The organism is Sorangium sp. So ce1335 (assembly GCF_051521615.1).
Classification (GTDB): domain Bacteria; phylum Myxococcota_A; class Polyangia; order Polyangiales; family Polyangiaceae; genus Sorangium.
This window is the reverse complement of the sequence record NZ_CP150363.1, coordinates 5,855,687-6,086,372: the sequence shown is the minus strand read 5'-3', so window position 1 is coordinate 6,086,372 and position 230,686 is coordinate 5,855,687. Positions and strand designations below refer to the sequence as shown.

Here is a 230,686-nt window from a genome sequence, read left to right as displayed (position 1 = left end):
AGCTCGAGAAGCTGCGCTACGCCATCAAGTACGGCGCCGACACGGTGATGGATCTGTCGACCGGCGGCGACATCGACGGCATCCGCCGAGCCATCATCGCCGACTCGCCGGTGCCGATCGGGACGGTGCCGATCTACCAGGCGCTCGAGGCGTGCAAGGGCACGGCCAAGATGACCGCCGACGACCTCATCGACATGCTCGAGCACCAGGCGAAGCAGGGCGTCGATTACTTCACCATCCACGCGGGCGTGCTGCTCGAGCACCTGCCGCTCGTGAAGGGCCGGATCACGGGCATCGTCTCGCGCGGCGGCTCGATCATGGCGCAGTGGATGATCGAGCACCACAAGCAGAACCCGTTCTACACCCACTGGGACAAGGTGCTCGAGATCTGCGCCAGGTACGACGTCACGATCTCGGCGGGCGACGGCCTGCGCCCCGGCTGCCTCCACGACGCGAGCGACGCGGCGCAGTTCGCCGAGCTGAAGACGCTCGGCGAGCTGACGAAGCGCGCGTGGGAGAAGGACGTGCAGGTGATGATCGAGGGCCCGGGGCACGTGCCGTTCGATCAGATCGCGATGAACGTGCAGAAGGAGATGGAGCTCTGCCACGAGGCGCCGTTCTACGTGCTCGGCCCGCTGGTCACCGATTTCGCGCCCGGCTACGACCACATCACGAGCTGCATCGGCGCGACGATGGCCGGCTTCGCGGGGGCCGCGATGCTCTGCTACGTGACGCCGAAGGAGCACCTCGGCCTGCCGAACGCCGAGGACGTCAAGCAGGGCCTCATCGCCTACAAGATCGCCGCCCACGCGGCGGACGTGGCGCGCAAGCGCCCGGGCGCGCGCGACCGGGACGATGCGCTGAGCCGCGCCCGCTACGCGTTCGACTGGAAGCAGCAGTTCGCGCTCGCGCTCGATCCGGAGACGGCGCAGGCGATGCACGACGAGACGCTCCCGCAGGAGTACTTCAAGACCGCGGAGTTCTGCTCGATGTGCGGGCCGAAGTACTGCTCGATGCACATCAACCGCGTCGTCGACGAGTACAACGCGCGGCTGGAGCGGCAGGAGCCCGAGAACGCGCCCACGAAGCGGTCGCTCTCGCTCATTGATCAACCGTGAACACGGGGCAACCGTGAACACCGGGCAACCGTGAACACGGGGCAACCGTGAACACCGCTGCGCTCGCGGCCCTCGCGGTCGTCCTCGCCGCCCCGCTCGCGTGCCGCCGCGAGAGCGCCACCTCCGCGTCGTCGTCGCCCCCGTCGTCGGCCGCTGCGCCGCCCGCGGCCTCCGCGGCGCCGCGCCCCCCGAGCCCTCGCCTGACCGATCCGCGCTGGCGTCGCGCCGCCGGCGACGACCCGCTGGAGCTCGCCCGGCTCGCCGAGGCCGAGGGCGCGTCCGGCCTGCTGGCCGCCCTGGAGGACGGCGGCGACATCGCCCACGCCGCCCTGCGCGCCCTGCCGTACGCCGACGACGCCGACCTGGCGCTCGGGCCGCTCGCAGAGCGCGCCCGCGCCGCGCCCGTTCCGTCGCTCCCGCCGCTGCTCGACGCGCTCCTCGGGGTCGCCGGCCGCCCGCCGCGCCCGCGCGAGCCGCTCGACCCGGACGGGGCGCGCGCCGCGGCGGCGGTCCTCCTCGATCTGTCGGGCCGGCGCGACCTCCCGGCCGAGCAGCGCGCCGTCGCGATCTCCGCGGCGCGCGCGCTCGCGGAGAGGGGGCTCGTCGACCCGCGCCGGATCCCTGCGGATCTCGATCCGGAGCTCCCCGGCGCGGGCGCCGGCGGCGGTCAGGCGCCACGGCCGTGACGCCCGCCGCCGACCGTCGTGGGCGCGCGGCCGTCCTGCGCGGCGCCAGCGCCTCCTCGCGCCGCCGCGCTTTGGGCCCGTCGAGGTCCAATTTGGTACCTTCCCCCCCGTGACGACGCCGTACACCTCCGAGGCCTTCCTCCACCAGCTCCTCGGCAAGGCGCTTGCCGCCCACGCCAGCGACATCCACCTCAAGGTCGGTCAGCCGCCGGGCGCGCGGGTGCGCGGCGACATGGTCTACTTCCGCGTCGACCGGATCCGACCCGAGGACAGCGAGGCCGCCGCGCGGGTGCTGCTGGCCGGGCGCCCGTCGCGCGAGCTGCTCGCCACGCTCCAGGAGCTCGACACCTCGTACGTCGTCCCGGGCCTCGGCCGTTTCCGGGTCAACATCTACCGCCAGCGCGGCTCGCTCGCGATCATCCTGCGCAGCATCCCGCTCAAGATCCCCACCTTCGAGGAGCTCGGCGTCCCCGCGTCGGTGCGCGCCATGGTGGAGCACGACCACGGCCTCTTCGTCGTCGCGGGCACGGCCGGCAGCGGCAAGAGCACGACGCTCGCCGCCTTCGTCGGGCAGATCAACGCGACCCTGCCGCGCCACATCGTCACGCTCGAGGATCCGATCGAGCACGTGCACGAGGACAGCCGCTCCAGCGTGAGCCAGCGCGAGATCGGCGTCGACACCGCCGATTTCCCGACCGCGCTGCGCTCGGCGCTGCGGCAGGACCCGGACGTCGTGCTCCTCAGCGCGCTGCGCGACAGCGAGTCGCTCGATCTCGCGCTCCACGCGGCCGAGACGGGGCACCTCGTGCTCGCGGCCGTGCACACGCCCGACGTCGCGCGCACGCTCGGCCGGCTGCTCGCGCTCGGCAGGAGCCAGAGCGAGGTCCGCGACCGGCTGGCCGACTGCCTCCAGGGCGTCGTCGCGCAGCGCCTGCTCCCGCGCCGCGACGGCGCGGGGGAGGTCCTCGCCTGCGAGGTGCTCGTCGCGACCCCCGCGGTGCGCGAGGCGATCCGCCGCCCGGAGGGGAGCCCGTCGCTGCGCGAGCTGATGGAGAAGGGCGTGACGCCCTACGGGATGCAGACGTTCGAGGCCCACCTGCGGCAGCTCGTGGGCCAGGGGGCGATCGCCAAGGAGACCGCGAAGGCGGTGACCACGCCGTAGCGCCGCCTGGAGCGGGCCCGGCAGCGCCGGAGCCGCCCGGCAGCGCCGGAGCCGCCCGGCAGCGCCGGAACCGGCCCGCCGCGAGGGTCGCTTGCGGCGGCGCCCCAAGCGCGGGTATGAGCGAGCCCATGCTCGACGGGATCGAACGGGAATCGGCGGACAACAAGGATGGGCGTTGTGAGCCGGGCGGGCGCGCCGCGGCGGCGGGCGCGGTCCGCCACGACTGGACCGTCGAGCAGGCCAAGGCCCTGCACGATCTGCCCCTCTTCGAGCTGATCGACCGCGCGCGCTCGGTCCACCGCGCGTTCCACGGCGAGCACGAGGTGCAGCTCTGCACCCTGCTCAGCGTCAAGACGGGCGGCTGCCCCGAGGACTGCGCCTACTGCCCGCAGTCGAGCCACTACGAGACGGAGGTCGGGCCGGAGCGCATGCTCGACGTCCCCGCCGTCCTCGCGGCCGCCGAGCGAGCCCGCGCCGGCGGCTCGACCCGGTTCTGCATGGGCGCGGCCTGGCGCGAGGTGAAGGACGGCCCGGCCTTCGAGCGCGTCCTCGACATGGTGCGCGGCGTGAAGGCGCTCGGCCTCGAGGCGTGCTGCACCCTCGGCATGCTCACCGACGACCAGGCCCGCCGCCTGAAGGAGGCCGGCCTCGACGCGTACAACCACAACCTCGACACGTCGCGGAAGGCCTACAAGTCCATCATCTCCACGCGCACGTACGACGAGCGGCTCGTCACCCTGCGCAACGTCCGGCGGGCCGGCATCACGGTCTGCTCGGGCGGGATCATCGGCATGGGCGAGTCGATCGCCGACCGCTGCGAGATGCTCGTCGAGCTCGCGCGCCTCGACCCCCACCCGGAGAGCGTGCCGATCAACGCCCTCGTTCGCTCGCCCGGCACGCCGCTCGAGAGCCTGCCGCCCGTCGACCCGATCGAGTTCGTCCGGATGATCGCGGTCGCCCGGCTCATGATGCCGCGCGCGATGGTGCGCCTGTCGGCCGGCAGGACGGAGCTGTCGCGCGAGGCGCAGCTCCTCTGCATGTACGCGGGGGCGAACTCGATCTTCTACGGGGACAAGCTGCTCACCACGCCGAACCCGGGCCCGGACGAGGACCGCGCGCTCATCGAGAAGGCGGGGCTCCAGCCGATGGCGCCTGCCGCGGCCCCTCCCGCCCGCTAGCCGCCTTCCCGTCGCCCGCGCCGTCGAGCAGCGCGCGCTCCGCGCCGCGCGCCGCGACGTGCACCGTCCGCGTCGGGTACGCGAGCCTCGTCCCGGCCGCGCCGATGATCTCCAGGAACGTGATCAGCACCTCCTGCCGGATCGCCCGGAAGTGGCCGAAATCGGTCGTCTGGAACCAGGCCATGATCTCGACGTCGTACGACGCGGGGCCGATGCCGATGAAGCGCACGACGACGTCGTCGGGCCAGATGAGCGGGTGCTCCCGCAGCGCGCGCTCGATCCCCTCGAGCACGGCGCGCAGCTGCGCGGGCGTCGTCTCGTACACGAGGGCCAGCACGCACGAGAGGCGCATCCTGTCGCGGGCCGTGTACGACTCGATCTGGAGATCGGCCAGCTTGCCGTTCGGGATCGTGACCAGCGTCCGGTCGAGCGTGCGGATCCGCGTCGAGCGGAGCCCGATCGTCTCGACGGTGCCGAGGAGCGCGTCGACCTTCACGAAGTCGCCGACCTGGAGGGCGCGGTCGACGCCGATGGAGACCGAGCCGAACAGGTTCTCCACCGTCTTCTGCGCGGCGAGGGCGAGCGCGACGCCGCCGATGCCGAGGCCGGCGATGAGGCTCGCCACCGGGTAGCCGAGCTCCGACAGCACGGCGATCACGCCGATGATCAGGATCGCGACCTTCGCGATCTTGCCCATGAGCGGCACGAGCGAGCGCGCCGCGGGGTTGTCGCGCGTCGCCGGGGCGGCGAGCAGGCGCCCGCCGACGGCGTCGATCGCGCGGAGGACGAACCAGAAGACCGCGATGAACAGGCCGGCGCTCAGCACCGTGCCGAGGAACTCCTCGGCCGGCACGTAGAGCCCGAGCCACGGCAGCGCGGCCTCGATCGCGAACAGCGCCACCGCGAACGTGAGCGGGCCGCGCGCGCCCTCGAGGAGCACGTCGTCGAGCGTGGACTCCGTCCGGGCGACGAGCCGGCGGAGCCCGGCGCGGATGAAGTAGCTGAGCAACGCGCCGACGAGCCACCCGGCGAGCGCGAGGACGGGCAGCGCGAGCCACTGCCACCAGAGCAGCTCGCGCGGGCCCGGGCGCAGCAGCGCCGGCGGCAGGTGGTCGCGGAGCCAGCGGTCTTCAAGGCGGGCGTACCAGTCGTCGACGCGGTCCACCGTGGCGCGCGAGAAGATCCACCTCACCCCGTCGGGCGTCGTGCGCCGCACGAGCCGCACCGGCTGGGTCCCCGTCCGGGTCGGGATCTTGCCGAGCTGCTCCACCCCGGCGCCGAGGTTGTCCTGCGTGTCCCCCTGCGGGTGCGGCGAGAGGTTCTCCACGTCGAGCCAGATGTGCCGATCGAGCACCGCTTTGAGCTTCTGCGCGAGCGCCGCGCCGTCCGCCCTCGGCGGCAGGTCGAGGAACCGCGCGGCCGCGGCGTAGTCGCCCGCGCGCGAGAGCTCGAAGAACTCGCGCATCGACGCGCGCGGCGAGTCGGGCGCGACCGGCGCCGCGTCCGGATCCTCGCCGACCTCGGCGCTCGCCGGCGGCGGCGTCGGCGCGGGGGCGGGAGGGGCCAGCTCCCCGGCGCGCGCGCCCAGGAGGAGGCACCCGGAGACGAGCGCGAAGGCGAGCGCGGCGCGGAGCCACCACATCACCGGTGGCCAGGAGCCGCGCCGTTTCGGCGAGTCGGGAGGATCGGTCCAGCGCATGGGCCCCTCCTATTCCATCGCGCGGCGCCTCTGTCGACCGGGCGGCGCTGTGCGATCGGCGCCGCGCCGCCCGGTCGACAGAGGCGCGCGGCGTGCGCCAGGTGCGAACGCCCGCGCGCAGCTACGTCGCTGGGGCGGGCGGCTCGCTCGGCGCCGCCGCGGTCGCGAGCGCCGCGAGCGCGCCGCCGTAGCGCGCGAGCCGGCGCGCGCCGAGCCCAGGGATGCGCGCGATCGCGGCGGCGACCGCCGCGTCGCCGGCGTGGCCCGCCGCGAGCGCGATCTCCACGAGATCCTGCGCGCAGTGCCCGGGCAGCACCACCTGCTCGTCCACCTTCCGCGCCCTCGCCTCGGCCCTGCGCCACGCGGAGATCCGGGTCTCCATCGCGCGCCGGACGGCGAGCTCCCTGCGCGTCGGCCGGGCCTGCAGGAAGAGCGCGCGCTCCTCCTCCGGCACGTCGCCGTCGCTGCGCCCCTGCTCGATCGCGCGGAGCCACGCCGCGACGCACGCCGCCGCCCGGCCGGCGGCGGCCCCGCGCACCGCGCGCACGTCGTCGGCCCGGGCCGGCCGCCGCTGCGCGAGCTCGACGAGCACCTCGCTCCCGACGATCTTGAAGGAAGGCACGTCCGCCTCCTCGGCGGCCGCCTCGCGCGCCGCCACGAGGCGCCGCAGGATCGCCCGGCCCACCGGGTCGAGCGCCTGGGCTCCCTTGATGCGCGCGTAGGCGGGCCGCGGATCGCGCGGCGGCCCGAGCGCGGTCGCGAGCTTGTAGGCGCACTCCTCCGCGATCTCGTCCTCGATCCCGAGCGCCCGGGCGCGCTCGCCGAGCCGCGCGTCGAGCGCGAGCAGGTGGAGCACGTCGTCGGCCAGGTAGCGCAGCTCGGCGCCCTCGATGGGCCGGCGCCCCCAGTCGTGCTGCTGGAGCTGCTTGTCGATCGTCACGCCGAGCTCCGCCTGGAGGAGCGAGGCGAGCCCGGTCGCCGCGCAGCCCAGCAGGCGGGCGGCGACCGACGTGTCGCGCGCCCCGGCGAGCGGCGCCCCCGCCTCGGCGAGCATGCGCGCGTCGAAGGTGAGGTCGTGGAGCACCTTGGGCGGCCCCGCGGCCCCGAGGAGCGGCGCGAGCGGCGCGACCGGCGCGCGGAGCGCGTCGACGACCGCGACAGCGATGCCGTCCCCCTCGCGGAAGGCGAGCTGGACGGTGCAGAGCCGCGGCCGGTAGGCGAACAGCCCGTTGGCCTCGACGTCGACCGCGAGCGCGTCCGCGCGCGCGGCGCGCTCGACGACCCGGGCGAGGTCGTCCCCGCGCTCGACGAGGGTGAAGGAGCCCTGGCTCAGCGGCGCCTCTCCCGGCCCGCCCGCGCGGCCGCGCCGCGCCGCGCCCGCACGGCCGCGCCGACGAGCGCGAGCGCGGCGAGGCCGAGCCCGGCGCCGCGCCCGCCCCGCGACGGGGCCGCGGCGCAGCCGCCGTCCTCCTCCCGGTCGGGCTGATCGGCCGCGCACAGCGCCGAGAAGCCGTGCCGCGGCGTCGGATCGCAGTCCTCGACCGGCTCCCCGGGCGGGTACACAGCGCAGATCCCGTCGCGGTCGTCCTCGTCGAGGTCGCGGAGCATGGTGGTCTCCGGCCGGTAATCGGCGAACATCGTCGCGGAGACGTCGGTCGAGTGCGACAGCCCGAGGAAGTGGCCAACCTCGTGGGTCGCGATGCTCAGGAGGTCGAACGACACCTCGTCGTCGCCGAGCGAGAGCTTCACGTCCGACGAGTTGATCTCCATGTCGGCGTCGTAGATGTCGCCGGTCTTCAGGTTGTAGGTGACGGTCGTGAGCGCGAGGGTGTTCCCGCCCCCCGCGTACGGCCAGTCGCCGTCCCGGAACGTGATGATGTTCGCGTTCCCCTTGCCCTGGTTGTACTCGTGCGCGTCGCACGCGATCGGGCCCAGGTAGACGACCTCCATGCGCGGGGTCTGCCCGCCGCCGCAATCGGTCTGCGTCCACGTCGCGAACGCCTGCTCGAAGATCGCCTCGGTCTCGGCGAGCGACACCTGGTCCGAGGCGTCCTCCTGGATGGAGTAGCTGACGCACGGCGACGGCCAGGCGAGGGGGATGCCGCAGTCGTTCGGCTGGGCCGGCGCGCAGACGGCCGCGGTCGACTTCGTCTCGGGACAGACGCTCGTGCGGCAGTAGGCGAGGGCGGGGGAGGGCCGGGCGAGCGCCGCGGCCCCGATCGCGAAGGCGGCCGCGAGGACGGCGGCGGCGCGGGCGCTCCGCGCGGCGAGCGCGGGGCTATTTCTGGGCATGGCTCGCCTTCCAGGCGCGGCTCACGACGTCGCACGCCGCGTCGAGCGTCGCGCCGACGAGCTGCTCGCGCGCCGAGATCGCGGGGCCTGTCCGGGGCAGGACGGTCCCTGTGTCGGGGCTCGCGGTCAGCCGCCGCACGGCGACCCGCGGCGCCCTGGCCCGGCCGGTCACCGTCGCCGGCTCCTCGCCGTCGACGACGGGGTAGTGGCCCTGGGCCATCCCGGAGACGACCAGGGCGCCTCCCGCCCTCGAGACGAAGAGCATCGCCTGCGCGCCGATCCTGAGCTGCGCGTCGCCCGACACCTGCTGTCCGACGTCGCCGACGACGCCCCCGAGCGTCCTCACCCAGATCTCGCCGTCGGGCTGCCCCGCGACGGGGCGGTCGACCGACAGGCGGGTATACGTGACGATCCTTCGCGCGCCGCCGAGCTCTTCCCACTGGCTGCGCTGCTCGGTCGCTGTCGCGACGACGACGAACGCGGCGCGGGAGACGAGCTCTTCGAGCGAGAGCTGGACGGCGACGGCCGCCTGGGCCGATCGCGGGCCGGCGAGGAGCGCGCCGGCGCTCACGTCGGCTGCCGGGGCGGAGCCGACGTTGGGCGTGAGGGTGAGCGCGGGTGGCAGTGCGAGGACGAGGGCTATGCAAGCGGCTCTGGGACGCATCGGCCCGGAAGATACCATGCGGCCGCGCGCGGCGCGCGTGGCGAGCACGGCGCAGGACATGGTCGATGTCCTGGACCCTGTGTCCCGGTCCGACTAGCAGATCGTCTGGGTCGAGACCCCGAGGAGCCTGCGATGACGAGCGATGCGTTGACGATCGGCAAGCACACGTTCACTTCCCGCCTGTTCGTCGGGACGGGCAAGTACAAGGACCTGGATGAGACCCGCCGCGCGCTCGCGGCGTCCGGCGCGGAGGTGGTCACGGTGGCCCTCCGCCGGGTCAACCTGAAGGAGCGGGGCGAGGGGTCGATGATGTCGCTGCTCCAGCAGGGGCGCTTCACGATCCTGCCGAACACCGCGGGTTGCTACACGGTCGAGGACGCGGTCCGCACCTGCCGGCTGGCGCGCGAGCTCGGGCTGTCCGATCTCGTGAAGCTCGAGGTCATCGGCGACGAACGGACGCTGTTCCCGGACAACGAGGCGACGCTGGAGGCGGCGCGGATCCTGGTGAAGGAGGGCTTCACCGTGCTCCCTTATTGCATGGACGACCCGATCGTCTGCCGTAAGCTGGAGGACATCGGGTGCGCCGCCGTGATGCCGCTCGCGGCGCCGATCGGCAGCGGGCTCGGCATCCGGAACCCGTACAACCTGATGATCATCCGGGAGACCGCCAAGGTCCCGGTGATCGTCGACGCGGGCGTCGGGACGGCGAGCGACGCCGCGGTGGCCATGGAGCTCGGGTGTGATGGGGTGTTGATGAACACGGCCATCGCGGGCGCGCGCGACCCCATCCTGATGGCGCGGGCGATGAAGGATGCCGTGAGCGCCGGTCGCATGGCGTACCTCGCCGGGCGAATGCCGAAGAAGCTCTATGCGACGGCGTCGTCGCCGGAGCAGGGCAAGATCTCCGCGCTGTAGCGGGCACGCCGACGACCTCGCGCCGGACGTACGAAGTCAAACAATCGGCGCGCCGGCGTCATGGTACGCTCACGTCCCTGCGTTCAAATGACACGGAACGCTCATCGCACGGTCGGACCCTCCGTCGTGGCGGGCCGTGCGCGCTGGCAACGGCCGCGGCGACCTGACGGTCCGCTCAGGAGAATATGAGCAAGCCCAACGTCTGCATGGTCGTGAACAACCTCGAGGTCGGCGGGCTCGAGAAGGTGGTGCTGAGCCTCCTCGACCGGCTCGGCGACCACGGGTTCGACCTCTCGCTGATCTGCCTGGACGGGGAGGGGCGGCTCTTCCCGGAGGTGAAGCTCCCCCGATCGCGGTGCCTGGTGATCACCAAGGATCTCCGGCCGGTGCTCCCCGGGTTGAAGAGCGACCCCGAGGCGCTGCTCTGGATCCGGCGCTTCTTTCACCAGCGAGGGGTGGATATCGTCCACGTCCACAACCGCGCTCCGCTCATCTTCGCCGGCATGGCGTCGCGCCTGCTGCGGAATCGGCCGGTGGTCGTCTACTCGGAGCACAACCAGATCAACCGGGCGAAGGGCTTCGATCGGCGCAAGTTCGGCTATTATGCGTACCTCGCCGACGAGATGATCGCTGTCTCGCACGACCTGAGGCGCATCCTCGTCGACGACGTGAACGTCCGCGCGCCGGTCCGCGTCATCCACAACGGCATCGACGGCACGCGCTTCACCCGCGCCCTGCACAGCGGCGCCCGCGGGCGCATCCGCGCGGAGCTCGGCATCGGCGAGCAGGATTTCGTGTTCGGGTGCGCGGTCGTGCACATCGAGCAGAAGGGGCTCCGCTACCTCATCGAGGCGGCGCCCGAGGTGCTGCGGCGCGCGCCCGAGGCGCGCTTCGTCGTCGCGGGCGACGGCCCGCTCCGCGGGGAGCTGCAGCAGCGCGCGCAGGCCGCCGGGCTCGGCGACAGGATGATCTTTCCGGGCTATCGCTCGGACGTCCCCGAGCTCATCTCGGCGTTCGACGCCTACGTGCTCCCGTCGCTCTGGGAGGGGCTGCCGCTCGCGCTGCTCGAGGCGCTCGCGCTCGGCAAGCCGATCGTTGCGAGCCGCGTCGGCGGCGTCCCCGAGATCGTGGAGCACGGCGTGGACGGGTTCCTCGTCCCGCCGAAGGACCCGGGCGCGCTCGGCGAGCACCTCGCGCGCGCCGCGCGCGACGCGGAGCTCCGCGAGCGGGCGCGCACGCGGAGCCCGGTGAAGTTCGCCGAGCAGTTCAGCGTTGAGGCGATGGTCGACGCGCACGTGCGCCTGTTCGACGAGCTCATCGCCCGGCGGCGCGGGGTCGACGCCCAGCCGAGGCCGCGCGCGCAGCCGGCCGCTGCGGAGGCCGAGCCCGCGCGCCCTCCGGCGAGCGCTCCGGCCGCCGCGGAGTGAGCGTGACCACGAGCAACCGGCGGGTCGACCAGACAGGAGGAGCTTTGCGGCGGATGCGTGTATTGCTTATCACGAAGATCTTCCCTAACGCGGTGCACCCCGACGAGGCGCCGTACAATCGCCGGCAGTTCGCCGCGCTGTCGCGTTACTGCGACGTCCGGGTGCTCGCGACGATCCCGTGGTTCCCCGGCATGGGGCGGCTCTCGAAGTGGCCTGTCGGCTCCAGCGCCCCGCGCGAGGAGGTCATCGACGGCCTGCCGGTCCGGCACCCGCGCTATCTCTACGTGCCGCGGGTCGCGCCGGCCCTGAACGGCCCGCTCTATGCGGCGTCGATGCTCCCCGAGGTCATCGGGCGCGGCCCCTCGCCCGACGTGATCGTCGGCGCATTCGCCTACCCGGACGGCTTCGCGGCGGTCTGCCTGGGGCGGCTGCTCGGGGTGCCGGCGGTGATCAAGGTCCACGGCTCGGACATCGACGTGATCCCGCGGGACAGGCGGCTGCGCCGCCCGCTGAGCTGGGGGCTGACGCGCGCGGCCCGGGTCGTCGCGGTGAGCCGCAAGCTCGCGGACGGCGTCGCGGCGCTCGGCGTCCCGCGCGATCGCATCGACGTGGTCATGAACGGCGTCGACGTCTCGCTGTTCCGGCCGCGGAGCCGCGCCGAGGCGCGCGCGGCGCTCGGCCGTTCCCCGGGATCGAAGCTCTTGCTCTTCGTCGGCCTGCTGGGCCGCGACAAGGGCGTCCTCGATCTGGTCGAGGCGTTCGAGCGGCTCGCGCGCGTGCACCCCGATCTCGAGCTCACGCTCGTCGGCAGCGGCGCCGAGGAGCAGGCGTGCCGCGCGGCCGCGGCCCGGCTGGGCGGCCGGCTGACGGTGACCGGCTACCTCCCGCACGATCAGGTGTCGCTGTGGCTCGGGGCGTGCGACGCCCTCGTGCTGCCGAGCCTGCACGAGGGGACGCCCAACGTCGTGCTGGAGGCGCTCGCCTCGGGGCGCCGCGTCGTGGCGACGACCGTGGGCGGCATCCCCGACATCCTGCACAGCCCCGAGCTCGGCGAGCTCATCCCTCCCGGCGACACGGACGCCCTGGCGGACGCGCTGCTGCGCGCCGCGCGGCACGAGTACGACCCGGAGCGGGTCGCGGAGCTCGCGGGCGGGCGCGACTGGGACGACAGCGCGCGCGCCCTTCACGACACGCTGCTGCGGGTCGTCCGCGACGCGCGCCGGCAGGGCGCGGGCGGCCAGGAGCTCGGCGCCGCGACCTTCAGCACCCCGCCCCCGAAGAGCGGCCGCGAGAACGGCGCTGCCCGGACGGGCGTGACGCTGGGCTAGCCGCGCCCCCGGCGGGCGCGGCGTCCCCTTGACGCTCGCGCCCGTTCATCGGCGAATGTCCCCCGTGCTCACCGGCTTCCGCGCGGCCCTGGGCCCGCTCGTGCTCCTCGCCGCCGTCGCGCGGGCTCCTTACCAGTGCGCGAGCGAGGTCGACCCGGATCGCCGCACCTACGAGGACCCGAGCGAGGCCCTCTACGACCTGGCCGAGCGCTTCGAGGCGCGCGGCGATCGCGCCGCCCAGCGCGACACGCTGCGCTTCCTCATCGAGCGCTACCCCTCCAGCCGGTTCGCGCACATGGCCCGGGAGGACCTCGAGGCGCTCGGCGACGCCGGCGCCCCTGGCCGCTAGCGCGGAGCTCGCCCCATGCTGATCCCGACGCTCACCCTGATCACCCAGACGGCGGACGTCCCCGAGCCGGTCCTGCGCGCGCGCCTGTCGGCCTACGGCGCCCTGCCGCCGGAGGCCCGCGCGCGCGTTGCGGTGCAGCTCCGCGACCCCGAGCTCTCCGGCGCCGCGCTCCACGCGCTCGGCCGGCGGCTTCGCGACGCGACCGCCGCGCTCGGCGCCTCGCTCGTCGTCAACGACCGCCTCGACCTCGCGCTCCTCCTGCGCGCGGACGGCGTGCACCTCGGCCGCCGCTCGGTCGCGGTGGCCGACGCGCGCGCCCTGCTCGGCCCCGGTTTCTTCGTCTCGGTCGCGTGCCACAGCGTGGACGAGGTGCTGCGCGCGGCCGAGGCCGGCGCCGACGCCGCCGTGCTCTCGCCGATCTTCGCGACGCCCGGCAAGGGCCCGCCGCTCGGCCTCCCGGCGCTCGGCGAGGCGCGGGCCCGCCTCGCCGCGGCGCCGCGCGGCGTCGCCCTCATCGCGCTCGGCGGCGTGGACGCCGCCTCGGCGCCGCGCTGCCTCGCCGCGGGCGCGGACGGCGTGGCCGCCATCCGCGCCGACTTCGGCGGCGCGCTGCCCGCGATCGCGGGCTGACCGGCGCCGCGCCGCCCTAGCGCGCCCAGAGGTCGGCGAGCGGCAGCTCGATCGCCTCGAACGGCTCGGCCTGCACGGCCGCATCGCCCTCGTAGGTCTCGAGCAGCCACCACCGGCCGTCGTCGAGCCGGTACACCTCGAGCGTCTGCGCGAGCGGGTTGACAAGCCAGGCGTGGCGGATCCCTTCGCGCCGGTAGATCCGCATCTTCTTGCCGCGATCGATGCGCTCGGTGCGCGGGGAGATCACCTCGCACACCCAGTCGGGCGCGACGTCGTAGTGCGCGGGCGCGTCCTCGGGCCCGAGCGCGTCGGGCATGCGCTCGCGGCGCCAGCCCGCGAGATCGGGGACGACCTTGTCCGGCCCCGGGCCGAGGTGGAGCTCGGGCTCGACGAGGATGACCCAGCCCCCGGGCTCACCCGGATCGTCGTCGAACGGCCCGAGCCGACGGTTGAGCCGTGACGCCGCCCGCGTGTGCGGCCGCGCCGGCCGTGGGAGCGTGTGCAGCTCCCCGTCGAGGATCTCGGCGACCATCTCCTCCGGCACGGCCTGGAACGCCGCCTCCACGTCGGGCGCGTTGCGTGGGAACAGCGGGTGCTGCGCGCTCATGACCAGGAGGCTAGCACCCAGCGCCCCGCCCACGCGCCTCCTCCTGCCCGCGGGCCTCCTCGGGCCCCCAAGCGCCTCCCTCGACGCTGGCAACCCATCTTGCTACTAGGCCGGGCCATGTCGTCCGACGCCTCCTCGAAGAACCCGACCGACGGCCCGCTCGAGCCCCTGTTCGACAAGGTGCCGACCGAGCTGAACTTCCCCGCCGACGAGGCGAAGATCCTCGCCTTCTGGAAGCAGCGCCGCATCTTCGAGAAGACCCTCCGCGCCGAGACCCGCGCCACCGGCCCGTCGAAGGGCACGTTCGTCTTCTACGAGGGCCCGCCGACCGCCAACGGCATGCCGCACAACGGCCACGTGCTCACGCGCGCGGTCAAGGACGTCTTCCCCCGCTACAAGACGATGCGCGGCTACGACGTCCCGCGGAAGGCCGGCTGGGACACGCACGGCCTGCCGGTCGAGGTCGAGGTCGAGAAGGAGCTGCGCATCCACGGCAAGGCCGACATCGAGCGCTACGGCGTCGAGCCGTTCATCTCGCGCTGCGTCGACTCCGTCTTCCGGTACACCGAGGCGTGGGAGAGCCTGACCGACAAGATCGGCTTCTGGGTCGACCTCGACAGCGCCTACGTCACCTACCACAGGAGCTACGTCGAGAGCGTCTGGTGGGCGCTGTCGCAGCTCCACAAGAAGGGGCTCCTCTACCGCGGGCACCGCGTCTGCTGGTGGTGGCCGCAGGGCGGCACGGCGCTCAGCGCGGCCGAGGTCGGCTCGAACTACAAGACCGTCGACGACCCCAGCGTGTTCGTCGCGTTCCCGCTCGTGGACGAGCCGGACACGGCGCTCTGCGCGTGGACGACGACCCCGTGGACCCTGCCCTCGAACGGCTACGCCGCGGTCCGGCCCGAGTTCGACTACGTCGTCGTCGACGCGGGCGGGGCGGCGCCGGCGGCCGGCAAGCTCATCGTCGCCGCGGCGCTGCGCGAGGAGCTCGCGAAGAAGTTCAAGCGCGACCTGCCCGTGCTCCGCGAGCTCAAGGGCAGCGACCTCATCGGCAAGCGCTACCGCCCGCCGTTCGACAGCTTCTCGAGGTCGCTCGAAGGCGCCGTCGCGCGCCGCAAGGACGGCAAGGAAGAGCCGCTCTACTGGGTCGTCCTCGGCGCGGACTTCGTCACGCTCGACTCCGGCACGGGCATCGTCCACATCGCGCCCGCGTTCGGCGAGGACGACTTCAACGCGCACAAGCGGCGCGTCGCCGAGCTCGTCGAGACGAGCGCCGGCGGCGAGGTCCCGATGCTCTGCGCGGTGCGGCCGGACGGCACGTTCGAGCCCGGGCTCACGCCGTTCTCGGGGATGTGGGTGAAGGACGCCGACCCGCTGATCATCAAGGATCTCGGGGCCCGCGGGCTGCTCGTCCACGAGGAGAAGTACCGCCACGAGTACCCGTTCTGCTGGCGCGCGGACGACGACCCGCTGATCCAGCTCGCGCGGCCGGCCTGGTACATCCGGACGCGGGACAACATCGAGAAGGCGATCGCGAACAACCGCGCCATCCACTGGCTCCCGTCGCACATCCAGGAGGGCCGGTTCGGCGACTTCCTCGCGAACAACGTCGACTGGGCGCTCTCGCGCGAGCGGTACTGGGGGACGCCGCTCAACGTCTGGATCTGCAAGAACGACGACGAGCACCAGCTCGCCCCCGCGTCCGTCGCCGAGATCGAGGCGCTCAACCCGCGCGCCTTCGACCACTTCCACGAGGCGAAGAAGGCGGACCCCGGCCTGAACGACCACCTCATCGTCCACAAGCCCTGGATCGACCGGGTGACGTTCCCCTGTCCCACGTGCGGCGGCGAGATGCGGCGCGTGACCGAGGTCATCGACGCGTGGTTCGACAGCGGGAGCATGCCGTTCGCGCAGTGGGGTTACCCGCACGCGCCCGGCTCGAAGGAGCTGTTCGACCGCGCGTTCCCGGCCGACTTCATCAGCGAGGCGATCGACCAGACGCGCGGCTGGTTCTACTCGCTCCTGATGGTCTCGACGCTCGTCTTCGACGAGGCGACGCAGGAGAAGCTCGGGCTGTCGCGCGCCCGGAGCTACCCGCACCCGTACCAGACGTGCGTCGTGCTCGGGCACGTCTGCGACCGCGAGGGCAAGAAGGAGAGCAAGTCGAAGGGCAACTACACGCCGCCCGAGGTCATCCTGGAGCGCGTCCGGATGGAGTTCGCGGCAGTGAAGGCCGGGGATGTCGGAGGGGACCGCGAAGGCGGATCCCCGACCAAGTGGAAGGGCGCGCAGCCGAAGGACGGCGTGGCGCTCATCGCGCGCGAGGACTACGAGGGGCTCGACCTGACGGGCGACGCCGCGAAGGTGCGGATGTACCGCGCCGATCGCGCGGGGCAGCCGGTCGCGATGGAGCTCCGGCCGCAGAAGGGCATGCCGCGGCGGATCGTCGCGCTCTCGGACGCGGATCTCGACCGGCTGGGCCTCTCGCCCGGCGAGAAGGCCGCCTCGGTGATGCCGAACGACGTGCCCAGGCTGCCGCAGGAGCAGCGCGTGTACATCGAGGACCCGGCGACGCCGGCGCCCGGGGCCGACGCGTTCCGCTGGTTCTTCTACGCGTCCTCCCCGCCGTGGACGAACACGCGCCACTCGCTCACGAACGTGCGCGCGTACCAGAAGGAGTTCGCGGTCAAGCTCCGCAACGTCTACTCGTTCTTCACCATCTACGCGAACATCGACGGCTTCTCGCCCGCCGAGGGCAACCCGGACGCGAGGGGCACGTCGCCCGAGGCGCTCGCGGCGAGCGCCGGCTACCGGCCGGCGAAGGAGCGGTCGCTGCTCGACCGGTGGATCCTCTCGGAGCTCGCGCTGGCGACGCGGGAGGTGACGGCGCACCTCGACGAGTACCGGCTGTACGAGTCGGCGCAGCGGCTCGTCGACCTCGTGGATGCGCTGTCGAACTGGTACGTCCGCCGGAGCCGCGCGCGCTTCTGGGCCCCCTCGGCGTCGGATCCGCTGGAGATCTCCGCGGGCGCCGTGCGCGCGGCGCAGGACAAGCGCGACGCGTACTTCACGCTGTACGAGGTGCTCGTCGCGATCGCGAAGCTCTCTGCGCCGTTCACGCCGTTCCTCGCCGAGGCGATGTACCAGAACCTCGTGCGGCGGCCGTGGCCCGCGTCGCAGCCGGAGAGCGTGCACCTCGTGGCCTTCCCCGAGGCCGACGCGGCCGCGATCGACGAGCCGCTCGCGATCGAGATGCGCGCGGTGCGCGAGCTCGTGTCGCTGGGCCTGCAGGTGCGCACGGCGAACAAGCTCAAGGTGCGGCAGCCGCTCTCGCGCGCGGACATCGTGCTGTCGCAGCAGGGGCTTTCGGCGGCGCTCGCCGAGCACGTGCCGCTCATCGCCGAGGAGCTCAACGTCCACGAGGTGCGCTTCCTCAGGCCCGGCGAGGAGGGGGGCGCGGTCCGTTACGTGCTCAAGCCGAACTTCCGCGCCCTCGGGCCGAAGCTCGGCAAGAAGGTGCAGCTCGCGAAGCAGGTCCTCGCGAAGGCGGACGCCGCGGCGCTGCGGGCGGCGCTCGCGACCGAGGGCAAGATCGCGATCGCGCTCGACGGCGAGCAGGTCGAGCTCGGCCCCGAGGAGATCGACGTCGCGGTGGAGGCGGGCGAGGGGTTCGCGGCGGCCGGCGGCCGCGCTGGTGTCGTCGTGCTGCACACGGCGCTCACGGACGCGCTCCGCGACGAGGGGCTCGGCCGGGAGATCCTCTCGCGCGTGCAGGGGCTGCGCAAGGAGCTCGACCTCGGCTTCACCGAGCGGATCCGGCTCGCGCTCGACGGCAGCGAGCGGGCCCGCAAGGTCGCCGAGGCGTCGCGCGAGCTCCTGATGCAGGAGGCGCTCGCGGCCGAGCTCGTGCTCGGCGGGGCGCCCGCCGCGTGGGGCCAGGCCGAGCGGCGCGAGCTCAGCGTCGACGGCGAGGCGCTCGCCATCGCGCTCGCGCGCACGGCGTGACGGCGTCGGGGGGGAGCCATGATCACCAGGATCTGCGCCCGTAACTTTCGCAGCATCGGAGAGCGGATCGAGCTCGATCTCGGGGCGATGACGGTCCTCGTGGGGCCGAACGCCTCGGGCAAGAGCAACATCGCGGACGTGCTGCGGTTCCTCGCCGAGTGCGCGTCCGCGCCGCTGCCTCTCGCCATCCGCGCGCGGGGCGGGTTCCGGGCGTTGCAGCACGGGGGGCCGTGGGAGCCTCGCGAGGTGACGATCGAGGTCTGTGTCGAGCGCGAGGAGGGCAGGGGCACCTGGGGGCTCACGCTCCGGGGTGACGAGGGCGATGCCGCGCGCGTGGCGCGCGAGCACGGCGCCTGGTTCGCGGGACCGGCGCCTGACGCTGCATCACAGCGGCACCTGCTGGACCTCCTCGGTCGAGCCGACCGGATGCCGACCGAAGCGGAGATCAAGGCAGCGGCCGGCGAAGCCACCTACGCCTTTTCGAGCGACGGCGCGGTGGTGGTCTCGAACTCGCCGGCTGTCCCCATGGCGCTCTTGTGGGACCGCACCCCGATCCTCCCGATGATGCACGGAGGGCCATTCGCTCCCATCGCGGAAGAGCTGAGGCGCGTCGCGATTCACGCGCTGTTTCCGAGCTTTCTGCGCGAGCCGCAGCACCCCGACCCTTCCAGGCCGATGAGCACGTGGGGGGACAACTGGGCCTCCACGCTGGAGTCGCTGTCGGCCGACAGCGGGGGCAGCGAGCTCGTCGCAGCGCTCGGTCGCCTCGCGGCCGACATCGACGGGTACCGGGTGGTGCATGCCGGCGGCTTCCTGGTGCCGGAGTTCCGGCATGGCCTCGACGCGCGGGGGCGCGAGCGCTGGCTCGGGGCGGCCCAGGAGTCGGATGGAACGCTGCGGGCGGCGGCGATGCTCACCGCGCTGTTTCAAGAGCCCGCGCCGGCGCTGCTCGGCTTCGAGGAGCCGGAGCTCGGCGTGCATCCGGGCGCGATCCCGCTGCTCTTCGACTTCCTGAAGGAAGCGACGACCCGCAGTCAGATCCTGCTCACGACGCACAGCCCGGATCTGCTGGACCTGGTGCCCATCGATGACGTCCGCGTGGTGGAGCGGCGCAGCGGCGCCACCACCGTCGCGCGCGTCGAGGAGCGGCAGCGAGAGCTCGTGCGCAAGCGGCTGATGTCGACGAGCGACCTTCTCCACGCTGAAGGCCTCCGCCCCGAGGGATCTGCGAGCGATGAATAAGGCCTACCTGGTCGTCGAGGGCCACGGTGAGGTCGAGGCGGCGAGGAACCTGGTCACGCGGCTCTGGGCCGACCTCGGGCTGCCGCATGCGATCTGGGGCGCGCCGAAGCGCGGCAAGGGGCTCAACACCCGCGCTGGCGTGCTGCAAGCCTGCGAGCTCCTGCGCAGCGAGCGCGACTGCGCCATGGCGCTGCTGCTCCGCGACGAGGACGACGGATGCCCGGCCACGGCGGGGCCCGAGACCGCGGCGTGGGTCGCTGCCGCGCGCCTGCCCTTTCCCGCCGCCGTGGTGCTGGCGCACCGCGAGTTCGAGGCGTGGTTCCTGCCGTGCATCCACCTCATGGCGGGATGCGAGATCCGGCCCGGCGTGCGCATCGTCGAGGGCGCGACCTGCCCGGCGAACCCCGAGGGCATACGCGATGTGAAGGGGTGGCTCTCGAAGCACTTCCCACCGGGCAAGGCCTACAAGCCCACGCTCGACCAGCTCAGGCTCACCCAGCGGATCGACTTCAGCGTGCTGCGCGCGTCGCAGGCGAGGTCGTTCCGCACGCTCGAGGACGCGCTGCGGTTCCTCGCGGCGCCGGGATCGCTCCGGGTCTACCCGCCACCGCGCCCGTAGCGCGCGTCCGTCGGCGCGTCGCCGCGACTTCGTACCGGGCCTTACCATCGTGCGAGCGCGGCCGCCTTGCTGCGCGAGGGCGGCGCTCGTGCTGCAAGGATCTTGTTGCGGCCACCTCGGACGAGGCGTTCGATGATCGTCGTCGGGTGGGGTGCATCGGAGATCCTCAGAACGGTGCCGGAGGCCGCGTCGTGGCGCCCCGAGATGGGTGGCTGGCGGTCCTGAGGCCGGTCCCTCTCGGCGGCGAGAGCGCGGCGGTGTCCGCCGCTGCGCCTGCAGAGCCTCTCCCGCTTCGGCTGGATGTGCTCGTCGCACGGCGCGCTGTCCCTGGCGGCGTGTCCGCTGTCCCTGGCGGCGTGTCCGCTGTCCCTGACGGCGTGTCCGCTGTCCCTGACGGCGTGTCCGCTGTCCCTGACGGCGTGTCCGCTGTCCCTGACGGCGTGTCCGCTGTCCCTGACGGCGTGTCCGCTGTCCCTCGCGGCCTCCCCCCTGTCCCTGGCGCGCTGCGCAACCTGCCCCGAGAGCGAAGCGCCATGTCCCGGGGGGCCGTTCGGCTGTCCCTGGCGGCCTCCCCGCTGTCCCTGGCGGCCTCTCCGCTGTCCCTGGCGGCCTCTCCGCTGTCCCTGGCGGCCTCTCCGCTGTCCCCGGAGCACGATCCGGCCGCCCCGGACGGCGGCCCCGCGGCGCGGGAAAGGGGATGGATGTCCTCGAGGCGAGGCGCCGTGCCGCGATGATCACCCACGTCTATGTCAGCAACTACGGCAGCATCGGGGCCGGCATCGAGCTCACGCTCGGGGCGCTGACCGCGCTCGTCGGCCCGCCCGGCGCGGGGAAGGGCTGCCTCCTCGACGCCGTGCGGTTCCTCGCCGAGTGCGCGAACGGCGCGCTCGACCAGGCCGCGGCCAGCCGGCGCGGCGGCGCGCTGCAGCGGCCCCGCGGCGACGGCGCGCTCACGACCCTCGGCGTCGCGGTCTCCAGGACCGAGGGCCACGGGTTCTGGCTCGTCCAGCTCGAGCCGGGGGGCCGCGACGGCGAGATCCGCGTCAAGAGCGAGACCGCCGCGTGGTGGCAGCGCAGCGCGCTCACGCGGCTCGTGAAGCCCGGCCTGCGCGACGTGTTCGACGCGGGCAGCGACCCGCCCGAGGTGTCGTTCGACCGGCTGAAGGGCAGCCCCAAGGGGTTCTCGCGCAAGGACAAGGGGCGCAGCGGAACGCTCGCCTACCGCGGCGTCGCGCCGATCGCCGTGAGCGGCGCCAGGCTCGTCCTGCCGCTGCTCTCCGACGGGCCGCTCACCCCGATGCTCGACGAGCTGCGCCGGGCCGTCCTCTACTCCCTCGCGCCGCGCACCCTCCGCGCGCCCCAGAAGCTCAGCGCCTCGCGGCGCCTCCGCGCGAGCGGCGACAACTGGGGCTCCGTCCTCCGCGCGCACGAGAAAGAGCGATGGAAGGACGACTTCCTCGCCGCGCTGTCGCAGGTGCTCGGCGACGTCGACGGCGCCCGCGCGATCTCGTCCGGCGGGCTCCTCGTCCCGGAGCTGCGCCACGGCACGGACGCCGACGGGCGCGAGCGCTGGCGGTCCGCCGCCGACGAGCCGGACGCCACGCTGCGGCTCGCCGCCATGGTCACGGCGCTCTCGCAGGAGCCGCCGCTCGTGCTCGCCGGCATCGAGCACCCCGACGCGGGCGTCGAGCGCAGCGCGCTGCCGGTGCTCCTCGAGTACCTGCGCGGCGCCTCCGCCCAGCGCCACATCCTGCTCACGACGGAGAACCCCGCGCTGCTCGACTTCCTGCCGCTCGAGGCCGTCCACGCGGTGGAGCTCCGCGACGGCTCGACCACCGCGTCGCCCCTCGACGAGGCGCGGCGGCGCGCCCTGCGGGAGCAGCTCTCCGCCCCGGAGAGCCAGCGCGCCCGGGCCGCGCGCGCCGACCATGGCCCCGGTGCGCCCTGAGCCGCCGCGCGAGGCGTTACAACGCGCGCCGCTACGACGCGAGCCGCTCGGCGCCCGGCGCGAGCGGCGAGGCGTCGTACCGCGCGAGCAGGTCCTCCGGATCGCGGTAGATCGCCGCGCACCCGGCCTCGAGGAGCTCCATCTCGGGGAAGCCGCCGCAGAGCAGCCCCACCATCACGATGCCGAGCTTCGCCGCGGCCTCGGCGTCGGACGGCGCGTCGCCCACGATCGCGACCTCGCGCGGATCGATGCAGCCCAGCCGGTCGAGCGCCGCCTCGAAGAGATCCGGGTGCGGCTTCGACCGGTCCGCGTCGTCGGCCGACACGGTCCACGAGACAAGGTCGCCCACCCCGGCGAGCGCGACGCTCGCCCCGAGCTCGCCGCGCGGCGTCGACGACGCGAGGACGATCCGGCGCCCGTCGCGCGCGACGCGCTCGAGCAGCGCGCGCACCCCCGGGAAGGCGCGCGCGCCGGGGAGCAGCTCGCGCCCGTAGAGCTCGTCGTGCAGCGACGCGACGCCAGCGCCGATCCAGCCGAGCTCCTCGGGCGAAAGGAACACCGGCAAGAGCTCGTCCGCGCCCTTGCCGGTCTGGCGCCGCAGCCGCTCCCGCGGGATCTCCCGGCCGAACCGGCGGAAGGCGAGCTGCCAGGCCGTCGCGTGCAGATCGACCGTGTCGAGGAGCGTCCCGTCGACATCGAAAATGACGGCGCTGACGCTGGCCATGGCGCGACACGTGGTGCGGGGCGGAATGCACCGCCATCGGAGGGGCCCCGACGGCCAGCGTTCGCAGCCGCGCCCGCCGCGCGGGCGCGAGCGGCGCTCGGCCGGAGGCGCGATAGACTGGACCAGGGAGGGCGAGCGGTCAGGACGATGCGATCATGAACCGGCGGCTTTCGGCACTCTCGGTCCTCCTCGGCGCGCTCCTCGGCCCGGCCGGCGCGCTCCTCGGCCCGGCCAGCGCGCTCCTCGGCCCGGCCGGCGCGCTCCTCGGCCCGGCCGGCGCGCTCCTCGGCCCGGCCGGCGCCGCCGCGGCCGAGCCAGGGCCCGCGCTGCTCGTTGCCGATCTCGACGACGACGATGCCGACGGCGTGCCCGACGCCGAGCAGGCGCGCGTGCCGCCCTCCCCGGAGCTCCTCGCGCTGCGGGCGCCGCGCGGCGCGGCGCCCGCGTCCATCCCCGCCGGCGTGCGGCTCCTCGTCGACGGCAGCCCCGTCCAGCCCGGCAGCGCGATCCCCGCGGGCGCCCGCCGCGTCGAGCTCCAGGCGATCCGGGCCGGGCGGAGCGAGATCGCGCTCGGCGGCAGGACGGTGCCGATCAGCGCGTTCGAGATCCGCGCCATCGACGGCGCCGGACGCCGCATCGACATGGCGCGCTCCCACGCCTCGCTGCAGCGCACGCCCCCGGACCGGCTCGGCGACGATCCGTTCGGGAACCTCGACGATCCCGACGCGATCCGCCTGCTCGTGATCGGCGCGCCGGAGGACGTGCCGCTGACGCTCGACGTCCACTCCGCCGCGCCGTCGGGCAAGATGATCGATCGCCTGTCCGACGTGCCGCTCGGCCACGTGCCGTGCCCCGAGGACGTCCGGCCCGGCCTCGTGTGCGGCTCGACGCGCCCCCTCCGCGCGGTCGCGGACGACATCGATCGCAACCACCCGATGATCGTCGACCGCTCGGTGAAGGCCGAGGTCGGCGGGGCGCTCGTCGTCGCCCTGCCCGGGGGGCCGAAGCTCCAGATGATCCGCATCGCCGGCCCGCGCACCTCGCCGCTCGGGCCGCTCGGGCGCACGCGCGCGCGCCTGCGGATCCTCATGGTGCGCCCGCGCGCGGGCGGGCCGCCGCCCATGGGCGGGGACGACGCGGGCGCCATCGCCATCGCGCGCGCGGAGGTCGAGCGCGCGAACGCCCTCTGGGGCGCGTGCGGCGTGAGCTTCGGCCCGCTGGAGGAGCTCGACATCACCTTCGTCGACCCCCCGCGCCCGCACCTGCTCGCGATCGGCTGCGACCACGGCCTCCCGGCCAGCGGCGGCGCGATCCGGGTGCGCGTCGACGGCCGCGAGGTGACCGCGGCGATCGCGCCCCGCATGCGCCCCGACGCCGCGGCCAGGGCCGTCGCCGCGGCGATCTCCGCCGCGGGGTTCTCGGCGCGCCTGTCCGATAACCCCGTGATCGGCGCGGGCGCGTACGGGACGACCGACGTGCTCGTGCGCCGGCCGGGCGGCGCGCTCGCGACCATCGAGCCGCCCGCGTCGGGCGCGCTGAGCACCGACGCGACGCTCACCGCGTGCATCGGCGCCGTCGAGCTCGACGACGGGCTCCAGCACTTCAGCGACACGGACGCGATCGCCGGCACCGTCGAGGAGCGCGCGCTCCTCAAGGCCTTCGACGACGGCGACCCCGCCACCGTCGACGTCGTGATGGTCCCGAGCTTCGCCGGCGGCGGGCGGATCGGCGAGTCGTTCATCTTCGCGGACGGCGGGGCGATCCGGAACACGATCATCGAGGACCGCGCCGGCCTGCGCGCCGACCGCGCGTCGTTCGCGCTGTCGCACGAGCTCGGCCACGTGCTGCTCGACGAGCCGGGGCACCCCGACGATTTCGGGATCGACACGCCGACCCGGCTGATGGACGCCGACGCGGCCAACGCGTCGGCCTACGGGCCGCGCCGCCTCACCGTCGACGAGTGCGCGCGCGCGATCCGCCAGAGCGGCGCGGCGCCGCAGGGCGGCGCTGACGGGCCGCGCGCGGCGGGGCCTCGCGGCGCCGCGGGCGCGTCGCAGGGCGCGGCGCAGGGCGCGGCGGGCGCGTCGCAGGGCGCGGCGGGCGCGTCGCAGGGCGCCGCCAAGGCACCGCCGCGCGGCGACGCCGAGGCGGCGCGGCAGGGCCCGGGTGGCTCGTCCGCGTTCCGGCCGAGCGGCCCGGTGCCCCTGCTCGCGCCCTGGCCGCTCGCTCCGCTCGGTCGAGAGAGGTGAGGCGGCCGCGGCGCGCTGTGGTAGGAGCGGGCCCATGCGGGTCTCCCAGCGGAGCGGCCTCTTCAGCGGCGTCGCAGCCCTCGCGTGCGCCACGGTCCTGCTCGAGATCGCGCTCTCGCGGATCCACGGGGCGCTCTTCGGGCAGCCGCACGCGTTCGTCACGCTCGCGCTGTCGCTCGTCGGCGCCGGCCTCGGCGGCGCGCTGCTCTACGCCGCCCCGTCGCTCGTCCGCCCGCCCGCGCTCTTCGCCCGCCTGGCGGCGCTCTCGTCGCTCGCGTCGGGCGCGACGCTCGCCGCGATCATCCTGATCGCGCAGCGCGGTCCCGGGTCGGCGCCCGCGCCGGGGTCGCTCCCGTGGCTCGCGCTCGTCTACGCCGCGTCCACCGCCCCGTTCGCCCTCGCCGGCCTCGCGCTCGCGGCGGCGATCCGGCACGTCGCCGCCGAGATGCCGCGCCTCTACCTGCTCGACCTCGTCGGCGGGTCGCTCGGCGCCCTCGCGGCGGCCGCCGCGCTCCGCGCCGGCGCGCCGCGCGCCGCGCTCGCGGCGGCGATCTTCTTCGCCGTGGCGGGCGTCTTCTTCTTCCTCGGGTCGCGCCGCGAGGGCGAGCAGCGGGCCCCCGGCGGCCTCGTCGCCACCTTCGTGCTCGGCAGCGTCGTGCTCCTCGCCGGCGACGTCGGCGCCCCGTGGCTCCGGCTCGCCGGCCTCCGCCGGGCGGCCCCCGATCGCACCGAGATCGAGGCCTGGAGCGAGCGCTCGCTCATCACCGTCGACAGGCCGAGGGCCGGCACGGCGGCGATGCGGATCGACGGCGTCCCGGTGAGCCCGATCCTCGACGCGAAGATGACGCCGCCGCAGCAGCCCGAGGACATCGCCTACGCGCTCCACCGGGACCAGGGGCCCGTGCTCGTCGTCGGCGCCGGGGGCGGGCGCGACGTGCGCGCCGCGCTCAAGGCCGGGCAGAAGGACGTCGTCGCGGTCGAGGGCGACCGCGGCGTCGTCGAGCTGATGCGCGGGAAGTACGCCGAGTTCAGCGGGCGCCTGTACGACAGGCCCGAGGTCCGCCTCGTGCTCGGCGACGGGCGGAGCTTCGCCCGGCGCGCGCCGCAGCTCTTCAGGAACATCGTGGTCCCGTCGGCCGGGACCGCCGAGGCGGCCGCGACCGGCGCGCTCGCGCTGTCGGAGAGCCGGCTCGCCACGGTCGAGGGCATGGGCGATCTCCTCGCGCGCCTGCTGCCCGAGGGCACGCTCGTCGTGAGCCGGCCGGAGGGCGACCTCGAGCGCCTGCTCGCCCTGACGGCGGCGGCGCTGCGCCGCGCGGGCGCGGCCGAGCCGAACGACCACCTCTTCGCGTGCAGCGCCGCGCAGCGGACCGCGCTCCTCGTCCGGCGCGCGCCGCTCGCGCGCGCCGACATCGACGCGCTCCGACGCCACTGCCGCAAGCACAAGCTCGCCGAGGCGTTCGCCCCCGACCGCCCGCAGACCCCGACGCGCGCCCGGATCGTCGCGGCCGCCGACGCGCGCGCGGCGGCGCCCGGCGCGACGACCGACCTCACGCCGCCGACCGACGACAGGCCGTTCTTCTCGTACGCCGTCCCGGCGCGCCGCCTGCCCGCGGTGCTCGGCGACTGGAAGGCGCTCCGCGCCGAGCACGCGGGCCTCTTCGCGCTCTCGGCGCTCCTCGCCGTCGCGTCCGTGCTGTTCGCGATCGCCGGGCTGCTCCCGCGGCTCGCGGCGCGCGCCGGCCGCGCCCTCCGGACTGGCGGCGCGGCCGCCGGCGCGGCGCCCGCGCCGCTCGGCGCGGTGGACGGCGCGGCGTCCGCGCCTCTCGGCGCGGCGGCCGGCGCGGCGGCCGCCGCGGCGCCCGCGCCGCTCGGCGCGGCGCGCGCCCCGCGCCAGGGCCGCGCGCTCGCGTTCTTCGCCGCGATCGGCGCGGGCTTCGCGCTGCTCGACCTCGCCGTCTTCCGGCACGCGCTCCTGATGCTCGACCTGCCCTCGCACGAGCTCCCGGCGGCCCTCGTGATCCTCCTCGTCTCGGCCGGCCTCGGCGGCCTGCTCACCGCCCGGGTGGCCCCGGGCGCGGCGGCCGGCGCGTCGGCGAGGGCGGCCGAGGCGCTCGCCGCGGCCGCGGCGCTCGCGGCGGTGGGGCTCGTCCCGCTCGCGCGGTGGAGCCTCGGGCTCGGGTCCTTCCCGCGCGCGCTCCTCGCCGTCGCGCTGCTCGCGGCGTTCGGGCTGCTCGCGGGGTCGCTCGCGCCGCTCGGGGTCAAGCTCGTCGCCGCGCTCTCGCCGGCGCTGCTGCCGCTGTGCTGGGCGCTCGGCGCCCTCGCCGGCGCGGCGGCCATGGCCCTCGGCGCCCTGTGCGCGATGAACCTCGGCTACAGCGCCGTGCTGCTCGGCGCGGGCCTCGCGTACCTCATCGCCGCGGCGACGGTGCCGCCCGCCGCGGCCGGCGCGGCCACGGTCCACGACCCGCGCGACGGCGCGCGCGACGACGACGCCGCGGCCGGCGCTCCGCCGGTCGGGGAGGCCGCGGGGGCGCGGCCCGACATGCCCGAGGCGGCGCCGATCGCGTGAGCGCCGCGCCGGTCCGGCGCGGCCGGGCTCAGCGCCGCACGGCCAGGAGCAGGTGCGCGAGCAGGCCCGCGATGTTGTAGGCGTCGTCGCCGCCCCGGTGGTGCGTCCCGGCGAGCGGCAGGCCCGCGCGCTCCAGCGCCTCGGCCATCCCGATCTCGCGCGAGAGGGCGTGCGCCACCGCGAACAGGGTCTTCACGTTGAGGTGGCTCGGCCCGAACGGGAACGGCACGCCGCGCGCCTGGCACTGCCGCTCGAACATGCGCCGATCGTAGTCGCCGTAGCTCGCCCAGAGGCGATCCTGCGCCTTGAGCTCGCTCCGCAGGCTCGCGCACGCCTCCTTGAACGAGACGCCCGCGTCGACGTCCGCCTGCGTCAGCGTCGTGAGCGACGTGCAGAACGGGCTGACGCGCGAGCGCTCCGGGCGCACGAGGATCGACCGCCGATCGCGACGCCGGCCCGAGGCGACCTCCAGCGTGCAGACGCCGATCTCGATGATCTCGTTCTCCTCGCCCCGCGGCGGGTCGCCGTCCCAGCAGGTCGATTCGACGTCGATCACGAGGATGAGGTCAAGACGCTTTGCCATCGGGTGCGGTTCACCATGTGGTCACGAGTGCGCTGGCAGTGTAACGGGGATCGGGACGCAAATTCTTTCAGGATTTTCCCGACAGATCAGAAACGCCTCGGGCGGTTGGCTGTGTCCGTGTAAAAACCGAGTAGATACGGGACATAAGCGCGATGAGCCTCCGGCGCGGGAGGTCGTTTCGGTCTCCAATCCGCTTGCCTGAAGGGCGTGGACCATGGACACTCGTCAGGTAATTTCTGACGAGGTTCTTCGAGTGACTCCTGGCTGCCAGCTCCAGCGCTCACCCGGCTCAGCTTGCCGGACCGCGCTCGTTGAGGTGCTTCCCGAACGCGCCGACGACGACCGCGAGGGCGCGGCGGACCCGCGGCGGCCTCCCCGCTCCGGCATCGTCCGCCACCCGGGCCGGGACCGCGCGGCGGCGTTGGAAGCGCGCCCCGCGGCGCGGGGCGGCGCGGGGGCGGCGCGGCCGGCGTGTGGGACTGCCGCGGTCGATCCGCTCGTCGGCCGCACAGAGCAGGGACTGCACATCGAGCGGCTCATCGCCGAGGGGGGGATGGGCGCGGTCTACGCGGCCCGCCGTGTCGCGACGGGGGAGCCCGTGGCGCTCAAGGTGCTCCGGCGCGCGCACGCCGGGGACCCGGGCATCGAGAGCCGGTTTGCCCGCGAGGTGCGGCTCGCCCGCCGCATCGATCACCCGAACGTCTGTCCTGTGCTCGGGGAGGGGCGCCTCGACGACGGGCGGCCGTTCTTCCTGATGCCGCTCTACGAGGGGGTCACGCTCGGCGAGGAGGTGCGGCGCAACGGCCCGCTGCCGATCGGCCGCGCGCTCGCCCTGGCGGACCAGATCCTCGCCGGGCTCGCGGCGATGCACGCGGCGAAGGTCGTCCACCGCGACCTCCAGCCGGGCAACATCCTGCTCGTCCGCGAGCCGGGCGGCGGGGCAGGGGCGACGGGGGAGGCCGCGCCGACGGTCAAGCTCATCGATCTGGGGTTCGCGCACGAGCCCGGCGTCGACACGGGCGACGGCGTGACGCCGGACAGCCCCGGCTCGCTCGTGGGAACCCTGCTGTTCATGTCGCCGGAGCAGGCGATGCGCAGCCGCGCGATCACCGAGCGGAGCGACCTGTTCGCCGCCGCCCTGCTCATCTACTATGCCCTCTCGGGCAAGCTCCCTTTCCGGGGGCGGGGCGACCTCGACGTGCTCGTCGCGATCGTGCGATCCGCGCCCGTGCCGCTCCGGCGCGAGCGCCGTGACGTCCCGCGCGTGCTCGACGAGGTGCTCGTGCGCGCCCTGTCCAAGCACCCCGACGACCGCTTCGCCGGCGCCTCCGCGATGCGCGCCGCGCTCGCCGCCGCCCGGGGCTAGCCCCCGCACCACCGACCGCCGCCCGGGCGCCCGCACCACCGACCGCCGCCCGGGCGCGCGCCCCGCCGGGGCCCGGCCCCGCGCCTGCCCCGCCGGAGCCCGGCCCCGCGGGAGCCCTCGCCCCGCACCTGCCCCGCCGGGGCCCGGCCCCGCGCGCGGCGCGCTCGCCGCGCGCCGGCCCGCTCCTTGCCACGACGGTGCCGCCTGCACGGCGCCGCGCAGCACCGCATTCCGGGCTGTGCACGCGCTGCCCAAGGGGCGGCGACGCGGCGCGGTGAGCTTCACGCGAGGGGAACCCCATGGACGCACTCGATCTCTTGGAGCAGCAGCACCTCGAACTCAGCGCCTTGATGGCGCGCATCGCCGCCGAGCCCAGCCCGGGCATCCGGACGTCGATGGTCGCGCAGCTCTCCCGGATGATCGACGCGCACGTACGGATCGAGGAGACGTACCTCTATCCGGTGTGTGCCGAGCGGATGGGCAGCGACAGGAGGCCGCTCCACGAGGCGTACGAGAAGCACGGCCTCGCGCGCTTCGCCGCCGACAACCTGCTGCGCACGCGCGCGACCGACGTGCGGTTCGAGGCGCGCCTCAAGCTGCTGCGGGACGTGTTCGTCGACCACGCCGACGAGGAGGAGGGCGTCCTCTTCCCCAGGGCGAAGCGCGGGCTCACGGACGAGCAGCTCGACGCGATCGGCTGCGAGCTGGAGCGCGCGTACGAGGTGCTGCTGCGCGTGGGCGTGTCCGCGGGCGTCCCGCTCGTGCGGCCGCAGCGCGGGTGGCCGCGGCGCGGCGTCCACGCGGGGCGCGCCCTCCGCCCGATGCCGCGGCGCCGCGGCGAGGCGCTGCGCGTCCGCGGCGAGTGAGCCGGCGAGCCGACGCTGCCGCCCGCGCCGCGCCTACACGGGGACGGGGCCGCCGAAGGCGCCGAAGAAGCGCGCCACCCAGACGGTGACCATCAGGACCGCCAGCGCGACGCCGAGCCGCGTCACCCACGCGCCCTGGACCGCCTCGGTCGCCGCGATGCGGCCGTCCTTCACGTAGACCGCCGCGTTGTACGCGATCGCGGCGATCACGAGCGGCGCCATGATCGGCGCGAGCGGGTGGAAGTGCAGCGCCTCGGCCACGCGGCCCTGCGCCAGCGCGAGCGTCGCGCGCGTGAGGCCGCAGCCGGGGCAGGGGTGGCGGGTGACGATCGCGAACGGGCAGAGCGGCACGCCGCACGCGACGAGCAGCCCGACGAGCGCCGCGAGCGCGCCGACGCGCGCCGCGCGGCCGCCCGGCGTCGCCGCGCTCCACCGGGGCGGGGCGGGCGGAGCAGGCGAGGGGGCGCTGGGCAGGGAGGACAACGGAGGAGGGCGGCGGCGCAGGGTGACCGTGGTGGACCGCGGGTACCGCCTGGTCTTACCGCGCGATCACCGCGCCATCAACGCGCGGCCACCGCAGGGTACCGCGCCATCAACGCGCGGCCACCGCAGGGTACCGCGCGATCACGCGGCGTTCGGGTCCCAGACCTCGTTGAGGTCCTTCGCGAGGGCGTAGAGCGGGAGGAAGATGTAGAGGACGATGCCCTCGGCCTGCGGGTTGCGCGAGCCGGCCATCTGCTTGGCCCGGGTCACCTGCTCCGGCACCTTCACCCAGAGGAAGTAGTAGTTGAGCAGCGGGATGAAGACGTACCAGGGCTTGAACTCGGGATCCTTCGTCGCCTGCTGCAGCTCGTTCAGCATGACCCAGAGCTGCCAGATGGCGTAGACGAAGCACACCATGCCGATCACGCAGACCGTGACCGGATTGCGCGTCTCGCCCCGCCCGGCGGTCATCGCGCCGCCGCCGCCGTACGCGCCCAGGTTGCTGCCGACCTGGCCGGCCGTCGCGAGCGGACCGCCCGCAGGCGACGCGCCGCCGTAACCGGCCGGATCGCTCGTCCCCGGGCCGGCCGCGCCGTAGCCCTGCGGGCCGCCGTAGCCGCCGCCTTGCGGGCCGCCATAGCCGCCCTGCGGGCCGCCGTAGCCGCCGCCGGGAGGGCTGCCGCCGGGGGGGCCGCCGTAGCCGCCGCCGGGGGGGCCGCCGTAGCCGCCGCCGGGAGGGCCGCCGTAGCCGCCCTGCGGATCCTGGCCCGGAGGCGGACCGAAGCCGCTCGGGCTGTGCTGCGGAGGCTGGCCGTAGCCGCCGGGGGGCTGGCCGTAGCCGCCAGGGGGCTGGCCGTAGCCGCCAGGGGGCTGGCCGTAGCCGCCGGGGGGCTGGCCGTAGCCGCCGCCGGGCGGCTGGCCGTAGCCGGGGGGCGCGCCGCCCATCGGATCCTGGCCGGGGGGCGCGCCGAACGGGCTCGCGCCCGCGCCCTGCGCGGGCTGGCCGTAGCTGCCGGCGGGCGGCGGGAACGCGCCGGGGGGCGCGCCGCCGGGCTGCTGCTGGCCGCCAGGGCCGGTGTACCCGGGGAGCTGATCGATCGCCATCGTGCCGCCGAGCGGGTTCACGCCCTGGTTCGGCGGCTGGCCGAACGGCGCATAGCCGCCCGACGGGCTCGCGGCAGCGCCGCCAAAGGCGGGGCCGGACGGCTGCTGCGGCGCGGAGGGCGACGACCCGTAGCCCATCCCGGGCGGAGGCGGCGCAGGGGGAGGCCCGGCCGAGGCGCCGAGCCCCGCCGGGGGCACGCCGACCATCGTGCCGGCGAGGCCCTGCGGCGGGCTCGGGATCGCGGGCATGCCCGGCGGGGCGCCTGCGGGCGGCGCCGGAGGCGGAGGCGCTCCCGGGGCGAGCGGGTTCGCCGCGCCGCCAGCCGGCTGGCTCATCAGCATGGTGCCCTTGAACTTCGGCGCGGCCGCTCCCTTGAGGTTGAAGCCGCACTTCGTGCACGTGGACGCCGTTTCCGAGTTTTGCGTCCCACAATTCGGACAGAACACGCACCACCTCCGGAGGGGGGTTCGCTGCACCGCATGTCCGCGCCCTGCGCGCGTCGTAATGGGCGCGGAGGGTAGTTGAAGCGCCTTCCCGTTCTCAAGTGAAAGACGAAGAACGCTGCAGACGTCCGCCGAGGCTACGCGTTCTTCGCCAGAAAGCCCAGCGCCGCCGCCGGCCGTGGCGGTCCGGCGGCTCGCCGTGTGCCCCAGGCTCCACCTTTCTTGGGCAGCGGAAGCCTTTCTGTTATTCGCTGTAGGTTTCCCCCCGGCGCGCCTTGACAGTGACCACCGTGGCTCACTAGCGTGCCCGCGCCTCGGGAACGGCTCCGTGCGACGGATAACCGAATGCCCGACCGCCGGTGCGCGGGGCTGTCCGCCTCCGGCGGGCGCCTCGCCACAGGAGGCGCACGAGGCGGCGCCCGGCCCTCCGGGCGGACCCTCGCTTGGAAAGGACCCGCGTTGCGAGGTCCCCACTGCATGTGAAGCGGGCACGCCGCGACCGCGGCGCGCCCAGGGAGCCAGCGGACCGTGCCAACAGCCGACATGACCGAAGATTTTGCGCTGAGCGCCGAGCGGAAGCTCGAGTTCGAGAAGATCCTCGCGCGCTATCCGAACCGCCAGGCCGCGTGCATCCCGGTGCTCCACCTCTGCCAGAGCCAGGAAGGGTGGGTCTCCGAGCGGGTGCTCCGCTGGGTCGCCGAGCAGCTCGGCCTCCCGACGGCGCACGTGCAGGGCGTCGCGACCTTCTACACGCTCTTCAACAAGGAGCCCGTGGGCAAGCACCAGGTCTGGGTCTGCCGGACGCTGAGCTGCGCGCTCAACGGCGCCGACGCGGTGCTGCACCACTGCGAGAAGCGGCTGGGGATCCGCGTGGGCGAGACGACGCAGGACGGCAAGGTCACGCTGCGCACCGCAGAGTGCCTCGCGTCGTGCGGCACCGCCCCGATGATGCAGGTCGATCGCGACTACCACGAGGGCCTGACGCTCGAGAAGGTGGACGCGATCCTCGACCGGTTGACGAGGTGACGAGATGCTCCGGCTGACGAGCTACCTGACGAAGAACTACGACAAGCCCGACGGCCACAAGCTGTCCGTCTACGAGAAGGGCGGCGGCTACCAGCAGGCGAAGCGCGCCCTCGGGATGACGCGCGAGGCGCTCGTCGAGGAGATGAAGGCGGCCAACATCCGCGGCCGCGGCGGCGCCGGCTTCGCCATGGGCGTGAAGTGGAGCTTCATGCCGTGGCCCCCGAAGCCCGAGCGGCCGCACTACCTCGTCATCAACGCGGACGAGGGCGAGCCCGGGACCTTCAAGGACCGCACGCTGATGGAGAAGAACCCCCACGCCGTCGTCGAGGGGTGCATCATCGGCTGCTTCGGGATCGGCGCGCACGCGGCGTACATCTACGTGCGCGACGAGCTGCACTTCTCGAAGGCGCGGCTCTGGGAGGCGATCGAGGAGGCGCGCGCCAAGGGCTACCTCGGCAAGCGCCCGTTCGGGATCGACTACCCCGTCGAGGTGTACGTCCACACGGGCGCCGGCGCGTACATCTGCGGCGAGGAGACGTCGCTGCTCAACTCGCTCGAGGGCAAGCGCGGCGAGCCGCGGCTCAAGCCGCCGTTCCCGGCGCAGTTCGGCGCGTTCGGGATGCCGACCACCGTGAACAACCTCGAGACGATCGCCGCGGTGCCCACGGCGCTCGAGCTCGGCGGCGACAACTTCTCGAAGCTCTCCGCGCTGCACCACCTGAAGGACGGCGGCTGCCGCCTCTTCGGCGTGAGCGGCCACGTGAACAAGCCGGGGATCTTCGAGGCGTGCGTCGGCCTCACGCTGCGCGAGCTCATCTACGACCTCGGCGGCGGCGTGAAGAACGGCAACCTGCTCGCCGTCATCCCGGGCGGCTCGTCGTGCCCGATCCTGCGCGCCGACGAGGTCGTCAACGCGCCGAGCGACAAGTCGCCGCTGCACCCGTGGCACGGGCAGAGCGTGCTCGACGTGCCGCTCGGCGTGGACACGTTCCGCACCCTCGGGACGATGCTCGGGACCTGCTGCGCCATCGTGCTCAGCGACAAGGCGTGCCCCGTCCTCGCGATGCACAACCTGATGCGCTTCTACCGCCACGAGTCGTGCGGCCAGTGCACGCCGTGCCGCGAGGGCAGCGCGTGGATCCACCGGATCCTCGACCGCATCGTGCACGGGGAGGGGACGATCGAGGAGCTCGATCGGCTGCACGAGATCGCCGACAACATCATGGGCAACACCATCTGCGCCTTCGGCGAGGGCACGGCGATGCCCGCGCTCGGGTTCCTGCGGAAGTTCCGCAAGGAGTTCGAGGCGTACATTCAGACAAAGGGCCGCTCGTCGACAGGGGTGCTCTCGCCGTGAAGATCTTCGAATTCGCCTACTTCGGGCTGGCGTCGCTGCTGGTCCTCCTCGGCGGCGTCGCCACGGTCGCGGCCCGCAACCCGATCCGCGGCGCGATGGGGCTGCTCACGTCGATCGTCGGCATCGCGGGGCTCTACCTGATGCTGTCCGCGGAGTTCCTCGCCGCGATCCAGATCCTCGTGTACGCGGGCGCGGTCGTCATCCTCTTCCTCTTCGTGATCATGCTCCTCGGCCCGTCGGCGACGTCGCCGCGCGACGCGCGCACCGCGGTGCCGCGCTACATCGGCGCCGGCGTCTTCGCCGTCGGCGCCCTCGGCGCGATGGCCCTCGCCGCGAGCGCCGGCAAGCCCGGCCCGACGGCCCTGCCGCCCGCCCCCGAGGCGCTCGGGACGATCGACGCCCTCGGGCACGAGCTCTTCACGAAGGGGATCGTGCCCTTCGAGCTCTCGGGCGCGCTGCTCCTCGTCGCGGTGATCGGCGCCGTCGCCGTCGCCCGCGGCAGGCAGGTCGATCCCACGCTGCTGCCGGCCGCGCCCGCGTCGCCGGATCCGGGCGATCAGGTCCCCGTGCGGGACACCGCGACGCCGGATGCGCAGCCGGGCGCCCTCACGGGCCACTTCACCCTGTCGACGAAGGAGCCGAAGTCATGATCTCCGTCCCCATCGAGTACTACCTCGTTGTCGCGGCGGTGCTGTTCGCGATCGGATCGGTGGGGTTCCTGCTGCGCAGGAACCTCCTCGTCCTTCTGATGAGCATCGAGCTGATGCTCAACGCCGTGAACCTGACGCTCGTCGCGTACAACCGGGTGCACCCGCAGGATCACGCCGGGCAGATCTTCACTTTCTTCGTCATCGCCATCGCGGCGGCAGAAGCCGCCGTGGGTCTCGCGATCGTGCTCGCGTTCTACCGCATCCGGAAGACGATGCGCTCGGACGACGCCGATCTCCTGAGGAGTTAGCGTGGAAGCCCTGAGAGTCTTATTCCCCGCGTCCGAGTTCGCGCTGCTCGCGGTGGTGCTCGGCCTGCCGGCGCTCGGCGCGTTCGTGAACGGCCTGTTCGGCAAGCGGCTCGGCAAGGACGCGGTCCGGCTGATGGCGCTCGCCGCGCTCGGCGGCGCCTTCCTGGCGGCGGTCACGACGTTCCTGATGCTCCCGGAGGGGGGCGGCAAGCTGACCTGGACGGCCTGGCGCTGGTTCTCGATCACGGGCCGGATGGGCCAGTCGATCCCGATCGACGTCGCCTTCAGCGTCGACGGCCTGAGCGGGACGATGATCCTCGTCGTCACCGGCGTCGGCTTCCTCATCCACCTCTACTCGTCCGCGTACATGCGCGAGGACCCGGGCTACTACCGGTTCTTCGCGTACCTGAACCTGTTCTGCTTCTCGATGCTCGTGCTGATCATGGCCGACAACCTCGCCGTCCTCTTCGTGGGGTGGGAGGGCGTCGGCATGTGCAGCTACCTGCTCATCGGCTTCTGGTTCAAGGACGACAAGAACGCGAGCGCGGGCAAGAAGGCGTTCGTCGTCAACCGCATCGGCGACTTCGGCCTGCTCGTCGCGATGGCCATGCTCGTGTACTACTCGGGCACGCTGACCTTCGACGGCATCGCGGCGAACGCGGGCAACCTGCTCTCCGCGGTGAAGGTCTGGCCCATCGGCAACATGTCGGCCGACACGGTGCCGGGCTTCCTGAGCTTCATCGTCCCGTCGCAGCCGGTGCTCGTGTACGCCTCGACGCTGATCGGGCTCGCGCTGTTCCTCGGCTGCGCCGGCAAGAGCGCGCAGATCCCGCTCTACATCTGGCTGCCGGACGCGATGGCCGGCCCGACGCCGGTCTCCGCGCTGATCCACGCCGCGACGATGGTGACCGCGGGCGTCTACCTCGTGGCCCGGCTCGCGGCGGTGTTCGTGCTGTCGCCGTTCGCCATGGCGGTCGTCGCGGTGACGGGCGTCCTCACGGCGATCTTCGCGGCCTCGATCGGCCTCTTCCAGAACGACCTGAAGAAGGTGCTCGCCTACTCCACGGTGAGCCAGCTCGGGTTCATGTTCATCGGCGTGGGCGTCGGCGCGTTCGCGGCCGGCTTCTTCCACGTCCTCACGCACGCCTTCTTCAAGGCCTGCCTCTTCCTCGGCGCCGGCTCGGTCATCCACGCGATGCACGCGCGCATCCACGACACCGACCAGTCGCAGGACATGCGGAACATGGGCGGCCTCAGGGAGTACATGCCCCTGACGCGCTGGACCTTCCTCCTCGCGTGCCTCTCGATCGCGGGCTTCCCCGGGTTCGCCGGGTTCTGGTCGAAGGACGAGATCCTCTGGCGCGCCTTCTCCAGCCGGATCGAGTCGGTGGCGACGCGCGGGCAGCCGGTGTGGCAGTGGCCCGACTGGCTCGGCCCGACGATCTACACCGTCGGCATCCTCGCCGCGACGATGACCGCCTTCTACATGTTCCGCGCGTACTTCCTGACGTTCCACGGCGAGTTCCGCGGCTGGACGATCGTGCGCGGGTGGAAGGACCCGCACCCGCACGGCCACCACGACGATCACCACGCGCACGCGCCGGGCGAGAAGCTCGAGGGCCCCGTGCCGCACGAGTCGCCGCTGCCGATGACGATCCCGCTGATCGTGCTCGGGGCGCTGTCGGTCTTCGCCGGCTTCTTGATGGCGGAGCCGCTCGTGCACCTCACGCACTCGCACGCGTTCGCGCCGCTCGCGCACCTGCTCGAGCCGGTGTTCTCGATGACGTCGCGCGCGGTGGCGGAGCGCGAGGCGGCGAAGGGGCTGATGTGGGCGATGATGCTGCCCGGCGTCGCGGCCTGCTTCGCCGGCATCGGCCTGGCGATGCTCGTGTACTGGAACCGGCGCGGCGAGCCCGAGCGGCGCTTCGCCAAGCAGTTCCCGCGGCTCCACGGGCTCATCTACGACAAGTGGCGGATCGACGAGCTGTACAACGCCACGGTCGTGGGCATGGTCGACGCGCTGGCCGACATCTTCACGATGGCGGACAAGTGGATCATCGACGGCGTGATCGCGAAGCTGTCGGCCGCGGTGGTCGGGTTCTTCGGCACGGTGCTCCGCGCGCTCCAGACGGGGCGCGTGCAGGTCTACGCCGCGTCGATGGTCGTCGGCCTCGCGGGCGTCGGCTGGTTCATGGTCAAGCCGCACGCGGACGCGCAGGTCGACGACGCGGATCTTCGCCGATCGGGCGAGGTGAGGCTCTCGGCGGCGCCGGGGCTCGGCTACCAGTACCGGTGGGAGGGGCCGGGCCTGCCGCAGCGCGACTTCTCCGGGGCGACCGACGTCACGGTGAAGCTCGAGCCCGGTGAGAAGAAGGACGTCGTGCTCCGCGTGCGCAACGCCTTCGACCGCGAGGCGACCGAGACCTTCTCGTTCTCCAGGCCGCCGAGCCGCAAGACCCCCACGGACCCGACGACGATGCTGGTCCCGAACGGTGCCACGCCCGCCCCGGGCAAGTCCCCGGCGGAGCAGATGAAAGGCCTGCAATGAGCGCGCTCGACCTCGTAACCCAGTACTGGCCGGCGCTCGCCGCCGGCGTCGTCGGAGCGCTCCTCCCGCGGGGAGATGGGCGCGGCGCGGACGACGCCCACGCGGACGACGAGCACCACGGCGGTCACGACCACCACGGCGACGACGATCACAACGGCGATCACGGCCACCACGGCGACGACCACGCACACGGCGCGCACGAAGGCGGCGGGTACACCGCGTGGAAGCGCGTCGCCCTCGGGCTCGTCGCGGCGCTCACGGTGCTCGGCGTGCAGTGGCTCTGGCCGTCGGACGCGCCGGCGGCGGCGGTGGACGCGTCCGGGGAGTGGTCGTCGCTCCTCAACGTGCTCATCGGCCTGCCGTTCGTCGGGGCCGCGGCGGTGCTGTTCATGCCGCGGCAGATGCTGTCGCTGCTCCGGGGCTTCACGCTGGCGGTGCTCGGCGCGGGCTTCGTCGCGTCGCTGTGGCTGCTCACCGTCCCGATGACGGCGGGCTGGCACTTCCAGTCGATCAAGGAGTGGATCCCGTCGCTCGGCATCCGGTGGCACGTCGCGATCGACGGGATCAGCCTCTGGCTCGTCCTGCTCACGACGTTCATGGCGCCCATCGCGGCGTACGCGTCGTTCGGCTCGATCAAGACCAGGATCAAGGAGCTCTGCTTCTGCTTCCTGCTGCTGCAGGGGGCGATGATCGGCGCCTTCGTCGCGCTCGACCTGTTCCTGTTCTTCCTCTTCTGGGAGCTGATGCTGGTGCCGATGTTCGTGATGATCGGCATCTGGGGCGGCGTCGAGAAGATCAAGGCCGCGGTCAAGCTCTTCATCTACACGATGACGGGCTCGATGCTGATGCTCGCGGCCATCGTGTACCTCGTGTGGGAGAACCAGAAGCTGACGGGCGCCTACACGTTCGACTACCTCGCGCTCTCGCGCGTGGTGCTGCCGCGCGCGACCCAGATGATCTGCTTCTGGGCGTTCTCGATCGCGTTCTTCATCAAGGTTCCGATGTGGCCGGTGCACACGTGGCTGCCGGACGCGCACGTGCAGGCGCCGACCGGCGGCTCGGTGATCCTGGCCGCGGTCATGCTGAAGATCGGGACGTACGCGTACCTGCGCTTCTCGATGGGGCTCTTCCCCGGGCCGGCCTCCAGCCTGGCGGCGAACCTCGCGGGCATCGCGATCCTCGGCGGCATCATCTACGGCGCGCTCGTCGCCTGGAAGCAGGCCGACGTGAAGCGCCTCGTGGCGTACTCGTCGGTCGCCCACCTGGGCTACGTGATGCTGGGGCTCTTCGGCGTGACGCCGAGCGGGATCCAGGGCGCGGTGCTCCAGATGGTGAACCACGGCGTCTCGACCGGCGCGCTCTTCCTCCTCGTCGGCGTGATCTACGACCGGCGCCACACCCGCCAGGTCTCCGAGTTCGGCGGCCTCGCCAAGGTGATGCCGGTCTACGCGACGCTGTTCCTGATCGTGACGTTCGCCTCCGTGGGCGTGCCCGGCACGAACGGGTTCATCGGCGAGTTCATGATCATCATGGGCACGTACGTCTCCGAGCGGCTCGGGACGTTCAGCGGCATCCACACGGTGGGCGCTGCGGCCGGCGTCATCCTCGCCGCCGTCTACATGCTCAGCGTGGTGCAGAAGATGTTCTTCGGGCCGCTCACGAACCCGAAGAACAAGCACCTGCCCGACGTCACGCCCCGCGAGGCGCTCGCGCTGGCGCCGCTGATCCTGATGATCTTCGTGATCGGCCTGTTCCCTGCGATCTTCCTCGATCGGATGAAGGAGTCGGTCCTGTTTACCTACAACCAGTTCAAGGTCGTCTCCGGGCAGGCGATCCTCTTCGCGGACGAACGCGACGCGAAGCTCCTGCCCGAGGACACGTTCTCCCCGGCGTTCCTCAAGGGCGCGCCGGCGCTGCAGCCCGGTGAGGGCGCGGCCGGGAACGAGCAGGCCCGGAGCGGTGGGGCGCCGGGCGGCAAGGTCGCGGCGCGCGGGGGGGAGGCGGCGCGATGAGCTACGGAGCCTTCCTCGCCGTCTCGCCGCTGCTCGTCGTCACGCTCGGCGGTGTGCTGCTGATGCTCGCGGAGGCGTTCTCGCACCGCCGCGAGGAGTCGCACGACCGCCGCTCGGGCCCCTCGTCCGACATCGCGCTCGGGACCGCGATCACGCTGCTCACGGGCGCTGTGTTCTCGGGCGCGGTCGGGTTCGTCGGCCCCGAGACGCTGGACGGGGTCGAGCTGCTCGCCCCCTACCTGGTCATCGACCGGTTCACGCTCTTCTTCTCCTTCATCCTCTGCCTCGGCGGCGCGCTGGCGGCGCTGCTCGCTGGGGGGTACCTGCCGGAGCACCGGCTCGACCGCGGGGAGTTCTACCCGCTGCTGACCTTCTCGACGGTCGGCGCGATCATCCTCGCTGGCGCGGGGGATCTGCTGACGCTGTTCCTCGGCCTGGAGACGATGTCGCTCGGGGCCTACGCGCTGACCGGCTTCCGCCGGACGTCGCCGCGGAGCAGCGAGGCGGCGATCAAGTACTTCCTGCTCGGCTCGTTCGCGGCGGCGCTGCTGCTCTACGGCGGCGCGCTGATCTACGGGGCGACGGGGCACACCGACCTCGCCGGGATCCGCGACGCCATCGCGGGCGAGACCGGGCGCGGGGCGCCGAACCCGGCGCTCCTGCTCATCGGGGCGGCGCTGATGCTCGTCGGCCTCGCGTTCAAGGTGAGCGCGGTGCCGTTCCACATGTGGACGCCCGACGCGTACGAGGGCGCCCCGACGCCGGCCACGACGTTCATGGCGGTGGCGGTGAAGGGCGCCGCGTTCGCGACGCTGCTGCGCGTGCTGCTCGGCGCGTTCGGCGGCCCGGCGCTGTCGTCGTGGGCGGCGGGCTGGCCGCCGGCGGTGGCGGTGATGGCGCTGCTCACGATGACGGTGGCGAACCTCATCGCGGGGCGGCAGGAGTCGGTGAAGCGGATGCTCGCCTACTCGAGCATCGCGCACGCCGGCTACCTGCTCGTCGGCGTGGCGGCGGCGGTGCGGTCGAGCGAGGACGCGCAGGCGAGCGTGATGTTCTACCTGCTCGCCTACACGGTCTCGACGGTCGGCGCCTTCGGCACGCTCATCCTCTGCGGCAGCCGCGGCGCCGAGGCGGTGAGCTACGAGGACCTCGCCGGCATCGGCAAGCGGCACCCGGTGGCGGCGCTCTCGTTCTCGCTGTTCCTGCTGTCGCTGGCGGGCGTGCCGCCCACGGCGGGCTTCTTCGGCAAGCTCTACATCGTCAAGGCGGCGATGGGCGCCGAGCTGTACACGCTGTCCGTCGTGCTGCTGCTCAACAGCGTGCTGTCGGCCTACTACTACCTGCGGGTGCTCGTGTACATGTACATGCGCGAGCCGGCCCCGGGCGCGCCGATCGCCCGGCCGATGCGCTCGGGCTACGTCAACGCCGCCCTCGTCGTGTCCGCCGTCCTCGTGATGGTCCTCGGCATCTTCCCGACGACCTCCCTCGGCATCGCGGTCCGCGCCGTCCTGGCGTCTCACTGAGCGGGGGCCCACCCGCTTCGGATACGGGCCCACCTCGACGTTTTCGGTGCTCGGCGTACAGGAGTACGCCTGTGCGCCGAAAACGCCGATCTGGGCCCGTCTCCTGTGCGGGTGAACCCCCGCTCGGCCAGCCGTGAGCCCGATGCAGACGTGAGGGCGCGCTGCGATGCGGCGGGCTGCCAACTCATCTGGCGCCGGTGCCACCGCCGCTTGCGGCGGTGGCGCGCGCTTTTGTCGAGATCGCGCGCTGCTGCGCGGGGCGCGCGAGTTGCTAAAGTCGGCGCCGATGCGAAGCGGCGAGAAGATGCAGAGGACAGCAGACACCTGGCGGATGCGCGCGGCCAGCGTCGCGCTGCTCGGGGCGATCGGGTGCCAGGGCGGCAACACGAGCGGAGGCGCGCCCGCAGGCAGCGCCGCGCCGGTTGCGAGCGGGGCGCCGGCCGCAGCGGCGAGCGGGGCGCCGGCCGCAGCGGCGAGCGGGGCGCCGGCCGCAGCGGCGAGCGGGGAGCCGGCCGCAGCGGCGAGCGGGGAGCCGGCGCCGTCCGACATCTCGCTGACGTCGGAGAAGGTGCTGAAGGTGATGAACCCGAAGGGGCGAGAGCCGTACAGCGGGCCCACGGGGACGCTGCGAGGGCGGGTCACCATCAAGGGAGACCCGCCGCCGGACACCGGGCACAGGTTCCCGACCGGCAAGTGCGGCGAGGGCGCTGCGACCTACGGGAGGCTGTTCCGGGTGGGGCAGCAGAACGCGCTCGCCGACGCGCTCGTCACCGTCGTCAACTACAGCGGCTACGTGCCCGAGCGCGAGGAGGCCGAGAAGGTGACAATCCACGGGTGCGCGTTCTCGAGCCGGACCGTGGCCATGACCTACGGGCAGCGGATCGAGGTGGCGAACCGCGATACGCTGGAAGCGTACATGCCGAACCTCGAGGGCGCCCCGTTCATGGCCGTCCTCGTCGCGATGCCGCAGGGCGAGCCGGTGAAGTTCTACCCGCCGCAGCCGGGCTACTACGAGCTCGTGGACAAGATGCCGACGAAGCCGTTCCTCAAGGCAGAGGTCTTCGTGCTCAAGTTCTCGACGCACGACGTGACCGACCTCGATGGGAAGTTCGAGATCAAGAACATCCCCGTCGGCAAGGTGCTCACGGCCGCGCTCCTGCCCGCCATCGATCAGGACGTGAAGAAGGAGATCGAGATCAAGGAGGGCGACAACACGCTCGACTTCGAGCTCACCTTCGATCTCGCGAAATACCAGGAGAAGAAGGGCGCAAAGATGTCATCGCCCTGAGACAACGCTCACGTTGAGCGAGCGAGGAATGAACCGCCAAGGACGCCAAGAAGAAGACAATGCCTTGGCGTCTTGGCGGTTCCAAGCTCTGCTCGTTTCAGGCGGGTTCAACCCGTTGGTTGCTCCAGGGTCAGGGCGCGCCGGCGGCCAGCTCCCGCTGGACGCGCTGCGCGACCCGCTGGGAGAGCGGATCCCCGGCGTCGGGCGGGGGCAGGGGGCCGAGCCAGGCGATCGCGGCGTCCCGGCCGACACGGCGGAAGAGCAGCTCGGCGAGGAGGAGCCGCGCAAGCGGCGAGGGGGGGACCGCGGGACCACGGCCCGCCGCGGTCGCGTGGAGCGCGTCGACGGCCCGGGTCAGCGCGTCGACGTCGCCGCTCAGATCGGCCGCCACGGCGAGCGCAACGAGCGCCGAGGCGCTCGCCGGATCGGCCCCCGAGACGAGCTCGGCCTGCTCGCGGGCCTCGCCGGCGCGGCCCAGGGCGGCCGCGCGCACCGCCACCTCGGCGAGCGGCAGGTCCGCGTCGCGCGCGAGACGCCGGGCGCGGCGGAGCTGCCCGAGGACGAGCGCCTCGTCGAGCTCGGCGAGCGGCCCTCGCGGAGACGGCGGTCGTCCGGCGGCGCCCCCCGGCGGGACGAGCTCGCGCAGGCGCCGCGCGGCCTGCTCGGCCGAGACGCGATCGCCGGACTCCAGGGCGATCGCGTGGAGCGCGCGCCACGCGTCCACCGACCGGGGGCGGCGCACGAGCAGCGCCCGCAGCCCGCGGCGCGCGTCGTCGGTCCGGCCGAGCCGCCGCAAGATCTCCGCCCGGAGCAGGAGGCCGTCGTCGCGATCCGGATCGAGCAGGATCGCCCGCTCGACGCGCCCGAGCGCCGCCTCCAGCCGGCCCGCGGCGAGATCGCAGCGCGCGTGCTCGCGGTGGGCCGGCTCGTAGTCCAGATCGACGCCGCGCGCGCGGGCGAACGCGTCCTCCGCGGCCTGCCGCTGGCCGAGGCGGCAGCGGACGGACCCGATGCGGGTCCAGATGTCCGCGCTGTCGGGGTCGGTCTCCTCCGCCAGCTCGTACGCCTGGAGCGCCGTCGCGAGATCGCCGCGCGCCTCGGCCTCGGCGCCGATGGCGTACAGCGTGTACGAGCGCGCATCGATGTGGCGGCCGACGAGGACATGGCCGTCCACCGAGCGAGCGACCCGGGGCGCGGCGCAGCCGGCGCCGGCCGCGAGCAGCGCGAGCCCCGCGGCGGCGCGGGGCAGGGCGGCGCGCGCGGGGCGATCCGGGCGAGCAACGGGGGCGCGCGCGGGGCGATCCGGGCGAGGAGGGGCGACGCGCGCGGGGCGATCCGGGCGAGGAGGGGCTACGCGCACGCGGCGATCTCGGCGAGGAGGCGATCGTTATCCTCGCGGAGGCCGACCGTGATCCGGAGCCGGTGCGCGAGGCGCCCGCCCGCCGCGTGGAAGCTGCGCACGAGGACGCCGCGCGCCGCGAGCGCCTCGAAGACCTCGCCGGCAGGGCGGCGCGTGGCGACCCAGAGGAAGTTGGCGTGGCTCGGCGCGACCGAGAGGCCGAGCTCGGTCAGCCCGCGCGCGAGCCGCTCGCGCTCGCCCGTGACGGTCGCCGCGATGCGGCGGAGCTCGCCGTCGAGCTCCCGCAGGGCGAAGGTGGCCGCGCGCTGCGACGGCACCGGGACGTTGTAGGGCTGGCGGACCTTGTCGAGCTCGGCCACGAGCTCCGGGGCGCCGATGAGCCAGCCGACCCGCAGCGACGCGAGGCCGATCTTGGAGAGCGTCCGCAGCACGGCGACGTTCGGGTGCCTGCGCCGCAGGGCGAGCTGATCGCGCGGGGCGAAGTCGATGTACGCCTCGTCGACGATCACCAGGGCGTCCTTCGCGGCGGCGATCACCGCCTCGAGCCGGTCCTCCGACATGAGCGCGCCCGTCGGGTTGTTCGGCGAGGCGATGAAGACGACGTTGGGCCGCGCGAACTCGACGGCGCGCGCGAGGGCGCCGGCGTCGAGATCCCAGCCGGCGTCGAGCGGGACCTCGACCGCGCGCATGCCGCGGGCGCGCGCGCTGAGCTTGTACATGACAAAGGTGGGGCTCACCGTGACGACGCTCGCCGCGTCCGCGCCCTGGCGCGGGCGGCTGAGCGCGGTGAGCACCATCGAGATCACCTCGTCGGAGCCGACGCCGGCGAGGATCTCGTCCGGCCCGACGCCGCAGCGGGCCGCGATCGCCTCGCGGAGCTCGACGAGGCGCGCGTCGGGGTAGCGGCCCCAGTCCTCGGGCGCCGCGGCGCGCTGGAGCGCGGCCCGCGCCTCGGCCGAGAGCAGCGGCGGGCTCTCGTTCGCGTCGAGGCGCACAGGAAAATGACCCGCGACCGGGGTGTAGGCGTCGAGCTCGGCGAGCTCCGGACGGAGCAGCGCGGGGAGGAAGTCGGGCAGCGTCATCGATTCAGCTCACGGTGGTCGCGGGCGCGAGGAAGGGTCAGGGGGCGCCATTCTACCCAGGTGGGAGCCGGGGTGCCCTGGCGCGAGCATTCAGGGCGGAAGTTCGGGGCAGGGGGGCGGCCGCGAGCGGGAGCGAAGCACGGGAGACCTGTACGCGCACGGGCGAGCCGGAGGAGGAGCGGGTCCTGAATTTCACAGCCCACCGCCTGTCGGGCCAAGATGGCCCCCATGCCCACGTTGAGCCCTGCGACCGTGCTCGTGCCGTCGCTGTCGTCCCCGATCACGGAAGGCTTGAACCTGATCTTCTCGCCGGACTTCCCCTTCGAGGAGCGCGAGGGCAAGGTGGTCGCCGCGCCGCGCGCCGACGGCGCGCCCTTGTCGGTCGGGCGCGTCGTCCGGGGACAGGAATCGCTCCTGGAGATGCGGCAGGAGATCGCGCGCAGGTTCGGTCCGCTCCCGGACGGCGTCCTGCCGGAGAGCGCGCCCGGAGACGCCCCCGGCGCGTACGCGTTCTCGTTCGTGAGCCCGTCGTTCGCGTCGCCCTTCGCGAGCCAGCGCGATGGCGTCTTCTTCGGTGAGCATGTCCTGCCAGTCTTCGGACTCTGGAAGGATGTCGACCATGTGACGTGGACGAGGGCCGCGGCGCAGCTCCGGATACACCGCCATCGCGGTCTGGATGACTTCGTGATCGAGATCGAGGCCAGGGGCGAGGAGCGCGTCGTCGTTGCGCGGTGCCCGCGCCCCGAGACGCTCGGGGCCGCTGTCACCGAGGTCGTCGCGGCGTTGCGGAGGTCGCGGAGTTGGCTGCGGAAGTGGTTCGGCGAGAAGCCATTCGACCGTGACTGCGCGCTGAGGATCCCCCCGCTCGATCTATGTGCGGTCCACGTCCACGATGAGCTCATCGGCAAGACGCTCGCCGAAGGGGAAAGCCGCATGATCGGCGACGCCCGCCATGGGGTCCGCTTCCGCTTGGGCGGGGACGCGCTCCCGCCGAGCGAACCCGGGCCGATCACCCTCGGGCGCGGCGATGCGTACAGGCGCCCGTTCGTATGCAACGGCCCGTTCCTCGTGGTCGTGCTGGGCGAGCCACCGCAGGACGAGGTGCGGCTCGCGGCCTGGATCGAGGCGCTGGAGCCGCCGGAGGGCGCGGCCGCCGCGTCCTGAGCTGCAGGCCGTGCCTCAGAACCCGAAGGTGTACCAGCGCGGCTTGACGTCCGTGATCAGGTGGCCGCCGCCGCTGACGCTCAGGTTACCCGGGGCATTGCCGCTCCCCAGGCCCGTCGGCATCCCTCTGACAATCCCCGAGTCGCCCGCGTGTCCTCGCTCCGCGGCGGAAGGCCCTCCTGGGAGGCCCGCCGCCGTCGCGCCCGATGTTGTCGCGCCGGTCCGGTCCGCCACCGCTTGCGCGACGCTCCGGCCGAAGAGGCTCGGCTTTGTCCCGCCGTTGCATGTGACGATCTCCACGCGCGCGCCGGGCATCTTCCCGTTGAACCCGGCGGCGTTCAGCTTGTCCGCGAGCTGGGCCCCCGAGATCATCGGTCCCGCCCACTCCACCTGGCCTGGCACGCCATGGGTGTCGATGACGACGTCGGTCTCCCCGGCCAGGCTACCAGGCACAACTTGGTTCGGCTTGAGGATCGTCGCGCCCGGGTACATCGTCGCATACCTCGAATAATACGAGTTGTGGAGGTTGGGATCGTTCGAGGCCGTGATGATCGTGAGCAGCCCGAGCGGATCGATGAAGAGCGTCGGGTTCGGGACGAAGCCGATCTCCTGCAGCGATCCCGACACGCCGATGGGATCCGGCGTGATGAACACGCGGAGGTCGGGCGCGTAGTAGCGGTACCGGTTGTAGTGCAGCCCGGTGAGCTCGTCGGCGCGCTGGCCGGCGAAGCGGAGCGCACCCGGCTCGCCGCGCCGGTGCGCGACCTCGCCCCAGGTTGTCAGGTCGATCTCGGCGACCTGTCCCGCCGCGTCGAGGTAGAGCCACGGCGTGCCCGCGGCGTCGGTGGCCACGAGGCGGAAGCTCGCGCCGTCCTGCGACTCGAGGAGCGGCATGTGCCCCGGCGTGTCGAACACGCGGCGCGTGAGCTGCCCGCTCGAGGCGCGCTCCTCGACGATGCTGTCGCCGTCCCACCCGAACCAGGTGCTCCCGTGGCCGACCACCTCGGCCACGCGGCGGCCGAACGCGTCGTAGATGTACTGGACCTTCAGCCCGTCGCCGCGCACGGCCTCGGTGAGCCGGTCGTTCTCGTCGAACGCGTACCGCCAGCTGCGCTTCGGGTCGGGCGCGTCCCGGCCCGCGAGCCGGCCGAGGCGGTCCCAGTACAGGGTCTGATCGCCCAGCGCGAGCGGCCGACCGCCGACGCCGACCGACCCTTCGCCCCGCAGCACCGCCGTGCCGTGCGGCGAGAACGAGAACGCCTCGGCGGCGCCGAGCCCGCGCACCTCCACGGGCCGCCCGTGCGCGTCGAGCTCGTAACGTCGCTCGCCGCGCTCGGAGTCGGTCACGGCGGCGAGCGCCCCGACCGGGTGCCAGCGGTAGGAGCGAGCCCGGACGACGTCGCCCGGCGCGCCCTCCACCTGGATCTCGACGGGGAACCCCTCGGCGTTGCGCCGGGTCACGATGGCGCCGATCCCGCCGTCGCGCCGGCGGGCGCGCTCGCCGTCCTGCGCGTCGCGCTCGAAGAGGAAGCGCTCGGCGGCGTCCGGCTGGCCGACGTCCATCGCGGCGACGCGGCCGTACGCGTCGTGCTCCAGCGCCACGCGCCAGCCGGACGAGTACCTGCGCCCGACGAGCTTGCCGCCCTCGTCGTAGTCGTAGCTCGCGACGAACCTGAAGCCGCCGCAGGTCTGGGCGTCGCGCAGGATCGCGCCGCGATCGTCGTACGCGAGCTCGGTCGTGCAGGCGCCGTTCGTCGCGCGCACGACGCGCCCGAGGACGTCGTACTCGAAGCGCTCGACGAGGCCGGACGAGTACTCCCGCGCGACGACGTTGCCCGCGCCGTCGCGCGAGAGCCGCACGATCGACTCGTCCGGCCGGAGGATCGACACGAGCCGGTCCGCGCCGTCGTACTCGTAGCGGTACTGGAGGCCGGTGAACGTCGTCTCGCGGACGAGGTTGCCGGCCGCGTCGTAGACGAACGTGCGCCGCTCGCCCGCCGCGTTCTGGATCCAGCGCAGCCGCAGCAGCGCGTCGTAGCCCATGAGCCAGCGCGAGCCGTCCGGCAGCACCTGCTCGACGAGCGCGCTGGCAACGTAGCGGTAGCGCGCGCGGCCGCCGCCGGGGTACGAGGTCGCGGTGCACAGCCTGAGCCCGTTGAAGGCGCGCTCGGTGCGCTGCCCGTTCGGCCCGACGGCGCCGACGACGTTCCCGGACGAGTCGTACTCGAGCGTCGTCGCCGCCCCGCCGGGCGACTCGATGCGCACCGGCATCCCCAGGAGATCGTACACGTAGGTCCACACGCGCTCCCCCTGGGCGTACCGGACGAGGTTGCCGTGCGCGTCGTACTCGAGCGTGTCCGTGAGGCCGCTCGGGTACGTGATCTTCGTGTTCTTGCCGCGCGCGTTGTACGCGGCGGTCGTCTTGCCGCGCGCGTCCTCGAGCTCGACGACCCGCCCCAGCCTGCGCCGCGCGGTGGAGCGGGCGCCGTTCGGGGCGATGGTCGTGACGCCCTGCCGCTCGGCGTCGATCTGGTACCGGATCGTGCCGCTCCCGTCGCTCAGCGACGAGAGCCTGCCGGAGGCGTCGTAGTGGCGCCGTTGCGTCACGCCGGCGCCGTCGGTCACGGCGATGAGCCGCCCGACAGCGTCGTACCGGAAGAGCATCGCGTAGCCGCGCGGGTCGACGTAGCGCTCGACGAGGCCCAGCGCGTTGCCCTCGTAGCGGTGCACGTGGCCGAGCGCGTCGGTCACGGCGGCCTGGTAGGGCCCGGGTCCGTACGCGATGCGGGTGTGGAAGATGCCGCGCGGGCCGCCGGGCGCGCGGGCGTCGGGGTCGCCGAGCGCGGCGAGGATGTCGGCGCCCGGCAGCTCACCCCAGGTCTCGACGCAGCGCCGCTCGCCGCCGACGTCCTTGTACACGAAATGGAAGACGACGCCGTCGGGGCGCGCCTCCGAGAGCAGGTAATGATCCTCGTCGTAGCTGAACCGGGTCTCCGCGCCGCCCGCGTCGATCACCCGGACGAGGTCGCCCCGCCCGTCGAGCTCGTACGTCACGAGGCGCCGCCGGTGCTCCTTGCCGTCGGCGTCCGTGACGGCGACCGTCCAGATCCGCAGGTTCCCCTCGCGCGAGAGCGTCGCGCGGCGGCCGACCGAGTCCGTGATGGCCACGATCTCGTCCTGGTCCCAGTCGATGTGGGCGGCGTTGCCGAAGCGGTCGCGCAGCTCGACGAGCGCGTACGCCCTGGGATCCGCGGTGGGCTGGAGGACGCGCAGGAGATCGTCGTCGAGGTCGACGACGATCGCCTCGCCGTCGCGGAGCACCTTCCGGCCGTGGGGGAGGAGCAGCGCCTCGTCGGTCCCGGGCAACGGCATCTCGGTGCGGCGCTGCTGCTCGTCGATGAGGACGAGGCGATCGCCGCTGCGCTCGGCGCGCCAGGCGAGGCTGTGCGACCATCCCCAGCCGAGGCCCGCGCGGTGGCGCACGGCCGAGGTGCTGTAGGTGCGGACCCACTGCACCCAGAGGAACCCGGGGAGCGTGAAGTCGACCGAAGGGATCGTGAACAGGGTCCCTGTCACGACGTCGATCGGGTGGCCCGCGGCCGCCTGGCCCTCGGCGCCCGGCGGCGCCGGCGGGCTCGGCGGTCCGGCGCCCTGGCTGCTGCCGCCGCCGCCTCCGCCGGCGTTGCTCCCGCCCTGCGGGCCGCCGCCGCCCGGGCCCCCGGCGCCGCCGCCCGTGCTGCCGCCGCCGCCTCCGCCGCCCTTGGCGTTGCTCGCGTTCGCGCCGGCGCCGACGGTGATGCTCTTGTTCATCTGGCCCATGCTGCCGGTGATGCCGGCCATGCCGAGCTCGATGAGGACGTTGGGCGCGCCGAGCCACGGGAAGCAGGGCCCGGCGGTGTTGAGGCTGACCACCTCCTTGAGCGTGCCGGGCTCGTTGCCGTGGCACGCCTTCATGCAGCCGCCGACCGTGAGGATCTTCGCGCCCTCGATCTTTGTGCGCATGCACGGGTCGATGATCCCCTCGGCGACCGTTCCCATGGTGGGGTAGGGGATGGGCAATGGGCTCGGCGCGGCCGGGGTCAGGCACACGCTCACCGCCATTCCGGTCATCTGGTGTCCGGATTTGTTGGTGATGGTGTCCAGGTGGAGGGCAGTGACCTTACCCATGGTGACAAGATGCTCTCACGGCCCCTGAGACGCCTGCAACCGCGAGCACGACTCCGGTGACCCGGGAAAGCTGCATGGCCCGGAGCGGGTCAGGAGCAAGGGCGCACCGCCCAGGGAGTCCTCCTTCTTGTTGCGTCTCTGCGTCTCTGCGCCTTCGCGTCGAAACGCGGCTCCGGATCCCTGGCGCTGCTCCGGACGTCGAGGACCAGCGCCCACCCATCCTCAGCGCGCGACAAGGCGCATCGCCGGGCGGCTGTGCTGGCTGTGCTCCGCCTCGAGCTCCTCCAGCTCGAACGCCCGATCCATGTCCATGTCGAGCTCCTCGAGCTCGCGCTGCGTGCTCTCGCCGTTGTCGATATCGTCGAGCTCGCGCATGAACCGGTCGATCTCCGCGCACGTCGACGGCGAGTCGACGGGCGTCATCGATTGCTCGTGCATGAGCTGGATGAGCTCCAGGATGGCCGCGAGCTTCTGCGAGACGACCTCGAGCCCCTCGCGCGTCTGGCTCCAGCACTCGGCGCGCCGGTAGGCGATCGAGAGCCTCCGCTCCGACAGCCCGCGCGTGCGACCCGCGGACGTGCTCCGGACCGCCTCGAGCGAGCGGATCGTCTCCATGAGCTCGGTGTGGTTGGTCATCGCGAGCGACTCCTGACCGGCCTTGTGCGCGATCGCGAGGCGGATGTAGCTCATGAGCAGCCGGCTCAGGCCAAAGCCGTCGTCGAGCAGCATCGGGACGGCGCCGCCGCGCCGCCGGATGTTCTCGCGCGTCCGGTCGATCAGCCGGTCGAGCCGCGCGAGCTCCTGCTGGTGCCGGATGTCCATCTGCCGGATGAGCGACTCGCGCGCCCTCGACCACGCGGCGCGATCGGCCTCGTCGAGCTGCGCGTCGATGCTGCGGCGGAAATAGCCGCGCCAGGGGACCAGGCACAGGATGAGCAGCTCCGCCCCGAGGCCGATCAGCAGGAGCAGCGGGCTCCAGCCGATGAAGCTCAGGAGGAGCGCGCTCCCCACGACGAGGAGGTTGTACGGATGGACAAGCACCCGGCCCACGTACGTGCGCGCGGTCCGCCGCCGCAGCGGTGCGACCTGGACGCCGAACGCCGCCAGCATCGCCCTCGACTCGGCCATGCTGGCGCCAAGCACATCCTCCAATCGGCAAAGCTCTCGATCGCACGTCGTCATGGACTTCCCCCTCTCACCTGGTCCGCTGGTCCTCGTGCCACCTCGCCCCGTCGACCACCCCCCGCCGCCGAGCCAGCCGACCGGGCGATCGACGCAGGGGCGCGCGCGCCCCCGCACCGGCGCGCCGGCGCGCTGTGAACACAGGTCACGCTCGCGCGGCTCACGCCGGCGGCGGCCAGCCCGTAACACCCGCCCCCGAAGACCAAGAGCCCGCCGCGCTCATCGGCCGCCCAGGCGGTACCACCATGAAATTCAAAGCGTTTCTGGCGACGCTGCGGCATCGCGAGCTCCAAGGAGTTCATGCTTTTCCCGCTCTTCGCATCTCGAAAGGCCCGTGGAGCTCCGCGGCGCACCGTCGAGGCGCAACGCCGCGGTGGATCCCGGAGCGAGCAGAGCGGGGTCCGTGCCAAGCGCCGCGGCACCGCGCGGCGCACGATCCGGCGAGGGGGCGGCTAGGCGGCGGGCGCGTGGGGCGGACGGGCTGCGTCCAGCACGTGGACGCCGGGCGCGCCGAGCGACATCGGCACGCGCTCGAGGCCGGACGCGCGCGCCGCCTCGAGGAGTGCCGCCGAGGGCGGCGCGGCGCCGACGAAGATCGAGACGTCCCCGCCGCCGGCGCCGCTCGGCGCGAGCGCTGCGCCCTCGGCGGCCGCGGCGGGGCGGAGGCGCGCGAGCGCGGGGGTGACGATCGGCGCGCCGGCGCGGGCGCCGAGCTCGGCGAGCGCGTCGACCTGGCGATCCAGCGCGGCGACGAACGCGCGGGCGTCCGCTGCAAGGACGGCGGCGGCCGCGCCCTCGGCGGCCGCGTCGAGCAGCGCGCGGTGCGCCGCGGGATCGCGGGCGGCGAGCGCGCGCACGCGCTCGAGCATGTCGCTCGTGCGCGCCGCGGCGTCGCTCGCGAAGACCTCGATCGCGAGCTTGCCCGGCAGCGCGTGCGGCGTCACCGCGAGCTCGCCGCCCGGCCCGAGCCGGCAGCAGAGGACGCCGCCGTAGACGCTCGCGGCGACGTCGACGCCGCTGCCGCCGCCCTGCGCGCGGCGGTGCGCCGCGAGCGCGTCGAGGAAGAGCGCGCGGGCGTCCCAGGCGGGCATCGGCTGGCCCGCGGCGGCCGCGGCGGCCGCGGCGGTCGCCATCGTCGTCGCGGCGGCGCTGGATCTGTCGGTCGAGGCGCGCGCCGCGAGGGTCGCGACGAGGATCGCCGCGCTCGAACCGAGGCCGAGCTTGCGGCTCGCGGCGCTCGAAGCGCCAGACGGGCCCGCCCGGGGCGCGGGCGGCGCCGAGCGGAGCGCCGAGGCGTCGAACCATACGGCCCGGTCGAGCGCGCCCGCGTCGATGGCCGCCTGGACCTCCTCCGTGACGAGGTCCGCAGGGCGCTCCGGGTCGGCGAGGACGTAGCGATCGACCGCCGCCACGAGCGCGGGCGCGCCCTCGAGCACGGCGTACGCGCCCGAGAGGACCAGCTTGCCGGGTGCCCTGACGATCACGGGCCCTCGCGCCCTTCCGGGGACGCAGCGGACGCAAGGTGAGCGCCGCCGCCGGGGGCGGCCGAGATGGTGCGGAGGACGCCGGGGACGGCGAGCAGCGCCTGCTCCACGGCGCCCCGCGCCTCGGGGGTCGTGAAGACCTTCACGTGCGGGCCGGCGTCGATCGTGAAGAACGCCGGCGTGCCCTGGGCGCGGAGCCGCCGCACGGCGGCGATCACCTCGACGGTGGCGCCGGTCCAGTAGAGGAGGCCCGGCGAGGCGGCGATGCTCGAGGCGTGCATGCACAGGGCGCTCGACTCGGCCGCGGCGCCGAGCGCCGCGAAGTCGCGGGCGAGGACCGCCGCGCGCACCGCCTCGAACATCGACGGCGCGGCGTCGACCCAGGCCGGGAAGTACGGGCTCGTCGTCGCCGTGTGCCGCATGCCGTCGCTGGAGCCGACGTCCTTCGGCCCCTCGCGCGTCACAGCGATCACGACGGCGAGCGGCCAGTGGTCCGCCGGGGCGAGCGGCGTGGCGGCGAGCGACGCGTCGCCGGGGCGCCCGGCGCGCAGCTCGACGAAGCCGCCGAAGGCCGAGCGCGCGGCCGAGACCGAGGTCTTGCGCGCGAGATCGCTCACGAGGACGGGCGCAGTGGGGAGGCCCGCGGCGGCGCTCGCGGCGAGCGCGAGCGCGGCGAACGCCGACGCGCTCGAGGCGAGCCCCGCCGCGGTGGGGAAGTCGTTGCGGCTGACGACGCGGGCGCGCTCGCGCCGGCCCGAGGCGGCGCGGACCCGGTCGAGGAGCCCGGCGACCCGGCGCGTCGCCTCCGCGTCGGGCGGCAGCGCCGCGCCGCCGAGGTGGAGCTCGTCGCGGTCGAGCGAGGGGTCGAAGGCGACCTCCGTCGTCGTGGCCATGCCAGCGAGCGTCACCGAGAGGCTCGGGACGGCGGGCAGGTTGTGGCCATCGGCCCGCTTGCCCCAGTACTTCGCGAGGGCGATGTTCGGATGGGCGATCGCCGTCGCCCGGCTCACGGCGCTCATGCTTGTTCCCTGGACCTCGTCGTGATCTCGCGCGCGCTCACGTCCGCGCTCACGTCCGCGCTCACGTCCGCGCTCACGTCCGCTTTCGCGCCCGCCTTCACCGTGGTCACGAAGCCGCTGTACCCCGCGTCGCGCCAGGCGGCGAGCACGCGGTCGGCGGCCTCGGGCGCGGCGGCGCCGCCGGGCGGAGGGGGCGGCAGCAGCGCGATGACCGAGCCGCCGCCGCCGGCGCCGGTGAGCTTGGCGCCGAGCGCGCCGGCCTCGCGCGCGAGCCTGCACAGGGTCTCGATCGCCTCGGTCGAGACGAACATCCCGGCGAGCAGCATCTGGTTGAGGTCCATCAGCCGGCCGAGCCCGACGGCATCGCCGGCCTCGATCGCGAGGGCCGCGTTCTCGACGAGCGCGGCGATGCCGGCGACGGAGCTGTCGGCCAGCGTGGGCTTGCGCTCGAAGAGCTTCGCCACGAGGTCGACCATGCTGCGCGTGGACGACGGCACGCCCGTCGCGCCCACGCAGAGCCAGAGGTCGTCGCGCGGGGCGATCGGGGTCGCGCCGTGCGCGCGGGTGAAGCGGAAGCACCCGCCGCGGGCCGCCGCCGTCGTGTCGATGCCCGACGGGTTGCCGTGGAACACGCGCTCCCAGGCGGCCGCGGCGGCGAGCACGGCCGATGCGGGCGGTTCGGCCGATGCGGGCGGCTCGGCCGATGCGGGCGGCTCGGCCGATGCGGGCGGCTCGGCCGATGCGGGCGGCTCGGCCGATGCGGGCGGCTCGGCCGATGCGGGCGGCTCGGCCGACGCGAGCGCGGCGACCGCCCGGGCGATCGCGACGCCGAGCGCCGCCGAGCTGCCAAGGCCTCCGCCGGGGGGCAGATCGCTCTCCGCCGTGACGCGCACCGGGCCGGCGCCGGGGAGCGCCTCGAGGAGCGCCGCGAACGCCCGCGCGACGTCGCCCTCGGCCGGCGCCGCGCCCCGATCGCCGCCCAGCCAGAGCTCGCTCGCGCCGGACGAGCGCGTCGCCCGCGCCCGGGCGCCGCGCTCGATGCCGGCGGCGAGCGCGGGGGCGCCGTACACGACGGCGTGCTCGCCGAGCAGGATGACCTTGCCGGAGGCGTGGCCGAGCGCCTCGGTCATGCGCCCGTCCACCGGAGCGCGCTCGCCGCGCCGCACAGGAGCTGCCGGGCCGACGCGCTCACCGGCAGCGAGCGCCCGAGGACCTCGGCCTCGCCGCACAGGGCCGAGAGCCGCTCCTCGACGGCGCGCCGCGCGCCGCACGCCTCGAGCGCCAGGCTCGCCGCCGCCACCGCCTCGTCGCTCGCGTCCTTGCGGCCGAGCGCGCCCTCGACGGCGCGCCGCCCCGCGGCGTCGAGGCGCCCCTCGGCCGCCGCGAGCACCGCGGTGCGCTTGCCGGCGCGCAGGTCGTTGCCGACCGGCTTGCCGGTGGCGGCGGCGCTGCCGAAGGTGCCGAGCAGGTCGTCGCGGAGCTGGAAGGCGATGCCCACCGGCGCCGCGAACCGCTCGAGCGCGGCCACGGTCTCGGCCGGCGCGCCGGCGAGCGTGGCGCCGAGCGCGAGCGGGCCGCGCACCGTGTAGCTGCCGGTCTTCAGCGCGTGCATCTGCTCGACGTCCTCGGCCCGCCCGACGACGTCGAGGTGCTGCCCGATCACGACGTCCTCGTGCATCTTGCAGAACAGCCGGATGGCCGCGAGCGCCGTCGCCGGGGGCGCCTCGGCGCCAGCGAGCGCGCTCAGCGCGAAGCTCCAGGTGAGATCGCCCGCGAGGATCGCGGACGAGGCGCCGAGGTGCGGGTCGCCCAGCACGTCGGTCAGCGCGACGTGCGCCGTGCGGTCGCCCCGCCGGATGGCGTCGCCGTCGATCCAGTCGTCCTGGATGAGCAGGTAGGTCTGGAGCAGCTCGAGCGCGACGCCGGCGTCGATGGCGGGCCCGAGCGGCGCGTCCGGCGCGACGCCCTGGTAAGCAGCGACGAGCAGCCCCGCGCGGAACCGCTTGCCGCCGCGGAGGGTCAGGCTCTTCGCCTCGAGGGCCATGGCCGCGACCTCGCGGCCGTAGCGCTCCACGTCGCTCACCTTGTCGCGCCAGCGCCGCTCGAGCGCGTCCTCGATGCGGGGGCGGATCGACGCGAGGAAGTCGAGGAACAGCCGAGCGCCGGCGTCCGCCGTCCCTTCGAGCGTCCGATCTCCGGCCCGGGGCGCGCCCTCTCCGTCCTTCGTGTGCGCTGTCATGGAATGCGCGGCAGCCTAGGAGCCGGACGCGAGCCGGTCAATCTGCGCGGCGAATTGCGGCAGTTTGCGCTGTTTCATCCTGATCCGCGATCCGCTGCGGCGGAGGTGGCTCGGGATCTGCAATGCGTGGGCGCCGTCGCGGGCCGGTATCGCCGCGCGCAGGCGCCCTGCGAGATCGCTCCTCCAGCGTTGCGCGCGGGGCCGCGCGCTGCCGGAGGAAAGGGGGGACTTTCATGAAGAGACCGCCGGATGGGATGTCGAGCATCATTCTCCTCATGATCGTCGGCGTCGCCGCGTGCAGCGGGCACGACGCCCGCGAAGATCTCCCGGAGAGCGCCGACGACGGTGCGTCCGGCACGGCGCCCGACGCGCCGCCCTTCGCGAGGGCGGCGACCTTCCTGCCCGCCTACCGCGTGATCGGCCGCGGCGCCGACGTGGAGCGGGCGTCCGCGCTCGCCGGGGCGCTCGGGCTCGAGGGGGAGGGCTTCCGGGGCGGCGCCGTCCTCGCGGCCGACGGCGCGATTCGCTACCTCGATCGCGCGCGGTTCCAGCGCCTGCCCACGAGGAAGGTCGCCCCGCCGGCGCCCTGGTTCCGCGACGAGCGCGGCTTCGCCACCGCGAGGGGCGACGACGGCATGGACTTCGAGGCGCTCGCGGCGATCCGCGTCCTCCCCGAGCCCGACGCGGCGGCGCGGGCGCGGGCCGCGCTGGATCTCGCGCGGCTCTCGTTCGGGCGCGACGTCGCCGTGGGGCACTCGCGCTTCGAGGCGGTCGACGCGGAGGGGCGCGACGTGGCGCGGGCCGAGCTCGACACGCACGTGAGCTTCCGGGAGGCGCTCGAGGGGCTGCGGCTGATCGGCCCCGGCGCCAAGGTCCGGGTGACGTTCGACGCCGAGGGCGCGGTGACCCACCTGATCTACGCGCGGCGCGAGATCGAGCGGGGCGAGGACGTCGCGATCGTCCCCGCTTCCGAGGCGCCCGCGCTCTGCGCCGGCGCGCTGGGCGGCCGCGCCGCGCTCACGGCCGAGCCGGAGCTCGTCTATTACGCCCCGCCGCTCTCCCGCGAGGTGCAGCGGATCCTGCCCCATTACGTGTGCAGCGCGCGGCGCGCCGCCGGCGATCAGGTCGTGGACGTCCGCAAGGCGATCGTGCCGGCCGTCATGAACGCTCCGAGGGCCGCGATCTCGGTGCGCGTGGACGGCGCGACCGCCACCGCGGAGGCGACTGTCACCGGGGGGACTGCTCCCTACACGTACAGGTGGGTATCCTCGACGCGCTCGCTCGAGGCCGCGGGCGCCGGCGGCGCGAAGGTCCGGCTCGCGCCGGGCGACTCCGGTCTTCGCGGGCAGACGGAGACGCTCTCACTCTATGTCACGGACGCCGACGGCCTCGTCGCGACCGCGGCGCGGGAGGTCTCGTTCGGCCGCGAGCCCCCGTGGTCCGGGTCGCCGCCGACGTCTCCCGCGCTGCCCGCGCCCGCGTTGCCGGGCTTCGTGCCGGGGGCGGGGGCCGTGCCGGGGGCGGGGGCCGTGCCGGGGGCGGGGGCCGTGCCGGCGAACGAGGGCCGCGCCTCGGTCGGCGCGGAGTGGGTCGGGCAATGCGGCGGACTCGGCCACTCGGCGGCGAACGTCGATGGGCTGCTGAAGCGCTTCGAGGCGGGGGGCGTCGAGCAGCGGTTCAACTGGGGCGACCAGCGCGCGTGGGAGGTCGACTTCAAGGAGCCGATGCTGGGCGGCCAGGACGCGTCGTTCACGGACTCGGTCGATCTCACCTTCTATACAGGGCACGCGAACGGCGTCGGGCTCATGTTCTGCAGCTCGATGAGCGATCGATTCCTCCATTTCGGCGAGGCGCACTGGGGCAACTCCAACCTGGAGTGGATGGTGGTCGCCGCCTGCGGTCCGCTCCAGGACGACGGGGGCGCGTGGCGCCACCGGTGGTCCGGCGCGTTCGACGGCCTGCACCTCCTGCTCGGCTACGCGACCGAGTCGTTCGACGACACGACCGAGGGATCGATGTTCGCGGGCTACCTGCTCGACGACGCGAGCCCGACGCCGCTGCGGCAGGCGTGGGCGACGACGGCCATCGAGGTCCAGCCGGACGACGAGGTGATCTACGCCGTGATGGGGGCTTATGGCCAGGGCTGGACGCTCCCCAACTACGACGATCACTTCTGGGGCAAGGGCCCGGTCGGCCCGGACCTGTGGGGCGCCGAGCGGATCGGCTTCTGGCGGATCTCGGGGCCCACGTAGCGCGGACGCGATCGGCCGAGGCGCCTTGCGCGGCCCCCCCCGCGCCCGGACGCCGTCATCACGGCGCGGCGTCGACCGCGATGGGGCTCGACAGGAGGTAACCCAGCAAGGCCCGCAGCGCCGCCGACTGCCTGGCGGCCCGGGCATACAGGGCGGTCGCTTGCATGACCGGCAGCTCCAGGTCGGGGAGCAGGCGAACCAGCGATCCCCGTTCCAGGTCACGGCGCACGACGAACTCGGGCACGAGCGCGATGCCGAGCCCGGCCCTGGCGGCGTCGCGGGTGAGGATCATGCTGCCGGTGCTCATGCGCCAGGGGACGCGGACGGTCTCCCCGCCGATCTGCCACTGGATGAGGTGAGGCCGCGTGACGACGGCGGCGTGCCGGGCGAGGTCGCCGGGGCGCCGGGGCATGTCGTGGTGTTCCAGCCAGCCGGGAGAGGCGACGATGGCCATGTGGACGTCGGCCAGCTTGTGGCTGATCAGCTCGCTGTCCTCGATCGCGCCCATGCGGATGGCCAGGTCGTAGCCGTCGCTGACGAGGTTGACCCGCCCATCGTCGAGGTGCAGGTCGATGCGAACGGCCGGGTGACGCTTCATGAACGCGAGCAGGCGGGGCGCGATCGCCGCCTGGCCATAAGCGACGGACGCCGCGATGCGCAGCAGCCCGGCGGGCGCCGCGTGGCGGCTCTTGATCTCGGCGGTCGCTTGCTGCGCGTCTCGAACGATGGGCTGAACCCTGTCGAAGAGGCGCCTGCCCGCGTCCGTCAGGCTGAGCGCGCGCGTGGAGCGGATGAGCAGCGGTGCGCCGAGCCGCTTCTCCAGCAGCGCGAGGTTACGGCTGATCGTCGCCTTGGGCAGGCCGAGCGCCCTGCCGGCCGCGCTGAGCGAGCCTTCCTCGACGATGCGCACGAAGATCGACAGACCGGATAGATCATCGAGCTCTCTCAATATTCCGCTCCTCGAACAAGCTCGCTCCAGAGCGCCGTCTGGCACGCCCCGCGGGCATCTTCGCACACTCCGGGCGTGCCGCTGAGCGCGGCGGCGCCGGCGCGGCGCCCCGTCTCACGGCGGTCTCTGCCGATCTCGCGCGCCGCCGGCGCGGCTCAGTAGCCGAGCCACTTCGGATCGAGCTTGATCGAATAGTGATCGACGAACCGGAACGCGACGCCGCCGGCGTCCGCCCCGGCGTTGATCACGTAAACGGACTCGTTCGCCTGAGGTCGATGGTCGGTCGGGCTGAACGAGATGGGCCCGGCCGTCATCCCGTCGAGCACCACGTTCTGGAAGCTCTCGAGCGCCGCCTTCAGGTCCTCGCCCGTCGGGCTCTCGTGGCCGGCGTCGATGGCCCGCTCGACGGCCGCGCGCCACATGAGCGCCGCCGCGTGGCCCTGGACGTAGAACTGGTCCTGGTACCGGTCGAGCGAGTGGCCGTCCTTCTCCCGGTACGCCCGGTGGATCCGCAGCATCTCCGCCATCCCGCTCGAGTGCTGCGTGTCGCCGTAGACGGGCACGGGGAACAGGCCATAGAAGATGCCGGCGCAGTCGGCCCCGCAGATCTCCAGCGTCCTCTCGCCGATTCCCCAGTTGTTCGCCATCACGCGCAGCTGCCAGCGGCTCTTCCCCGGCTCCGGGAACGCGCGATCGATGAGCTTCTGCGCCGCGGCGGCGCCCTTGCCGACGAAGGACGAGGAGACGACGCTGTTGCCGACCCAGAACCAGCTCGTGGGGACGTAGGACGGATTGGCCCTCTTCTTGTCGATCTCCCGCTGCACGTAGCGGGTCACCGCGTCGACGATGAGCCCCTCGTCCTCGAGGGACGATGTCTGCGGCACGATGAGGTCTTCCCCGAGCAGCATGCCAGGGAGCTGCGCGACATACGATTTGCCCGCCGCGAGCGGATCGACGCAGTAAAGGCACCTGTCGAAGGTCTCGTGCACCATCGCGATGCGCCCGGGCGCGATCTTCCAGGCCGCCTTGATCCCGATGCGGATCGCTGTCGAGTAGTCCGTGGCCGGGAAGAAGATGTAGGGATAACCCGGGCTCGTCTTGTGCTCGGTCGCGACGACGCTCTGGCCGAGGGCGTTGAACTCGTCGTACTGCACGTTCGCCGAGATCGGCACCGGCGTGGCGAGCGAGCCGGCGTACGAGCCGGGGATGATGAGCTTCCTCTCGTTCGTGAGCTTCGGCGCGACGCGCGTCGTCGGCCCGGTGCCGAAGATGAACAGCGTGGAGACCCCGCCCCACGTGGGCTCGCGCCGCCACGCGTCGATGACCTCCTCCGTCCTGGCGGGGTCATACTGCGCGTCCTTCATGTCGACGTCGATCGGACAGCCGCGGAGGCCACCCTGGCTGTCGTTGAGGTGACGGAGGTAGTCGTAGATCCCGTGGCTGTAGGGCGGCGCGATGTCGGTGGCCGTCCCCGTGTCGCCGGTCGTGATCCGGACGCGGAGCACCCCTGTGCAGCGCGCGCCCGCGGCCGCGCCGGACCCGGCGAGCGCGGACGCCGCGGGGCCGGCCGCGGGCGACGGGCCGCCGGGGCGGCGCGCGGAGATCGCCACGGCGGCGATCAGGGCGGCCACGCCGATCCCGCCGATGAGGTAGCTGCGCTGTTGCGGCGCGGCGGCGGTGCGGAGCGTCGACCTCCGGTCGGTCGCGTCGGACACGGTGCGCGGGGTCGGCTGCCCGAGCTCCTCGCTGGTGCTCAGGGTCTGGAGGCGCCGCGCGTCCGCGGCCTCGATATGGCTGAGCCGGGAGAGGCGGGCCTCCACGAGCGCGTCCTGGGGCGCCTCGCTCCGGTCGAGGTGCGCCTTGACCTGCCGCTGCATGCTGGCCCGGCGCTCCGCGAACACGCGCCGCATCGTGGCGCCGACCTCGTCGGTCCGGACGTCCTCGCCCGCGCCGCGCAGGTAGTCCTCGATCGCCTCGCGCATCTCCTGCGCGGTCGCGAACCGCTTCGCCGGATCGCGATCGAGCGCCCTGGCGACGATCGCGTCGAGCGCCGGCGGGATGTCCGGGTGGACGAGCGAGGGCCGCCGGATCTCGTCCAGGGCCGCGAGCTTCCAGAGCGCGCTCACGGCGTCGCCCCCGAACAGCCGCTCGCGCGTGAGGAGCTCCCAGAGCACGATGCCGGCGACGAAGATGTCGGCGCGCCTGTCGATCGACGCGCTGTCGACGGCCTGCTCGGGCGCCATGTACGACGTCTTGCCCTTCAGCTTGCCGGTCTCGGTGAGGTTCGCGTTGATCGACGCCTTGGCGATGCCGAAATCGAGCAGCTTCACCGCGCCGTCGTACGTGACGAAGATGTTGTGCGGCGAGACGTCGCGGTGGACGATGCCGAGCGGCGTGCCGTCGTAATCGCAGAGCTCATGGGCGTGGTGGAGGCCCGAGAGCATGTCGGCGACGATCCTGAGCCAGAAGCCGCGCGTGAAGGCCTCTGCGCCCGCGTCTCCCTGGGACACCGCCCGCATGAGCGCGTTGAGCGGCTGGCCCTCCAGATACTCCATCACGGTGAAGTAGCCGGCATCGTCCACGCCGACCTCGTAGGTCTGGACGATGTTGGGGTGGTTGAGGCGCGCGGACAGCTTCGCCTCGTCGAGGAACATGGTGACGACCCGGTCGCCGTCCGCGGCCATGTCGCGGTGGCGCTTGACGACGACGAGCTTGTTGAAGGACCCGGGCCCCCGCGCGATCGCCAGGAACACGTCCCCCATCCCGCCCCGCCCGAGCTTGGCGATCAGGCGGTATTTGCCCATGATCGCCGTCCGGGTCGGCTCCGCGTCCGAGGTGTCTTGACCCGTGCCCACCATGGTTCCGGCCGTCCTCAGAGCCGCGCGCCGCTCGGAGTGGAACGGCCATAAGAACAAAGGCGCTTGGTACTGTCAACGCCCGCGACTCCTCCCCACCCGGGCGCGAGCGGGGCGCCCGCAGGTGGTCGCATGCGCTGCATCGGCTGCCGTTTTCGCACCTCTTGACATGCCCCCCGAGGCGCCTGCTGGCGCGTCGGCAGACGCGTCCGTTGCGTCCGTTGCGTCTGTTGCGTCTGTTGCGTCTGTTGCGTCTGTTGCGTCTGATTGCGCTCGGAGCGCTCAGGTCGCGGCATGAAAGGGGTCATGTGGTGATGGGAGCGCGCTGACATCATCAATTCGGAAGCGAAGCGGGGGATTGCTGCGGTGGTGGTATTTTGCAGTGGTGCGGTCCACGGCAGGGCCTTGATGGGCTGTTGGACGTGGATCATTCCGAGATCGTCCGTCGGCGCAAGCACCCGCAGGGAACCGCGCGCGTTGAACCGGCTGGACGGAATCCGCCCTCTCCAGCGGGGCGGGCTCCGGCGTCGCGGCTCCAGGGACATCCGAGCTACCGGGGGGCGGGCTCGCGCCGTGCCCTCTCGAGGTGCTCGTAGGGAGCGCGCGTCATCGGGCGCGTGTCCTCGACGGGGCCGCCGGGCTGCGTGCTCCAGTCGAGGTAGCCGAGCGCGCGGGCGTCGCGATCGAGGTGGTGCTTCGTGCGCCCGTGATACGAGAGCGCGCGTTCAACGGGGCCTGTCGACATGGGCGGCTCGGGGCGAGCAGCGTAGCAGCGCCCCGCGGCGTCGCTACCGGCCCGGGCGGGCGTTCTCGGTTCTCATCGCGCGCGCGGTGCTCCAACATCGCGGCGCGCGCCGCGCGGCGCGCGCCGCGTGCCGCGTGCCGCGCGGCGTCCCCCGAGCCCGCCGCGTGTTCTCCCCTGTGTTCCCCGCGTATCCCCGCGTGTTCCCCCGGGGCGCTGCGCCGGAGCATCCCCGGAGACCGATCCCATGATTCGCCTCCTCGCGGACAACCCGCTCCTGCTCCTCTTCCTCGTCTCCGCCGTCGGCTTCCTCGTCGGGCGCCTGCGGATCGGCGGCTTCCACCTCGGCGTGGCGGCGGTGCTGTTCGTTGGCCTCGGCGCCGGCGCCGCGGACCCGGCGCTGCAGCTCCCCGAGTTCGTGCCCGCCTTCGGCCTCGCCCTGTTCGTCTACACGGTGGGGCTCACGAGCGGCCCGGGCTTCTTCGCGTCGCTGCGCCGCCGCGGGCTCCGGGACGCCGGGCTCGCCGCGGGCGCGCTCCTCGTGGCCGCCGCGCTCGCGGCGCTCGCCGCGCGCGCCGCCGGGCTGCGCGGCGCCGTCGTGGCCGCTGCGCGCGCTCAGGCTCCCGGAGCGGTTCGGCGCGATCATCACGCGCGTGCGCCGCGGGGACGTGGACCTCTTGCCCGACGACCGGACAGAGCTCGAGCTCGGCGACCGCGTGCGCGTCGTCGCGCCGCGCGAGCGCATGGAGGCCGTCGCGCGCTACCTCGGCGACTCGTTCAAGGCGATCTCGGAGATCGACGTGATCACGTTCAGCCTCGGGATCGCGCTCGGCCTGCTGCTCGGCGCAGCGCCCATCCCGCTGCCGGGCGGCGCGCCGATCAAGCTCGGGTTCGCGGGCGGGCCGCTCCTCGCGGGCCTCGTGCTCGGAAGGGTGGGGCGAACGGGGCCGCTCGTGTGGACGCTGCCGTTCAGCGCCAACCTCACGCTGCGGCAGCTCGGCGTCGTGATGTTCCTGGCCGGCGTCGGCACCCGATCGGGCTACTCGTTCGCGCGCACGCTCCAGCAAGGCGGCGCGGCGGCGCTGATCGGGAGCGGCGCGGCGATCACCGCCGTCGTCGCGCTGGGGACGCTGATCGTCGGCCACCGGCTGCTCCGGATCCCGATGGGGACCCTCACCGGGATGCTCGCCGGCATCCAGACGCAGCCGGCGGTGCTCGCCTTCAGCCTGGAGCAGGCGCGCAGCGACGCGCCGAACACGGGGTACGCGTCCGTCTACCCGGTGGCGACGCTCGTCAAGATCGTGGCGGCGCAGCTCCTCGTTCGGCTGCTCTGACGAGGCGGCCCGCCAGCGCGGTGAAATCCGCGACGCGCGATCGGCCTCGGACCGGCGCCGCGCCGTACCGGTCGGACATCGAAGGACACGAGGCGGGTCCCGCGGTCGGTCAGCGCGCGGGCTGCTCGTCCATGCGCGCACGGTGGAATAATCCAGCGTCGATGTTCACGAAAACTTTTTGAAACATTGTGTGAGCCAGGGACTGGAAAGCCGTCACTCGGTCTCCTAGCGGTCGGGCGGAGGTGGCGGGACTCACATCCTGCCGAAGAACGACTACTGCCATGCCCATGCCAAACATCCCGGACCCACCAGAGCCAGCACCGACAGCGCCGGCTCCATCGACGTGGAAGTCCGATATCGTCTCAGGGTTCCTCGTCTTCTTGATCGCTCTCCCGCTCTCCCTCGGCATCGCCATGGCGAGCGGATTCCCCCCCATCGCAGGTGTGCTCACCGCCGTCGTCGGCGGCGTCATCGCCACCTGGCTCGGCAGCGCGCCCCTCACCATCAAGGGCCCAGCCGCGGGGCTCATCGTCATCGCGCTCGGCGCGGTGCAGGAGCTCGGCGGCGGGGACAACGCGACAGGCTACCGCCGCGCGCTCGCCTGCATCGTCGTCGCCGCCGCGGTGCAGATCGCCTTCGCGCTCGCGCGCGCCGGCGCCCTCGGCGACTTCTTCCCGTCCTCGGTGGTGCACGGCATGCTCGCGGCCATCGGGATCATCATCTGCTCGAAGCAGGTCCACACGCTCCTCGGCGTCACCCCGGCATCCAGGGAGCCGCTCCACCTGCTCCTGGAGATCCCGGCGAGCGTCCTGCGGCTGAACCCCGAGATCGCCCTCATAGGCGTCCTGTCGCTCGTCCTCCTGTTCGGCTATCCGGCGGTGGCCAGGAGGACGCGGTGGACGCAGAAGATCCCGGCGCCGCTCCTCGTGCTCGCGGCCTCGATACCGCTCGCGTTCGTCTTCGACCTCGAGCACGAGCACACGTACACGCTGTCGGTGACGGACTCGGTCTACACGATCGGGCCGAAGTTCCTCGTCACCCTGCCGGGGAACCTGGCGCAGGCCATCGCCTTTCCGGACTTCAGCCAGGTCGCCACGCCCGCGTCCCTGAAGTATGTCCTGATGTTCTCCCTCGTGGGAAGCATCGAGTCGCTGCTGTCCACGAAGGCCGTCAGCTCCCTCGATCCCGAGAAGCGCCGCCCCGACCTCGACAGGGATCTGCTCGCCACCGGCGCCGGCAACCTCGTCGCGGGCCTGCTCGGGGGGCTGCCCATGATCTCGGAGATCGTCCGCAGCTCCGCCAACATCGGCTACGGCGCGAGGAGCCGGCTCTCGAACTTCTTCCACGGCGCCTTCCTCCTGCTGTTCGTCGCGTTCGCGCCGGGGCTCATCCACCGCATCCCGCTCGCCGCGCTCGCCGCGATGCTCACCTTCACGGGGATCCGCCTCGCGTCTCCCACGGAGTTCGTGAAGACGTTCCGCATCGGCAAGGAGCAGCTCGTTGTCTTCGTCGCCACCGCCGCGATCACCATCGCGACCGATCTGCTCGTGGGCGTCGTGGCCGGGATCGCCGTGGAGATGTTCATCCACGTGCTCCACGGGGCGCCGCTCCGCAGCCTCTTCCGGCCCGAGATCGAGGAGCACGTCGAGGGCGGACGGCTCGTGCTGCGCGTCAAGCAGGCCGCCGTCTTCAGCAATTACCTCTCGATCAAGCGGAGGCTCGCGCGGCACCGGGACGTCCCTGCCATCGAGATCGACTTCGCCGCTACCCGCCTGGTCGATCACACGGTGATGGCCAACCTGCACCACCTCAAGGCGCTGCTCGAGCGCGAGGGGCGGGCGCTCTCGCTGTCGGGCCTCGACGACCATGGCCCGATGTCGTCGCACCCGCTCTCCGCGCGGAAGAAGGTGACCTTCGCGCGCGCGGTGATCCAGTGAGCCGCTGAGCCCGCACGGCGTGCGCGAGGTACGCAAAAGCTGCACGTGCGCGCCGTGCTTTTTTTAGCGATACTCTCAGGAGACGTACGATTGACATGAACGAACCAAGTTCGAAGTCCAGCGCAGGTGAAGCTCCAGAAGAGCGCCTGCGCGCCGTCCTCCAGCACGCCGGTCACCTCCTGCCATCGCAAGGTCCCATCGGCGTGTTCGTCCACCACAACACGCTGCACGCGTTCCAGCACCTGCCGTTCCACGACGCGCTCGCCGCGGCGAGCGCGCTGTTCGAGGCAGAGCCGTACCTCGCCGAGGCGGAGTACCGCGCGCACATCGCGTCGGGCCGGATCGGCGATCAGGACGTCGAGGCGGCGCTCGCCGAGCGCTTCGCCGAGCGGCCCGACGAGCGCCGCGGCCCGCTGTCACGCAACGAGATCGAGCGCCTCGCGCTGCACTTTCCCATCGAGACCGCCACCGAGGCGGGGCTCCGGTGGCGCATCGCCGAGGCGGGGGAGACGCGCGGGCTGAGGCCCGACCTCCCGTCCGAGCCGCGCCGCCGGATCCTCGTCGGCACGGCGCGATGGCTCGTCGAGCGCCCCGAGGCCGCCGCGCGCCTCGTCGCCGAGGGCGGCTACGACCTGGAGGTGCGCGCCGCGCTCGCGCTCTGGGACGCGTGCCGCCGCGCGCCGCTGCCGCCGGCGCCGTCCGCCGAGGTGCCGCTCGCCGACCGCGTGGGCGTCGATCGATCCCACCGCGATCTGCTGCTCGCGCTCACGGGGGAAGATCCGGCCGAGCTCATCAACCCGCTCTTCCTCCGGCTCCTCGGCGCCTACCTGGACGAGGGCGTCGCGCACTGGGTGATGCCGGACCGCGCGCAGGGGCTCTTCCGCGCGTTCCGCAGCCTCGTGCTGGAGGGCGCGAGGCCGGCCGGCGCGCACCTCGCCGGGCTCGACGCGGAGCTTCGCCGGATGGGGGCGGACGCGTCGCCCGCGGCCATCGTCACCGGCGCCCTGCGCGAGCTCGGCGTCGCGGAGGACGGCTGGGAAGGTTACGTGACGCGCGTCCTGCTCGAGCTGCCGGGCTGGGCCGGCATGGTCCACCGGCTCGAGCACACGCCGAGCGACCGGCCGCACGGCGCGCCGCCCGCGTCGCTGCTCGAGTACCTCGCGGTGCGCCTGACCCTCGCCCGGTACGCGCTGCGCGACGTGGCGCGCCGGCGGCTCGGGTTCGAGGGGCCCCTCGCGGGGCTCGTCGAGCACGCCCGGCTCGCCGCGAGGCGCGCAGGGCCGCCGCCGCGCTCGCCCGACAGCGATCGGCCGTTCCTCCTGTTCCAGCTCGCGCAGCTCGCGGGGCTGTCGGTCGCCGAGGTGGAGGCGCTCCCGCAGGCCGATCGCGTCTGGGCGCTGGAGGTGCTCGAGGCGTTCGATGAGACGACGCGGCGGCGCCTCCTGCACGAGGCGTACGAGCACCACCACCGGGTCGAGGTGCTGCACGGCATCGCGGCGAACCTGCGCCGCCCGGCGTACGAGCGCGCGGTCCTGGACCCTCGGTTCCAGATCGCGCTGTGCATCGACGACCGCTGCGAGGGCCTCCGGAGGCACTTCGAGGAGCTCTCCCCGCGGCACGAGACCTTCGGCATCGCCGGGTTCTTCGGCGTGCCGATCCGGTTCCGCGGGCTCGACGACGCCGGCCACGTGAGCCTCTGCCCCGTCGGCGTGGAGCCCGCGCACGAGATCGTCGAGCGGCCCCGCGAGGAGGGCCCTTTCCATCTCCGGAAGGCGCGCCGCAGGCGGTGGGCGCGCTTCGTCCACACGCTCGGGCACGGGACCCGGACCCTCTCGCGCGGCCTCCTGCTCACGCCGACCCTCGGGCTGCTCTCCACGATCCCGCTCGTCGGGCGCGTCCTGTTCCCGAGGGCGTTCGCGCGGCTGCGCCGCGCCCTCGAGCGCCGCCTCCTGCCGGCGGTGCCGACCCACCTCCACAGCCCGCACGAGGAGGGGGCCCCGGCGGGCAGCGGAGGGGCGCCCTTCACGGCCGCCGAGAAGGCCGCGAGGGTGGCCGCGACGCTCGAGATCATGGGGCTCACCCGCCGCTTCGCGCCGGTCGTCGCGATGCTCGGCCACGGCGCGTCCAGCGTGAACAACCCGCACCAGTCCGCGTACGACTGCGGCGCGTGCGGCGGGCGGCACGGCGGGCCGAACGCGCGGCTGTTCGCCGCCATGGCCAACGACCGGGAGGTGCGCGCGCTGCTCCGCGGCCGCGGCATCGACATCCCGGAGGGGACCTTCTTCCTCGGCGGGATGAACAACACGACGACGGAGGAGATCGTCTTCTACGACGAGCACCTCGCGCCCGCGTCGCACCGCGGCGAGATCGAGGCGCTGAAGCAGGCCCTCGGCGAGGCGCGCAAGCGGCACGCGCACGAGCGCTGCCGCCGCTTCGCGTCGGCGCCGGAGCGCCTGAGCCCCGAGCAGGCGCTCGCGCACGTCGAGGCGCGCGCCGTGGACCTCAGCGAGGCCCGGCCCGAGCTCGGGCACGCGACGAACGCCGTCTGCGTGATCGGCCGCCGCGAGCTCACCTACGGGATGTTCCTCGACCGCCGGGCGTTCCTCGTCTCGTACGACCCGACCCAGGACCCGACCGGGGCGATCCTCGAGCGCGTCCTGCTCTCCGCGGGTCCTGTCGGGGCGGGGATCAACCTCGAGTACTACTTCTCCCGCGTCGACAACCTCCGCTACGGCGCCGGGACCAAGCTGCCGCACAACCTCGCCTCGCTGCTCGGGGTCATGGACGGCTCGCTCAGCGATCTGCGCACCGGCCTGCCGAAGCAGATGATCGAGATCCACGAGCCGGTGCGCATGCTCACCGTCGTGGAGGCGAGCGCGGCGACGGCCTCGGCGATCTGCGCGCGGCAGCCGGCGCTCCGCGAGCTCGTCGCCAACGGCTGGATCCAGCTCGTCTGCGTCGACCCGGCGACGGGCCGGATCGAGCGCTTCACCCGCGGCGCCTTCGCGCCGTTCACGCCGCCGGAGCACCCGCTGCCCGCCGTCCCGCGGTCCGTCGACTGGTACGCGGGCAAGCGCAGCTTCATCCCGCCCGCCATCGTCCGCGCCGCGCTCCCACGGTCGCTCACGGAGGTCTCTTTCCATGCTGCCTGACGTCCTCCTCGGCAAGCTCGCCGCGGTCGCCGTGCTCTCGCCGGCGGTCGCGTTCGCGGCGCTCGGCGCCTACCTGCTCCTCCTGCGCACGCCGAGCGAGCGCGTCGTGTCCGGCGTCGTGCTGTCGGCGCTCTCGGTCTCGCTCGTCGCCTCGCTCGTCGCGTGGGGCTCGGCCGTCGTGGCGCCCTACACCTTCCTCTCGGTGGCGCTCGGGCACTGGTTCGAGATCCCGGGCTACGCGTTCGACATCGTCCTGCTCGTCGACCGGCTGTCGACGACGATGATGGTGCTCGTCTCGCTGATCGCGCTCATCACCGGCAGGTTCTCGGTCGCGTACCTGCACCGCGAGCCGGGGTTCGCGCGGTTCTTCCTGCTCCTCGCCCTGTTCTCGGCGGGCATGCTGGCGCTCGTGTCCGCGGGGAGCATGGACCTGCTCTTCGTCGGCTGGGAGCTCGTCGGCGCGACGAGCGTGCTGCTCGTGGCGTTCTTCCACGAGCGCGCGGCGCCGGCGCGGGCGGCGCTGCGCGTCTACGTCACCTACCGGCTCTGCGACGTGGGGCTGCTGGTCGGCGCGGTGCTCATGCACTCGCTCGCCGGCTCCGCCAACTTCGGCGAGGTGTTCGGCGGCGCGCCGTGGCCCGGGTCCGCCGCCGCGATCGGCGCCTCCGGGGCCACGGCGCTCGCGCTGTGCCTGTTCTTCGCCGCGATGGGCAAGAGCGCGCAGTTCCCCGTCGGGACCTGGCTGCCGCGGGCGATGGAGGGGCCGACGCCCTCGAGCGCGCTCTTCTACGGCGCGATCTCGATCCACGCGGGCGTGTACCTGATGCTGCGCGCGGCCCCCGTGCTCGAGCGCTCGCCCGCGGCGAGCGCGGTGGTGGCCTGCGTCGGGGCGCTCACGGCCGCCTACGGGACGCTGGTGGGCCGGGTGCAGGCCGACGTGAAGAGCGCGCTCGCGTACGCGACGATGTCGCAGGTCGGGATCATGTTCGTGGAGATCGGGCTCGGGTACTACCGGCTCGCGCTCGTGCACCTCTTCGCGCACGCGTGCCTCCGGTGCCTGCAGATGCTGCGCGCGCCCGCGGCGCTCCGCGACGCGCAGGAGATCCGGGCCGCGCACGAAAGCGAGCCGCTGCCGCGCCTCGCGATCGCCGCCCGCGTGCTGCCGGCGTCGCTCGTGCGGCGCGCGTACTGGGCCTCCCTCGATCGCTTCCAGGTTGAGGTGCTGCAGCAGCGGTTCATCGCGGCGCCGCTCATGCGCCTCGGGCAGGTGATCGACGGCTTCGAGCGCCGCTGGGTCGCGGCGCTGAGCGGCCTCGCCGAGCGCGACGAGGGCCGCGCCGCGGAGGCGGGCGCGACCGGCGAGCGCGCGGGCGCGGCGGCGCCCCAGACGAAGGGGGCGCGGTCATGAGCATGTTCCTGATCCTCTCGGCGACGATCCTCGCGCCCGCGCTCGCCGCGCTCTCGGTCTCCTTCGCGCGCAGCGACGCCGCCGCGCGACGCGTGGCCCTCGCCGGCGCGGCGCTCACCCTGGGGCTCTCGCTCGCCGCGCTCGCGCTGTTCCACGCGGCCGGCGGCGCCGCGGTCGACGCGATCGGCCCCGCCGTGCCGCTCCTCGGCGCGCGCCCCCGCCTCGTCCTCAACGGCTTCACCGTCTCCCTGCTCCCGCTGCTCGGCGCCATGCTGCTCGCCCTGATCGCCGCGGGTCCGCGCGCCGCGCTCGATCGGCGGAGCCTCGCGGCGGTGCTCGCCACCGGGAGCGCCATCCTCGGCGTCTACTGCGCCGCGGACCTCGTGGTGCTCGCCGTGGCGTGGGTCGCCGCGTTCCTGCCGGGCGCGGTCCTCATCGCGCGGAGGGGCGCGGACGATCGGCTGCTCCGGCGCACCTACCGCATCTTCCTCATCGGCGGCACGGCGCCGCTCGTCCTGGCGCTCGGCGTCATCGCCGCGCTCGCCGCGCGGCGCGGCGCGGCGCTGCCGTTCGACATCCAGGAGGTCGCCCGCGCGGGCGTCCCGGAGGCGTGGCAGTCGCCGCTGTTCGCGCTCATCGGCATCTCGGTGCTGATGCGCATGGCCGCCGTGCCGTTCCACGGCTGGCTGCCGGTGCTGCTCGAGCGCGGGCCGCTCGGGGTGACCGTGCTGCTCGCGGAGATGCAGGTCGGCGTCTGCGTGCTCGTGCGCGTGGTGGTGCCGCTCCTGCCGCAGAGCTGCGCCGAGGACATGCCGATCCTCGCCGCGCTGGGGCTCTTCAGCGCCCTGCACGGCGCCATCCTCGCGCTCACGCAGACCGATCTCCGCCGGATGATCGGGTACCTCGTGGCGAGCCAGAAGGGGCTCGTGCTCCTCGGGATCGCGTCGATGAACCCGCAGAGCCTCAGCGGCGCGCTGCTCCAGAGCTTCGCCCTGTCGATCGCGGTCACCGGGGTGACGATGGTCGTCTGGGCGATCGAGGCGCGGACGGGCACCGCGGACGTGAGGGAGCTCGGCGGCCTCGTGGCGAAGACGCCGCGGATGGCCGCGTTCTTCCTCCTGCTCGCGTACGCGACGATCGGGCTCCCGGGGGCGCTGACGTTCATCGGCGAGGATCTGCTCCTGCACGGGATCCTGCACGTCCACCCCGTGCTCTCGGTGCTGATGCTGGGCGCGACGGCGCTCAACGGGATCACGATGTTCCGCGCGTTCAAGCGCACCTTCCTCGGCCCGCTCCCGCGCGGCGCGAGGGGCGCCGCCGGGGTCGAGCCGCTCCTGTTCCGCGAGCGCGCGGCGCTGCTGTCGCTGCTCGCGCTGACCGTGACCCTCGGCGTCGCGCCGTCGCGGCTGCTCGCGCTGCACGCGCCGGTGGTCGAGCGGGTCCTCGCCAGCGTGAGCCACGGCGCGGGGGGCGCGGCCGGCTGCGATGGTCGCTGCGCTCAGGAGGGCGACGTCGCCCGGCTGGAGCGGATCTCGAGCGTGGCGACATCGCCCTGAGCGGCCCCGACGGACCCCTGCGCCGGGGGCGTGCGGCCGAGGACCTCGAAGACCTGCACGGGCCCCCTGGCGCCCACGAAGGGGCGCTGCCCGCGCGGCGCGCACTGGAAGCCGGCGGCCTTCGCCTGGACAGCTCCGCTCACGAGGATCTGGTTCCGCTCGGCCGCGGCCTGTAGCTGGGCGGCGACGCTCACGACCTCGCCGAGCACCGTGCAGTCGAGCCGGCGGCACGACCTCGAGCCGACCTCGGCGATGATGATCTCGCCGGTCGCCACGCCGATGGAGATGGCGGGGACGAAGGCCGACGGCTCTCCGGCGCGGCGCGCCAGCGTCTCGAGCTGCGCGCGCACGACAAGGCAGGCGTCGAGCGCGCTCGCGGCGTGATCGGTGCCCCGGAAGAGCGCCATGACGCAGTCGCCGAGGAACCTGTCGATCAGCCCGCCCCGCATCGAGAGCTCGAGCGCGATGACATCCAGGTTCGCGTTCAGCATCCGCACCGCCTCCTCCGAGCGCTTGCCCTGGGCCGCGTCGTGGAAGCCGGCGAGATCGAGGAAGGCGACGGTGCCCTCCGCGACCTCGCACGCCCCGAAGCCGTCGGGGCTGCGGAGCCGCTCGACGGCGAGCGGGCTCGCGAACGTGCGCAGGAGGTCGTTCTCCCGGCTCGAGCGGCTGTTGTCGCGCAGCTCGCGCACCTGCTTCAGCGTCTTCTCGATCGTGAGCTCGAGGTCCTTGAAGTCGATCGGCTTCACCAGGAAATCGAACGCGCCCCGGTTCATCGCGGCGCGGATGTTCTGCATGTCGCCGTAGGCGGACACGACCACCGCCCGGGCGTGCGGGGTCACGTCGCCGATGTGGGGGAGCAGCGTGAGACCATCCATGCGAGGCATGTTGATGTCGGTGAGGACGACATCCGTGTCGGGGTGGTTGCGCAGCGCGGCGAGGGCGCTCTCGCCGTCCTCGGCGAAGACGAAGCTGTAGATCCCCTCGCGGATCTGGCGGCGAAAGCACTGCTTGATGAGGGCGGAGACGTCGGGCTCGTCGTCGGCGATGAGGATCTTGGCCGGGCGCCGCTCGTTGCCGGCGGCCATCGCGGAGAACGCGGCGGCCATCTCGCGCGCCGACCGGAAGCGCTGGGCCGGGTCCTTGGCCAGCGCGCGCTCGAAGAACCGGTCGAACTCGGGCGAGAGGCCGGGGACGAGGCTCGACGGGGGAGGGAAGGGCTCCGTGCAGATGCCGACGACAAGCCTGCCGAGCGTCTGCCCGGTGAACGGCAGCTCGCCGGTGAGCGCGCAGTAGGCGAGGACGCCGAGCGACCAGAGGTCGCTCCGGTGATCCACGATGGATCCGCGCATCTGCTCAGGGCTCATGTACGTCGGCGTGCCGATGAGGCCGCCACCGCCGGTGAGGCGGAGATCATCGGTCCTCGACAGCATGGTCACCACGCCGAAGTCGAGGAGCTTCACGACCTCATCGGCCTCGGTCCTGGCGAGGAACACGTTGCCGGGCTTCAGGTCGCGGTGCACGATGCCCGCGGCGTGCGCGGCCGCGAGGCCCCGCGCCGCCTGCGTCACGATCGACGCGACCGCCGTGAGCGGGAGCCGCTTCACGCGGTCGAGCCGGCGCTGGAGATCCTCGCCCTCGAGCAGCTCCATCGCGATGTAGGGCCGCTCCTCGTCGACGCCGTGATCGATCCCGTAATCGTAGATGTGCACGACGTGCTGATTGCGGAGCTGCGCTATCGCCTTGGCCTCGCGATCGAAGCGGGCGCACGACTCCGGCGACTCCACGTGTTCGGCGCTCATCAGCTTGAGCGCGACACGCCGCTGAAGGCGCAGATCCTCCGTCTCCCAGATCTGCCCCATCCCGCCACCGCCGATATGCCGTATCAGCATGTACTTCCCGGCGATGATGGGTTCTGCCATGGCGGGCGTCATGCTACAGCCGTGGAGCACGGGAGTCAATGGAGCCGCGCGCTCCTCGGCGCGCTCTGCACCACATCGAACATCATCCATCTCACGCTCGTTCCCGGGCGGTGACGAGCGTGGGATGCTCGCTGTAGAGGCCGCGCGGCGGCTCGACAAGGGCGCCTACGCGGCGCCGGGCTCCGGGCCGGGCAGGTGCTTCGGGAGCGTCACGATGAACTCGGTGAACTCGCCATCTTCCGTCTCGAAGGTCAGCGAGCCCCCGTTGCCCTCGACGACGATGTTATGACAGATCGAGAGCCCGAGCCCCGTGCCCTCGCCGGGCGGCTTGGTCGTGAAGAAGGGGTTCATGATCTTGTCCCGGATCGCCGCCGGGATGCCGACGCCGTTGTCATGAACGCGGAGCTCGACACGTTCGCCGAGATCGCGTGTCGTGACCCGGATACGGGGTGAGGGCCCGTGTTCGCGCGCCTCCTTCCTCCGGCGCACGGCGTAGCAGGCGTTGTCGACGAGGTTGACGACGACGCGGCTGATCTCCTGCGGTACGAGGCTCACCTGGCCGACGGAGGGGGAGAGATCCAGGTCGATCGCGATCTCGGCCGACGAGGCGCGCGCGCGGGCGCCGTGGTAACCGATGCTGACGTACGTCGACACGAGCGTGTTGAAGTCGACCTCCTGGCGCTCCCCGCGCTCGCCCCGCGAGTGGTCGAGCATCGAGCGGATGATGCCCTCCATGCGCCGGCCGTGGTCGCCGATCTTCTTCACGTTGCTCGTCAGATCGCCGAGCGCCTCGGTGAGGTACTCTTCGCGGCCGTCGTCGAGCCCCCGGGCCAGGGTCGATATGTCGCCGCCGATCTCGTCGATGAGGCGGACCGAGAGATCGGCGAAGTTGTTGACGAAGTTGAGCGGATTCCGGAGCTCGTGGGCGATGCCGGCGGTGAGCGAGCCGAGCGAGGCGAGCCGGTCTTGCACGATCATGCGGTCCTGGGCCTCGCGCAGGCGCTTCAACGTGGTCGCGAGCTCCTCGTTCTTCGCCTGCAGCTCGCGTGTGCGCGCCTGGACCCGCTGCTCCAGGGTGTTGTAAAGAGCGGCGTTCTCGAGCGAGATGACCGCCTGCGTCGACAGCATCTGCAGGATGCGCATGCGGGCCGGGGTGAAGGCGCCTTTGACGAGGCTGTTCTCGAGGTAGACGATGCCTCGCCTGCCTCCCGGGCGGCCGAGCGGGAAGCAGAGCACCGAGCCGACCGCGTGCTCGGCGATGTGGGGGTCGCGCCCGAAGCGGGGGCTCGCCGCGGCGTCGTCGAGCACGACGCTCTCCTGCGTGCGGGCGACGTAATACACGATCGATGTGGGCAGGCCCCGGCGCCCCCGGGGAACGAGATCGGCGATCGGGATCGACTGGAGGACCTTGGCGTCCTCGTCGACGGCCTTCTCGCCCTCCACAACCCACTGGCCGCCCTGCTCGAGGAGCAGGTACCCGGCCTCGGCGCCGCTCGTCTCCAGGAGGATCTGCATCAGCCGCGCGAGGAGGCGGTCGAGCTCGATCTCGCGCGAGAGGTCCTGCGAGGCGTTGAGGACGCTGATCAGGTCGAGGACGTTGAAGTCGAGCTCGCGGCCGGCCGTCTCCGAGAACTTCGACGCCGCGAGGATGCCGGAGGCGACGTGCGGCACGAGCCCCGGGTGCTGCTTCTCCAGCGCCTTGGCCTTGGCGACCGCGCCCCAGCGCAGGTATCCCTCGTGCGCGTCGCGCAGGTGCTGCCGCGCGAGCTTCTGGTCGCCCCGCGCGAGGTAGAAGCGCCCGGCGAGCTCGTGGGCGAGGGCCGCCTCGTGCTGGTAGCCGCTCCGCTCCGCGAGCGCCGCGCCGCGCTCGAAGGCGTCGCGGGCCGCGTCGTCCTGGCCGAGAACGCGCGCGCGCTCGGCGCGGAGGAGGAGCAGCTTGTGCTCGTAGGTGGCCGGGCAGTGCTCGCGCCACGCCTCGAGCTTGGCGATGTTCCGCTCCACGAGCGCGAAGGTGCGCTCGCGCGCGGGCTCGTCGGCGTGGTCGTACACCGCGAGGTGGGCGAGCGACTCGAGGAGGGCCCACGGGGGGGCCGACGTCGACCTCTCGACCATGGCGGCGTAGGGCGCGGCAGCCTCCGCGGTCGCCGCGGCCTGCTCGTGCTCGCCGAACACATAGCAGAGCAGCGTCTTGCAGAAATGGTAGTTGAACATCGCCCCCATGTCGCCGGCGGCGCGCTGCTGGGGGACCCGCTCGGCCTCGACGTACATGGGGCCGGCGAGCACGACCTGATCGGAGGTCTTGCCGCGCAGGTTATGCACGGTCTGCTGGTAGATCTGCATCCAGCCGAGGACCATGGTCTGGCGGAGCTTCGCGATCCCGTGCGCGTACTGCTCCATGTCGGCGGCGAGAGTCCCGAGGTCGACGCCTGCGAGCAGCCTTGTCATGCAGACCGTCACGCCCGCGTTGGCGGCCTGGAACGGCGTGCCGGCCTCCAGCGCGAAGCGATAGGCGTCCGAGAACAGCGGCGCGAGCTCGTGGAGCGGCGTCTTCACGTGAATGACCATGAAGCCGCTATAGAGATACGTGTGCGCGCGAGACCCCTTGTCGCTCAACCGATCTGCGAGTCGCAGCGCCAGCCGGCCGAAGCGGTAGGCCCGATCGAGCTCGTCTCGGGAGAGGAGGAGGAAGCCGTAGTAGGCATACCCGAAGGGTGATTGCGGCGCGCCCCCGCAGCGCAGCGACGTCCGGACGAGCCTGCAGACCGCGATCGAGAGCAAGCGCGTCCCGGTGATCACGGCGATGTTGATCACATGGCTGAGGAGCGCCATCCTCGCCCGGTCTGCCGGATCGCTGCACTCCGGAAGATCTGCGAGCTCCTCGACCGGCCGGTCGCCGAGCGCCTCCGACGTGAGGGCGAGCTCCCGCTCGACGTCCTCGGGAGCCGCGCTCTCCGGCATCTCGACGCCGAGCCGCCCGAGCGCCTCGAGGTAAACCCGCATCGCGTCGGCGAGCCGCTGCTGCGAATAGAGGGCGTGTCCCTCCAGATCGAGGAGCTTCACCTCATCAAGTGCGCTCTCGGCCCTCGGCCGGACGACCTCGCACAGCGTCTGGGTCGCCTCGAAGTCGCCCTGCGAGAACGCGGCCTCGGCCGCGGCGAGGTGGATGTCGCGGGCGAGCTCGTAGTGCGCGGTCCAGTCCTCGGCGCCGAGGAGCGCGATGCCCGCCTGACCGTAGATCTGCGCCTGCTGCCCGGCGCCGGCTTCCAGCGCCCTCCGCGCCGCCTGCAGGTTGAGGCGCGCGAGATCGATGATCTCCTCGCGCTGCTCGATCGCCCCCCGCCCCTGGTTGAGCAGCCCCACGATGTCGAACAGCCGGCCCGCCGGCTCCTCCGTGCTCGATCGCCCGAGGAGCCTCCTGCCGACGTCCCGGCGAAGGCGCGGCCCCGCCGCTTCGTCGAGCATCGAGACGACGGCCTGCTGGATGCGGTCGTGCGCGAACCGACAGCGGAGGCCTGGCCCCGCCGCCGCCATCTGCACGGCGGAGCTGACCTGATCCATCGGGATCAAGAGCCCCTCTGCGGCCGCGCTCCACAGGTCGCGCCCGACCTCCGCCACCGGCCGCGCCGCCGCGATCGCGAGCGTGCCGAGATCGAACATGCCGCCGAGGCAACCCGCCACCCTGAGCAGGTCCTGCGCCGCCGGCGAGAGCTTCCGCACCCGGGCCACCATGAGCTCGACGACGTTGTCGGTGATCCCGCGCTGCCGGATGCGGTCCAGGTCCCACCGGAAGCCGTCGGCGCTGCGCTCGATCAGCCCATCGGCGTACAGCGAGGTCAGGAACGCGCGAACGAAGAACGGATTGCCCGCGGTGCGCGAGAGCAGGAGATCGGCGAGCGGGGCGGCCTCCTCGGGCGAGATGCCTAGCGCGTCGCCGACCATCTCTCTCATGTGGTCGAGCCCGAGCGGCGCGAGCGAGATCCGCTCGACGCGCGCTCCGCGCGCCGCGATCTCCCGGACGGTCAGCGAGAGGGGATGGACGTCGGTGACCTCGTTGTCCCGGTAGGAGCCGATCAAGAAGAGCGGCAGATCCTGCGCGGCGTTGAACAGCTCCTCCAGCAGCTTCAAGGCGTCGAGGTTGGCCCACTGGAGATCGTCGAAGAAGATGCAGAGCGGGTGCTCCGGCGTGGCGATGGCCGCGACCAGATCGCGCACGGTCTGGTTGAAGCGCTGGCGCGCCTCGGTGGGCGGCAGCACCGGTACCTCGGGCTGCGGCCCGAGCACGAGCTCGAGGCTCGGGCACGCGTCGATGAGCACCCGCGCTCCTGCCCCCAGCGCCTCGCGGACCCGCGCGCGGAACGCCGCGAGGCGCTCCTCGCTCTCGGTGAGGAGCTGCTCGACCAGCGCGTGGAGGGCCTGCGCCAGCGCGGCGTGCGGCGCGTCGTCGCGGTACTGGTCGAACTTGCCCGCGATGAAGGCGCCGCGCCGCGCGGTGAGCGGGCGGTACACCTCGTGGATGAGCGCTGATTTCCCGACGCCGGAGTAGCCGGACACGAGCACGAGCACCGCGCCGTCCTCGACCCGCTCGAACGCCGACATGAGCGCCTGGACCTCGGCGTCACGGCCGTACAGCTTCTGCGGCAGGTGGAACCGCTCGGAGCGGTCGTGTCGCCCGATCGGGAACGAGGCGACAGCGCCGTGCTGGCGGAGCCCCTCGAGGCAGCCCGCGAGGTCGGCGCGGATGCCGCGCGCGGACTGGTAGCGATCGTCGGCGCTCTTCGCCATCAGCTTGAGCACGATCTGCGCGAGGACCTCGGGGACCGCCGGGTTCGACGCCCGCGGCGAAGGAGGCTGCCGCGCGATGTGCGCGTGCACCAGCTCGAGCACGTCATCCGCCGTGAAGGGGAGGCGGCCGGTGAGCAGCTCGTGAAGGCTCACCCCGAGCGAGTAGTAGTCTGTCCGGTAGTCGACAGACCGGTTCATCCGGCCGGTCTGCTCCGGGGACATGTACGCCAGCGTGCCTTTGAGGCCTCCGGGGCTCGTGAACGACGTCGACTCCTGCGGGAGCGCCGAGGCGAGGCCGAAATCGATCACCTTCACCCGCCCGTCGGCCGGGTTCATCACGATGTTGGAGAGGTTGAGATCGCGGTGGACGACGCGGCGCTGGTGGATCGCCTCGAGGACACCCACGACGTCGATGGCCAGCGCGAGGGTCCGCTCGAGCGAGAGCGTCCCGGCGGCGTTCATCGCCTTGAGCGAGCTGCCGCCGAAGTCCTCGATCAGGAGGGCATATCGCCCGCCGTCCTCCTCGACGCCGTGGCTGCGCACCACGCCCTCCACGTCCGCGAGGTCGCTCAGGATCGCGTGCTCGTGGCGGAGCGACGCGATCTGCGCCTGCGACGGATTCTGCTCCTTCAGGACCTTGAGCACCAGAGGGAGCCCGTCCGAACGCCGCCTCGCACGGTAGGCGGTCGAGCGGGCGCCCTCCCGGAGCCGCTCGATGATCTCACAGCCGCAGATGTCCATCATCCTTCTCCACCACGACGGGTTGGGCGACCCTCTCCCTGCTCAGAGCCGCGCGCGACCGCCGCCGGGGAGGCGGGATCCGGCCGGAGACCCCTGCGCCTTTCGGCCCGGGGGGTCGGGATCCTCGTCGGGGTCGGGGCCGGGGTCACCGATCCAGGCGCATCGGCTCCACGCCCCGCCCGCGATCTCGGCCTGCGCGTCGGGCGAGCGCGATCGCGCGATCGCGGCGCGCTCCTCGTTCGTGAGCGCCGTGTCCGGCCCGCCGGCCGTGAACGCGGCGTGCGCGAAGGGGTCGACGCTCAGCTCGGTGAGCAGCTTGAAAAGACGATCCATGAGTCCTCCTCTCAATCCTTGATGGGCTTGGCGGGGCCTGTCGTGCTGTCGCCGGCCTGCGGGGACAGCGCGCGGACAGCGCTCCACGTGGGGTCGAAGGCGACGAGCGCGATGGCCTCGACGGACAGGCGCTCGCGCGACAGCGTCTCGAGCGCCGCGCCTTCACTGCCAGGCTTGTCGAGCAGATCGAGCCCGAGGAGCATCACCTGGATCTCGGACCTGGCAAACTCGAGCACCCTTCGGGTCTGCTGAATGAGCGCCGGCGCGTGCGGGTCGCCCAGCCGCTTGAGCCCGACGGCGACGAGGTAGCGGGAGACGAAATCCTCTGGATCCTTCTGAAGGCCGGACGTCCCGACAGCGACAGACTGCTCGAAGTGTCCGGCGCTGTGCAGGAGCGTCGCGAGCGGGCGATCGAGCACGAGCCGCTGGTTGACGTCGAGCAGGAGCGCCTGGAGCAAGGTAGTGCGCGCCTCTTCGAAATCCTTCGGTGTCCCCTGCTTCGCGCCGGCGACGAGGCCGAGGAGGATCGCCTTGAAGGCGTGCGCCCAGGCGTAACGCCGGTTGATCTCGCACGCCCTGTCGAAGCTCTCCCTCGCCCGCTCCGCGGTGTCCTTGCCGATCTTCGTCGTGCTCGGCGCCGCGTGCGCGGCGCTCAGGTTGAGCCTCGGCGCGAGCTTCGGCATCGTGTCGAGCCAGTATTTGAACGTGTACGCTGCGCCGCGGTGGGCGAAGGTCCAGGCGCTCCCCGGCGAGAGCGTGATCGCCGTATCGAAGAGCTCGATCGATCTGTCCACGAGGCTGTGCTGCTCGCCCCAGCTCTGCCCGGACATGTTGTAGATCGCGTGGGTCCTGAAGGCCTCCGCCCAGTGCCCGACGGCCCAACCGTATCCTGGTTGTAATTTTAACGCGGTCTCGAAATCCTCGCAGCAGTGGTTCCAGTCGTCGATGGCTGCGCGGGCAGCGCCCCGGTGAGCGTAAGCCCACGCGTACTCGCCGTCGATCGCGAGCGCGTCGGTGAAGCACTGGATCGCCGCGGTGTGCTCGCCGTTCCTGCGGTGCACCTCGCCTTGCTGGGCGAGGCTCTTGAGCTTCGTGCGTTCTTTATCTGTCATGAGCTCCCTCATCACTGCACAAGCGTTGAATCCACCCCGGCGCCGGCGCGGCCGTTCCAGCCGATGCGCTCCCGCATCTCGCTCTGGCCAGCGCGCGCCGCTGCCCCCGCGCGCGACCGAGCCGGGCTTCGTTGCGGTCGGATCACCGCGCCGCGTGGTGCCGGTCTGCCTGGAGGGCGTGGGGGCTCTGGCCCCGGAGGTCGGTCGGGTCGGGATCGTCGCTCTCTTCCGGGTCAGGGCCGGGATCGAGGATGAACGCGCATCGGGTCCACGCGCCGCCCGCGATCGCTGTCTGCACCTCGGGCGAACCCGGCTGTTCCAGGGCGGCCCGCTCCTCGTCGGTGAGCAGATCAGCCTGCCGATCAGCCACCTGCGCGGCCTGCTTGAAGGGGTCGATGCTCAGCTCCGTGAGCAGGTTGAAGAGATGATCCATGAGTCCTCCAATGATCCAGTCGTTCCGGGTCAGGGCTCTCGACGTTGGAGCGGCGAGAGCGGTTTCGTGCGGAGATCGCTCCACGTGGGATCGAAGGCCACGAGCGCGATGGCCTCGACGGACAGGTTGTTCCGCATGCTCACGATGGACCTGCCGCCCTCCCGGCCTTCGAGTACGTCCAGGCCGCGAAGCATCGTGTCGATTTCGCTCCTTGCCGACTCGAGCGCCTTCCGGGTGTGCTCGATGACCACCGGGGCGAGGGGGTCATTCAGGTGCTTCAGCCCGACAGCGATGAAGTAACGCGAGAAGACATCCGACGGACTCTTCTCCACAGCGCGGAGCGCCGAGGCGACGGATTCACGGAAAGTCCCGGCGCAGCTCAGGAGCTTTGCGGCGGCGGCGTGGATCGGCAGCCGCTTGTCGACGTCGAGCGTGAGCGCGCTCAGCATGCAGTCGCGCGCCTCGAGGAGCCCGGGCGTCATGTCGGGCTGCTCGCGCGCGATGAGGGCGAGGACGCATGCCTTGAACGCGCAGACCCACGCGTACCGTGGATTCAGCTCACGGGCCTTGTCGAGGTCCTGAAGCGCGCGCGCGGCCGCGTCGCTGCCCCTGGAGCTCCGCGCCTCCGGCGCCGGCGCGGGGCCCTTGTCCAGCTCCAGGGCCGGCAGCAGCCTGGGCATCACCTCGAGCCAGTACTTGTACGTGTACGCCGCGCCCCGGTGGGCGAAGGTCCAGGCGTCCTCCGGCGACAGCTCGGCGGCTCGCTCGAGGAGCTCGATCCCGCGATCGATGAGCGCGTGCTGCTCGCGCCAGTCCGGGGGCGTGTCGGCCCTGCCGAGCCTGTAGCTCGCATGCATCCGATGGGCTTCCCCCCAGCGCGCGTACGCCCATCCGTAGTCGGGCTTCAGCTCCACCGCCTTCTTGAAGTCCTCGCAGCAGGGCTCCCAGTCGTCGAGCGCCGCACGGGCGGCGCCCCGGTGGGCGTAGGCCCATGCGTACTCGCCGTCGATCTCGAGCGCCCCGGTGAACAGCCGGATCGCGTCGGTGTACTGGCCGTTCTTGCGGCGCACCTCGCCCTCCTGGGCGAGGCTCTTGCTTTGCTTGCGCTTCTCTTTCTTGTCTTCGCCTTCATCTGCCATGAGATCGCCTCGTCAGTGCACGAGCGGTGGATCCACACCCGGGGCAGCGCCGCCGTCCCAGCCGATGCGCTCCAGCACCTCGGGGTCGACGGCCGCCCGTGTGACCGGCGGCACGTACAGCGTCGAGATGTCGTCCACCGGCGCCGCGGCGAGCGCCGAGAGCGCCACCCGGTCCAGCCGCGGCGAGGCCAGCGGGTGCGTGGCCGCCTCGTAGATCACCGCCTCGTGCGCGGCCGGGTAGGTCTGGCACAGGCGCTCGGCGAGGGCCTCGAGCCCGCGGCGGATGCGCGCGGCGTCCGACGGGTCGAAGACGCCCGCGTTGCCGACGCCGCCGATCTGGCAGAGCACGAGCGGCGTCCGGGCGTCGACCTCCCGCCCCCGGATGAGGAAATCGGTCGCCTCGAAGAGCTGGAGCCCGTCGCGGCCAGGATCCAGCCCGAGATCGGCGAAGAGGCAGTCGATGGACGAGACTCCGGGCAGCATCCGGGCCGAGAACCCCTCGTCGCGCGCCTGCCGGACCGCCTCGTGCGCCGCGCTCGCGAGCACGCCCGGGTGCCCGTAGAACACAGCGCAGACCTTGAGCCCCTTGCGCACCTCGGCGAGGATACGCGCGACCATCTCCGCGTAGATCGACCGTCGCGGCGTCTTGCCCTCCCCGTAGGGCAGCGACTCGGCCGCCGGGTTCAGGCTGCGCACCCAGCGCGCGGCCCACGGGTCGGCGACCGCGAAGAGCACGCGATCCGCGCGCTGGATGGCGCGCTGGGCCGCGAGGGTCGTCTGGCCGGCCCACTGGATGCCGATTCCCACGACGACGAGAGATCCACTGGTTGACATGCGCTCTGCCCCGTGCCGGCGTCCACGCGTCGGCCGCAGGGGCGATCCATCGCCGTTCCCCCGGCCCCCATGGCTCCATGTTTCCCTTAACGTGGCGTCGCTCCCGGATCAATCGAACGAGCGTTGGCCACGCGTCACGCGGGCGCCGCGAGCGCGGTCGCTCTCGCCAGCACGCGCCGCCGCCCGAGCGCGCCCGCGCCGAGCTTCCCACGCGACCTGCATCGTCCGCGCGGTACGGGCGCGACCTCGGTCGGCGCCACGGGGGCGCGTCCGCTTGCGCCTTCGGCGCATCCGCGCATCAGGGCGCCTCGTCGGCGCGGGGATTGCTCCGGGGCGCACGGATTGCTTCGGGGCGCACCTGGTGCGCGCGATCACGCGAAGGCGGCCGGGCTCAGGGAGAATCGGGGCAGCCAACCGGGCGTATTTCGGCCAGAATCAAGGCGAGGGCGGGGAAGGGCCTGCGCCTTGCAAAGCGCATCTGACCAGAAAGCGAGGAGGGTACGCCAGTGTCCGTAGCAGCCAGCCATAGCAGCCAGAACTCGGTCCACTCGGAGCCGCCTCCGCCGGTCTCGATCCCGGGCCTGCGCTCGACGATCGCCAACGAGAAGCTCCGGCAGTGGATCGCGGAGGTCGTCGCGCTGTGCCAGCCGGACAACGTGCACGTGTGCGACGGCTCGAAGGAGGAGTTCGACGCGCTCTGCGAGCAGATGGTCAAGGCGGGCACGCTGATCCGTCTGAACCCGGAGAAGCGCCCGGACAGCTACCTCGCGCGCTCCGACCCGAGCGACGTGGCCCGCGTCGAGGACCGCACGTTCATCTGCAGCCGGCGCAAGCAGGACGCCGGGCCCACGAACAACTGGGCCGATCCGCAGGAGATGAAGGCGACGCTGCGCCGGCTCTTCGCCGGGTCGATGCGGGGCCGCACGCTCTACGTCATCCCCTTCAGCATGGGACCGGTCGGCTCGCCCTACGCGCACATCGGCGTGGAGCTCAGCGACTCGCCGTACGTGGCCGCGAGCATGCGCATCATGACGCGCATGGGGCGCAAGGTGCTCGAGGCGCTCGGAGACGGCGATTTTGTCCCGTGCCTGCACTCGGTCGGCATGCCCCTCGCCCCGGGCCAGGGCGACGTGCCGTGGCCGTGCAACGCGGAGCACAAGTACATCGTCCACTTCCCGGGAGAGCGGCTGATCTGGTCGTACGGGAGCGGCTACGGCGGCAACGCGCTGCTCGGAAAGAAGTGCTTCGCGCTGCGGATCGCCTCGGTGCTCGGCCGCGAGCAGGGGTGGCTGGCCGAGCACATGCTGATCCTGGGCGTCGAGTCGCCGAAGGGAGAGAAGACGTATGTCGCCGCCGCCTTCCCGAGCGCGTGCGGCAAGACGAACTTCGCCATGCTCATCCCGCCGAAGGCGTTCGCGGGGTGGAAGGTCACGACGGTGGGCGACGACATCGCCTGGATGAAGCCCGGGCGGGACGGGCAGCTCTACGCGATCAACCCGGAGGCGGGCTATTTCGGCGTCGCGCCGGGGACGTCGGAGAGGTCGAACGCCAACGCGATGGCGGCCATCCGGAAGAACACGATCTTCACGAACGTGGCGCTCACGCCGGACGGCGACGTCTGGTGGGAGGGAATGACGGACGAGCCGCCGCCCGAGCTCATCGACTGGCAGGGCAAGCCCTGGACGCCCGACTGCGGTCGCAAGGCGGCCCACCCGAACGCGCGCTTCACGGCGCCCGCGACGCAGTGTCCGTCGATCGATCCGCGCTGGGACGACCCGAACGGCGTCCCCGTCAGCGCGATCATCTTCGGCGGGCGGCGGGCGACGACGGTGCCGCTCGTGTACCAGTCGTTCAACTGGAGCTTCGGCGTCTACATGGCGGCGACGATCGGCTCGGAGATGACGGCCGCGGCCGGCGGCACCATCGGCCAGGTCCGCCGCGACCCGATGGCGATGCTGCCCTTCTGCGGCTACCACATGGGCGATTACTTCAACCACTGGCTGCAGATGGGGCGCCAGATCGTCAATCCGCCCCGCATCTTCTCGGTGAACTGGTTCCGCAAGGACGACCAGGGCAACTTCCTGTGGCCCGGCTTCGGCGAGAACATGCGTGTCCTCAAGTGGGTCGTCGATCGCGTGCACGGCCGCGGCTTCGCCGAGGAGAGCCCGCTCGGCTGGATGCCTCGCTACGAGGACCTCGAGTGGCGCGGCATGGAGCGCTTCTCGAAGGAGCAGTTCTATCAGCTCATGGCCGTCGATCGCGAGGCGTGGAAGGTCGAGTTCGGCTCGCACGGCGAGCTCTTCGAGCGGCTGTACGACCGGCTGCCCAAGGAGTTCTTGCTGATGCGCGAGCTGCTCCTGTCGGGGCTCTGGCGCTCGCCCGAGCGGTGGGAGCTCGCGCCCGAGCGCTACCTGGTCGAGCACGACGAGCACGACGACGCCGGAGAGCCCGCCGCGTAGAGACAGGGACCTCGTTCCGCTGCGGGCGCGCTGCGCGGAGCGTACATCAGACCACATCGAGCCGTTCGGGGCGACGCGCCGCCAGGGAGCCGGCGGTCCGGCGGTGCGGTGCCCGTTGACGCCATGTATGTGCCAGCATAGGCAGGTATCCCGGTGAGGGAGCAACCGATCGGCGGGAGGTACGCGCTGAGGCGCGAGATCGGCCGCGGCGGCATGGGGGTTGTCTGGGAGGCCTTCGATCAGATGCTCCGCCGGCCCGTGGCGATCAAGCTGATGACGCCCGAGAGCGTCGTCTCCGCCGAGGCGCGGCACAGCTTCGAGCAGGAGGCGACGACGGTCGCCCGGCTCCGGAACGAGCACATTGTCCAGGTCCATGATTATGGCATCGACGAGGGGTCGCCGTACCTCGTCATGGAGTTGCTCGAGGGGGAGGACCTCGAGAGTCGGCTCCGCCGCACGCGTCAGCTTCCGCCGGCGGCCGTGCTGCCGCTCGTCCGGCAGATCGGCTCGGGCCTCGAGGCCGCGAGCGCGGCGGGCATCGTCCACTGCGACCTCAAGCCGGCCAACATCTTCATCGCCCGGGGCGCGTCCGGCGAGTCCGTGAAGATCCTCGATTTCGGCGTGGGATGGAGGCTGTTCGACGGGCGCGACGAGGACCGGCGCGACTGGATCGGCGCGCGCTTCGGAACCCCGGCGTACATGAGTCCGGAGCAGGTCCGCGGCGCCGTCCCGCATCTCCTTGCGGACCTGTGGTCGCTCGGCGTCATCATCTACCGCGCGCTCACCGGCCGCCATCCGTTCGCGATCACCGACGCGCGAGAGCTGATGGTCAGTATCTGCACCGACCCGTTCCCGCCGCCGTCGTCGCTCGATTCCGTGCTCGATTCCGCGCTCGATTCCGCCCTCCTCCCGGGCCTGGATGACTTCTTCGAGCGCGCCCTCGCGAAGGATCGGACCCGGAGGTTCCAGTCGCCCCGCGAGCTCTGCGCGGCGTTCGCCGCGGTGTGCGACGCTGGCAGCAAGCCCGCCAAGATCCTCGTCGTCGATGACGAGCCTGACATTCAGATCCTGTTGAAGCTGCATTTCCGGCGGAGCAGGAGCCGCGCTCCCTACGAGCTCCTCTTCGCCGGCAATGGCGAGCTCGCTCTCGACGAGCTCCGGCGACACCCGGACATCGACGTCGTCGTCACCGACATCAACATGCCGGTCATGGACGGGCTCACCCTGCTCGAGCACCTCCCCGAGGTGAACCCGCTCGCGAGGACGGTGATCATGTCCGCGTACGGCGACATGACCAACATCCGTCGCGCCATGAACCGGGGAGCGTTCGATTTCATCACCAAGCCGATCAACTTCGAGGACCTCGAAGCCACCCTGGAGAAGACCCTCCGCTCCGTGAAGGAGCACCGGCAAAAGGCCCAGGCGAACGAGGAGAACGACGTCCTGCGCAAGTTCACGAACGCGGCCCTGGTCGCGCGGCTCCGGGCGCTCGGCCCTGCCGGCGCGGCGGCGAGCGAGGCGCTGGAGGCCACGGTGGTGTTCGCCGACGTCTTCCGGTTCACCCGCGTCGCGCAGGAGAGGCCGCCCGCCGAGGCCACGCGGCTGCTCAACGCCAACTTCGAGGTGATCGTCCCGGAGCTCCTGGCGCAGGGCGGCGTCGTGGACAAGTTCGTCGGCGACGCGGTGATGGCCGTGTTCCACGGGCCGGAGCACCTCCAGCGGGCGCTGAAGGCGTGCATCGCGCTTCGCGAGCAGATCGAGACGATCGCTCGGCGGACGGGGGGCGACTCGCCTTATGCGCACGGGGTGTGCACTGGCATCTCGACGGGCAGCGTCCTCGCGGCGGGGATCGGGTCGTACGCGTGCGGCCAGCTCGGCTACACGGTGCTCGGCCAGGCCGTGAACGCCGCCTCGCACCTCGCGCGTGCGGCGCTGGCCGGAGAGATCCTCGTCGATGACGCGGTCTACCGGGCCGCCGGGGAGGGGTTTGCGTTCGAGAGCGCCGGCGAGCGGAGCATCTGGCCCAGGGCGGAGTCGACGACCGTCTACCGGGTGGCAGGGCGCGAGGCGGCGACGATCCTGATCGGGGAAGAGCCGACCGTCGAGGTGACGCGGCAGCCCAGGCAGGAATAGGTCCGGCGCCGCCGACATGTCGGCCGACACGGCGCCGACATGTCGGCCCGGCGCCGGACGGGGCGCGCGGACCAGCGCCTCGTCGTGCTGCGCCCTGTCCGCACGAACCGATGCTTGTTGGGTTCCGCTGCAGAGCGACTCTCCGTGTCCCAGAGCGCGTGTCCGCAGGATGGTTCACGTTCGCTCATGACCGTCGCGAACCAGAATACGAATCCAGACGCCAAGTACACACGCGCTACCACGTGAGCCCGGACGCGGCGACGACGTACGACCCGGCCGATCTCGAGGTCGACGCCGTGATCAGCTGCGACGGGTAGGCCCGCCGTCGCGCGCGGCGGCGCCGGCGGCCTTGCTCAAGCGCGCCGCCGCGGAGGCGTCGCGGGCGGGCGCTGATCGAGCTGCTTCACCAGGGCCCTTGGCGCCTTGATGCGCCACGCGCGCTCGAGCCGCGTGCGGCACTCGGGCGCGCGCAGCGACGAGAGGCGCGCCAGCACCGCGGCGTAGCCGCGGTAGTGGTCGGTGATGAAGTAGATGTCCGGCTGCGCCTCGATCAGGAACTCCTGCTCGTCGACGCTCTCGAGCAGGAAGACGACCGACTCGCCGTCTTCCTTGAGGCGCACGAACGCCTTGCCGCGCACCTTCAGCGCTGGCGTACGGTACCAGATGTCCTCCACCACCTCGGGCAGCGCGAGGCCGAGCTTGCAGAGCTGCTCCCAGTTCATGACCTGTCGAGATATCTCACGTCTCTCCGCCCCGGCGGGGGCGGCCGCGGTGAATCGGCTGCGCTTCGTAACAGGCCTCGCTCAGGGAGGCAATTGCACCCGGGCCGACCTCCGGCGAGGCACCCTCACGCGGGCTCGTCGCGCTCGACGTCGATGTGCACGAGCACCTCGGCGTCGGGCTCGACGGCGAGGATCGCGTCGCGCGCGCGGTCGCTCGTCGCGTGCGCGCGGGCGAGGCGGAGGTCCCCCGGCAGCTCGATGTGGACGTCGACGAACAGCGTGTGCCCGGCGACCCGCGTGCGCAGCGCGTGGTGACCGAGGATCTCGCCGGCGACGCGCAACGCGTCGAGCGCGGCCTCGATGGCGCGGACGCGATCGTCGGGGGCGCTCGTGTCGATGAGGTCGCGCACGCCGAGGCGGAGGAGGGAGCCCGCCGAGGCGAGGATGTAGACGGCGACGGCGATCGACAGGACGCCGTCGACCCGGGCGAAGCCGGTCGCGTAGGTGACGGCGACGCCGGCGAAGACCGCGAGGTTCGCGGCGATGTCGGTGCGGTAGTGGACAGCGTCGGCCTGGATGGCGCTCGAGCCGGTGCGCGCGGCGACGCGGCCGAGGTAGGCGACGAGCGCCGCGGTGACGAGCGCGGCGGCGGCCATGGCGCCGAGGGTGACGGCGGCGAGGCGGAGCGGCTCGGGCGAGAGCAGCCGCCGGACCCCCTCGACGAGCAGGTAGACGCCCGAGCCGCCGATGAGCAGGCCCTGGCCGGCGGTCGCGAGCGTCTCGATCTTGGCGTGGCCGAACGGGTGCGAGCGATCGGGCGCGGCGTGGGCGAGCTGGATGGCGAGGGCGTTCGCCGAGGAGGCGAACAGGTCCGTCAGCGAGTCGACGGCGCTCGCTGTGACGGCCATGGAGTGACCGAGCTGGCCGGCGACGAGCTTGCCGAGGGCGAGGCCGCCGGCTGTCGCGGCCGCGATGCGCCCGGCGCGCAGCGCGGCCCTCGCGCGGGCGGCAGGGTCGAGGCGGCCGCCCGGGTCGCGGCCGGCGGCCCGGTCGCCGGCGCCGTGGGGGCCGGCGGGGTCGCCGGGGCCGGCCGGGCCGCGCTGCGCGCCTGGATCGCGGCGCGCGGCCGGGTCGGGGAGGGCGCCCGGGTCGGCGGCGCGCGCAGCGGGAGACCGTCCGCTCATCGCGAGGAGGCTACCCGCGACGGCCGCGCCCGTCATGCCCGCCGTGCGCCCCGACGCGGCCGCGCGCGCCTCACCGGGCGACGGCGGGCGCGTCGTCGGCCAGCGAGAGCCCCATGATCAGGTCGTCCACGTACGCCCCGTCGTCGGCGCGCACGAAGGCGCGGCGCGTCCCCTCGTGCGCGAACCCGACCGACCGGTAGAGCGCGATCGCCCGGGCGTTGTCCGCCCGCACGTAGAGCTCCACCCGCCGCACGCGCCCCCCGTCCGCGTCGCGGTGCGCGCGCGCCCACTCGAGCAGCCGCCCGAGCAGCGCCCGACCCACCCCGAGCCCCTGCGCCTCCGGGTGCACGCCGAGCCCGAGGATGCCCACGTGGCGCACCATCCTGAGCCTGAACCGCAGCAGCGTCGCCTCGCCGGCGAGCCCGACCCCCTCCAGCTCGGCGCCCAGGCACAGCGCCGAGCCGTCCGTCGCGGTGAGCCCGGCGCGATCCCGCTGCTCGGCGTACGCGGCTGCGTCCGCCGGCAGCTCGTCCTCGTGCTTCACGATGCCCTTCCGCGCGCGCACGATCGCCCGCTCCAGGTCGAGCTGAGCGGCGGCGTCCTCGCGCGCGATCTCCCGGATGATGCAGTGACGGCCGCCCCGGAGCGGGGCGCGAAGCGGTTCGAAGCGCATGGTGGCCCCGAGGCTACCGGCGACCGCGCGCCCCGCTCGAGCGGGAAGTTCCCAGTTTCGCGCTGGAACGGCCCCCGCCTCGCGATGGCGCCGACGGACGGCGCCGGCGCCCGGCGGGCTCACCCGAGCCCTGTCCTCGACGGATCGAGCCCGCGCGCGTGGGCGGGCCTCGCCTCGGTGGAGCCCGCGCTACCGGCGCCCTCGAGGGGCACGAGCGCCCCGTTCGCCAGCCGGCCCGCCGCGGACCGCGGGCTACGCGACGGCGCGGTTCAGGTGGGCGGGCGTGCCGGCGGCCGACGGGCGCAGCTCGACCTTCACCCACCCGGCCTCGCGCCGATCGAACGCCTTGTAGGCGTCGATCGCGGACGCGAGCGGCGCCTTTTGGGTGATGATCGTCGTGGGATCCACCTGGCCGGTCTGCACGAGGTCCACGAGCTTCGGGATGTACTTCCTGTGGTTGCAGTTGCCCATCTGGAGGGTGAGGTTCTTGTTCATCGCCTCTCCGATGGGGAACGTGCGCGACGTCTGCGGATAGACCCCGATGACGGAGATCGTCCCCGCCTTGGCCACGCACCGGACGGCCCACTGCAGCACCTGCGACGGCCCGTCGCCGGCGCGGAAGGTGTCGCCCTTGGTCCGCGCGTCCGGGGAGATCTGCTTGACCTCGAGGTCGAACGCCTTGGCCTGCTGCTTCGCCTCCTTGTGGGCGGGGCCGTCGTGCGGGCGCTCGGCGTCGACGCCGACCGCGTCGATCGCCCTGTCCACGCCGATGCCGCCGGTGAGGCGCATGATCGCGACGAGCGGGTCCTCGGCCGAGAAATCGACGGTCTCGGCGCCCTGGGCGCGCGCCATCTCGAGCCGGTCGGGGATCTGGTCGATCGCGAGGATGCGCCCTGCGCCCATCAGCTTGGCGCTCGCGATCGTGAACAGGCCGACGGGGCCGCAGCCGAAGACGGCGACCGTGTCGCCGGGCTTGATCTCGGCGAGCTCGGCGCCGAAATACGCCGTGGGGAAGATGTCGGAGAGCAGGATGGCCTGATCGTCGCTGACGCCGTTCGGCAGCTTGACGAGGCCGACGTTGGCGAAGGGGATGCGCGCGAACTCCGCCTGGAGCCCGTCGAACGGCCCTGACATCTTCGGGCCGCCGAAGAACGCCGTGCCCGCGTGCTTGCCGTTCGGGTTCGCGTTGTCGCATTGCGCGTAATACGCCGCGCGACAGTACGAGCAGTAGCCGCACGCGATCGTCGACGGCACCACGACGCGGTCGCCCTTCCTCAGGTTCCTGACGTCCTTGCCGAGCTCCTCGACGACGCCGACCGCCTCGTGGCCGAGCACGGTGCCCGGCACCATCCCCGGCATCGTGCCGCGGACGAAGTGGAGATCGGTCCCGCAGATGGCGCTCGCGGTGATCCGGACGATCGCGTCGGTCGATTCCTTGATCTTCGGTTCCTTGATGTCGTCCATCCGGATGTCGCCGACGCCGTGAAAGACTACCGCCTTCATGAGTGCTCGCTTTCTCCCTTCAGGGGATCTCGGCGCGCCGGCGGGCCGAGGCGCAGGCCGGCGCGAACCACAGAGGTCGAGGCGTTTGGACACCGCCTGCCCGTGCTGATCCCGTGCCAGCGCGCGAGGGGAGCGCGCTGGAGCGCAGACACGAGGACCACCGAGGCGTCAGGCGGTGGAGCGCGAGCGGTGACGCAGAGCGGCGCTCCGCCGAGCTCGGTGGTGTGGGCTGCTCGTCCGAGGAGAGGTTGTGGCGAATTGACCCGGCTGTGGCTGGATGGCGCCTGTTTCTATCCCGGCTCGCCTGCCCGGACGCGGACGACCTTGCCGTCGAACGCGACGGCCACGGCGTGGACCGGCGCGGCGCCGCCGGCGCGCAGCTCGGCGGCGTCGTCGCGCGCCCGGATCTGGGCCAGCCCCTCGTCGAGCGCCTGCTCGAGGCTCGTTCGCGGCGCGCGGGCGACCTTGAGCTCGAGCACGACGCCGGGCCGGCCGGGCTGCGCCGGTCGGATCATGACGTCGGGCCGCCCCAGGCTCTCGCGCGCCACCCGGAGGATGCCGGTGAGCACCGCCTTGTGGAGGTGCGGATTGCCCTTCAGCCCCTCGGTGAGGAACGTGCGCACGAAGTCGAGGACCCGCGGCGCATAGCCGTGCAGGTATCCGGCGTGGATGGGCTCGTCGTACGCGTCGATGAGCATCACGACGCGCTCGCCGTGGCGGCGATGGAGGTGGCTTGACAGATCCAGGAGCGCCCGGCCGTACACCGCCTCGGACGCGGTGCCGTCCAGCACTTGCCTGTACCGGCGCTCCTCCACCTCGCCGAGCTGGCGGCTGTCGAGCACGTGACGATGCTGGTTGTAGAGCTCGATGAGCTTCTCTCGCAGCGCCGCCCAGCAGCGCTCGAACGTCTCCTGCTTCGCGCCCTTCAGCGTCAGGTAGATGACGGGATACCGCTGGAAGTGCGCGCGATAGCGCTCTCCGGCTCCCATACCGAGAGCCCCTCGAAGAGGCCCGAGAGATCCTCCTGCCGCTTCTCGAAGAACCACCGCAGCATGGAGAGGTTCAGCGTCTTGCCGAACCGCCGGGGGCGGGGGAGGAGGACGACCTCGACGCCCTCCTTGTCGATCAGCTCGCGGATGAGGTGGGTCTTGTCGACGTACTCCAGCCCGGACTCCCGGAGCTTTCGGAAATCATCGATGCCGAGCGGGACGCGGAGGGCCATGGGGGCCCTGCCGTATGTGGTCCTTGCCGCAGGAGGTCACGCGAGCTCCTCGACCCCGGCGCCCCGCCCGCCGCGGCGCGTCGCTCGTCCCGTGTTCACGCTGCGTTCACGCCTGCGGCCCGGCCGCCGTCAGCACCTCGGCCGGCGTGCGCTGCGGCGCCTCGCTCGCGCCCGCTGCCACGCCGTCGATCCGCAGGTCCGCCCCGTCGGCCCGCGCGATCGCCTGCCCGAACCACCGCCCGATCCGGGAGCGGAGCCCCCGGGCGAGCTCGGGCCGCGCGCCGGCCCGGGCAAGGACCTCGAGCACCGAGTGCTCCGGCGTGGCAGCGACATCGACGATCTTCCCCTGCGGCGTCTCGCCCGCCACGGCGCGCGCGATCGCCGCGAGGAGCGCCTCGACAGGGATCGCGTCCTTGAAGGCGTCCGCCACCTCCGGCGGGATCAGCACGCGCCGGTCGCGCAGCGCGCGCTCCGCGCCGAGCGGCAGCACGCGGAAGAGCGGCGCAGGCCGGAGCACGAGGTACGGGGCGCCGTCCCGCCGGATCCGGCGAATCCCCTCGTCGCCGTCGGGCCGCGACGTCACGACCAGCAGCGAGGTCACCCCGGGGGCGCGCGTCGCCGACAGGGCGGCCGCGAGCAGCTCGGCGGAGGGCGACGGCGGGGGCGGCGGCGCGCCGCGCCACGCGACCGGTTCGATGACAGCGATCCCCGTCGCGCGCGCGTCGAGCGCGGCCTGGAACAGATTGCCGCGCTCCGCCGTCGCGTGGGCCGCATCCACCCGGCTGTGCGCGATGCCCCGCTGCGACAGCCCACCACAGACCTGCTCCGTGAGGACGGCATCCTCTCCGGTGACCAAGAGCATAGAAGGGCTCCTCCTCGGCTGACTCGACCGATCGCTAGCCACAGGATCACCCACCGTCAATGGCCGCTGCCCGGTCCGCCCCGGCCGATGATGCGGTGTCTCGGACGGAGCCGAACACCGCCCTTCGCGCCGCGGAGGCTCACCGCCCTTCGCGCCGCGGACTCCCTGTCTGCCCGCGCGCCGGCGCCGCGGTGTACGCCGCGAGCGCGCGCCGGACCGGGCCGCGATCGCGGCCGCCCGCCCGCACGGGGTCCGCCTCGCCGACGAGCACCGACAGGGCGCGCGCCTGCGTCCTCGCCGCGGCGGCGAGGGCGGAATCGCCGGCCTGCGCGGCGAGCGCCGTGAGCCGCCGCGCCACGCCGAGCGCCGCCGGCAGCGCGCCCGCCGCCACGTACGCGGCCGCGAGCTCCCGGAGCAGCCCGGCGTCGTCGCCCCGGAGCGCCACGGCCGCCTCCAGATCCGCGATCGCCTCGTCGCGCCGCCCCTCGCGCGCCCGGAGCGCCGCCCGCGCGCGGTGGCCCTCGACGAAGCCGGGCACGTGGTCCAGCCCCACCGTGTACGTGCGCTCGGCCTCGCGCGGATCGCCCGCCCGCTCGTACAGCGAGCCGAGCCCGAGGTACGCCGGCCCGTAGGTGGCGTCGAACCGGACGGCCTCCAGGTATCGCGCCAGCGCCACGTCGGTCTCTCCGGCCGCGGCGCGGGCCTCGGCCTGGCGCGTCAGCTCGGCCGCCTGCGCCGTCGCCCAGCCGCCCGCCTGCGCCGTCGTCGCGCCGCCCGCCTGCGCCGTCGCCCAGCCGCCCGCCTGCGCCGTCATCCGGCCGAGGGCCTCCGACGCGCGGGCCGGCCCCGCCCCGTGCATCAGCGCCGCGGTGAGCGCGACGGCGAGCGCTCGCCGCACCGCGCCCGCCGCACCGCATCGCCCTGCGCACACAGCGCCGATCGTACCGGCGGCCGACGAACCGGGCAAACGTCGCGCCACGCGGCGCGCTCCGCGGTCCCGCCCCTTGTCCCCTCCACGCGCCACCCGCCCCCTGGGCCCCACCGCGCACCTCCCGCCCCGTGGTCCCCGCCACGCGGCTTCCCGTGCTTCCCGTCACCCCGCGTTCGCCGCGACGCGGCCCCGACACCCCGCAGCGCGCTCCCCGGCCGCCGCGCGCCGCGCCCGTGTCCGGAAGGCAGCCGCCCGGCGCGAGTTCGCGTAGGATGCGCGGTCATGGGTGACGATCTGCGCTTCCCGGACGGGTTCCTGTTCGGCACTGCCGCATCGGCCACACAGGTCGAGGGGCACTGCGCGCAGAGCGACTGGGCCGCGTTCGCGCGTGAGCCGGGGCGCGTCCGCGGCGGGGACACCCCGGACGCCGCGTGCGACCAGCTCCACCGCTTCCGCGAGGACGTCGCGCTCCAGGCGCGGCTCTGCATGGGCGCCCACCGGCTCTCCATCGAGTGGGCGCGCGTCGAGCGGGAGCCGGGCGAGTTCGACCCGGCCGCGTGGGACCACTACCGCGACGTCCTCGGCGCGCACCGCGAGGCGGGGATCACCCCGATGGTCACCGTTCACCACTTCACCCTGCCGCGCTGGGTCGCGCTGCGCGGCGGGCTCCTGTCGCAGGAGCTTCCGGCGCTCCTCTCGCGCTTCGCCGAGCGCGCCGTCGAGGCGCTCGGCGACCTCTGCCAGCTCTGGGTCACCCTCAACGAGCCCAACATGCTCGCCCTGCAGGCGCACCTCGTCGGCGTCTGGCCGCCGGCGCGGAGCTCGCCGGTCGAGGCGGTGCGCGCCCACCAGAACCTCTTCCGCGCCCACACCGCCATGTACCGCGCCATGCACGAGGCCGCGGGCCGCCGCGGCCACTCGATCGAGGTCGGCGTCGCGCACCACCTGCGCGTCATCGAGCCGGAGCGGTTCGGGCGGCTCGCGGACCGCATGTGGGCGGCGCTCTTCGAGCGGCTGTTCAACGACGCGTTCGCGCGCGCCGTGTGCGACAGCGGCCTGCACGACTTCTTCGGGGTGAACTACTACAGCCGCGACCTCGTCCGCTTCTCGGCGGCGCACGCGCGCGCCGGGTTCCTCCGGCGCCTCGTCCCCGAGGGCGCCGAGGTCAGCGACCTCGGCTGGGAGATCTACCCCGAGGGGCTCGGCTACGTGCTCGACGCCTGGTGGCCCCGCGCGCGGGTGCCCATCTACATCACCGAGAACGGCATCGCCGACGCCGACGACGACCAGCGCCCGCGGTTCCTCGTGCGGCACCTCGCCGAGGTCGCGCGGGCGATCGAGCGCGGCATCGACGTGCGCGGGTACATGCACTGGTCGCTGCTCGACGGCTTCGAGTGGGCCGAGGGCTACGCCCCGCGCTTCGGGCTCGTCGAGGTCGACCACGCGACCCAGGAGCGAAGCCCTCGGCCGAGCGCCGAGCTCTACGCGCGCATCGCGCGCGCGCGCCGCATCGGCGCCGGCGACGTGGCCGGCGCGGGCGCCGCGGCCGGCGACCGCGCCGCGCGCGGCACGTACGGCACGTCGAGCGAGGGCGGCGCCGCGCCCGCGTGACCGGCAGCACCCGAGAGGCAGGACCCATGCGCATCGCGCTGCTCTACCCACCGCCCTGGAAGATCCCCGCGCCCGGGGAGGCGCCCGACACGCGCGGCGACGGCCCGCCGGCCGAGTACCGCGAGGGCGACCTCGACCCGGACTTCCACCAGACCCCGTACGGGCTGTTCTCGCTGGGGGCGCAGGCCATCCGGGCGGGCCACCAGGTGAAGGTCCTGAACCTCTCGTCGTACCCGTTCTCGCAGGTCGAGCGGATCGTGCGCGCGCTCGACGCCGACGTCTTCGGCCTGTCGTGCTGGACCGCCAACCGCCGCGGCGTGGCGCTCACGGCGCGCTGCATCCGGGAGCACCACCCCGGGGCGCACATCGTCGTCGGCGGCCCGCACGCGACCCCGCTCGCGGCCGAGATGCTGCGCCACCACCCCGAGATCGACACCGTGGCGCTCGGCGAGAGCGAGCTCTCGTTCCTCGAGCTCCTCGACCGCCTCGAGGCCGGCCGGCCCGCGCTCGGCATCGCCGGCACGGCCTACCGGGTCGACGGCCGCGTCGAGCTCGGCCCGCCGCGGGCGGCCATCGAGGATCTCGACTCCCTCGAGTCGCCGCACGACCACTTCGCCACGCACATCGTGATGACCTCGCGCGGGTGTGCCTGGGCCTGCACGTTCTGCGGGGCCGAGGCGACGTGGGGCCGCGGCTTCCGCGGCCAGTCGGTGCCTCACGTGCTCGACGCGCTCGAGGCCGCGGTGAACAAGCTCCCCGTGAAGATGGTCCAGATCAAGGACGACACCTTCACGACGAACCGGAAGCGCGTCATCGACATCTGCCGCGGCATCCGCGAGCGGAAGATCTCGTTCCTGTGGAGCTGCGACACGCGCGTCGACGTGCTCGGCGACGACCTGCTCCGGGAGATGCGCCTCGCCGGCTGCCAGCGCCTGAGCCTCGGCGTCGAGTCGGGCTCTCCGTCCATCCTGAAGAGCATCGACAAGAAGATCACGGTGAAGAAGATCATCGAGTCGACGGAGCTCGCGAAGAAGTACGGCATCCAGGTCCGCTATTACATGATGCTGGGCAACCGCGGCGAGACGGCCGAGACCTTCCGGGAGACGCTCGCGTTCCTGGAGGCGGCGAGGCCGCACCAGTACATCTTCTCGTGCCTGTCCATCTACCCCGGGACGCGCGATTTCGACGACGCCGAGGCGGCCGGCTGGCTCGACCGCGACGTCTATTTCCGCGGCGACTTCCAGGAGCTCAAGACCCCGTTCGACGCCTCGGAGGAGGACACGGCGCTGATGAGCGCCTGGTTCGAGAAGAACAAGGGCCTGCGCGAGCTCTACCGCGAAGGGGTGGAGGAGCGCCGGGCGATCCTCGCGCGGCTCGGCGATCACCACGCGGCGCACCTGGAGCTCGGGGTCGCCTACCTCGACGCGGGGCAGATCGACCTCGCGGAGCGCCACGCCGCGCGCGCGCTGGAGCTCGGGTATCCGCTCCCGGGGCTCGCGCACAACGCGCTCGCGTGCGTCGCCGCGGCGCGGCGCGACTGGCAGGCGATGCAGGATCACTTCACGGCGGCGGCGAAGCGCGATCCGCAGCACGCGGTGCTCATCCGCAACGTCCAGGCGGCGCGGGCGTGGTACGCGAAGGGCGGGCCGGACAGGGGTCTCCCGCTCGATCTCGTCGCGCGCTGCGATTTCCAGCTCCTCGAGCGGACGGTGCAGCCGGCGTTACCGGGGCCGCTGCCGGAGGACTTCGCCGCCTGGCCGCCGGCCGCGCCCCGGCCCGCGCGCGCGGCCGACGCGGGCGGCCGTGAGGCGCCGGCTCCGCGCGGGCGGCTCCGCGTCGTGCCGTCGTAGGGGCTCCGCGCGGGCGGCTCCGCGTCGTGCCGTCGTAGGGGCTCCGCGCAGGCGGCTCCGCGTCGTGCCGTCGCAGCGGCTCCGCGCGGCGCCCTGGACTGGATTCCGCTGGGCCCCGACATGGGCACTCCCACAGGACTGATCCGTCGTGCCGGACATCGGCGTTTTCACAGCACCGCTTCCGTCGGGACGCGATATCAGCGTTGCCACAAGTGGACACGGGTCATCATATCTCGCGCTCGAGTCGCTCATTGACAGCGTGCTGTAGACGCTGATACGCGTACTATTGCCGCTCTGTGTTCCGTTTGCGAATCTCGGCAATCGAGGTCGCACGACGTTGTTCGGTGGTCCGCGTCGGGGAGGCAGGCAGCGGCATCAGGGGACGGATCCGCCTTCGGGCGAAGGAGCGCTGGGATGAAAAAGACTGTCAAGACTGCGATTCTCGGGGCCATTTCGACGCTGAGCCTCGCCGCGTGCGATGCGGGCACCGTCGGTCAAACAGGGGATTTCGGCGGCGAGGTCGGCGAGGGGGTCGGCCGGGCGACGCAGGCGCTGTCGGTGTGCGTGGACGTCCAGCGCGGCCTGCCCGGCAGCGCTGTCGAGGATACGTTCGTCGACGCCGCGGCGCCGAACAACGCGAGCGGCTCCAGCCTCGTGCTGTACAGCGGCCTTTCGAGCGGCAGCGAGAAGCGCTCGCTCCTCAAGTTCGATCTGGGCTTCATCCCCGCGGGCTCGGTCATCGACTCGGCCACGTTGCAGCTCTACCAGGTCTGGAGGAACGGCGAGAGCACGGTGCGCGTGCACCGGGTGACCGCGCCCTGGTCGGAGGCGACGGCGACGTGGGCGAGCTCGGCCAGCAGCCATGACGCGGCCGTCGCGAGCACGATCACGGCGCAAAGCCAGCTTGCCGGCTTCGTCACGGCCGATCTGACGGCGCTCGTCCAGGGATGGTCCGACGCAGGCGACAACCATGGCATCGTGCTCGAGGAGGATCTGGTCCTGAAGACCGAGTTCAAGAGCAGCGAGGAGTCGAACGCGGCCAGGCGGCCGATGCTGAGCGTCTGTTACACGGCGCCGACCTGCGATGACGGCGTGCAGAACCAGGGGGAGTCGGGCGTCGACTGCGGCGGTCCTTGCGACGCCTGTCCCCCGGAGGGCGTGAGGATCACCGCGCCGGGGGAGGCCTACGGGCATCACGGCGCGTGCGAGGGCTGGAACGACTGCGGCGATGCGGCCACGTGCGCGCTCTGGGCGTGTGAGATCAACGGCTACTCCCAGCTCGTGTCGTACGGCGCGGATGCGCCGTGCACCGAGTTCAACGATTGCCACCTGTTCTACTCCCGCGGGAGCATCCAGTGGAACTGGGGCAACTGGTGCGAGGTCCGCGGCGTCACCGACGTCGTCTGCGCGAACTAGCCACAAGCTACCGCTCTCTGTCGAGCTCGCCGGGCAGGCGCGAAGCGCGCTCTGCCCGGGTTCCGGCGGGCCTCGGGGCGTGCTACCCGCGCCCTCCATGTCGACGACAACAGACCACGGCCGGCCCGGCGCTGCGGCGGGGCCGGACGCGGCGCACCCTGTCCAGAAGGTACCAGCGCCGAGCCACGCCGAGCGCTGCCGCACGCTGGCGGAGCGGGCCCGCGCCGCGACGCTGTGCACGATCGCGCGGGACCCCGCCGGCTATCCTTACGGATCGCTCGTCACGGTCGCCGTCGACGCGTTCGGGCGCCCGCTGCTGCTGCTCTCGGCGCTCGCCGAGCACACGGGCAACCTCAAGGCGCGCCCCGAGGCGTCGTTGCTCCTCGCCGAGCCCGCCGAGGGCCGGGCGGACCCGCTCGCGCTCGGGCGCATGACGCTGATCGGCCCGTGTCGTCCGCTCGAGGGCGCGGAGGCGACCGCCGCCCGGACGCGGTTCCTCGCGGCGCACCCGCGCGCGTCGTTCTACGTGGATTTCACGGACTTTTCCTTCTACCGGCTCGACCCCGTGTCGGTCCGCTATGTCGGCGGCTTCGGCCGGATGTCCTGGATCGAGGCCGACGCGTACGCGGCCGCCGAGCCCGATCCGCTCGCGCCCGACGCGGCGCGCATCCTCGAGCACATGAACACCGATCACGCCGACGCCGTCCTCGCGTATGCGAAGGCGCTCGCCGGGATCAAGGACGCCACCGGCGCCACGATGACCTCGGTCGACCGTTACGGCTTCGAGCTGGACGTCATCACGCCGGCGGGGCCGAAGGCGACGCGGCTGGCGTTCGACGCGCCCGTCACGACGACCGACGAGGTGCGCAAGGCCATGGTGGCGCTCGTGCGCGTGGCGCGCGGCCGCAACGCCTGAGCGCCCAGCGCGCTCACGCGGCATCGCGCTCGCCCATGCGCGAACGCGCCCGGCCCGGCGCACGCCGGGTCGCGGCGGCGCCGCCGCCATGGCGCCGCCACCTCCGGAGCGCGCCTCGTGCCCCAGCATTCCCGCTGTACCACGCCGATTCCGGCTCGCCGTTGCCATGGCACGCGCTCTGCAAACTGCGCGCCGCATGGGACAGGCCGACATCACGCTGCGCCACATCGCCCGAAGGCGCGCCGGAGACCTTGCGCGCGTGTTCGTCCCCGAGCATCGGCCCGTCGAGGTCCTCGGCTGGATCGACACCCAGGTCACGAAGCTCGAGCGGCGCCTCGACAAGGCCCTGCGCCTGCGCGTCGGCGGCGAGCTGCGCGTTCTCCATGTCGAGTTCTGCTTCACGCTGCGCGACGACGTGCCGGACCAGGTCTTCGAGTACCTCGGTTTCCTCTTCACCGCGCTGCGCACCGAGGCTCCTGGCGAGCCGGTGCCGCCGATCGAGAGCGTGGCCGTGGTCCTCTCGGGCCGTAAGCGGCGTTTGCCCACGGTAGGGGAGCGTCGCACGTCGTGGCCGGAGCGGCGGTTCAGCGGCACGCACTTCCGGATCGACGCGGTCTACCAGCGCACCGTGGCCGAGCTCCGGGCGCGCGGCAGCGTTTTCTGGCTCGTGTTCGCCCCGCTCGCCCGGGACGCGACCGCGGCGGCGATGCGGGAGGTGGTCGCGGAGATCCGGGCGCGGGCAGCGACCGACGAGGAGCGGATCGAGCTGACCACCGCGCTGCTGGTGATGGCAGCCATCGACCCCTGGGAGCATAATCTGCGGAAGGAGCTCGCCATGCTGTTCGACGACAGGGAGATGGAGAAGAAGCTGCTCCGGCGTATTCCGATGATAGGCGAAATGATCTCCGAGGCCGAGCGGCAAGCCGCACAGAGAGCCGCGGAGAGAGCCGAGAAGCGGGGAGAGAAGCGCGGAGAGAAGCGGGGAGAGAAGCGGGGCGAGAAGCGCGGAGAGAAGCGGGGAGAGAAGCGCGGCGAGCAGAGAGGAGCCCAGAAGGCCATCGCGGAGCTGCTCGGCCGCCTCTTCGCCCGGCGGGTCGGGCGCCGGCCGACGGCCGAGGAGGAGCGCTCGATCGTCGAGCGCGCCCTGGCGATCGGCCCAGGCGAGGTCGAGGACGCCTTGCTCGATCTCGACGCCGACGCCCTTGTGCGCTGGCTCGCCGAGCCGATCCGCCGGTGACGCGCCTCCCCGGAAGCGCGGCGGCGCCCTTCACGCCTCGCGGCGCCGCGGGCCGCTCGGGCTCCTCCCGCGGCGCGCGCGCGAAAGCGCGTGGTGGAGCCCGCTCTGAAGCGAGCTCAGCGTGACGATCTCCCGCAGGTCGATGCCGATGCTCACCATCGTCTGCGCGACCTCGGGGCCGACGCCCGTCAGGATGACCTCCGCGCCGAGCAGCTTCACCGCCTGAGCCGCCCTGATCAGCGAGTCCGCGATCTCGGCGTCCACCATCGGCACGCCGGTGACGTCGAGGATCACCGTGGACGCGCGCTGCGCCACGACCCCTTGCAGCAGCCGCTCCAGGAGCTGCTCGATGCGCACCCGGTCGAGCCGCCCGACGAGCGGCATTACGAGGATGCCCGCGTCGAGCGGGATGAGCGGCGTCGAGAGCTCCCGGATCGTCGCCTCCTGCGCGTGGATCATCTGCTCCTGGAGCGAGGCCCGCTCCGCCTCGGCACGCCGGAGCTCGGTCACGTCGTACCCCTCGGCGATCACGAGGACGCTCTCCCCCGACGCGCCGAGGATCGGCTTCATCTTGAGATCGAGCGTGGCCACGCGCCCGCCCGGCCCGTGGATCCGCGCCTCGCAGGACGACGGCGCGCCCGACGCCGCCTTCAGGACGCACGCCTTGACGTGCTCCTCCGCGTCGGCCGATCCGCCCCAGAACGGCGCCCGCCAGATCGGCTCGCCGCGGCCCTCGCCCGACAGGGCGCCGGTGAACTCGGCCATCGTCCTGTTGACCTCGAGCAGGTCGCCCTTCGGGGTGAGCAGGCTGATGAACAGCGAGGTCTCATCGAAGATCGCGCGGAATTTCTGCTCGCTCTCGCGCAGCGCCTGCTCGCGCCTCAGCTGCTCCGTGAGGGGGCGCGAGAAGGCCGCGAAGAACTCCTCATCACCGATGCGGACGAGGTGAGAGCTGACCTCGACGTCGATCTCGTGACCGTCCTTGTGGACGTGCCTGGCGACGAAGCGGTGCGCCCCCTTGGCCCTGATCTCCTCGATGGCGGTGGCGACCTCGTCCGGCGGCCGCGCGTCGATCTGGCCGATGTGCATCGTCAGGAGCTCGCTCCTCGAGCGACCCACGATGCTGGCGAACGATGGATTGCAGTCGAGGATCTCGCCGCTCATCCCGACGACATGGTACCCCTCGACGGCCGCTTGCAGGATGAGCCGCGTCCGCTCCTCGCGGCGCCCGAGTTGCTCGTGCAGTCTCTCGATCTCCTTGCGCAGCCCGGCGTTCTCCGCCCGGAGCCGCTCGATGCTGTCCTTGTCCACCGCCACCTTCGCCCTTCCTTCCGCCGTCCGCCCCCGTCCGATCGCCGCCGCGCTCGCTCCCGCCTCGCGCCGTGAGGCCCCGTGACGATAGCCGATCCTGGCGCGGGGCCGAGCGCTCGTCGCAGCGAGCGCGCCGTTCGCGCGCTCGCTCGATAGGGAGCAGACAACCTCCGCCGACAGGGGGAGAGATGCGCGATGTCCGCCGGCCCACCCGTCCCGCCGACCGCCTCGCCCGCCGCCGCGCCGCGGGGCGAGCGCGCCGCCGGCGCGCCCGGAAGAGCGGGCCGGGGCGCGCGATGTTCTCCCCGCGGCCAGGGTGCCGCGTGCGGTGTGGGCTGGATTACGTCTATTGAGTTGGAGTCAACTGGGTGGATGTTGCTGCGATCACGCTGGTCGTTGACACCTCTCGTGCCAGGGCGTCCAATGTTTGCCGCGGAGCGCGACGTCGAGCGAACGCGACGTCCAGCGAGCGCGACGTCCAAGGAACGCGAGGCATGGGATCCCGTGACAGCACCTCTCGATGTGAGCGCGCCGAGCTCGTGGCGCTCCTGGGTAGGACGCTCGGCAACGCCGCGGCGGCGGAGGTCATCGGCCGCGAGGGCAAGCGGCTCGGGCTGAAGGACGCCACCGTCCCGCTCGATACCGCGTACGCGGTGCTCGACGCGCTGGCGGCGATGCCCGGCGTGATCGGCACGGCGGCGAGCGTCGCGCGGACCGAGCTGCGCGTCGCGGCGGTCCGGCGCCAGCTCGAGCGGCGGCATCGGCGGTAGACCCCGGGGGGCCCGCGGCCGGGCCGGAGTGACGCGAGAGGACCTTCATGGTTTCGGAACCAGCCAGTCGACCCATCCTCGTCGTGGACGACAATCCGGACATCCATGTGCTCATGGAGCGGATGCTCGTGCCCAGATCGATCCACGATCCGGAGATGATCCGCGGGCTGCAAGCCCTCGAGTCGCGCCTGTTCGGCGCCGAGCCGCCCGCGGAGGCCCCCGACGTCCTCCACGGGTTCAGGTTCTCCATCGACTCGGCCCACTCCGGCAGCGATGGAATCTCCCTCGTCGAGGCGAATCCGGGCAGGTACTTCCTCGCGTTCGTCGATATGCGCATGCCGCCGGGGATCGACGGGATCCAGACGATCAAGGGGATCTGGAGCGTCGCGCCGGACATCTACACGGTCATCTGCACCGCTTACTCGGACTATAGCTGGGACGAGATCGCGAACGAGCTCGGGTGCGCGCCCAACCTGCTCATCCTCCGCAAGCCGTTCGAGGCCATCGAGGTCCGTCAGATCGCCGCCACGGTCGCGCGGATGTACGACTCGCTGTCTTGCGTGAAGGCGTCGGTGAACAAGCTGGAGCAAGAGCTCGTGATCGCGATGGAGAGCGTGTCGCAGCTCGAGGAGCGGTCGAGGGCGCTGCTCGCCGAGATCGCGGACCCGTGCCTCCTGCTCGATCGCGAGGGCGAGATCCTCGGCGCGAACGCGAGCGCCCACGAGCTGTTCGGCGTGGAGGAGAAGCTCCTCTACGGGCGCGACGTCGCGTCGGTGCTCGCGGACGTCCAGGCCCCGCTCCCGGGCGCGCGCGCCGTCGCGCGGAGCCGGCTCGTCTGCCCGCGCGGCCGCGCGATCGAGGCCAGCGTCACGCTCACGCCCGTCGGCGCGCAGCCCGACGCGGCCGGCGAGTTCATCGCGCGGATCCGGGTGACCCACCCGGCGTGAGCGCGCCGGTCTCCTGACGCGCGTCGGCGCGCCGGTCTCCTGACGCGCGCCGCTGCCTCCCGCTGGACGCGGCGGTGAGCTGGCAGCTATCCAGACGGAGACCCCTCCCGCCAAAGGAGCTCCAGCATGCGCATCACGATGTCGCCCCAGGACTATGCGACGGCGTTCCGCCTCCTCTCCGAGACCTCCAGGCACCCGGACAACATCGCCGAGGCCATCCGGCAGCGCATCGTCCCCGCGCTGCCCGGCGGGCCGTCGTTGCTCGACGTCGGCGCCGGCCCCGGCGCCATCGCGGAGCGGCTCGCTCCCTGCTTCGGATCCATGACCCTCATCGAGCCGAACGTCGAGCAGCTGCGCTCGTTCGCGCCGGGCGGCGCCGAGATCGTCCACGATGTGTTCGAGCGGTTCGAGTCGCCCCGGCGGTACGATCTCGTCCTGTGCTCCCACATGCTGTATCACGTGCCCGTCGCGGCGTGGGGCGGCTTCATCGACCGGCTGCTCGCGTTCGTGCGCCCGGCGGGGTACTGCGCCATCGTGATCGGCGCCGATCGGGGGCAGAACTACGAGATGCACCGCGATTTCACGTCGACGGTCATCGACAGCTCGCTGCTCATCAGGACGTTGCGAGACAAGCAGCTCGCGTTCGAAGTGGTCGGGAGCCACAACGCATACACCGCGGCGAGCTTCGAGGACATGGTCACGCTCTGTCGCTTCTTCGTGCTCGCGGACTGCATCTCTGCCGAGCAGCTCGCCGCGATGACGGAGCCCGAGGCGCGGGAGCTCGACGCGAAGATCCGCGCGCACGCCGCGCGGTGTCGGACCGAGGACGGGGCGTATCGCCTGGGTCAGGAAGACGACATGATCATCCTCCGCCGGGCGTGAGCTCCCCACCAGGTGGTTGACGGACCGCGACGATGAAAGGTGACCGATGAACAGTCAGGGCGAGCTGGCCGAGCAGCTCGACCGGGCCCGCAGCCATCTGCGGGCGGTCGCGTTCCGCATGCTCGGCTCGGCGGACGACGCGGAGGACGCGGTGCAGGAGGTCTGGCTTCGCGCCAGCCGCGCCGACCTCAGCGCGATCGCCAACGTGACGGGATGGCTGACGACGATCCTGGGCCGCGTCTGTCTGGACATGCTGCGCGCGCGCCGGCGCCGGGGCGAGCAGCTCACCGATCTGGCCGAGCTCGATCAGACGTTCGCCCACGAGGGGTCGACCGATCCCGAGGATGAGGCGGCGCTCGCCGACGCCGTAGGGCTCGCGTTGCTCGTGGTCCTCGACACGCTCGGGCCCGCCGAGCGCGTCGCCTTCGTGCTCCACGATCTGTTCGCGGTGCCGTTCGACGAGATCGCCGAGATCGTCGAGCGCTCGCCGGCCGCCGCGAAGAAGCTGGCCAGCCGCGCCCGCCATCGCGTGCATGGCGCGGCCACCGTACCCGCCGCCGAGCTCGCCAGGCAGCGGGAGGTCGTCGAAGCGTTCCTCGCCGCCACACGCGCCGGCGATCTGGGCGCCTTGCTCGCGGTGCTGGCCCCGGACGTCGTCCGGCGAGCGGACCGCGCCGCGCTGCGAGGCGACGCAGAGGCCGAGGTGCGCGGCGCCCGGCAGGTCGCCGAGGAGACCGTCACCAACGCCGGTCGGGCGCGCTTCGCTCGACCCATCCTGGTGAACGGCGCCGTCGGCGCGGCCGTCGCCCCGCGCGGGCGGCTGCAGCTCGTCCTCGTGGTCACGATCGACGGCGACCGCGTCGCCGCGCTCGACGTCATCGGCGACCCGGCCCGCCTCCGCCAGCTCCGGCTCGCGGTCGTCGACGTCGGGTCGCGATGACGCGGCGAGCAGCCGCCGGACGGCGCCGTCGGCGTCCAGCCACGGGCTGAGCCTCGGGCCGGGCCTCCCCGGCCCCTCGCGGCGGCGAGCGTCGGCGCTCGAACCGCGCTGCCGATCGGGCGCGCGCGTCGGCCGGTCACCTTTCCTCGCCGCGCGTCGTCAGAGCGGTGACGAACCATCGCCGCCGCGATCGGCGGCGGCAGCAAAGGAGATACTACATTGCGTGCGCACACCGTCCATTTCACGGCGCAGGAGGGCTCGCGGCCGGCGGCGAGGCGAGATGCGCTGATGCCGAGCGTCCGCGTCGCCATTGTCTTCCACAGCGGCCGGGGCCACACCGGGCGGCAGGCCGAGGCCGTCCGAGCGGGCGTGGAGCAGGTGGAGGGCGCCGAAGCCCTGCTGCTGACCGTGGAGGAAGCGCCGACGCGCTGGGACGATCTGGCCTCTGCCGACGCGATCATCTTCGGCGCGCCGACCTACGTGGCGAGCGCCTCGGCCGCGTTCAAGGCGTTCCAGGAAGCGACCTCCCACGCGGTCATGGCCAGGGGCTTCGCATGGAAAGACAAGATCGCCGCCGGCTTCACCAACTCAGGCTCCCGCTCCGGCGACAAGCTGGCGACGCTGATCCAGATCGCCCTCTTCGCCGCCCAGCACGGCATGCACTGGGTCAACCTCGGCCTGCCGCCCGCGAACAACTCGACGAAGGGATCGGAAGAGGACCTGAATCGACTCGGCTTCTGGCTGGGCGCCGGCGCGCAGTCGAACGTCGACCAGGGCCCGGATGTCGCGCCGCCGGAGGCCGATCTGCGCACGGCCGAGCACCTCGGCCGTCGCGTCGCCGAGACCACGCGTCAGCTCGTGTGCGGCCGTCTCGTCACCCGACAGGAGGAGCAGGCCGCTCGATGAGCGGCTCCCCACCCGCGCCACCACGGCAGCTCGCCCTGGCGATGTCGCGCGAGAGCACGATGACGCGACGGAGCGCGCCAGGACGGGCGGAATACCTCGCTCAGTCCGCGCGGAACCGCAGCACCCGGTCGACGTCTCTCTCCTCCAGCTCCTCCTCGGCTGCCCGCTCGATGGCGTCGCGCAAGGCCTGATCGGCGCACGCGCCGGCGGCGATGCGGACGCGGCGCTTCAACGCGGGGTCGCCGGAGCCCGCGAGCGCCACGGCGGCGGCGATGCGGCGCTCGGCGGGGGCCGCGCCGTCCTCGAGGACGCGGGCGAGGTCGTCGACCTCGAGGGCCGTGTCGCGGTAGCTCCCGCCGCCCGCGCCGCCTCGGGCCAGCCCGCCGAGCGCGCCCCGCCAGTCCTCGAAGGAGCGCCCCTTCCTGTCGAGCGCGCCGAGGCGCGCCGAGGCGCCCGCGCGGCCGCGCGACGCCAGAACCTCCTGCACGCGCGCGAGCAGCACGCGGGTGTCGGCGCCGAGATGAGCCAGCGGCGCGGCGCCGTGGCGCGCGGTCATCCGGGCCACGGTCGGCAGCAGGGTGGACGTGCCGTCGACATGGTCGAGCCACACGCCGCGCGCGTCGGCGCGAGCGCCGGCCAGCTGGGTGATGGGGATGAGCCGCCGGGTGGCGATGCCCTGGATCGTGACGCCGTCGGTGCCAACGAGCGCGCTCCGCGGCATCACGAACTGGAGCGCCGGATAGACGAGCACGAGGAACACGAGCAGCAGGCCGAGGAAGATCGTCGCGCCCCCGAGCGCCCACGCGAGCGGCCAGAGGCCAAGGAACGGGTACAGGAAGAGGCTCGCGATCACGATCAGCGCCGCGCGGGCCCTGTGGGTGAGGTGCTCCGACATGACGCTGACGAGGCGCGCCCGGAAGACGTGCTGATCCGCGGCGAAGCCCGCCGCGCGGAGGAGGCGGCCGGCCTCGTCGGCGTCCCGTACCCGCACCCAGAGGACGTCGCCGCCCTTCCTGCGCAGCACGACGTGGTGGTGGCCGCCGAACGCGTCGATCCAGCCGTTCTCGAGCTCGCGCCGCGCGAGGAGCGTCCTCCGGCCCGCCTGCTGGATCGCGAGGTCGCCGTCCTCCGCGACGACGGTCGCCGGCCGCGCGGCGCCGCGCCGGGGCGTCGGCGTCCTGCCGAAGGCGCGCATCAGGAGGAACGCGCCCGCGCCGCCGATCATGAACTGCGTCAGGGCGACGGCGGGCGGCGCCGCGGCCGTGAGCGTGACCCCGACCAGCAGAAGCGCCCACGCGAGCCGGCGCGCGCGGCGCTCGCGCTGGAGCACCACGGCAGGGCTCTCGATCTGGAGGCGATCCACGGAGAGGATTCTACAGCCTCGCCCTCGGACCCTGGGCGTTCGCGCAGGGCCGCCGTGGTCGCGGCCGTGCGCCCGCGTGGGCAGCCGCGCCCGGGCGTGCGAACCTGCCGCCCGCCTGCCGTCAGGGAGGGGCCTCGCCGCGCGCGCGCACGATGCGCCAGCGACCCCGGCAGCAGCGGGCGAACGACGAAGGAGGGGGGGCTGCCAGGCGATGAAGAGAACGGAAGCGAGATGGTTGCTGGCCCTTGTCGCGCTCGGGCTCGTGGCAGGGATCGTGGGCCTCATGGTCTGGCTCCGCGCCAGGGAGGCTCCGATGGACGGCCCCGCGGCTCCGGCGAGCGCCGCTTCGACGCGGGGAGCGCGGCGCCTCCGCGCGAGGGACGCGCCGCCCCCGAAGCTCGGGAGCATCGCGGGGCGGGTCGCGGACGCAGCCGGCTCGCCCGTCGCAGGCGCGCTGGCGTGCGCCAGCGCGAGCGCCGGAGCGAGCCTCCTGACGCCGGTCGATCTGGGCGAGCCGACGTGCGTGCCCGCTGGAGAGGACGGCCGCTACCAGATCTCGGGCCTCTCCCCCATGCGCTTGACGATCTTCGCCTCGGCGCCGGGCCACCGCCCGGCGGTCTTCGCGTCGCCCGATCCCGACCGCGCGCGCTGGATCGATCTCCGCCAGGGGGAGGCGCGCACCGGCGTCGATCTGACGCTCGTCCGCGGCGGCGTCGAGGTCCGGGGCCAGGTCAAGGACGTCAGCGGCGGGCCCGTCGCCGGGGCGCTCGTCACGGTTCATGGCTTCCCCGGATCGCACCAGGGCACCGCGGTGACGCGCTCCGACGCGGAGGGCGCCTTCTCCGCGTGGACCGAGGAGGGACACTGCCTGGTGCGCGCCACCGCCGACGGGTATGCCGAGGGGTCGCAGCACAGCGTGGCGCCGGGGCCGCCGATCGAGATCCTGCTGACGCCGGGCTCCGTGCTCGAGGGGCGGGTCGTCGAGGCGGGGTCGGGCGCGCCGATCGCCGGCGCGAAGATCAGCCCCGGGATGGAGCAGAGGTGGGGGCCCGGAGAGGTGAGACCCGTGTCGAGCGACGCGGAGGGGCGCTTCCGCGTCACGGGCCTGGCGCCCGGCCGGTACAAGCCCACGGCGCGCGCCGCGGGGGGCTATGGCCAGGCGCGCGCGAGCGTGGTGCTCGGGGTCGGTCAGACATCGAGCGAGGTGGTGATCGAGATGCACCCCGCCAGCAGCGTGGCCGGCCGCGTGGAGGTCGCGCCCGGGGGCGGGCCTTGCACGAGCGGCGCCGTCACCCTCGTCCACGAGGGGAGCGGCTGGCTCTCCGCTGTCCTCGAGGCCGACGGATCGGCGCGCTTCGAGGGGCTGCTGCCCGGCTCGTACCAGGTGATGGTGTTCTGCCAGGATCACGCGTCGGAGCCGACCTACCCCGCCGTGGAGGTCGGCGAGGCGGACCTCGAGGGCCTCGTGTGGACCGTCCGCGCCGGGCTGTCGCTCCGAGGTCGGGTGGTGGATCGCGAGGGCGTGCCTGTCCGCGCCGCCGTCCAGGCGATGCCGGTGGACAGGGGCGGGATGCCGTCCGGCGCCTTCGGGCAGAGCGAGGACAACGGCCGCTTCGTGCTCCGGGGGCTCCTCCCCGGCAAGCACAGGGTCATGGCGCGCTCGGACGATCACGTCCCGCCCGAGCCGGTGGAGGTCGATCTCGTCGATGAGCGCGCTCCCGAGGTCACCCTCGTGATGGACAGCGGGGGCAGCATCCAGGGCACCGTGACCGACGAGGACCGCCGCCCCATCGCAGGCGCGGAGGTGACGGCGATGTCGCAGCAGCCCGGGTGGGGCGGCCCTCCGAGCAGGTCCCTCGCGGACGGGACGTTCGTGATCAAGGGGATCACGCCGGGGGAGTACCGGGTCTGGGCCACGCAGGCGGGGATGCCCATGAGGAGGCCTGGTCAGGCCGCCGGCGACGCTCCCGGGGTCGCGGTGACCGTGAAGGCAGGGTCGACCGCGCGTGTGAGCCTGGTCGTGGAGCGCCAGGACGGCGAGATCCGCGGCCGCGTCGTCGACGAGAGCGGCGGGCCGGTGGCGGACGCGTTCGTCGATGTTCACCGGGAGCCCGACGGCGCGGACGCGCCGGGCGCCCCGCCTCGCCCGCCCATGCCGCCGGGGGAGGCGTGGTCGAACTCGCCGGTGCTCGCCGACACCGACGGGGCGTTCGTGGTCGGGAACCTGAGCCGGGGCACGTACACGGTCCAGGCGCACCGCCGCGGAGGGGGCAGCGGCGTCGCCGAGCACGTCAAGGTCGGCGATACGGTGACGCTCACGATCCAGGCGACAGGCACCGTGTCCGGCACCGTCTCCACCGCCGGCGGCGCGCCGCCCGATCGGTTCACGATCCGCGTCACGGGCCGCGAGGCGCCGTTCTTCCGGCACGAGTCCTTCGCGTTCACGGACGGGGCCTGGACGATGAGCGATCTGCCGGCGGGCCAGTACGACGTCGCTGCCGACGCCGCGGACGGGACGGCCACGGCGGAGGTGACGCTCGCGCAAGGGGAGCAGCGGAGCGGGGTGGCGCTCACGCTCGCCGGGCGCGTCGCCATCAAGGGTCAGGTGGTGTCCCTGGAAGACGGCGCGCCCATGGCCGGGGTGACCGTGCGCGCCTACCCGCGCGCCGGCGGCATGGCGCCCTCTCGGATGCCGGATCACAAGGTCACCGACAAGACGGGTCATTTTCATGTCGACCGTGTGCCCAGCGGTCCCCTCCTGGTCATGCTCATGCCCGCGGATCCGATGAGCTCTGCGGTCGATCCGGCGACGGTCCCGGTCGAGGTCCAGCCGGGTGAGGTGACCGACGTCGGGCGGCTGTTCATGGCGAGGCGCCGGTTGAAGCAGGGCGAATTTCCCGGCGATCTCGGGTTCACGCTCGAGCCCACGCAGTCACCGATGGATGTGGCCACGCGGCCGCACAGGGTGGTCGAGGTGCGCCGCGGCGGGCCGGCCGCCGCGGCGGGCCTGCAGGTGGGGGACGAGATCGTCTCGGTCGACGGCCACGATGTCACCGGCAAGCTGGGGTATCTGGTCGGGACCCTGCTCATGGTGTCCGAAGGGACCCGGGTGACCCTCGGGCTCTCGCGCGGGGCGAGCGCGTCCATCCTGGCCGCGGCGATGTCGCCACCCCCCGGCGCCGGGCCGGCTGGCCTCGGACCGGCGCCCCGCCCCGCGCCAGCGTCCCCGTAGGCGCCCGCGCCCCGGCGGCGAGGCTGGCGGTCGCCCACCCCACGTGACGCCGGCCGTGGTCGGCAACGTCGTGCCGCCCCGCGCTCCCGCGCTGCCCCCGCGCCTCTCAGCCGCGCCTGGCCCTGCCAGGCAGCGGCTCCGAGGCGCAGGGCCGCGGCGCCTCGCGCGCCTGCTCGATCGCCTGCGCGAGGCGGGACACGGCCTTGCGCGCGCCGGGGGCGGGCAGCGCGGCGAACCCGAGCAGCAGCCCCTCGAGCCGGCCCCGCGCGGCGCGGACCTGGTAGCTCGACAGGGCGCCCGGCGCGAGGCCCAGCAGGGCCGCGTGCTCGACCACCTCGCCGTCGCGGGCGCCGGTCAGGCGCGCGGTCAGGTGCAGCCCGCCCGTCCCTGGATCGAGCTGGAGGTGCGGCGACGAGAGCTCCTCCAGCGCGCGCGCGAGCGCGCCGCGCCGCTCTGCATAGAGCGCGCGCATGCGCCGCACGTGCCGCGCGAAGTGCCCCTCGCCGAGGAAGTCGGCGACGGCCCGCTGCACGGCCAGCGGCGGGGGCGGGTGCAGCAGGCTGGCCGCGCGGGCGAGCGCGTCGTGGGCGCCGTCCGGAACGACGAGGAAGCCGAGGCGCAGCGCGGGGAACATCGACTTGCTGAAGGTCCCCGCGTAGATCACCCGGCCCTGGTCATCGAGGCTCTTGAGGGCGGGCAGCGGCGCGGAGGCGTGCTGGAACTCCCCGTCGTAGTCGTCCTCGACGACCCACGCGCCGGCGCCGCGCGCCCAGGCCAGGAGGGCGAGCCGGCGCGGCAGCGAGAGCGCCATGCCCAGCGGCATCTGGTGGCTCGGCGTCACGAAGGCGAACCTGGCGCGCGGGGCGAGCGCGACGCCGCGGGCGACGACGAGCCCCTCGGCGTCCACCGGCACGGCCGCGAGCCGCAGCCCGGCGAGCTCGAGCGCGTCCCGCGTCCGGTGGTAGCCGGGGTCCTCGAGCCACGCCCGGTCCCCCGGCCGCGCGAGCGCGCGGGCGAGCAGGCCGAGCGCGCCGTGGTAGCCGCCGGTGATCATCACCTGCTCGGCGCGCGCGACGACGCCGCGCGAGACAGCGAGGTGCGCGGCGACGGCCTCGCGCAGGGCGCCGTCGCCGCACGGGTCGGAGCGCGCGAGATCGGAGGCGCGCGCGCGCCGCGCGTGCCGCCCGAGCAGCCGCGACCACGTCGCGACGGGGAACGCGTCGACAGCGGGGACGCCGATCTGGAAGGGGCGGAGCGCCGCGCGGCCGTGGGGCGCGGGGCGCGGGTCTCTCGCGGGCGCCGGCGGCGCGCCGCGAGGGGTGATGGGGAGCGGGCTCGTGACGAACGTGCCGGCCGCGCCGCGCGTGACGAGGAACCCTTCCACGGCGAGGCGCGCGTACGCGACGTCCACGGTCCCGCGCGAGACGCCCGCCTCGATCGCCATCGCGCGCGCCGAGGGGACCCGCGCGCCGGGGGCGAGCGCGCCCGTGAGGATGGCGCGGCGGATCCGGTCGTACAGCTGCGCGTGCAGCGGCCGGGCGCTCCGTTGCCGCGGCCTCGGGGGGTGGAGCCTGGCTCCGCGAGGACTCAGGATGGCCTACTCCCTTTCGCAGTTCTTGGCCCTGTCGCTGTACCATCATGAACGTATCCTGCCGGGCCATGGCAACCGAAATTCCCCGGCTCGACTTCCCTGCCTTTCAACAGCTCGCCCCGGAGACCGTCCGCGCGCTGCGCGCGGTCTCGGCGGCCACCAGGCAGAGCGCCCTCGGCGCGGAGCTCATCGAGCTCGTCAAGATCCGCGCGTCCCTGGTGAACCGCTGCCCGTTCTGCGTCGCGCTGCACCGGCGCGAGGCGCGGGCGCTCGGGATCTCGGCGGAGCGGCTCGAGGCGCTCGCCGGCTGGCGCGAGTCGCCGCACTTCACGAGGGCCGAGCGCGCCGCGCTCGCCTGGACCGACGCGCTGACGCAGCTCAGGGACGGCGACGTGCCCGACGAGGCGTACGGCGAGGTGTCAGCCGCCTTCTCCGGCGAGGACCTCGCGGCGCTGACGTCCGTCGTGGCGACGATCAACGCCTGGAACCGCATCGCCATGGCCTACAGGTTCCCGGCCGCGCCCGACGCCGGGAGCGGCCGATGAACCCGCCCCCGTCCGCCGCCGCGCGGTTCCGCGCGCTGCACGCGCCGGGGCAGGTCCTCGTCCTGCTCAACGCGTGGGACGCCGTGAGCGCCCGGATCGCCGAGGCCGCCGGGGGCGCCGCCATCGCGACCAGCAGCGCTGCGGTGGCCTGGGCGCACGGCATGGCCGACGGCGAGCGCTTGCCGCTCGACCGGTTGCTCGCCGCGGTACGCGACATCCTCCGCGCCGTGCGGGTCCCGGTGAGCGTCGATCTCGAGCGAGGCTACGCCGCGAGCGCCGAGGGCGTGGCCGACGCCGTATGCCGCCTCGCGGAGGCCGGCGCGGCGGGCGTCAACATCGAGGACGGGACCGAGCCGCCCGAGGCGCTCGCCTCCAGGCTGCTCGCCGCGCGGGGGGCGCTCCAGCGCGCAGGGCTGGACCTGTTCCTGAACGCGCGCACGGACGTGCTCCTTCGCCGCGCGCTCTCCGGCGCCGCGGCCCTCGACGACGTGGTGCGCCGCGCGCGGCGCTACATCGACGCGGGCTGCGACGGCCTGTTCGTGCCAGGCCTCTCGACGGCCGAGGAGCTCTTGCGCGTCGTCGCGGAGGTGCGCGTGCCTCTCAATGTATGGGCTTCTCCTGCGCTGCCGCCCATCGAGCAGCTCCGGACCCTCGGTGTGCGCCGGGTGAGCGTCGGGCCGCGCCTTGCGCTGACGGCGCTGTCGGCCGCGAGGCAGGACGCAGCGCAGATCCTTGGGGGCGGCTGGGCGCCTCCGTCCCACGGGGCGCCGCTGAGCTATGCCGAGGTCAACGGGTGGTTCGCGTGAGCGGGCCATGACCTCGACGCAGGCCCTTCCGCCATGGCATGAGGGGCCCATGCCCGAGCGAGCGCTCTCGATCCCCATCCCCGACGGCAGCGTGCTCTCCGGCGTGATCCACGCGCCCGCCGCGCGCGCGAGGCGCTCCGGTGTGGCCGTGGTGCTGGGCCACGGGGCCGGCGGCGACATGCACGCGCCGCTCTTGGTCGACGTCGCCCGGGGGCTCGCGGACCGCGGGCACACGGTGCTTCGCTTCAACTTCCCGTACAAGGAGCTCGGCCGGAAGGCGCCTGACAGGCCGGAGAAGCTCGAGATGGCCTACGAGGCGGCCATCGCGAGGCTGCGGAAGGAGAAGCCGGAGCGGCTCGTGATCGGCGGCAAGTCCATGGGCGGGCGGATCGCGTCGCTGCTCGCGGCGCGGGCCGTCCCGTGCGACGGGCTCGTGTTCCTCGGGTACCCGCTGCACCCCGCGGGCAGGCGCGACGCGCTCCGCGACGAGCACCTTCCGGCCATCAAGGCGCCGATGCTCTTCCTCCAGGGCACCCGGGACCCGCTGTGCGATCTCGATCTCCTCCGGCCTGTGCTGAAGCGCCTCGGCCGCAGGGCGCGCCTTCACGTGGTGGAGGGCGGCGACCATTCGCTCGAGGTGCTGAAGTCTTCCGGCCGGACGCCGGAGAGCGTGCTCGCCGAGATCCTCGCCGCCATCGGCGGGTGGCTCGTGAAGCGTGTCTCTGGCGAGAAGGCGTGACGTCACGGGGGCGCTGCAGGGGCAAATACCCTCCTTGTCGGAGGGGCGGTCCGCCCCATAGGCCGGCGGAGGCTCACCCGACAGACGAACCCGGCGCGGCTGTGCGGCTGGTCGGGCGGGGCTGCTCGGCCGTGATCGGCGCCGCTCGAGGGCATCGACGGGCACCACGCTTCAGGCTCGTTCCTGGCGTGTTCCCGAGCGATGGGGCAGACGCCGAAGCCTCCACGGCCAGGAGCGCCGAAGAGAGCAGGAGAGATCGGCCGATCCGCCGAGTCTCGGACTTCCGCGCTATCGTCGGGCCCGCCGCGGCCGAGGTGCTGGACCTCCCGGGACGCTCGGCCGCCGCGCTTGCGCCGCGGAAACCAGCAGCCTACGATCCCGGCAGCGGATCGTGGAGCCCACGTTCCCGGCGCTGGCTGATGTGTCCATGGCAAATCTTGCTCCCTACTGCACCGCGGCTACAGCCATTCCCGACGAGCTTCGCGGCCTTCCTGTCCTGACGGCCTACGGCGATCCCGATGATCACCTTCGGCTGACCGCCCTCATAGGGCACCATATCGGCAGCGCGACGGGCGTCGGCGTAGCCGACGCGGCGGCCACATGCCTTTCGCCCGAGGCATCGTGGCGCGCGCGTCAAGACGCGCTCGAGCATCTGCTTCGCCACGCGAAGCCGCGGTCCGGCTCCACGTTCCTCGGCGTGCTCTTCGACATCGACGCGCTCGATATCGGTCCACTCAGCCCCGAGAGTCGATGGGACGATCGCGACTTTCGCCTGGAACGCGACGAGTTCCTGACGAGGATGCTCAGCTCGGTTGACCAGAGGAAGTGGTTCGTCGTCCGCCCCATGCCCTCTCCTGACATCGCGCTGCCATCGAATGATGCGGGAGGGGGATCTGCTCTGGCGTTCCCGGAGCTCGCCGATATCAACGACGAGCTCGCCCCCGAGTGCCGACCGATCCTGGACTGGCTGGTCCGGAGCGGTACGCTCAGCGCGGTGGATGTCCGCGAGCGGTTCGAGGCAGGCGAGCGCGCGGGCTTCGACCGGCACCTGATCTCGGTCGCGTACAACACGCTCCGAGGGACCAGCGCAGAGACGGCGAAGCGCTGGAGTAGCCTCCGCCGTGCTCAATACATCGATGACCATTCCTTGCCCGGACCGCTCCTCGACCGGCGAGAGGCCGTCATCTCCGGCATCATCGACGACAACACGCCGATGACGGTGGCGGCCGTGGAGGAGCTCTGCAAGAGAGGCTTCCTCCAACCAGGGCCGCTGGTCGATGGAAACCTCACATGGCGCATGCCACGGAGCGTTCGCGTGTTTCTCCGCCGGCACGCGCAGGCGAGCATGCCGGATCGCATCGGCGCTGACCACCGTACCCTGGCGGCGCTCGCGGCGGCGGGTGCAGATGTAGAGGGAGAGCTCGAAGGCCACTACCACGCCGTCCACGTCCACCCCATCCGAGAGCAGGACATCGACAGGGCCTTCGAGACAGCTCGGTACTATGTCGCGGACCTTCGCGCCATGGCCGTCCGGTTGAGCGTGGTCAGCGAGGACCATCTGAACGCCGCGCGGATCTTCAGGCGGATACTCGACGTGGACGGGACTGACGCCTACGCCTGGGAGTACTTCGCTTATAACCTGTCGAAGTCGTACAAGAACGAGCTGCCTCCGGAGCAGGATCGCGCCCTCATTCTGGAGGCGTACAAGAAGGCGACCGAGCACGCCCGCGATCGAGACAATCCGTTATACCACGGCCGGCTACTCGGCTTTCGTGCCCGGCTGGGCGAGGATGTCAGGCGCGAATTCGACCAGCGCATGCGCCTCTACGTCGAATACCCCAGCAGCACGATCGCCGTCGGGTACTTCGCGGAAGCCGTGCTCAACGGCGTTCCCGCGGGGCCGACGCGCCGAACCATGATCGCGCGATGGGCGAAGCAGCTCGAGAAGAATGACCGGCTCGCGCGCATCGTGAGAGAGGCTGCGTGATCTCCGTCGAGAGTGGGACGGATCTGCCTCGGCCAGGGGCGGATCGGCTGGTGCTCTACCTGCTCGGTCCCGGGTTCGGCGAGAGCCAGGTGATCGCCTTTCCGGATGGCCGCTGGATGGTCGTCGATAGCTGCATGCGCGCCGGTCTCAACCTGCCCCTGGCGCTTCTGCGACATCTAGGCTGCAAGGAGAAGATCGATCTCCTCGCCATCACCCACCCCGACCTCGATCACATCCGCGGTGTGCCGGACCTGGTCCGCGCCTTCCGGCCGGCCGTCATCTGGCAATACCCGGTCTGGGCGAGCCTGCGAGACTACCTGGCCCGGTGGTCCCACAAGGGGGCAGAGGGCAGGAGGGAGCGACGGTTGCGGCATGTTTACGAAGCGCATTGCGCGATCGATGCGCTCGCCGAGGAGACCGACTGCCGCGAGTACGCGTCCATCACCTCGCGGGCGTGGAAGCCCGATCCCTCCGCGGACTACGAGGTACACAGCATCGCGCCCACCAACCACGATCAGCGCGCGAGCCACGAATGGATCGAGGGACTGTTCGATATTGACGGCGGTCGCGTGCGCGTCGACGAGGGGATCGCTCGCTGGCTGCTCGGCGGCGGCGAGCTGACCGATGCCCCTAACGGCCTCTCGCTCGCCCTCTCCGTGAGCTGGAGGGGTCGACGCTTCCTGCTCTGCGGAGACGTCGAGAACGGCACTGTCTCTCCTCTCTCGGGCTGGCGAGGCATCCTTCGGCACCTGCAGCGCCCGGACGTCCACCTCCAGCACCTCATCACCGGGCTCGAGCTGGTGAAGGTGGCGCACCACGGCTCCCGCGGGGCCTTCCACGTGCCGGCCTGGGAGCTGCACGGAGCAGGGCGGGAGCATCCTCCTGTCGCGCTGCTCACACCCTTCAACAAGGGGGCTTCTCCCCTGCCGAGCGAGCAGGTCCTCTACGCGCTCCGCACCCATGCGAGCTATCTCGGCATCACGGCCAACGCTGGTCGAGCATTCGAGCGCACAGAATCGCAGATGTGGATGCGCGTCCCGGGGCCGTCTCGGAACCGGAAGAAGAGAATGGGTCCGGTCGTCGCTGCCGTGTTCGACGGAGACGGCTCCCTTCGGCTGCATGCCGCCGACATGGGAGCGCTCTTCGAGGTAAAGCCGCTTCCGACTAGGTATGACCGGGTTCTCTCTGAAGAATTCGATCCTGACGGCGGCCCCACGTCGACATGACGTCTGTCCGACCTGACGCCGCCGAGGACCGTCCGGCAAGCGTCTGGGTGCATCCGGCGGAGCGGTCGACCTGGTGAGCTCGGGTCGCTGGATGATCTCGCGCCGCTGCGGCGCGTGGCCACGGGCTCGGGCGATGAGGCGACGCTCAGGTCCGAGGGAAATGGCGCGGCAGATGTTGTCCGGGCTCGAGGGCGCGGGCCATGCCCTCCGTCGCGCGCTGATAGCTGCGCCGCGATCTGCCGTTCCGGCGGCGGACGCGGCGGGCTAAGCTCGTCGCCCGGGAGGCAACACCCGTCGATGCGCTGCTTCCTCTGTCATCGCCGGATCGTGGCCGCCGCGGGTTGCCCGTTGCACGGCGGCGCCGCCGAGGAGCCCGAGGCGGTCGCGGCGGAGGTCGCGCCGCGCGTGGAGGGGTTCGACGGGCTCCGCCTGCTCGACGAGGGCGGCTTCGCCCGCGTGTTCGCGGCCTCGCGGCGGGAGGACGGCCTCGCGGTGGCGCTCAAGATCGCGCGCGATCGAGGCGATCCGCGCTTCTCGCGCGAGGCGGCCGCGCTCCGGCGGATCGGCCCGCCCGCGGTGCCGCGGCTGCTCGCCGAGGGCGAGGTCGAAGGGGGCTTTCCGTACCTCGCCCTCGAGCTGCTCGAGGGCGAGACGCTGGCGCGGTGGATGGCGGCGCTCCCCGGCGCGGGCGCGGCCGCGCCGGCCGACGCCGCGCGGCTCGTGGACGCGCTTGGCGCCGCTGTCGACAGGATCCACGCGGCCGGCGTGGTGCACCGGGATCTCAAGCCGGAGAACGTGATGGTCCGACCGGCGGAGGCGCCGGCGCGGGAGGTCGCCCTGCTCGATCTCGGGCTCGCGCGGATGGAGGAGGGGAGCGGCGCGGCGGGGGAGGGGGGGCCGCCAACGCACACGGGGCTCCGGCTCGGCAGCGTCGTGTACATGGCGCCGGAGCAGTGCCTCGACGCGCGCGACGTCGACGCCCGCGCGGACCTGTATTCGCTCGGCGTCATCGCGTTCGAGCTGCTCACGGGGCGTCCGCCCTTCGTGGGAGACGCGTCGGCGGTCGTCCACGCGCATGTCTCCCAGCGCCCGCCGCGGCCATCGGAGCTCGCGCCCGTCCCGCGGGGCGTCGACGGCGTCCTGCTGCGCGCCCTGGCCAAGGCGCGGGACGAGCGCTTCGGATCCGCGCGAGCCTTCGCCGAGGCGCTCGCGGGCGTCGTGGCCTCTCCGCCGGCGCGAAGGGGCGGACAGGGGCAGGGGCAGCACGGGCTCGATGAAGGGCAGCACGGGCTCGATGAAGGGCAGCACGGGCTCGATGAAGGGCAGCACGGGCTCGATGAAGGGCAGCACGGGCTCGATGAAGGGCAGCACGGGCTCGATGAAGGGCAGCACGGGCTCGATGAAGGGCAGCACGGGCTCGATGAAGGGCTTCAGCGAGGCGAAAAGGGCTTCAGCGAGGCGAAAAGGGCTTCAGCGAGGCGAAAAGGGCTTCAGAGGGCGGGTGCACCCCCCCAGAGGGCGGGTGCACCCCCCCAGAGGGCGGGTGCACCCCCCCAGAGGGCGGGTGCACCCCCCCAGAGGGCGGGTGCACCCCCCCAGAGGCCGGGTGCACCCCCCCAGAGCCCCGGTGCACCCCCCCAGAGCCCTGGTGCACCCCCCCAGAGCCCTGGTGCACCCCCCCAGAGCCCTGGTGCACCCCCCCAGAGCCCCGGTGCACCCCCCCAGAGCCCCGGTGACTCCCGCCAGGCCGCTGCGCCGACCCGTTCTGCCCCGCCGCGCCGCAGCCCCGTCGCGCTCCTCGCGGTCCGCACCGCCGCGCCCATGGACGAGGTCGTCGGCACCGCCGCCTCCTTCGGCGGGCGGCTCGCCCGGGTGCAGGACGGCATCTACGTCATCGCCTTTCCCGGGGCCGCCCGCCCGCGCGCCCGCGCCGCCCTCGCGGCGGCCCGGCGGCTCGTTGCCGCGTCGGATCACGCGACCTCGGCGGCGGTGCACGTGGCCGAGCTCCAGGTGCGCGAGGGCGCCACGGGGATGGTCTTCGCAGGCCCCGCGCTCGCCCGGCCCGCGAGCTTCTGGCCCCCCGGCGCGGCGCACGCCGTCGCGGTCACCCCGGAGGTCGCCGCCCTCCTCGACGAGGCGGCCGACGACAGCGCCAGCGCGGGCTCGGCCCCGCCGGAGACCCCGGCCGCCGACCTGCCGCTCCGGGGGCGCGACGCGCTCGTCGCCGAGGTCGTCGCGCACGCGCGCGACGCGTGGCGCGACGGCGCGCCGCTCCTGCTCACCCTGCTCGGCGAGGTCGGCCACGGCAAGACGCGCCTCTGCGAGGCCGTCGCCGCGGCGCTCTCGGCCGAGCCCGGTGTGCAGGTGATCGCCGTCGCCGCGAGCCCGCCCGACGTCGCCGAGCCGGCGGGGCTCGTCCGCGCGCTGCTCTGCGCGTCGCTCGACCTCACGCCCGGCGCGGGCGTACCCGCGATCCGCGAGGCATGCCTCGCGCGGCTCGGCCCCGAGCTCGGCCTCGCCGCGTGGCCGGCGATCGCGTTTGCGCAGGGCGCCCTCCCCGAGACCGACCCCGCCGTCGTCGCGGTGCTCGCCGCGCCGGGGGCGCTCCGCCAGACGCTCGCGCGGGCCGCGGGCGAGGCGCTCCAGCGGCTCTCGCAGGGGCGCCCGCTCGCCCTGATCGTCGACGACGCGCAGCACGGCGACCAGGCCGGCCTCGACGCGCTCGACGTCGCGACCCTCTCGGGCGCCCGCGCGCCGCTCGCCGTGCTCGCGGCGGCGACCCCGGCGCTCACCGCGATGCGGCCCGTCCACGGCGAGCGGGCGGCGCGCGCCCTGCTGCGGACGGTCCCGCCGCTCGACCCGGGCGCCGCGCGCGCGCTGCTCCTCGATCGCCTGCACCCGGTCGAGTTCGTGCCGGAGCCGGTGGTCGCCGGCCTGCTCGACGCGGCGCAGGGGGTGCCGCTCTTCCTCGTCGAGCTCGCCGCGGCGCTCCGGCAGGCGGGCGCGATCCGGAAGGTCCGCGGCGGCCCGGGGTGGTACCTCGCCGGCGACGAGATCGCGCGCGGCGAGGCCGCGCCGATCATGAGCCGCCTCGCGCGGCGCGCGCTCGCGGGCCTGCCGCCGCCGCTCGCCGAGCTCGCGCGGGTGTGCGCCGTGGCGGGCGACGCGCTCTCGGTCGACGAGGTCGGGGCCCTCGTCGACGCGGCGGCGGCCGAGGGCGCCGCCCTCGCTTGCCGGGACCTCGACCCGGGCGTCGGCCTGTCGCGGCTCGCGCGCCGCGGCCTGCTGCGCGCCGCGGACGGCGAGCGGCTCGCGTTCGCGCACCCGCTCCTCCGCGAGGCCGTCGAGGCGGAGGTGCCCGCGGCGCTGCGGCGGCGGCTGCACGGGATCGCCCTCCGCCGCCTGCTCGCTGCGCCCGCGGAGCGGGGCGGCCGGCTCGCGCGGATCGCGCGGCACGCGGCGGCGGCCGGCGCGCACGCGGAGGCCGCGGCGGCCTGCTTCGAGCTCGCCGAGGACGCGCGGCGGCGGCACCTCTATGTGGACGCGGAGCGGCACTACACCGCGGCGCTCGCCGAGGGCGAGGCGACGCCGGCGCAGGGCAAGGCGGCGCCGGCGGAGGGCGAGGGGGCGCCCGTGGGCGAGGGGGCGCCCGTCGAGGAGGGCGCGCCGGCGCCGGCGCGCTCCGTGAGCCGGGCCGCCGTGCTGGCGGGCCGGGGGAAGGTCCGCTACCGGATCCAGCGCTTCGACGACGCGGCCGGCGATCTCCGCGCCGCGCGGGCGCTCGCGGAGGCGGCCGCGGACGACGCGATGGTCGCCGATCTGCTGCTCGAGGAGGCGACCATCCTGGACTGGTGCGACGACTTCGCCGGCTCGCAGGCGCTCGTGGACCTCGCGCGGCCGCTCGTGGAGCGGCTCGGCGACGCCGGGATCGAGGTGCGCTGCGAGGTGGCCGTGGGGCGCGGGCACTTCCGCCGGCAGCAGCTCGAGGACGCCATCGCGCGCCTCGCGCCCGCTGCCCGGCGCGCCGAGGCGCTCGGAGACCACGAGAGCTGCGTGATCGCCCTGCTCCTGGTCGCGCCCGCGCTGGTCTACGCCGGCCGCCTCGACGAGGCGGAGGCCCGGTTCGACGAGGTCATCGAGCGCTGCGAGCGCGTGGGCGACCGCCTGCACCTGGGCGGCGCCTACCAGAACCGGCTGACGATCCGGCTGATGCGCGAGGACCCGGAGGGCGCCGTGAGCGACCTGCGGACCGCCGTCGCCCTGGCCCGCGAGCTCGGCAACGCGTACCTCGAGCGCGGGCCCGCCCACAACCTCGCCGAGCTGCTCTACTGGGGCGGCGAGCTCGGGGAGGCGCTGCCGCTCGCGCTCCGCGCCTGGGAGCTCCAGCAGCGGTTCTTCGAGGCGAGCGCGATGCCGGACTTCGCGCTGCTCGTGGCGCGGATCCACTGCGCGCGCGGCGAGCTCGGCGAGGCCAGGCGCCACCTCGATCGGGTGCGGAGCCGCTGCGACCTCGAGGCCGCACCGCCGGTGACGCGGGTGCTGGTCCGCCTCTGCGCGCAGGTCCTGGAGGGCGCGGGCGCGCCGGCGGAGGCGTGGGAGGCGCTCGTCGCCGAGGTCCGCGAGGCCGCGCTCCTCAGCGAGCACATCGAGGTCCTCTGCTTCGCCGCGGCCGCCGCGCTGGAGGGCGGGAGGCGCGAGGACGCCCGCCGCTTCCTCGAAGAGGCGGCGCAGATGACCTGGGGCTCGCGGTTCTGGAAGGGGCGGCTCTCGCGCCTCGCGGCGCAGCTCGACCAGCACGAGCTCGCGTGATCGGCCCTCCGGGCCGCCTGTCGCCCTCCAGGCGACAGACCTCCGCCCGGTGTCGCGGCGCGCGCCACAACGCGCCCCGCGAGCGGGGACGATGGCGCGCGCTTCCGGGGCCGACCGGCATGGCGCGGGACGTGCTCTGATTTCGTAGACCAGACTCGTAGACCCGACCTGCGCACCAGAAAAGGGGCCACAATGAACCGACGAACCGCCTGTCTCGGAGTCTCCACCCTGTCGCTGACCGCGGGCATCGTGCTCGCCGCCGGCGCCTCCAGCGCGAGCAGCGGGATCCCGGTGCCGCTCATGGTCATCGCCAACCACATGACGCTCGACCACCTGGGCCACAACCTGCTCACGACCAACCGGGAGAGCCTCGAGGCGCTCGTCTCCCATCCGCTGGACGATCGATCCCTCGCCGACGACGCCACGCTCCACAACGCCTTGCGCGATCCGCGCGCGAGAGAGACGATGCAGGCCATCGTCGAGTGCGCGCTCGGGAAGGACCAGCCCCCCGTGTCGTGGACGCCCACGCCGGAAGATATCGCGGCCAAGAGAGACCAGGACAGGGCGAGGAGAGCCCACGCGCTCGGGCAGGGCGCCGCCGGCCTCACGGTCACGAGGATGGCTGACCCTGACGCCATCATCGATGTCGAGCCCCGCTCCTTCAAGGGGAGCCTCGGGCTCTGCCGCGACTGGGCCACGCAGAAGCCGTCCGAGGCCTGCCAGGAGGTCGTCTCGGCGTGCCTGCTCGCAAGGAACAATCCGGCAGGCGAGCGACTTGATATCTGGCTTCAGGGCGCTCCGTCGCTCGGGGGCTCTGCCCAGAGGGAGATGGAGAACTTCCCGTGGATGGAAGGCGCGTTCTACGGCAATCTCTTCGACGCGGAGGCGCTGAACGAGAAGGCCGAGGTGACGCTCGTCGGGCCTTACACGATCGAGCGACCGGCCGTGGGCGAGGATGAGGTCATCTACACGAAGGCGTTCGTCTGTGCTGGCGAGCAATCGGGCGACGTCCCCGAGAGCGAGGTTCCGCCGGACATCTACATGCAAACGCGCACCTGCAAGCAGTCCGCGTTCCTGGGGATGCGCGAGAACAGCGCTCCCAACGCAGGATGCGTCGCCCGGTTCGTCGGGCTGTGCCGCTCGCCTCGACGGACAGTAACAATCGTCCCGACGGGCACCACGATCTCGTATCCGCTGTTCGCGGACGCGAGCTGCACCGAGTCGGATCGCGCCTACAACAACTGCCGGGGCGGCGATCGGGTCTGGTCGCACGCCCTCACCGTGTTCCTGCAAGGGCAGGGATCCATCGTCCCGTCCAGCGCTGCGGCTCTCGCGCGGATCAAGGCCAACTCGGCCCCGCCGAAGCTCCCCGGAGCGTCGGGCGCGGCGGCGCCCCGGGCGCCCGAGAGCCAGAAGCCGCGCGCGGTGCCCGTACCGGCGCCGCCCCCGACCAGGGGTTAGCCATCCTCGTGGTCCGCAATCCGGCGGGGCCTCATCGATGGAGATCCTGCGTCGTCACGGCGGAGCAGCGCGCTTGCATTCCGCCGCTGGCTCGGGCGATCTCGTCGCACCATGGCAGCGACGACGAGGCCTCACGACCCGACCGGCACGATCGCCGACGAGGACCCGAGCGCCTCCGACCACCTCGCCCCCGGCACCCTCGCCGGCGATTTCCTTGTCGAGGAGGCGCGGAGCCACGGCGGCTTCGCGGTCGTCTACCTGGCCACGCAGCTCGGGACGGGGCGCCCCGTCGCGCTCAAGGTCCTCCGGCGGCGCCTCGCCGCAAGCTCGCGGATCCTCGAGCGATTCCAGCAGGAGGCCGCCGCCCTCCGGCGCCTCGCCCACCCGCACATCGTCGAGATCCTCGGCGCGGGGGACCTGTCCGACGGCAGGCCCTACATCGCGGTGGAGTGGCTCGAGGGCCGCACGCTCCGGCAAGAGCTCCGCGCCCGCGGCGCGCTCTCGGTCGCGGAGGCGCTCGCCGTCGTCGAGGAGGTCGGCGGCGCGCTCGCCGCCGCGCACGCGCTCGGGATCGTCCACCGCGACGTCAAGGCGCAGAACATCATGGCGATCCCGCGCGGCGGGTGGTTCACGACGCGGCTCGTGGACTTCGGGATCGCCAAGCTGCTCGAGCCCGAGCGGCTCGGCCGCGCGCCCATCTTCACGCAGGGCAGCGTGCTCGGGACGCCGGGCAGCATGGCGCCCGAGCAGATCGCCGGCCGCCCCGTCGACGCGCGGACCGACGTCTACGCGCTCGGCCTGCTCTTGTACGAGCTGCTCACCGGGCAGCCCGCGTTTCAGGCGGACAACCTGGTCGAGCTCGAGGATCTCCAGCTCTTCGCCCCGCCGCCGCGGGCCGGCGACCTCGTGGCCGTGCCGCCCGCCGTCGACGCCGCGCTCGCGCGCTGCCTCCAGAAGTCGCCGGACGCGCGTTACCCGGGCGTGGACGCGCTCCTCGCCGACCTGCGCGCGGCGCCGCGCGCGGCGCAGGAGGCGGCCGCCGTGACCGAGGCCGCCGCGCTGCACGTGGGCGTGAGCCTCGACGCGGCGGACGAGCTCGACGAGGCGGCGTTCGACGACGCCGAGGCGGTCCTCGCGATAGCGCGGCAGGCAGCGGCCGACGCGGGGCTGGTCACGGTCGTCGACGGCGGCGGCGTGCTCGTCGGGGCGACGACGCTCCCCGGCGATCCGGAGGGCGGCCGCGCAGCGCGGGCCCGGCTCGTCCGCGCGGCGCGCGCGCTCGAGGCGACGATCGCCGCGCGGCCCGGCCCGAGCCCCGCGGTCCAGGTCGCGCTGGTGCTGCACGCAGCGCCCGCGCGGGTCCAGGGCGCGCGGGGGCAGGAGCGGTTCCAGGGCGGAGAGCTGTTGCGCCTCGACGCGTGGACCGCGGGGTGTCCCCGGGGCGGCCTCGTGATCACGCCCGCGGCGCGCGCCGGGACCGACGAGCACTGAGCGCTGTCGCCTCGGCGTCGCGCTGGGCGCCGTCGGCTCGGCGCCGCGCCGATCGCTGTCGCCTCGGCGTCGCAGCGCCGAGCGCGCGCGTCGCCTGACGGGCGACACCGCCGCGCGGCGGCGCCGACTCGACCTCTCGCAACAGGCCTGATCGCCGCGGCGGCGCGCCGCCGAGCCGCTGGCACGCGCGGTGCTCAGCGTCCGAGACGGGAAGCCGATGGAACCTGGGCCTTGAGCGCTCCGGGACGATCCATCCGCGTCTGTGATCCGGCAGCGGGCGGCGCGGCCCGTATCCGAGGGAGGCCGCGCGCAGCGAGCCAGCGTTTCATCGACGAGAAGGAGAGAGCCATGAAAACGAATCGTTGGATGATGAAGGGTGTTGTTCTTCTGTCCTCCTGCGCCGCGCTCGTCTTCGCGGGGTGCTTCGCGCCCGTGGCGGAGGGCGAAGCGCCGGGCTCCGACGCGGCGCGCGGCGAGGCGCTGGCCGGCGACGCCGAGGCGCCGGTCGGCGAAGGCGAGGCGCTGGCCGGCGACGGCCCGGAGCAGGTGGGCGTGTCGCAGGAGGAGCTCACCGCCTGTCAATCGGTGTACAGGCACGGCGGCTCCGCCATCGAGCGTACCTACACCACCAGTGTCGGCTGCTACTGCGGCGACGGGTTCGTTCGGGACCGCTTCACGGTGTGGAACGACGGGGACGGGGACTGCTCCGGCATCAGGTGGCTGACGTCCGATCCTCGTGATTGCCGCATCCTCGTGAGCGTCAAGGACTCGGGCGGGTGGTTTTACGGGAACTGCAACTACCTCATCGAGAAGAAGGAGGATCTGCTGAGCTGCAAGGGCCATTGCGGCGGGCAAGCCCCGGGCGGTTGCTACTGCGACGCGGCGTGCACGGGCTACGGAGACTGCTGCGCCGATTACGGTCCGACCTGCTGATCGTGGCCCGCGCGGCGGAGGTCGGAGCGCGTCCCTCTACTCGCAGGGCAGGATGCGCAACACCTTGATCCTCGTGTTCGTGCTGCCGGGCGCGACGAAGGCCGCGCTCCCGTCGGGGAACGCGACGAGGTCCTGATAGCGGTTGCCGAGCACGTCGACCTCCAGCGGCTCGCCCTCGGCCTCGCCGGTCGCGCGGTCGCGGGTCTGCACGTACATCGCGCGGGCCCGGTCGTTGCGGGCGATGTCGCCGGCGGCCGTCGTGCTCTCCCAGGCCGCGATCATGTGGGCATCGCCATAGGCCGCCAGGTGCGGGGCGCGGTGGTTCAGGCCCGGGTCGCTGGCGATCGTGATGTCCTGCTCCGCGGCGCCGCCCGTGAAGCGGAGCAGCCGCACCTCCGCGAGCCCGTTCGCGCCCGCCGGCTGGCCCGGGCGGATGTTGCTCGCCGTGAGCCAGGTGCCGCCGCCGGCGGCGGTGACGAGGTTCCCCAGGTTCGAGTACGCGAGATCGACCGGGTAGATTGTCGTGTAGCTGGGCGCGAGCGCGATGCGGTTGTTGTTGTCGGTCTTGCACACCGTGACGAACTTGCCCGCGCGGTCGTCCCAGAGGATGCGCTCGTAGCCGCTGTGGCTGCAGCCCCAGTCGAAGCCGTCCCGCTGCAGCGCGCCGTCCGCGTCGACCACCTTCATGCGATCGCCCTGGTGGATGTTGATGCACCCCCCTTGCGACACGCTGATCGCGGCGCCGAAGTAGCCCGCATAGCGCGCGCCGTCGAAGGCGATGCGGCCGTGATGGGCGTACCACCAGATCATGGTCACGTTGGGTCCGGTGGGACCTGTCGAGTAGGGCGGCAGCGCGGCGCTCGAGCTCGTGAGCTTGGTCGCCCAGGTCTCGCTCGTGCCGTCGAAGCGGACCATGTACATATCGTGACAGGGGACCGGCGGGGACGGCGGCGTGCCGCAGAGGTTCGTCGGCGCGCCGCAATTCAAGGTTCCGCCGCCCTCCGCATCGCGGGTCAGCAGCAAAACCCCACCGCTGTCATCGGCGTACAGATCGGAAAAGTCGTTTGCCGGCAGGCCGAACGGGCGACCCACGACCTGATCGCCGGCGTCGAGCTGGGCGATGTGGACCTGATCGTCGTCGCCCATCCAGGCGAGGCGCGAGCCGCCGGACCGCATCGGCGAGATCACGAGCGGCTTCAGCGCGGCCTCGTCCTCGTTGTTGATGACGCGGACCCCGACGTCGATCTCGGTGATGCGGATGCGGTCCCGGGTGATGCCGCACGCGCGTGGGCCGGGATCGCCGCCCGCGCCGCCGCCGCTGCTGGCGCTCGTGTCGCCGCCCGCGCCGCCGCCGCTGCTTGCGCTCGTATCGCCGCCCGCGCCGCCGCCGCTGCTGGCGCTCGTATCGCCGCCGGTGCCCGTGCTGGCGCTCGCCCCGCCGGTGCCGCTGCTGGTGCTCGCCCCGCCGGTGCCGCTGCCGGTGCTCGCCCCGCCGGTGCCCGTGCTGGCGCTCGCCCCGCCGGTGCCGCTGCTGGCGCTGCTCGTTCCCCCGGCGTCGCGGCTCGCTGCCGAGCCCGACTCTCCCACGCAGGCCGCGGGCCACGCGACGAGGACCAGAGACCACATGACGCGCAGGGTTCGTGTCGACATCCCATCAATTTACAGCGCGGATACCATGCATCACAAGCGTTTCATGAAGAGAAGAATTGCACACGGTGAACACGCATTTTGCAGGAAACGGCGCACGTCGCCGCACCCTCGACGCGCCTTCGGCACGCGCTCAACAGCCGACGATCCGCACCGTCTTCCCCCCGTGCACCACCTCCCGCACGAACAGCCTCTCTGCCCACGACAGCTCCTTGCGCAGGTCGAACATCACGAGCCACCCTTCGCCGAGCCCCGCGTGGTCGAGGTACCGCGCCACCTGATCGAGCGCGTCGACCACGGTCTCCGTGTCGCGGCGGACCTTCGCCTCGACGGCGTGGCGCTCGTCGCGCCAGCAGATCATCAGGTCGAGCGCGCCGCGCCCCAGCCCATATTCGCGCTCGACCCGTCCCCCGCCGTTCACGACCCGCTGCAGGAAGGCCATGAGCATCAGGTGAGGCCCGGACTCGCGGTAGCCGAACCCCTCGGCGGCGAGGTGGCCATCCTTGCGCCAGAACGCCTGCCAGTCGGTGAAGAGCTTGCCCATGTCGAGCGAGCCGTCCGGGCGGACGTACGCTGCGGGCTCGGCCGGGATCTGCGCCTGCCGAATGAACGTCAGCGCGCGCGGGACGACCTCGCGGTAGATGGGATTCGCGATCTCGAAGCGCCCGGCGTGGAAGCGGATCAGGCCCAGTCCGAGGACACGAGCGGCCGGTCGCTTCGCGCCGCGAGATCCCGCAGGTAGCGCACGACGAAGGTGCTCGCGGGGTCGACGCTGCGGACGTCGTCCGCGGGGCGGCCAAGGTCCGGCAGATCGCGCTCGACAGCGGTGTCCAGCGCATAGAGGACGGCCTCGAAGGCCTTCGCCGGATCGGGCTCCTCGCGGGCGATCTGGAGGTCGACCCAGGCCGCACGGAAGCGGCCCTCGCGGTTCAGGTGCTCGACGAGCCAGCGGGCGCTCGTTGTCTTGCCCGTCTGGCGGCCGGCGTGGAGCGTGAAGTACCTCCGGTTCTCGATGTGCTCGAGGGCCGGGCCGAGGCGGCGTCCGGGCGGGAGCATGTAGTGCTCGCCGGGGATGCAGGGGCCTGCGGTGTTGAACGAGCGGTGCACGGGGGGAAACTACCACGCAAGGGCCCCCGAGCCCGGCGGAGCCCCGCGCAACGCGGCGAGCACGGCGTCCGAGGGCCGGGCAGCCCCGGCGACGCCGGGTCGTGGGGTGCTTCGGCCGAAGGTGGGGGCTTTTTGAACCGCCAAGACGCCATGAGACGCCAAGAAAATACAAAGATCTTGGCGTCTCATGGCGCCTTGGCGGTTCCATCACCCCTCCGGGTCCCGCTCCGGCCCGAGCCCGTGCCGGTGGAGCAGGCGGTACAGGTACCGCCGGTCGAGCCCCGCGGCGGCCGCGGCCCGCGAGACCTTGCCGCCGTGGGCGCGGAGGAGCGCCTCGAAATACCGCCGCTCGAAGTCCGCGAGCACCCGGTCGCGCGCCTCGGCGTACGGCAGGCCGACGTCGATCTCCGCCGGCGCGCTCGGCGGCGCGTGGGCGCCCATCGGCGGCGGCGCGCGGAACACGAGGTACTGCTCCACGTAGTTCCTGAGCTCGCGCACGTTGCCCGGCCACGCCGCGCGCTTCATCCGGGCGATCACCTGCGGCTCCCGCAGCGCCGCGGCCTCCTCCGGCGTCGCGTGCAGCGCCGCGAGCAGATCGTCGATCAGCGCCGGGATGTCCTCGGGCCGCTGCCGCAGCGGGGGCAGCGGGATCCGCACGACGGCGATCCGGAAGTAGAGGTCGGCCCGGAAGCGGCCCGCGTTGACCTCGGCGCGAAGGTCCCGGTGCGTGGCGGCGATGACGCGCACGTCCACAGGCCGCGGCGTGTTCGTCCCGACGCGGCGGATCTCGCGCGCCTCGAGCGCCCTGAGGAGCTTCGGCTGGAGGTCGAGCGGCAGCTCGCCGATCTCGTCGAGGAAGATCGTCCCGCCCGACGCCTCCTCGAAGGCGCCGATCCGCGCCTCGCCCGCGCCCGTGAACGCGCCCTTCGCGTGCCCGAACAGCTCGCTCTCGATGAGGTTGCCGTGGATCGCCCCGCAGTCGACGACGACGAACGGCCTGTCCCGCCGCGCGCTCCGCTCGTGCACCGAGCGCGCCGCCTGGCTCTTGCCGGTGCCCGTCTCGCCCTCGATCAGCACCGTCACGTCGCGCTCCGCGGCCCGCGCCAGCATCGCGAACACCGCCCGCATCGCCGCAGACGCGCCCGACAGCGCGCCGAACCGCGCCTCCTCCCAGAGCGGCAGGCGGTTGTGCTCCGTCCCGAACTCGAAGCGCGCCACCGTCTTGCCGAGCCGGATGAGGCTGCCGGTGCGCAAAAGGGCCTCCACGACGCGCACGCCGTCGACGACCGTGCCGTTGTGGCTCCGGAGGTCGCGGACGCGCGCCCCGGCGTCGTCGATGCGGATCTCGCAGTGGAACCGCGACACCGTGGCGTCGGCGACGACGAGGTCGTTGCCCTCGCCCGATCCGATCGAGCACCGATCGGCCGAGGAGTCCCAGACGGCGCCCCGGGCCGGGCCCTCCACGAGCTCGACGCGGAAGCGGCGGACCATGCCCGCCGTGTCGTCCAGGCGAGCGCCGGGGTGGGTCAGCGTGTCGGCGCCGCCGGCGGCTCTCTTCGGAGGTTCGCTCGCCATGGGGACACGATATCACGGCGCCGTCGCGCCCCGCCCGGCGCCGTCCCTCCTCAGAAGAACCCGATCGGCCCCGGCGACCACGGCAGCTCCACCGCCTCGCCGACAGCCGGCGGCGCCACGCGCCGGAGCTTCCCGTCGCGCCACGCGAGGAGCACGAGGGCCGGATCCTCGAGCGGCGCGCCGAGATCGATCTCGATCCGCGAGGGCCTGCCGTCCTCGACCTCGGCGACCCGGATCGTGGCGCCGCACTGGGCGACCTGATGCCCCGCCTGGAGCGGCGCGGAAGGCGCGCGGTACAGGGTCTCGAACGCGCCCGTCAGCATCGTCCGGCCGATCGGCGCGAGGGTGAACGACGACGGGCCGGTGCGCGTGAGGCGGTGCGGGGCCTTGGCCATCGAGAGCGTCGACCAGCAGGAGATGGCGCCGGGCGACTCGAGGAGGACGATGGGCGAGGCATAGATGGCCGCCATCGGATCCGACGCGGCGGCGAGGAAGACCCGCTTCCGGGGCGGCGCCCCGATCTCCGCCGTGCGGGCGACGCCCTCGACCTTCCGCGCGATGTCGGCGCTCGCGCGGGTGCCGGCGACGAACAGGAGCGGCGCGATCGCGACGTGGACGAGCGCGAGCAGCCCCGCGCCGGCGCGGCGGCCGGCGGACGCGAGCCCGGGCGAGCCGCCGCGGTGGAGCCCGCGGAGGACGAGCACGGCGAGGAGCGGCGCGATCCCGAGGTTCGGCAAGAGCAGCAGGCGCGCCCCGGGGAAGCCCCCGAGGGTCGTGAAGAGCGCGAGCAGCGCCCCGGGCACGAGCCAGCGCAGGGCGGCCCGCTCGCGCTCGGGGATCGCGGGGAGGCACGCGCGGTAGAGGAGGGCGGCGCCGGCCGCCGACGCGAGCCCGAGCGCGACGAAGGGCGCCGCGGGGAGCGCGTTGGCGAGGTCGGCGGGCACGCCCGCGACCGCATTGCCGATCAGGATGGGCAGGCGCTCCGCGGCCGCGGCCGCGAACCGCAGCGGGGTCGCGAGCGGATCGACGTAGCCGCCGGTGTTCGCGGCGCCGCCGCCGAAGGCCTTGTAGGCCGCGAAGTACGCGAGCAGGCCGGCCGCCGGGAGCGCGCTCGCCGCGCGGGCGCGCCACCCTGCCGCGCGGCCCTCGGGCGCGGGACCGGCGAGCTGGTAGGCGACCCAGTACGCCGCCGCGCCGAGCGCCGCCTCGCCGCCGAGGAGCCCGATCCCGAGCCCGAGCGGGCCCAGGTACCGCCCGGGCCGCCAGCCCTCCTCGCGGTGGCGGAGGTGGGCGAGCAGCCCGAGCACCACCGGGAGCGCCGCGAGCAGCAGGTGCTGGCACGAGATCCACCCGGCCGCGTTCGCGTGGCTCTGGCTCACGGCGAAGATCAGCAGCGCGAGCGCCGCTGTCGCGCGCGGGAGCACCCGGAAGAAGAGCCTGCCGGCGGCCGCGACGAGCGCGACGTACAGCGCGATGGACACGAGGTGATACCCGAGCGGCGCGTGGCCGAAGGCGGCGCGCTCGAGCGCGATGAGCGCGCTGGTCAGGGGGCGGACCAGGTGGAGCTTCACCTCGGGATCGGTCCACCACGGCACCCCGGACGTGGCGATGCGCGCCTGCGTCGCGCGCGGGTCGCCGCTGAAGAAGTTGTAGAGATCGTACCAGGGCGGCGCGTCGGGGATCAGCTCCGCGAGATAACAGAGAAAGATGTAATCATCGCTGTAGAAGCCGACGGCGACGGTGGGCGCCGCCACGGCGAGCGCGATGAACAGGACGGCTTTGAAGAAATGAGGATGGCAGAGCCACCGCTCGGCGCGATCCGGCAAGCTCGGTTTCATTCCGCCTCGCCGGCATCCGTAGGGCGCCCGCCGCGCCGCGTGTAGAGGGAAATCGCCCTCAGCGCATGTCGTCGACGGCGCGGCGGATGAGCCGCACGAGGTCGCGCCGCATCTCGGCGCTCACCGTGTGACCGACGTCCGGGTAGCTCTGCAGGGTCGCCTTGACGCCGAGCCCGCCGAGCGCCGCGATCGCGTCGCGGGTCGGGCCGAGCGGCACGCGGCTGTCTGCATCGCCGTGCAGCGCCACGAGGGCGGGGGTCGCCGGATCCACCGCGGTCCCGGCGGGCAGCACCGCGGGGGGGACCCAGCCGCTCACGGGGAAGGCCGCGCCGACGACGCGCGGGTGGTGCAGGGCGAGCGCGAAGCTGAGCGCGCCGCCCTGGGAGAAGCCGGTCACGACGGCCTTGCCGCGCGTCGGCCGCTCGGCGGCGATCCGCTCGAGCGTCGCCGCGAGCGCGCCGGCCGCCCGCAAGATGCCCTGTCCCACGCTGTCGCTCCCGATCGCCTGCTGGAGCGGAAACCACGAGTAACCGTGGTTGTACGGCGCGAGCCCGCGCGGCACGATGAGCCGCGCCTTGAAGTCGGCGCCCGACAGCAGCGCCGCGAACGTCTCGGGCCTGTCGCCGAGCCCGTGAATCGCGACGACGAGCGGCAGCGCCTCGCTCCGGTCCGCGCCGCCCGTGATCTCTTCGAGGTACTCGACGGCGGCCGGCGCGGCGGGAGGCGCCGCGCTCGCCGCGACGCCGCCCCCGGGCGGCGCCGGCCGCCGCTCGCACGCGGCGAGCGCGACGATCGACGCGAGCGCGATCGCAGACGAGGCGGAGCAGCGACGGAGGCGAGGGGAGCGCATGGAGGAGAGCCTGCTGAAACCGCCGCTCGACAGCAACAGGGAACATACCCCGGCGGCGACGCCGCGCCCACCTGGGCAGGCGCCGCGAGCCATCGAGAACTCCCGACAACTCCCGCGTTCACCGGGGATCCAGCACACGAGAGCGTGGATCTGGTCGCGTTGGATTTGTCTGTTTGGGAGCGATCGTCATGCCTGGGCCGAAAAGAAGTGCCTTTTGCTTTGTTAGTAAAGAGTGCTTCCTACATAACATGATCAGGCTGCTTATCAGGAGAGTTCGATGGTCTCACTGGCTTATCGATTGGCCAGCTTCCCGCGGTGGCGGCGGGCGCTCGGCGCGGGGGTGAGCGCCGCGGCGCTGCTGCTCGCGGGGTGCACGGGCATCGCGGGCGATCCTCCGGGCGAGGACGGCACGGGCGGCGTCGTCCCGGGCGGCTCGACCGAGGCGCAGGTCGCCGAGCGCAGCATGTTCCCGAGGCTCAGCCACGCGCAGTGGGAGAACACCGTGCGCGACCTGCTGCGCCTCGACGGGAGGCCCGGTCTCTCGGACTCGTTCACCACCGATCCGCTCGGCGGCGTGTTCGACAACAACGAGGCTGCGCTCCAGGTGACGCCGGGCCTCTGGGGCGATTACCAGCGCGCCGCCGAGGAGCTCGCGGCCATGGTGGTCGCCGACGAGGGCAAGCTCGGCCGGCTCCTGCCCGCGGATCTGCCGGCCGAGCCGGAGGCGCGGGCGGAGGCGTTCGTCGAGCGGTTCGGCGAGCGGGCGTTCCGGCGCCCGCTCACGGCCGAGGAGCGGGCCAGCTACCTCGCCCTGTTCCGCCGCGGCGCGGAGCTCTACGAGGGCGAGGCGCCGTTCGCCGCCGGCGTGCGCGCGGCGCTCGAGGCGCTTCTTCAATCACCCCATTTCGTCTACCGCGTCGAGATCGGCGCGGGGCCGGCCAGGGACGGGCTCATCCCGCTGAGCGGATACGAGATCGCGACGAAGCTCTCGTACCTCTTCTGGAACACGATGCCCTCCGACGACCTCCTTGTCGCGGCGAAGGCGGGCGAGCTCTCGAGCCCGGAGGGCGTGCGCGCGACGGCGGAGCGCATGCTGGAGGACCCGCGCGCCCGCGACGTCGTCGGCGCGTTCCACCGCCAGCTCTACGATTACGAGACGTACCACGACCTCAACAAGGACCAGGCGCTCTTCCCCGAGTTCGTCCCCGAGATGGGCGAGGCCATGCAGCGCGAGGCGGAGCTCTTCGTGGATCACGTCGTGTTCGACAGGGAAGGCGGGCTCACCGATCTCCTCACCTCGCGCACCGCCTTCGTGGACGGCCGCCTCGCGGCGGTCTACGGCGTCGAGGGCGAATTCGCGAACGATTTCAGGCAGGTGGAGCTCGACGCGGCCGAGCGCTCGGGGCTGCTCACGCGGCTCGGCTTCCTCGCGGCCAAGGCGACGGCGCGGCAGCCGGACTCGATCCACCGCGGCGTCTTCGTGAACCTCAGGATCCTCTGCGCGTCGCTTCCGCCGCCGCCCGACAACGCGACGGGGCTGCCGCCGGGCGAGCACGCGACGAACCGCGAGCGCGTCGCGGCGCACACGGGCAAGGGCACGTGCGGCGAGGCGTGCCACGCCACGCTCATCAACCCCGCCGGGTTCGCCTTCGAGCACTACGACGCGATCGGCAAGTACCGGACGACCGACAACGGGGTGCCGGTCGACGCCGCGGACGCCTACCCGCTCGGCGGCCAGCCGCGGACGTACGCGGACGCCGTCGAGTTCAGCCGGCTCCTCGCCGAGAGCAGCGAGGCGCACGCGTGCTACGCGAAGCACTGGGTCGAGTTCGCCCACGGCCGCGACGCGCGCGCGAAGGACCAGTCGTTCATCAAGGAGCTCGGCGAGGCGTCCCTCGGCGGCGCCTCGACGAGGGAGCTGATCCTCCGGATCGTCTCCTCCACGCCGTTTCTCGCTCGCGTTCCTGCGGAGGCGCAATGATCACCCGACGACGTGTGCTTCGAGGCCTGTTTGGCGTCACGGTGGCGCTCCCGTTCCTGGAGACCTTCGCGCCCCGGCGCGCGGCGGCCGGCACGGGCGACGTGCCGCCCTTCGCGATCTTCATGCGCCAGGCGAACGGCGTGGCGCAGGCGGTCGACGAGGAGCCCGAGATGTTCTGGCCCCGCGAGGCAGGCCCTGTGTCCGCCGAGACGATGGAGCGGGACAGCGACAGGGCGGTGAGCGAGCTCAAGGACCACGCGAGCAAGCTGATCCTCGTGCGCGGCGTCAAGTTCGCGTTCCAGGGCAACGGGTGCGGCCACTCCGGCGGCGGCAACCAGTGCCTCACGGCGGCGCGCGTGTCGGAGGAGCCGTCGGGCAACGAGTCGCTCGCGATGGGCGAGTCGATCGACAACCGCATCGCGGCCGAGCTCAACCCGCAGGGCGTCGAGCCGCTGACGCTCTACGCGGGCAGGATGGCCGGCTACATCAACGAGGTGCTCTCGTACCGCGGGCCGATGCAGCTCCGCGCCGCGGAGCGCAACCCGTTCAACGCGTACCGGAAGCTCTTCGGGCTCGCCGACGCGGACGCCGAGGCGACGCGGGCGCTGGCGGCGCGCCGCGCCAGCGTGAACGACCTCGTCCGCGGGGACATGAAGGCGCTGATGAGCCGGAGCGACCTCAGCAAGAGCGACCGCGAGCGGCTCACGCTCCACTTCGACAGCATCCGGGACCTCGAGGTCGCGATGGCGTGCAAGCTCCCGGCGGAGCGGGTCGCCGAGATGGAGGCCATCTCCCCGGACGTGGGCAAGTACGAGAACGTGGAGACCGTCGCCCGCATGCAGCTGGACATCATCGCGCTCGCGATGGCGTGCGGCGTGACGCGCGCCGCGACGCTCCAGGTGGGCGACGGCAACGACGGGACCGAGTACACGATCGGCGGCGTGCGGCAGAAGAGCTTCCACAAGATCTCGCACCGCATCGACAGCGACGGCTCCGAGGGCCCGCCGATCGAGGGCGCGCAGGAGCTCCACCACCAGATCGACCGGATCCACGGGCGGATGTTCAAGCACCTGCTCGACCGGCTCGCGGCCTACGAGCTCGGCTCGGGGACGCTCCTCGACCACGGCGTGGCCGTGTGGCTCAACGACCTCGGCGACAAGTACCACTCGTACCGGCGGGTCCCGTACATCCTCGCCGGCGGCGCCGCCGGCTACCTGAAGACCGGCCAGTTCGTCGACGTGAACATCACGAACAACAAGCTCCTCAACACGATCGGCGCGGCGGTCGGGTGCACGAACGGCCAGGGCGGCCCGCTCGATAATTTCGGCGACGCGAGCCTCGAGGGCGGCCTCGTCGACGCCATCATCAACGCCTGACCGCGCCGGCCGCCCCGCGCGTCCGGGGCCGGCGGCGCGGGCAGGCGCCGCCGCTCAGGAGAGGAGCTCGACGGCGACCTCGATCGTGGTCTTCTGGCCGTTGCGGAGCAGCTCGACCTTCACCTTCTCGCCCGGCTTCTTGCCGTCGAGCGCGTTGTAGAGCGCGTCGTAGTCGGGGACCGGCGTGCCGTCGATGCCGACGATCACGTCGCCCAGCACGAGCCCGCGGTCGCCCTCGGAGAGGCCGCGCAGGCCGGCCTTGTCGGCGGGGCCGCCCGGGATGACGCCCATCACGATGACGCCGCGGATGCCGTTGCGGCGCTCCAGGCGGTGCGCCGGGTCGAGCTGGATGCCGAGGCCGACCTGCTCGGCCTTCCCGGTCTTGATGATCTGCGGGACGATCCGCGCGATCGTCGTCGAGGGCACGGCGAAGCCGATGCCGGCCGACGCGCCGCTCTTCGAGAAGATCATCGTGTTCATGCCGATGAGGTGCCCGCTCGAGTCGAGCAGCGGGCCGCCGGAGTTGCCGGGGTTGATGGCGGCGTCGGTCTGGACCATGTCGCGGATGGTCACGCCGCCCGCGCCCTCGACCTGGCGCCCGAGCGCGCTGATGATGCCCGTGGTCAGCGTGTGGTCGAGGCCGTACGGGTTGCCGATCGCGATCGCCTTCTGCCCGACCTCCAGCGGCTCGCGCAGCGGCGCGACCTGGATCGGCTTGAGCATCTCCTTCGGCGCGTCGATCTTGAGCACCGCGATGTCCTTGCGCGGCTCGATGCCCACGACCCGCGCCGGGAACGACTTCTCCCCCTGGAGCCGGACGATGAGCGACTGCGCGTTGTCCACGACGTGGAAGTTCGTGACGACGTGCCCGTCCGCGTCCCAGACGAAGCCCGATCCGCTGCCGGCGGGCACCTCGACCGCGGTCCCCCAGAAGCGGTCCACGACGAGGCGCTTCTGCGTCACGAACACCGTCGAGGGCGCGACCTCGCGGAACACGGCGATCGTGTTGCGCTCGTCCTCGATGAGCGAGCCCTTCGAGGGCGGCGGGACCGGCGGCGGCATCGCGTCGATCGTCGAGGGCGTCGGGGGCGCGTCCGGGACCTTCGTCGCGCTCGGCGACTGAGGGCCGCCGGGGCTGGGCCTCTCCTTGCACCCCGGGGCAGCGGCGAGGGCAGCGACGAGCGCGGCGACGGCGATCAGGGCTGAGGGTCGAGCGTGTTCGCGGTGGCGCATGCGGCCCAATCTAGCCTGCGATCGGCGAGCCGTCTCCTTTGCGGCGCGCGGCGCCAGGCGGCGCGGCAGTCTGCCGCGCGCAACGGATGCGCGGAGCACGCGCGGAACGGCGCGGAGCACGCGCGGAACGGCCCGTCGCGGCGGCGGCGGATCGGATCCGAGATGCAAACGGGCGAAGTTGCGGTAGAGGTGGCCCTGACGGATGAAGCCCATGACCTCTTCAACGAAGTTCCAGACCACCCCCCCAGCCGTGAAGGAGCCCGTGAAGGTGCTCCTCCTCGAGAACATCCACCAGAGCGCGCACGAGCTCTTTCGATCGCGGTCGTTCGAGATCGAGACGCGGAGCTCGGCGCTGAAGGAGGACGAGCTCGTCGCCGCGCTCGCGGGGGTCAACGTGATCGGCATCCGGAGCAAGACGCACCTCACGGCGCGCGTGCTCGAGAAGGCCGACAAGCTGATCGCCATCGGGTGCTTCTGCATCGGCACGAACCAGGTCGACCTCGACGCGGCGAACCGGCGCGGGGTCCCGGTGTTCAACGCGCCGTTCAGCAACACGCGCAGCGTCGCCGAGATGATCATCGCCGAGTGCGTCATGCTGGCCCGGCAGCTCGGCGACCGGTCGCGCGAGGTGCACGCCGGCACGTGGAAGAAGGTCTCGAAGGCCTGCTACGAGGTCCGCGGCAAGACGATCGGCCTGATCGGCTACGGCCACATCGGCCAGCAGCTCGGCGTGCTCGCCGAGGCGATGGGCATGCGCGTGATCTACTACGACATCGCGCAGAAGCTCCCGATGGGCAACAACCGCCCGGTGCCGACGCTCGAGGCGCTGCTCGCGGAGTCGGATTTCGTGTCGCTCCACGTGCCGGCCACGCCGGAGACGCGCAACATGATCGGCGCGGCCGAGCTCGCGCACATGCGCAAGGGGTCGTACCTCCTGAACGCGAGCCGCGGGACGGTGGTGGTGATCCCGGCGCTGGCCGAGGCGCTGAAGAGCGGGCACCTCGCGGGCGCGGCGATCGACGTGTACCCGGAGGAGCCGGAGTCGAACTCGGACGGGTTCCGCACGGATCTGCAGAATCTGCCGAACGTGATCCTGTCGCCGCACATCGGCGGGTCGACCGAGGAGGCGCAGGAGGCCATCGGGCGTGAGGTGTCGCGGGCGCTGACGCAGCTCGTGACCACGGGGGCGACGACAGGGGCGGTGAACTTCCCGAACGTGGAGCTGCCGCCGCTCAAGGGCACGCACCGCATCCTCAACGTGCACCGCAACGTGCCGGGCGTGCTCCGCGACGTGAACCGCATCGTGTCGGACGTGAACGCCAACATCGACAGCCAGGTCCTCTCGACGGACGCCAACATCGGCTACCTCATCATGGATCTGTCGCAGGACGTGTCGGCGGAGGTGAGCCGGCGGATCGGGGCGCTCGAGACGAGCATCCGGACGCGCGTGCTCTATTGAGGCGCCCGCGAGGGGGCCCGGCCGGCGGGGGAGGGTGTTCTTCGGGGGGCGCGGGGGCCCCGCCGAACTCGCCTGAGACGTTCGTTCGCCGGCGTGCAGAGCACGCCGGCGAACGAACGTCTGTTGGGCTCAGACATCGGCCCGTCCCCCGCGCCCCCCGAAGAACACCCTCCCCCGCCGGCCTACGGTCGATGATGGGGGGTAGACCGAGTCGCCGAAGTACATCGTGAGTGGCTGACGAGCGGTGAGCGCCGTCGGAACGACGGTTGGCGCGCCGGCGGCGGCGTATCGCGAGCGGCGAGGAACGCCATCATTGTATGGCGGGGGCGAACAACGATGTATCGAACATGCCGATTCACAGGCGAGTCGGGGTGGCGCAACCTCGGAGGCTGACCGAGACGAGATGACCGGGAGACTGGCCGCGCAAGGGCGGCAGGACCGGAGGCTCGCTGGCTTGACCTGGAGGACTTGCGATGAAGATCGAGAGGCTCTTCAACGTGCTGATCTTGAGCGGCGCAGCCGTGGGGCTCGCCGCTTGCAGCGAGGACGACGGCGGGAACGGCGGAGCCGGCGCAGCGGGGAGCACGGGCGCAACGAGCGGGACCGCCACGGGCAGCGGCGGGCAGGGCGGGGGCGGCGAGGGCGCCAGCAGCGGCAGCGGCGGCGAGGGCGGCGGGAGCGCGACGGCGGGCAGCGGCGGCGCGAGCGCCTCCGCCGGCAGCGGCGGGGAGGGCGGGGGCGCGACGGCGGGGAGCGGCGGCGCGAGCGCCTCCGTCGGCAGCGGAGGGGGCGATGGCGCGGGCGGCGCCAGCAACCTGGACTGCTCGGAGCCGGCCGCGGCGCATGACGCGTGCGGCTGCGCCTGCTGCTGGGCGACCGGATGTCTCAACACCGAGCCGTGCTGCGCAGGGTTCTGTGAAGCGGGCAATGGCGGCGAGGGGTGCTGCGGTGGCTGACGGCAGCGCGGCTGGCGCGCGCGGGGCCGCGGCGGGGGTCTGGAGGAGCCGGGCGCACGCGGAGCTCGAGGCGGCGGCGCGGTTCTCGCGGCTCGCCGAGCAGCTCGAGACGGCCGGCGCCGTGGCGCCCGTCGTCGCCATGGCGCGCGCGGCGGCGGCGGACGAGCGGCGCCACGCGGAGCTGTGCGCGGCGCTCGCGCGCGAGCTGGGGGGCGCGGCCTTCACCCCGCGCGCGGTCGCCGGGGCGGCCGAGGTGGCGCCGCGCGGGCTCGATCGGCGCGAGCGGGTGCTCTACGAGGTCGTCGCGATGGCGTGCGTCACCGAGACGCTCAGCGCGGCGCTCCTCGGCGAGATGGTCGAGCGCGCCACCGACCCGCGCGTGCGCGAGACCATGCAGCACATCCTCCGCGACGAGGTGGACCACGCGCGGCTCGGCTGGGCACACCTCGCGGCCGAACGGCAGCGCGGCTGCGCCGACGTCATCGGCGAACACCTCCCCGCCATGCTCGCCGGCACCGTCCACGAAGAGGTGTTCTCGTCATGGACAGAGCACCCGGCGCAGGAGGCGCTGTCCGGCCTCGGCGCCCTGGACCGCGCCGAACGCAGGCGGATCTTCGACGAGACGATGCGGCGCGTGGTCCTCCCGGGGCTGCGACACCTCGGGATCGACACGGGACGCGGCGAGCAGTGGCTCGCGGCGCGGCTCGGCTGACAAGGCACCGGCGGCCCGGAGTCGTGCCCTCCGCCCGCCGGGGCGCGTCGATCAGGCCGCTATCTCGAGCCGGCCCCGCTCGCCCCGGCGCGAGGCCGGGTCGTCGCCAGCGAAGACGATCGTGAACACGACGAACGCAGCCCACAGCGCCGCCAGGTGGTAGAGCATCGCGATCCCGCCCTCCGCCTGGTAAATCGCGCTCGACGCGGGGGGGCCGAGGAGCATGCCCGCGGCGTAGAAGACGTTGTACAGCGAGTTCGCGCGGGCGTAGTCGCGCGGGGCGGTGACAACGCCCTGGAGCGCCAGGCTGAGCGGCGAGATCGACGCGAGCGTTGCACCGGCGATGAACACCGCGACGCACATCGCCGCATACTGGTCGAGGTACACGAAGCCGAGGATCATCAGCGTGCCGACCACGCCGAGCACGCGCATGAGCGACAGGTGACCGCGGCGGTCGCCGATCCGGCCGAAGACGTTGGTGAAGGAGAGCATCCCCACCGCGAAATAGGCAGGGATGAGGATCGTCTGCTCGAGCGTGACCCCCTTGGACGCCATCAGGTAGAGCGGGAGGAACAGGACCACAGACGCCTGGAAATAACCGTAGGCGAAGGTCGCGAAGCACGCGGTCTTGATGCGCCACAGGATCGACGCGGACGACGCCGCGGGCTCCGCGCCGGGGAGCGCGCCGGGCTCGCCGTGCGCCGCGGCCTCGGGCGGGTCGCGGTCGAGGCGGGCGAGCACGAGCAGCGCGGAAGCCGCCGAGATGACGCACGAGATGACGAACGCCGACGCCATCGACGACATCGCCACGATGGCCTTCGCGCAGAGCGGGCCGAGGACGTAGCCGAGCGCCATCGCGACGGCGTAAAGGCTCGTCACGAACGCCTTGTTGTCCTTGTCCGACCGGGCGAGCAGGATGGTCTCGCAGCTCACCCAGATGCCGACCGAGCACGCGCCGTCGAGGAAGCGCACCGCGGCGATGGAGGCGAAGCCCGGCAGGAAAGGGAAGACGCCGACCGCCGCCGCGTACCCGGCCAGCGAGAGGACGAGCGTCGCCTTCGCGGAGAAGCGGCGGATGAGCGCGCCCATCGGGAGCGACAGGAGGACGATGCCGAGCGCGAAGCACGAGGCGAGCAGCCCGATGTCGCGCTTGTCGAAGCCGCGCGCGTCGAGGAAGACCGCCGTGAGCGAGATCGCGATGCCGTAGGCGAGCCCCAGCAGGAAGATCGCGCCGTAGATGAGCCAGATATTCCGATCAGGGATGCGGCGGAGCATGTTCGCCCGGCAGGTTCGATCGGCCGCTCCGCCGTGTCAAACGGGTCCGTGGCGCCGGAAATGCGCTTTCCCGCCGTGGGGGCTCTCTCGCGCCCCCCCGCGCGCGGGCTCACCGCAGGAAGTCGAGGAGGAGCTGATTGACCTTCTCCGGCCGGTCGTAGTGCACGAAATGGCTCGCGTCGGGGATGCGGACGACTCGCACGTTGGGGGCCAGCTCCGGATCCGGCGCGGCGACGAGATCGGCGTCGAGGTAGCGGTCGTGCTCACCCCAGATGACCAGCACGGGCGTGTCGACGCGGGGCGGCTTGCCCGACTTTCGCAGGCTGCTCGGGCGGAAGGCGGCGCGGTAGTAGTTGATCGTGGCCGTGAGCGCGCCGGGCTGCGACCACGCCTCGAGGTAACGGGCGAGATCCTCGTCGGTGACCGCGCCCGGACGACGCGTGTCGTCCTTCACCGACGCGCGGAACGTGGCGTAGTCGTTCCACCGCACGAGCAGCTCGGGCAGCTTCGGGATCTGGAAGAAGAACATGTACCAGCTCTTGCGGAGCTGCCGCGCCGTCCGGAGCGCGGCGAGCATCTTCGCGGGGTGCGGGCCGTTGAGGATGACGAGCCGCTCGAGGAGCTCGGGATACCGCATCGCGAACGGCCAGGCGACGCCGGCGCCCCAGTCGTGGCCGACGACCGCCGCGGCGCGCTCCGCGCCCGAAGCCTGGATGAGCGCCGCCACGTCCGCGGTCAGCTCGGCGCTCGCGTACGCGGCGACGCCCCGGGGCTTGTCCGAGAGATTGTAGCCGCGCATGTCCGGCGCGATCACGCGATAGCCCGCCTCGACGAGCGCGGGGATCTGGTGCCGCCAGGAGTACCAGAGCTCGGGAAAGCCGTGCAGGAGCACGACGAGCGGCCCCTCGCCCGCCTCGACGTAGTGAAGGCGGACGCCGCTTCGTTCGGTGTACCGGTGCGATAGCCTGGATTCGTCGAGGGTCATCGTCTCTCCTTCCGCTGGTCGGCCGCCGGTGCCCCGGGCAGGTCGCGCTGAGGTGTGGAGTCGTCGAGCGGCGCCGCCGTTCTATCACGAAGGGAATCGACGAACGCGGCGATGGCAGGGGCGCCGCCGCGGAAGAAGGAGAGCGCACGCGCGGCGGCGCGCCGACAGACCCTCTGGACGGATCAGGCCCGCCGGCGCGGCGCTTCGAGCCTGTCTCCGGGGCGCTGCGCGCTCGTGCGGCCGCTGCCCTCGAGCGCCGCCACGATCGCGCTCCGCGTGCGGTGCCTGTCGCAGAGCGCCCGGAGCTCGTCCCGGTCGAGCAGGCGATCCACGAAGATCTCCGCCATCACCGGGTAGGCCAGGTCGTGCGCGAGGACGCCGAACCGCACCTCCACCTCGGACGGCGAGGCCTCGCGGCCGTCGGGCGCGAGGACCCGCACCGCGGGCGGCTGCTGGAAGGACACGAGCACGCGCTGCGCGCTCCAACCGAGGAACACCCAGGCCTTCGTCTTCCGGCGCTCGCGGTCGTAGAAGACGGGGACCATCGCGCGGACGTCCCGCCCGACGTCGCGGTCCTCCAGCGCGCTCCAGCGCCGGAACGCCTGCGCGTCGTGCTCGCGCCCGCGCCCCGACCCGAGCGCGCCGTCCCGGTCCGGCAGGACGCCCACGGCCGCGCAGGCGGCGCGGAACGCCGGATCCATGGCCTCGTCGAGCGGCATCCCGAGGTCGGCCGCGACGGCGGCGGCCGCGCCGAAGAACAGGCCCTCCATCCGGGCGAGCTCCTCGGAGAGCGGGAGCCCGACAGGCCCGTCGGGGGTGAGGCGCTCGATGCGGGCGAGCGCGTCGGCGCCGAACGCGCCCTCGAGCGCCCGGCGGACGAAGCGGTACCCGAGCGCGCGGCGAAGGAAATACGACGCCGTGGGCTCGGCGGCGAGCTCGGGCAGGACGTCGACGACGACGCTCGGCCGCCCGCGCGTGAGCGGCGGGGCGCAGCTCGGCGCGGGGACCGCGAGCTGCTTGACGTGCGCCTCGCGCGTGAGCGTGAGGATGCCCTTGGACAGCTCCAGCAAGAGCTCGCGGTACCTGCGATCGAGCGAGACGCGCGGCGCCTCGGGCGCGCGCTCCGGCGCGACGAGCGGCTCGAGCGACCAGGTCTGGTAGTCGTACCAGCCCGAGGCCTCCGTGGGCCGGAGGTCGACGCGGCCGTCGCGGACGCGCGCGGCGAGCTCGCTCATGAGGTCGAACCCCTCCGGGACCGGCTGACCGTCGAGGAGCTTCATCGCGAGGTCGGCCTCGACGGCGCGGGACGGCGGGAAGATCGCGTGCGCGGGCCCCACCTCGACCTGGCCGCGATCCAGCGAGCGGAGGACGGGCGTGAGGTCGGGCGTGTCGGGCGGGCCCGTGAGCCGCGAGGCGAGCGCGAGCACGCCCTCGTACGTGGTCCGCGCGGCCGCCTCCTCGCGGAGGACGCGGGCGAGCGCCTCGATCGCGCCGGGATCGCGCAGCGGCGCCTGGAGCAGCCGGTCCTGCTGGAAGACGCGCCGGAGCGGCTCGCTCCACGTGTACACCCCGAGCGGCTTCGAGCGGCGCTCGTCGGCGAGGAACTCGTCGAGGAGGCGCGCGACGTCCGGCGCGAGGGGGCGAGGCACCTCCCGGACGAGCCCGCCGAGCCGCGCCGCGGCGAGCAGCAGCGCGGCCGGCGCCGCAGGCGAGCCGTGGGCCAGCGACGCGGGCGAGCCGTGAACCAGCGACGCGAGCCACGTCTCGATCAGGTACGCCTTGCCGCGGAGGAGCCCGGCGCCCCGCTGCGCGGCGAGCTCGACCGCCGCGATCAGCCCGTCGTCGAACTGCCTGGCCTTCTGCGCGAGCGTCGCCGCCGAGACCATGCGCGACGAGAGCCGGGCCGCCCTGAGCGTCGGGAAGAGCTCGGGCTCGCCGTCCTCGGCGCCGTGCTCCGCAGGAACGGAGAGGCAGAGCGCCTGGCGCGAGAGATCGGCGTCCACCCGGTATCCCTGGACCACCCACGAGCGCGTCGTCGACGGCGCGAAGGTGCCAGTCGCCCCGGGACACTCCGGATCCGCCGTCGCGGCGGGCGGAGCGGGCACGGGCGCTGTCCGCGGGACAGGCACCGGCGGATCGGACGCCTCCCTGCGCGGGAGCGACGCTTCCGTCCGCGCCCGAGGACCACGCCAGCGCCTGAACCAGTCGAGCACTCCCATACGTCTCGCCAGGGAGTATGACCGCGCGCGCACCCCGGGGCGACGCAGCACCCGCGCGGCGGCGCGGGTCGCCGAGAATCGATGGCTTCGACGGCGTCGGAGGCCGTCAGGAGCGAGCCGAGGCGATCGGAAGCAGCGGAATCAGAGGAAGCGGCGGAAGCGGCGGAAGCGGCGGACTCCGTCGGGGAAGACGGCTTGTGTCCGGGTCGGAGAGCGTGCGGCCATCGCCCTTCGGGGCGTCCAGCGAGGTGCCTTTGCGAGGGCAGGAAGCGCGATCAGACGTCGATGATCTTGCCTGGATTCATGAGGTTCAGCGGGTCGAGCACCCGCTTGATCGACCGCATGATCGCGAGCTCCTCGGCCGAGCGCGAGTAGGGCAGGTAGTCCTTCTTGAGCAGGCCGATGCCGTGCTCGGCGGAGATGCTGCCGCGGTACTTCTTCACGAGCGAGAAGATCGCGTGATCCGCCTCGTGGGTGCGCCGGAGGAACTCCTCGCGGGTGAGGCTGTCGGGCTTCATCACGTTGATGTGGAGGTTGCCGTCGCCGATGTGGCCGAAGAGCGCGATCTCCCAGCCTGGATAGCGGGCCTCGAAGAGGCTCTCCAGCTCGGAGCAGAAGCCCTCGAGCTCCTGGATGGGGAGCGACACGTCGTTCTTGTGCGGCAGGCCCGTCGCCGACAGGCTCTCGCTGATCCCCTCGCGGAGCGCCCAGAGCTCGGCGGCCTGCGTGGAGTGCTGCGCGAGCGTGCCGTCGGTGACGAGGCCGCGCTCGAACAGCGAGGCGATCCACGCCTCGAGCGCCTCGGGCTCGCCGCGCTCGACCTCGATGAGCACGTAGTAGTCCGACGGCGCGGAGAGCGGCACGCGCACGTTCCTGTGGCGGCGCAGGCGCGCCTGGCACTTCTCCGTGAAGAACTCGTAGGCCATCACGACGAACGGCCCCATCCGGGCCTCGCGGAAGAGCGCGAGCACGCCGGCGAGGTCCGGCACCGCGAACAGGAACACGTTGAGCCCCTCGGGCACGCGGGTGAGCTTGAGCGTCGCCTCGGTGATGATGCCGAGCGTGCCCTCGCTGCCGATGAAGAGCTGGCGCAGGTCGATGCCCGTGTTGTTCTTCTCGAGCGCGCCGTTCATGTCGAGCACCGCGCCGCTGGCGGTCACGACCGAGAGTCCGAGCACCCATTGCCGGGTGAGGCCGTAGCGGATGACCTTCACGCCGCCGGCGTTCGTCGCGATGTTGCCGCCCACCTGGCTCGACCCCTTGGAGGCGAAGTCGACAGGCCAGGTGAGGCCGTACGGGGCGACGTGCTGGTGGACCGCCTCGGTCACGGCGCCGGCCTCGACGCGCACGGTCGCGCCGAGCACGTCGACGGGGCCCATGCGGCGCATGCGCTCGAGCGACACGACGAGCTCGCCCTTGGCCGCCACGGCGCCGGCCGCGAGCCCCGTGCGCCCGCCCGAGGGGACGACGGGGACGCGGTGCTCGGAGCAGAGGCGGAGGAGCCGGGAGACCTCGTCGGTCGAGCGCGGGAGCGCGATCGCCGAGGGCTTCGGCTCGTGGACCTTGGTCCAGTCGCGGCCGAACGTCGCGAGGTCGGCCGCGTCCGTGGAGAGGAAGTCCGCGGGGAACTCGCGCGCGAGGGCCGCGAGGAAGTCGCCGGGGAGGCCGGGGTGTGGGCTCATGGCCGGCTCGGTACTGCGGCGTCGCCCCGAGGGCAAGCGGCCTGCGCGGGTCAGCCGGCGGCCGGGATCTCGCCGCGAAAGTGGGCGCCGACGAGCTGCACTGTCGCGCCGACGTCGCCGAGGAGGGCGACGAGCGTGTCGTCGTCCTCGACCGTGACGAGGAGCGCCTCGGGGGCGCGCGGGGCGTGGGGGCGGATGGCCTCGAGCAGGGGAGCGGCGAACTCGGGGGCGGCGACGCGAAAGGGAAACGCGCCGGGGAGGAACGGGTCGAAGCTCGTGAACCCGAGCGGGGCGGCGTCCGGCGCGGCGGGGTCGACGAGGCAGAGGAGCACGAGGCCGCCCCGGGCGCGGGCCTCGGCGACCTGGCCTGACGGCATGGCGAACGCCGCCTCCACCGCGGCGTCGTCGGACGGCTGCGCCGGCCGGGCGACGACCCGGCGGAAGGGGCGCGGGAGGCGCGCCGCGGCGTCCCAGGCGAGCTGGAAGGTGGTCATGACGTACGCGTGCTCCATACCGATGCTCCGGTAGAGCCGCACGGCGGCGGTGTTGTCGGGCTTCACGTTGAGGCACCACCGCGCGCAGCCACGGCCGCGGAGGTGCGCGGCGACGGCGCGCATGACGCCGCCGCCGACGCCCTTGCCGCGGTGGGACGGCGCGACGACGACGTGGCGCACGTAGCCGACCCCGCGCAGCGGCTGGACGTACGCGTAGGCGACGACCTCGCCGTCCTGCTCGAAGAAGAGGGTGTCCCTGGCCAGCACGCTCTCCCAGCGGTCGCGCGGCAAGATGGGGTTGCCGGTGTCGAGCTCCACGAAGAGCCGGGCGAAATGGTCGTAATCGGCTGTGGTCGCAGGGCGCGCAACGAGGCGAGACATGGGGCGAGCCTACCCTCGGGCGCGGCGCGCGCGCCACCTTCGCTCGGAGCTCGCACGAAACGCGCCGCGCGCGTTGCGGCGCCGCGCGCGACAGGGCACCGTGACACAGGGCATGGACACGGCGCGCGGCGAGGGAATGCTCGAGGGCTGCGCGGCGCCGCTCGCGGCGATCGCGCTCGCGCTGGCCGGGTGCGACGGCGCCGCCGGCGGGGCGACGCGCGCGGGCGACACCGCGGACGCAGGCGCCACCGCGGACGCGAGCAGCGCCGGGGGCGCGGGGGCCGACGGGGGCTCGGGCGCCGGCGGGCGCGGCGCCGGCGGTGAGGGCGCGGCCGCCTCGAGCAACGCGGCGGCCGGCAGCGGCGCTTCCGGCGGGGGCGGCGCCGGCGGGGAGGGCGGCGATGGCGGCGGCGCGCCGAGCTGGGAGCCGGTCGAGACGGACTGGTGCTCGGCAGGGTGGACCGGCCTGGACGATCACACCTGCTTCCATGTGCCGGAGACCGCCGCCCGCGGCGCGCCGATCCTCTACGTGCTGCACGGGACCATGGCGCCCGACTCGCTGCCCGTGGGGCTCCAGGCCATCGCCGCGGAGGCGGCCGCTGCGCTCGGGGTCGTCACCGTGTTCCCGCGCGGAAGGCCGGGACTCTGCACCTGGGACCCGTCCGTCGAGACCTCCTTTTGCTGGCCGACGCGCCGCGAGACGGTCGACGCCGCGGCCCCCGCCCTGATCGGAGAGTGGATGAGCGCCGAGGCGCTGCTCGAGCGGATCCTCGGACAGACGTTCGGCGGGCGCTTCGTCATGGGCTTCTCCAACGGGGGCTATTTCGCGAGCTACGTGGCGCTGGAAGGCCTCGTCGACATCGACGGCGCAGGCCTCGTCGGCGCGGGGCGCATGGTCATCGAAGAGCACCTGTTCTCGCAGGAGAGGCCGCCGATCTACATCGCCGTCGGCGACCAGGAGCTCGCCTCCACCGTCGCGAGCGCCGAGAACCTCGCCGACGTGCTCACCCAGCACGGCTGGGAGCACGAGCTCGTCGTGCACCCCGGACGCGGCCACGAGATCCGCGCCGACGACTTCACGCGCGCCTGGGCCGCCTGGCGCGCCGCGCCCTGAGCGGCCCGGCGCGCGCGGCGTGGGGACCGGCGCGACAGGGCCCCTGGCGCGCGCATCGCGAGGCGCCGAGCGGCGCTCACAGGCGCTCTTTCACGCGCCGGTGCACTGAAGAGACGGGCCGAGCACCGCGGTCGCGAGGGCGGCAATCGCCCGAGGTGGGTGGGTGTCCGTGAGGCGCTGTCGTTCTCTGGTTCACCTTGTGGGTAAATGGCTTTCGGATCGTCGGAGACGTCCCGTCGAGGCGCCCCGCGGGGAGAAGTCGATAGCTCGCGAAAGACGTGTTTTTGCCGGAGTCGCAGCGTCGTGCGAGGGCTGCTGGGGCCGCTGTTGCGCGATCAGCGCGCCTCGAAGCGCCTTATCTGCCCAGTGATCCGGCGCGGGTGAACGGGCCGTCGCCGGGGACCGGGGCGCTGTTTAGGATTGTCGGTTTGTCGGCGCCTCCCGCCCGCTGCGCGCGCCCCCGGGAGGCAGCCTGTGCACACCAGCTCTCGGGCATGAGCGCTGCTCTCTGCGCAATCAGCCTGGCGCGACGGTCCCGCGGATGTCGCGGGCCATGGAAGCGCGACGGTCCTGCGGAGGTCGCAGGTCGTGGAAGGAGGAGAAATGGTCGAGCTGGTGAAGAGCAGGTGGATGCTTGTTGCAATGGCGATGACCGCCCTGACCACCGGGTGCGCGGTGGGCGAGGCAGGCGCCGAGGACGTCGAGCTGGACGAGGCCGAGGCCGTGGAGGTCGAGGAGACCTCTCAGGCGCTGTTCGGCAGCTATCGGGACCGGAACTGCGGCGGCTCGTGGAACGGCCCGTGGGGCGGGGGCGGCCCGTGGGGCGGGGGCGGCTCGTGGGGCGGCCCGAACTGGGGTGGCTGGGGCTCGAAGCCGTCCTACGGCTGGGGTGGTGGCTGGGGCAACGACTGGAAGTCGTACGGCAACTACGGCAATCCTTTCTATCGGCCCAGCTACGGCTGCCAGGGCACATTCAACCCCGGGTACGGCGGCTACGGCAGCCCGTGGTACTGACCCGGAGCACAACGAAGAGGCGCAGGTGAGATCCGACCCCGGACCGCGGCGCGGCGCGCCCCTGGGACGGTGAGCGCGCGGCGCGCGCGGGCCGCGGCGCGCTCGGCGCCCGCGCCGCGGCTCGCCTGAGAAGGAACACCGGGGCCCGGCCGCCGGGGAGCTCGCGGCAGATGCGCTGCTCCCCGGCGCGGCCGGGCGACCCCGGTGGGCTCCGGCTGGTTCCTCTGCGGTCGTGCCCTGATGGTCACATGGCCAGGGCTCCCCACGTGATGCATTTTGGGACATCCCTCGTGGCGCCGATCCATGGCGGTCGGCTCGCCCGTGAGCTGCCCAGCTCGCCTACACACCTTGGCGCAGGGGGCGCGTCGACGCGCCGCCTCTGCGTCCGCTTCGGGGCGGTCGAGCTCTGCCCGGCCGGCTCGGGGCCTGCGCCGCGCCCGCGCGCCCGGGTCAAGGCCCGACGGGGGTTCCCGCATTACGGATCGCTTCTTGCTTTTGCACCCGCTGCGCGCCGATGCGCCGCCTGCCCGAGCTCCCGCGCCGGCGTCCTCGAGGAATCCCCCATGATGCGCTTTGCGACACCCGTCTCGCGTTACATGACCTGCGAAGTCATCGCAGCGCCCGACACGACGCCGCTGCGCGAGATCCATCGCGCCCTCGGCGAGCATGCTATCTCCTGCGTTCCCATCGTCGACGCGGCGTCGCGCGCGATCGGCGTGCTGTCCCGCACCGACCTGCTGCGGCTCGGCCAGTTCGAGACGAAGACGAACAGCCGCGGGATGCTGCTCACCTTGCCCGACGTCCCGGCGCGCGAGGTGCTGCGCCCGGGGATCATCACGGTCGGGCGCACGACGCTCGTCGTCCAGGCGGCGAGCGTGCTGCTGAAGCACCGTATCCATCGGGTCTTCGTCCGCGAGGGCGACGGCCTCGTCGGCGTCTTCAGCACGAAGGATCTCCTGCTCGCCCTCGTCGAGGCGCGGGACGCGACCCCGATCGCCGAGCTCATGTCGGCGCCCGCGTACACGATCCCGCTCGACGCGCCGCTCGCGCTGGCCGCCGATCGGCTGACGACCGCGCAGGTGAGCGGGCTCGTCGTCGTGGACCCGGACGGCTGGCCGGTCGGGATGTTCACGCAGACCGAGGCGCTCCTCGCGCACGGCGTGCTCTCCGACTCGCCGGTCGAGGACGTGATGAGCCCTGCGATGGTCTGTCTCGACGTCCGCACGCCGCTCCACCGGGCCGCGGCCGCAGCGCACGCGGCGCAGGCGCGGCGCGTGCTCGTCGTCCAGGGGCGGCGGCTCCGCGGCGTGCTGACGGGGCTCGACTTCACGCGCGCCGTCGCCGGGACGGGCGTGATCTCCGTGGCCGCGAGGTCCAAGGCGGGGTAGCGCCGCCGGCGTCAGGTGCGCGGCCGCTGAGCGCGGCCGCTGGCGGAGCGGCAGCGAGGAACGCGGCCGCTGGCGGAGCCGCCGCGCGGCGCGGATCAGCGCGCGGCGCGGGTCGCCATCCGGCCGACCACCCGGTCGGGGTCGGCGGCGAGGCGCACGGCGAGCGCGCGGGCGGCGGCGGGCGACGCGGCGGCGACGCCCTGGATCGCGCCGAGCCGCGCGCGGCGCGGCAAGCTCGGATCCGCGGCGAGCGCCTGGAGCTCCGCCAGCACGCGCGCGGAGCCCGCGGAGGGCGCGGCGGCGGAGGGCGCGGCGGCGCGGCCCGCCGCGGCGAGCGCGCGCGCCCTGGCCTGGATCGGCGCGCCCGGATCGCGGCCGACAGCGAGCAGCCGGTCGGCGTCGGCGCCGCCGACCGCGCGGAGCAAGGCGAAGAAGTCCGCGCCCGCGGCGGCGCTCTGCCCGCAGAAGTGCCCTCCGAGCAGGGTCGCGGTCCGCGACGGGAGCGATGCCGCCCACGCGCGGTCGCCGGGCGCAGCGGCCGCGTCCTGGCCGGCCTGGCCGGGGCCGGCCGGAGCCGGAGCGCGACCGGCGGGGGAAGGGCCGCGGCCGGCGGGCAGCGGGTCGGCAGCGCCGCCTCCGCTCTCGACGATGCCGCGGTACACCGCGCTCGCCTGCACGATCGCCGTCTGCTGCGGCGTCATCTTGCCCGAGAGGTCGCCCCCCGTCGGAAACATGATGTTGTCGTAGTCGGGACAGAGCTCGAGCTGCCCTCGCACGTTGTCGCACCGCCGGGTGTCGTCGAGCGGGTCGGCGGAGGGGATATCGATCTCGGTGGTGTGGAACAGCCCGCTGAAATGGCCGAGCTCGTGGCGCAGAATGACCGTGTCGATCTCGGGCTCCCCGAAGAGCGTGACAACGATGCCGCTGAGGTGGGTTCCGTGCTCCACGGCGACCGACGGCACGGCGGGCGTCGCGCCGGCAGCGCCCTCGAGCCTCCCGCCGAACTGTGACACGGCGATCACGTTGAGCGCCGGGCGGCCGTGGGCGCCGGCCGTCTGCTCGAGCAAGCTCGGGAGGAGCTCGTCGTCGATGAAGCCCCACTCCGGTGCCAGGTGGTGGACCGTGACGCTGCCGACGTCGAGGCCGACGAATCCCTGGTAGGCCGTGCGCAGCGCGCGCTGCATGTACTCCTCGGAGATCGCGTCGCCGGCGATGAAGGCGTTGATGTCGAGCTTCCCGCCGTGGAAGCGCCCGTCGAGCGTCTGGCGGCGCCACACCGAGAGGCGCGCCGGCGCCGCCGGGAGGCCGAAGCCGCCGTCGCCGATCGTGATCCAGTACGTGCCTGGCACGAGCGGCGAGGCCGCGGCCGCGCCCGTCTGCGGCACGGCCGCCGATCCGATGCCCTGGTTGTAGAAGCGGGCCACGGTGCCGGGGATCGTGTAGTCCGCCGCGAACGTCCTGCCGCCCGGGCCGACGATCTCCGCGATCCCGATCGGATCCCAGCTCGGCGGCGAGGTCATGATCTGCGCGACGGCCGTGAAACCCAGCGTGCCCGGCGGGATCTCCACCGGCACGGGGACGCCGACGGCGATCTCGCCGAGATCTTCCTCGACGAGGGGCGGAATCGGCGGTGCGCCGCCCTCGCCGGTGTGTCCGCCCTGGTCCGGCTCCGGCGCGACAGCGCTCGTGCTGCCGCCGGTGCCCCCGGAGCCCCCGAGGCCGTCGGGCGGCTCGAACCCGTCGACCACCACCTTGCCGCCGCAGGCGCCCGCGGCGAGCGCGGCGAGCACCCCCGCGGCGAGCGCGCCTCCGCGGCGCGCCCGCGCCGCCCCGCGCTCGCCCTCCGGCGTCCCGTTCCGGCGGGACCGACCTGTGGCGCTCGATGCGGGGGCAAGCGACTCTGTCATAAGCAGGCTCCTTACAATGGGTGAGGAGAGCCCCTCACCGAGCGCGCGCAGTATGGTCGCGTCGCTGCGCGAAGTCACGCCCCGCGCACCCTCCTGACCGCGGCGCGGCGCGCGACGTTGGGAGTGCCGCTCATTCCACCTGCTTGACGCGCATTATCACCCGTCCTGGGGACGCGTCCGTCGCGCCCTCGAAGCGTTCGAATAGGGCGACGAAGCGCGACTGGCCGTCTGCGCTCTGGACGAGCCACGCCGAGTCCTTCGCCGGCGCGGGCGGGCTCGATCCGGGCTCGATCCAGCGCCCGGTGAAGGCGGTCGCCACGTGGTCGCCGCGGTAGCGGACGGCGGGATCCGTGAGGGCCTGGTGGTCGGCCGCGTCGAACCGCGCTCGCTCCGACTCCGCGGTGCGCTCCTTGACGTCGGCGAGCGCCTCGGACCTTGTCTCTTGCTCCTGGAGATCGGCGCCGCGCGCCGTGCCGGGGCCGCCGAGCTCGCCGTTGACGGTGACGAGCGATCGGCGGAAGCAGACGTGCCACTCGGTCGACGCGCGCGCCTCGGCCGGCGTGAGCATCAGTTGCCGGTTGCCCGCGAGGTCGAGGCAGGCGCTCGGCGCGCTCTCGACGGCGTCGATGCCGCCCGCCGTCGCGTCGAGATCCTTGATCTCGACGGTCTCGCCGGGGCCGTCGGGGAGCACCTCGGCGACCCGGAGCTGGTAGAGCGCGGTGACCGGCGCGCCGTCCACCTCTCCATAGAAGGAGAGGATCTGGAGCTTCCAGGTGCGCCCCTCGTGCTCGATCGCGTGGACGTGATACCGGCTGAAGGCGACGTGCGACTCGCCGTCGTAGGCGTACCACTGGGTGAAGGCGCCGCCCGCCTCGTCCGTGAGCAGGAACGGCGTGCTCGGGAGCTGGCCCGCCCTGTAGTCATCGAGGCTGAGCGGCAGCGCCCCGCCGTCGCCGGGGCCGCTGAGGCCGCTGTTCGTGAAGACGTCATAGCCCGAGAGGGCGAGATCCCAGTCGGTGGACGCCGCGCCCTCGTCGGCCGGGGCGACGATCTCGGGCGTGGCGAGCCGCAGGAAGACGCGGCCCGAGGCCGGCACGTCGACCTCGAGGAGCGCGCCGTCCTCCGTGGTGGGCGCGCCCCCGCTCGAGCTCCCTTCGCCCACATCGTCGCTGCACGCGGGGGTGAGCAGGAGCAGCGCTGCGGCGATTGACCATCTTGTCATGAATCCTCCCACGGTAGCTCGGCGATGACGCCGAGGTAGACGGTGCGCCCCTCGAGGGGCCGGTGATCGCCGTCGCGGTCCGGGTCCTTCTGCGCGCCAAGGAGGTTCCGGACGCCGAGGTAGGCCTGCGACGAGGGCCAGAGCGGCCGCGCGAGCCGCGCGTCGAGCGTGCTGAAGCCGGGCGCGCGCAGGCCTCGCTCGATGAAGGCGCTGGTGACGGTCCGGAGCCGGGTGACGAGCTCGAAGCGGAGCGGCAGGTCCGCGCGGAGCGCCGCCTGCGCCGTGTGCGGCGGCCTGCCGGAGAGCGGCTGGTCCGGCGCGGCGGGGTCGTCGCTGCGCGTCCAGAGGTAGGCGTAGCCGGCCTCGGCGCGGAGCCACGAGGTCGCCTGGAACGTCGCCGAGAGCTCGACGCCCGCGGTGCGCGCCCTGGCGACGTTCTTGTAGGTATACGTGTCGACGCCGCCGGAGGAGCGGATGGGCCTCGGGTTGATGTCGATGAGGTCATCGACCCAGTTCGCGAAGGCGCCGCCGCGGAGGGTGAGGCTCTCTCGGCCCTCGATCGCGGCCCACGTGACATCGCCGTTCACGCCCCAGGACGTCTCGGGGGCGAGACCCGGGTTGCCCTCGAGGATGTAGCCGAGGGCCGAGTGGTCGAACGAGAAGGCGAGCTCCTTCGCGCTGGGCGCGCGGAAGCCTTGCCCGCCGGAGACGCGCAGGGTGAGCTGTGGCGCGGGCCTGTAGGCGAGGGCGAGGCGCGGGGCGATGACGCCGCCGTAGCGGGGCCAGTGCTCGCCGCGGACGCCGGGCATGAGGGTGAGGCGATCGGTGATCTTCCACGCGAGCTGGCCGTAGAGCGAGGCGCTGCCGAGCTCGGTGTCGGGCACCTCGTCGAAGGCGCTCTCGGAGATGCCCGAGGTGGAGACCTCGGTGGCCCTGAGCTCCTGGGTGAGCGACTCGACCTCGGCGCGGCCGCCGAGCACCCAGGTGAGCTGGCCGTGGGCGAGGGTGGCGATGGCCTCGTAGCTCTGGAGGGTGCCGGAGCGCTCGCGCATCTCCACGAAAGGCGAGCCGCGCAGGTCGCGGTCGCTCGTCCGGAAGGCCCATTGCCGGCCGGCGGCGAGGCGCAGGTTGGAGCCGCCGCCGAGGTCGATCGTCTCGGTGAGGTGGAGGGTGACGCGGTTCGTCACCTCGGGGAGGTCGAAGAGGTAGGGGCGGAGGCCGGGCAGTCCGTCGAGCTGCTCGAGGCCGTCCTGCTCGTCGTGGATCCACCGGGCGCGGAGGCGCACGTCGATGCCGCGGCCGAGCGCGGCGCCGGCGCGGAGGCCGACGAGCACCTGCGCGCGCTCGGGCAGGGCGGTGGCGGGGTTGCCTTCGAGGAGGGAGAGGCTGTCCTCGCGCTGGAACGAGGCGTCGGCGCTGGCCCAGGCGCGCTCGCCGCGGTAAGCGCCGGAGCCCTGGACGAGCAGCCCGGCGCGGCTGCGGCCCTCGACGCGGCCGCGGCCGCTGAAGCCGGGGTGGGCGGGGGGCGCGGAGAGGACGTTGACGACGCCGCCGATGGCGCTGGCGCCGTAGAGCGAGCTCGTCGGTCCGGTGACGAGCTCGATGCGGGAGACGTCGCTGAGCGGGAGGGAGGAGAGGTCGATGGCGCCGCCGGCGTCGCCGATGACGCGCTCGCCGTCCTCGAGGACGAGGACGCGGTCGAGGTCGAAGCCCTGGATCTGGATGGCGCTCGGGTTGCCGAGGGAGCCGTAGGCGCTCGGGTTGACCTGGACGCCGAGCTCGCCGGCGAGCGCCTCGCCGACGTTGGTGGCGCCGCGGCGCTCGGCCTCCTCGCGGGAGATGACGCGCGTGCGCACCGTGGCGCGCTGGCTGCTCTCGGGGGTGCGGGTGCCGGTGACGACGACCTCGAGGGGGGGAGGCGGGGAGGGCGCGGGCGGCGTGGCCGGCGGGGGGGCGGCCGGCGTGGCGTGCGCGGGGGGCGAAGGCGGCGTGGCCGGTGGGGGGGCGGCCGGCGTGGCTTGCGCGGGGGGTGCGGGTTGCGGGGCCGGTGCGGGCTGCGTGGGCTGGGCGGGAGGCGCGGGCTGCGCGAGCGCGGGGCGAACTGAGGCGGCCGAGAAGAGCGCCGGAAGAAGGCGGAAGGCGAGCGGCGCGGCGCGTGTCAGGCGCCGGCGTCGGTGCACGGTCCTCCCGGGGACATGGGAACGGCAAGCTCTGGGCGCGGAGGCGGAAGCATGAGGGAAAACTCAGGCCCGTGTGGCGCAAGGTGGGTGGGGTGGCGCGCATGGTCGCCCGATTCAGGGCGGTCGTCCAGCGGTTCGGGGCCGCGGCAGAAGGTGAGATGCCGGCGGTGGCGCGTGGGCGTGTGCAGGAGCGTGCGCCTGGGCGTGCGCGCGCACGGTCGTCGGTCGCGAGAGGCCCGGAGGCAGGGCGCGACAAGGAAAGAGGGGCTCCGTGCCGGGCGAACCGCGTGCCGAGCTCACCCGCGTCCCGTTCGCCCCTTGCGGTGCGCGTCGATGGCTCCAGGTGCTCTGGAGAAGCCGGAACAGCCCGAGGAGGTGCGCATGAAGACCAACGAGAAGGCGACCGAGGGACAAGGGGCAGCGACGCCTGCGGGCGCGCAGGGACGGCAGGGCGGCGAAAAGCACCGGCACGTCCCGGGCGACCCGGTCGAGGGCCACGAGGCCACGTCGGACAAGGAGCCGGAAGAGAAGGTGGACGAGACCGTGGAGGACTCGTTCCCCGCGAGCGACGCCCCGGCCTGGACGCCGACCAAGAGCGGCGACGCCGACTAGGCCGCCGGCCCAAGGGGCTACCAGCACGCCGGTGGGACCCCCGCGAAGCCTGCCGCGACGAGCCGCCGGACCCGGCGCGGCTCGCGCGGCGGGCCTCGCGCGGACGCGAACGGCGCGGACAGCGCGCGTAGGGCTTGCATTGCCCGTCGACGGCGGGTAGCTTCCGCGCCGCATCGCCGGTCCCCATCGTCTAGCCCGGCCCAGGACTCAGCCCTTTCAAGGCTGCTACGCGGGTTCGAATCCCGCTGGGGACGCAAATTGTCCGTGATTTCAAGTGCTTGACGTCGCGTTGAGCGCGGGCCAGCGGCGCATGTAGTGCCGCACGAAGGGCGGCAACGCTACTGGGCCTCCGGGGCTCCGAGCGCTCCTTCTCCGGAGTCAGGACCGAGCAGCTCCACCTCACGCCAGAGCGCGTCGAGATCGAGCGAGAGTCCCTCCAGGCCGGGAATACTGCCGACGATCCCGTCGGCCGCCGAGCGCGCGTGTACGTAGCGGCGGTCGGCTCCGAGCTCGAGGAGCTCAAGCGTCCTTTCCTGCGGGTCGATGATCCAATACCAGCGCACCCCGAAAGACGCGTACTCGTGGAGCTTCTCGACACGGTCGCGGCGCGCGTCCCGCGGGGTAGGAGAGACCACCTCGACCATGATGTCCGGCGGAGCGTTGATCGTCCCGCGCCGAGGTGGCTTGCGGCTCTGAGGCATGTACGCAGAGGCGTCGGGCTTCCGGCCAGAGACAGCGCTCACCGCGTACTTCGCTTCGGAGCCCAGCACGAGCCCGCCCTGCGGGATGAGCCAGCCCCCGAGTACCCTGATCACCCAGGCCACGATCACTTCGTGAACGGCGTCCGGCACCTCTTCCGCCACGAGCCGCCCGTCGACGAGCTCGCCCGGTTCATCTTCAGGCAGACGGGTCCAGTCCTCGAACGTGACCCTCCGTTCGACCGTGATCCCGGTGAGTGCGCTCTGGCTGATCACCCCGCCACGGTAGCACAGCGTTGCGCGCGCCGCCGTGTCGGCCTCGGAACTCGGCGCCGCCGACGTCGAGCTCGGGGGAGCTCGGCACCCCAGTCCCCAGCGTTGGCACCCCCTCGGGCCCGTCTGCTGGAGGGAAGCGGATGGGCGAGGGGGCCTGTCCTGAAGGCCTATCGGTTCCTTGGCCGCCAAAGGGACTGGGCATACAACCGACCTGTAGGACCTCGTTGCTGGGTTCGTCCACGGCGCCCGGGGTGCTACCAGCACCCACGGGCGGCACATGGCTTGTCCGGCGAGTTTAGGTGGCCAGCACGAGGACGGCATTCGATATCCAAGCTCGGACACGGTCGAGTCGCGCCGTCGGGGTTTCTGACAACGAGACGGTCGTCTCGTTGTCAAGCATGGTGCCCAGGGGCGTCATCGTCGGTGCGTGGTCGTTTGACGCAAGAATACGGCATTGTCGAAGTAGCGGGATTCGCAAAAAGCAAGTGCGAGGAGTGCTCTTGTCTCAGCGCATCGTTGAAGTTGAGCCTCCCTCCAACGGCGTCGATCGTGTCGGCTCCACAGCGCGATCCTACCCGACCAGCCGCGTGGGTGCAGCACACCGCGCATCACCTTCGCCATCTTCGCCCACCACGCGCGGGGGGCGAATGCAGACCGCCTGGCAACGCAGAGACCTGGCAAGGGAAGCCGGGCGATGGCCATCGCCGGGAGGGCCCGGCGGCTCCGCAACTCACGCTCGCTCGGAGGCGCCGAGCGCTGACGGCCGTCCACGAGCGCGCGCTCCGCCTGATCGCCCGTCGGCGCCGTCGACAGGCGGGCAAAGCTCGCTCGTCCGCGCTCAGCACACCGTTTGCCACGTAGGGCCTGCACCCGCACCGAGGAGCCACCCACCCTGATGCACGGCCTCACAGAGCGGCAGGTTCTGCTCTCGCTCGTCGCCCTCGCGCTCATCCTCCTGACCGCGCGCGCCTTCGGCGAGCTCGCGCGGCGGCTGCGCCAACCGGAGGTGCTCGGGGAGCTCTTCGGGGGCGTCGTGCTGGGCCCATCCGCCGTCGGCGCGCTCGCGCCTGGGCTTCACCGAGCCCTCTTTCAGGATCAGGCGGTCAGCCTCGTGCTCTCGGGCATCTCCTGGATAGGCGCGCTCCTCCTGCTGCTCATGGCGGGCATCGAGGTCGACGTGAGCATCCTGCGCAAGGAGGCGCGCCCCGGGGCGCTCTCGGCGCTCGGCGCGATCGCTCCCTCGCTCGCGGCGGGAGCTGCCTTCTCGGTGCTGGCGCTCGAACAGCCCCTCACGAGCGGCATCTTCCTCGGGATCGTGCTCTCGGTGACGGCGGTCAGCGTGATCGCGAAGGTGCTGATCGAGCGCGAGTCGATGCGCCGCAGCTATGCGCAGGTGACGCTCGCGGCGGGGGTGGTCAGCGAGGTCGCCGCCTGGGTGCTCGTCGCGATGACATCGTCGAGCTATGGCGCGTCGCCGGCGCTGGCGATAGCCCGGAGCGCGCTCCTGGCGGGCGGATTCTTCCTGTTCATGGTGCTCGTCGGGCGGCGCTTCACCTACGCTGCCATGCGCTGGGTGGCCGACGCGACGCGTATCTCCAAGGGACAGGTGTCGCTCGTCCTCGTCCTCACGCTCCTGGCCGCGGCGCTCACGCAGCGCCTCGGCCTGCACCCGCTGCTCGGCGCGTTCGCGTTCGGCGTGCTGCTCAACAACGCTCCTCGCACCCACCGCCCTCTCCTCGACGGCGTGCTGACGCTCGTGGCGGGCCTCTTCGCGCCTGTGTTCTTCGTCCTGGCGGGCATGCGCGTCGACGTGTCGCAGCTGCGCACGCCGGCGGCATGGGGGATGGTCGCGTTGCTGCTGCTGATCGCGACGGCGGTGAAGGTCGCCCCCGCCGCGCTCGGCGCGCGGCTCGGCGGGCTCAGGAGCGGCGAGGCGGCGCTCGTGGCGGTGGGGCTGAACATGAAGGGCGGCACGGACCTCATCGTCGCGATCGTCGGCGTCGAGCTCGGGCTCCTCTCCAAGGACAGCTACACGATGTACGCCGTCGTCGCGCTCGTCACGGTGACCCTCTCCCCCGCGCTCCTCCGCTGGATCGAGAAAAAGACGCCCCTGTCCCCCGAGGAGTCGAGTCGCCTCGAGCGCGAGGAGGCCGCGCGACGCGCGTACATCCCCGGCGTCGAGCGGATCCTCGTCCCGATCGTGGCGCACGCCCTGCCCGGGTTCGCCGCGAACGTCATCGAGAGCCTGGTCGCCGCCAAGCGAAAGCTCGACGAGACGGTCGACATCACGGAGCTCGCCGTGGGGCAGCAGGCGCCCGGCCCGTCGCCGGCCGCGGGCGAGGCGAGCCGGGGGCTCGCGAGGCTCGGCGCGCGCGCCCGCGTCGGCATCTGGCGGCAGAAGCGCGAGCTGCGCGGCTCGATCCAGGCAATCCTGCGCGCCGCGCGGGATCACGATCTCCTCGTGATCGGCGCGCGGCCGCCGTCGCGCGCGCGCGGCCTGTCATTCGGTCGCCTGCAGGACGCGATCATCCAGCGGGCGGAGTGCAACGTGCTCGTCGTGGCGGGCGACCCTCCGGCGGGGGAGCGCCCCCTCGCGCGGCGGATCCTCGTCCCGCTCATCGGTCTCGAGTACTCCCTCGCCGCGGCCGATCTCGCGGCCCACGTCGCGCTGTCGTGGGACGCCGAGCTCGTGCTGTTCAGCAGCACGCAGACCGAGCTGGGCGCGGTCGTCTGGCGCGATCGTGATCCGTCGCGGGCGCGCGAGGCGGCGCGCAGCGTCGTCGACGAGGCGGTCTTCCGGGGGCGCCGGCTCGGCGTGCGCGTCTCGCCGCGTGTGCAGGTGGGCGCGCACCCGAGCGACGAGATAGCGCGGGAGCTCGCGCGCGCTCCGTACGATCTGCTCGTGCTCGGATGCTACGATCACGGGCCTCTCGGTCAGCTCTACCTCGGGAGCACGGTCGAGTCCGTCGTCGTCCGGAGCCGTGTGCCGGTAGCGCTGCTCGTGGCGCACGGGGGGACTCGAGACCAGATGAGGTGAGGCTCCGAGGGCAGCATGCATGGGGGCCAGTGAAGAGAGGATGTGAGCCTGGAGCGCGCGGCGCTCGGTGAGTTGCGGGAGACGCGGGACATCGCTCCCTCGCCCCGCGCCCGGACGAGCGGCGCGAGCCACTTCTCGACGGCCGCGCGGGCGTTACGCTTCCTTCATGAGGCTCGGCGCACGGCTCACCACGCACGCATTCTCCGCCGGCGCCGCCGGCATCAGCTTCATTGTCCAGCCGCTCCCGGGCTCGGACCAGCTGTTCGTCATCCCGATCCAGTACCTGCTCGCGGCGTCGCTCGCGAAGGAGCGAGGCGCGCCCCTCTCGAAGGCGGCGTGGTCCCAGATCCACCAGATCATCTGGGGCGGCGGCGCCCTTCGCCTCATGCTCGGCTTGACCCTGGGGCTGATCCCGCTGGCCGGCGCGGTCACGAACGCGCTCACGGCGTTCATCACGGCCGAGTACCTCGGGCACTACGTGGATAGAGCCCTCGACAATCCGGACAAGCCGCCTGATGCCCTGTCGATCCAGGATATCATGGACGCCATCACCTCCCTCTTCACCACGCGAGCGCGGTAGGCAAACGGCACCTGGGTCGAGCACCCTGCGGCTCCCGGAGCTGAAGGGCGAGCTCCCCGGGAGCGACGCGGCGTCACCACCAGATTCGCCGGCGTTCGCGGCGGGCGCGTATCGCCGCCGCCGCCACGGCCCCCACGGCGATCACGGCGGCCGCAGCGATCGTGACACGCCGGGCCGTGTGCCCTGCCTCGCCCCGGATGCCGCCCGACCTCGCCCTGGCCGCGACGAGCTCGCGCGCGCGCCGCTCCTCGCTGTGCTCGATCTGCCCTGCCGGCCCCGCGGGCGTCGCGGAACCTGCGCCGGCGCTGACGTGCCCTCGTTCGCTGAGGGGACGGGCGACGCTCTCCGTATCGAACTGGATTGCGCTGGATGGATCCATGATTCCCGTGTTTGCAATCGCTGTTCCCCCGCCGGTGCGCCGGCGCGCTCGCCGGCACCTCTGCGCGAGCACGGCAGTCCGGCGAGCGTGAGCGGGAGGCCGAGCATCAAGGCGCGACCGGGGGGCCGCCTGGCCGAGCTGACGTGGGTCCCGTCGCATCCAGCCGGGCCTCCAAAATGACACGACGTGTGTCCCGCCGTTTACAGTCTCCCCTCCCGAGTGACACTACGTGTGTCCCGCCGTTTACAGTTTCCCCTCCGGAATGACACTATGTGACCCCAGGCGCACTCGCTCGGCCGTCCCGGCGCGCGCTTGCGCCTCCGATCGCAGCCACCTCTCAGCGCACCTTCGAGCGCTGTGCGCATCCCGAGGGATGCCTCACCGGCGACGCACCCCGTCCGCTACGCGCCACGCGCCACGCGCCACGCACCCCGTCCGCCACGCGCCACGCGCCCCGTCCGCCACGCGCCACGCGTCACGCGCCTTGCCGGCGCTCGCCGCCGCGCGCCCGCGCGACCCCCCGGAGCAGCCCGATCGCCGCGAGCGCCGCCGCGGCCACGCCCGCCGCCGGGAGCCACCGGGCGCGCCGCGCGCGCCGCCGCCCGGCCGCGAGCCGCCGGCCCGCCGCCCAGAGGAGCGCCGCGCCGGCCGGCGCCGCGGCGAGCGCCGCCGCCTGCGACCGCGGCATCACGTACACGTCCTCGGGCCCGGGCAGGTAGGCGCGCTCGGGGTAGTCGCCCGCTGGCCCCTCGGGGCCGTGCAGGGTCGCCATGCGCACGACCTCCGCGAGGTGCAGCGCCCTCCGGTCGGTCGTCTGCTGGATCTGCTCGCGGCAGCTGAAGCCGTCGGCCACGATCAGCGCGTCCCTCGGCGCCGACCGGACCGCGGGCAGCAGCACGCGCTCGCCGCACTGGATCGAGACCTCGTACTTGTCGCCCTCCTCGAAGCCGAAGGCGCCCGCCATGCCGCAGCAGCCCGAGTCGAGGAGCTCGGCGTCGAGGCCCATGCCGAGGAGCACGTCGCGCTCGCCGTCCATCCCCAGGATCGCCTTGTGGTGGCAGTGGCCGTGCACCACGGCCCGCCGGTCGAGCCGCGGCAGATCGCGCCCGCGCGGGCCGACCAACGGCCGGCCGGGATCGCCGTCCGGCGCCCCCTTCATGAAGTCGCCGAACATGTGCGTCAGCTCCCGGAGCCTCGAGGCAACCGGGTCGTCGGGGAAGAGCCCGTGCAGCTCGTCGCGGAAGACCGAGACGCAGCTCGGCTCCAGGCCGACCACCGGCACGCCGCGCTCGATCGGGTCGCGCAGCGCGCTCATCACCTCGCGCAGCGTGCGCCTGGCCTCCTTCAGGAAGCCGAAATCGTAGAGCGGCCGCCCGCAGCACAGCTCCTGCTCCGGGACGATCACCTCGTAGCCCGCCCACTCGAGCACCTCGGTCGCGGCGATCGCCGTGTCCGGGAAGAAGTGGTCGTTGAACGTGTCCGGCCAGAGCAGCACCTGCGGCGCGCCGGCGTTGCGCCGCGGCCGGCCCTGGAACCACTGCCGGAACGACGTCCGCGCGAACGGCGGGATGCTCCGCGCCGGCGCGATGCCGGCGATCTTCTTCGCGATCGCGGCGAGCGCCGGCGTCTGCGTCACGAGGTTCGCGAGCCCGGGCACGCGCTGCCCGAGGCGCGCCCACCAGTGGATGAGCCCCATCGAATACGCGGCGCGCGGCCTGAGCCGCCCCGCGTAGTGGTGCGACAGGAACTCCGCCTTGTAGGTGGCCATGTCGACCTGGACCGGACACTCGCCCTTGCACCCCTTGCAGGCGAGGCACAGGTCGAGCGACTCGCGCACGTCGTCGTCGCGGAAGCCCCGGAGCTCGCTCCCCTTCAGCATCTCGAAGAGCAGGCGCGCGCGGCCGCGCGTCGCGTGCTCCTCTTCGTGCGTCACCCTGTAGCTCGGGCACATCGTGCCGCCGTCGTGGCGCCGGCACCTGCCCACGCCCACGCAGCGCAGCGCCGCGCGCGTGAAGTCGCCGTCGTCCTCGGGGAAGCGGAAGTGCGTCTCCACGGCGGCGGAGCTGAAGCCGGCGCCGAGGCGGAGGTTCTCGTCGACGCGGTACGGGTCGACGACCTTGCCGGGGTTCATCCGCCACGCCGGGTCCCAGGCGGCCTTGAAGCGGCGGAACGCCTCGATGAGCTCCTCGCCGTACATCTTCGGCAGGTACTGCGCGCGCGCCTGGCCGTCGCCGTGCTCGCCGGAGAACGAGCCGCCGTGGCGGACCACGAGGTCCGTCGCCTCGTCGAGGAACCGCTTCCAGTTGCGGATGCCCTCGGCCGTCACCACGTCGAAGTCGACGCGGCAGTGCACGCAGGCCTGCCCGAAGTGGCCGTAGAGCGCGGGCTGGTAGCCGTGGCGGTCGAAGAGCGCGCGCAGGTCGCGCAGGTAGGCGCCCAGGTTCTCCGGGTGTACGGCCGAGTCCTCCCAGCCGGGCCACGTGTCGGGCTCGCCAGGGACGCGCGAGGTCGCGCCGAGCCCGGATCTGCGCACGTCCCAGAGCGCGCGCTCCTGCTCGGGGTCGTCGTACAGCCTCATCGACGGCGGGTTCGGCCCGCGCGCGAGGGCGTCCATGGCGGCGCGCGCCCGCGCGTCGGACTCCTCCGGCGTGTCGCCCCCGAACTCGACGAGGAGGAAGCCGCGGCCCTCCGGGAGGTAGCGCAGGTACCGCTCGTGCAGCCCCTTCTTGTGCATGTCCTCGATGAGCCGGTGGTCGATCCCCTCGAGCGCGATCGGCCCGGAGCGCAGCACCTCCGGCACGTGGTCGCCCGCGGAGAACACGTCCGGGTAGCCGAGCACGAGCAGCGACCGCGCCCTCGGCCAGTCGACGAGGCGCAGGGTGGCCTCGAGCACGGTGACGCACGTGCCCTCGGTGCCGACGAGGGCCCGCGCCACGTGGAAGCCGTTCTCCGGCAGCAGCTCGTCGAGGTTGTAGCCCGACACGCGGCGCGGGATGCGCGGGTAACGGGCGCGGATGAGGTCCGCGTACCGGTCGCGGATGGCGCGCAGCGCGGCGTAGATCTGCCCGCGCCGGCCGCCCTCGCGGACGATGGCGTCGAGCTCCTCCTCGCTCGTCGGCCCCACGCGCAGCCGCAGGCCGTCGTAGGTCAGCACCTCGAGCTCGTGCACGTTGTCGACGGTGCGCCCGCCGAGCACCGAGTGCACCCCGCAGGAGTTGTTGCCGATCATCCCGCCGAGCGTGCAGTACTCGTGGGTCGACGGGTCCGGCGCGAACGTCAGGTCGAGCTCGTTCGCGGCGCCGCGCAGGGTGTCGAGCACCGTGCCCGGCAGGACCCGGGCGCGCTTGCTCGCGCGGTCGAGCTCCAGCACGCCGCGCATGTACTTCGAGAAATCGAGCACGACCGCCACGTTGCACGTCTGCCCGGCGAGGCTCGTGCCGCCCCCGCGCGCGAGGATGGGCGCGCCGTGGCGGCGGCACGCGGCCACGGCGGCGATCACGTCGTCCTTGTGGCGCGGCACGACCACGCCGATGGGGAGCTGCCGGTAGTTCGACGCGTCGGTCGCGTAGAGCGCCCGGTCGCCCGCGGTGAAGCGGACCTCGCCCTCGATGGCGCGCGAGAGATCGGCGGCGAGCGCCTCCACCTCGGGGCCGGCCGCGGGCGCGAGCCGGACGCGCCGCTCGCCGGGCAGGCGGATGACGCCGCGATCGAGCTCGCGCTGCACGGGCTCCGAGGGCCTGTCCTCCGCCGCCGCTCTCTGCCTCTCCTGGTCGACGTGCTGCATGGTTCCCCCTCACACCGCGAAGCGCTCGGCGGCCGCGCGCCGGAGCTCGATCCCCATCCCCGGGCGCGAGAGGTCCGGGGCGACCAGCGTCGTCTCGCGCCACTCGAGCGTGCCGTCCGACTCCGGCCGGTCGGTCGGGATGACGTACGCGCCGACCTCGATCCGCTCGACCGGGGCCGCCGCGCGCTGCCTCGGATCGGCCATCGTCAACCCCGGTGCGGGATCCAGCTCTCGATCATGTCCCGGTACGCCTGGCGGATGATGCCGCGCGCGCCCGGGTCGCCCCGCAGCAGCGCCGACGTGAGCATCCTGGCCTGCTTCATTGTGATGTGCGGCGGCAGCGGCGGGACCTCCGGGTCGGTGACCGCCTCGACCACCACCGGCCTGTCGACCCGGAAGGCCTCGTCCCAGGTGCGCGCCACCTGGTCCGGGCGGTCGATCCGCACGCCCGCGAGCCCGAGCGCCTCGGCGTAGGCCGCGTACGGGAAGTCCGGCAGCGTCTGGGACGCCTCGAGCTTGGGATCGCCGCTCATCGCGCGGAGCTCCCAGGTGACCTGGTTGAGGTCGCGGTTGTTGAGCACCAGCACGACGAGGCGCGGGTCCTTCCACTCGCGCCAGTACTTGGCCACGGTGACGAGCACGTTGATGCCGTTCATCTGCATCGCGCCGTCGCCGACCATCGCGACGACCGGGCGGTCGGGGAAGGCGAACTTCGCCGCGACCGCGTACGGCATCGCCGGCCCCATGGTCGCCAGCGTCCCGGAGAGCGAGGCCATCATGCCCTCGCGGATCTTGATGTCGCGCGCGTACCAGTTCGCCGACGAGCCGGAGTCGGCGGTCAGGATGCACCGGTCGGGCAGCCGCGGCGACAGCTCCCAGTAGACCCGCTGCGGGTTGAGCGGATGGGCGTCGTTCATCGCCCGCGCCTCGAGGACCTTCCACCAGTCGGCGACGCTCTCCTCGATCCGGCGCCGCCACGAGCGATCGGCCTTGAGCTTGAGGTAGGGGATGAGCGCCCGCAGCGTCTCGGCGCTGTCGCCGATCAGGTTCAGCTCCATCGGGTACCGCAGGCCGAGCATCCGGCCGTCGATGTCGATCTGGACGCCGCGCGCCTGGCCCTCTTCCGGCAGGAACTCCGGGTAGGGGAAGTTCGAGCCGACCATGAAGAGCGTGTCGCAGTTGGCCATCATCTCCCAGCTCGGCTTGGTGCCGAGCAGCCCTATCGCGCCGGTGACCCAGGGCAGATCGTCGGGGAGCGCCGCCTTGCCGAGCAGGGCCTTGGCCACGCCGCAGCCGAGGAGCTCGGCGACGCGCACGACCTCCGGCGCGGCGCCGAGCGCGCCCTGGCCGATGAGCATGGCGACCCGCTTGCCGGCGTTGAGCACGTCGGCCGCGCGCCGCAGGTCCTCCTCCTTCGGCACCACGCGCGGCGAGGCGTAGCCGAGGCCGGTGTGCACGGTGCCGTGCTTGTGCGGGGGCTCCTCGACGGCATCCATCTCCTGGACGTCCTTGGGGACGATGACGCACGTGACCGTGCGCTCCGCCCGCGCGATGCGCATGGCGCGGTCGATGAGGTGCCGGATCTGCGCGGGCGAGGACGCCATCTGCACGTACTCGTGCGCGACGTCCTTGAAGAGCGATACGAGATCGACCTCCTGCTGGTAGTGCCCGCCGAGCGCGGCGCGGTCCTGCTGGCCGACGATGGCCACGACCGGCTGGTGGTCCAGCTTCGCGTCGTACAGCCCGTTCAGCAGGTGGATCGCGCCGGGCCCCGAGGTCGCCAGGCACACGCCGATCTCGCCGGTGAACTTCGCGTGGGCGCACGCCATGAACGCGCCCATCTCCTCGTGCCGCACCTGGATGAACCGGAGGTCCGGGACGCGGTGGAACGCGCCCACGATGCCGTTGATGCCGTCGCCCGGATAGGCGTAGACGCGCCGGACGCCCCACGCGACGAGGCGCCTCAGCAGGAACTCGCCGACGGTCTGGGCCATGAGCCTCCCCCCGCGAGCTCGGAACGTGAGCCCGCCCCGGCGCCGGCGTGCGACATCCGTGCCGCCTCACCGCGACGCGCGCTGCGTGCCGCGGCTGCACGTGCGAGCGGCCGCTGCGCGCTCGGGCGCAGGCCGCGCGGTCCCCGGCTCAGCGCCCGCGCCGAAGGCGGCTGACCAGCACGAAGAACAGCGGCGCGAAGAAGATGCTGAACACCGTCGCGGTGAGCATGCCGCCGAACACCCCCGTCCCGATGGCGTGCTGCGTGGCCGAGCCCGCGTTCCTCGCGAACACGAGGGGCATCACGCCCAGGATGAAGGCCAGCGACGTCATCAGGATCGGCCGGAACCGCAGCCGCGCGGCCTCGATCGCCGCCTCCCGCACGCTCTTGCCCTGCTCGTGCAGGCTCTTCGCGAACTCGATGATCAGGATCGCGTTCTTCGCCGACAGCCCCATGATGGTGATCAGCCCGACCTTGAAGAACACGTCGTTCGGCAGCCCGCGCGCCGTCATGGCCAGCACCGCGCCCACCACGCCGAGCGGCACGACGAGGATCACCGAGAGCGGGATGGCGAAGCTCTCGTAGAGCGCCGCCAGCACGAGGAACACGACGACCAGCGACAGCGCGAGCAGCGCCGGCGCCTCGGCCCCCGACAGCCGCTCCTGGAACGACTGGCCTATCCACTCCACCCCGAACCCGGGCGGCAGCTGCGCGGCCAGGCGCTCCATCTCGGCCATCGCCTCGCCGCTGCTCCGCCCCGGCGCCGGGGCGCCGCTGATCCCCGTGGCCGGGAACCCGTTGAAGCGCGCGAGCTGGAGCGGGCCGCGCTCCCACGCCGCCGTCGCGAACGCGGAGAGCGGCACCATCTGACCGGCGTCGTTGGGCACCGACAGCCGCAGCACGTCCTCGATCTGCATCCGGCTCGCCGCGTTCGCCTGCACGATCACCTGCTGCAGCCGCCCCTGGTTGGGGAAATCGTTCACGTAGGTCGGGCTCAGCGCCGTCGACAGCACCGCGGCCGCCCGCTCGAAGCTCACGCCGAGCGCGCTCGCCTTCTGGCGGTCGATCCGCAGCCGGATCTGCGCGGCGTCGGGCTGCGCCTCGGCGCGCACCTGCGCGAGGACGGGGCTCCCCGCGGCGAGCTCGATCAGCCGCTGCTGCGCCGCCACGAGCGCCTCGTTGCCGCGCCCGCCCCGGTCCTGCAGCTTCAGGCTGAAGCCCGAGGTGCTGCTGAGCTCCATGATCGGCGGCGGAACGAGGCTGTACACGATGCCGTCGCGGATCTGGCCGAGCTTCTCGTTCGCCAGCGCGGCCTCCGACTGGGCGGTCGCGCCGTCCGGGCGCTCGCTCCAGTCCTTCATCGTCAGGAAGATCATCGCCACGTTCTGCCCCGACCCCGAGAAGCCGAAGCCCGGGAAGGACGCCACGCCGCCGATCGCCGGGCGGCCGAGGTAGTGCGCCTCCACCTGCTCGACGACCCGCAGCGTCCGGTGCTGCGTCGCCTCGGGCGGGAGCTGCACGTCCACGATGACGAGCCCCTGATCCTCCTCCGGCAAGAAGGCGGTCGGCAGCCGGACATAGAGCAGGCCGAGCGTCGTGACGAGGATCGCGAACCCGAGGAGCATCCGCGCGCGCCTGTCGAGCGAGCCCGCGACCCACCGCCGGTACCCGGAGGTGAGCCGCTCGAAGCCGGCGTTGAACCACCCGAGCGCGCCGCCGCGCCTCGCGTGGCCGGCGGGGACGGGCCTGAGCAACACGACGCACAGCGCCGGCGTCAGCGTGAGCGCCAGGAACGCCGAGAACAGGATCGAGACGGCCATCGACATCGAGAACTGCCGGTAGATCGCGCCCACCGAGCCCGACGCGAACGCCATGGGCACGAACACCGCCGAGAGCACGAGCGTGATGCCGACGACGGCGCCCGAGATCTCCTCCATCGCCTTCCGCGTCGCGTCGCGCGGCGACAGCCCCTCCTCGGCCATCAGCCGCTCGACGTTCTCGACGACGACGATCGCGTCGTCGACGATGATGCCGATCGCGAGCACCATCCCGAACAGGCTCAGCATGTTGATCGACGCGCCGGCGAGGAGCATCACCGCGCACGTGCCGAGCAGCGCGAGCGGCACGACGATCGCCGGGATGAGCGTGTAGCGGATGTTCTGCAGGAACAGGAACATCACGACGAACACGAGCACCATGGCCTCGATCAGGGTCTCGATCACCTTCTGGACCGAGATCCGGACGAAGGGCGCCGTGTCGTAGGGCACGCTGTAGGTCACGTTGGGCGGCAGGCCCCGCGAGAGCTCCTCCATGCGGGCGCGCACGAGGTCCGAGGTCTTCATCGCGTTCGCGCCGTTCGCGAGCTGGATGCCGATCGCGGCGTCGGGCTTGCCGTTGCTCCGCGACGACGACGCCACGTTCTGCGCGCCGATCTCGATCGTCGCCACGTCGCGGAGGAGCACGCGCGACCCGTCGGGCCTCGCCCGGAGGACGATCGCCCCGAAATCCTCCGGCGTCGTGAGCTGCCCCTCGGCGATGAGCGTGGCGCTGATCTGCTGCGTCGGCGGGCTCGGGAGGTCGCCGATGCGGCCCGACGCGAACTGGACGTTCTGCGCGGCGATCGCGGCCGACACGTCGGCGGGCGAGAGCGAGAGCGCCGCGAGCTTCGTCGGATCGACCCAGATCCGCATCGCGCGCTCGCTGGTCCAGAGCTGCACGCGCCCGACGCCCGGGACCCGCTTGATCTCGTCGATGATGGAGCGGGCGAGGATGTCGCCGAGCGCCGTGGGGCTCAGGCTGCCGTCGCGCGACGACAGGCTGACGATCATCAGGAAGCTCGACGTCGAGGCCTCGACGAAGAGGCCGTATTGCCGCACGGCCGCCGGCAGGCGGGGCTCGACCGCCTTGAGCCGGTTCTGGACGTCGATCTGGGCGAGATCGGGGTCGGTGCCGGGCAGGAAGGTCGCGGTGATCTGGGCCGTCCCGGAGGTGTCGCTCGACGACTGGAAGTAGAGGAGGCGCTTGGCGCTGCTCAGCTCGCGCTCGATCAGGCTGACGACGCTCTGGTCGAGCGTCTGCGGGGTCGCGCCAGGGTAGCTCGCATAGATGGTGACGGTCGGCGGCGCGACCGACGGGTACTGCGTCACCGGGAGCCGCGGCAGCGCGATCGCCCCGAGGAGCGCGATGAACATCGCGATGACCACCGCGAAGATGGGCCTGTCGATGAAGAAGCGCGACATGCTGGCCTCGATCTGCTCCGTGGCTGTCAGCGCGCCGCCGACGACGCGGGCGCGGCGGCCGAGGACGCGGGCACGACGCCCGGCTTCGCGGGCACGGGCGTGGCGGCCGAGGCCGCGGGCACGGGCGTGGCGGCCGAGGCCGCGGGCACGGGCGTGAAGGGGACCGCGCGGACCTCGGCGCCCGGGGCGACCTTCTGGTGGCCCTCGACGACGACCTTGTCGCCCGCGCTGAGCCCGGAGGTCACGATGTAGCGGTCGCGATCGACGCCGCCCGTCTGGATCTGGCGCACGGCCGCCTTGCCGTCGGGCTGGACGACGAGGACCGTCGCGCCGCCGCCGCCATCGCGCCCGACCGCTTGCTGAGGCACCGTGAGGGCCGCCTGGTCCACGCGCCTCGCGAGCTTCACGCGCACGAACATGCCGGGCAAGAGCAGGCGGCTCGGGTTCGGGAAGCGCGCGCGCAGCGTCACCTCGCCGGTGCCGGGATCGACGCTGATGTCGGAGAAGAGCAGCTCGCCCTTCTCGGGGTACTCGACCCCGTCGTCGAGCACGAGGAGCGCGGCGTGCTCGCCCGCCTCGCCCCTCTGCGTGCCCTCCAGCGCGGCGCGGCGCAGGCGCGTGAGCTGCGAGGCGGGCTGCTTGATGTCGACGTAGACCGCGTCGATCTGCTGGATGACGGCGAGCGGCGTCGCCTCGGCCTGGCCGACGAGCGCGCCCTCGGTGACGAGCGCGCCGCCGATCCTGCCGCTGATCGGGGCCGTCACCGTCGCGTAGCCGAGGTTCAGGCGGGCCAGCGACAGCGCCGAGCGCGCCTGGGCGATCTCGGCCTGGGCCATGGCCTGCGCCGCCATCGCGTCGTCGTAGGCCTCGCGGCTGACCAGCCCCTCTTTCACGAGCGCCGTGGCGCGCTTCGCGCGCGCCTCGGCCTGGCCGAGGTTGGCCTGCCCCTTGACGAGGGCGGCGAGCGCGCTGTCGACGGCCGCCTTCAAGGGCGCGGGGTCGATCACGAAGAGCGTCTGCCCCTCTTTGACCTCGCTCCCCTCGGTGAAGCTGCGCTTCAGGACGACGCCCGCGACGCGCGCGCGCACCTCCGCCAGGCGGAGGGGGGCGACGCGGCCGGGGAGCTCGTCGCGGAGCGTGACGGGCTCCACCTTGACCTCGATGACGCTGACCTCCGGCGGGGGCGGCGGCGGCGCTTCCGGCGCTGCGCGGCACGCGACGACGAGGAGGGCGGCTGGGAGGATCCCGCCGAGCTTACGTGGGTCGGTCATACGTCCGTGCAGCCTGGCTCGAGGGAGGTCCACGGAAGCGGTCGCCCCGTGGTTTCGCCTTGGCGTAGTGCAATCGAGGGGGGCTTTCAACCTCCGGGACCGCCCGAGCGGGCACCGAGACAGGCCTGGAGTTCCGTTCACGCAGGGTCGGCCGCGGCGGTCGCGGGCGCGACGACCGCCTCGTCTCCTGCGCGCGCTCACCTCGCGCCTCGCGCGCGAGCGGGGTCAGCGGACAGCGACAGGAGCGGTCATCTGTAGAACGCGACATCGTCGATCCAGAAGTCGAACGCCTGGGCCGGACCGAAGCTGAACTGGATGATCTTGATCCTGTCCTGCGCGAGCGCCTCGAAGAGGCCATATCCGCTCTGGGCGAGACACTCGACAGGAATCTTGTAGTGCTTCCAGTCGGGCGTCAGGGTGACGCTCTTCTGGAAATGGTCGTAACAGGGCACCTGCCCCTCCTCGTCACCGCAGATCCCGCCGCCCTTGTTCGTCTGCTGATCGACGAACGCCACGACCATCTTCTTGGACGACTCGTCCTCGGCGCGGGCCCAGAAGGTGACGCCACGGTACCCGGTGGCGTCGTAGTAGTCGGTGCTGAGCTCGAAGCCGATGACGGCTCCCCAGTCGGCAAAGAGAGCGTTGCCGCTCGTGTGCACGGCTCTCTGGCTGTCGCCGCGCACAGGCATCGTCGCCACGACGAGACCGGCCTTGTCGGGGGGCTCTTGCGCTCCGCCCTCGGATTCGTCGTTGAACATGAACCAGGCACCCTGCCGAGGGTTCGCGTCGTCACCCTCCAGGATGGCGATGTTTCCATCCTCCAGGTCGTCGATCATCGACAGCTCCAGCGGCTCCCCGGGCAATACCTCCAGGAGGGTACAGTCGGGCTGATGGCCGCTGCCGCGATCGCCCCCGCTGCCGACGTCCGCCGCCGTCGTGGCCTTCTCTCGCACGGGCGCTTCGATCCCGAGGATGGCGTTGCATCCGGGCCACACCGCGGCTGCGCAGAGCGCGCCGGCGCCCGCCGCGACAGGCATGCGCGCCACGGCGCCGCCGCCCGCCCTGCGCCGTCGCATCAGAAGCCCCCTCGCAGGGCGATCCCGCGCGGCCCCAGGGCGATGTGCGCGCCCGGGCCCTCCGGCCTCGGCGCCGTCAGGAACAGCGCGACGCCGCCGGCGAGCACGGCGCCTCCCGCGATGAGCAGCACCGTGCTCACGTCGCCTGCCGTGACGGCCTGCCGGCGCGCCGCATACCCGACCTCATCGCAGATGTTCCCATCGTGGCAATGGCCGCCCGCATTGCTCTCGTTCAGCTTGATCGCCGCGCGAACCCCGAAGAACACTCCGACGCCGGCCCCGACCAGCCCCGCTCCGCCGACCACGAGGCCCGCTGCGCGCTGGGCGCCTCCCGCCGCGGAGCGCGGCGTTCTCGATGCGCTCGCAGGCGGGTCGCGCCGGTCGGGCTCCAGGGCGGGGATCGCCACGGACACCGCCTCGCCGTCCGCCGTCACGACGGTGGACCGCCTCCAGGTCGCGCGGTTCCTCGCCTTGGCCACGATCTCGTGCTCTCCCGTGTCCACCGGCAACGCCGCGTCCCACTGCGCCCGGCCGAGCGGCACGCCGTCGCGGGTGATCGCGAGCCCTGGATAGGCCCGCACCGCCTCCGGGACATGGACCGTCAGCGTCGCGAGCCTGGGCTTGAGCGCCGCGGCCCACGCCCCCGCGCGCGCCGAGCGCTCCGCCTGCCCGGCCTTGGCCGCCAGGGCCTCGACGATCGTGTACTGCGCCCAGGCGCTCGCGAGCTTTCCCCACGCCTCGTAGCACTGGCCCAGCGTCAGCTTGGCGCCCAGCCCTTCTGGCACGAGGCGCGCGACCTCCTCCAGCTTGCCGCACGCGCTCGCGAAGCGCCCGGCATCCATCTCCGCGGTGGCCTGATCGTAGAGCGCCTGGGCGGTCACCGCCGCGTGCCTGTCGACCTTCTGGGCCAGCGCCGGGCCGGGCACGATCAGCGCCGCGGCGAGCGCGATGGGGGCGAGCACCCGCGCGCTTCGATCCGCCGAGAACATCGATGCTCTGCTCCTCACGTTCCTCCCGTGGGTCCGGCCTGGGCTGCCGCGCTGTCGCGCGCTCAGTAGATTCCCTCGTACTTCCTGGGCGGCACCGCCGGCGCCGCTGTCGTGGCGGCGGCCGCGCCCGCCGCCGTCGGGGTGGGCCCCGGCGCCGAGCGCAGGCGGCGGCGCACGGGCGCCGTCCGCCGCGGCGGCGCGCTGGACAGGCTCGCCGGCTCGGCCCGCGGGCTCGCCGGCTCGGCCCGCGGGCTCGCCGGCTCGGCCCGCGGGCTCGCCGGCTCGGCCGGTGGGCTCGCCGGCTCGGCCGGCGTCGAGGGCGCGGAGGCGCTCGGAGGCGGCGCCGGCGCCGTGGCGTGGTCGACGGCGTCGGGCGCCGCGGTGTCCCGCGTGGCCGGGGCACGAACCGCGCCTCCCCGGGCCGGCGGCACGACCGGAACGGGGATCGCCTGCGCCGCGATCGCCGATGCTGCCGGAGCGGACCGCTGCTGCTGCGACCAGACCAGCCAGCCGATCCCGATGGCGAGCACGGCCAGCGCGGCGCCCGCCAGCGACGCCCTCCGGGGGAACCTGCGCCCTTTGCTCCAGGCCCAGTCGCTCGTGCGCGCGGCCGGCGCTGTGCGGTCGATGGATGACGAGAGGGTCTGCGCCAGCTCGTGGCCCAGGCCGGGGGCCGGCGCTACCGCCGTGGGCTGCGACGGGCGCGCGGGGGGCGGGGCCAGCGCGGCGGGCGCGTCCGCCCGCACCGACAACGCGACCGGGGGCGATCGAACGGCCGCAGGCGCCGCGCGATCCGGCCCGTCGACCGACGTGAGCACGCGCAGCGCGGCGGCGAGGTCCTCGACGGCCTGAAACCGGTGCTCCGGCCGCTTCTGCAGGCACAGCGCGACCACCGTATCCAGCTCCTCGGGGAGCCCCGGTCGCTGCCGGCTCGGCAGGATCGGCTCCTCCTGCAGCACCAGCGCCACCACCTCCGTCAGCGTCTCTGCGGAGAAGGGCATCATTCCCGTCACCAGCTGGTGAAGGACCACGCCCATCGACCAGACGTCGCTCCGCGTGTCCACGTGCCTGGCGCGCCTCATCTGCTCCGGCGCCATGTAAAAAGGGGAGCCGAGCAGGACGAGGGTGTTTGTCAGATCGGTTGCGTCGGGCTTGATCCGCTTGGAGATGCCGAAGTCGAGCACCTTGACGAAGGGCGCCCCGTTCGGCCGGCGCGTGAGGAACAGGTTGGCGGGCTTGAGATCGCGGTGCACGAGCCCCTGGGCGTGCGCCTCGGCCAGCGCGTCGCAGACCTGCAGGACGTAATCCACCGCCTCGCGGACGGGCAGCGGCCCGCGGTCGAGGACGATCTGCTGCAGATCGCTCCCGACGAGGTGCTCCATCACCATGTAGGGGGCGCCGCTCTCGAGCCTGCCGACGTCGTGGACGCGGACGATGTGCTCGCCCTTCAGCTGTACCGCGGCGCGCGCCTCGCGCAGGAACAGCTCCGTGGCCTGGGCATCGGCGAGCGCCCGGGGCAAGAGGAGCTTGATGGCGAAGAGCTCACCGAGCTCACGGTGGCGCGCCGCCACGACCATCCCCATCCCGCCGCGGCCGAGCACGCGCTCCACCGTGTACTTGCCGAGCAGGACATCTCCGACATGTACCGGCGTTTCGAGCTCCTTCACGGCGTCTCGCCCCAGGCTGATGAGCACAGCGCCGCCACCGTCAGGAGGACGCAGCGATCAAGAGCAATGGTAACCGCTGTCTCGGAGCTCCGTCAACACCAGTGCTCCTTCGTTCACACTTCCTGCCAGGAGAGCGATAATCCGTCGCACTGGAAATATGCCGCTTTGCGGCTCATTGCTGTAGCATTATGCCCCAAGTCGACGTGGAGCCCGTGCCGGGGATGATCGGCTGAACCGGGAGCTGGCCAACGTGGGACGACGCCGGCCCGCGCAGCAGCCGGTGTCGTGGACTCGAGTGTCGAGTGTGGAGCTCGGTCTTTCTCCTGTGTACGGTGGCCTCATGCGCAACGACACTCGCGATGAACAGTCTCACGGACGACGCGCGCTCTCACGCGCCATCCCCTGGCTCCCGGGCGCCCTTGGACGCGGCTCGCTGGCGCTCGGCCTCGTCCTGCTCGGCTGCGGGGGTGATGACGGCAGCGGCGACCCCACCGGGTCCACCACGAGCACGGGCAGCGCGACGCAGGCGACGACGGGCACCGGGGGCGGCGATGCGGGCAGCGGCGGTGACGTGGGCAGCGGCGGAAGCGGCGGCGGCGGGGCGGGCGGCAGCGAGCCTGCCGCGCCGTCCATCGTCATCGACGGTGAGGCGCACACGCTCACCTGGGCCGACGAGTTCGGCGGCGAGCTCGGCGCAGGCCAACCGAGGTCGCCGATCGACGACGGCTCCTGGAGCAAGGAAAACCTCGGCGTCAACTTCGAGCAACAGGCCTACACGAACCGCGAGTGTACCGACCACCCCGACACCTGGAACTACTGTGTTGAAGACGGCAAGCTCACCCTCCTCGCGCGGGAAGAGCCCCTCGACTGCGTCGTCTGGAAGACGTGCGCGAGCCCCGCTGACTGCGACGCGAACGGGACCTGCATGGATGGCTATTGCCTGAGCGACCAGAATCAGAACGGCGTGTGGGACCACGACGAGTGCGCTCCGCACACCGGCATCGCCAACCCGCCCGCCAACGGGATGGCGTACACGTCCGGCCGCCTCAGCACGGACGAGAAGGTCGAGCTCCGGTATGGCTACCTCGAGTTCCGGGCGCGCATGCCGTTCGCCGAGCTCGCGGCGGGGGACGCCCCGCCGAGCGGCATGTGGCCCGCGATCTGGCTGCTCGGCGCGAACGCCGCCATCAAGGGAGGCGGCGTGGAGGACAGCGTCGGCTGGCCGATGAACGGCGAGATCGACGTGATGGAGTACACCCAGATCAAGGAGAACCCCGCCCTGTACCCCGACAACGGGGCGATGGGCTATAACGCGCTCTGGCGCGAGCGGCCCGAGGCGGGGGAGCTGGCGGCGAACCCCGGCGGCTGGGAGCCGAACGCCTGCAGCGCGTGGCCCAACGGCGGCGACGCGAAGTGCGACGCCGACGCCGGCGGGGCGCGGTCGACCTGGGACGGCGTGACGATCGACTACCACGCGTGGCACACGTGGGGTTTCCTCTGGGACGAGGACGGGTTCGCGATCTACATCGACGACCTGCCGCAGGACGGCGGGACCCCCGTCGGCGTGTTCAGCATCGGAGAGGGCGCGACCGAGTACCGCCAGCCCATGTACCTCATCATGAACCTCGCCGTCGGCGGCGAGCTCGGCTGCCTCGGCTGGAAGGACCGCGCGTGCTCCTCCGCCGCGGACTGCGCGAACGGCGCCGCGTGCGTGGATGGTAAGTGCGACGAGACCCCGTCGTCGTGCATCGACGTCGACTGGGCGACCCAGGGCGACCTGGCCAGGCTCGAGGTCGACTACGTCCGCTGGTATCACCGCGCGTCGGGGTACCCCAGGCTCCCGTCGGCCGCCTGCCAGGACGGCGACGGCGACGGCGCGCCCGACAACATCCTCAAGAACTGCGGGTTCAACGAGGACTTCACGTCGCACCGCAGCGACATCTTCTTCGAGGGCGGCGGCGGAGTCACCGAGATCATCGACGAGGGCGGCGACCACGGGTACGCGCAGTGGGTGCGCATCGATAACGGCGGCGCGCAGCCGTGGCACGTCCAGGTCCGGCAGGAGGGCTTCCCGCTGGAGGCCGGCACGGAGTACGCGTGGCACGTGGACCTCAAGGCGAGCGCGCCCCGCGTCGTGCCCATCAAGATCGTGCTGGCCCAGGATCCCTGGACGACCATCGCTGCGTTCGACTGCGACGTCGGGACGGCGTGGTCGACCTGCAGCCCCCCGCGCTTCACCCCCGAGAGCGCCGGCACCTACAAGCTCGAGATCGACCTCGGGAACGACGGCGCAGCCACCCATGACGGCACCGAGGTGCTCCTCGATGACATCTACCTCGGCACGGCGGACCGCGCCTGCCAGCCCGATTGTACCGGCGCGTCGTGCGGCGGCGACGGGTGCGGCGGCGCGTGCGGCGCGTGCGGCGCGGGCCTCCGCTGCGCCGCCTGGGGACAGTGCGCCGCGGGCGCGGATTGACCGCTTGCCTCCGGGGGCCATTCCGACGCGCATCGCTGCTCGCCGGCCTGCTCCACAGCGCCGCCTCACCTGGGCGACCGGGCGCGCGGCAGGGCGGGGGGCGGCGGGGCTTCACGGGGAGGCGAGCGAGGCGGCGACGCCGAGCGAGAGGTGCGTGCGGGGGTGCCATCGGGTGGCGGCGCGAAAGCGGCGGGGATCGCCGACGAGCCACGGGGGCTCGTCGGGGCGCGGCGGCCGGGCGCCGAAGGCGAGGAGCGACTCCGGCGCGCCGAGCTGGCGCGCGACCTCGAGGCAGACCTCGCGCACGCTGGTGGGACGCCCCGAGCAGACGTTGTAGGCCGCGCCGAGCTCGAGCCCCGCGGTCGTCGCGCCGAGGAGCAGCGCCTCCACCACGTCGTCCACGAAGGTGAGATCGCGGCGCTGCGTGCCGGGGGTGAGGTCGACGCGCTCCCGCGCGCGGAGCCGGGCCGCGAGGTACGGGACGAGGCGGTGGGGCGCCTCGCCAGGGCCGTAGACGCCGAAGAGGCGGAGCGTCACGAGCGGCACCGACAGCGCGCGCGCCACGGCGCGCCCGTAGTCGTGGGCAGCGGCCTTGGCGGCGCCGTAGAGGTCCGACGGGGCGCGCGGCGCGCCTTCGTCGACGAGCTGCCCCTCGGGGACGGCGCCGTACTCCGAGCAGGACCCCGTGAAGACGACCCGCGCCCCGCCCCAGCCGGCGGCGGCCTCCAGCGTCGCGACGAGGGCGCCGACGTTGCCCTCCAGGAGCGCGCGCGGCGCGCGCTCGCGCGGGTTCACCCCGGCCGACGCGAGGTGGAAGACCGCGTCCGGCGGCTCGTCGCCGGCCGCGTCGAGGAGCGCGTCGCGCGTCAGGCGCTCGATCGGGCGCTGCACGAGGCGCTGGCCCGGTGAGAGGCGCGAGAGGCGCGCCCAGCCCGAAGGCCGCGCGGGCGCCGTCGCGACGACGGCGCACCCGTCGGCGAGGAGCCGCCGGACGAGCGCCGAGCCGATGAACCCGGTCGCGCCCGTGACGACCGCCCTGCCGAGCCTCACGCGAGCCCCGCGGCGAGCCGGAGCTGCTCCTCGACGAGAGGTCGCGCGCGCCCGCGATCCTCGAGGTACCGCGCGTACCAGGCGCTCGTGAGCTGGATGGCGCGGTCGGTGTCGAGGAGCGGGCGCCAGCCGAGCCGGGACCGCGCTTTGCTGCAGTCGAGCCGCAGCGTGCCCGCCTCGTGGACCTGCTCGCCGTCCGGCGGCTCCGCGAGCTCGAGCGAGCCCTGGCCGAGCTCGCGGACGATGGCCTCCGCGAGGCGGTGCACCGTTCGCGGCTCGGCGTCGTCCGGGCCGAAGTTCCAGGCGCCGCTGTACCGCGCCGGATCGTCCCAGAGCCGGCGCGCGAGCAGGAGGTACCCCGAGAGCGGATCGAGGACGTGTTGCCAGGGGCGCACGGCGCGCGGGTGCCGGATGCGCACGGCCTTGCCCTCGACGACGCTGCGGACGATGTCCGGCACGATGCGGTCCTCCGCCCAGTCGCCCCCGCCGATGACGTTCCCGGCGCGCGCGGTCGCGAGCGCCACCTCGCGCCCGTAGAACGATTGCCGGTAGGCCGCCGCGACGAGCTCGGCGCAGGCCTTGCTCGCGCTGTACGTGTCGTGGCCGCCGAGGGCGTCGGTCTCGCGGTAGCCCCAGACCCACTCGTTGTTCTCGTAACACTTGTCCGTGGTCACCACGAGGACGACCCGCACCGACGGGAGGCGCCGCGCCGCCTCGAGCACGTGCGCCGTCCCGAGCACGTTCGTCGCGAAGGTCTCCACCGGCCGCGCGTACGACCTCCGGACGAGCGCCTGCGCCGCGAGGTGCAGCACGATCTCCGGCCGCGCCTCGGTCATCGCGCGCGCGAGGCGCCCCTCGTCGCAGATGTCGCCGAACGTCGAGGTCACCCCGTCGTCGATCCGCGCGTCGGCGAAGAGGCTCGGTGCGCCCTCCGGCGGCAGGGAGTACCCGGTGACCTGCGCGCCGAGGAGGCGCAGCCAGGCGGTGAGCCAGGAGCCCTTGAACCCCGTGTGCCCGGTGACGAACACGCGGCGACCCGCGTAGAAATCGAGGTGATCGCTCACGACCAGACCCTCCAGGGCGCGCGCCCCTCGTCCCAGAGCCGCTCGAGGAGGCGCTTGTCGCGCAGGGTGTCCATCGGCTGCCAGAAGCCCTCGTGCTGGTAGGCCATGAGCTGCCTTTCGCCGGCCAGCCGCTCGAGGGGCTCGCGCTCGAGCGGCGTTGTGTCGTCGACGTCGAGGTAGTCGAGGGCGGCGGGCTCGAAGACGAAGAACCCCCCGTTGATCCACCCCGCCTCGGCCTGCGGCTTCTCGGCGAACGCGGCGACCTCGCTGCCCCGGAGATCGAGGACGCCGAAGCGGGCCGGCGGGCGGACGGCGGTGACCGTCGCGAGCTTGCCGTGGGCGCGGTGGAACGCGACGAGCTTCGCGATGTCGATGTCGCCGACCCCGTCGCCATAGGTGACCATGAACGGCTCCCGCCCGATCACGCGGTTCAGCCGGCGGATGCGCCCGCCCGTCTGCGTGTGGAGCCCCGTGTCGATGAGCGTCACGCGCCAGCTCGGGCAATGGACGCCCAGCGCGTCGACCTCGCCGCTCCGGAGGTTCACCGTGAAGTCCGCGCGGCGCGTGCGGAGCCCCGCGAACCAGTCCTTGATGAAGTCGCCCTTGTAGCCGCAAGCCACGACGAAATCGTCGAAGCCGTGCGCGGCGTACATCTGCATGATGTGCCAGAGGATCGGCTGGCCCCCGATCTCGACCATCGGCTTCGGCCTGTCGACGGTCTCTTCACTGAGGCGGGTCCCCAGCCCGCCGGCGAGCAACACGGTCTTCATCGCTGTACCTCCTGTGCGTGGTGGGTCTGTGCCGCGAGCGCGCGGCGCACCGCGCCGGCGACCGCGGGGTCCCCGGCGAAGGCCCACGAGAGCGGCTCGTGGGTCACGGTCGCGTCGCTCGCGACGTGGAAGAACAGGAGCGCCTTCACCGCGGGGTGGCGCTCCGCGAGGCCGGTCAGGGCCTCCTCGTACCAGCGCGCGCGGTCCCCGCCGGCGGCCAGCGTGCCGAGCTCGGCGATCATCATCGGCTTGCCGAGCGGCGCGAGGCGCTCGTAGTGGCGCGCGAAGAGCTCCTGGAACGAGGTCCACCTGGACCAGCGGACGGCGGTCCCGTAGTTGAGGACGCCCGTCCCGACCCAGTCGACCCACGCGCTTCCCGGGTAGTACTCCCAGTAGCTCTCGTACGAGACGCTCGGCGCCCAGACCCAGAGGACGTTCGTCGCGCCGGCGGCGCGGAAGCGCCCGACGACGTGCCGCCACGCGCGGATGAACTCCTGCGGGCTCGGGTTGTTCACCGGCCCCCAGGGGTAGCGGTAACCGTCGTTCATCTCGTGCGCGAAGCGGAGGAGGATCGGGTGCCCGAACTCGGCGGCCGCCTTCGCCCAGCCGTCGACGTAGAAGTCGTACTTGCCGTCGGCGATGTCGGTGAGGCCGCCGTGGTCCCGCGTCGCCGCCGCACGGAACGACGAGCCCAGGTGCTGGAACCCGCTGAGCCAGGGCTCCCACGTGATGACCGGCACCGAGCCCACGGCCCAGATGGCCCGCGCGGCCCGGCTCGGGAACTGCTGGTCCGCGCCGTCGCCCCAGGCCGCGTAGATCTGCGTGAGGAGGAGCGTCTGGCCCACCGCCTCCTCGAGCGCGAGGTACCCGCCGACGTCGCGCGGCAGCCCGCCGTCGTGCGCGCCGTGGAGCAGGCGCGTCGGGGCGCGCAGGTCGGTGAGCTTCCGCGACGCGAGCTCCGTGGACAGGCGGGCGAGCCGCGCGTCGCGCTCCGGGCGGGCGGTCCAGGAGAGATCCGCCGTGGCCACGGCCGCGCTCGCCGTGCCGAAGAGCGACGCGAGGTAGGACTCGGCGGGCCCGCGCCCGTACGTCGAGAAGAGCACGCCGAGGGCGGCCCCGGTCGTGGCGGCAGCCGTCAATGCGACGCGGTGTGAGCGCTTCATGGTCATCCTCCGGTGGCGGTCGTGGCCGTCGTGGTGATCGTCGTGGTCGTGGCTGCGGGCGCGGGGAGGCGCTCCCAGGGGTCGATCGGCGCGCGCCCGCCGCGCCGCGCCGCCCAGGCGATCGCCACGAGCATCGACGCGGCCCCGAGCGCGCCGAAGGAGAGCATCGCCCAGTAGGACTCCGCGTCGCTCCAGCGCTCGGCGAGCCGGCGCGCGGAGGTCCGGTGCCAGAGGCTCGCGCCCGTCGTGACGAGGAACGAGAGGACGACGAGGAGGTGCGGCCACGCGAGCGGAAGGAGCCGACCGCCGAGCCCGCGCTTGGGCGTGGGCACGTAGCGCACGAGGCGCTTCACGACCGCCAGGACCACCCCGAGCGTGCAGACGGGGAAGGCGGCGAGCTTGAGGAGCAGGGCGCGCCAGTGGAGGCCGCCCTCCGTGGCGCGGTCGCAGAACCACCGCTGTCCGTGGACGTGGAGCGCGACCGCCGCGGCGACGACGGGGGCGCCCGCGGCGACGAACCCCGCCGGATCCACGTGCATGGGCCAGACGCCGCCCCAGAGCGCGACGACCGGCAGGACGAGGTACGTCAGCGTGGCGGGGCCGGTGAGGTAGTACGTGCCGATGGCCACGTAGGCGAGCCGCTGGCGCGCGCTCAGCCGGAAGAAGCGCGGCACGACCTCGGCGAAGAGCGCGTCGACCGCGCCGGTCGCCCACTTGAGCTGCTGGGCGAAGTACCCGCCGAGGTCGTCGGGCACGAGCCCGCGGCTGACGATCTCCGGGACGTAGACCGACGTCCATCCGGCCGCGTGCAGCCGGATGGACGTCATGAGGTCCTCCGCGAGCCCCACGGCGTGCCCGCCGATGGACGCGAGCGCGGCGCGGCGGAAGGTGCAGTTGGCGCCGATGGCGACCGCGCAGCCGAGCCCGTGGAGGCCGAGCTGCATCGGCCCGTAGAACCCGTAGGTCTGCTCGGCCGCGCCGCGGGCGATCGGGGAGTCGGCCTGGTTGTAGTAGCCCTGCGAGACCTGCACGAAGCCCACGCGCGGGTCGTCGAAGTGCCCGAGCACGCGGTCGAGGAACTCCGGGAACGGCAGGTGGTCCGGATCGAGGACCAGGACGAAGTCCTCCGTGGTCCGCAGGAGGGCCGCGTTGATCTTGCCGGCCTTGGCGCCCGGGACGCCGGTCGCGTCGAGCCACACCGCGCCGTGGCGCTCGGCGAGCGCGCGGAAGCGCGGGTCGCCCGTGCCGTCGAGGAGGTACGTGCGGTGCGGGTAGCGAACGCGGGCGAGCGCCGCGAGCGTCGCCTCGAACATCGCGAGCGGCTCGCCCGGCGCGGCCGTGGTGAAGATCGCGACGGAGAGCCCTTCGGGCGCGGGGCGGTGCTCGACAGGGCCCACCGCGAGGTACCCGATCCAGGCGAGGACGATGCGGCTGATGCCGTACCAGACCGTGACCGACAGCGCGACGAAGGCCGCGAGGTGGCCGACGTGGCGCTCCTGGAACCAGAAGCTCGCGAAGCCGGCGACCCCCACGAGCCCGAAGGCCACGATCGCCCGGACGATCACGCGATCGACGAGCCGCACGGGCGCGGCCGACGACCACCGGAACAGCTCCGGCTCAAAGAGGGAGCTCGAGACGAAGCGTCGCGTCATGGAACCGGTAGTGGCGCTGGTGGTTGTGGTGGTAGGCGACGCTCAGACGGACGGCGCCCAGATCGAGCGACGCCCCTGCGCGGACGTCGATGTGGCGGGTGTCGACGCGCGACCTGACGCCCCAGGCGAGCGCGGTCGGATCGAGCTCGCTCCCCTGCACGGCGACGTCGCCGCTCGCGTCGACGCGGAGCTTGCCGAGCGAGAGCGCCGCGACGACGATCGGTCCGTGGCGGCGCGCGCCGAGGGGGGTGAAATACGGCGCGTAGGTCTCCTCGGTGAGGGACCAGCGCGAGCGCGAGGTGTCGGCCCAGGCCGCCCCCCACCCGGCCTTCAGGCTCAGCGCGCCGCGCACGAGCGGCGCCACGGCCCAGCCGTGGGCCGTGAGGCCGTCGTTGCCGTCGGAGTACCAGCGGCCCTCGCCGCGGAGCTCTCCGCTCCAGCCCTTCCAGTCGACGACGGCGAGCGAGCCGCCCGCCGCGCCGAGGAAGACGTGGTCGCGGATCGCCGCGTGGCCGTCGAGGAGCTCCTCGCGGCGCGCCGAGGCGCGGATCCGCAGCGGCGAGAGCCACCGCGCCTCGATGTCGCCGCTCCCCGACACCTGCGCGCTGCCGTCCTCCCAGACCCGCGCCATCCCCGTCGCGCTGACGTCGAGGTCCGCCCGCGCCGGGCGGAAGAGGAGCCCCACGAGCCCGCCCGCCGCACAGGCCGGCGTCGCACGGCCGGGGAGCTCCGTCCCGCGCGGGGCGGCGGGATCCACGACGGGGCCTGCGCCGCCGCCCGGGCCGGGGCCCCTGCCGCCGCTGCCGCGAGCCGGCGCGGGCTCGGCATCGGCCGTCGCGGTGGCGGTCGTCGCGCCGCCCTCGTGCAGCGCGCGCGGGTACCAGAGACCGAGCGCGCGGAGCCGCAGCTCCAGGCTCGCGATCGGCCAGAACGACAGCCCGGCGGTCTGCGACCAGCGATCGAGCGGCTGCGTGTCGAAGAAGGCGCGGGTCTCGAGCTCGAGGCGCGGGGCGAGCGCCGCGTCGAGCTGGCCGCGGAGGATCGCGGCGTCGCGCGCCGCCTCGCTCTGCGCGGGGACCTGCGCGAGGGCGGCCTCCGCCGCGGCGTGATCGGCGACGGCGAGCCGCTCCTGCGCCTCGGCGACGTGACGCCACGCTCCGGGGAGCGGGCGCGGCGTGGCGCCGGCGGCGCCCGCGAGGGCGGCCGTGACGACGAAGCACGGAATGAAGGAAGCGATGTGCATGGCAAGCCAGGGGGGACGGCGCGTCCCGGTCGACCCCAAGGGACCGCCTCCGCCCCGGGACGGCTCACCGGAATGCGCGGAGACGCGGCGATGATGCGCGAGCCGTTTCGGCCCCCCGCCGGTCCTCTGTTCGGCTCCCTGCCGGTCCTCTGTTCGGCCCCCTGCCGGTCCTCTGGACGACGCGTGAGCCGTTTCGGGCCCCTGCCGGTCCTTTGATGGAGAGCCGTGCCCACCCGCATCGAACCCGCCCTGCTCCGGCGCGCCGAGCCCCGGCCCGGCGACGTCGTGGAACCCTGCCGAGGAGACCGCCATGGCTAGCGGATCCCGCTCGACGCTGCCGCACCCCGCGAGCCGCGCCGGCGCCGCGCCGGGCGGCGGGCAGCTCGTCGCGCTGCCGGTGGAGCGCGACGACGCCGAGCTCCTCCGGCGGCTCCGGCGCGGGGACCCCTGGGCCAAGGCGGTCCTCTTCGAGCGCTACGGCGCCCTCGTCGAGCGCATCGCGCGCCGCATCCTCGGGACCGAGCGGCACACGACCTTCGCCGACGTCGTCCACGACGCCTTCGTGTCCGCCTACGCGAGCGTCCACCAGCTGAGCGACGCGGCGGCGCTGACCTCGTGGATGAGGTCCGTCGCCGTGCACACGGCGTGCAAGAGCATCCGCCACCACAAGGCCCGGCGCTGGCTGCGCTTCTTCTCGCCCGAAGACGTCCCCGAGCCCCCTGCGCGCGGCGCCGACGCCGAGCTCCGGGAGGCCCACGATCGGACCTACCGGCTGCTCGAGTCCTTCCCGACGGACGAGCGCGTCGCCTTCGCGCTGCGCTACATCGAGGGGATGGAGCTCACCGAGGCGGCGGCCGCCAGCGGCGTGTCGCTGGCGACGATCAAGCGGCGGATCGCCCGGGCCGAGGCGCGCTTCGTGAGCGCTGCCCAGCGAGACCCCGTGCTCGCGACCTGGATCGAGGAGAGCACGCGATGGACCCCGTGACACGACGCATCGAGCCCCTCGGGGCCGAGGTGGCCCGCACCTCCGATCGGCGCGCCAGGCCGGCCGAGACGCTCGCGGCGGCGCGCGCGCGGCTCTTCGCCGCCGAGGCCGAGGCCCCGCCGCGCCGGGCGCGCCCCGCCGTCTTGGCCGCGGCGGCCGCCGCGCTGCTGCTCGCGGCGGGCGGCGCCGCGCTCCTCGGCTCGTCGTGGGCGCCCCCGCGCGGGCTCGAGCTCGCCGCGTCGAGCGCCGCCCCCGGGGGCGCGCCGGCGCCGGGCGCGGGCGCGCGGGTCGAGGCGCGCGACGCGCCCCTCGCCTTCACCTTCGCCGAGGGGACCACCGTGCGGCTCGACGCGGCGTCCGCGCTCCAGGTCCTCGCGACCGACGCGCGCGGCGCGGAGCTGCGCGTGGAGCGGGGCGGCGTGGACTTCCACGTCGTCCACCGGAGCGACACGCGCTGGGTCGTCCACGCCGGGCCCTACGCGGTGCGCGTGACCGGGACGCGCTTCGAGGCGCGCTGGTCCCCCGAGGCGCGGCGCTTCACGCTCGCGCTCGCCGAGGGGAGCGTCGAGGTGACGGGCCCGGAGCTCGGGACAGCGCGGCTCTCCGCGGGCGATCGGCTCGACCTCACCGCGCCGGGCGCGCCCGCGGCGAGCGGCGCCGCCGCTGCCCCCCCGGCAGGCGCGCCCGCGGCGGCCGCGCCGCCGCCGGAGGAGGATCGCGCCGCGCGCCCGCCGGCGGCCGGCGCGACGGACGCCGCGCCGCGCTGGCAATCCCTGGCGAGCGCGGGGCGCCACGAGGAGGCGCTCGCGGTTGTCGAGCGGCTGGGGCTCGACGCCGTGCTCGCGCGGGCCGCGCCCGACGAGCTCCGGCTCCTCGCCGACGCCGCCCGCTACGCGGGGCGCCCGCTCGCCGCGCGCGCCGCGCTCCTCGCGCTGCGCAAGCGGCACGGCGCGCGCGGCGACTCGGCGTTCCTCCTCGGCAAGCTCGCCGCCGATCAGCTCGACGATCCCGCCGACGCCCTCGGCTGGTTCGACACCTACCTCCGCGAGGCGCCGGGCGGCGCGCTGCGCGAGCAAGCGCTCGGGCGGAGCCTCGAGCTCCAGCGGCGGCAGGATCGGGAGGTCGCGCGCCGCGCGGCGCTCCGGTACCTCGCCGAGTACCCCCACGGCGCCTACGCGCCCCTCGCGCGGTCGCTCGCGGATGCGCGCTGAGCTCGACCCCGCGCGCCGCGCTGCGCGCGCCTGCCTCCACCTCGCGGCGGTGCTCGGCGCGCTGCCGGGCCTCCTCGGCGCCGCGCCGCCGCCGGCTGCGGCGGCGGGAGCCCCGGCCAGCGCCGGCGCGCCGGCGCGGGCCACGGTGGCGCTCTCCGGCGACCCGGCGGACGCGACGTTCCAGCGGATCCGCGACGAGCTCCGCGCGCTCGACGTGCGCATCACCACGGGCGGCCCCGGGGACGCCGACGCGCGCGTCGTCGTCGCCCGCAGGCGCGCGACGATCGCCCTCGCCGCGCGGCACGGGGGCGGCGAGCTCGAGGTCGCGGTGCGCCGCGGCGAGGGCCCCGAGGTCCTCGCCCTGGCCGCCGTCGAGCTGCTCCGCGCCCGCCTCCTGCACCGCGACGCCCCCATCCCTCCTCCGACCGGCGGCGCCGCCGCTGACGGCGAGGACCGCCCGCCCTCGACGTCGAGCCCCACGAGCGGCCGCCCCGCGGCCCCGGCGCCCTCCGAGGCGACGACCTCCCCCGCGCCCCCCGCCGTCCGCGCGCCCGCGTCGAGCTCCACCGCACCCTCCCAGCGCACCGGCGGCGGCGCGCGCCTCGTCGCCTCGGTCGGCCCCACGCTGCTCTTCGCCCTGGGCGACGTCCCCGCGACGCCGGCGCTCTCGATCGGCGCGTCCGCGATGTTCCGCGGCTGGTACATCGCGGCGGGCGGCACCACGACGCTCGGCGGCACGTCCTGGAGCGTTCCCGGCGGGTGGATCGAGCACGATGTCTGGCTCATCGGCGCCACGGCGGGCGGCTCGCTCTCCTTCGCGAGCGGCCACGGGCTCGCGACGCTCGGGGCCGGCGCGGCCGCGCTGCACCTCTCTTACAAGCCGCTCCTGGCGTCGCCGGTGTTCGACGGCGCCTCCGGCGCGGCGTGGGCGGCCGTCCCGCACCTCGAGGCGGCGGTGCGCTGGTTCATCCACGAACACGTGGGCTTTCGGATTGGCGGCCTCGCCGGCGCCGCGCTCCCTGGCGTCGACATACCGTATCCCGAGCGCAACGCCGGCAGCACGGGCCCCGCCGACGCCACGCCCTACGGCCGCCCGCTCCTCGCCGTCTCTCTTTCGATGGAGGCGCGCCTCTGATCGCCCGGTCTCGATCCGCCGTACATCGGCGATAGCGCGGCGCGCCGCACCCGCGCGCGGCGCAAACGCCCGAGCTCGGGCGTAGGTCTTCTGGCCCGATGAATGCGACGACAATATCGCACCTGCGCTTCTGCATCGGAGGTGAAGCAATGCCGCGCCCCGCCGTCGAGGCGTCGAGATCCCGCTGAATCGTTCTGGTGGAGCCCGTTTCCTTCGTGCCATCATCCGAGCTGTGAACGTTGAGAGGACGTCCAGCGCCGCGCCCGAGGCCGGGCATCATCTCCTGCTCGAGCTCGGGCGGGGAGGGACCGCGCAGGTCTTCCTCGCCGTGCAGAGCGGCGCGGAGGGCGTGGACAAGCTCGTCGTCCTGAAGTTTCTCCGGCCCGATCTCGCGGACAACCCCGAGCTGCGGGAGATGTTCATCAACGAGGCGCGGTTCTCCGCTCGCCTGAACCACGCGAACATCGTCCAGACGAGCGCGATCGTCCAGACGGGCAGGGGCACCGCCATCGTGCTGGAGTACCTCGAGGGCCAGCCGCTCTCGGTCGTCCGCTCGCGCGCGCGCACGAAGCTCCCGCTGGAGATGCACCTCCGGATCATCATCGACGTGCTCCGGGGCCTTCATTACGCCCACGAGCTCACCGGCTTCGACGGCGAGCCCCTCGACGTCGTGCACCGCGATGTCTCGCCGCACAACGTCTTCGTGACCTACGATGGTCAGGTCAAGCTCATCGATTTTGGCATCGCCAAGCTCATGGGCGGCGGGGCCGAGACGGCGACGGGGGTGATCAAGGGCAAGATCGGGTACATGCCGCCCGAGCAGCTCGAGGGGAACCACGTCGATCGGCGGGCGGATCTGTACGCCGTGGGGGTCATGCTCTGGGAGGCCGTGACGGGCGTGAGGATGTGGCGGGGCCTGACCGACGTCGCCATCATGAGCCGCGTGATGAACGGGGAGGTCCCGCGGCCGCGGGATGTCAACCCCGACGTGCCCGAGGATCTCGAGCGCATCATCGTCAAGACCCTTTCCTTTGCTCCGGAGGATCGCTATGTCACCGCCTCCGAGCTCGAGGCCGAGCTCGAGGCGTTCGTCGGCGGGATGACCCCGGTGACGAACCGCGACGTCGGCAGGTTCGTCTCGCGCGAGTTCGAGGATATGCGCGCGGAGACGAGGCGCATCATCGCCCATGAGATGAAGCGCCGCGCGACCATGACGCGCTCGCCGACGCAGGTCGACCTCATGCCCCCGCCGACGCTGGCCCAGTCGCTCGCGCCTGCCGGCTACACGACGACGACGGGCTCGGAGTCGGGGCGCACCGACGCGCAAGCGCCGGCGCAGGACTCGTGGTTGAAGAGGGCGTTTCGCCCGCTCCTCATCGCGGCCGTGCTGGGGATCGGCTTCGGCGTCGTCCTGGGCCTCACCACCCGTTCCTCGAGCTCCGTGGCCCCGTCCCAGAGCGCCGCTCCTGCGCCCGCTGCGCCGCAATCGCCCGTGTCCGTCGCGTCCGCTGCTGTCCCTGCGACCGGGAAGCCGGCGCCCGTGCTGCGCGAGGAGACCGCGCCGCCGTCGGGCTCCGACGCCGCGGCGGCCACCGAGCGATCCGCGAAGCAGGCCGAGCCGACGACGGAGCAAGCCGAGCCGACGACGGAGCAAGCCGAGCCGACGACGGAGCAAGCCGAGGCGCGCGCGACGCAAGCGGAGCCGCGCGCGAGGCAGGCGCCGCGGGCGAAGGCGCCGGCCCAGCGCGGGGTCGCGGCGCCTCCGGAGCCGGCGGCCAAGCCCACGGCCGCCGCGCCGGCCAGCCCGCCGGCCGCGAGCTGCGACCCGCCGTACACAATCGACGCCGAGGGGATCAAGCGCTTCAAGGTCGAGTGCATGTGAGATCGCGTGTCGACACGACCCCGGGTAGGGGGGCGATAACCGCGCTGGCCGTGGCCGTGATGAGCGGTTGCGGGACGAGCGGCGACGCCGGAGCACACGGCGGGCCGGGGACGGTGAGCGTGCCGTCCGGTGCCTCTGCGGGCTCCGGGGGAGCCGGGGGCGCTGGCGCCGGGGGATCCGGCTTCGGGGGCGCAGGTGACGGGGGCGCAGGCGCCGTGGGCGCAGGCTCCGGGGGAGCGGGGTCCGTCGGCGCAGGCTCCGGGGGCGCAGGCGCCGGGAGCGCAGGTTCTGGGGGCGCAGGCTCCGGCGGCGCAGGGGATGGGGGCGCTGGCACCGGGGGAGCGGGGGCCGGGGGCGCTGGCAGCGGGGGAGACGGGGGCGGCGGCGGTCCTGTCGAGACGGGCAGTCCACCGGTCGCGCTCGCGCTCACCGGAGACGTCCAGGGGGTCCACGACCCGTCGATCATCAGGGCGGGAGATCGGTATTACCTCTTCTCCACCGGCGCCGGGATCGCCATCCGGACCTCGGCGGACCTCGTGCGCTGGGACGTCGCCGGCGCCGTGTTCGGTGAAAGTCCGGGATGGGTCGCGAGCGCGGTGGGGGACGTCGACTCGCTCTGGGCGCCGGACATCTCGTACTGGGGTGGGCTCTATCATCTCTACTACGCGGCGTCGCGCTTCGGGACGAACCGCTCCTGCATCGGTCACGCCACCATCGGGGCCCTGGGGGCCGCGGAACACCGCTGGGTGGATCACGGCCCGGTCGTCTGCAGCGAGGGCACCGATTACAACGCCATCGATCCGAACGTCGTGATCGACGAGCGGGGCACGGCCTGGCTCGTGTTCGGGAGCTTCTGGTCCGGGCTCAAGCTCATGCAGCTGAACGCCGCGGGCGCCCCTGTCGACGGGACGCTCACCTCCGTCGCCTCACGGCCGAGCACCGCGATCGAGGCGCCGTTCATCGTGAGGCGAGGCGACCATTACTACCTGTTTGCCTCGTTCGACACCTGCTGCACCGGCGCGAGGAGCACGTACAAGATCATGGTCGGTCGGTCCCAGGCGCTCGCCGGTCCTTACGTGGACAGGCTCGGGAACCGCATGCTCGACGGCGGCGGCTCGCGCGTGCTGACCAGCAGCGCGAGGTGGCGTGGGCCCGGCAGCAACGGCTTGATCCAAGCTGGGGAATCCTGGTATCATATCTACCATTCGTACGACACCGAAGCGGACGGCATGTTTGCCCTTCGCATCGCCGAGCTGATCTGGGGGACCGACGGCTGGCCGGAGTCTGGCGGGCCGTGAGCCGGCGAACGGGGGCCCCTGCGTCGGCGTCGCGCAGGAGCCGAGGCACCTTCCCGCGCGCTCCCCTGGAGACCGAGATCCTTCGGTTGCGATCCGTTGCGACTGGTTGCGACGGCCACGTCGCACGCGATCAGGAAACGTCAATCGTGGTGAGAGGTGACATGGACATGGCAGGTCGTGGAAGGATGCTGGCCGGCCCTGCGGCCCTTCGTCCGGCGGCACGTGCGCTCGTCGCGATGGCGCCCCTGCTCCTCGGGGCGTGCTCGCTCGACGACCTCACCGATCTCCAGCAGGCGACGAGCGCCGGCGGCGGCTCGGCGACGCAGAGCTCCAGCCAGAGCAGCAGCGGCTCGGGCGGCCGCGGCGGGGCCGGGGGAGGCGGCGGCGACGCGGGCACCGGCGGCGTCGGGGGGGACGGCGGCGGCGGTGACGCGGGCGGCGGGGGCGGCGACGCGGGCGGCGGGGGTGCCGCCGGCGGCGCCGGCGGCGGCGGCGGCGCCGGCGGCGGCGATCCCGTCGTCGATCTCGAGACGGGGCTCTTCGTTCACTACACGTTCGACGAGACCGAGGGCGACATCGCGGCGGACGCCACCGGCGACATGCTGCATGACGCGATGGTCCTCGGTGGGACGTGGGTGGAGGGGCACATCGGAAACGCGCTGTCCCTCTCGGGGGACGGTGAATACGTGGAGCTCCCGCCTGGCATCTTGCAAACGCTCAACGAGATCACGGTGTCTCTCTGGGTCTCCCTCGGCCGGCAGCGGCTGTGGCAGCGGCTCTTCGATTTCGGATCAGGGGAGTCCGCGTGGATGTACCTGTGCCCCAAGGCGGCGGATCCGACGGGCATCCGCTTCTCGGTGAACTCGCCTGCCGGCGTCGAGGAGTACACAGAGGACTGGGTCTTCCCGGTCCAGGTGTGGACGCACGTCGCGGTGACGGTGGGCTTCAACCCGAGGCGCTCGTCGATTTACGTCGACGGGGTCGAGGTGGCGACGAGGGACGTGATCTACACCCGGCCTTCGGAGCTGGGGAACACGACCATGAACTTCATCGGCCGCTCCCAGTTCGCGCCCGATCCCTACCTCTTCGGGATCGTGGACGACTTCAAGATCTACGACCGAGCGCTCTCGGCCGCCGAGGTGGCGGCCCTCGCGAAGCAGTGATCGAGGGAGCCGGGCGCGATCGACGCGCCCGGAGGACCGCCGGAAGTTTGCTCGACGGGATGTCCAGGTGCGAATCTGCGGGACACGAGGAGCTCGGCGTGATGGCTGGAGAGACGGGCGTGCTGCGACAGGGTAAGCCTCTCGGGACGAGGCGCGGCGGGTGCGTTGCGCTCGCGCTGGTGGCGACGTCACTCTGGCCGATCTCGACGCTGGCGGACGAGCCGGCGGCGCCGCAAGCGGGGGCGGCCTCGGGCGTGGAGCAGTGTGTCGCGTCGCACGCCGAGGTCCAGAAGCTCCGGAAGGAGCACCGGCTCCTCGAGGCGGGCCGCGCGCTGCAGGCCTGCAAGCGGTCCGAGTGCCCGGCGCCTGTCCTCCGCGATTGCGTGGCGTGGGGCGACGAGCTCGAGAGGGCGACGCCGTCGGTCGTCTTCAACGTGACGAGCGGCGGCGAGCAGATCGCCGGAGCGAAGATCCTTGTCGACGGCCAGCCTGTGGAGCTGTCGTCGAGCGGCGCGCCCCTCAGGCTCGATCCGGGGAAGCACGCGTACCGTGTCGAGCACGGCGGGTACGAGCCGGTGGCCAAGGAGTTCATCCTGTTCGAGGGGCAGCGCTTCCAGCAGCTCAACGTCGCGCTCGAGCCGCTCGCGGTCGCGCAGGCCCCGGAGGCGCCCGCTCCCGTCATGGAGCGCTACCGTCCGGTGCCGGCGTTGACCTATGTGCTGGCGGGCGTGGGGGTCGCTGGCGCGGCGAGCTTCGCCGTGTGGGGTCTCATGGGTCGGTCCGAGAAGGACCACCTCGAAAAGACCTGCAGTCCGACGTGCGGGGACAGCGAGCTCTCCGCCGTGCGCACGAAGTACCTGATCGCCGACATCTCCCTCGGTGTGGGGGCGGCGGCGTTGGTTGGCGCCGGTCTGACGTACCTGCTCCGTCCCACGAAGGAGAGGCCGGTCGTCGTCTCCGTGGAGCCGAGCCGGACCGGGGTGTATGGTAGCGTTTCGTTCCGCGGGTTGTGAGGTGGGATCATCTCTCCGCGGAGCTCTGGAATCGTGACGAGGGTCGCCGTCGGCGGCGCGACCTGCTTCACACAACAGCACATCGAGCGCCATCGGACCGTCCCCTGATGCTCGAGGAACCGGCCTTCACTGGAGGAGCTATGAGAGAGGCATCGATCTTGTCGGGTAGTCTACGGGCTGCGCTGCTCACGGCCTTGGTGATCGGAACAGCCGCCAGCGGATGCGACTCGGGCAGCGATGACAACACCGGAGGCGGCGGCGCCGCCGCGTCGGGGAGCAGCTCATCCACGAGCAGCTCCGGAAGCACCAGCGGGAGCGCCTCTGGCACGGGCGGCAGCGGCGGTGAGGGCGGCAGCGGCGGCGCGGGCGGCGCAGGCGGCAGCGGCGGTGAGGGCGGCAGCGGCGGCGCGGGCGGCGCAGGCGGCGGCGGCGGCGCGGGCGGCAGCGGCGGTGAGGGCGGCAGCGGTGGCGCGGGCGGCAGCGGCGGCGCAGGTGGCAGCGGCGGCGCAGGTGGCAGCGGCGGCGTCGATGGTGCGGGCGGCACGGGCGGCAGCGGCGGCGCCGATGGCGCAGGCGGCAGCGGCGGCACGGGCGGCAGCGGCGGCGCGGGTGGCAGCGGGCCGGCTCCGGCGCTCGTCGTCCACTACACGTTCGACGAGGGGGCCGACCTCGTGGCCCATGACGCGTCGGGAAACGGCAATGACGCCACGCTCGTCGGGAGCGCCGGATGGACGACGACGGGGCGGACAGGCGGCGCGCTCAGCCTGCAGGGCGACGACCCTCACGTCGATCTCCCCGACGGGCTCACCGACGAGCTCGACGATGTGACCATCGCGACCTGGGTCAACCTGAGCAGCATCGACATCTGGTCGCGCATCTTCGATTTTGGCGGCAATGGATTCATGTACCTGACCCCGTTCGACGCCGACGGCGCCCTGCGTCTCTCCGTGTACTCGGAGGACGACGAGGCGATCGTGACGGTCCCGAACCCGCTGACGGTCGATACATGGAGGCACGTGGCCGTCACGATCGCGAGCGGTACGTACCAGCTATGGGTCGACGGTGTATCCGTCGCATCGGTCACGCCGGCTCCCCCGGACGACGTGACGCCGTCCCGGCTCGCGCCCACGGCGAACAACTACATCGGAAAGTCGCAGTTCCCGAATGATCGCTTGCTGAAGGGGTACATCGACGACTTCCGGATCTACGACGGCGCCCTCTCCGCCGAAGAGATCGCGGCCCTCGCCGCCCCTTGATCGCGGTCCTTGCCGCGCTGCGATCGCGACCCTTGCCGCGCCGTAGGAGAGCGGAAGCGCGAGGGCCGGTCCCGCGGGGCGGAATCCCGCCCGGGATCGGCCTCGCGGATCGCGGGTCCACGCAACGACGCCGGGGCGCAAAGGTGCAAAAATTCGGGGTGATTGTCCTGTCGGCGTCTCTGCGTCGCCGCGCCCTTGCGCTGGAATCTCGCTCCGGATTCAATGGCCGGCTTCAGCGGTCCTCCTGAACGGCCATGCACAGCACGGCTCCCCCTCCCACGGCGTCGACATCCCGTCCGGGAGCGTCGGTACGCCAGCGCACGGCGGCTGATCGAGCGCGCGCGTGGCGCGCATAGGCCGGTATGCCTATGCCGCGCGCCGGCGGCCTCGCGTATGAAGTCGTTGCAGTCACCCGGATCGGGTGATGCGCGGACGCTGTCCGTCGATCTGGGACCTTCCTTTCGCAGCGCCGAGGGGCCAGCCGCCTGAACGAGCCCACCAGGCGGCCCTGCGCCGACCGATGGGCAGAGCTCCCCACCGGGCCGGGCGTGCCTCGAGCCGTGGGATGCGCGACCAGAACACCGGACGAAACTCTCGACATTCACCGGAGAAGGGTGCCGACCCATGATGAACGAACGAACGAGTTGGCCAAGGCAGATCCTGCTTTCAGGAGCGCTCGGCATGGCCCTCTGGGGCTGCGGCAGCAGCAGCGATACCCTCGGCGCCGGCGGCGCCGGCGGCGGCTCCGGTGATGATGCAAGCGCGGGAGTGACCTCGGGCACCAGCGGCAGCACCACGCCGGCGAGCACGACAGGCTCCGCGGGCGGCAGCAGCACCAGCGGGAGCGGCACCGGGGGCGACGGCACCGGCGGGGGCACGGGCGGCGGAGGCACGGGCGGCGGCGGCACGGGCGGCGGAGGCACGGGCGGCGGCGGCACGGGCGGCGGCGGCACCGGCGGCGGGGGCACGGGCGGCGGGGGCACGGGCGGCGGCGGTACGGGCGGCGGTGCCGTCACCTGCCCGTCGCCCGCGCTGCGGGCCGGCGACACGAACCAGACGGTCACGGTGGGCGGCGCGAGCCGCAGCTACGTCTTGCATGTCCCTGCCGCGTACGACGGCAGCAAGCCGGTGCCGCTCATCCTGGACTTCCACGGCCTCGGCGGCTCTGGCCCGTCGCAACGGTCGGGATCGCCGTATCCGGCGCAGACCGACCCGGAAGGGGTGATCATGGCCTTTCCTTCCGGTCTGTCCGGCCCGTCGGGCCCCGCCTGGAACGTGGGCCCGTGCTGCGTGGCCGGCAACGACGACGTGGCCTTCGCCAGGGCGATGGTGGCCAAGATCCAGGAGACCGCCTGCATCGACCCGAAGCGCGTCTATGCCGTCGGCTTCTCCATGGGGGGCGGGATGTCCCACTACCTCGCTTGCCACGCGGCCGACGTGTTCGCGGCGGTGGCGCCCGCCGCCTTCGACCTCCTCGAGGAGAACGTCGGCGACTGCAACCCGTCGCGTCCCATCCCCGTGATCACGTTCCGCGGCACCTCGGACCCGATCGTGCCCTACGCCGGCGGCTATTCCTCGGTCGTGCCGGGCATGGCCATCACGTTCCTCGGCGCGAAGAGGGGCTTCGAGGCGTGGGCCGACATCAACGGGTGCACCGGATCGCCCTCGGCCGAGAACGGCGACGGCTGCTCGACCTACTCGGCGTGCCAGGACGGCGTGGAGGTCACCCTTTGCACGAAGCAGGGCGGTGGCCACGAGGCCGGCAACGCCAGGGTCGGCTGGCCCGCGCTGAAGCGGCACACGCTGCCGTAAGCCCACGCTTCGCCGACCTGCCTGTCGGTCACGGCGGGACGTACGGGAGAGAACGCGCCGCGAAATGCCATCACGGCGCGCCGACACGCGACGCAGCGCGCAGGTCGCGTCGTTGAAAATATATGATCCTGGCGCACCCGTGTCGTTCGTCATCGCGACTTCCGCTGTCCAGCGAGGTCGCGCGTTGACCGATGGCGCCCTGATCGTCCATACTGGCGAGCGATCCTTTGCAATTCTGCTTCTGCGCGACCTCGTCGCGCCGTGGCGGGGGTTGACTCGCTCCTCCATGAAAGTCAGCGGCACCACAATCCTGACGCGGAAGGCATTGGTGAGTCGGAGGTTCGGCTCGGAGGCGTGGCGCGGCCTCTATCGCGACGTGGCGATGACGAATCCATGGTTCCGCCAGCCGATCACCGCCAGCAGCCTGGTCCCGCTGCCCGATTTCCTGACGTTTCATGACGAGCTGGTCCGGAGGTTCTACCCGGAGGGCAAGGACGCGCTCGTCGAGCTCGGGGCCGAGTCGGCGCGCTGGGCGCTCGTCGACGGCCCGCTGAAGCGCTTCGTCCAGGATCCGGAGATCACGTCGCTTGTCGCGACCGTTCAGAACCTCTGGCACCGGTACTTCGCCGAGACGAGCAGCCGCTCCGAGGCGTCGCTGGGCGAATCGGGGGTCGAGTTTCGCGTCCGTGGCCTCCCGACCTGGCACCCGTACCTCGAGTATTTCGTGATCGGATACACGAAGGAGGTGCTGGAGATCCACTGCGCCAACCCGGTCTGGGCGCATCGCGTCACGGAGGGGCACGGGACGGCGTATGCCTATCTGCTCTCCACCGATCCTGCCCCGGCCTCTCCTCGGAGCATCGAGCACGCCGGCGCCGGGCGCGGCCGGCTCCTGCGGGCGCGCAAGGCGCTCACGGCGCGCGAGCTGGAGGTGCTGCGGCTCGTCGGGGCCGGCAAGACCAACCGCGAGATCGCCTGCGTCCTGCGCATCTCGGAGAAGACCGTCCAGCACCACGTCGCCCACGCGTACGACAAGGTCGGGGTCTACAGCCGCGCCGGCGCGACGCTGTGGCTGGCCGAGCGCGGGCTCCTCGGCTGACACGCCTCCCGCCGGGACGCCTCCCGCCAGGACGGTCGCTCGCCCCTCCCGCTGCCAGCGAAGGAGCGGTCCCGGAATACCTGACACAAGATGTCAGGATCTCCGTGCGACGCTCGCGGCCGCTGGCAAAGGAGGATCGAGTATGAGCGGAGCACTTCAGGGCAAGGTGGCGCTCGTCGCGGGCGCGACGCGCGGGGCGGGCAGGGGGATCGCTGTCGCGCTGGGCGCTGCGGGCGCGACCGTGTACGCCACGGGCCGTACGACGCGCGCGCAGCGCTCGGAGATGGATCGGCCCGAGACGATCGAGGAGACGGCGGAGCTCGTCACACGGGCCGGGGGCAGGGGGATCGCGGTGCAGGTGGACCACCTGGAGCGCGAGCAGGTGCGGGCGCTCGTCGCGCGCATCGAGCGGGAGCAGGGCCGGCTCGACGTGCTCGTCAACGACATCTGGGGGGGCGAGCACCTGTTCGCGTGGGACAGGCCGCTCTGGGAGCACTCGCTCGACGGCGGCCTGCGGCTGCTGCGGCTGGCCATCGATACGCACATCATCACGAGCCACTGCGCCCTCCCGCTGCTCATCAGGAGGCCGGGCGGCCTCGTCGTCGAGATCACGGACGGCACGGCCGAGTACAACGCAGGGCACTACCGCATCTCGTTCTTCTACGACCTCGCCAAGACCGCCGTCCTCCGCATGGCGTTCGCGCAGGCCGAGGAGCTGCGCGCCCACGGCGGCACGGCCGTCGCGCTGACGCCGGGCTGGATGCGCTCGGAGATCATGCTGGAGCACTACGGGGTCACCGAGGAGCGGTGGCGCGACGCGCTCGCGAAGCAGCCCCACTTCGCGATCTCCGAGACCCCCGCGTACGTCGGCCGCGCGGTGGCGGCGCTCGCGGCCGACCCCGAGGTGGCCCGCTGGTCCGGGCAGTCCCTGTCGAGCGGCCAGCTCGCGAAGGCCTACGGCTTCACCGATCTGGACGGGTCCCGGCCGGACGCCTGGCGATACCTCGTCGAGGTGCAGGACGCGGGCAAGCCCGCGGATGTGACAGGCTATCGCTAGCGCAACAAGCGGGTTGAGCCCGCCTGAAACGAGCAGAAGTTCGAACCGCCAAAACGCCAAGACATGGTGTTCTTCTTGGCGTCTTGGCGGTTCATCTCTCGCTCGCTCAACGTGAGCGTTGTTCTAGGCGCCGCCCGGGAGCGCGCTCTCCTGCGCCGCCTGGACGACCTCGGCCGCGGCCTCGTGGCCGAGGAGCACCACCCGACCCTCCGCCCCGTCCACGAGGATCTCCTGGCCGTCCCGGATGCGCTGGGTCGCCCCGGTGGCGCCCAGCACCGCGGGGATGCCCACCTCGCGCGCCACGATGGCCGCGTGGGAGACGGCGCCGCCGGTGTCCGTCACGACGCCCGCGGCGAGCGTGAAGAGCGGCGTCCAGGCGGGGTTCGTGTAGCGGCAGACGAGGATCTCCCCCGGCTTCAGCCTGTCGAACTCTCCCTCGTCCCGCACGAGGCGCGCCCTGCCGCGGACCACCCCGGACGACGCCCCGGTGCCGCGCAGCTCGTTGCCCGAGCCGCCCGCCGCGCCCGCCCGGAACGCCCGCTGCTGCCACCTGCCGTTGACCACCCCGTACGTCGCGCGCCGGCGTCGCACGAGCCGCTGCACCTCGTCGAGCGGCGGCGCTCCCCCGCGGATCCAGGCCCGGATCTCGGCCTCCGTCAGGTACACGATGTCGTCGGGGCCCGGCAGGTGCCCGCGCTCGTGCAGGCGGCGCGCGAGCTCGGCCACGATCGCCTGGAGCGCCGTGAACGGGCGCACCAGATCGAAGTGCGAGCGCTCCCGGAACAGGATCGCGCTCCGCAGCCGCTCGAGCGTGCGGCGGAACGCGTCGGGCAGCCCCGGCACGAAGCGAAGCTTCCGGGTGACCTCCTCGAGCGCCGCCCGATACCGCTTCATCCCGGCCTCCTCGGACGGCGGCTCGGCGGCGTCGAGCAGGCCGCGGAGGAGCCCCCACATCGGCGCGGGATCCTGCCGCCACGTCGGCGCCGAGAGGTAGAAGCCCTTGCTCTCGCGGTGCCCGTGCTCGTCGAGGAAGGCGTCGACCTCGGCGAGGTAGGCCCGGCCGGCGTCCGAGGCGCGGAGATCCTCCGGGCGCCCGTCGCGGATCGCGCGGGTCACCTCCGGCCCGGCGCTCGCCGCCCTGCGCGCGAGGTGGAAGAGCGCGACGTTGACGTCGGACGTCCGCGTGCGAAGCCCCGAGACGAGATCGCCCATGATCGCGTCGGCCCGCTTCGGCCCCACGGCGACGGTCACCGGGATCCGCAGCGCGACCGCGGCGAGCTGGCTGGCGCTCCGCTCGAAGCGCTCGCCGAGGACGTCGGTCGTCGTCTCCACGATCCGGTCGGCGCGGCGGAGGAGCGCGGCGTCGTCCATCGCGCGGAGATCGACCGGCGCGCACGCCTCCTGGATCCGCGGGAACGCCTCGCGCTCCCACCACACCATCGCGTCGTCGCGAAGGCTCGCCGCGACCTTCTGCGGCAGCGCGAGCAGCCGGAGGGTGGGGCGCATCGGCGGCAGGAGGAAGAGCTCACGCCACACCTGGTCGAGCAGCGCGCGCTCGTCGGCCTCGTCGACGTGGAGCCCGAGGAAGCGCACCGCGCGGACGAGCGCAGGGATGGGCATCCGGAAGCCCCATTGATCGATCGGCAGCGGGGCCACGGGGAAGCGATCCTTGTCGTTCGACTCGAGCATCCTCCGCTGCAGGAACGTGAGCTCCGGGAGCGGCGGGAGGGGCTCGATCTCGGCCGCGCCGAGCGTGGTGATGGGGCGCGACTGGAGGAGGTGGATGGTGCCCCCCGCGACCGCGAACTCCACGTCCTGCGGGCAGCCGAAGTGGGCCTCCAGGCGGAGCCCGATCCGGCCCAGATCGAGCACGACGTCGTCGCTCGGCGCCGGGCGGTCGGCCTCCCGGCGGTCGCGGTCCTCGATCGCGAGGTCGCTCGCCCCGGCGCCCGCGGCGCCGTTCGGCCCGTCGGCGCGGGGCTCCGAGGGGCCGGCGAACGGCGGGCGCCGCAGGCGGTACGCATCGCCGGTCGTGTGCCCGGAGACGACGGCCTCGCCGAGGCCCGGCGCGACCTCGAGGAGCATGCGATCGGCGCGCTGGGCCACCGGGTCGACCGTGAACAGGACCCCGGCGAAATCGGCCGGCACCATGCGCTGCACGACGACGGCGATGTTGACCCCGAGGTGGTCGACGCCGCGCGCCTGGCGGTAGCGGAGGGCCCGCGGGCTCCAGAGGGACGCCCAGCACCGCCGCAGCGCGACGAGGAGCGCGTCTTCCCCCACCACGTCGAGGTACGTCTCGTGCTGGCCCGCGAACGAGGCGTCGGCGAGGTCCTCCGCCGTCGCCGACGATCGAACCGCGACCGGCGGGGCGCCGAGCTCGCGGTAGGCGTCGCGGATCGCGCTCTCGATCTCCGGCAGCAGCGCGCCGCCCTCGAAGAGCGCCGCCACCTGCGAGGCCGCGGCGTCCCAGCCGTTCGAGGCGAGGTGCGCCGACAGCCGCACGGCGAGCCCCCACGCGCGGGCCTGCTCTGCGTAGGCCTCGGTGCTCACGACGAACCCGGGCGGCACGGGGAGCCCGAGCCGGACCAGCTCACCGAGGTTCGCGCCCTTGCCGCCCGCCGTGGAGAGATCGGCCCGGGACAGCTCGCTCAGGCGATGGACAAGCATCCAGCGTCTCCTTTGCTCAAGTTGGCTCAAGAAAGAGGGTTTCTCCGCGCGCCGCGCCCGCGTGGCTCACGAACCGCGCCGCCGACACCATAGGCACCGGCCACGGCTTCGCCAGCGGGGCGACCGACGGCCACGTCGTCGCCAGCGGGGCGCCCGGGCTCCGCCCGCGTCAGCGCGCGCCGCCCGCGTCGCCCGCGTTGGCGCGCCTGCCCACGACGATGTACTGGTCGGGCAGGTCCTCCGCGACGATCTGGGGCGAGAGGCCCCCGGCGCGGAGCTCGGCGGCGACCGCCTCGGCGGCGATGCGGTGCTCCTTCGGGGGGCCCTGCTGCGCTGCGAGGGTGAAGTCGACGACGAACACCGCGCCGTCCGGGCGGAGCGCCGCCTTCAGCTTGGCCGCGTAGGCGGGGCGGTCGGGGATGTGGTGCCATGTGTTGACGACGAGGATGCGGTCGACGGAGCCGGGATCGAGCCCGGGATCGGCGGGGCCGACCTGGCGCGCCGTGACGTTGGCGAGGCGCTCGCGGGCGGCGCGCTCCGTCATGTAGCGGACCATGTCCGGCTCGATGTCCAGGCCGATGACCGCGCCGGTCGGCCCGACCGCGCGGGAGAGGTGCGGCAGGAAGTAGCCCGTGCCGGCCCCGAGATCGGCGACGCGCATGCCGGGGGCGAGCCGCAGGGCGGCGACGACCGCCGCGGGCTTCTGCCAGGCGTCGCGCTCGGGGCCCTCGAACGCGGGCACCCAGTCCTCGGCGCGCTCGAAGCGGTGGACGAGCGGCCCTGCGCCGTGGGCGTCGCCGCCGTGGTGGCCCGCGTGGCCGCCGTGGTGGCCCGCGTGCCCCGCGTGGCCGCCGTGGTGGCCCGCGTGCCCCGCGTGGCCGCCGTGGTGGCCCGCGTGCCCCGCGTGGCCCGCAGCGCCGGGGCCGTGCTGCCCGTGGGCGGCGGCGTGGTCCGCGGGGGCGGCCTGCGCGCCGCTCGCGGGCGCGCGCGGTCCGCCGCTCCCCGGCGCGGCGGCGTCGGGCGCGGCGCTGCAACTGCTGAGGAGCGCGGCGAGGGCGGCGCAGGAGGGGACGGCATGGAGGCGGCGGTGCATCCGCGCTCCCTACCACGATCGACGCGCCGGAGTCCCCTGCGGGCTCTCTCGCGCAAGTTGCGCAAGCTCCCGCCCAGTTGAGCAAGCCGCTGCCCGATCCGGACCGCCCGGGCACCGCGCCAACGCGCGCACGCCGCGAAACCCGCTTGGCCCGACTCCTGCCAAGGGGACTACGCCTCCGCAACACAGCGACGGACGCCTCGATGCCCTGTTGCCGAGTCGTCCTCGACACGGCGATCGCCGCGTCGATCGCCGCCACGGAGGAAGGTGCTCGCGCATTGCCACCGCCTCGCCCGGAGCGGCGAGGCCCCCTTGGAGAGACATCATGAACCTTCAGAATCGCATCATGAACCATCGTATTGCCTCCGTCCTCTGGCTCGCGCTCTCGATGACCCCGTTCGCCGCGGGCTGTCAGGTGGAGGCGGCCGACGACGCCGCCGAGCCGGTCGCGTCCGAGGCGCAGGAGGCGAGGGGAGACATCAGGCTGCCGGCGGCCATCTGCGGCGGCTTCGCCGGCCTGAGCTGCAAGCCCGGATATTTCTGTGATTACGAGCTCGATGCCATGTGCGGCGCGGCCGATCAGACGGGCATCTGTACGCCCATCCCGAAGATGTGCACGAAGGAGTACAGACCGGTCTGCGGCTGCGACGGCAAGACGTACGGCAACGAGTGCGCCGCGAACGCGGCGGGCGTGTCGGTGGCGTCGCTCGGCGAGTGCGGGGCTCCCCCGGAGCAGGCGTGTGGCGGGATCGCCGGCCTCGCGTGCGAGCGCGGGTTCTTCTGCGACTACGGCCCTGAGGCGCAGTGCGGCGCGGCCGATCAGATGGGCACCTGCGAGCGCACCCCGGAGGCCTGCCTGGACGTGTACGATCCGGTCTGCGGCTGCGACGGCAACACGTACGGCAACGCCTGCTACGCGAACGCGGCGGGCGTGTCGGTGGCGTCGTCCGGCGAGTGCGGGGATGTCCGGGAGCAGGCGTGCGGCGGGATCGCCGGCCTCGCGTGCGAGCGCGGGTTCTTCTGCGACTTCAGCACGGAAGCGCAGTGCGGCGCGGGCGACCAGATGGGCACCTGCGAGCCCACCCCCGAGGCCTGCCTCCAAGTGTACGACCCGGTCTGCGGCTGTGACGGGAGGACGTACAGCAACGCCTGCTCCGCCAACGCAGCGGGCGTGTCGGTGGCCTCGCGCGGCGCCTGCGACGCGCGCCAGTGAGCGGCGCCTGCGACGCGCGCCAGTGAGCGGCGCCTGCGACGCGCGCCAGTGAGCGAGCGTCTGCGGGCCGCCCGCCGCGCCGGCGGCGCCGCGAGCGTTCCAATCGACATGCAAAACTGAAACGGTGGCAGTCACGGATCTCCGCTGTGCCGCTCCGCCAGCGCTTCGGCCCCTTGATCCCCAGTTCGCAGGTCCGCGGGATCGAGGGGCCGACCGCGCCTCGCACGGCGCGAAACCGCCGCCCGTGTGCGCATTTTGTGACACGATCGTAGCGCAATCGTCATAAGATCGCCCCGGACTGCCGAGCTTAGGAGCGATCGATGAGCGCAAGAATCCTGCATTATCTGCTGCCGTTCGCGGCGTTGGCTGCCGTGCCCCTCGTGGGCTGCGGTGAATCCACGCCCAGCTCGCCTTCCGGGTCGGGCGCCGGCGCGAGCGACGGCACAGGCGCCGGCACGACGGGCCCGGGCGGCACAGGCGGGGGCGGCACGGGCGGGGGCGGCCAGCCCGCGGACCCGCCCGATTACGCCGCCGCGTTCCCGCAAGACCGGGTACCCCGCATCGACATCACCATCGCGCCCGAGCGGTGGCAGCAGATGCTCGACGACATGACGTCGATGATCGGCGAGTTCGGCGCGCAGACGGGGCCCGGCGGATTCGAGCCGCCGCCGGAGTGGGTCGAGGCCTGCAACGGGCTCGTCGTCGGCGACGACTGCACGATCGATCTCTTCGGGTCCCCCGCCGAGGGGACGTGCTCCGAGCTCCCCGGCGGCCTCACCTGCCAGCCGAAGCCGCCGGATCCCGGCGATTTCGAGCCGCCGCAGGACTGGATCGACGCCTGCAGCGGGCTCGCGGCGTCCGACCCCTGCACGATCGACATCTTCGGGACCGCGACCGAGGGGACGTGCACCGAGCAGGAGGCGGGCCTGGCGTGCATGCCTGCCGGAGGGGGCGGGCCTGGCGGCGATATCGGGCTCATCAGCAGCGTCGACCATTTCCCGCGCTCGCCGATGTACGTCGAGTGCGACGTCAAGACCGAGGACCGGCAGTGGCAGCACGTCGGTCTCCGCTTCCGGGGCAACGTCAGCCTGCTCACGCCCTGGATGACGGGTGTCTGGAAATTGCCGCTGCGACTCAATTTCGACAAGTTCGAGGACGACTACCCCGAGATCAAGAACCAGCGCTTCTATGGCTTCGAGGGGGTGGCGTTCACGAGCAGCTACCTGGATCCGTCGCTCCTGCGCGAGAAGCTCGGCACCGACATCTTCGCCAAGGCGGGGATCCCGGCGCCCGCGACCGCGTTCTACCGGGTCTTCATCGATCACGGGCAGGGGCCGATCTATTTCGGGCTGTACACCGGGATCGAGGTCCCGTCGGACGAGTCGTTCCTCGACAAGCATTTCGGCGGCCACAAGGGCAATCTCTACAAGCCTGACGGCACCGGCGCGCGGTGGGAGACCTGGGACCCCGAGTCCCTCGTCAAGGAGAACCACGAGGAAGAGGCCGACTACTCGGACGCGCGCGCGCTGTTCGACGCGCTGCACGCCGACAGGACCGACGCCGCCGCCTGGCGCGCGGGGCTCGAGGCGCGGCTCGACGTCGACGGCTTCCTCCACTGGCTGGCGCTGAACGCGGTGATCGAGGACTGGGACGTGTACGGCCGCCTGCCGCACAACTACTACATGTACTCGGACCCGAACAAGAACGGGCAATTCACGTGGATCCCGTGGGACCACACGTTCGCGTTCATCGATGGCGACGCGGCCGGAGCGACCCCGATGCCGGCGCTGCCCCTCTCGATGGAGGATGTGAACGAGCACTGGCCGCTCATCCGCTACCTGCTGGATGATCCGGTGTACCTCGAGAAGTACCGAGGCTACGTGAAGCAGGCCATCGAGCAGGAGTACGAGCCGGCCGCCGCCGAGGCGTGGTTCAAGGCGGCGCACGACCTGATCGCGCCGTACGTCGTCGGGCCGGAGGGCGAGAAGGAGGGGTACACGCACCTCGCGTCGCCCGAGGACTTCACGAAGGGGCTCGAGGCGCTCATCGCTCACGCGAAGGGGCGTCCGGCGGACGTGGCCGCGTACCTCGGCCAGTGACGCGGGCGGGGGCGCGCGGCGCGGCGGCGATCGGGCCGCGTGCGCCGCGTGCGCCGCGTGTTACCGATGGGCGGCGCTGACGACCTGGGGTTGCCACGCCGCCCCCGTTTTGTTGGCGCAGAACCCGAACGAGGTCGACGCGCCGGGGTCGAGCTGGCCGTTGTGGGGCAGGCTCGCCGCGGTCATCTCGCTGCCGACGACGTCGACGTCGGCGGACCAGCTCGAGATGACCGACGATTGCCGTAGATCGATGACCACCTCCCAGGCGCCGATGTCGAACCTGCGGCCGTTCGTGACGGCGACGTCGGCGCAATAGCCGGTATCCCAGCTCGAGTTCACCGTGATGTTCGCCGTGACGGCACCGGGGTTGGCCGGGACGTCGGGGATGTCGGTGCGCCAGGTCGTGCCGTTGCCGAAGTAGCGCGTGATCGGCGCCCAGTTGCTCTCGAGCCTCGGCGCCGGCTGCCCTGCTGGGACGGGCCGGGTGGCGAACTCCGCCAGCGTGTTGAAGAAGGTGAGCTCGCTGTCGGTGAGATCGCGGCCGTGCGCTTCCAGGATGAACGCGATGTGGAAGTCGCGTTGGGCCGCCTCCGGGCCCGGGGTCCGCACGCCGAGCCTCGCCTGGATCTGCTCGATCGTGACGGTGGCCTCGATCGAGGGGATCTCGAGATCGCAGTAATCGAAGAGGCCGCCGCCGTGCCGGCGGAGCGGCGGGACCATGCTCGCCGGGATGAGCCCCATCATGTACAGGTCGAGCGGCGAGGCGGTGCTCGCCCCGCCCCGACCGTTGCTGTTGCAGTCGAGGGTGAACGTGCCCGTCCCGTCGTCGACCCACGTCATCCCGCCGAGCAGGCTCGCCGCGCTCGTCGTCGGCAGGTAATGGAAGCCGTCGGTCATGCCGAGATCGAACGGGAGAAAGGCGCTCCACTGGTGGAGGAGCTCGTGCACGAAGTTGTTGCTGATCCACCCGCGGCGCAGGTTGTCGAGCGCGGTGACGGCCATGAGGCGGCGGCTGTAATACGATTCGGAGTAGTCGACCGGATCGCGCCCGATGCCCGTATAATCGATCTTGACGGCGGAGTGGACGCCTGTGACGAAGTTGCTCGAATTGCCCGGCCGCTCGATGTGCGCCGTGGACGAGAGCACGGCGAAGTCGAAGACGTCCGGGACCACCTCGTACATGTCGCGGAGCAGGGCGGCGACGTCGCCCCCCGCGCCGCGGAGCAGCCGCTGGCTGTCGGAGCGCGCGTCGCGCACCTCGATGAGGTGCGACGCCGCGCGGTATCTCGGGCTCAGGTCCCGCCGCGAGGCGACGGGGACGCTCGGGTGGAGCGCCCCGATCTGCGGGTGGACGATGAAGTCCACGCGCTCGCCGGTCGCCTTCGACATCACGAGCTCGCCGATCTCCAGGGCATACAGGCCAGATGGGCTGTCCGGGTTCGACTCGTAATGCGCGGGGATCGAGATCGGCGGGGCGGGGTCGAACCGGAACGGCCCGACCGAGAAGATGCCGTCTCCGGCGACGCGGTCGGCGCCCAGGCCGTCGTCGCGAAGGGTCAAGTCGCCGGGGCCCTGGAGATAGATCGGGAGCCCGGTGAGCTCGACGCTCACGACGTCGTCCACGGGATCGACCTCCAGCACGAACTCCTCGGAGCCGTCGCTGCGCACGACGCTCGGGATCGTCTCCCACGCGTGCTCCTGGCCGGCGAGATCGCCGGCGACGAGGGCCTGCTCGGCCGACAGGACGTCGGCGGAGCCCGGCGATTCCAGGGGCGCGGGCTCGCCGACGCAGCCGCCGAGCAGCGCGCCGAGGGCGCCGGCGCAGAGCAGGGCGCGGGGGGCCCTGGCGGGCAGCATTGAATGAGCAAGAATTCGCCAGCTGGCAGTCTCGTGGGGGAGAGCAGGAATCCGCCGGCGGGCGGCTTCACGGGTGGAGCTCTGGGTGGAACTCTGATCGAGGACGCGGGACCAAGCCATGTTCGTCATCTCCGGATCGCGCCATGTTGCGCTGCGCTCGCGCGCAGCAGAGCGGGATGCTGCGCGATGTAGGTCGCGGAGAGCTCCTGTTCCAATGCGTAGGCAGCATGGACCACATCCATCCTGTGCATGCCGCTCTGGCATCCCCATCCAGCTCGATCCGCGAACCGCGAACAACGATTGTCGGCGCGTCGAGCGCGGAGGGGCGACTGCGATCGTGATGCGTGGCTCTCGGCGTTCTCCTGGGAGGTGATCATCGCCCGATCGAAGCGGCGCAACTGGAGCTGCGATGTGCAATCCACCCGCTGCGCACCGGGAAAATCTCACGGTTCAGCCCGCCCTTTGCTCCGGCGGAGCGGAGCCCCAGCCCGCCATGATGCTGCGCTGGTCTTGACGGTGCGCGGCCACTCATGGGACCGTCCGATATCAGGACCGAGTCGCCGTTTCTCCCGGCACGCGGCGCGCAGCGCGCCACTCGGCGCAGCCGAGCCTACCGGGGGCGCGCGTCGGCGACATCCGAGGAGCGTTCATGCTGGCGCCGCCCGATGGTCACCCTCCTTCGCCCTCGCCGTTATCGAGGGTTCCCGCCGCGTTCGTGGGCGCGCTGGGCGGCCTCTGCGCCGTGGCCGCGCTGCTCTCGGGCCGGGACGTCGACGTCCCGCCGCTCGCGCTGGACGCCGGCCTGGTCCTCGCTCTCCTCTGCGTCGCCGCCGCGACCGGCAGCCGGGCGCTGCGCGCCGCGGTCCCGCTGGGCGTCCTCGCGCTCGCGTACCTCGTCGTCGCGGGGACCCGGTCGGTCATCGGGCTCTCCTTCGTCGACGATTTCGGGGCTCCACCGAGGGGTGAGTGGCTCTTCCTGGTGTTCTTCGGGGCCGTGATCCTGAGCGGCATCGCCGGTCCGCTCGGCGCGCTGGTGTTCGCCGGCCTGGTGAGGCCCGTGGCCCGCGCCTGGCCGCGCGTCCTCCCGATGCTGAGCGGCATCCTCCTCGCGCTGACCACCCTCCTCGTCGCCGTATCCGTCGCCCGCGCGGTGCGCATGCCCGCCCCGGACCGTTACATCGTCTCGCTCCCGAGCCTCGGCGTCATCCCGCCTGTCACGGGGGAGCCCTCGATGATCGAGGAGGGCCCGATGGACCCGAGGGACCCGTCCGGAAATCGAATGGTGACGCGCATCCACGACATGAAGCTTGGCGAGGTAGGCATCCGCCGGCTATGTCCCAGCGTCGTCCTGAGGTGCTTTCTCGAGGTAAAGCCTCCCGGGAGACCCTTTGATGCCCAGTATGTGAAATGGCTTACTGAGAGCTATCACTTTATCTACGAGGATCGTTCCTCGGGGGAGCTGGAAGATCGCATGTGGGTCGAGCCCGGCGCATCCATCGTCGTCCGCGGCGCGTCTCTCGTCAACCACACCGCGGTGCGCCTCTCGCCCGACAGCGAGCGCCACGAGGTGATCGTGCTCGATGGAGAGATCTTCCACACCCCGAGCGACCGCGAGCCGGGCGTGGCCGTCCTCCAGGCGCCGTGGTTCCACACGAGAGGCATGGACATGCGCTCCGTCGCAGAGGCGATCTCCGCGCCGCGGCGCTGGATCGCGTTCGCCGCCTGCGGGGCGCTCCTCACCGCGGCGCTCCTTGTCCACCGCGACCGTGTCCTCCGCGCGCTCGTCCGCATCGAGAAGGCGAAACCCGCGGTCCTCGAGGAGAGCGGCTGGCTCACCTTCGCGGACGGCTCGCCTCCCGTGCGCGCCGGCGACCGCGGGCTGCCCTCCGGACCTGTCCTGGTCCTCGATCCGGGCACCGCGTCCGCAGGCGCTTACCGGGATGCCGCCTCGCTCGGAGGCGAGATCCTCGCCGGCGAGCAGGACGAGCACCTGGAGCGGGGGCGCGAGCGGATCGCGCGGCTCGACGTGATCACCTTCGCCGTCGCGGTGCTCGCCCCGCTGCCGCTTCTGACCGCGGCCTTGACGCTGAAGCTCTGGTAGCGCGCGCCCCGGGAGCGGAGCGACTACAGCGTGAGATCGGCCCTGACGGTCGACTCCTCCAGATCGCGGGTCAGCCGGAATCCGAGCTTCTGGGCCACGCGCTGCATCTCCACGTTCTCGGCCATGATGTCGGCGCCGATGCGCGAGAGCCTCTCGTCGCGCGCGATCTGCACGAGCATGCCGAGCAGCCGGGCCCCGAGCCCCTTGCGCTGGTGCTCGTCGCTGATCAGGAGCGCGAACTCCGAGTCGTTCGTGCCCGGCAGCTTGCTCAACCGGCCCACGCCGATGATCTCGCGCTCGGCGCCGTCCGCCGGCGGCTTCTCGACGACGAGCGCCATCTCGCGGTCGTAGTCCGCGAAGCAGACGCGCGTCAGCCGCTCGTGCGCCGTGCGCAGGTCGAGCTGCATCGGATAGAAATACCGCAGCCGCACGGTCCGCTCGGAGAGCTTCTGGTGAAACTTGACCATCAGCGGCTCGTCCTCGGGGCGGATCGGCCGGATCGTGAACGCCTGCCCGTCCCGGCTCGTCAGCTCCGTCACGTACTGCGTTGGATACTCGCGGATCGCCGACCTGGGGAGCGCCGACTCCGGTGTCTCCGGCGGGTGCAGCACGACGCGCGCGTCGAGGGCGATCATGCGATCGGCGCTCACGGCCAGCGGGTTGATGTCGATCTCGCGGATCCATCGCTGCTCGATCACCATCTGCGAGAACCGCACGAGCAGGTGCCCGAGCCCCTCCAGGTCGACCGGCGCGCGGCCGCGCACGCCCTTGAGGGCCGTGTAGATCTTCGTCTGCTCCATCATGCGCCGCGCCAGCGTGGCGTTGAGCGGCGGCAGGCCGAGCGCGCGGTCCTTGAAGACCTCCACGAGCTGCCCGCCGGCCCCGAACAGGAGCACCGGGCCGAACTGCGGATCGATCGAGCTGCCGAGGATGATCTCGTAAGCGTCCTTCAGCGCGATCATGGGCTGGACCGTCACGCCCTGGAAGTGCTCGGCGCCGGCCTTCTGGGCGACGCTCTCCTGGATCTCGGCGAACGCGCGGCGGACGGCGGCGTCGTCGGCGAGATCGAGCTTCACGCCGCCCACGTCCGTCTTGTGCGTGATCGTCGCGCTGTACAGCTTGAGGACGGCCGGATACCCCATCTCCCTGGCCAGGGCACAGGCCTCGTCCACGCTCCGGGCGACGGCCGTCCGCACCGTCGGGATGCCGTACGCCGCCATGAGCTGCTTCGACTCGAACTCATCCATGAGCGTCCGGCCGGACGCGCGGACGCCCTCGATCAGCGCGCGCGCCCCGTCGCGATCGACGTTCCGCGCCCGCTCGTCGAGGCTCGGCGTCTCGTACAGCGCCCGCAGGTTGTACGAATAACGGTACATCGAGCAGAACGCGCGCGCGGCGATGTCGGGGTACTCGAACGTCGGCACCCCGGCGCGGTTCAGGATCGACTCGCCGGCCTCCACCTCCACGCCGCCCATCCAGCTCGCCAGGACGGGCTTGCCGTCGACGTGCGCGTGCTTGCGCAGCGCCTCGGCGGTCTGGGTGGACTCGGTCATGTCCTGCGGCGTCAGGATGACGAGCACGCCGTCGTTGTGCGGGTCCTTCGCGCAGATCTCCAGCGCCTTCGCATAGCGGTCGGCGCCCGCGTCGCCGAGCACGTCCACCGGGTTGTTGCGGCTCCAGGCGGCGGGGAGGAAGCCGTTCAGCTCGCTCATGATCTCCGGCGAGATCGGCGCCAGCTCGCCGCCGTGGGCGACGAGCGAGTCCGTGGCCAGCACGCCCGGGCCGCCGGCGTTCGTGACGATGCACAGCCGGTTGCCGCGCGGCCGAGGCTGCTTGGCCAGCGTCTCGGCCATCGAGAACAGGTCCGCGATGTCGTTCACGCGCAGCACGCCGACGCGCCGGAACGCCGCCTCGAGCACCTCGTCCGAGCCGGTCAGCGAGCCCGTGTGCGACGCCGCCGCCTTCGCCGCCGCCTCGCTGCGGCCGGGCTTGATCACGATGATCGGCTTGTTCAACGCCACCTCGCGCGCGGCCGAGAGGAACGAACGCGCGTCGCCGATCGTCTCCATGTAGATGAGGATGCTGCTCGTCTTCGGGTCGTTGCCGAGATAGTCGATGAGATCGCCCCAGCCGACGTCGAGCATGGAGCCGACGCTGACGAAGGCGCTGAAGCCGACCTGCTCCTGCAAGCTCCAGTCGAGGACCGCCGTGCAGAGCGCGCCGGACTGGCTGATGAACGCCACGTTGCCCGGCCGCGCCTGCCCCTTCGCGAACGTGGCGTTGAGCCCGCCGATCGGGTTCATGACACCAAGGCAGTTGGGCCCGATGATGCGCATCTTCCCGCGGGCGCGAGCCATGATCTGCTGTTCGAGCTGGACGCCCGGAGGGCCCATCTCCTTGAAGCCGGCCGAGATGATGATCGCGCCGCGCACCCCGGCGTCCACGCACTCGCCGAGGAGCCCCGGCACGGTCGCCGCGGGCGTGACGATCACCGCGAGGTCCACCTTCGCTGGCACGGCCGCGATGTTCGGGTACGCCTTGATGCCGAGCACGCTGGACCGCTTCGGGTTGACCGGGAACACCGTCCCGCCGAACGGATTGCTGATCAGGTTCCAGAGGAGCGTGCGGCCGACGGCGCCTGTGTTCTCCGTCGCGCCGATCACGGCCACGTTGCGGGGCTTGAAGATCGGGTCGAGGCTCTGAAACTCCTGACGAAGCACGTCGTGGGCGCGGTCCGTCGTGGGCAGCGAGTCAACCATAAGGCTCCTTCGAGGTTGTTCGGCGGGAGCTTCTGGGGCCGTCGTCCGGAGACCGCAATGGCCCTCATCACGCCGCCGGGCGGATGCATGGGAAATCTGCGTGGGAGCGCCCACACGTATCATCTCCCATCACGCCTCGTGACCTTCCGTGCAGGTCATGCAGGGTTCGTGCCTGGGGACGGCGGACGGCTTGGCTGGCGGGCTCGGCCATGAAGGATCCATGGGCTCGCCAGCGCTCGTCCCAGCGCTCGTCAACGCTCGCCCGTGAGCGCTCGACGCCGCCGCGCGCCGGTCGGCGGGTCGGGCGGGTCGGGCGGGTCGCTTGACGGCCCACCCTTCGGTTGATAGACAAGTCAATCAACGCGTGGGGGAGCGTTCATGTGTCCTCGCAGCGCCGAGCAGTTCGAGCAGATCAAGGACGGGCGGCGCCGCGCGCTGCTCCGCGCGGCGCGCGTCGTCTTCGGTCGCAAGGGGTTCGCGGCGGCGAAGATCGCTGACATCGCCGCGCAGGCCGGGATCAGCCACGGGCTCGTCTACCACTATTATCCCGAGAAAGAGTCGCTGTTCGCTGCCACCATCGAGGCCTCGGAGGAGGGCTGGGCGGTGCTCGTCGCGCTGACGCAGGCGCGGCCGGGGACGCCCTGGGAACGGCTCGTTTATCTGTGCGGACAGATGATCGCCGGCCTGCGCGACGAGCCGGAGCACCTCCTGATGACGGTGCATGTGCACGCCGAGGGCGCGTCGCCCGTCCTTCGCGACGTGCTGAGGCGCTTCCGCCAGCGGGTCCTCGGCGACGTCGAGGCGATGATCCGCGAGGGACAGCGCGCGGGCGAGGTCGCAGAGGGCCCTCCCGAGGAGCTGACGCGCGCCCTCGTCGCCATCGTCCAGGGGCTCGCCATCAACCGTCTTGTCGAGCCGGACGCCCCGTTGCCGCCGCTCGACGTGGTGCTCCGGATTTTCAGATCATGAGCAGAGAGCAAGGGAGGGACGCATGAAGATCGTGGTGGATGAAGAGCGCTGTGAGGCCAACGGCGTCTGCGTGCGCGCGGCGCCCGAGGCGTTTCGCCTGGACGACGACGACCGCCTGCACCTGCTCGTCACGGAGGTGCCGTCCGAGCTCCGCGACAAGGTGGAGAGGGCGGTGCGCGACTGCCCGCGCGGCGCGCTGTCGCTCGTCGAGCGCTGAAGCGCGGAGGAGAAGGGTCGACCCAACGCAGGACCGAAGGCAAGGAGAGGTGCTCTCATGATGCAGGAGATTTCACGTCCCACGGTCGAGTTCAATCCGTTCGCGCCCGGGTACACGGAGGATCCGTACCCCGTCTATGCAAAGCTGCGCGAGGCGCCCGTCCGTTACTGGCCCGAGGGCAACGGGTGGATCGTCAGCCGACAGAACGAGATCCAGGCCATCCTGCGCGACAGCCGGTTCACGGCCGATCGCGCGGCGTGGGCGCACGCGGCGGCGTTCGGCGTGGGGAGCATCCCCGAGATCGAGGAGATGAACCGATACAGCCTCTTCTCGCTGCCGGACAGGGATCACGCCCGGGTGCGCAAGCTCGTGAGCCCGTCGCTCACGCCGCGCGCCGTCGAGCGCCTTCGCCCGCGCATCCAGGCGGCCGTCGACGAGCGGCTCGACGCGATCGCGGGCAAGGGCGTCATCGACGTTGTCCACGACTTCTCCGAGCACATCCCGGTCCGCGTGATCAGCGAGATGCTGCACATCCCGAAGGAGCACGACGCGGCGTTCCACCGCTTCGCGGATTCCGCGGTGAAGCAGCTCTTCATGATGCTCCTGTCGCCCGCGGAGCTCGAGCGCATGGTCGCCGGCATCCGCGAGGGGACGGCGATGGTCGGCGAGGTGATCGAGGAGCGGCGCAAGCACCCGATCGAGGGCGACATGCTGACGGCCCTCATCCAGGCCGAGGAGCAGGGCGACCGCCTGAGCAAGGGAGAGCTCGTGTCGCTCGTCTCGGCGCTGCTCGTGGGGGGCTCCGAGACGACGGTGCACCTCATCGCGTTCATGGTGCTGAACCTGCTGAAGCGCCCCGAGGTGCTCGCCGAGGCCCAGCGCGATCCCGAGCTCATGAAGGGGGTCGTCGACGAGGTGCTCCGCTTCGACAACTTCGGCAAGCTCGGCACCTTTCGCTACGCGACCGAGGACGTCGAGATCGGCGGCGCGCGCGTCAAGAAGGGGGAGATGGTCATCCTCTTCTTCGCGGCGGCGCTGCGCGACGCGTCCGCCTATCCGGACGCGGACCGGTTCGATCCGCGGCGCGACACGACAGGGAGCGTCGCGTTCGGCGGCGGCGCTCACTATTGCATCGGCGCGAACCTGGCGCGCCTGGAGGGGCAGATCGCCGTGAGCTCGCTCTTCCGCAGGTTTCCCGGCATGAAGATCGAGTCGCCGCCGACGTTCGGGCCGCACCCGGCGATCCGCAAGATGGATTCGTTCAAGGTGCGCCTCGGCGCCTGATCACGGCCCTGGCGCCCCCGCGCCCCCTCGCTCGCCGACGGGCGATCCATATCCGCCGCCCCCGGGCGTCTCGATCACGAACACGTCGTCTCTGCCCATCTCGACCGATCCGATGTGCGGCAGCACCTCGATCGATCCATCCGCGCGCACCACCAGGTTGCGCCCCGGCGCCCCGGCGCCCCCGCCGGCCAGGCCGAACGCGGCCGTCGAGCGGCCGTTCGACAGGATCGACGCCGTCATCGGCTCGAGGAAGCGCACGGCGCGCGTGCCGCCGTCGCCGCCCGGGAAGCGCCCGGCGCCGCCCGAGCCCTCGCGGATCTCGTAGCGCTCCAGCCGGACGGGGAAGCGGTGCTCCAGCACCTCCGGGTCGGTCAGGCGCGAGTTCGTCATGTGCGTCTGCACGACGCTCGTGCCCGCGAAGCCGCGCACGCCGCCGGCGCCGATCTCGATGCCTCCGCCCGACCCGCCCGAGATCGTCTCGTAGTACTGGAGCCTTTCGTCGCCGAACGTGAAGTTGTTCATCGTCGGCTGGCTGCTCGCCAGCACGCCGAGCGCCCCGTACAGCGCGTTGGTCACGCAGGTGGACACCTCCACGTTGCCCGCCACCACGGCGGCCGGCGGGCGCGGGTTGAGCATCGATCCCTCGGGCACGATGACCTCGATCGGCTTCAGGCACCCCGCGTTGAGCGGGATGTCGTCGTCGACGAGCGTGCGGAACACGTAGAGCACCGCGGCCATCGTCACCGCGCGCGGCGCGTTGAAGTTGTTGTCCATCTGCGCGGACGTGCCCGTGAAGTCCACGACCGCCGAGCGCGCCTCGCGGTCGATCCGGACGGCGACCTCGATCGTCGAGCCGTTGTCGAGCGGCACCGTGAACCGGCCGCCCTGCACGAGCGACGGGTCGAGCCGCGCGATGGCGAGGCGCACGCTCTCCTCGGCGTTGTCCTGCACGTGCTTCATGTAGGCCTCTACCGTGGGGAGCCCGAACTGGGCCACCATGGCGCGAAGCTCCTCCGCGCCCTTCTCGTTCGCCGCGATCTGCGCGCGCAGGTCGGCCAGGTTCTGCTGAGGATTGCGCGCCGGGTACGCCCCGCCGCCGAGCAGCGCGAGGATCTCCGCCTCGCGGAGCCGCCCGCCCTCGACGAGCTTCACGTTGTCGAGCAGGACGCCCTCCTCCTCGATGGTCCGCGAGAACGGCGGCATCGAGCCCGGCGTGATGCCGCCGATGTCCGCGTGGTGGCCGCGCGAGGCCACGTGGAACAGCACGCGGCCCTCGGCCTCGTCCCACACCGGCGTGACGACCGTCACGTCGGGCAGGTGCGTGCCGCCGTGGTACGGGTCGTTGAGCACGTAGACGTCGCCCGGCTTCATCCCCGGGTTGCGCGCGATCACGGTCCTTATCGACTCGCCCATCGAGCCGAGGTGCACGGGCATGTGCGGCGCGTTCGCGATGAGGTTGCCCTCGGCGTCGAACAGGGCGCACGAGAAGTCGAGCCGCTCCTTGATGTTCACCGAGTGCGCCGTGTTCTGCAGGCGCAGGCCCATCTGCTCGGCGATGTTCATGAACAGGTTGTTGAACACCTCCAGCATCACCGGGTCGACCTCGGTGCCCACCGCGCGGCGCTCGGGCCGCGGCGCCACCCGGGTGAGCACGAGGTGGCCCAGCGCGGTGAGCTCGGCCTGCCAGCCCGGCTCGACGACCGTCGTCGCGTTGGCCTCGGCCACGATCGCCGGCCCGTCGATCACCGCGCCGCGCTCGAGGCGCTCGCGCCGGTACAGCGCCGCGTCGCGGTAGGCGCCCTCGCAGAACATCCGCACCCGCGCGTCCGCCCCGGGGCGGTGCGGGCGCGCCTCCGCCGGCCGCTCCTCGGCGGCCTCGCCCGGGCCGATCGCCTCGACGGAGACGCTCTCCAGGATCAGCGCCTTGTAGGGCATGAGGAACGCGAACCGCTTGCGGTAGGCCGCCTCGAACGCGGCGCGGATCGCCTCCGCGCCGCCGTACGGCACGACGAGGGCGGTGTCCGTGCCGTCGTAGCGCACGTGCGCGCGCAGGACCGTCCGCACCCGCTCGGGCGCGAAGCCTTGCCCAACGAGCTCTGCCTCCGCCTCGGCGCCGATCCGCGCGAGCGCCTCGCCCGCGGCGGCGAGGCCCGCCTCGTCGAGGCGCCGCTCCACGGCGGCCTCGCGCATGGCGTTCTGGTCCGACAGGCCCATGCCGTAGGCGGACAGGACGCCGGCGAGCGGGTGAACGAGGACGCGGCGCATGCCGAGCGCGTCGGCCACCGCGCAGGCGTGCTGGCCGCCGGCGCCGCCGAAGCACTGCAGCGTGTACTGCGTGACGTCGTAGCCGCGCGCGACCGAGATCTTCTTCACCGCGTTCGCCATGCTGGCGACCGCGATCTTCAGGAAGCCCTCGGCGAGCTCCTCCGGCGTGATGGGGCGCCCCGTCTCGCGCCGCACGTCGTCGGCCATCGCCTGGAAGCGCTCCGCGACGACCTCGCGGTCGAGCGGCTCGTCCGCGCCGGGGCCGAACACGCGCGGGAAGAACTCCGGCTGGATCTTGCCGAGCATCACGTTCGCGTCGGTGATCGCCAGCCGCCCGCCGCGGCGGTAGCACGCCGGCCCGGGGTTCGCGCCGGCCGACTCCGGCCCCACGCGCAGCCGCGCGCCGTCGAAGGCGAGGAGCGAGCCGCCGCCCGCGGCCACGGTGTGGATGCTCATCATGGGCGCGCGCATGCGCACGCCGGCGACCTGGGTCTCGAAGGCACGCTCGAGCTCGCCCGCGTGGTGCGACACGTCGGTCGAGGTGCCGCCCATGTCGAAGCCGATCACCTTCTCGAACCCGCCCGCGAGCGCCGTGCGCACCATGCCGATGATGCCGCCGGCCGGACCGCTCAGGATCGCGTCCTTGCCCTGGAACCTGTCGGCCCGCGTGAGGCCGCCGCTCGACTGCATGAAGTAGAGCGGCACGCCGGGCATCTGGCGCGCCACCTGCTCGACGTAGCGGCGCAGGATCGGCGAGAGGTACGCGTCGACGACGGTCGTGTCGCCGCGCGAGACGAGCTTCATCAGCGGGCTGACCTCGTGCGAGGCGGAGACCTGGGTGAAGCCGACCGCGCGCGCGATGGCGGCGGCCTCCCGCTCGTGCGCGGTGAAGCGGTAGCCGTGCAGGAGCGCGACGGCGCACGCGCGGATGCCGTCCGCGAACGCCTCCTCGAGCGCGCGGCGCAGCGCCGCGCCGTCCAGCGGCTCGACCACCTCGCCGCGCGCGCCGACGCGCTCGCGGGCCTCGATCACGCGCTCGTAGAGCAGGTCGTGCAGCACGATGTGCCGGTCGAACAGGCGCGGGCGGTTCTGGTAGCCGATGCGCAGCGCGTCGCGGAAGCCGCGCGTGATGACGAGCACCGTGCGGTCGCCCTTGCGCTCGAGCAGCGCGTTGGTGGCCACCGTGGTGCCCATCTTCACGCACTCGACCTGGGCGGGGGAGATGACCTCGCCGGGCGAGAGGCCGAGCAGGCGCCGGATGCCCTCGACGGCCGCGTCCGCGTACTGCTCGGGGTTCTCCGACAGCAGCTTGGCGGTGGTGAGCGAGCCGTCCGGCCGCCTGGCCACGACGTCCGTGAACGTGCCGCCGCGGTCGATCCAGAACTGCCACGCGCGTGAGGTCGAGGTCATGGGGTCTGCTCCTTACCAGCGAGGCGGCGGCGTGGGAGGGCCGGCGGCCGCGCGGGCCAGAGCGCCGGGAGGGGGCCGAAACAAGCCGAGACGCGGCGCTGCGGGCACGCCGTGAAGTCAGAAACACAGCCCGACGGTGAATTTCACGTTCTGGACGCAATTATGTATGCTTGCCCGAATGGAGGTCCTTGCCCTCGGCCCGCTCCCGGTCGCCTCGCTGCTGTGGCAGCCGCGGCCGGACGCGTGGATGCTCACGTTCGCCTGCAAGGCCACGTTCGCGCTGCGGCCTGGCGAGTCGCCGCTCGCGCCGGAGCAGGAGCCGCTGCGCGAGGCCGACGCGCACTGGCGCGACGACCCAGCCTTCAGCCTGTACGCCTCGACCGACATCGTGCCGATCCGCCCGCGCGCGGACGTCGTGCTCGTGGGCCACGCCTTCGCGCCGGGGCAGGTGCCCGTCCGATCGCTCGTCGCCCGGCTCTCGGTCGGCGAGATCGATAAATCGATCGAGGTCTTCTGCGACAGGAGCTTCACCAGGGAGGGCGCGCTCCGCGAGGGGCAGCCGTTCGCGCGCATGCCGCTCCTCTGGGAGCGCGCAGCGCGCGGCGCCGACGCGGCGAACGCCGTCGGGATCGCGGCCGGCGCGCGCGACGCCTACGGCGCGCACCGGCTGCCGAACCTCGTGCCGCCGGGCACCGTGATCTCGGGCCCGGACGATGTCATCGAGCCGGCCGGCTTCGGCCCGATCGCCCCTTCGTGGCCGGCGCGGCGGTCCAGGCTGGGGCGCCACGCCGCGGCGTTCGCGTCGGGCGAGTGGCAGCGCAGCCCGCTGCCGCCTGACCTCGACGCGTCGTACTTCAACGCGGCGCCGCCCGACCAGCAGGTCGCTGCGCTGCGCGGCGACGAGCGCATCGCGCTCGAGAACCTCCACCCCGAGCACCCGCGCCTCGTCACGCGCCTCGCCGGCGAGCGCGCGCAGGCGTACGTGGAGCGGCCGGGGCAGGCCCCCCAGCCTGTCGCGTTGCGGCCGGATCTCCTGTGGATCCACACGGATCGCGGCCTGTGCGCGCTCACCTGGCGCGGGCAGATCCCGCTCGCGCACCCGCAGGAGGCGGGCGCGGTGCGCGTCAGCCTCGCGAGCGCGCCGGTGAGCGCGCTGTTCAGCGCGCCGAGCGCGTCGGTGCGGCGCGACAGCGATCCGGGGGAGGGGCGCGAGGCGCCTTCCTCGTCCGCGCCGGGCGGCGCCGGCGCGCGGTCTGCGCGGCGCGGGGACCTCGCCAGCCGCGTGGAGCTGCCCGCGAGCGCGCTCGGCGAGACGGTGCCGACCACGGGGGCCGGCGGCGTGGCGCTCCCGTTCGTCGCGGCGGCGAGCGCCGCGACGCCGCCCTCGTCGCCGGCCGCGTCGCAGCGCCTCGCCGGCGTGCCGTTCGTCGCCGCGCCCGCGGTCGTCGCGCCGCAGCCCGCGGTCGTCGCGCCGCCGCCCGCGGTCGTCGCGCCGCAGCCCGCGATCGTCGAGAGCCCCTGGGCGGCCGGCGCCGCGCGCGCCTCCGCCGCGTCCCCGGCCACGATCGGCTCGTCCGCGGTCGCCGCCGCACCGCGGCCCGATCCCGCGCCCGCGGCCACGATCGGCTCGTCCGCGGTCGCCGCCGCGCTGCGGCCCGATCCGGCGCCCGCGGCCCCGGCCTCGGCGCCGGCCCCGTCGCCTCCCCGCGCGCCCGCCGCGCGGGGCGCCGCCGCGGCGCGCTCCGGTCCCGCCGAGATCGTCCACCTGATCTGGTTCGACCCGGAGAGCGTGCCGCGCGTCCGCCGCCAGCCCGCCTTTCGCCCGCTGCTCGAGGCGCTCGACGAGCGGCCGCTCGACCGCGAGGCGGACGAGCCGGCGCTCGCGAAGGACCCGATGGCCGTCGAGGATCACCGCGAGATCTTCGAGATCATCGCCCGCGCCGGCGCGACGGACGCCGACGGCGCGCAGGACGCGGTCATCGAGGCGGTGCGCGACGGCGGCAAGCTCGTCCCGCCGGTCTGCCTGCTCGCCGGCGAGCTGATCTTCGCCTTCGACGAGCTCGAGGCGCTCAGGGCGACGGTCACCGCGGCGACGCCGCTCGTGGGCGGCGACGAGCAGCTGAGGGCCGCTGTCGCGCCGGCGCACGAGTTCCTGAAGCTGCCGGAGCTCCGCAGCGCGCCGGCCGTCGCCGAGGGCCTGACGACGCGGATCAAGGAGGCCTTCGAGGGCAAGCGCGTTGCCCCCGCGGGCTACCTCAGGACGCAGGCCGAGCGCGCGCTCCTCGATCAGCGGCACTACCAGCGGCGCCCCGTCTTCGGCGGCCCGCACCTGCGCGCGCTCCTCCAGCCGCCCGGGTCATCGCAGCAGCTCCCGGCGTATCTCCCCGAGGCCCTCGCGCAGCAGCTCCCGCTGTACCAGCGCTTCCGGGCGCGGATCCTCGCCGAGCTGCACCTCCAGGTGGATCAGCACGAGTCCCACCCCATCGCCCTGCGCGTCCTCGCGCTGGCCCGCGTGGCGCCGCTGCCCTCGCGCCGCTGAACGATGACGACCGCCGAACCAGCCCTTCCTCCTCGCAAGGACCCGCGCATGCCGCACCTCGAGCTCTCGTTCGCGTGCGGAGAGGACTCGCTCTCCGTCCACCGGTTCCGCGTCGACGAGGCGATATCGACGCTGTTCACCGTCTCCGTCGTCGCCCGGTCGGAGAGCCACTCCATCGATCTGCAGGCCATCGTCGGGCAGCCCGCGTCGCTGCGCGCCGCGAGCGGCGTCCGGTCCGTCCTCAGCGGCATCGGCGGGGGCGCGCGCCTCTGGGCGGGCATCGTCAGCAACATCGAGCAGGTCCAGGCGGTCGAGACCACGGGCACGTCCCTCGAGGTATCGACGTACCACCTGCGCATCGTCCCCGCGCTCTGGCTGCTCACCCAGCGCCGCAACTACCGTATTTACCAGCACCTCGCGATACCCGACATCGTCGACAGGCTCCTCGGCGAGTGGTCCGTCGAGCCCGTGTGGAAGATCAACCGCGGCCAGTACCCGAAGCTCGAGTACAGGGTGCAGTACGGCGAGACCGACCACGCCTTCCTGAGCCGCCTGCTCGAGGAGGCGGGCATCGCGTACGTGTTCGCGAACGACGAGGCCGGCGGCTCCGCGCTCACGCTCGTGGACCGCCCCCACGCCGAGGCGCCGCGCGCCGGCGGCCCGCTGCGCTTCGTGGACAGCCCGAACCAGGTCACGGAGACCGAGTTCGTCACCCGCGTGCGCCTCGCCCACGAGGTCCGGCCCGGCGCGCTCACGATCCGCGACCACGACTTCCGCAACCCGGCCTATCCGCTCTTCGGCGAGGCGCCGAGGTCGCCCGCGCCGCCCGTACCAGAAGACAGGCTGGAGCAGTACCGCTACGAGCCCGGGGCGTTCCTCGTCGAGACGGGCAAGGGCGGCGGCACCCCGGTCGCGGACGACAGGGGCGTCGCGCGGTACGACCAGGCGTACGGCAAGGCGCGCGCCGAGCGGCTGCTCCTCGGCGCGCGCGCCGGCAAGCGGCTCGTCTCGTTCGAGACGAACGCGATCGATCTCATGCCGGGGTCGATCTGCGCCTTCGAGCACCACCCGCACGCCGAGCTCAACGACGCGGCGACGCTGCTCGTCAGCGCGTGCGCCGTGGAGGGCGACCCGACGCTCGAGTGGCGGATGTCCGCGCAGGCCGTGTTCACGGACGTGCCGTATCTCCCCCCGCAGCGGACGCCGAAGCCGCGCGTGGAGGGCGTGCAGAGCGCGACCGTCGTGGGCCCTGCGGGCCAGGAGATCCACGTCGACGAGTTCGGCCGCGTGCGCGTGCAGTTCCCCTGGGATCGCGAGGGCAGGCTCGACGACGGCAGCTCCTCGTGGATCCGCGCGAGCCAGGGCTGGGCGGGCACCGGATACGGCATGATCGTCATCCCGCGCGTCGGCCAGGAGGTCCTCGTCGGCTTCCTCGACGGCGATCCGGATCAGCCCGTCATCGTCGGCTGCGTGTTCAACGCCGCGCAGAAGGTGCCGTACAAGCTGCCCGACCACAAGACGCGGAGCACCTGGAAGAGCGACTCGTCGCCGGGCTCGAACGGCTTCAACGAGATCATGTTCGAGGACCTGAAGGGCAAGGAGCTCGTCTACCTTCAGGCCCAGAAGAACCTCCGCAAGCTCGTGAAGAACGACGAGGCGATCACGGTGGGCCACGACCGGCAGAAGCTCGTCGTGCGCAACGAGACCGAGACCACCGGCGCGAACCTCACCGAGGTGACCGGCGTGAACCGCACCGAGATCACGGGCGTGAACCGGGTCACGGTGGTCGGCGGATCGCACGAGAAGCTCGTGATCGGCGACGAGATCGAGCGCACCGACGGCGGCGTCGCGATCCTCGTCGGCGAGGATCAGGACATCGTGATACGGCAGGTGAAGCGCGAGCGCGTCGAGGGCGACTGCCACCTCCGCGTGCAGGGCAAGCGGAACGAGCAGATCGACGGCAAGCAGTCGCTGACCATCGGGAAGGACCGGCACGAGAAGATCGCGAAGAGCCACGCGCTCGAGGCGGGCCAGCAGATCCACCTGAAAGCGGGCACCGCGCTCGTGATCGAGGCGGCGAAGGATCTCACCCTGAAGGGCCCGGGCGGGTTCATCCGCATCGACGCCCAGGGGGTGACGATCCAGGGCGATCTCGTGAAGATCAACAGCGGCGGTTCGGCGGGGTCCGGCGCGGGCTCGCAGCCGGAGGCGCCGGAGGAGGCGAAGGAGGCGGTGGTGGTCGAGCCGGTGAAGCCCGAGCCCGAGAACGTGGCGCTCACGGGGATAGCGCAGTAGGTGCCCGTGCAGCGCGCGATCATCGAGGTCCGCCACGGGTCCATGAAGGGGCAGAAGGCCGCCATCGCGCCGGGCGGCCGGCTGCGCGTCGGCCGCGTCGACAGGGCCGATCTCGCGATCCCCGGGGATGCGCAGATGTCGGCGCTCCATTTCGAGGTGCGCTGGGACGGCGCCGTGCTCCGCCTGAGGGACCTCGGCAGCGCGCGGGGCACGCTCGTCGGCGGCGAGCCCGTGGCCGAGGCGGAGCTCGAGAACGGCGCCTGGATCCGCGCGGGCGGGACCGATCTCATGGCGTACATCGAGGCGGCGACCCCGCGCGACGACGAGGACGACGAGGACGACGAGGGCGAGATCGACCCGGACGCGCCGGACGCGCCCTTCCTGCGGCAGCTCGCGGCGCGCGCCGCGGAGCAGCGCGCATACTGCCGGCGGGTCGCGAAGGACCGGCTGCGCCGCGCGCCGGCGCCGCTCTACGCGGTGCTCGACGCCGCGCGGAGCGCGCGGATCCTCGTGCTCCTGCGCGAGTCGGTGGCGCCGTATCAATCGCTCTACGAGGGCCTCGAGGGCGAGTCGCTCGCGGACGTGGCCCCGTACCTCGTCCGGCTCTCGATCGACGTCGAGGGCGAAGGCGGCGACGGCGGCCTCCTGGAGCGGCTCGTGGACGAGGGCTGGGGCAAGCGGTGGGGGATCTTCCTCGCGTGCCCGCTGCCCTTCCGCGAGGTGCGGCGCCACCTCCGCCGCTTCTTGATGGTCGAGGAGGACGAGACAGGGGACCGGCTCTACTTCCGCTTCTACGACCCCGGCGTCCTCCGCGCCTTCGTGCCGACGTGCACGCCGCTCCAGAAGGCCGATCTGTTCGGCGACGTCCGCGAGATGTACATGGAGAGCGAGGATCTCGACGTGCTGCGCTACGCGCGCCCGGGGGGCAAGCCGTGCTGAAGGTCAAGCGCCGTCAGATGAGCGAGGCCGGGGATCCAGCGTTCGTGGACCGGACGCTCGGGCACTTCCGGCGGTTTCACGGGGCCGCGACAGAGAGCCTGTCGGACGACGAGCTGCGCTTTCGCATCCGGCACGGGATCGAGCGCGGGCGCGGCCACGGGCTCACGTGGGAGTCGAGCCTCACGGTCTTCGTCGCGCATATGATCGAGCTCTGCCCGGCGTTCGACGAGCACCCCGCCGCGGCGCGCGTCCTCGCGGACGCGTCGATCCCGCCGGACGAGCGGGTGGAGGCCCTGCTCGCGCACCTGAGCGAGCTGGAGTGGGAGGAGGCCGCGCGGATGTGCGACCCCGTCGCGTACTGGGCGCGCGCGCGCGCCGAGGAGGCGGACGGCGGCGGTGGGCAGGGCTGAGGTGCTGGAGGGCGCATGAAGGGCAGGAGCATCGACGCGAACGAGCCGATCGGCGGCGGCCCCCCGGCGCAGGCCAAGGCGAGCTACAACCAGATGTGCGCGAGCGCGCTCCCGAACGAGCCGCCGTCCGGCACCGAGCGCTGCCCGGCGGGGCGCATCCGCATCGGCGTGTTCTTCGACGGCACGGGCAACAACATGTTCGTCGACTGGGCCCGGAAGAACCCGACGAACGTCGCGAAGCTCTTCAAGCTGTACAAGCGCCAGGGCACCGTGCAGACGTCCGCGTACCACATCGGCGTCGGCTCCGAGGTGAAGTCGGGCGCGGTGAGCCAGAAGGTCGAGGACATCCTCGGCGGCGGCACGGGCCTCGGCGGCCGCAAGCGCATCGACTGGGGCCGGGAGCAGCTCAACGAGTTCTTCAACCGCGGAAAGAACCACCTCGCCGTCGAGAAGATCATCGACGTCTACGGCTTCAGCCGCGGCGCCGCCTTGGCACGCGATTTCGTCAACAATATCAAGAAGTTCCGCGTGGACAACACGCACGCGGCGCCCCGCACCGACTACATCGCGATGGGGAACTCGGTGTCGGGGACGGTGCTCGTGCCGGTGAAGGTCTATCCGCTGCTCGGCGGGCTCAAGATGTGGTTCCTCGGCATCTTCGACACGGTCGGATCCTTCACGGTGGCGGGCAAGGACCTGGACGTTGAATACGATTTCAACGTCGACTCGGGCTGGGTCGCGTGGACGTCGCATTACATCGCGGAGGACGAGCGGCGGAGCTTCTTCTCGGTCCAGTCGATCAAGGGCAAGAGCGCGTGGCGGCGGCTCGTCAACGCGGTGGGCGGCGAGGAGCCGTTGCCGAGGAACATGGAGGAGATCGCCTATCCGGGGGCGCACGCCGACGTGGGCGGCGGCTACGGGCCCGGCGAGCAGGGCAAGCTCGTGCACCTCGCGCACATCCCGCTCGAGGACATGCACAAGCGAAGCGTGCAGAAGGGGGTGCCGCTCTCGGCGCTGTCGGGCTTGCCGGCGGCGTTCACCGTCGTCCCGGGCGATCTGCGGACGGCTTACAACCGGTACCGCGCCGACCGCAGGCCGATCCTGGGCGACCGGTACATCCAGGCGCTCGCGAACGACGAGTACAAGGAGGTATCGGTGACGCGGGCGATGCTGAAGTCGTGGATGTACCTCAAGGCGAAGTACATCCACGACCAGCTCGACGAGTTCGGGCCGACGACGTTCCTCGACCGGCCGATGGACAAGCTGAACAAGCTGAGCGACTGGCTGGACAACCCGATCGACAACCTCGTCGACTGGTACGAGGGCCGCCCGAGGCCGCCGGTGCGCCAGCGGACCGTCTATTTCAACGCCTCGCGCAGCAAGTGACGCCGCGCGCCGGCCGCCGAGTTCCCAGGGGAGATCCGTAGATGCCCGTCCTCGAGCTCACGTTCGAACGCCTCGATCCGTCGCTCTCGGTGCGCCGCTTCGCCGTGGAGGAGGCGATATCGACGCTCTTCAGCGCGACCGTCTGGGCGCGGACGCCCGACCCGTCGGTCGACCTGTCGGCCATCGTGGGCGCGCGCGCGACGTTCCTCGCGGACCCGGGCCACGCGTTCTCGGGCGGGGCGCGGCGCCTCTCGGGCCTCGTGCGCCACATGGAGCTCGTCGAGGTCGAGCCAGGCGGGCTGTCGCTGTACTCGATCCACATCGTCCCCGCGCTGTGGCTCCTCACGCAGCGCACGAACAACCGCATCTTCCAGCACCTCGCGATCCCCGACATCCTCGACGCCCTGCTCGGCGAGTGGGGCATCGAGCGCGCCTGGGACATCGACCGCGGGCTGTATCCGAGGCTCGAGGCGAAGGTGCAGTATGGCGAGTCGGATCTCGACTTCTTCAGCCGGCTGCTCGAGGAGGCGGGCATCGCCTACGCGTTCCCGGAGGACGAGGGCGGCTCGCGGCTGCTCCTGAGCGACCGGCTGAACGACGGGGCGGCGCGGCCGGCGCCGATCCCGTTCCTGCACAGCGCGAGCGCGCCGCTCGAAATGGAGCGGTTGATCGGCGTCTCGCTGGTCCACGAGGTGCGCCCGGGGGCGTACACGGTCCGCGACGTCGATTTCCGGAGCCCGGGCGTGCTCGTCACCGGCGAGGCGCCGCGGGCCGGCGCGCCCGAGGACAGGTACGAGCAGTACCGGTACGCGCCCGGCGGCGCGCTCGTGGAGACGGGCAAGCCGGC

At 73.0% G+C, this 230,686-nt stretch carries 162 protein-coding genes, 1 tRNA gene and 3 pseudogenes (2 of these 166 cut by a window edge); 91 read left to right on the top strand and 75 right to left on the bottom strand.

Annotation, left to right across the window (positions count from 1 at the left end; all coding sequences use genetic code 11):
• The 4 genes from thiC to bioB form a co-directional block, all read left to right on the top strand.
• A protein-coding gene (gene thiC / locus WMF24_RS22470) for a phosphomethylpyrimidine synthase ThiC (RefSeq protein ID WP_437738838.1) crosses the window boundary here: on the top strand, positions 1 to 1,118 show its 3' portion. 277 nt of this gene lie to the left of the window's left edge; only the last 1,118 of its 1,395 coding nucleotides appear in the window; its start codon lies off the left edge, out of view; the stop codon is at positions 1,116 to 1,118.
• 47 nt (positions 1,119 to 1,165) lie between these two features.
• Positions 1,166 to 1,804 (top strand): thiamine biosynthesis protein, encoded by a 639-nt coding sequence (locus WMF24_RS22465; protein ID WP_437738481.1) that lies wholly within the window; start codon positions 1,166 to 1,168, stop codon positions 1,802 to 1,804.
• 109 nt (positions 1,805 to 1,913) lie between these two features.
• The gene (locus WMF24_RS22460; protein ID WP_437738480.1) at positions 1,914 to 2,966 is read left to right on the top strand and encodes a type IV pilus twitching motility protein PilT; all 1,053 of its coding nucleotides are present in this window, start codon (positions 1,914 to 1,916) and stop codon (positions 2,964 to 2,966) included.
• A gap of 128 nt (positions 2,967 to 3,094) precedes the next feature.
• Positions 3,095 to 4,144: a biotin synthase BioB gene (bioB, locus tag WMF24_RS22455; protein WP_437738479.1), complete on the top strand. Its 1,050-nt coding sequence runs from the start codon at positions 3,095 to 3,097 to the stop codon at positions 4,142 to 4,144.
• Here the strand turns inward: bioB and WMF24_RS22450 are convergent.
• The 4 genes from WMF24_RS22450 to WMF24_RS22435 form a co-directional block, all read right to left on the bottom strand.
• Positions 4,086 to 5,843 carry a mechanosensitive ion channel family protein gene (locus WMF24_RS22450; protein ID WP_437738478.1) on the bottom strand — a complete coding sequence of 586 codons (1,758 nt, stop codon included), beginning with the start codon at positions 5,841 to 5,843 and terminating at the stop codon, positions 4,086 to 4,088. The genes bioB and WMF24_RS22450 overlap by 59 nt on opposite strands.
• Positions 5,844 to 5,964: 121 nt before the next feature.
• Complete coding sequence (locus WMF24_RS22445) at positions 5,965 to 7,176, bottom strand: HRDC domain-containing protein (RefSeq protein WP_437738837.1); 1,212 nt, start codon at positions 7,174 to 7,176, stop codon at positions 5,965 to 5,967.
• A complete protein-coding gene (locus WMF24_RS22440; protein WP_437738477.1) occupies positions 7,173 to 8,135 on the bottom strand; it encodes a matrixin family metalloprotease in 963 nt (320 codons plus the stop codon). The genes WMF24_RS22445 and WMF24_RS22440 overlap by 4 nt, the downstream gene beginning before the upstream one ends.
• Positions 8,122 to 8,799: a hypothetical protein gene (locus tag WMF24_RS22435; RefSeq protein WP_437738476.1), complete on the bottom strand. Its 678-nt coding sequence runs from the start codon at positions 8,797 to 8,799 to the stop codon at positions 8,122 to 8,124. Before WMF24_RS22435 ends, WMF24_RS22440 begins: the two co-directional genes overlap by 14 nt.
• Before the next feature lie 132 nt (positions 8,800 to 8,931).
• Between WMF24_RS22435 and WMF24_RS22430 the strand changes: the two genes are divergently transcribed.
• From WMF24_RS22430 to WMF24_RS22410, 5 genes are all read left to right on the top strand, one after another.
• On the top strand, positions 8,932 to 9,714 hold the full coding sequence (locus WMF24_RS22430) for a thiazole synthase (protein WP_437738475.1): 783 nt from the start codon (positions 8,932 to 8,934) through the stop codon (positions 9,712 to 9,714).
• A gap of 185 nt (positions 9,715 to 9,899) precedes the next feature.
• On the top strand, positions 9,900 to 11,141 hold the full coding sequence (locus WMF24_RS22425; RefSeq protein ID WP_437738474.1) for a glycosyltransferase: 1,242 nt from the start codon (positions 9,900 to 9,902) through the stop codon (positions 11,139 to 11,141).
• Positions 11,142 to 11,194: 53 nt separating this feature from the next.
• Positions 11,195 to 12,469, top strand: coding sequence for a glycosyltransferase family 4 protein (locus WMF24_RS22420; RefSeq protein WP_437738473.1), 1,275 nt, complete (start codon positions 11,195 to 11,197; stop codon positions 12,467 to 12,469).
• Between the two features lie 55 nt (positions 12,470 to 12,524).
• Entirely contained in the window at positions 12,525 to 12,818 is a 294-nt protein-coding gene (locus tag WMF24_RS22415) for a tetratricopeptide repeat protein (protein WP_437738472.1), read from the top strand.
• A gap of 15 nt (positions 12,819 to 12,833) precedes the next feature.
• A complete protein-coding gene (locus tag WMF24_RS22410) occupies positions 12,834 to 13,448 on the top strand; it encodes a thiamine phosphate synthase (RefSeq protein WP_437738471.1) in 615 nt (204 codons plus the stop codon).
• Between the two features lie 16 nt (positions 13,449 to 13,464).
• Here WMF24_RS22410 and WMF24_RS22405 read toward each other — a convergent pair whose 3' ends face one another.
• Positions 13,465 to 14,055 carry a Uma2 family endonuclease gene (locus WMF24_RS22405; protein WP_437738470.1) on the bottom strand — a complete coding sequence of 197 codons (591 nt, stop codon included), beginning with the start codon at positions 14,053 to 14,055 and terminating at the stop codon, positions 13,465 to 13,467.
• Positions 14,056 to 14,172: 117 nt separating this feature from the next.
• Between WMF24_RS22405 and ileS the strand changes: the two genes are divergently transcribed.
• From ileS to WMF24_RS22385, 4 genes are all read left to right on the top strand, one after another.
• Positions 14,173 to 18,060 carry an isoleucine--tRNA ligase gene (gene ileS, locus WMF24_RS22400; RefSeq protein WP_437738469.1) on the top strand — a complete coding sequence of 1,296 codons (3,888 nt, stop codon included), beginning with the start codon at positions 14,173 to 14,175 and terminating at the stop codon, positions 18,058 to 18,060.
• 18 nt (positions 18,061 to 18,078) lie between these two features.
• Positions 18,079 to 19,302 carry an AAA family ATPase gene (locus WMF24_RS22395; RefSeq protein ID WP_437738468.1) on the top strand — a complete coding sequence of 408 codons (1,224 nt, stop codon included), beginning with the start codon at positions 18,079 to 18,081 and terminating at the stop codon, positions 19,300 to 19,302.
• Positions 19,295 to 19,921, top strand: coding sequence for a DUF4276 family protein (locus WMF24_RS22390; RefSeq protein WP_437738467.1), 627 nt, complete (start codon positions 19,295 to 19,297; stop codon positions 19,919 to 19,921). Before WMF24_RS22395 ends, WMF24_RS22390 begins: the two co-directional genes overlap by 8 nt.
• 730 nt (positions 19,922 to 20,651) lie before the next feature.
• Complete coding sequence (locus WMF24_RS22385) at positions 20,652 to 21,869, top strand: AAA family ATPase (RefSeq protein WP_437738466.1); 1,218 nt, start codon at positions 20,652 to 20,654, stop codon at positions 21,867 to 21,869.
• A 31-nt stretch (positions 21,870 to 21,900) separates the two neighbouring features.
• On the opposite strand, the gene WMF24_RS22380 is transcribed toward WMF24_RS22385, so the two are convergent.
• The gene (locus WMF24_RS22380) at positions 21,901 to 22,593 is read right to left on the bottom strand and encodes an HAD family hydrolase (protein WP_437738465.1); all 693 of its coding nucleotides are present in this window, start codon (positions 22,591 to 22,593) and stop codon (positions 21,901 to 21,903) included.
• 155 nt (positions 22,594 to 22,748) lie between these two features.
• On the opposite strand from WMF24_RS22380, the gene WMF24_RS22375 reads away from it, so the two are divergent.
• Both WMF24_RS22375 and WMF24_RS22370 read left to right on the top strand, forming a co-directional pair.
• Positions 22,749 to 24,842: a hypothetical protein gene (locus tag WMF24_RS22375; protein WP_437738464.1), complete on the top strand. Its 2,094-nt coding sequence runs from the start codon at positions 22,749 to 22,751 to the stop codon at positions 24,840 to 24,842.
• 34 nt (positions 24,843 to 24,876) lie between these two features.
• Positions 24,877 to 27,414, top strand: a complete 2,538-nt coding sequence (locus WMF24_RS22370) for a hypothetical protein (RefSeq protein WP_437738463.1) — start codon at positions 24,877 to 24,879, stop codon at positions 27,412 to 27,414.
• Positions 27,415 to 27,442: 28 nt separating this feature from the next.
• Here WMF24_RS22370 and WMF24_RS22365 read toward each other — a convergent pair whose 3' ends face one another.
• Positions 27,443 to 27,997 (bottom strand): exonuclease domain-containing protein, encoded by a 555-nt coding sequence (locus WMF24_RS22365; RefSeq protein WP_437738462.1) that lies wholly within the window; start codon positions 27,995 to 27,997, stop codon positions 27,443 to 27,445.
• Between the two features lie 316 nt (positions 27,998 to 28,313).
• Here WMF24_RS22365 and WMF24_RS22360 point away from each other — a divergent pair, with 316 nt between their 5' ends.
• Together WMF24_RS22360 and WMF24_RS22355 are read left to right on the top strand one after the other, a co-directional pair.
• Positions 28,314 to 29,363: a serine/threonine-protein kinase gene (locus WMF24_RS22360; RefSeq protein WP_437738461.1), complete on the top strand. Its 1,050-nt coding sequence runs from the start codon at positions 28,314 to 28,316 to the stop codon at positions 29,361 to 29,363.
• A gap of 299 nt (positions 29,364 to 29,662) precedes the next feature.
• On the top strand, positions 29,663 to 30,229 hold the full coding sequence (locus WMF24_RS22355) for a hemerythrin domain-containing protein (RefSeq protein ID WP_437738460.1): 567 nt from the start codon (positions 29,663 to 29,665) through the stop codon (positions 30,227 to 30,229).
• Positions 30,230 to 30,262: 33 nt separating this feature from the next.
• Here the strand turns inward: WMF24_RS22355 and WMF24_RS22350 are convergent, their stop codons facing one another.
• From WMF24_RS22350 to WMF24_RS22340, 3 genes and pseudogenes are all read right to left on the bottom strand, one after another.
• Entirely contained in the window at positions 30,263 to 30,712 is a 450-nt protein-coding gene (locus WMF24_RS22350; protein ID WP_437738459.1) for a DUF2752 domain-containing protein, read from the bottom strand.
• A 141-nt stretch (positions 30,713 to 30,853) separates the two neighbouring features.
• Positions 30,854 to 32,152, bottom strand: coding sequence for a hypothetical protein (locus tag WMF24_RS22345; protein ID WP_437738967.1), 1,299 nt, complete (start codon positions 32,150 to 32,152; stop codon positions 30,854 to 30,856).
• A gap of 45 nt (positions 32,153 to 32,197) precedes the next feature.
• Positions 32,198 to 32,263 (bottom strand): annotated as a pseudogene (locus tag WMF24_RS22340) (zinc-ribbon domain-containing protein); the annotation flags it as partial.
• A gap of 540 nt (positions 32,264 to 32,803) precedes the next feature.
• Here WMF24_RS22340 and nuoE point away from each other — a divergent pair.
• The 8 genes from nuoE (at position 32,804) to WMF24_RS22300 (ending at position 42,972) form a co-directional block, all read left to right on the top strand.
• The gene (nuoE, locus tag WMF24_RS22335) at positions 32,804 to 33,286 is read left to right on the top strand and encodes an NADH-quinone oxidoreductase subunit NuoE (protein ID WP_437738458.1); all 483 of its coding nucleotides are present in this window, start codon (positions 32,804 to 32,806) and stop codon (positions 33,284 to 33,286) included.
• Positions 33,287 to 33,290: 4 nt separating this feature from the next.
• On the top strand, positions 33,291 to 34,643 hold the full coding sequence (nuoF, locus tag WMF24_RS22330) for an NADH-quinone oxidoreductase subunit NuoF (RefSeq protein WP_437738457.1): 1,353 nt from the start codon (positions 33,291 to 33,293) through the stop codon (positions 34,641 to 34,643).
• Positions 34,640 to 35,293: an NADH-quinone oxidoreductase subunit J family protein gene (locus WMF24_RS22325; protein WP_437738456.1), complete on the top strand. Its 654-nt coding sequence runs from the start codon at positions 34,640 to 34,642 to the stop codon at positions 35,291 to 35,293. Before nuoF ends, WMF24_RS22325 begins: the two co-directional genes overlap by 4 nt.
• The gene (gene nuoK, locus WMF24_RS22320) at positions 35,290 to 35,601 is read left to right on the top strand and encodes an NADH-quinone oxidoreductase subunit NuoK (RefSeq protein ID WP_437738455.1); all 312 of its coding nucleotides are present in this window, start codon (positions 35,290 to 35,292) and stop codon (positions 35,599 to 35,601) included. The genes WMF24_RS22325 and nuoK overlap by 4 nt, the downstream gene beginning before the upstream one ends.
• A 52-nt stretch (positions 35,602 to 35,653) precedes the next feature.
• Positions 35,654 to 38,149, top strand: a complete 2,496-nt coding sequence (gene nuoL, locus WMF24_RS22315; RefSeq protein WP_437738454.1) for an NADH-quinone oxidoreductase subunit L — start codon at positions 35,654 to 35,656, stop codon at positions 38,147 to 38,149.
• A complete protein-coding gene (locus tag WMF24_RS22310) occupies positions 38,146 to 40,161 on the top strand; it encodes a complex I subunit 4 family protein (protein WP_437738453.1) in 2,016 nt (671 codons plus the stop codon). Before nuoL ends, WMF24_RS22310 begins: the two co-directional genes overlap by 4 nt.
• Positions 40,158 to 41,684, top strand: a complete 1,527-nt coding sequence (locus WMF24_RS22305) for an NADH-quinone oxidoreductase subunit N (RefSeq protein WP_437738452.1) — start codon at positions 40,158 to 40,160, stop codon at positions 41,682 to 41,684. Before WMF24_RS22310 ends, WMF24_RS22305 begins: the two co-directional genes overlap by 4 nt.
• Before the next feature lie 286 nt (positions 41,685 to 41,970).
• Positions 41,971 to 42,972, top strand: coding sequence for a hypothetical protein (locus WMF24_RS22300; RefSeq protein WP_437738451.1), 1,002 nt, complete (start codon positions 41,971 to 41,973; stop codon positions 42,970 to 42,972).
• 130 nt (positions 42,973 to 43,102) lie between these two features.
• Here the strand turns inward: WMF24_RS22300 and WMF24_RS22295 are convergent, their stop codons facing one another.
• Both WMF24_RS22295 and hisC read right to left on the bottom strand, forming a co-directional pair.
• Positions 43,103 to 44,332, bottom strand: a complete 1,230-nt coding sequence (locus WMF24_RS22295; RefSeq protein ID WP_437738450.1) for a tetratricopeptide repeat protein — start codon at positions 44,330 to 44,332, stop codon at positions 43,103 to 43,105.
• Complete coding sequence (hisC, locus tag WMF24_RS22290; RefSeq protein WP_437738449.1) at positions 44,323 to 45,414, bottom strand: histidinol-phosphate transaminase; 1,092 nt, start codon at positions 45,412 to 45,414, stop codon at positions 44,323 to 44,325. Before hisC ends, WMF24_RS22295 begins: the two co-directional genes overlap by 10 nt.
• Before the next feature lie 228 nt (positions 45,415 to 45,642).
• Here hisC and WMF24_RS22285 point away from each other — a divergent pair, with 228 nt between their 5' ends.
• A complete protein-coding gene (locus WMF24_RS22285; RefSeq protein WP_437738448.1) occupies positions 45,643 to 46,578 on the top strand; it encodes a hypothetical protein in 936 nt (311 codons plus the stop codon).
• A 15-nt stretch (positions 46,579 to 46,593) separates the two neighbouring features.
• Here the strand turns inward: WMF24_RS22285 and WMF24_RS22280 are convergent, their stop codons facing one another.
• From WMF24_RS22280 to WMF24_RS22255, 6 genes are all read right to left on the bottom strand, one after another.
• On the bottom strand, positions 46,594 to 50,745 hold the full coding sequence (locus WMF24_RS22280; protein ID WP_437738447.1) for a PAAR-like domain-containing protein: 4,152 nt from the start codon (positions 50,743 to 50,745) through the stop codon (positions 46,594 to 46,596).
• A gap of 222 nt (positions 50,746 to 50,967) precedes the next feature.
• Positions 50,968 to 51,873 carry a hypothetical protein gene (locus WMF24_RS22275; protein ID WP_437738446.1) on the bottom strand — a complete coding sequence of 302 codons (906 nt, stop codon included), beginning with the start codon at positions 51,871 to 51,873 and terminating at the stop codon, positions 50,968 to 50,970.
• 506 nt (positions 51,874 to 52,379) lie between these two features.
• A complete protein-coding gene (locus WMF24_RS22270; protein ID WP_437738445.1) occupies positions 52,380 to 53,411 on the bottom strand; it encodes a hypothetical protein in 1,032 nt (343 codons plus the stop codon).
• Positions 53,408 to 54,430, bottom strand: coding sequence for a diphosphomevalonate decarboxylase (mvaD, locus tag WMF24_RS22265; protein WP_437738444.1), 1,023 nt, complete (start codon positions 54,428 to 54,430; stop codon positions 53,408 to 53,410). The genes WMF24_RS22270 and mvaD overlap by 4 nt, the downstream gene beginning before the upstream one ends.
• A complete protein-coding gene (gene mvk, locus WMF24_RS22260) occupies positions 54,427 to 55,560 on the bottom strand; it encodes a mevalonate kinase (protein ID WP_437738443.1) in 1,134 nt (377 codons plus the stop codon). The genes mvaD and mvk overlap by 4 nt, the downstream gene beginning before the upstream one ends.
• Positions 55,557 to 56,669, bottom strand: a complete 1,113-nt coding sequence (locus WMF24_RS22255; RefSeq protein WP_437738442.1) for a polyprenyl synthetase family protein — start codon at positions 56,667 to 56,669, stop codon at positions 55,557 to 55,559. Before WMF24_RS22255 ends, mvk begins: the two co-directional genes overlap by 4 nt.
• A gap of 254 nt (positions 56,670 to 56,923) precedes the next feature.
• Between WMF24_RS22255 and WMF24_RS22250 the strand changes: the two genes are divergently transcribed.
• Entirely contained in the window at positions 56,924 to 58,921 is a 1,998-nt protein-coding gene (locus tag WMF24_RS22250) for a DUF6345 domain-containing protein (protein ID WP_437738441.1), read from the top strand.
• Positions 58,922 to 58,979: 58 nt separating this feature from the next.
• On the opposite strand, the gene WMF24_RS22245 is transcribed toward WMF24_RS22250, so the two are convergent.
• The 3 genes from WMF24_RS22245 to WMF24_RS22235 all read right to left on the bottom strand — a co-directional run bounded on the left by WMF24_RS22245 (position 58,980) and on the right by WMF24_RS22235 (position 63,470).
• The gene (locus tag WMF24_RS22245) at positions 58,980 to 59,915 is read right to left on the bottom strand and encodes a LysR family transcriptional regulator (RefSeq protein WP_437738440.1); all 936 of its coding nucleotides are present in this window, start codon (positions 59,913 to 59,915) and stop codon (positions 58,980 to 58,982) included.
• Positions 59,916 to 60,025: 110 nt separating this feature from the next.
• Positions 60,026 to 62,728: a protein kinase domain-containing protein gene (locus WMF24_RS22240; RefSeq protein ID WP_437738439.1), complete on the bottom strand. Its 2,703-nt coding sequence runs from the start codon at positions 62,726 to 62,728 to the stop codon at positions 60,026 to 60,028.
• A gap of 547 nt (positions 62,729 to 63,275) precedes the next feature.
• The gene (locus tag WMF24_RS22235) at positions 63,276 to 63,470 is read right to left on the bottom strand and encodes a hypothetical protein (RefSeq protein WP_437738438.1); all 195 of its coding nucleotides are present in this window, start codon (positions 63,468 to 63,470) and stop codon (positions 63,276 to 63,278) included.
• A gap of 244 nt (positions 63,471 to 63,714) precedes the next feature.
• Here WMF24_RS22235 and WMF24_RS22230 point away from each other — a divergent pair.
• The 6 genes and pseudogenes from WMF24_RS22230 to WMF24_RS22205 all read left to right on the top strand — a co-directional run.
• Positions 63,715 to 63,993 (top strand): annotated as a pseudogene (locus tag WMF24_RS22230) (aspartate:alanine exchanger family transporter); the annotation flags it as partial.
• A gap of 79 nt (positions 63,994 to 64,072) precedes the next feature.
• A pseudogene (locus tag WMF24_RS22225) lies at positions 64,073 to 64,801 on the top strand (TrkA C-terminal domain-containing protein); the annotation flags it as partial.
• A 281-nt stretch (positions 64,802 to 65,082) separates the two neighbouring features.
• Positions 65,083 to 66,738, top strand: a complete 1,656-nt coding sequence (locus WMF24_RS22220; protein WP_437738437.1) for a SulP family inorganic anion transporter — start codon at positions 65,083 to 65,085, stop codon at positions 66,736 to 66,738.
• Between the two features lie 95 nt (positions 66,739 to 66,833).
• Positions 66,834 to 69,890, top strand: coding sequence for a YbcC family protein (locus WMF24_RS22215; protein WP_437738436.1), 3,057 nt, complete (start codon positions 66,834 to 66,836; stop codon positions 69,888 to 69,890).
• The gene (locus WMF24_RS22210) at positions 69,880 to 71,298 is read left to right on the top strand and encodes a proton-conducting transporter transmembrane domain-containing protein (RefSeq protein WP_437738435.1); all 1,419 of its coding nucleotides are present in this window, start codon (positions 69,880 to 69,882) and stop codon (positions 71,296 to 71,298) included. The genes WMF24_RS22215 and WMF24_RS22210 overlap by 11 nt, the downstream gene beginning before the upstream one ends.
• The gene (locus WMF24_RS22205) at positions 71,295 to 72,854 is read left to right on the top strand and encodes a complex I subunit 4 family protein (RefSeq protein WP_437738434.1); all 1,560 of its coding nucleotides are present in this window, start codon (positions 71,295 to 71,297) and stop codon (positions 72,852 to 72,854) included. The genes WMF24_RS22210 and WMF24_RS22205 overlap by 4 nt, the downstream gene beginning before the upstream one ends.
• Here the strand turns inward: WMF24_RS22205 and WMF24_RS22200 are convergent.
• The 7 genes from WMF24_RS22200 to WMF24_RS22170 all read right to left on the bottom strand — a co-directional run bounded on the left by WMF24_RS22200 (position 72,797) and on the right by WMF24_RS22170 (position 84,123).
• Positions 72,797 to 74,776, bottom strand: coding sequence for a protein kinase domain-containing protein (locus tag WMF24_RS22200; protein ID WP_437738433.1), 1,980 nt, complete (start codon positions 74,774 to 74,776; stop codon positions 72,797 to 72,799). The two genes, WMF24_RS22205 and WMF24_RS22200, sit on opposite strands and share 58 nt — an antisense overlap.
• 165 nt (positions 74,777 to 74,941) lie before the next feature.
• On the bottom strand, positions 74,942 to 80,302 hold the full coding sequence (locus WMF24_RS22195) for a trifunctional serine/threonine-protein kinase/ATP-binding protein/sensor histidine kinase (protein WP_437738432.1): 5,361 nt from the start codon (positions 80,300 to 80,302) through the stop codon (positions 74,942 to 74,944).
• Positions 80,303 to 80,341: 39 nt separating this feature from the next.
• The gene (locus WMF24_RS22190) at positions 80,342 to 80,632 is read right to left on the bottom strand and encodes a hypothetical protein (RefSeq protein WP_437738431.1); all 291 of its coding nucleotides are present in this window, start codon (positions 80,630 to 80,632) and stop codon (positions 80,342 to 80,344) included.
• 11 nt (positions 80,633 to 80,643) lie between these two features.
• Positions 80,644 to 81,744, bottom strand: a complete 1,101-nt coding sequence (locus WMF24_RS22185) for a tetratricopeptide repeat protein (protein WP_437738430.1) — start codon at positions 81,742 to 81,744, stop codon at positions 80,644 to 80,646.
• A gap of 142 nt (positions 81,745 to 81,886) precedes the next feature.
• Complete coding sequence (locus WMF24_RS22180) at positions 81,887 to 82,177, bottom strand: hypothetical protein (protein WP_437738429.1); 291 nt, start codon at positions 82,175 to 82,177, stop codon at positions 81,887 to 81,889.
• Positions 82,178 to 82,206: 29 nt separating this feature from the next.
• Positions 82,207 to 83,316: a tetratricopeptide repeat protein gene (locus WMF24_RS22175; RefSeq protein WP_437738428.1), complete on the bottom strand. Its 1,110-nt coding sequence runs from the start codon at positions 83,314 to 83,316 to the stop codon at positions 82,207 to 82,209.
• Between the two features lie 12 nt (positions 83,317 to 83,328).
• Complete coding sequence (locus tag WMF24_RS22170) at positions 83,329 to 84,123, bottom strand: SAM-dependent methyltransferase (protein WP_437738427.1); 795 nt, start codon at positions 84,121 to 84,123, stop codon at positions 83,329 to 83,331.
• 599 nt (positions 84,124 to 84,722) lie between these two features.
• Here WMF24_RS22170 and WMF24_RS22165 point away from each other — a divergent pair.
• Entirely contained in the window at positions 84,723 to 86,609 is a 1,887-nt protein-coding gene (locus tag WMF24_RS22165) for a phosphoenolpyruvate carboxykinase (GTP) (protein ID WP_437738836.1), read from the top strand.
• A 153-nt stretch (positions 86,610 to 86,762) separates the two neighbouring features.
• On the top strand, positions 86,763 to 88,742 hold the full coding sequence (locus WMF24_RS22160) for a protein kinase domain-containing protein (protein ID WP_437738426.1): 1,980 nt from the start codon (positions 86,763 to 86,765) through the stop codon (positions 88,740 to 88,742).
• A 353-nt stretch (positions 88,743 to 89,095) separates the two neighbouring features.
• Here WMF24_RS22160 and WMF24_RS22155 read toward each other — a convergent pair whose 3' ends face one another.
• The 8 genes from WMF24_RS22155 to WMF24_RS22120 all read right to left on the bottom strand — a co-directional run bounded on the left by WMF24_RS22155 (position 89,096) and on the right by WMF24_RS22120 (position 95,806).
• Positions 89,096 to 89,464, bottom strand: a complete 369-nt coding sequence (locus WMF24_RS22155) for an MmcQ/YjbR family DNA-binding protein (RefSeq protein ID WP_437738425.1) — start codon at positions 89,462 to 89,464, stop codon at positions 89,096 to 89,098.
• A 125-nt stretch (positions 89,465 to 89,589) separates the two neighbouring features.
• Complete coding sequence (locus WMF24_RS22150) at positions 89,590 to 90,648, bottom strand: cation diffusion facilitator family transporter (protein WP_437738424.1); 1,059 nt, start codon at positions 90,646 to 90,648, stop codon at positions 89,590 to 89,592.
• 70 nt (positions 90,649 to 90,718) lie between these two features.
• Entirely contained in the window at positions 90,719 to 91,321 is a 603-nt protein-coding gene (locus WMF24_RS22145) for an N-acetyltransferase family protein (protein ID WP_437738423.1), read from the bottom strand.
• A gap of 252 nt (positions 91,322 to 91,573) precedes the next feature.
• Positions 91,574 to 92,824, bottom strand: a complete 1,251-nt coding sequence (locus WMF24_RS22140; protein ID WP_437738422.1) for a zinc-dependent alcohol dehydrogenase — start codon at positions 92,822 to 92,824, stop codon at positions 91,574 to 91,576.
• A gap of 290 nt (positions 92,825 to 93,114) precedes the next feature.
• Positions 93,115 to 93,813 (bottom strand): AAA family ATPase, encoded by a 699-nt coding sequence (locus WMF24_RS22135; protein WP_437738421.1) that lies wholly within the window; start codon positions 93,811 to 93,813, stop codon positions 93,115 to 93,117.
• Entirely contained in the window at positions 93,756 to 94,046 is a 291-nt protein-coding gene (locus tag WMF24_RS22130; RefSeq protein WP_437738420.1) for an AAA family ATPase, read from the bottom strand. Before WMF24_RS22130 ends, WMF24_RS22135 begins: the two co-directional genes overlap by 58 nt.
• A gap of 106 nt (positions 94,047 to 94,152) precedes the next feature.
• A complete protein-coding gene (locus tag WMF24_RS22125; protein ID WP_437738419.1) occupies positions 94,153 to 94,908 on the bottom strand; it encodes a hypothetical protein in 756 nt (251 codons plus the stop codon).
• A gap of 139 nt (positions 94,909 to 95,047) precedes the next feature.
• Positions 95,048 to 95,806 carry a tetratricopeptide repeat protein gene (locus WMF24_RS22120; RefSeq protein ID WP_437738418.1) on the bottom strand — a complete coding sequence of 253 codons (759 nt, stop codon included), beginning with the start codon at positions 95,804 to 95,806 and terminating at the stop codon, positions 95,048 to 95,050.
• A 315-nt stretch (positions 95,807 to 96,121) separates the two neighbouring features.
• On the opposite strand from WMF24_RS22120, the gene WMF24_RS22115 reads away from it, so the two are divergent.
• The 5 genes from WMF24_RS22115 (at position 96,122) to WMF24_RS22095 (ending at position 102,869) form a co-directional block, all read left to right on the top strand.
• The gene (locus WMF24_RS22115; protein ID WP_437738417.1) at positions 96,122 to 97,450 is read left to right on the top strand and encodes a glycoside hydrolase family 1 protein; all 1,329 of its coding nucleotides are present in this window, start codon (positions 96,122 to 96,124) and stop codon (positions 97,448 to 97,450) included.
• A 26-nt stretch (positions 97,451 to 97,476) separates the two neighbouring features.
• Positions 97,477 to 99,300, top strand: coding sequence for a radical SAM protein (locus WMF24_RS22110; RefSeq protein ID WP_437738416.1), 1,824 nt, complete (start codon positions 97,477 to 97,479; stop codon positions 99,298 to 99,300).
• Positions 99,301 to 99,714: 414 nt separating this feature from the next.
• Entirely contained in the window at positions 99,715 to 100,716 is a 1,002-nt protein-coding gene (locus WMF24_RS22105) for a DNRLRE domain-containing protein (RefSeq protein WP_437738415.1), read from the top strand.
• Between the two features lie 97 nt (positions 100,717 to 100,813).
• On the top strand, positions 100,814 to 101,632 hold the full coding sequence (locus tag WMF24_RS22100; RefSeq protein ID WP_437738414.1) for a HugZ family protein: 819 nt from the start codon (positions 100,814 to 100,816) through the stop codon (positions 101,630 to 101,632).
• 196 nt (positions 101,633 to 101,828) lie between these two features.
• Complete coding sequence (locus tag WMF24_RS22095) at positions 101,829 to 102,869, top strand: hypothetical protein (protein WP_437738413.1); 1,041 nt, start codon at positions 101,829 to 101,831, stop codon at positions 102,867 to 102,869.
• A 30-nt stretch (positions 102,870 to 102,899) separates the two neighbouring features.
• Here the strand turns inward: WMF24_RS22095 and WMF24_RS22090 are convergent, their stop codons facing one another.
• Entirely contained in the window at positions 102,900 to 104,186 is a 1,287-nt protein-coding gene (locus WMF24_RS22090) for a PAS domain S-box protein (RefSeq protein WP_437738412.1), read from the bottom strand.
• Between the two features lie 488 nt (positions 104,187 to 104,674).
• On the opposite strand from WMF24_RS22090, the gene WMF24_RS22085 reads away from it, so the two are divergent.
• The 5 genes from WMF24_RS22085 (at position 104,675) to WMF24_RS22065 (ending at position 108,625) form a co-directional block, all read left to right on the top strand.
• The gene (locus WMF24_RS22085) at positions 104,675 to 104,950 is read left to right on the top strand and encodes a hypothetical protein (RefSeq protein WP_437738411.1); all 276 of its coding nucleotides are present in this window, start codon (positions 104,675 to 104,677) and stop codon (positions 104,948 to 104,950) included.
• A gap of 47 nt (positions 104,951 to 104,997) precedes the next feature.
• Complete coding sequence (locus tag WMF24_RS22080) at positions 104,998 to 105,897, top strand: PAS domain-containing protein (protein WP_437738410.1); 900 nt, start codon at positions 104,998 to 105,000, stop codon at positions 105,895 to 105,897.
• A 126-nt stretch (positions 105,898 to 106,023) separates the two neighbouring features.
• Positions 106,024 to 106,779 (top strand): class I SAM-dependent methyltransferase, encoded by a 756-nt coding sequence (locus WMF24_RS22075; protein ID WP_437738409.1) that lies wholly within the window; start codon positions 106,024 to 106,026, stop codon positions 106,777 to 106,779.
• Between the two features lie 46 nt (positions 106,780 to 106,825).
• Entirely contained in the window at positions 106,826 to 107,719 is an 894-nt protein-coding gene (locus tag WMF24_RS22070) for a sigma-70 family RNA polymerase sigma factor (RefSeq protein ID WP_437738408.1), read from the top strand.
• 288 nt (positions 107,720 to 108,007) lie between these two features.
• The gene (locus WMF24_RS22065) at positions 108,008 to 108,625 is read left to right on the top strand and encodes a flavodoxin family protein (RefSeq protein ID WP_437738407.1); all 618 of its coding nucleotides are present in this window, start codon (positions 108,008 to 108,010) and stop codon (positions 108,623 to 108,625) included.
• A gap of 100 nt (positions 108,626 to 108,725) precedes the next feature.
• On the opposite strand, the gene WMF24_RS22060 is transcribed toward WMF24_RS22065, so the two are convergent.
• On the bottom strand, positions 108,726 to 109,988 hold the full coding sequence (locus WMF24_RS22060; RefSeq protein ID WP_437738406.1) for a hypothetical protein: 1,263 nt from the start codon (positions 109,986 to 109,988) through the stop codon (positions 108,726 to 108,728).
• Positions 109,989 to 110,199: 211 nt separating this feature from the next.
• On the opposite strand from WMF24_RS22060, the gene WMF24_RS22055 reads away from it, so the two are divergent.
• Entirely contained in the window at positions 110,200 to 113,220 is a 3,021-nt protein-coding gene (locus WMF24_RS22055) for a carboxypeptidase regulatory-like domain-containing protein (protein ID WP_437738405.1), read from the top strand.
• Positions 113,221 to 113,326: 106 nt separating this feature from the next.
• On the opposite strand, the gene WMF24_RS22050 is transcribed toward WMF24_RS22055, so the two are convergent.
• The gene (locus WMF24_RS22050; protein WP_437738835.1) at positions 113,327 to 114,739 is read right to left on the bottom strand and encodes a PLP-dependent aminotransferase family protein; all 1,413 of its coding nucleotides are present in this window, start codon (positions 114,737 to 114,739) and stop codon (positions 113,327 to 113,329) included.
• A 140-nt stretch (positions 114,740 to 114,879) separates the two neighbouring features.
• Between WMF24_RS22050 and WMF24_RS22045 the strand changes: the two genes are divergently transcribed.
• The 9 genes from WMF24_RS22045 to WMF24_RS22005 all read left to right on the top strand — a co-directional run bounded on the left by WMF24_RS22045 (position 114,880) and on the right by WMF24_RS22005 (position 128,808).
• Positions 114,880 to 115,356, top strand: a complete 477-nt coding sequence (locus WMF24_RS22045) for a carboxymuconolactone decarboxylase family protein (RefSeq protein WP_437738404.1) — start codon at positions 114,880 to 114,882, stop codon at positions 115,354 to 115,356.
• Entirely contained in the window at positions 115,353 to 116,162 is an 810-nt protein-coding gene (locus WMF24_RS22040) for an isocitrate lyase/PEP mutase family protein (RefSeq protein WP_437738403.1), read from the top strand. The genes WMF24_RS22045 and WMF24_RS22040 overlap by 4 nt, the downstream gene beginning before the upstream one ends.
• Positions 116,163 to 116,211: 49 nt before the next feature.
• Positions 116,212 to 116,901 carry an alpha/beta hydrolase family protein gene (locus WMF24_RS22035; protein WP_437738402.1) on the top strand — a complete coding sequence of 230 codons (690 nt, stop codon included), beginning with the start codon at positions 116,212 to 116,214 and terminating at the stop codon, positions 116,899 to 116,901.
• Between the two features lie 391 nt (positions 116,902 to 117,292).
• Entirely contained in the window at positions 117,293 to 118,888 is a 1,596-nt protein-coding gene (locus tag WMF24_RS22030; protein WP_437738401.1) for a hypothetical protein, read from the top strand.
• A 50-nt stretch (positions 118,889 to 118,938) separates the two neighbouring features.
• The gene (locus WMF24_RS22025; protein ID WP_437738400.1) at positions 118,939 to 120,114 is read left to right on the top strand and encodes an MBL fold metallo-hydrolase; all 1,176 of its coding nucleotides are present in this window, start codon (positions 118,939 to 118,941) and stop codon (positions 120,112 to 120,114) included.
• A gap of 297 nt (positions 120,115 to 120,411) precedes the next feature.
• Positions 120,412 to 124,923, top strand: coding sequence for a serine/threonine-protein kinase (locus WMF24_RS22020; RefSeq protein WP_437738399.1), 4,512 nt, complete (start codon positions 120,412 to 120,414; stop codon positions 124,921 to 124,923).
• A gap of 192 nt (positions 124,924 to 125,115) precedes the next feature.
• The gene (locus WMF24_RS22015; RefSeq protein ID WP_437738398.1) at positions 125,116 to 126,384 is read left to right on the top strand and encodes a hypothetical protein; all 1,269 of its coding nucleotides are present in this window, start codon (positions 125,116 to 125,118) and stop codon (positions 126,382 to 126,384) included.
• A gap of 111 nt (positions 126,385 to 126,495) precedes the next feature.
• Positions 126,496 to 127,875: a serine/threonine-protein kinase gene (locus WMF24_RS22010; RefSeq protein WP_437738397.1), complete on the top strand. Its 1,380-nt coding sequence runs from the start codon at positions 126,496 to 126,498 to the stop codon at positions 127,873 to 127,875.
• A gap of 348 nt (positions 127,876 to 128,223) precedes the next feature.
• Entirely contained in the window at positions 128,224 to 128,808 is a 585-nt protein-coding gene (locus WMF24_RS22005) for a hypothetical protein (protein WP_437738396.1), read from the top strand.
• Positions 128,809 to 128,844: 36 nt separating this feature from the next.
• Here WMF24_RS22005 and WMF24_RS22000 read toward each other — a convergent pair whose 3' ends face one another.
• The 6 genes from WMF24_RS22000 to WMF24_RS21975 all read right to left on the bottom strand — a co-directional run bounded on the left by WMF24_RS22000 (position 128,845) and on the right by WMF24_RS21975 (position 135,825).
• Entirely contained in the window at positions 128,845 to 130,458 is a 1,614-nt protein-coding gene (locus tag WMF24_RS22000) for a hypothetical protein (protein WP_437738395.1), read from the bottom strand.
• 130 nt (positions 130,459 to 130,588) lie between these two features.
• On the bottom strand, positions 130,589 to 130,999 hold the full coding sequence (locus tag WMF24_RS21995) for a hypothetical protein (protein WP_437738394.1): 411 nt from the start codon (positions 130,997 to 130,999) through the stop codon (positions 130,589 to 130,591).
• 137 nt (positions 131,000 to 131,136) lie between these two features.
• Positions 131,137 to 131,562 carry a hypothetical protein gene (locus WMF24_RS21990; RefSeq protein ID WP_437738393.1) on the bottom strand — a complete coding sequence of 142 codons (426 nt, stop codon included), beginning with the start codon at positions 131,560 to 131,562 and terminating at the stop codon, positions 131,137 to 131,139.
• A 207-nt stretch (positions 131,563 to 131,769) separates the two neighbouring features.
• A complete protein-coding gene (locus tag WMF24_RS21985) occupies positions 131,770 to 133,137 on the bottom strand; it encodes a sigma 54-interacting transcriptional regulator (protein WP_437738392.1) in 1,368 nt (455 codons plus the stop codon).
• 50 nt (positions 133,138 to 133,187) lie between these two features.
• Entirely contained in the window at positions 133,188 to 134,975 is a 1,788-nt protein-coding gene (locus WMF24_RS21980; RefSeq protein ID WP_437738391.1) for a hypothetical protein, read from the bottom strand.
• A 58-nt stretch (positions 134,976 to 135,033) separates the two neighbouring features.
• Complete coding sequence (locus WMF24_RS21975; protein ID WP_437738390.1) at positions 135,034 to 135,825, bottom strand: alpha/beta hydrolase; 792 nt, start codon at positions 135,823 to 135,825, stop codon at positions 135,034 to 135,036.
• A 277-nt stretch (positions 135,826 to 136,102) separates the two neighbouring features.
• Here WMF24_RS21975 and WMF24_RS21970 point away from each other — a divergent pair, with 277 nt between their 5' ends.
• The gene (locus WMF24_RS21970) at positions 136,103 to 137,806 is read left to right on the top strand and encodes a DUF1592 domain-containing protein (protein ID WP_437738389.1); all 1,704 of its coding nucleotides are present in this window, start codon (positions 136,103 to 136,105) and stop codon (positions 137,804 to 137,806) included.
• A gap of 14 nt (positions 137,807 to 137,820) precedes the next feature.
• Positions 137,821 to 139,182, top strand: a complete 1,362-nt coding sequence (locus tag WMF24_RS21965) for a DUF1552 domain-containing protein (RefSeq protein ID WP_437738388.1) — start codon at positions 137,821 to 137,823, stop codon at positions 139,180 to 139,182.
• A gap of 54 nt (positions 139,183 to 139,236) precedes the next feature.
• On the opposite strand, the gene WMF24_RS21960 is transcribed toward WMF24_RS21965, so the two are convergent.
• Entirely contained in the window at positions 139,237 to 140,415 is a 1,179-nt protein-coding gene (locus WMF24_RS21960; protein WP_437738387.1) for a S1C family serine protease, read from the bottom strand.
• 202 nt (positions 140,416 to 140,617) lie between these two features.
• On the opposite strand from WMF24_RS21960, the gene serA reads away from it, so the two are divergent.
• The 3 genes from serA to WMF24_RS21945 all read left to right on the top strand — a co-directional run bounded on the left by serA (position 140,618) and on the right by WMF24_RS21945 (position 143,542).
• Positions 140,618 to 141,874, top strand: a complete 1,257-nt coding sequence (serA, locus tag WMF24_RS21955) for a phosphoglycerate dehydrogenase (protein WP_437738386.1) — start codon at positions 140,618 to 140,620, stop codon at positions 141,872 to 141,874.
• A 473-nt stretch (positions 141,875 to 142,347) separates the two neighbouring features.
• Complete coding sequence (locus WMF24_RS21950; RefSeq protein WP_437738385.1) at positions 142,348 to 142,830, top strand: hypothetical protein; 483 nt, start codon at positions 142,348 to 142,350, stop codon at positions 142,828 to 142,830.
• The gene (locus WMF24_RS21945; protein ID WP_437738384.1) at positions 142,823 to 143,542 is read left to right on the top strand and encodes a ferritin-like domain-containing protein; all 720 of its coding nucleotides are present in this window, start codon (positions 142,823 to 142,825) and stop codon (positions 143,540 to 143,542) included. The genes WMF24_RS21950 and WMF24_RS21945 overlap by 8 nt, the downstream gene beginning before the upstream one ends.
• Before the next feature lie 51 nt (positions 143,543 to 143,593).
• Here the strand turns inward: WMF24_RS21945 and WMF24_RS21940 are convergent, their stop codons facing one another.
• The 5 genes from WMF24_RS21940 to WMF24_RS21920 form a co-directional block, all read right to left on the bottom strand.
• Positions 143,594 to 144,817, bottom strand: coding sequence for an MFS transporter (locus WMF24_RS21940; RefSeq protein ID WP_437738383.1), 1,224 nt, complete (start codon positions 144,815 to 144,817; stop codon positions 143,594 to 143,596).
• 109 nt (positions 144,818 to 144,926) lie between these two features.
• Positions 144,927 to 145,802, bottom strand: a complete 876-nt coding sequence (locus WMF24_RS21935; protein ID WP_437738382.1) for an alpha/beta fold hydrolase — start codon at positions 145,800 to 145,802, stop codon at positions 144,927 to 144,929.
• 182 nt (positions 145,803 to 145,984) lie between these two features.
• Positions 145,985 to 147,907: a hypothetical protein gene (locus WMF24_RS21930; protein ID WP_437738381.1), complete on the bottom strand. Its 1,923-nt coding sequence runs from the start codon at positions 147,905 to 147,907 to the stop codon at positions 145,985 to 145,987.
• Between the two features lie 389 nt (positions 147,908 to 148,296).
• Positions 148,297 to 149,703 (bottom strand): FAD-binding oxidoreductase, encoded by a 1,407-nt coding sequence (locus WMF24_RS21925; RefSeq protein WP_437738380.1) that lies wholly within the window; start codon positions 149,701 to 149,703, stop codon positions 148,297 to 148,299.
• Between the two features lie 50 nt (positions 149,704 to 149,753).
• A complete protein-coding gene (locus WMF24_RS21920; protein WP_437738379.1) occupies positions 149,754 to 150,578 on the bottom strand; it encodes an N-acetyltransferase family protein in 825 nt (274 codons plus the stop codon).
• Positions 150,579 to 150,678: 100 nt separating this feature from the next.
• Between WMF24_RS21920 and WMF24_RS21915 the strand changes: the two genes are divergently transcribed.
• The 3 genes from WMF24_RS21915 to WMF24_RS21905 all read left to right on the top strand — a co-directional run bounded on the left by WMF24_RS21915 (position 150,679) and on the right by WMF24_RS21905 (position 154,094).
• Positions 150,679 to 151,692: an alpha/beta hydrolase gene (locus WMF24_RS21915; protein WP_437738378.1), complete on the top strand. Its 1,014-nt coding sequence runs from the start codon at positions 150,679 to 150,681 to the stop codon at positions 151,690 to 151,692.
• A gap of 642 nt (positions 151,693 to 152,334) precedes the next feature.
• Positions 152,335 to 152,706, top strand: a complete 372-nt coding sequence (locus WMF24_RS21910; protein ID WP_437738377.1) for a hypothetical protein — start codon at positions 152,335 to 152,337, stop codon at positions 152,704 to 152,706.
• Between the two features lie 563 nt (positions 152,707 to 153,269).
• Positions 153,270 to 154,094, top strand: a complete 825-nt coding sequence (locus WMF24_RS21905) for a CBS domain-containing protein (RefSeq protein WP_437738376.1) — start codon at positions 153,270 to 153,272, stop codon at positions 154,092 to 154,094.
• A 95-nt stretch (positions 154,095 to 154,189) separates the two neighbouring features.
• Here the strand turns inward: WMF24_RS21905 and WMF24_RS21900 are convergent, their stop codons facing one another.
• From WMF24_RS21900 to WMF24_RS21890, 3 genes are all read right to left on the bottom strand, one after another.
• Positions 154,190 to 156,001, bottom strand: a complete 1,812-nt coding sequence (locus WMF24_RS21900) for a hypothetical protein (protein ID WP_437738375.1) — start codon at positions 155,999 to 156,001, stop codon at positions 154,190 to 154,192.
• 130 nt (positions 156,002 to 156,131) lie between these two features.
• On the bottom strand, positions 156,132 to 157,223 hold the full coding sequence (locus WMF24_RS21895) for an HmuY family protein (RefSeq protein WP_437738374.1): 1,092 nt from the start codon (positions 157,221 to 157,223) through the stop codon (positions 156,132 to 156,134).
• Complete coding sequence (locus WMF24_RS21890; RefSeq protein WP_437738373.1) at positions 157,220 to 159,079, bottom strand: TonB-dependent receptor plug domain-containing protein; 1,860 nt, start codon at positions 159,077 to 159,079, stop codon at positions 157,220 to 157,222. The genes WMF24_RS21895 and WMF24_RS21890 overlap by 4 nt, the downstream gene beginning before the upstream one ends.
• 705 nt (positions 159,080 to 159,784) lie before the next feature.
• Here WMF24_RS21890 and WMF24_RS21885 point away from each other — a divergent pair.
• Positions 159,785 to 160,015, top strand: coding sequence for a hypothetical protein (locus WMF24_RS21885; protein WP_437738372.1), 231 nt, complete (start codon positions 159,785 to 159,787; stop codon positions 160,013 to 160,015).
• A 179-nt stretch (positions 160,016 to 160,194) separates the two neighbouring features.
• Positions 160,195 to 160,269: transfer RNA gene (locus tag WMF24_RS21880), tRNA-Glu, on the top strand.
• Between the two features lie 84 nt (positions 160,270 to 160,353).
• On the opposite strand, the gene WMF24_RS21875 is transcribed toward WMF24_RS21880, so the two are convergent.
• A complete protein-coding gene (locus WMF24_RS21875; RefSeq protein ID WP_437738371.1) occupies positions 160,354 to 160,989 on the bottom strand; it encodes a Uma2 family endonuclease in 636 nt (211 codons plus the stop codon).
• Positions 160,990 to 161,884: 895 nt separating this feature from the next.
• Here WMF24_RS21875 and WMF24_RS21870 point away from each other — a divergent pair.
• Entirely contained in the window at positions 161,885 to 164,026 is a 2,142-nt protein-coding gene (locus WMF24_RS21870; RefSeq protein ID WP_437738370.1) for a cation:proton antiporter domain-containing protein, read from the top strand.
• A gap of 166 nt (positions 164,027 to 164,192) precedes the next feature.
• On the top strand, positions 164,193 to 164,606 hold the full coding sequence (locus WMF24_RS21865; RefSeq protein ID WP_437738369.1) for a hypothetical protein: 414 nt from the start codon (positions 164,193 to 164,195) through the stop codon (positions 164,604 to 164,606).
• Between the two features lie 73 nt (positions 164,607 to 164,679).
• Here the strand turns inward: WMF24_RS21865 and WMF24_RS21860 are convergent, their stop codons facing one another.
• The 9 genes from WMF24_RS21860 to WMF24_RS21820 form a co-directional block, all read right to left on the bottom strand.
• Complete coding sequence (locus tag WMF24_RS21860; RefSeq protein ID WP_437738368.1) at positions 164,680 to 164,985, bottom strand: hypothetical protein; 306 nt, start codon at positions 164,983 to 164,985, stop codon at positions 164,680 to 164,682.
• A gap of 475 nt (positions 164,986 to 165,460) precedes the next feature.
• Positions 165,461 to 168,769, bottom strand: coding sequence for an FAD-binding and (Fe-S)-binding domain-containing protein (locus WMF24_RS21855; RefSeq protein ID WP_437738367.1), 3,309 nt, complete (start codon positions 168,767 to 168,769; stop codon positions 165,461 to 165,463).
• A 9-nt stretch (positions 168,770 to 168,778) separates the two neighbouring features.
• On the bottom strand, positions 168,779 to 168,973 hold the full coding sequence (locus tag WMF24_RS21850) for a hypothetical protein (RefSeq protein WP_437738366.1): 195 nt from the start codon (positions 168,971 to 168,973) through the stop codon (positions 168,779 to 168,781).
• Between the two features lie 2 nt (positions 168,974 to 168,975).
• Positions 168,976 to 170,763, bottom strand: a complete 1,788-nt coding sequence (locus WMF24_RS21845) for a thiamine pyrophosphate-requiring protein (protein WP_437738365.1) — start codon at positions 170,761 to 170,763, stop codon at positions 168,976 to 168,978.
• Positions 170,764 to 170,911: 148 nt separating this feature from the next.
• Positions 170,912 to 174,001 (bottom strand): multidrug efflux RND transporter permease subunit, encoded by a 3,090-nt coding sequence (locus WMF24_RS21840; protein ID WP_437738364.1) that lies wholly within the window; start codon positions 173,999 to 174,001, stop codon positions 170,912 to 170,914.
• A 26-nt stretch (positions 174,002 to 174,027) separates the two neighbouring features.
• Positions 174,028 to 175,272, bottom strand: a complete 1,245-nt coding sequence (locus tag WMF24_RS21835; protein WP_437738363.1) for an efflux RND transporter periplasmic adaptor subunit — start codon at positions 175,270 to 175,272, stop codon at positions 174,028 to 174,030.
• A gap of 248 nt (positions 175,273 to 175,520) precedes the next feature.
• Complete coding sequence (locus WMF24_RS21830; protein ID WP_437738362.1) at positions 175,521 to 176,348, bottom strand: hypothetical protein; 828 nt, start codon at positions 176,346 to 176,348, stop codon at positions 175,521 to 175,523.
• Entirely contained in the window at positions 176,348 to 177,337 is a 990-nt protein-coding gene (locus tag WMF24_RS21825; RefSeq protein WP_437738361.1) for a tetratricopeptide repeat protein, read from the bottom strand. Before WMF24_RS21825 ends, WMF24_RS21830 begins: the two co-directional genes overlap by 1 nt.
• Before the next feature lie 62 nt (positions 177,338 to 177,399).
• Entirely contained in the window at positions 177,400 to 179,004 is a 1,605-nt protein-coding gene (locus WMF24_RS21820; RefSeq protein ID WP_437738360.1) for a serine/threonine-protein kinase, read from the bottom strand.
• Positions 179,005 to 179,344: 340 nt separating this feature from the next.
• On the opposite strand from WMF24_RS21820, the gene WMF24_RS21815 reads away from it, so the two are divergent.
• Entirely contained in the window at positions 179,345 to 181,480 is a 2,136-nt protein-coding gene (locus WMF24_RS21815; RefSeq protein WP_437738359.1) for a carbohydrate binding domain-containing protein, read from the top strand.
• 111 nt (positions 181,481 to 181,591) lie between these two features.
• On the opposite strand, the gene WMF24_RS21810 is transcribed toward WMF24_RS21815, so the two are convergent.
• The 6 genes from WMF24_RS21810 to WMF24_RS21785 are packed head-to-tail and all read right to left on the bottom strand — an operon-like array spanning position 181,592 to position 188,422.
• On the bottom strand, positions 181,592 to 182,530 hold the full coding sequence (locus tag WMF24_RS21810) for an NAD-dependent epimerase/dehydratase family protein (protein ID WP_437738358.1): 939 nt from the start codon (positions 182,528 to 182,530) through the stop codon (positions 181,592 to 181,594).
• Positions 182,527 to 183,594, bottom strand: coding sequence for a CDP-glucose 4,6-dehydratase (gene rfbG, locus WMF24_RS21805; protein ID WP_437738357.1), 1,068 nt, complete (start codon positions 183,592 to 183,594; stop codon positions 182,527 to 182,529). The genes WMF24_RS21810 and rfbG overlap by 4 nt, the downstream gene beginning before the upstream one ends.
• Positions 183,591 to 184,364, bottom strand: a complete 774-nt coding sequence (gene rfbF / locus WMF24_RS21800) for a glucose-1-phosphate cytidylyltransferase (protein WP_437738356.1) — start codon at positions 184,362 to 184,364, stop codon at positions 183,591 to 183,593. The genes rfbG and rfbF overlap by 4 nt, the downstream gene beginning before the upstream one ends.
• Entirely contained in the window at positions 184,361 to 185,527 is a 1,167-nt protein-coding gene (locus tag WMF24_RS21795; RefSeq protein ID WP_437738355.1) for a glycoside hydrolase family 26 protein, read from the bottom strand. Before WMF24_RS21795 ends, rfbF begins: the two co-directional genes overlap by 4 nt.
• A 2-nt stretch (positions 185,528 to 185,529) precedes the next feature.
• Positions 185,530 to 187,179 carry a glycosyltransferase family 2 protein gene (locus tag WMF24_RS21790; RefSeq protein WP_437738354.1) on the bottom strand — a complete coding sequence of 550 codons (1,650 nt, stop codon included), beginning with the start codon at positions 187,177 to 187,179 and terminating at the stop codon, positions 185,530 to 185,532.
• The gene (locus tag WMF24_RS21785; RefSeq protein ID WP_437738353.1) at positions 187,145 to 188,422 is read right to left on the bottom strand and encodes a hypothetical protein; all 1,278 of its coding nucleotides are present in this window, start codon (positions 188,420 to 188,422) and stop codon (positions 187,145 to 187,147) included. Before WMF24_RS21785 ends, WMF24_RS21790 begins: the two co-directional genes overlap by 35 nt.
• Before the next feature lie 310 nt (positions 188,423 to 188,732).
• On the opposite strand from WMF24_RS21785, the gene WMF24_RS21780 reads away from it, so the two are divergent.
• The 11 genes from WMF24_RS21780 to WMF24_RS21730 all read left to right on the top strand — a co-directional run bounded on the left by WMF24_RS21780 (position 188,733) and on the right by WMF24_RS21730 (position 202,333).
• Positions 188,733 to 189,407 (top strand): RNA polymerase sigma factor, encoded by a 675-nt coding sequence (locus tag WMF24_RS21780; RefSeq protein ID WP_437738352.1) that lies wholly within the window; start codon positions 188,733 to 188,735, stop codon positions 189,405 to 189,407.
• Positions 189,395 to 190,618: a FecR domain-containing protein gene (locus WMF24_RS21775; protein WP_437738351.1), complete on the top strand. Its 1,224-nt coding sequence runs from the start codon at positions 189,395 to 189,397 to the stop codon at positions 190,616 to 190,618. The genes WMF24_RS21780 and WMF24_RS21775 overlap by 13 nt, the downstream gene beginning before the upstream one ends.
• Positions 190,608 to 191,753 (top strand): hypothetical protein, encoded by a 1,146-nt coding sequence (locus WMF24_RS21770; RefSeq protein WP_437738350.1) that lies wholly within the window; start codon positions 190,608 to 190,610, stop codon positions 191,751 to 191,753. Before WMF24_RS21775 ends, WMF24_RS21770 begins: the two co-directional genes overlap by 11 nt.
• Before the next feature lie 232 nt (positions 191,754 to 191,985).
• Positions 191,986 to 193,635 carry a serine/threonine protein kinase gene (locus tag WMF24_RS21765; protein WP_437738349.1) on the top strand — a complete coding sequence of 550 codons (1,650 nt, stop codon included), beginning with the start codon at positions 191,986 to 191,988 and terminating at the stop codon, positions 193,633 to 193,635.
• A gap of 215 nt (positions 193,636 to 193,850) precedes the next feature.
• On the top strand, positions 193,851 to 194,933 hold the full coding sequence (locus tag WMF24_RS21760; RefSeq protein WP_437738348.1) for an arabinan endo-1,5-alpha-L-arabinosidase: 1,083 nt from the start codon (positions 193,851 to 193,853) through the stop codon (positions 194,931 to 194,933).
• A 167-nt stretch (positions 194,934 to 195,100) separates the two neighbouring features.
• Entirely contained in the window at positions 195,101 to 196,096 is a 996-nt protein-coding gene (locus WMF24_RS21755) for a LamG domain-containing protein (protein ID WP_437738347.1), read from the top strand.
• A 179-nt stretch (positions 196,097 to 196,275) separates the two neighbouring features.
• Positions 196,276 to 197,109: a hypothetical protein gene (locus WMF24_RS21750; RefSeq protein WP_437738346.1), complete on the top strand. Its 834-nt coding sequence runs from the start codon at positions 196,276 to 196,278 to the stop codon at positions 197,107 to 197,109.
• Between the two features lie 197 nt (positions 197,110 to 197,306).
• Positions 197,307 to 198,365, top strand: a complete 1,059-nt coding sequence (locus WMF24_RS21745; RefSeq protein ID WP_437738834.1) for a LamG domain-containing protein — start codon at positions 197,307 to 197,309, stop codon at positions 198,363 to 198,365.
• Positions 198,366 to 199,046: 681 nt separating this feature from the next.
• The gene (locus WMF24_RS21740) at positions 199,047 to 200,177 is read left to right on the top strand and encodes an alpha/beta hydrolase family esterase (protein ID WP_437738345.1); all 1,131 of its coding nucleotides are present in this window, start codon (positions 199,047 to 199,049) and stop codon (positions 200,175 to 200,177) included.
• 328 nt (positions 200,178 to 200,505) lie between these two features.
• Positions 200,506 to 201,276: a response regulator transcription factor gene (locus WMF24_RS21735; RefSeq protein ID WP_437738344.1), complete on the top strand. Its 771-nt coding sequence runs from the start codon at positions 200,506 to 200,508 to the stop codon at positions 201,274 to 201,276.
• A 142-nt stretch (positions 201,277 to 201,418) separates the two neighbouring features.
• Positions 201,419 to 202,333 (top strand): SDR family oxidoreductase, encoded by a 915-nt coding sequence (locus tag WMF24_RS21730; protein WP_437738343.1) that lies wholly within the window; start codon positions 201,419 to 201,421, stop codon positions 202,331 to 202,333.
• A 123-nt stretch (positions 202,334 to 202,456) separates the two neighbouring features.
• Here WMF24_RS21730 and WMF24_RS21725 read toward each other — a convergent pair whose 3' ends face one another.
• Together WMF24_RS21725 and WMF24_RS21720 are read right to left on the bottom strand one after the other, a co-directional pair.
• Positions 202,457 to 205,003, bottom strand: a complete 2,547-nt coding sequence (locus tag WMF24_RS21725) for a PEP/pyruvate-binding domain-containing protein (RefSeq protein WP_437738342.1) — start codon at positions 205,001 to 205,003, stop codon at positions 202,457 to 202,459.
• Between the two features lie 169 nt (positions 205,004 to 205,172).
• A complete protein-coding gene (locus WMF24_RS21720; protein ID WP_437738341.1) occupies positions 205,173 to 206,096 on the bottom strand; it encodes a class I SAM-dependent methyltransferase in 924 nt (307 codons plus the stop codon).
• 325 nt (positions 206,097 to 206,421) lie between these two features.
• Between WMF24_RS21720 and WMF24_RS21715 the strand changes: the two genes are divergently transcribed.
• Both WMF24_RS21715 and WMF24_RS21710 read left to right on the top strand, forming a co-directional pair.
• Positions 206,422 to 207,309, top strand: coding sequence for a Kazal-type serine protease inhibitor family protein (locus WMF24_RS21715; protein ID WP_437738340.1), 888 nt, complete (start codon positions 206,422 to 206,424; stop codon positions 207,307 to 207,309).
• Between the two features lie 320 nt (positions 207,310 to 207,629).
• The gene (locus WMF24_RS21710; protein ID WP_437738339.1) at positions 207,630 to 209,408 is read left to right on the top strand and encodes a CotH kinase family protein; all 1,779 of its coding nucleotides are present in this window, start codon (positions 207,630 to 207,632) and stop codon (positions 209,406 to 209,408) included.
• Positions 209,409 to 209,468: 60 nt separating this feature from the next.
• Here the strand turns inward: WMF24_RS21710 and WMF24_RS21705 are convergent, their stop codons facing one another.
• Entirely contained in the window at positions 209,469 to 211,265 is a 1,797-nt protein-coding gene (locus tag WMF24_RS21705) for a cellulose binding domain-containing protein (RefSeq protein WP_437738338.1), read from the bottom strand.
• Positions 211,266 to 211,914: 649 nt separating this feature from the next.
• Between WMF24_RS21705 and WMF24_RS21700 the strand changes: the two genes are divergently transcribed.
• Positions 211,915 to 213,366, top strand: a complete 1,452-nt coding sequence (locus WMF24_RS21700; protein WP_437738337.1) for a hypothetical protein — start codon at positions 211,915 to 211,917, stop codon at positions 213,364 to 213,366.
• A 23-nt stretch (positions 213,367 to 213,389) separates the two neighbouring features.
• Here WMF24_RS21700 and WMF24_RS21695 read toward each other — a convergent pair whose 3' ends face one another.
• Entirely contained in the window at positions 213,390 to 216,125 is a 2,736-nt protein-coding gene (locus tag WMF24_RS21695; protein ID WP_437738336.1) for a bifunctional acetate--CoA ligase family protein/GNAT family N-acetyltransferase, read from the bottom strand.
• 378 nt (positions 216,126 to 216,503) lie between these two features.
• Here WMF24_RS21695 and WMF24_RS21690 point away from each other — a divergent pair, with 378 nt between their 5' ends.
• The 3 genes from WMF24_RS21690 to WMF24_RS21680 are packed head-to-tail and all read left to right on the top strand — an operon-like array spanning position 216,504 to position 218,595.
• On the top strand, positions 216,504 to 217,094 hold the full coding sequence (locus tag WMF24_RS21690) for a TetR/AcrR family transcriptional regulator (protein ID WP_437738335.1): 591 nt from the start codon (positions 216,504 to 216,506) through the stop codon (positions 217,092 to 217,094).
• A gap of 22 nt (positions 217,095 to 217,116) precedes the next feature.
• Complete coding sequence (locus tag WMF24_RS21685; protein WP_437738334.1) at positions 217,117 to 217,311, top strand: ferredoxin; 195 nt, start codon at positions 217,117 to 217,119, stop codon at positions 217,309 to 217,311.
• A 57-nt stretch (positions 217,312 to 217,368) separates the two neighbouring features.
• On the top strand, positions 217,369 to 218,595 hold the full coding sequence (locus WMF24_RS21680) for a cytochrome P450 (protein ID WP_437738333.1): 1,227 nt from the start codon (positions 217,369 to 217,371) through the stop codon (positions 218,593 to 218,595).
• On the opposite strand, the gene WMF24_RS21675 is transcribed toward WMF24_RS21680, so the two are convergent.
• Positions 218,596 to 222,270 (bottom strand): hydantoinase B/oxoprolinase family protein, encoded by a 3,675-nt coding sequence (locus WMF24_RS21675; RefSeq protein WP_437738332.1) that lies wholly within the window; start codon positions 222,268 to 222,270, stop codon positions 218,596 to 218,598.
• A 178-nt stretch (positions 222,271 to 222,448) separates the two neighbouring features.
• On the opposite strand from WMF24_RS21675, the gene WMF24_RS21670 reads away from it, so the two are divergent.
• The 6 genes in view from WMF24_RS21670 to WMF24_RS21645 are tightly spaced (at most 48 nt apart) and all read left to right on the top strand, a layout consistent with a single transcriptional unit that may run on beyond the window.
• Positions 222,449 to 224,809: a DUF2169 domain-containing protein gene (locus WMF24_RS21670; protein ID WP_437738331.1), complete on the top strand. Its 2,361-nt coding sequence runs from the start codon at positions 222,449 to 222,451 to the stop codon at positions 224,807 to 224,809.
• 48 nt (positions 224,810 to 224,857) lie between these two features.
• Positions 224,858 to 227,104 carry a type VI secretion system Vgr family protein gene (locus WMF24_RS21665; RefSeq protein WP_437738330.1) on the top strand — a complete coding sequence of 749 codons (2,247 nt, stop codon included), beginning with the start codon at positions 224,858 to 224,860 and terminating at the stop codon, positions 227,102 to 227,104.
• 6 nt (positions 227,105 to 227,110) lie between these two features.
• A complete protein-coding gene (locus tag WMF24_RS21660; RefSeq protein WP_437738329.1) occupies positions 227,111 to 228,043 on the top strand; it encodes a DUF4123 domain-containing protein in 933 nt (310 codons plus the stop codon).
• The gene (locus WMF24_RS21655) at positions 228,037 to 228,453 is read left to right on the top strand and encodes a hypothetical protein (protein ID WP_437738328.1); all 417 of its coding nucleotides are present in this window, start codon (positions 228,037 to 228,039) and stop codon (positions 228,451 to 228,453) included. The genes WMF24_RS21660 and WMF24_RS21655 overlap by 7 nt, the downstream gene beginning before the upstream one ends.
• A gap of 15 nt (positions 228,454 to 228,468) precedes the next feature.
• The gene (locus WMF24_RS21650; protein ID WP_437738327.1) at positions 228,469 to 229,839 is read left to right on the top strand and encodes a phospholipase effector Tle1 domain-containing protein; all 1,371 of its coding nucleotides are present in this window, start codon (positions 228,469 to 228,471) and stop codon (positions 229,837 to 229,839) included.
• 41 nt (positions 229,840 to 229,880) lie between these two features.
• Positions 229,881 to 230,686, top strand: the start of a protein-coding gene (locus tag WMF24_RS21645) for a type VI secretion system Vgr family protein (protein ID WP_437738326.1). It continues 1,360 nt past the right edge of the window; only the first 806 of its 2,166 coding nucleotides appear in the window; the start codon lies at positions 229,881 to 229,883; the stop codon falls past the right edge of the window.

Bases quoted from the DNA above. Each gene is read 5' to 3' on its own strand.
- bioB (WP_437738479.1), top strand. From the start codon at position 3,095: ATGCTCGACGGGATCGAACGGGAATCGGCGGACAACAAGGATGGGCGT.
- WMF24_RS22450 (WP_437738478.1), bottom strand. From the start codon at position 5,843: ATGCGCTGGACCGATCCTCCCGACTCGCCGAAACGGCGCGGCTCCTGG.
- WMF24_RS22440 (WP_437738477.1), bottom strand. From the start codon at position 8,135: ATGCCCAGAAATAGCCCCGCGCTCGCCGCGCGGAGCGCCCGCGCCGCC.
- WMF24_RS22435 (WP_437738476.1), bottom strand. From the start codon at position 8,799: ATGCGTCCCAGAGCCGCTTGCATAGCCCTCGTCCTCGCACTGCCACCC.
- WMF24_RS22430 (WP_437738475.1), top strand. From the start codon at position 8,932: ATGACGAGCGATGCGTTGACGATCGGCAAGCACACGTTCACTTCCCGC.
- WMF24_RS22425 (WP_437738474.1), top strand. From the start codon at position 9,900: ATGAGCAAGCCCAACGTCTGCATGGTCGTGAACAACCTCGAGGTCGGC.
- WMF24_RS22420 (WP_437738473.1), top strand. From the start codon at position 11,195: ATGCGTGTATTGCTTATCACGAAGATCTTCCCTAACGCGGTGCACCCC.
- WMF24_RS22415 (WP_437738472.1), top strand. From the start codon at position 12,525: ATGTCCCCCGTGCTCACCGGCTTCCGCGCGGCCCTGGGCCCGCTCGTG.
- WMF24_RS22410 (WP_437738471.1), top strand. From the start codon at position 12,834: ATGCTGATCCCGACGCTCACCCTGATCACCCAGACGGCGGACGTCCCC.
- WMF24_RS22405 (WP_437738470.1), bottom strand. From the start codon at position 14,055: ATGAGCGCGCAGCACCCGCTGTTCCCACGCAACGCGCCCGACGTGGAG.
- ileS (WP_437738469.1), top strand. From the start codon at position 14,173: ATGTCGTCCGACGCCTCCTCGAAGAACCCGACCGACGGCCCGCTCGAG.
- WMF24_RS22395 (WP_437738468.1), top strand. From the start codon at position 18,079: ATGATCACCAGGATCTGCGCCCGTAACTTTCGCAGCATCGGAGAGCGG.
- WMF24_RS22390 (WP_437738467.1), top strand. From the start codon at position 19,295: ATGAATAAGGCCTACCTGGTCGTCGAGGGCCACGGTGAGGTCGAGGCG.
- WMF24_RS22385 (WP_437738466.1), top strand. From the start codon at position 20,652: ATGATCACCCACGTCTATGTCAGCAACTACGGCAGCATCGGGGCCGGC.
- WMF24_RS22380 (WP_437738465.1), bottom strand. From the start codon at position 22,593: ATGGCCAGCGTCAGCGCCGTCATTTTCGATGTCGACGGGACGCTCCTC.
- WMF24_RS22375 (WP_437738464.1), top strand. From the start codon at position 22,749: ATGAACCGGCGGCTTTCGGCACTCTCGGTCCTCCTCGGCGCGCTCCTC.
- WMF24_RS22370 (WP_437738463.1), top strand. From the start codon at position 24,877: ATGCGGGTCTCCCAGCGGAGCGGCCTCTTCAGCGGCGTCGCAGCCCTC.
- WMF24_RS22365 (WP_437738462.1), bottom strand. From the start codon at position 27,997: ATGGCAAAGCGTCTTGACCTCATCCTCGTGATCGACGTCGAATCGACC.
- WMF24_RS22355 (WP_437738460.1), top strand. From the start codon at position 29,663: ATGGACGCACTCGATCTCTTGGAGCAGCAGCACCTCGAACTCAGCGCC.
- WMF24_RS22345 (WP_437738967.1), bottom strand. From the start codon at position 32,152: ATGAGCCAGCCGGCTGGCGGCGCGGCGAACCCGCTCGCCCCGGGAGCG.
- nuoE (WP_437738458.1), top strand. From the start codon at position 32,804: ATGACCGAAGATTTTGCGCTGAGCGCCGAGCGGAAGCTCGAGTTCGAG.
- nuoF (WP_437738457.1), top strand. From the start codon at position 33,291: ATGCTCCGGCTGACGAGCTACCTGACGAAGAACTACGACAAGCCCGAC.
- nuoK (WP_437738455.1), top strand. From the start codon at position 35,290: ATGATCTCCGTCCCCATCGAGTACTACCTCGTTGTCGCGGCGGTGCTG.
- WMF24_RS22310 (WP_437738453.1), top strand. From the start codon at position 38,146: ATGAGCGCGCTCGACCTCGTAACCCAGTACTGGCCGGCGCTCGCCGCC.
- WMF24_RS22305 (WP_437738452.1), top strand. From the start codon at position 40,158: ATGAGCTACGGAGCCTTCCTCGCCGTCTCGCCGCTGCTCGTCGTCACG.
- WMF24_RS22300 (WP_437738451.1), top strand. From the start codon at position 41,971: ATGCGAAGCGGCGAGAAGATGCAGAGGACAGCAGACACCTGGCGGATG.
- hisC (WP_437738449.1), bottom strand. From the start codon at position 45,414: ATGACGCTGCCCGACTTCCTCCCCGCGCTGCTCCGTCCGGAGCTCGCC.
- WMF24_RS22285 (WP_437738448.1), top strand. From the start codon at position 45,643: ATGCCCACGTTGAGCCCTGCGACCGTGCTCGTGCCGTCGCTGTCGTCC.
- WMF24_RS22280 (WP_437738447.1), bottom strand. From the start codon at position 50,745: ATGGGTAAGGTCACTGCCCTCCACCTGGACACCATCACCAACAAATCC.
- WMF24_RS22275 (WP_437738446.1), bottom strand. From the start codon at position 51,873: ATGGCCGAGTCGAGGGCGATGCTGGCGGCGTTCGGCGTCCAGGTCGCA.
- mvaD (WP_437738444.1), bottom strand. From the start codon at position 54,430: ATGAGCGCCGTGAGCCGGGCGACGGCGATCGCCCATCCGAACATCGCC.
- mvk (WP_437738443.1), bottom strand. From the start codon at position 55,560: ATGACCGAGGCGCTCGGCCACGCCTCCGGCAAGGTCATCCTGCTCGGC.
- WMF24_RS22255 (WP_437738442.1), bottom strand. From the start codon at position 56,669: ATGACAGCGCACACGAAGGACGGAGAGGGCGCGCCCCGGGCCGGAGAT.
- WMF24_RS22250 (WP_437738441.1), top strand. From the start codon at position 56,924: ATGTCGAGCATCATTCTCCTCATGATCGTCGGCGTCGCCGCGTGCAGC.
- WMF24_RS22240 (WP_437738439.1), bottom strand. From the start codon at position 62,728: ATGGTGGGCACGGGTCAAGACACCTCGGACGCGGAGCCGACCCGGACG.
- WMF24_RS22235 (WP_437738438.1), bottom strand. From the start codon at position 63,470: ATGTCGACAGGCCCCGTTGAACGCGCGCTCTCGTATCACGGGCGCACG.
- WMF24_RS22220 (WP_437738437.1), top strand. From the start codon at position 65,083: ATGCCCATGCCAAACATCCCGGACCCACCAGAGCCAGCACCGACAGCG.
- WMF24_RS22215 (WP_437738436.1), top strand. From the start codon at position 66,834: ATGAACGAACCAAGTTCGAAGTCCAGCGCAGGTGAAGCTCCAGAAGAG.
- WMF24_RS22210 (WP_437738435.1), top strand. From the start codon at position 69,880: ATGCTGCCTGACGTCCTCCTCGGCAAGCTCGCCGCGGTCGCCGTGCTC.
- WMF24_RS22205 (WP_437738434.1), top strand. From the start codon at position 71,295: ATGAGCATGTTCCTGATCCTCTCGGCGACGATCCTCGCGCCCGCGCTC.
- WMF24_RS22200 (WP_437738433.1), bottom strand. From the start codon at position 74,776: ATGGCAGAACCCATCATCGCCGGGAAGTACATGCTGATACGGCATATC.
- WMF24_RS22195 (WP_437738432.1), bottom strand. From the start codon at position 80,302: ATGATGGACATCTGCGGCTGTGAGATCATCGAGCGGCTCCGGGAGGGC.
- WMF24_RS22190 (WP_437738431.1), bottom strand. From the start codon at position 80,632: ATGGATCGTCTTTTCAAGCTGCTCACCGAGCTGAGCGTCGACCCCTTC.
- WMF24_RS22185 (WP_437738430.1), bottom strand. From the start codon at position 81,744: ATGACAGATAAAGAACGCACGAAGCTCAAGAGCCTCGCCCAGCAAGGC.
- WMF24_RS22180 (WP_437738429.1), bottom strand. From the start codon at position 82,177: ATGGATCATCTCTTCAACCTGCTCACGGAGCTGAGCATCGACCCCTTC.
- WMF24_RS22175 (WP_437738428.1), bottom strand. From the start codon at position 83,316: ATGGCAGATGAAGGCGAAGACAAGAAAGAGAAGCGCAAGCAAAGCAAG.
- WMF24_RS22155 (WP_437738425.1), bottom strand. From the start codon at position 89,464: ATGAACTGGGAGCAGCTCTGCAAGCTCGGCCTCGCGCTGCCCGAGGTG.
- WMF24_RS22150 (WP_437738424.1), bottom strand. From the start codon at position 90,648: ATGAGCGGACGGTCTCCCGCTGCGCGCGCCGCCGACCCGGGCGCCCTC.
- WMF24_RS22145 (WP_437738423.1), bottom strand. From the start codon at position 91,321: ATGCGCTTCGAACCGCTTCGCGCCCCGCTCCGGGGCGGCCGTCACTGC.
- WMF24_RS22140 (WP_437738422.1), bottom strand. From the start codon at position 92,824: ATGAAGGCGGTAGTCTTTCACGGCGTCGGCGACATCCGGATGGACGAC.
- WMF24_RS22135 (WP_437738421.1), bottom strand. From the start codon at position 93,813: ATGGGAGCCGGAGAGCGCTATCGCGCGCACTTCCAGCGGTATCCCGTC.
- WMF24_RS22130 (WP_437738420.1), bottom strand. From the start codon at position 94,046: ATGGCCCTCCGCGTCCCGCTCGGCATCGATGATTTCCGAAAGCTCCGG.
- WMF24_RS22125 (WP_437738419.1), bottom strand. From the start codon at position 94,908: ATGCTCTTGGTCACCGGAGAGGATGCCGTCCTCACGGAGCAGGTCTGT.
- WMF24_RS22115 (WP_437738417.1), top strand. From the start codon at position 96,122: ATGGGTGACGATCTGCGCTTCCCGGACGGGTTCCTGTTCGGCACTGCC.
- WMF24_RS22110 (WP_437738416.1), top strand. From the start codon at position 97,477: ATGCGCATCGCGCTGCTCTACCCACCGCCCTGGAAGATCCCCGCGCCC.
- WMF24_RS22105 (WP_437738415.1), top strand. From the start codon at position 99,715: ATGAAAAAGACTGTCAAGACTGCGATTCTCGGGGCCATTTCGACGCTG.
- WMF24_RS22100 (WP_437738414.1), top strand. From the start codon at position 100,814: ATGTCGACGACAACAGACCACGGCCGGCCCGGCGCTGCGGCGGGGCCG.
- WMF24_RS22095 (WP_437738413.1), top strand. From the start codon at position 101,829: ATGGGACAGGCCGACATCACGCTGCGCCACATCGCCCGAAGGCGCGCC.
- WMF24_RS22085 (WP_437738411.1), top strand. From the start codon at position 104,675: ATGGGATCCCGTGACAGCACCTCTCGATGTGAGCGCGCCGAGCTCGTG.
- WMF24_RS22080 (WP_437738410.1), top strand. From the start codon at position 104,998: ATGGTTTCGGAACCAGCCAGTCGACCCATCCTCGTCGTGGACGACAAT.
- WMF24_RS22075 (WP_437738409.1), top strand. From the start codon at position 106,024: ATGCGCATCACGATGTCGCCCCAGGACTATGCGACGGCGTTCCGCCTC.
- WMF24_RS22070 (WP_437738408.1), top strand. From the start codon at position 106,826: ATGAACAGTCAGGGCGAGCTGGCCGAGCAGCTCGACCGGGCCCGCAGC.
- WMF24_RS22065 (WP_437738407.1), top strand. From the start codon at position 108,008: ATGCCGAGCGTCCGCGTCGCCATTGTCTTCCACAGCGGCCGGGGCCAC.
- WMF24_RS22055 (WP_437738405.1), top strand. From the start codon at position 110,200: ATGAAGAGAACGGAAGCGAGATGGTTGCTGGCCCTTGTCGCGCTCGGG.
- WMF24_RS22045 (WP_437738404.1), top strand. From the start codon at position 114,880: ATGGCAACCGAAATTCCCCGGCTCGACTTCCCTGCCTTTCAACAGCTC.
- WMF24_RS22040 (WP_437738403.1), top strand. From the start codon at position 115,353: ATGAACCCGCCCCCGTCCGCCGCCGCGCGGTTCCGCGCGCTGCACGCG.
- WMF24_RS22035 (WP_437738402.1), top strand. From the start codon at position 116,212: ATGCCCGAGCGAGCGCTCTCGATCCCCATCCCCGACGGCAGCGTGCTC.
- WMF24_RS22020 (WP_437738399.1), top strand. From the start codon at position 120,412: ATGCGCTGCTTCCTCTGTCATCGCCGGATCGTGGCCGCCGCGGGTTGC.
- WMF24_RS22015 (WP_437738398.1), top strand. From the start codon at position 125,116: ATGAACCGACGAACCGCCTGTCTCGGAGTCTCCACCCTGTCGCTGACC.
- WMF24_RS22010 (WP_437738397.1), top strand. From the start codon at position 126,496: ATGGCAGCGACGACGAGGCCTCACGACCCGACCGGCACGATCGCCGAC.
- WMF24_RS22005 (WP_437738396.1), top strand. From the start codon at position 128,224: ATGAAAACGAATCGTTGGATGATGAAGGGTGTTGTTCTTCTGTCCTCC.
- WMF24_RS22000 (WP_437738395.1), bottom strand. From the start codon at position 130,458: ATGTCGACACGAACCCTGCGCGTCATGTGGTCTCTGGTCCTCGTCGCG.
- WMF24_RS21995 (WP_437738394.1), bottom strand. From the start codon at position 130,999: ATGGGCAAGCTCTTCACCGACTGGCAGGCGTTCTGGCGCAAGGATGGC.
- WMF24_RS21985 (WP_437738392.1), bottom strand. From the start codon at position 133,137: ATGGCGAGCGAACCTCCGAAGAGAGCCGCCGGCGGCGCCGACACGCTG.
- WMF24_RS21980 (WP_437738391.1), bottom strand. From the start codon at position 134,975: ATGAAACCGAGCTTGCCGGATCGCGCCGAGCGGTGGCTCTGCCATCCT.
- WMF24_RS21975 (WP_437738390.1), bottom strand. From the start codon at position 135,825: ATGCGCTCCCCTCGCCTCCGTCGCTGCTCCGCCTCGTCTGCGATCGCG.
- WMF24_RS21970 (WP_437738389.1), top strand. From the start codon at position 136,103: ATGGTCTCACTGGCTTATCGATTGGCCAGCTTCCCGCGGTGGCGGCGG.
- WMF24_RS21960 (WP_437738387.1), bottom strand. From the start codon at position 140,415: ATGCGCCACCGCGAACACGCTCGACCCTCAGCCCTGATCGCCGTCGCC.
- serA (WP_437738386.1), top strand. From the start codon at position 140,618: ATGAAGCCCATGACCTCTTCAACGAAGTTCCAGACCACCCCCCCAGCC.
- WMF24_RS21950 (WP_437738385.1), top strand. From the start codon at position 142,348: ATGAAGATCGAGAGGCTCTTCAACGTGCTGATCTTGAGCGGCGCAGCC.
- WMF24_RS21940 (WP_437738383.1), bottom strand. From the start codon at position 144,817: ATGCTCCGCCGCATCCCTGATCGGAATATCTGGCTCATCTACGGCGCG.
- WMF24_RS21935 (WP_437738382.1), bottom strand. From the start codon at position 145,802: ATGACCCTCGACGAATCCAGGCTATCGCACCGGTACACCGAACGAAGC.
- WMF24_RS21925 (WP_437738380.1), bottom strand. From the start codon at position 149,703: ATGAGCCCACACCCCGGCCTCCCCGGCGACTTCCTCGCGGCCCTCGCG.
- WMF24_RS21920 (WP_437738379.1), bottom strand. From the start codon at position 150,578: ATGTCTCGCCTCGTTGCGCGCCCTGCGACCACAGCCGATTACGACCAT.
- WMF24_RS21910 (WP_437738377.1), top strand. From the start codon at position 152,335: ATGGCGATGACCGCCCTGACCACCGGGTGCGCGGTGGGCGAGGCAGGC.
- WMF24_RS21905 (WP_437738376.1), top strand. From the start codon at position 153,270: ATGATGCGCTTTGCGACACCCGTCTCGCGTTACATGACCTGCGAAGTC.
- WMF24_RS21900 (WP_437738375.1), bottom strand. From the start codon at position 156,001: ATGACAGAGTCGCTTGCCCCCGCATCGAGCGCCACAGGTCGGTCCCGC.
- WMF24_RS21895 (WP_437738374.1), bottom strand. From the start codon at position 157,223: ATGACAAGATGGTCAATCGCCGCAGCGCTGCTCCTGCTCACCCCCGCG.
- WMF24_RS21885 (WP_437738372.1), top strand. From the start codon at position 159,785: ATGAAGACCAACGAGAAGGCGACCGAGGGACAAGGGGCAGCGACGCCT.
- WMF24_RS21870 (WP_437738370.1), top strand. From the start codon at position 161,885: ATGCACGGCCTCACAGAGCGGCAGGTTCTGCTCTCGCTCGTCGCCCTC.
- WMF24_RS21865 (WP_437738369.1), top strand. From the start codon at position 164,193: ATGAGGCTCGGCGCACGGCTCACCACGCACGCATTCTCCGCCGGCGCC.
- WMF24_RS21860 (WP_437738368.1), bottom strand. From the start codon at position 164,985: ATGGATCCATCCAGCGCAATCCAGTTCGATACGGAGAGCGTCGCCCGT.
- WMF24_RS21855 (WP_437738367.1), bottom strand. From the start codon at position 168,769: ATGCAGCACGTCGACCAGGAGAGGCAGAGAGCGGCGGCGGAGGACAGG.
- WMF24_RS21850 (WP_437738366.1), bottom strand. From the start codon at position 168,973: ATGGCCGATCCGAGGCAGCGCGCGGCGGCCCCGGTCGAGCGGATCGAG.
- WMF24_RS21845 (WP_437738365.1), bottom strand. From the start codon at position 170,763: ATGGCCCAGACCGTCGGCGAGTTCCTGCTGAGGCGCCTCGTCGCGTGG.
- WMF24_RS21840 (WP_437738364.1), bottom strand. From the start codon at position 174,001: ATGTCGCGCTTCTTCATCGACAGGCCCATCTTCGCGGTGGTCATCGCG.
- WMF24_RS21835 (WP_437738363.1), bottom strand. From the start codon at position 175,272: ATGACCGACCCACGTAAGCTCGGCGGGATCCTCCCAGCCGCCCTCCTC.
- WMF24_RS21830 (WP_437738362.1), bottom strand. From the start codon at position 176,348: ATGCGACGGCGCAGGGCGGGCGGCGGCGCCGTGGCGCGCATGCCTGTC.
- WMF24_RS21825 (WP_437738361.1), bottom strand. From the start codon at position 177,337: ATGTTCTCGGCGGATCGAAGCGCGCGGGTGCTCGCCCCCATCGCGCTC.
- WMF24_RS21815 (WP_437738359.1), top strand. From the start codon at position 179,345: ATGCGCAACGACACTCGCGATGAACAGTCTCACGGACGACGCGCGCTC.
- rfbF (WP_437738356.1), bottom strand. From the start codon at position 184,364: ATGAAGACCGTGTTGCTCGCCGGCGGGCTGGGGACCCGCCTCAGTGAA.
- WMF24_RS21795 (WP_437738355.1), bottom strand. From the start codon at position 185,527: ATGAAGCGCTCACACCGCGTCGCATTGACGGCTGCCGCCACGACCGGG.
- WMF24_RS21790 (WP_437738354.1), bottom strand. From the start codon at position 187,179: ATGACGCGACGCTTCGTCTCGAGCTCCCTCTTTGAGCCGGAGCTGTTC.
- WMF24_RS21785 (WP_437738353.1), bottom strand. From the start codon at position 188,422: ATGCACATCGCTTCCTTCATTCCGTGCTTCGTCGTCACGGCCGCCCTC.
- WMF24_RS21780 (WP_437738352.1), top strand. From the start codon at position 188,733: ATGGCTAGCGGATCCCGCTCGACGCTGCCGCACCCCGCGAGCCGCGCC.
- WMF24_RS21775 (WP_437738351.1), top strand. From the start codon at position 189,395: ATGGACCCCGTGACACGACGCATCGAGCCCCTCGGGGCCGAGGTGGCC.
- WMF24_RS21770 (WP_437738350.1), top strand. From the start codon at position 190,608: ATGCGCGCTGAGCTCGACCCCGCGCGCCGCGCTGCGCGCGCCTGCCTC.
- WMF24_RS21755 (WP_437738347.1), top strand. From the start codon at position 195,101: ATGGCAGGTCGTGGAAGGATGCTGGCCGGCCCTGCGGCCCTTCGTCCG.
- WMF24_RS21740 (WP_437738345.1), top strand. From the start codon at position 199,047: ATGGCCCTCTGGGGCTGCGGCAGCAGCAGCGATACCCTCGGCGCCGGC.
- WMF24_RS21730 (WP_437738343.1), top strand. From the start codon at position 201,419: ATGAGCGGAGCACTTCAGGGCAAGGTGGCGCTCGTCGCGGGCGCGACG.
- WMF24_RS21725 (WP_437738342.1), bottom strand. From the start codon at position 205,003: ATGCTTGTCCATCGCCTGAGCGAGCTGTCCCGGGCCGATCTCTCCACG.
- WMF24_RS21720 (WP_437738341.1), bottom strand. From the start codon at position 206,096: ATGCACCGCCGCCTCCATGCCGTCCCCTCCTGCGCCGCCCTCGCCGCG.
- WMF24_RS21715 (WP_437738340.1), top strand. From the start codon at position 206,422: ATGAACCTTCAGAATCGCATCATGAACCATCGTATTGCCTCCGTCCTC.
- WMF24_RS21710 (WP_437738339.1), top strand. From the start codon at position 207,630: ATGAGCGCAAGAATCCTGCATTATCTGCTGCCGTTCGCGGCGTTGGCT.
- WMF24_RS21705 (WP_437738338.1), bottom strand. From the start codon at position 211,265: ATGCTGCCCGCCAGGGCCCCCCGCGCCCTGCTCTGCGCCGGCGCCCTC.
- WMF24_RS21700 (WP_437738337.1), top strand. From the start codon at position 211,915: ATGCTGGCGCCGCCCGATGGTCACCCTCCTTCGCCCTCGCCGTTATCG.
- WMF24_RS21695 (WP_437738336.1), bottom strand. From the start codon at position 216,125: ATGGTTGACTCGCTGCCCACGACGGACCGCGCCCACGACGTGCTTCGT.
- WMF24_RS21690 (WP_437738335.1), top strand. From the start codon at position 216,504: ATGTGTCCTCGCAGCGCCGAGCAGTTCGAGCAGATCAAGGACGGGCGG.
- WMF24_RS21685 (WP_437738334.1), top strand. From the start codon at position 217,117: ATGAAGATCGTGGTGGATGAAGAGCGCTGTGAGGCCAACGGCGTCTGC.
- WMF24_RS21680 (WP_437738333.1), top strand. From the start codon at position 217,369: ATGATGCAGGAGATTTCACGTCCCACGGTCGAGTTCAATCCGTTCGCG.
- WMF24_RS21675 (WP_437738332.1), bottom strand. From the start codon at position 222,270: ATGACCTCGACCTCACGCGCGTGGCAGTTCTGGATCGACCGCGGCGGC.
- WMF24_RS21670 (WP_437738331.1), top strand. From the start codon at position 222,449: ATGGAGGTCCTTGCCCTCGGCCCGCTCCCGGTCGCCTCGCTGCTGTGG.
- WMF24_RS21665 (WP_437738330.1), top strand. From the start codon at position 224,858: ATGCCGCACCTCGAGCTCTCGTTCGCGTGCGGAGAGGACTCGCTCTCC.
- WMF24_RS21650 (WP_437738327.1), top strand. From the start codon at position 228,469: ATGAAGGGCAGGAGCATCGACGCGAACGAGCCGATCGGCGGCGGCCCC.